This is a genomic window from Citrobacter farmeri (genome assembly GCF_019048065.1).
In the GTDB taxonomy this organism is placed as follows: domain Bacteria; phylum Pseudomonadota; class Gammaproteobacteria; order Enterobacterales; family Enterobacteriaceae; genus Citrobacter_A; species Citrobacter_A farmeri.
On the sequence record NZ_CP077291.1, the window covers coordinates 4,311,226 to 4,540,075 of the forward strand.

Below are 228,850 nucleotides of genomic sequence, written 5' to 3' on the forward strand. Positions count from 1 at the left end.
GACTGACAGACGCACCAGTGGACGCACATCGGCGGCCAGCGTCCCATCGGTGGCGGCAACGAGGATCAGTTCATACACGCCGGTCAGACTGGCCGACACTTCCTGTACGCGTTTATCCGCTTCGCGGGCAACTTTATCAACGCGGCGCAGGATATCGAGTTTCTCTTCACGGCTCATGCCTTGCAGCGGATCGACAGAGGTGTACAGCGCCGAATGCTCCACAGCACCGAGGGTCTTCACTTTCCCGTCACCATTGTCACGCACGATGGTACGCGCGGCACGCGCGCTCTGTTCCAGCGCCTGCAGGCTGATCTGATCGGCATAGGCAAACCCGGTTTTTTCACCGCTCACAGCGCGAACGCCAACGCCCTGATCGATATTGTAAGAACCATCTTTAATGATGCGATCTTCTAAAACCCAGGATTCGTGATAGCTCGACTGAAAATAGAGATCGCCGTAATCAAGACGGCGTTCGGCCAGTTGGCCCAGAATGGCAAACAGATCCTGATGTTTCAGGCCGTTCGCCGCTAGCAATTGTTCACTTACCAGGTTCAGACTCATCGTTATTGCTACTCGTTAGTGACTGCGATAGAGGTTCTATGTACTGAGAGTGGGGCAATTCCTTGCCCCCGTCAAATCATTGCGAATTTTCTTTCCGCGGCTGACGCAGGACTTCGTTGATCTGTGGTTTGTCGAGCGGACCGGTGATCCGATAGCGCAGAATCGAGACTTTACTCCACAGCGGTCCCAGCACTTTACTGGCGGCAAAGACCGCCGCGCCAACGATCGGGTTCACCGCAAACGCGGCAGCCACACCCACCGTGGCAGAGATTTCCGGTGCCACCACCGCTTCAACATCCAGCTCGCGACGCACCAGGTTGACCGAGCCTTTCATGGCGATATCCGCCTCCAGTCCATCCACCAGCGTATCGTCCGTATGCAATATGCCGTCTTTGATCCAGGCGGTGCTGCGAATGGAGTCGAAGTAAAATCCTTCGTTGAAGGTATCGCTAAAATCAAAGCGCAGTTTGCGCAGCAGTGCGTCAAAGCTCAGCAGGCGCAGCAACTGTCCCGCGTGCCCGGTGCTTAACTCAGTGATCTCCCCTTTGCCCAGCCGGGTGCGGATGATGCCGTTTAGCGAGGCTTCCTCCGGCTTCCACGGCGGGTTGCGCCAGTGTAGATCGTAATCAACGTTAAAAGACGCGTTACGAATGGGGGTGGATACGCCAAAGAACCCTGCCGCCGCATCAATCTTGTTACCCCGCAGCTTCCCTTTCAAAGAGGTGCGCTCGCTGCCAGGCGTGTTTACCCACTGTCCGTCCGCCGTCAGTCGGGTGAAGCCGGTATCCAGCAGACCGTTACTCAGGTTCAGGGTATCGCCCTGAATGGCCACATCCGCATCGATGCGTCCGTATTTCTGTCCCCACATCCAGCACTCTTCACAGCGCAACTGTACGTCAGGCCAGCCACGGAAACTAACGCGATCTACGGATGCAAATGGTGAAGCTGACGCGTCGCTGTTATCCGTTTTGACGGTGGCGGGGTTGTAGTAGAGGTATTTGATAAACGCCTGCCACGGCGCGTGATTGCGCATTGCCAGCGTCGCGTTGATCTCCCGTCCCTGCGCCTCGACGTTTGTACCCTTCGGCGTCGGTTCGGAAACGATACTCAGGTTGTTCCACTGTTGCCCTCCCAGCGTTAACGCCGGCGTGCGCAGCGTAACATGTTGCGGGAAGTTCGCGTTGGCCCCGACGTTGTCCGCCGCGCCTTTCTGGAACAGAGCCAACCATTGCGCACCATCCATCGCTGGCAGATTCAGCTCAATGCCTTCTCGCTCAGGCAAAGGCGGTGTCGTATGGCTTTCCGCCGTCCAGATTGCACGGTCCAGCGTCAGTTTCTGATTCAGCAACCAGCGGCTATTAAAGTGGTTATCCTGCCCGGCGCTACCGGTGAGTGTAAAGCTGCGCAGGTCGCCGGTTGCTTTGATTTTAACGGGTAACGCCGCGCCAGCCTCTTTATCCAGCGGAGAAGGTAAGTGACTGCTTACATTCCGGAGATCGCTGTTCAGCTCAATATTGTACGTCGTACCAGAATGATACGGCAGGTCGATTCCTACTTTGCCGCTCCACGCCATGCTGCCGTTGAGCGCGTCATTGACCTGGGAAGGTAACACACCGGTGCGAGCGGGCTGCCAGTTGCCGTTGAGATTCACCGCGACCTGATAGGCTTTCGCGCCCTCTGTGGTAGTAAAATCAACGTTCAGCGGCTGATTGAACCAGTTCGCCGTCATCGGCTCACTTTTCAGGTTGCCATTGGTAAAACTGAATTTGCCGCTGAGGTTTTTCAGAGTACTGTCGAGCGGTTTGATAAACAGGCTGTTATCGCGCAGCGACACATCGCCTTTTGCGGTAACCCGTTCGCCGTCCAGCGGGATATCCAGATGTAAGCGAGCATTCACATCGCCGTCGATCTGCAACTGCTCAAGCGTGGCACCCAGCGATGTTTTCAACGGTGTGTCATCAAAATATGGTCCCACCGCCTTGCCCGGCCCCTGAATATCGGCGTCAATCAGCAACTTTTCTTTCGCGTAGTCCGGGATAATAGCCGTCAGATTCGTGGCCTTCACGCCGCCTAAATTAACGCCATCGGTTTTCATCCACAGGCCGTCGTTAAGGAAATCCAGCTCAATATTCAGATCGGTCAGCGCCGGCCAGTCCGGTTGAAAAGCAAATTTTGCATTGCGCAGCGGGACCAGCACTTCAAACTGACCTTCGTTGTGCTTGTACGGGAACAAATGCGGATTGCCGCCGTACACCAGCGTCGCATTATCCGCTTCTCCACCCTGAATCGCGCCGCTGAGATAATCCACCAGCGCCTTGCCCATCAGGTTCTCCGGGAAGTAACGCCAGGCCTGAGAACCGTCGTCGGTGCTGATACCCGCCAGAATCCCCAGCCAGGGGTCATCGCCTGTCGGTTGCAGATAGCGGAAACCACCGCGCGCGTGGACCGCTTTCGCTTTCACGTCGATGTTACGTCCGTCCAGTTGAAAGCCTTTGTCATTTTTCAGCCAGTTCAGCGTGGCAACACCGTCTTCAATTTCTAATGGCGCACGAAAGACCGTTTCGTAGGGCATTTTTGCCTGTTTCATCGACGCGGTCAGCGCGCCATTTTCCACGCTCCCGGAGAGCGTTCCGGAGAAGTGTTCCGCACCCGGCAACAGTTTCCACTGCTTCCACGCCAGATCGCGCCATGACGCCTGAAAACGGGTCTTTTCTGTGGCCTGAAGCGGAATATCCAGCGCCAGGGTGTCAATATTTCCGCTCGGTTGGGTGGCAAGCCAGATATCCCCCAGAGCAGGCGAGAGCTTCGACACCATCGGGCGCAGTCCCTCAAGCCCGGACAACTCCAGATGGCTGGCGCGGATGCGCAGTTCGTCACTGCGTTTACTGTCTGCACCGCCGACTTCCTGCTCAGGGATCCAGGCAAGTTGTAACGCACCGCGCGGCCAGGCCTTGCCGTCCATCGTGATACGGGTATCAGGAATAGAAAACTGCCAGCCGGGCTGCTCACGGCTGATATGCGCCGTCAGGTTGTCGACAGAGAGCGTATGCGTGTTATTGTCGCCTTTCCAGCTTGCCCCGCCCTGTTTTAGCCAGACATCGCCACCGGCGATTTCACCTTTGCTGATGGTCATCCAGCCTTCGAGGCTAAAGCGCGCGGTTTCCAGCGCCACGTTATCCTGCATCCATTTGCCCAGCCACGGCTTCACGTCGATGTCGTCAGCCTGCAGCCAGACCCGACCATTATTCAACAGACCTTCATCATCACGCAGATCCATACGCACCTGCATAACGCCGTGCTGCCCGGTCAGACTGGAGAGACTGACTTGTCCTTCCGCGCGATGGCGGTTTTTACCGTTCACCCAGGTGAGTTGCGGAATCGCCAGTTCAGCACGCTGGCCGGACAGCGTCAGAAAGCTGATTTGGCTGTCGCGTAGATCAAAGTGATCGAACTGGCGCAGGAAAAGATCGTTGATTCGGCTGGCTTCCAGTCCGTCACCGCCTTCGCTACGTTCAATGGGCGTGTTGGTACGGAAGTTCAGCTGCCAGAAGGTGAGATCGCGAAACTGCCAGCGCATGTGTAGCAAACTCTGCCAGACATCCAGCGCCAGGGTAACGCGTTTTACCGAAAATTCACCGCCGTCTTTCAGCTCCGCGTGGATATCACGCGCTTCGAGGGTGGGACCAAAATTTTGCCAGTTGGCAGAGATCTGGCTGGCCTGGACCGGCAGTCCCGTTGCACACTCAATTTTGCTGAGGATCGTCGGACGCCAACTGTCGAGATGCGGTAATGCCAGGCGCAAACCACTGACCAGCAGCGCTACGACAACGACGAGCGCGGCTCCAGTGAGCAATAATATCCCCGGCAATCGCCTCACGCGTCTCTCCTTGTCTGCCTAAAAATGTGTCGCCCGTCATGCGGCACAGCATCGGTTTACATCATGACGACGTCAAACTGCTCCTGGTTATAGAGCGGTTCAATTTGTACTTTGACCTGTTTGCCGACAAAAATCTCTACTTCCGCCAGCGCGTGCGACTCTTCCCCTTTCAGGGTCTCCGCGACTGCTGGGGAAGCATAGACCAGAAAGCGGTCAGAGTCGTAGGCGTGGTGCACGCGAACGATTTCACGCATGATCTCATAGCAGACGGTTTCCACTGTCTTCACCGTGCCGCGGCCATGACAGGTCGGACACTCGTTGCACAGCACATGCTCCACGCTCTCTCGCGTACGCTTACGCGTCATTTCCACCAGACCCAACTGGGAAAAACCATTAATGCTGGTTTTCACCCGATCTTTACTCAGCGCCTGCTCAAGCGAATGCAGCACCCGGCGACGGTGATCTTCATTATTCATGTCGATAAAATCGATAATAATGATGCCGCCAAGATTACGCAGTCGCAACTGACGGGCAATCGCCTGGGTCGCTTCAATATTTGTGTTAAAGATAGTGTCATCGAGATTACGATGGCCAACAAACGCGCCAGTATTGATATCGACGGTGGTCATCGCTTCAGTCTGATCGATAATCAGGTAGCCGCCGGATTTCAGTTCAACTTTGCGTTCCAACGCACGTTGGATCTCATTTTCAACGTCAAAGAGATCGAAAATCGGCTGGCGTCCGCTGTAATGCTCCAGCTTGCTGGTCATTTCCGGGATATATTCCGCAGTAAATTCCAGCAGCGCTTCATAGGTCAGACGGGAATCCACGCGAATGCGGTCTAACTGTGCATCGGCAAAATCACGCAGCACACGCTGCGCCAGCGCCAGTTCGCCATACATCTGATAACGCGTCTGCGGGCGCTTTTTGCGCTCCATCACTTTGGTCCAGACGCGCTTAAGGTACGCGGCATCTGACGCCAGATCCTCTTCACAGACCCCTTCCGCCGCGGTGCGGATGATAAATCCGCCCTGCTCGTCGCAGTATTCGGCGACCACTTTTTTCAGGCGTTCACGCTCGGCTTCGCTTTCGATACGTTGAGAAACGCCAACGTGCGAGGCACCAGGCATAAAGACCAGATAGCGAGACGGCAAGGTAATGTCGGTTGTCAGGCGCGCGCCTTTGGTGCCCAGCGGATCTTTTACCACCTGCACCATCAGGTCTTGCCCCTGACGCACCAGCTCTGAAATATCGCGAACCGTGAACTGTTTCTGCTCTTCACCCGCCACGCATTCAGTGTGGGGCATAATGTCAGAAGCGTGAAGAAACGCAGCTTTATCCAGCCCAATATCTACAAAAGCCGCCTGCATACCCGGAAGTACGCGACTGACCCGACCTTTGTAGATATTGCCTACGATCCCACGTCGCGCTTCGCGCTCAATATGAATTTCCTGCAGAATACCGCCATCAATGTACGCCACGCGTGTTTCCGATGGCGTTACGTTTACCAACAATTCAGCCGTCATGTTTATCCCTTTTCTCACGCAGTGAGTTAAAATTGCTCAGCAACTCATACGTTTCAACCAGCGGTAAGCCGACCACGGCGTGATAACTGCCATTTATCTTCCTGACAAAACAGCCACCCTGCCCCTGAATACCGTATGCACCTGCTTTATCCATCGGTTCACCGCTGGCGATATAGTCAGCGATGTCCGCATCCGTCAGCGCTCTGAACGTCACCTCGGTCATCACCAGGCAATCGAGCACATATTGACTATCCGCCAACGCAACGGCTGTCATCACCTGATGCGTTTGCCCGGACAATTTGCGCAACATCAGCGCCGCATGGTGTACGTCACGCGGCTTCTCTAACACTTCACCGTTGAGGGTAACGATGGTATCTGCTCCCAGCACGGGAAGATCGCGTGGCGTCAGCGCCACACCTGCCAGGGCTTTTTCCCGCGCCAGACGTGACACATATTGCTGTGCGCTTTCTCCCTCGCCACGCGTTTCTTCGATTCCCGTGACAATACGTTCAAAAGAAACGCCCAACTGCGTAAGCAGTTCCTGGCGGCGCGGCGAACCGGAAGCTAAGTATAGAGACGTCATAGAAACCTTTATTGCACTGCAAATTGCTGGCGGACTTTACGCATCAACAAGAAAAGCCACGGCCAAAGCACACCATTAACTACACTACTCCAGAATACTTCAGGCCTGAAAGAAACGTTGATCACTAAAAACTCTGACCAGAAAACAATAATATCCACCACCAGTGAAAGCAACATCACCACCAGCGCCTGCTGCCAGAGTGCCAGATTGCGAAAGAGCTGGAATTTCAGCGCCACCAGATAGGCGATGATACTCATTGACAACGCCCTCACGCCAAGTGTGGAACCGCTAATGAGATCCAGTATGGCACCCATCACGAAACCTGTGCCCACATTAACGCGGTGCGGCAGGGCGAGGATCCAGTAGAGTAAAATGAGCAGCACCCAGTTTGGCCGAAAGACAATGATCTCTTCCGGCCAGGGCATCACTTGCAGTAACAGTGCGATAAAGAACGAGAGCCAGATAACCCAGCGCCCCTGGCTACGATAGCTTGCCACTACTGGCCTCCCGGCGCACGCGGTGGAGGCTGCGTCGTACCCGTTGGCGAAGCGGCAGGTGACGAAGAGATACCCGTCGCCGGTGCAGGCACAGGCGGTGGCGGCCCCATCATATCCGGAGACGGCAGCACTTGTGGCATCATCTGCATCAGGCGTTCATTTGCCACACGATGCACATCTTCCGGCGTCATCGGGTTGGCACCGTTACGGTCGGCCCCCCACAACAGCAGCAGATACCGCAGACGCTGCAAGCCTGCGGTAGGGCGCGCCTGAATCACAGTGTAAGCACGTTGGGTATCCAGCTTGACGGAAGAAACCACCGCAACCGGATAACCTTCAGGGAAACGTCCGCCCAGACCCGATGTGACCAGCACGTCGCCAACGCGAATATCGGTATTGGCTGGCAGGTGTTCGAGTTGCAGATCGTCGGTACAGCCGTTACCGGCCGCAATCACCCGGATGTCGTTGCGCAACACCTGAATGGGCAAGGCATGAGTGGCATCGCAAATTAACAGAACACGGCTGGTCAGTTTCGCTACCGCGACGACCTGGCCGACCACACCTTTATCGCTGATTACCGGCTGGCCTTCGTAAACGCCGTTCACGCTGCCTTTGTCGATAACCACCTGGTCGCTGTAAGGATCGTTAACCGTAGAGATGACCTGCGTCACCATCTTTTGTTCATCCTGGCGCAGCGGTGAACCCAGCAGCTCACGCAGGCGCGCGTTCTCCTGTTTGTACTGCCCCAGCATCAACAGTTCACTGTTTTTTAACAGCAGTTCCTGGCGCAGCGCCCGGTTTTCAAGCTCAAGCTGGTCGCGTGACGCGAGCGTTTGGGAGACGCCGTCAAGCAATTCACGGGGACCATTGGAAATAAAGTAGAAAGGACTGACGGCGGTATCCATGTACGTACGGATCTGACTGAACGTACCCAGGCGGCTATCGGCAATAATAACGCCGAGCGCCACCAACACCGCCAGAATAAGGCGAATCTGTAGCGACGGGCCACGGCTAAAAATTGGCTTCATAAGTTTGCGTATTCTCGTATCAGAGTCGGCAGGACAGCGTGACGCTCTCCTGCCGGCATCCGATTACTCTTCGCTGAACAGGTCGCCGCCGTGCATATCGATCATTTCCAGCGCTTTACCACCGCCACGCGCCACACAGGTCAGCGGGTCTTCAGCAACAACAACTGGAATACCGGTTTCTTCCATTAACAGACGATCAAGGTTACGCAACAGCGCGCCACCACCAGTGAGCACCATTCCGCGCTCGGAGATATCAGACGCCAGTTCCGGCGGGCACTGTTCCAGTGCAACCATCACCGCGCTAACGATACCGGTCAGCGGCTCCTGCAGAGCTTCCAGAATCTCGTTAGAGTTCAGGGTGAAGCCGCGAGGAACACCTTCAGCCAGGTTACGGCCGCGCACTTCAATTTCACGCACTTCGTCGCCCGGATAGGCAGAACCGATTTCATGCTTGATACGTTCTGCGGTGGCTTCACCGATAAGAGATCCGTAGTTACGGCGCACATAATTAATGATGGCTTCATCGAAGCGATCGCCGCCGATACGTACAGAAGAAGAATAGACCACGCCGTTCAGAGAGATAACAGCGACTTCCGTCGTACCGCCACCGATGTCCACAACCATGGAACCGGTTGCCTCAGAAACCGGCAGGCCAGCGCCAATTGCCGCAGCCATCGGCTCTTCAATCAGGAAGACTTCGCGGGCGCCAGCGCCCTGTGCGGATTCACGAATAGCACGACGCTCAACCTGAGTGGCACCAACCGGTACACACACCAGCACACGCGGGCTTGGACGCATAAAGCTGTTGCTATGCACTTGCTTGATGAAGTGCTGGAGCATTTTTTCAGTCACGAAGAAGTCAGCGATAACGCCGTCTTTCATTGGGCGAATAGCAGCAATATTGCCCGGCGTACGGCCCAGCATCTGCTTCGCATCATGACCTACTGCAGCCACGCTTTTCGGTGAACCGGCACGATCCTGACGAATGGCCACAACGGAAGGCTCATTCAATACGATGCCTTGTCCTTTTACATAAATGAGGGTATTCGCGGTACCCAGGTCAATGGACAAGTCATTGGAAAACATGCCACGAAATTTTTTCAACATACTAAGGGATAATCCTGAAAGCTGGGGCGGAAAACAAAATCCGCTTACTTTACCAACCACACGCAGCAGCGACAAGGCGCAAAAATCATCTGCTACGGTGAAAATTAGTGCAGTTCGTTTCCTCTGTTACAAATCTCTACCTGAGTCCCTCAGGGCTGAGCACTTCAGCAGCAATCCTCGCCCTCATTTGCAACCGGTTTAAGGTCATTCACCTGCATATGTGCTGTTACAAAATGGCGAGCAGACAAGCACACCCCCATGAAGGCACAGCGCGCGTTATTCTACGTGAAAACTGAACAAACGGCAGGTTAAACCGAGTATCTTTGAGAATATTTTTTCACATTGGTATCCAGCGGCTGGGAGGCAGCAAAAAAATCCCCCTGTCCACCGGAAACACCACGCGCTGTCAGCGTCTGCCACTCACCGCGCGAACGTACGCCCGTTGCATAAACCTGGGTGCTGGTACCCGAGCACGCTTCCACCAGGCTTTGAACCAGCAACTGGTTTTCCGTTCGCTTCTCAATGTTCCTGACCAGACTCGGGTGGAGCTTGATCAATTCCACATTGAGCTCTTTAATCCAGCTGGTACTCACCAGCGTTAAACCCGCCTGTGTGACGGCAACCCGAACACCCAATGCATTCACTAAGCGGATGACGGGTTGCAATCGGCTGATGTGTTGACCTACATCCGCCTCTGCAAGTTCAATAATTATGCGTTTTCGTTGCGATTTTTCACACTGCATCAAGGTATCGCGTAACCAACGCTGAAAACGCGGACGAATCAGCGACTCTACCGTCACCTGCATTGCCAGGTTCTCTTCTGGCCAGTAGTTCAACAGTGGGATGACACGACTGATTTGTAAGCGGTCATACTCTTCTGATAAACCAAACTGTAAAACCATCGGCATGTATTCCGCCGAACTGACCTCTTCATTACCATCGAAGATCCGGCACATCAGTTCCCGATGATGAACGTGCCCGTCCCGGGTGACGGCCGGTTTCTGATAGATTCGCGGGCCGCCTCGACTCAGCATCTGCTCAATCAGCGTCCGCCAGCGCACGTTGCCACGCCCTTTTTCCGGCAGTGAATCGTCATACACCGCCCAACTGTTCCCGCCCTGCAGCACGGCGTTACGGGTCGCCGCTTCGGCATGTTCCATCACCTGTTCGGTCGACTGTCCGCTACGCCAGGCGCATATACCGATATGTACCATATCGTCACGATCGAGCATTTTATTAGTCGGAAGTGCATCAACCGCTTTTAATAGTTGTCCGGCTACGCTTTCCGCCTCTTTCAGGGTGCGGTGTGGCAGGAGAACGGCAAAGTCACTGCGATGGTAACGCGCCAACAGTGACCCCGGATAACGCATCATAAAGGTGGATAATAAATTGATCAGGCTGAACAGTTCTTCTTCAGCAAGGTTACGCCCCCAACTGTCGCGCAGCAGGTTAAAGTCCGGCAGGCGAATCATCATCACCACACCATGCGCGCCGACTTTTTCCTGATCGTCCAGCAGCGTTGCCAGTTGGTTGTCAAAGAAGAGCCGATTACTGAGACCGGTTTTGGTGTCCTGCGCGGCGTAAGAGCGAATCAGCGTATCGAGACGGCTGCGCTGCTCCTGAGCGCTCTGGATTTCAGCCAGTAGCATATCCAGTGCGCTGCTGGTGCGCGTCGGCCATTCATAGACAGTACCCCGTACGCTGGCACCGCGCTCTCCATTCAAAATTCGCGTCGAGCGTATCTCCAACAGTTCCTGCCCGGAAAGTTGACGCTGAAGCCAACGCACCGACAGAAACAGCATTAGCACAATAAAGCCAATAGCCAGCGTGAGCGGCGCAGTGGTTATCAGTGAATGAAAATAGTTGCCCATCGGATCCTGGTAGACCAGATCCATCGTCATTCCCGGGTGTTTCATCAGCGGAACCGAAAGCTCGCGAAAGAGATTACTGGTGCCAACCGGGCGATAGCTGCTGTTGCGGGTTTGGCTATAAATGACCTTATCGCCCTGCAACAGATCGACGCGCACAATGTCCGCTGACACCATCAGTTCATCGATCAGCGAGGTTAACTGGTTGAAATCGCGCGAAACCAGATGCGTATCAATCGCTGTCGCCACCGACTGGACACGATGGCTCATCTTGTACTGGATGGCGTTGTAAAAACTCAGCGAGCAGCCGATCAGGGTCACAAAGATGGTTAACCCGGTGAGTAGCGTGACAAAAGCTGAGAATTTCGTCGTTAATCGCATCCTTGAGTTAACTCCGACGGTTGAATTGTGACATGAAACTGCTTAACTGAACGCGAAATTCGTCCGGTTGCGCAAAGAGTGAGTGCATACTACCAAATCAGGTGTATCTGGCAATTTATTGCGTTGCATCGGCTTCACGTTTCAATTAGCGAGTATAGTCTTCAGACGTCATTTTCCAATCCACCATGCAAAATTGAGGACAGGTTATGCAGGCTTTGATCTTAGAACAGCAGGACGGTAAAACCCGTGCATCCGTGCAGACTCTCGAAGAAAGTCGGCTGCCAGAAGGCGATGTCACAGTGGATGTCCACTGGTCCAGTCTGAACTATAAAGATGCGCTCGCCATCACCGGAAAAGGAAAAATCATCCGCAACTTTCCGATGATTCCTGGCATTGATTTCGCCGGTACCGTTCGGGCCAGCGAAGATCCTCGTTTTCATGCGGGCCAGGAGGTATTGCTGACCGGTTGGGGCGTTGGCGAAAACCATTGGGGCGGTCTGGCAGAACAGGCACGAGTGAAAGCGGACTGGCTGGTTGCATTGCCAAAGGGGCTGGACAGCCGTAAAGCGATGGTGATCGGCACCGCCGGGTTTACTGCCATGCTGTGCGTGATGGCCCTTGAAGAGGCAGGCATTCGTCCGCAAGACGGTGAAGTCGTGGTGACGGGCGCCAGTGGCGGCGTCGGCAGTACCGCGGTCGCGCTGTTGCATAAGCTGGGCTATCAGGTTGTTGCGGTATCCGGACGCGAAAGTACGCATGATTATCTCCGGCAGTTAGGCGCAAGCCGTATCCTGGGCCGTGATGAGTTCGCGGAATCTCGTCCGCTGGAAAAACAACTGTGGGCTGGAGCGATTGATACCGTGGGCGATAAAGTACTGGCGAAAGTGCTGGCGCAGATGAACTACGGCGGCTGTGTTGCTGCCTGTGGTCTGGCGGGCGGTTTTGTCCTGCCGACGACGGTGATGCCATTTATTTTGCGCAACGTCCGCCTGCAAGGGGTTGATTCCGTAATGACACCGCCGGCGCGGCGCGCACAGGCCTGGCAACGTCTGGTAAATGATTTACCAGAATCATTCTATGCACAGGCCGCGACGGAAATTTCGCTGGCCGACGCGCCGAAGTTCGCTAATGCCATCATTAATAACCAGGTGCAAGGCCGTACGCTGGTTAAAGTGAAGTAAACACAAACGCCGCAGAAATTTACACTTAATTAACTAAATTTCGCTGCGTACTGACAGACTCCCTGCCATAGTAACTACGCATTATGCGTACGCCGGGAGCCTGTTATGAAAAAATCACGTCCACTTACAGAAGCCGATGTCACCGCCGAATCGGCTTTCTTTATGCATCGCCGCCAGGTGCTGAAAGCGCTGGGGATCGGGGCTGCCACGCTGTCGCTGCCGATAAGCGCCCGGGCCGATCTACTAAGCTGGTTCAAAGGGAACGATCGCCCGCCCGCGCCCTCCGGCAAACCGCTGGATTTCAGCAAACCCGCCGCATGGCAAAACACGCTGCCGTTAACGCCAGAAGATAAAGTCACAGGCTACAACAATTTCTACGAGTTTGGTCTGGATAAAGCCGATCCAGCCGCCAATGCTGGCAGCATGAAAACCGATCCCTGGACGCTGAAAATCAGCGGCGAAGTGGCCAAACCGTTAACCCTGGATCACGATGCGCTGACAACACGCTTTCCCTTAGAGGAACGAATTTACCGGATGCGCTGCGTCGAAGCCTGGTCGATGGTGGTGCCGTGGATTGGTTTTCCATTACATAAACTGCTGGCGCTAGTCGAACCCACCAGCAATGCAAAATATGTGGCGTTCGAGACGCTTTACGCGCCGGACGATATGCCGGGACAAAAAGATCGTTTCATTGGCGGCGGATTGAAATATCCCTATGTCGAAGGACTGCGCCTGGACGAGGCAATGCATCCGCTGACGCTGCTGACCGTTGGCGTTTACGGTAAAGCGCTGCCGCCGCAAAACGGCGCCCCCATTCGCCTGACGGTGCCCTGGAAATATGGCTTTAAAGGCATTAAATCGATTGTCAGCATCAAACTGACTCGCGAACGGCCACCAACCACCTGGAATCTTGCCGCTGCCAATGAGTACGGTTTTTACGCCAATGTGAACCCGCATGTCGATCATCCGCGCTGGTCGCAGGCAACAGAACGGTTTATTGGCGCGGGCGGGATTCTGGATGTGCAACGACAGCCCACCCTACTGTTTAATGGCTATGCCGATGAAGTGGCCACACTGTATCGTGGCCTGGATTTGCGGGAGAATTTCTAAGTGCGGCTGAATGCAAAACAAATAACCTGGCTGAAAGTCGCTCTTCATCTGGCGGGATTGCTGCCGTTTCTTTGGCTGTTCTGGGCGATTAACAGCGGCGGACTCAGCGCCGATCCCGTGAAGGATATCCAGCATTTTACCGGTAGGATGGCTCTGAAATTTCTGCTCGCCGCCTTGCTGGTTACGCCGCTCGCGCGCTACGCTAAACAGCCATTATTGATACGCACGCGTCGTCTGCTGGGGTTATGGTGTTTCGCCTGGGCCACGCTGCATCTGACAAGTTATACGCTGTTGGAGCTGGGGATCCATAATCTCGGCTTGTTGGGACGAGAGCTGATTACGCGTCCGTATTTAACGCTTGGGATCACCAGTTGGCTCATCCTGTTCGCGCTGACGCTAACGTCAACGCAGGCGGCGCAACGAAAACTGGGCAAACGCTGGCAACTTTTACACAATTTCGTCTATCTTGTGGCGATCCTCGCCCCGATACATTATCTGTGGTCGGTGAAGATTTTATCGCCTCAACCCATCATTTATGCCCTGCTGGCACTGCTGCTTTTGGCCTGCCGTTACAAGAAGTTCCGCCAGTGGTGGCGCTAGTTCAGCGAACTGTGCAGTCGGTTACAAAATGCAGAGACCTGGATGTTATTTGTGTGTTAGCGGTTGATTATCTTCCCTGATAAGACCAGTATTTAGCTGCCAATTGCTACGAAATCATTATAATGTGCGACCTTGGCTCCCTGGACGGCGTTTTTAGACCGCTGAAAAGGTGACAATCGAGCATTGAAGGTATATTTTGTTTTTTGCCGGTGGATTGCAGCAAATCGCCGCATGTTAACCGACAAGTCTCACATGAATCGTTGAGGCGGAATATACCGGCGTCCAGGCAGGCAAAAGCCGTTTTGCCGTCGGGACTCACGCTTTACAGACAGCGCTCAACGCCTGTCACAATCACACTAAACAAAGAGTACGGAACCCACTCATGGATATTCGTAAGATTAAAAAACTGATCGAGCTGGTTGAAGAATCAGGCATCTCCGAACTGGAAATCTCTGAAGGCGAAGAGTCTGTACGCATCAGCCGCGCAGCGCCAGTAGGTAGCTTCCCGGTGATGCAACAAGCCTACGCTGCACCAATGATGCAGCAGCAACCTGCTCTGTCTAACGCAGTTGCTCCGGCAGCAGAAGCGCCGGCAGCCGCCGCAGCAGAAATCAGTGGTCACATCGTACGTTCCCCAATGGTTGGTACTTTCTACCGCACCCCGAGCCCGGACGCAAAAGCGTTCATCGAAGTGGGTCAGAAAGTCAACGTAGGCGATACCCTGTGCATCGTTGAAGCCATGAAAATGATGAACCAGATCGAAGCGGACAAATCAGGTACCGTGAAAGCCATCCTGGTCGAAAGTGGTCAACCGGTAGAATTTGACGAGCCGCTGGTCGTCATCGAGTAACGAGGCGAACATGCTGGATAAAATTGTTATCGCCAACCGCGGCGAGATTGCATTGCGAATTCTTCGTGCCTGTAAAGAACTGGGCATCAAGACTGTCGCTGTGCACTCAAGCGCGGATCGCGATTTAAAGCACGTATTACTGGCGGATGAGACGGTTTGTATTGGCCCGGCCCCGTCCGTAAAAAGTTATCTGAACATCCCCGCTATCATCAGCGCCGCTGAAATCACTGGCGCGGTGGCAATTCACCCGGGTTATGGCTTCCTCTCTGAGAACGCCAATTTTGCTGAACAAGTTGAACGCTCTGGCTTCATCTTCATCGGCCCGAAAGCTGACACCATCCGTCTGATGGGTGACAAAGTGTCGGCCATCACCGCGATGAAGAAAGCTGGCGTCCCGACCGTACCAGGTTCTGACGGCCCTCTGACCGACGATATGGATGCTAACCGCGCCCATGCTAAACGCATCGGCTATCCGGTTATCATCAAGGCGTCCGGCGGCGGCGGCGGTCGCGGTATGCGCGTAGTACGCGGTGACGCGGAACTGGCGCAATCCATCTCCATGACCAAAGCGGAAGCGAAAGCGGCTTTCAGCAACGACATGGTTTACATGGAGAAATACCTTGAGAACCCACGCCACATCGAAATTCAGGTGCTGGCAGACGGTCAGGGTAACGCGATCTATCTGGCTGAACGTGACTGCTCTATGCAGCGTCGTCACCAGAAAGTCGTCGAAGAAGCACCCGCACCGGGCATTACCCCGGAACTGCGTCGCTACATCGGTGAGCGTTGCGCGAAAGCGTGTGTGGATATCGGCTATCGTGGCGCAGGCACCTTTGAGTTCTTGTTCGAAAACGGCGAGTTCTATTTCATTGAAATGAACACCCGTATTCAGGTTGAACATCCGGTGACCGAAATGATCACTGGTGTTGACCTGATCAAAGAACAACTGCGCATCGCTGCGGGTCAACCGCTGTCGATCAAGCAAGAAGAAGTGCAGGTGAAAGGCCATGCGGTGGAATGCCGTATCAACGCCGAAGATCCGAACACCTTCCTGCCGAGTCCGGGTAAAATCACCCGCTTCCACGCGCCAGGTGGTTTTGGCGTGCGTTGGGAATCGCATATTTATGCCGGTTACACCGTACCGCCGTACTATGACTCAATGATCGGCAAGCTGATCTGCTACGGCGAAACCCGTGATGTAGCAATTGCCCGCATGAAGAACGCGCTACAGGAACTGATCATCGACGGCATCAAAACCAACGTTGATTTGCAGACCCGCATCATGAACGACGAGCACTTCCAGCATGGTGGTACCAACATCCACTATCTGGAGAAGAAACTCGGTCTTCAGGAAAAATAACATTAGACCGATCGCCTATCGGTAATGATGTCTGCGCGTTAAACGCCGGGTTTTCGATGAAAATCCGGCGTTTTTTATGGCGTTAGCGATAACTGCCTATTTCCATTTTCAACGCCTCTATCGCCGCCTCGTTTTCCACAATACCGAGCTCAAAGTCGTAATTCACTGTTTCACCGGGCTGAATAAACGCCAGACGCCCCTGGGCACGCTCTTTCGCTCGGCCATCAGGAAAACTGTTGCTTACTTCCAGCCCCATCACATATTCTCCCGCGCCTAAATTTTTCCACTGGATAAAATTAGGTAACTGCCGGGTATTGAATTTCTCATAGATCCCCCAGCCCAGTTGATGGTTGAACAAAGCAACTTTACTCATTCCTTCCTCATCGCTATTGAGCGCCATGTAGTAAACCTGCTCTGCAAAACCCGGCTGTGGCGGGCTAATAGTTAAATGATCCGCTAGCCCCTCCTCAGCTCTCGGCGTACGCGGCACAACACGTCTTGCCGACAGAATAATTTCCGCCTCCGGGGAAAGCAGCGGCCAGCCGTAGTTGAAGTGATAGAGTATTTGTAACGGCTGTGGAGTGAACCCGTTATTCGTCACCTTATCCGTAATGTGCAGAACATTCCCACCATACGTACAACGAATCGTTCTCTCCAGGGTCAGATTCTCACCAAACAGGCGCGTTTCCCGTACCTTGCCGTTAATAATAAATTCAATCCCCTTTTCGCTACGCTCAGTACGATAGCCCACCTCTTCGGCCGGGATCGAGGCCAGCCGCCCGTGCAACCCCAATGTTTCGCCGTCATCTTCGCAGGGTGTACCGATATAGCTCAGGCCACAGGTCGTCAGTAGCCCAGCATAGAAACTGCGTAAAAAGCCGTTACCCTGAGGTTCAAAGAACGTGGGGGCAACCATCCCACCTGGCGCGATAAAAGAGAGTGAGGTCTCTTTGTAGCTGGCCCAGGCGATATCCAGCGCCCGATCTTTCACCACGGTGAAGGAAAGCCCACCACCGGTTCGAACATCGAATGCTTCTGTTCCTTTCGCTCTGCCGCTACATAACTCATAGTGTTTAATGCCAGCGACCTGAGAGAGATCGCCAATCCACGGCCAGATTTCATTTTTCATAGGGTCGCGTCCTGAACAGACTGGGCATGACGCTGAATAAACGCATCGACGTCCTCAAGTCGGGAAGTACCTTCCATTGGGCCACGCTGCGTGACTGCCATCGCGCCGCAAACATTAGCGTATTGCAAGGCTTTATGCGCATCAAAACCGAGCAGACGAGAGGCCACGTATGCGCCACCGAAGCAATCCCCAGCCCCGGTGGGATCCACCTCATCAACCAGGTAACTATCTACATGAAATTGTTCCTGTGCAGAGTAATAGCTCGCGCCCTTGCTACCTCGTTTTACAATCACTTCTTTGACGCCTTCAGCAAGGAAGCCAGCAATTGCACGATCCGGCGTAGAGTGCGGCGAAAGCAACAGGACTTCACCTTCACTGGGCATATAAATGTCGGTTAATTCGAGAACAAAGTGCAGTGCATCGCGCATTTCTGGAATATCAAGCATCTCTTTGCGAATATTAGGATCAAAAGAGATCATGCCACCATTTGCTTTTACTATGGTTACCGCTTTTTTAACGGCATCAACCATATGGAATGAAAACAATGATGAACCCATTATGTGAAAATGCGTGCAATCTTTCAGAATGTGCTCATCGACATGTTGTGCCGATAATTTTCCACAAGCGGCATTCTTGATATTAAAAATAAAATCACGATCGCCAGAGTGGTGGTAAGTGACAAATGCGCTGCCCGTCGCCTCCAGTGGCAGTCTGGATATTCCCCTAATATCAACCCCATCAGTAGCAAGTCGGTGAATATTAATATCACCAAAACCATCATTGCCGACGCAGCTAATAATACCGCAAGATACTCCAAATCGCGTAACCTGATCGATAAAGATAGCCGGAGCACCGCTAGGGTATGGACCGTTCCACACGCCTGGTTGATCAAACGGTTGCCCGATTCGGCTTGCCATAATTTCAACCAGAATTTCCCCAATCGTGAAAACCTTACTCATATGATTAATCCCCTGAAATAATCAGCTGCGTTTTCTTTTATTTCTGACATCAACATATACCGCAACCAGAATGACCAGTCCTTTAACCACCATCTGGTAAAAGTAAGGAACATTCATTAAATTCATACCATTATTTATGACACCAATGGTTAATGCGCCAATCATGGTACCGATTACCGTCCCATAGCCCCCATTAAGGCTGGTTCCCCCCAATACGGCGGCAGCGATAGCATCCAGCTCATAGCTGATTGCAGAGTTGGGTTGCCCGGAATAAAGGCGGGAAGCGAGGATCATACCGCTGATCCCGGCCAGTACGGCTGTTATCATAAAGACCTTAATCTTCAGACTGACAACGTTAATGCCAGAATAAACTGCAGCCTCTTTATTTCCACCAGTAATATAAATCTTGCGGCCAAATGCCGTTTTCGTGAGAATAAAATGGTTAACCAATAACAACACCAGCAGAATCCAGATGGGAATCGGCACCGATAAAAATTCACCGTTACCCAGAGCAAGGAAAGCATCGTTCTTGATCATTACCGGTGTGCCATCTGTCACAATATAGGCAATGCCGCGGAATATACCCATCGTAGCGACTGTCACAATAAAAGAGGGAATACCTGCCAGTGCCGTTAAACCACCATTAATCAGGCCCAACACCAATGCGGCAACAATCGACAGTGGCACCAGTAAAATAAATGGAATACCCCATGAAGCACCAAGTGCCGCAAACGTCCCAATCAATGCAATGGTAGAACCGACTGACAGATCAATATCACCGAGAAGTAATACATAAGTCATACCGTAAGCGGTAATAGCAATAATGGAAACCTGAAGGGTAATATTGATAATGTTATTGGTTGTAAAAAAACTGTCATTCATAAAGCTAAACAGAATAATCAATACCAGCATGCCACTCAAAATTCCGCCATATTGTTTAAATAGCTGCCTGACCCCATTCACACCAGGTGTAACCGGACTTTTCGACACCGGCAAACTCTTCTCACTCATTTAACATACTCCTGTAGCCGCAGCCATTACCTGCGTCTGAGTTAAATTTTCACAAGAATAAATATCAGCAACCATTTTATTGCGCATTACCACCAGACGATCGCTTAATGCCATGACCTCCGGCAGTTCAGAGGAAACCAGAATAATTGCCGTCCCAGCCGCAGCCAACTGGCGTATCACGTTATAAATTTCAAACTTAGCCCCAACATCCACACCGCGCGTCGGTTCATCAAGCAGCAGAATTCGCGGAGTCCTCTCCAGCCATTTCGACAACACGATTTTTTGCTGATTACCCCCACTTAATGCCCCAACCGACTGATGAATGGAGCTAACTTTAGTGTTCATCCTGGTGACTGCCGCTAGCGTTCGCTGCTCCTCTTCCCGATGATTAATCAGACCCAGCCCTGATGCGTTATATTGAAAGGCAACATGGTGAGTATTCATATTCACGTCATGCATCAGCACCAGCCCTTCTTCCTTGCGGTTTTCTGTGACAAATGCAATACCCTGATCGATAGCCTGTTTTGGGCTCGAAATCATGACCGCTTTACCATCAATCAGCAGGGTTCCCTGATAAGAGATCAGACCAAAGAGTGCTTTCATCACATCTGAACGCCCGGCACCGACCAGACCAAAAAACCCCAGCACTTCGCCTGGACGAACAGAGAAACTCACCTCCCGGAAGAGGTGCGGATGAGTAAGATCCCGAACCTCAAGTTTTGCCGGCACGCTTTCATCCGGCCTGTCTCCAATACGTGGCGGCCAGATATTCTTCATTTCCCGTCCGACCATTTGTGCAATCAGATGCTTAATATCGCTCTCTTTTTTCTCATGTGTGGCAATATATTCCCCATCACGAATAACCGAGATATCATCAGAAATCCGCATGATTTCATCCATTCGATGGGAGATATAAATGACAGCACAACCACGCTGCTTTAATTTCGCGATGATGTTGAAAAGTATTTCTGCTTCGTTATCGCTGAGCGAAGATGTCGGCTCATCCATAATGACGACATCTGCTGGATAACTTAACGCCTTAGCAATTTCAACCAATTGCCGATGCGCCATTGACATATTGCCAACGAATGTCTGCGGATCAAGTGGAATACCCAGATCGGTCAATAATTGCTGACAATCAGCAAGCATCTTTTTATCGTTAATGACCCCAAAACGCCGCGGCTCATTGTTGGCATAAATATTCTCTGCCACGGTCATATTATTACTCAGACTGAGCTCCTGAAAAATAATGGAAATACCAAGCTGGCGCGAGTGCTGCGGATTGTTGATAGTGATGATTTCACCGCGTAACTTTATTTCACCTGATGTTGGCGGGTATACACCAGCCAGAATTTTCATGAGTGTCGACTTTCCCGCACCGTTTTCGCCCAGTAATGTATGCACGCGTCCCCGGCGAAGAGTCAGCGTAATATCCTTCAGCGCCTGTACGTGGCCAAACGTCTTTGCAATATGCGAAACATCAAGAATAATATCCGTCATAGTGGCCTCTGTATCACAACAAAACGCACGGGCGTTTTGTTGTGAGGTGACGAGTGGACTTATTTTCCGGTATATACACCCGGTTGCACAGGGATCAGTTTTTCTACCGGCTTGCCGTTAAGATGATCAACGGCGGCGTCCACCGCTTTGGCACCCATCTGATCCGGGTACTGGCGGATAACCGCTACGAAAGTTTTTCCGCTATCAACCGCATCCCGCGCTTCTTTCATCCCATCAAAACCAATGATTTTAATGTTATCGTTACGGGCAGATTTCGCCGCAATGACGGCCGCCAGCGCCGCATCGTCGCCGAAGCCAAACAACCCGCTCAGATTTGGGTTTGCCTGCATAATATTCTGTGCCGTGGTCAATGCTTCAGCACGAGTAATACCGGGTTGCTCTGCAACAATCTTGATATCTGGCGTCTCGCTTAATCCTTTTTTAAACCCATCAACTCGCGCCACCACCGATTGCAAAGCCGGATAAGAGATAATGGCCACCGTGCCTTTACCCTCTAAAAGTTTACCCATTAATTTCCCAGCTTCGACACCACCTGCATAGTTATCAGTGGCAACGTGCGCAACCACGGGCACACCATCGGCAGCCACATCTACAGTAATCACCGGAATGCCTGCTTTATCAGCTTTAATAATAGCGGCCTGCACACCTTTGGAGTCAACCGGGGAAATAATAATGGCATCAACTTTTTTAGTAATAAAGTCTTCAACATCAGAAAGTTGTTTATTTAAGTCCTGATTAGCGATAGAGATACTTAAATCGACATTATCTTTTTTTGCCTCATCCTTCATCGCATTAGCCAGATCGATATAAAAAGGGTGCTGCTGTGTTAATAACGAGGCACCGATTTTATACTCTTTGGCCCAGGTACTTTGTGATAACAAAGCCAGACTAATTAATATAGTCGAGCTGAGTAATTTAATTTTTTTCATAAACACTCCTGATTATTTTTGTAGGGTATAATAATTTTAAATTTTTCCTTCACTGCCACAGACGCCAATAATCCGGGTCACCACCTCTGTCATCGCCGCTTTGGCGGGTTGCATATAGTGCCGAGGGTCGTTTGCGGCAGGGTTATCATGAAAATAACCTTTCAATGCATCGGCAAAGGCGATTTTCAATTCCGTTGCAACATTCACTTTGCAAATTCCGAGATGAATGCACTTCTTCACATCCTGTTCTGATAAACCGGAGGCACCGTGCAAAACAAGTGGAACGTCAACACACCGGCGGATTTGCTCCAGACGCGCAAAATCCAGTCGGGGCTCCCGGGTATAGAGTCCATGCGCCGTACCAATTGCCACCGCCAGTGAATCGATCTGCGTGCGCTGCACAAACTCTGCCGCTGCTTCCGGTGAGGTGTAAGCGGAATCTTCAACATTCACCACCAGATCATCTTCCTGTCCACCGAGGCGACCCAGTTCCGCTTCCACGCTCACATCGAAACGGTGGCAAAACGTAGTGACCTCTTTGACGCGGGCAATATTCTCTTCAAACGGCAGATGCGAGCCATCAATCATGACGGAGCGGATCCCGGCGCGTACTTTCTCCGTAATGTCATCGTATCGTTCATGATGATCGAGATGCAGCACAAGCGGCTGTTGATATTCATGAGCCAGCGCTTTCACCAGTGACACCAGATTTTCAACACCGCCGTAGCGATAAGTCCCCGGAGTCCCGGCAAGCATGACCGGAGAACGGTGTTGTGCTGCCGTTTCCACAACCACCTGCAAGGTTTCAAGGTTATGAATATTGAATGCTGGAACGGCATAGCCCTCGACTTGTGCTTTCTGCAGCATGTTCTTGCTTGAAATGATGTACATCGCATCTCCTGATTTTCGCTTTACCTTACAAAACGAAGAAATAAAAATTTAACTTTCATTTTGTAAGAAAACTATCACAGGGAATACGTATAAAAGCGTGACGAATCTCAAAACATCACAACTAAACTTACAAAACAAAAATAAAAATATTTGCTAACTTTGAAAGTGTAAGTTTAGAAAACCTCGCCAATAAATTATTTTTTTATTAAATATCATATAATTAAGGTAATCTTATGCAGAAAGCCAGGCTGTCGATATTCATTTCAAAACGTAGATAGTGATGAAGGATAACTTTCAAAGAAAAAAACATGGGACTATAGTGTACGCAATTCAGGCTAATGATGAGTGTTAACGTGCCCAGGAAATCATCTAATCTTTTGAAACGCAGGCTAAAGATTGCTGAAATCGTCGCCACCCAGGGGGAGATAAAAGTTGATGACCTGTCTGCCCAGCTTGGTGTCTCCGGCGTCACTATTCGCGGCGATTTGAGTTATCTGGAGCAGCAGGGATATCTAAAACGCTCATTTGGTGGCGCTATCGCTACTCCAGCGCCACCAGGCGAACCCGAGCAATTTCAACCATCCACTACGCTTTCCCTGGCGCAACAGATGGAGAGTGCACGACACTGCGTCAGACTTATTCGCGACCGAGATACGCTGTTTCTCGGTCACGGTTCGCTTTGTCGAAAAATAATTCCCTTGTTAAGCGAAGTGAAAAAGCTGCGCCTGGTAACCAACGATCCAGAACATGCGATCCTGGCCAATCAATTCATTGACGGAGAGATCATTCTGGTCGGGAATGAAATGCTGCGTCCGGATACCGTGCTGGCGGGAAAATCGCTGGAGCAGGCACTGCAGCATTACACGATCACCCACAGTATTCTCGAAATTAGTCATCTTGACACTGATGGCACACTAAATACGGATATGGCCAAACTGGCTCCGGCCTGGCAGCTTTGCTTCGATCATGCGCAGAATAAAACCGTTATTATTACCGCAAACGCGGTATCGCCAGTGGCAATTGGCAATCTCGATCAGGCGGAATATGTGATCGTCTGCCGCAGCATCAACGAGCAATATCAGCGACAATTACAGGATGCTGATTTTGTTATCCTCTACACCAGCAATGAGTGCTTTACCTGGTCTAACCGTGAAAGGCTTAAGGAATGAGAGGACGTTTGTGACACTAACCATCTGTACTATGGGCGAATTACTGGTCGAATTTTTATCCCGTAGCCCGCAGCAAAAATTCACGCAACCTGGCGAGTTTATCGGGCCGTTCCCCAGCGGAGCGCCTGCCATTTTCGCCGCACAGACAGCAAAACTCTCTCACAGAGCGATTATTTTCGGCTGTGTCGGAAATGATGAGTTTGGCCGTCTGAATATTGAGAGGCTGCGGCATGAAGGGGTGATCACCGATGGTATCCATATCATGGAAAACGCAGTAACTGGCACAGCCTTCGTCAGCTATCGTAGCCAGCAGGAACGCGATTTTGTTTTTAATATTCCCCACAGCGCCTGCGGTTTGTTTACTGCCGAGCACATTGAACCGGGACTGTTGCAACAGTGCAGCCATATTCACATCATGGGATCATCACTGTTCTCATTCCGAATGATCGACGCGATGCGCAAAGCGATTTCGGTGATCAAAGCCGCTGGCGGTACCGTCTCTTTCGATCCCAATATCCGCAAAGAGATGCTAACTATCCCCGAGATGGCGCAAGCACTCGATTATATCATTGAATATACAGATATCTTTTTACCCAGCGAAAGTGAGCTTCCCTTCTTTGCACGCCATAAAAATCTGTCCGAAAAACAAATTATCAGTGACCTCCTTCACAGCGGCGTGAAGCATATCGCCGTGAAGCGCGGGCAGCGAGGCGCCAGCTATTATCAGCAGGAAAACGGGACTATGCAGGAGTTGCACTTTGACGGGCACAAGCCCAAAACTATCGATCCTACAGGCGCTGGCGACTGCTTTGGTGCCACCTTTGTTACGCTGTTTCTTTCTGGTTTTCCGGCACAGAAAGCACTGCAATATGCTAACGCCAGCGGAGCGCTCGCCGTCATGCAGCAGGGACCAATGGAAGGGATTTCATCGCTGGGCGACATCGAAAACTTTCTTTCCCACCACCCCTGAATGTCAATTTTTCTGTCAGATTATTTTCTCTGTCTGAAGAGTTGCCGTAGAATTGCCCGTTTCTCGCCTCCTCATGATAAGGAAACCTTCCGTGGACAACCGTTTTGTTCAGGCCCACAAAGAGGCGCGCTGGGCGCTGTGGCTGACCCTTCTCTATCTTGCTGCGTGGTTAGTAGCTGCTTACTTACCTGATTCGGCGATCGGCATTACTGGCCTGCCGCACTGGTTTGAACTGGCCTGTCTGCTGACGCCGCTGATCTTCATTTTACTGTGCTGGGCCATGGTGAAATTTATCTACCGAGACATTCCTCTGGAGGATGATGATGCAGCTTGAAGTCATTCTGCCGCTGGTTGCTTATCTTATTGTGGTGTTTGGTCTCTCAGTCTACGCCATGCGTAAACGGCAAACCGGCACCTTCCTGAATGAATATTTCCTCGGCAGCCGCTCAATGGGCGGGATCGTGCTGGCGATGACGCTGACCGCGACCTACATCAGCGCCAGTTCGTTTATCGGTGGACCTGGTGCTGCCTACAAATACGGGCTGGGCTGGGTATTACTGGCCATGATTCAGCTCCCCGCCGTCTGGCTGTCGCTGGGAATACTCGGTAAGAAATTTGCCATTCTTGCCCGTCGCTATAATGCCGTCACCCTCAACGACATGCTGTTTGCCCGCTATCAAAGTCGGCTGCTGGTGTGGCTGGCGAGCCTCAGTCTGTTAGTGGCCTTTGTCGGTGCCATGACCGTGCAGTTCATTGGTGGCGCGCGCCTGCTGGAGACCGCTGCAGGAATACCCTATGAAACAGGCCTGCTGATTTTCGGCGTCAGCATTGCGCTGTATACCGCGTTCGGCGGCTTTCGTGCCAGCGTGCTTAACGACACCATGCAAGGGCTGGTGATGCTGATTGGCACCATCGTGCTGCTGGTCGGCGTCGTGCACGCCGCTGGCGGCCTGAGCCATGCCGTAGAGACCTTAAACGCCATCGACCCGAAACTGGTTTCGCCGCAGGGTGCAGATGACATTCTGTCTCCGACCTTTATGACCTCATTCTGGGTGCTGGTGTGCTTTGGTGTGATCGGTCTGCCGCATACGGCAGTACGCTGCATCTCCTATAAAGACAGCAAAGCCGTACATCGGGGAATTATCATCGGCACCATCGTGGTGGCGATCCTGATGTTCGGCATGCATCTTGCCGGCGCGCTGGGGCGAGCCGTGATCCCCGACCTGACGGTGCCGGATCTGGTTATTCCAACGCTGATGGTGAAAGTACTGCCGCCTTTTGCCGCCGGGATCTTCCTTGCCGCGCCGATGGCGGCCATTATGTCGACGATCAACGCCCAATTGCTGCAAAGTTCCGCTACGATCATTAAAGATCTCTACCTCAACATCCGCCCGGAGCAGTTGCAGAATGAGACACGACTGAAGCGAATGTCGGCAATGATCACCCTGATCTTAGGCGCGCTGTTATTGCTTGCGGCCTGGAAACCGCCAGAGATGATTATCTGGCTGAACCTGCTGGCGTTTGGCGGTCTGGAAGCGGTGTTCTTATGGCCGCTGGTGCTTGGCCTTTACTGGGAGCGCGCAAACGCAACCGGTGCGCTGAGTGCGATGATTGTCGGCGGCGTGCTGTATGCGATTCTCGCCACCTTTAACGTTCAGTACCTGGGCTTCCACCCGATTGTGCCCTCGCTACTGCTAAGTTTGCTGGCTTTCCTGGTTGGAAACCGCTTCGGCTCTCCTGCCCCGCAAGCCGCTGTTTTGACTACTGATAAATAAAGAGTTTTACCATGCCATGGATCCAATTAAAACTGAATACGACGGGCGCTAACGCGGAAGAGTTGAGCGATGCCCTGATGGAAGCGGGTTCCGTTTCCATCACCTTTCAGGACACGCACGACACGCCGGTTTTTGAGCCATTGCCGGGCGAAACCCGCCTGTGGGGCGACACCGATGTCATTGGTCTGTTTGATGCAGAAACTGACATGAAAGAGGTTGTCGCCATCCTGGAACACCATCCGCTGTTGGGTGTCGGTTTCGCGCATAAAATCGAACAACTGGAAGATAAGGACTGGGAACGCGAGTGGATGGACAACTTCCACCCGATGCGTTTTGGCGACCGCCTGTGGATCTGCCCAAGCTGGCGCGATGTACCGGATGAGAATGCCGTCAACGTGATGCTTGACCCCGGTCTGGCGTTTGGTACCGGGACTCATCCCACCACCTCACTGTGCCTGCAGTGGCTCGACAGCCTCGATTTAACCGGCAAGACCGTCATCGACTTTGGCTGCGGTTCTGGCATCCTGGCGATTGCTGCATTGAAACTGGGCGCCGCAAAAGCAATTGGCATCGATATTGACCCACAGGCGATTCAGGCCAGTCGCGATAACGCGCAGCGTAACGGCGTGTCCGAACGTCTGGAACTCTATCTGCCGCAGGATCAGCCAGAGGCTATGAAAGCCGACGTGGTGGTCGCCAATATTCTGGCTGGCCCATTGCGCGAACTGGCACCATTAATCAGCGTCCTGCCCGTTACAGGCGGTCTGCTGGGCCTTTCCGGTATCCTTGCCAGTCAGGCCGACAGCGTGTGTGAAGCCTACACCGATCTCTTCACCCTCGATCCGGTCGTTGAGAAAGAAGAATGGTGTCGTATCACCGGTCGTAAACAGTAATCTTCTCTCATGCACGTGGCCGTATAACCGGCCACGCTTTTCAGCATTTCGTACGCTTCTTTCCCCTCTTTCCTGCGGTAAAATAGTCGCGTAACTCATTGAAGTTACAAATATAAAAATCTATTTAATTTAATGGAAGAATGTTATGAAGCCGTTTTTGAGCAAGGCAGCACTCCTGGCGTTAAGCATTATGCCGTTCACCGCGATGGCGTCGCACTGGAGCTACGAAGGTGAAGGCTCTCCGGAACATTGGGGCTCCCTCAATGAAGAATATAAAACCTGCCAGGCCGGAATGAACCAGTCCCCAATTAATATTGATACCACGCTAAAAGCCCATATTTCCCCACTCAGTATTCACTACTCCGATGGTCCGATAACGCTTCTCAATAATGGGCATACGATTCAGGCCGGACTAAAAAACACCACTGCGGATACAGTATCTATTGATGGTGTCCCCTTCACGTTGCAACAGTTCCACTTTCACTCCCCGAGCGAAAACACCATACATGGGAAACATTACGCGATGGAGATGCACCTTGTGCACAAAGATGCGAAAGGGGCGGTGGCGGTCGTCGCAGTCATGTTCGATAAAGGAGCAGCCAACTCAGAACTGGAAAAGCTCTGGGCAACGATGCCTGAAAAAGCGGAGCAAGACGTGAAAATCACCGTGCAGATGGACCTCAACGCTTTGCTGCCTAAGAGTAAAACCTACTGGCGTTTCAGTGGCTCGCTCACGACACCGCCCTGTTCTGAGGGCGTGACCTGGATTGTCCTTAAACATCCTCTGACGCTTTCCACTGCGCAACTGGAGAAATTTACTCACACCATGCATCACGATAACAGTCGCCCAACACAACCGCTCAACGGTCGGGTAGTGGTTGAATAATCCCTTCACGACGCAATCATCTGCTGAAATGAGAGCATAGTCACATTAAGTCACGATAATCTGCTGATTAATTCAGCAGATTATCTTGTCAGCCCCCATTGTCGCGAAGAAAAAATGAGAAGTTACGCAAAATTATATGCGTACAGATTTTCGCCACATTTTTGTAATGCAATGATTTGTATGGCTAATTATTTAATGGTGTTTACTTTAACGGCGATTCTTTGATCCACCTCAGAGGATTGGTTAAAGTTTGGCCTTTCATCTCGTGCAAAAAATGCGTAATATACGCCGCCTTGCAGTCACAGTATGGTCATTTCTTAACTCATGCGCATCGGACAATACCAGCTTAGAAATCGCCTGATCGCAGCGCCCATGGCTGGCATCACTGACAGACCTTTTCGGACGCTGTGTTATGAGATGGGAGCCGGATTGACCGTATCCGAGATGATGTCGTCTAACCCGCAAGTTTGGGAAAGCGATAAGTCCCGTTTACGGATGGTGCACGTTGATGAGCCAGGAATTCGCACGGTGCAAATTGCCGGTAGCGACCCTGTTGAGATGGCCGATGCCGCACGGATTAACGTGGAAAGCGGTGCCCAAATTATTGATATCAATATGGGGTGCCCGGCTAAAAAAGTGAATCGTAAGCTCGCAGGCTCAGCCCTTTTGCAGTACCCGGATATAGTGAAGTCGATACTAACCGGGGTGGTTAATGCAGTGGATGTTCCTGTTACCCTGAAGATTCGCACCGGCTGGGCTCCGGAACACCGTAACTGCGTAGAGATTGCCCAACTGGCTGAAGACTGTGGCATTCAGGCTCTGACCATTCATGGACGCACCCGCGCCTGTTTGTTCAATGGAGACGCTGAGTACGACAGTATTCGGGCAGTTAAGCAGAAAGTTTCCATTCCGATTATCGCGAATGGTGACATTACTGACCCGCTTAAAGCCAGAGCTGTGCTTGACTATACGGGGGCTGATGCCCTGATGATAGGCCGCGCAGCTCAGGGAAGACCCTGGATCTTTCGGGAAATCCAGCATTATCTGGACACTGGGGAGTTGCTATCCCCCCTGCCTCTGGCAGAGGTTAAGCGCTTGCTTTGTGCGCATGTTCGGGAACTGCATGACTTTTATGGCCAGGCAAAAGGGTACCGAATCGCGCGTAAACACGTCTCCTGGTATCTCCAGGAGCACGCTCCAAATGACCAGTTTCGGCGCACATTCAACGCCATTGAGGATGCCAGCGAACAGCTGGAGGCGTTGGAGGCATACTTCGAAAATTTTGCGTAAACAGAAATAAAGAGCTGACAGAACTATGTTCGAACAACGCGTAAATTCTGACGTACTGACCGTTTCTACCGTTAACTCTCAGGATCAGGTAACCCAAAAACCCCTGCGTGACTCGGTTAAACAGGCACTGAAGAACTATTTTGCTCAACTGAACGGTCAGGATGTTAATGACCTCTATGAGCTGGTACTGGCTGAAGTAGAACAGCCCCTGTTGGACATGGTGATGCAATACACCCGTGGTAACCAGACCCGCGCTGCTCTGATGATGGGCATCAACCGTGGTACGCTGCGTAAAAAATTGAAAAAATACGGCATGAACTAATCTCGATTAGCTAATTGCTTGTTTAAAAAGGCGCTACTCGGCATGGGGAAGCGCCTTTTTTATACGCATCTTTTGTGGAGCAGGTATGAACTCACGATTTGAACCACAGTACTTTGGTGATGATTCCGCGTCGATCATCCATGGAGATGCACTAACAGAGCTCAAAAAGCTCCCCGCGGAAAGCGTCGATTTAATCTTTGCCGACCCACCTTACAATATCGGAAAGGATTTTGACGGAATGGTGGAGTCCTGGGACGAAAGCGTCTTCCTGGACTGGCTGTACGCGTGCATAGAAGAGTGCCATCGGGTACTGAAAAAACAGGGCACGATGTACATCATGAACAGCACCGAAAACATGCCACATATCGATCTCAAATGCAGAACGCTGTTTACCATCAAAAGCCGGATCGTCTGGTCTTATGACAGTTCGGGCGTGCAGGCGAAGAAATTTTTTGGCTCAATGTATGAACCCATTCTGATGATGGTCAAAGATGCCAGACAGTACACCTTCAACAGTAACGCCATTCTGGTCGAGACCAAAACCGGCGCGAAAAGAGCGCTGATCGACTATCGTAAAAACCCGCCGCAGCCATACAATACGCAAAAAGTTCCGGGTAACGTCTGGGAATTCTCCCGCGTACGATATTTGATGGATGAATATGAAAACCATCCGACGCAAAAACCCGTCGCCCTGCTAAAGCGGATCATTCTGGCCTCCTCAAATCCCGGCGATACCGTGCTGGATCCCTTCGCGGGTAGCTTTACGACAGGCGCTGTGGCCGTGGAATCCGCGCGGAAATTTATCGGTATTGAAGTCAATAATGAGTATGTGAAGATGGGGCTCAGGCGACTGAACGTCAGTTCACACTACTCCGCGGAAGACCTGACAAAAGTCAAAAAGAGAAAGACTAAAAACCTGTCGAAAAAGAGTCGAACGGCATCGGATGTGGTGAAGATCACAGCAAAGTAAAAGCATTGTAAGCCTGCTTTTCAGAAGGCGTTTTTCGTGTATATTTCCTGCACGCATGGGCATGAATACACAGGATTTAGCAATGATTCGTAAGTATTGGTGGCTGGTTGTGTTTGCCGTCTCCGTTTTCCTTTTTGATGCATTACTGATTCAGTGGATTGAGCTGATCACCACAGAAGTCGATAAATGCCGCAATATGGATTCTGTTAATCCGCTCAAACTGGTCAACTGCACCGATCTGCAATAGCGTTTGATTGATAAACAAGAGAAATAATTATATTTTTCTGTCACCTTTATTCCGGTGTTAATTGCAACACGTTTCCATCAGGCACTAACATCCTTAATACATTATCCACCAGCGCTGGAGCCTGCTGATAGAGATCGTAGCGGGTGGAACTCATCAACCAGTTTTTCACAATGCCGCTAAAACTACCATGAATAATAATTAAGACGACGTCTAAATCCAGGGTTCTGGAAATCAACCCTTCCGTCATACTCGCCTGCAATGCGTCGCGTAGTCCCTTCTGGCTAAACCCAATTTTCTCTCGTATTTCTTGCTCTGATATCATGCCTTCATGAAATTCACATTTATGATATAAAATTTGCAGCAACGCCTGTTGCCGGGGAATTTCTGCGATATATTGCAACCCGACAATTAACTTTTCACGCAACTGCTGTAAGGGATTATCGCTAATATGCAAAGTTAACCGATCCTGAATAAGATCCCGTAATGGGGGCTGCTGCTGCCAGAGTTCATTGAAGAGCTGCGTTTTGTTGTCAAAATGCCAGTAGATAGCGCCCCGTGTAACCTGGGCCGCGTCCGCAATATCGTTAAGCGTCGTATTGGCAACACCTCGCGTAGCAAACTGGATGATTGCTGTCTCAATCAAAAGTTGTCGCGTTTTCAACGCTTCGGCTTTTGTTTTCTTAGCCATAGGTTATAGTATCAGGGAAGAATAAAAAACAAGAATAAGACGACTCATAGTCATCGATGAAAAGGCACTGTATCATTTCATCCGTTCAGAGATGAAATAAAAGCGAACCATCTCAGCACAGAATACTAAAATAAACACCATGAATGAAATATGAAAAACACATTCACGCCACAGATACATTTCAAAATAAATTAAGACACAACAAAGCATAACAAAATAGATCAAAAAGATAAGGACCTCTTTTTTTGTTTTTACGTGCCGTAACCCAGAGCATAAAATAAGTATTGCTTACATCGCTCGCTAATAATTTGTAGGATAGCCAACAATTATTTCTTCGTGCACGTTATCGCCTTACCATTTTCCGGTAAATAACGAGCGATTGGTTTTTAAGGAACAGTAATGACGAAACATGCCAGGTTTTCACTCCTGCCCTCATTTATCCTCATCTCTGCTGCGTTACTTGTCGGTTGTGACGATCAGGGAGATAAACAAGCTCAGACAACTGAACCACAGGTGACCGTTCACGTGGTCACTACCGCACCATTAGCGGTAACGACCGAACTGCCCGGACGCACCTCTGCATTCCGCATTGCAGAAGTACGTCCGCAGGTCAGTGGTATTGTTCTTAAAAGGAATTTCACCGAGGGCAGCGATGTCGAGGCCGGGCAGTCACTGTATCAAATCGATCCTGCCACCTGGCAGGCAGAATACAACAGCGCGAAAGGAGAACTGGCGAAAAGCGAAGCCGCTGCCGCCATCGCTCATCTGACGGTTAAGCGCTATGTCCCGCTGGTAGGGACAAAATATATTAGTCAACAGGAATACGACCAGGCAGTGGCCGAGGCACGTCAGGCTGATGCGACGGTTATCGCAGCGCAAGCTGCCGTTGAAAGCGCACGCATCAATCTTGCTTACACCAAAGTCACCTCGCCGATCGGTGGCCGTATTGGCAAATCCAGCGTGACTGAAGGCGCGCTGGTGACCAACGGTCAGGCGACAGCCCTGGCCACCGTACAGCAACTCGATCCTATCTATGTCGATGTCACACAGTCCAGCAGCGACTTCATGCATCTTAAACAGTCCATTGAACAAGGCAGCCTGCACAAGGACAACTCCAGTAGCAATGTCCAACTGGTGATGGAAAACGGTACGGCGTATCCCCTGAAAGGGACATTACAGTTCTCTGATGTCACGGTGGATGAAAGCACGGGCTCTATCACCCTTCGCGCCGTCTTCCCTAACCCGCAGCATACTCTGCTGCCGGGGATGTTTGTTCGCGCACGCATTGACGAAGGCATTCAGCCAAACGCCATTCTGATCCCTCAACAGGGTGTAACGCGTACGCCCCGAGGTGATGCGACAGTGCTGGTCGTCAATAACCAAAGCCAGGTTGAACCCCGCTCTGTTATCGCCTCACAGGCCATTGGTGACAAATGGCTGATTAGCGAAGGCTTACAACCCGGCGACCAGGTGATTGTCAGCGGAATACAAAAAGCCCATCCAGGCGTGAAGGTGAAAGCCACCACGGATGCCAATACCCCTGCGGCGAAAGCGGCGCAATAAGGTCACCGGATATGGCAAATTTTTTCATTAGACGTCCGATCTTTGCCTGGGTACTGGCCATCATTCTGATGCTGGCGGGAGCCCTGGCGATTATGCAACTGCCTGTTGCGCAATACCCAACTATCGCACCGCCTGCGGTCGCGATTTCCGCGACCTACCCTGGGGCCGATGCGCAAACGGTGCAGGATACCGTGACTCAGGTTATCGAACAGAATATGAACGGTATTGATAACCTGATGTATATGTCATCCACCAGCGACTCTGCGGGTAGTGTGACCATCACGTTAACCTTTCAGTCCGGGACCGATCCGGATATCGCCCAGGTTCAGGTGCAGAACAAGCTGCAATTGGCGACGCCGTTGCTGCCTCAGGAAGTACAACAGCAAGGGATTAGCGTAGAAAAATCGAGCAGCAGCTTCTTGTTAGTCGCAGGCTTTGTTTCTGACAATCCGCAAACGACTCAGGACGATATTTCCGACTACGTTGCCTCAAACGTGAAAGATACGATCAGCCGCCAGGGCGGTGTAGGTGATGTCCAACTCTTTGGCGCGCAGTACGCAATGCGTATCTGGCTGGATGCCAATTTGCTGAACAAATACCAGCTCACGCCGGTTGAAGTCATCAATCAGTTGAAAGTGCAGAACGACCAGATCGCAGCCGGTCAGTTGGGCGGAACGCCTGCGCTGCCGGGTCAACAGTTGAACGCCTCCATCATTGCGCAGACGCGCCTGAAAGATCCCGAGGAATTCGGCAAAGTCACATTACGGGTAAACAGTGACGGTTCCACCGTTCGCCTTAAAGATGTTGCGCGTATTGAACTTGGGGGGGAAAGCTATAACGTTGTCGCCCGAATTAACGGTAAACCGGCAGCGGGCCTGGGAATCAAGCTGGCGACCGGAGCCAATGCTCTGGATACCGCAAAGGCGATCAAAGACAAACTCGTCGAGCTACAACCTTTCTTCCCACAAGGGATGAAAGTCGTTTATCCCTACGACACGACACCGTTTGTAAAGATCTCCATTCACGAAGTGGTGAAAACGCTGTTCGAAGCGATTGTCCTGGTCTTCCTCGTGATGTATCTGTTTTTGCAGAACATCCGCGCAACGCTCATTCCGACCATTGCGGTTCCCGTCGTGCTGCTGGGTACGTTTGCGATCCTCTCGGCGTTTGGCTACTCGATCAACACCCTGACGATGTTCGGGATGGTACTGGCGATCGGCCTTCTGGTCGATGACGCCATCGTGGTGGTGGAAAACGTTGAACGCGTAATGATGGAGGACAAGTTGTCGCCCAAGGAGGCAACGGAAAAATCCATGTCCCAGATCCAGGGGGCGCTGGTTGGAATCGCGATGGTGCTGTCCGCTGTCTTCATCCCGATGGCTTTCTTCGGTGGCTCCACCGGGGCTATTTACCGCCAGTTTTCTATCACCATCGTATCCGCAATGGCACTCTCCGTTCTGGTGGCATTGATCCTGACCCCAGCACTTTGCGCAACGCTGCTTAAACCGTTGTCAACTGAGCACCACGAGCAGAAAGGGGGATTCTTCGGCTGGTTTAATGCCAAATTTGACCTCAGCGTCAACCACTACACCAGCAGCGTCAGCGGTATTGTACGCAACACCGGACGCTACCTGATTATCTACGTCCTGATTTTCGTCGGGATGGCGGTATTGTTTCTACGTCTGCCGACCTCCTTCCTCCCTGAAGAAGATCAGGGGGTATTCATGACAATGATCCAGCTGCCTGCCGGGGCAACCCAGGAACGAACCCAAAAAGTGCTGGATCAGGTTACGCATTACTACCTGAGTAACGAAAAAGCGAACGTTGAAAGTGTATTTACGGTCAATGGCTTCAGCTTTAGCGGTCAGGCGCAGAACGCAGGCCTGGCTTTCATCAGCCTAAAACCCTGGGACGAGCGTAGTGGCAAGGAAAACAGCGTCGAAGCGGTGATTGCGCGCGCGACTCACGCCTTCAGTCAGATCCCGGATGGGCTGGTCTTTCCCTTCAACATGCCGGCGATTATTGAACTGGGCACCGCGACCGGCTTCGACTTTGAGCTCATTGACCAGGGGGGACTGGGTCATGCCGGACTAACCTCCGCGCGTAATCAGCTATTGGGCATGGTGGCTAAGCACTCTGATCTGCTGGTCCGTGTTCGCCCTAACGGTCTGGAGGATACTCCACAGTTCAAGCTGGATGTTGACCAGGAAAAAGCGCAGGCGCTTGGCGTTGCCTTGTCAGACATTAACGAAACGATCTCTGCATCACTCGGTGGCTCCTATGTTAACGACTTTATTGACCGGGGACGTGTGAAGAAAGTCTATGTTCAGGCGGATGCGAAATTCCGTATGTTGCCAGAGGACATCAACAATCTGTACGTTCGAAGCGCCAACGGCAAGATGGTCCCCTTCTCTGCCTTTAGTACCGCCCGCTGGGTGTATGGTTCTCCACGTCTGGAACGCTACAACGGCATGCCATCGATGGAGATACTGGGGGAAGCGGCACCAGGACGTAGCACCGGAGAGGCGATGGCGTTGATGGAAGATCTCGCATCAAAACTGCCAAATGGCATCGGCCATGACTGGACGGGAATGTCATATCAGGAACGGCTGTCCGGCAATCAGGCACCGGCCCTGTATGCCATCTCGCTGATCGTCGTGTTCCTCTGTCTTGCCGCACTGTATGAAAGCTGGTCCATTCCGTTCTCAGTAATGCTGGTTGTCCCGCTCGGTGTTGTAGGCGCGCTTCTGGCCGCCTCCCTGCGCGGGCTGAATAACGACGTCTATTTCCAGGTCGGGCTATTAACCACGATTGGACTTTCCGCGAAAAACGCCATTCTGATCGTGGAATTTGCCAAGGATCTGATGGAAAAGGAAGGTCGTGGCCTGATCGAGGCAACGCTTGAGGCTGCACGTATGCGTCTACGCCCTATTCTGATGACCTCACTCGCGTTCATCCTCGGCGTAATGCCGCTGGTCATCAGTCGGGGAGCGGGAAGCGGCGCCCAGAATGCGGTCGGAACCGGTGTGATGGGAGGGATGCTGACGGCAACGCTGCTGGCCATCTTCTTTGTTCCGGTCTTCTTTGTCGTCGTCAGAGGCCGATTTAACAAATCTCAGGGGTAATATGTAAATAAAGGCGTCGACGGACGCCTTTTTCCTTCTGGTCTCTTTCTTTATTTATTAAACAGATAGTCATTTGCTCTGCATAATACGAAATTCACTCCTCCATTATTTTTACAATCCACATGAATTGAGATTATTCCATATGCCAATCTTTTTTTTAGCGGTGGTAAAATTCGTTTCGTATACGCAAAGCAGCATTCACTGTTGCTGTTTTTGCGGAACGCTTATTTTTTGAGGTAACACCATGAAAAGATTAATTCCAGTGGCACTGCTCACGGCATTGCTGGCGGGTTGTGCCCACGATTCCCCCTGCGTTCCGGTTTATGATGATCAGGGGCGCCTCGTTCATACCAATACCTGTATGAAAGGGACAACTCAGGATAACTGGGAAACCGCGGGCGCTATTGCTGGCGGGGCCGCAGCGGTTGCGGGTCTGACGATGGGGATCATCGCGCTGTCGAAATAACACTCTCAGAGCGCGGTACTTGCCGCGCTTTTAGCTTAAGTTCATCGTTTTTCATATCATACAAAGTATTGAAAAATAATGGCACCATTACATTTTAATTATCAATAAGTCCCATACTCTCCGTTTTCTCATTTATCTTTCAATACTCACCCCCTCGATATTCACGCCCGAAATTGTTATTTGACTTCGCGAGCATTGTTTTAAATATTTTGCTCCAAAATGTGGCTTACGTTTCAATTTCGCACCATTTCAGGGCGCTGAGTTTATTTTTTCCTGTCTACACTCTGCTTATTGCGTCGGATATTCGTGCGCAAAACCTGGCACTACCTTTGCTTAAAAGAGTATGGCCAATGCCACAGACAGGTTAAAGACGTTGAAGAACGTCTCTCTATAACAATAATTTCTTTGCCACACAGGATGCATTATGAAAAAGATGATGATAGCCACACTGGCTGCGGCCGGCGTGCTGCTTGCGGTTGCCAATCAGGCACATGCCGGGACCACGCTGGATGCTGTAAAAAAGAAAGGGTTCGTGCAATGCGGTATCAGTGACGGTCTTCCCGGTTTTTCTTACGCTGATGCAAACGGGAAATTCTCCGGGATAGATGTGGATGTTTGCCGTGGCGTTGCCGCCGCCGTCCTGGGTGATGATACAAAAGTAAAATATACCCCACTCACCGCAAAAGAACGCTTCACCGCATTACAGTCGGGCGAAGTCGATCTTCTTTCCCGTAATACCACCTGGACCTCTTCGCGTGATGCCGGAATGGGTATGTCATTCACCGGCGTCACCTATTACGATGGCATCGGCTTCCTGACCCATAACAAAGCGGGTCTGAAAAGTGCGAAAGAGTTAGATGGCGCCACCGTCTGTATCCAGGCGGGAACGGATACCGAACTGAACGTGGCCGATTATTTCAAAGCCAATAATATGAAATACACCCCGGTCACCTTTGACCGCTCAGATGAGTCAGCAAAAGCACTGGAATCAGGACGTTGTGATACCCTCGCCTCTGACCAGTCCCAGCTGTATGCCTTACGCATTAAACTCAGCAACCCGGCAGAATGGCTGGTGTTACCAGAGGTGATTTCGAAAGAACCGTTGGGCCCGGTCGTTCGTCGCGGCGATGATGAGTGGTTCTCTATTGTGCGCTGGACATTGTTCGCTATGTTGAATGCCGAAGAGATGGGCGTGACATCGAAAAATGTCGATGAGAAAGCGGCGAATCCTGCAACGCCAGACATGGCGCATCTGCTGGGCAAAGAAGGCGACTACGGCAAAGATCTGAAGCTCGACAATAAATGGGCTTACAACATCATCAAGCAGGTAGGTAACTATGCGGAGATCTTTGAACGCAACGTGGGATCGGAAAGCCCACTGAAGATCAAACGTGGACAGAACAATCTCTGGAATAACGGCGGCATTCAATACGCACCGCCAGTGCGTTGAGTCGTTGTGATGTAACGGGCGTCGCACGTGCGGCGCTCAGTTCAGAGTCATGGTTACCGAGGCTTTCTTATGTTCCATCGCCGCTCAAATGTAAAAGGGTCACTCTCCTTTTCAAACCCTGCGGTCCGCGCCTGGCTGTTCCAGATCCTCGCCATTCTTGCGGTCGTGGCAGTTGCTATCTATCTCATTCACAACACAATTAATAATCTAAGCAGTCGCGGCATTACCTCGGGCTTTGCCTTTCTCGACCGTAGCGCAGGATTTGGCATTGTCCAGCACCTGATCGACTATCAACAGGGTGACACCTACGGACGCGTTTTTCTGGTGGGGTTGCTTAATACGCTACTGGTTTCCGCACTGTGTATCGTGTTTGCGTCATTTATCGGCTTCTTTCTGGGGCTGGCGCGCCTGTCAGACAACTGGTTACTGCGTAAACTCTCAACGATTTATATCGAGACGTTCCGTAATATCCCGCCGCTACTGCAAATCTTTTTCTGGTACTTCGCGGTCCTACGCAATTTACCCGGCCCTCGCCAGGCCGCCAGTGCGCTGGAGATGGTCTTTTTGAGTAATCGGGGACTTTATATCCCGTCGCCGCAGTTTGGGGAAGGTGTGCTCGCTTTCGTGCTCTCAGCGGCGATTGCTATTGCGCTGTCCGTGGGTCTGTTCCGCTTCAATAAAATGCATCAGATGAAAACGGGGCAGCTACGCAGAACCTGGCCCACGGCATTAGGCCTGATAGTGCTGTTGCCGCTCATCGCTCACTGGCTTTTTGGCGCGGCGCTGCATTGGGATATTCCGCAGCTACATGGCTTCAACTTTCGTGGCGGAATGGTGCTCATTCCTGAGCTGGCGGCCCTGACGCTGGCGTTGTCGGTATACACCTCGGCATTTATTGCTGAAATCATCCGCGCAGGCATTCAGGCCGTTCCCCACGGTCAGCATGAAGCAGCCCGCTCTCTGGGGTTGCCCAATACCGTGACCCTTCGCCAGGTCATCATTCCTCAGGCGCTACGTGTCATTATTCCGCCGCTGACCAGTCAATATTTGAATATTGTGAAAAACTCATCGCTGGCCGCCGCCATTGGCTATCCCGACATGGTATCACTGTTCGCTGGCACGGTGCTAAACCAGACAGGACAGGCCATTGAAACCATCGCCATCACGATGTCGGTGTACCTGATCATTAGCCTGAGCATCTCGCTGCTGATGAACATCTATAACCGGCGAATCGCCCTCATTGAGCGCTAAGGAACCATGATGACAAAAGCACTGCTGTCTCATCCCATGCGCCCGGCCAGTAACGGTCCTGGTCGTTCGATCTTATGGGTACGAAAAAATCTCTTTTCCAGTTGGTCAAACAGCCTGCTGACACTGTTCTGTCTGTGGTTGATGTGGGAGTTGATCCCCCCTTTGCTGAACTGGGCGTTTCTGCAGGCCAACTGGGTGGGTTCCACCCGTGCAGACTGTACCAAAGCCGGTGCCTGCTGGGTGTTCATTCACGAACGTTTTGGACAGTTCATGTATGGGCTGTACCCGCACGACCAGCGCTGGCGTATCAACCTGGCGTTGATCATCGGGTTGGCTTCTATTGTTCCAATGTTCTGGAAAGCGCTGCCGCGTCGCGGGCGATACATCGCCGCCTGGGCCATCATTTACCCGATCATTGTCTGGTTCCTGCTATATGGCGGCTTTCTTGGGCTGGATCGCGTTGAAACGCGCCAATGGGGCGGGCTGACGCTGACCTTAATCATCGCATCTGTCGGGATCGCGGGGGCTCTGCCCTTAGGGATTTTGCTGGCGCTGGGACGTCGCTCTCATATGCCCGTCGTGCGGATCTTATCCGTTATTTTTATCGAGTTCTGGCGTGGCGTACCGCTGATCACCGTCCTGTTTATGTCTTCGGTAATGCTGCCGCTGTTTATGTCAGAAGGAACCAGCATTGACAAGCTTATTCGGGCGCTGGTAGGCGTGATCCTCTTTCAGTCGGCCTATGTCGCGGAAGTCGTACGTGGGGGACTACAGGCATTACCGAAAGGGCAATACGAAGCGGCAGAATCTCTGGCATTAGGCTACTGGAAAACCCAGGGATTGGTCATTCTTCCTCAGGCCCTAAAGCTGGTCATTCCTGGGCTGGTCAACACGATTATTGCCCTGTTTAAAGATACCAGTCTGGTCATCATCATCGGCTTGTTCGATCTTTTCAGCAGCGTGCAGCAAGCGACGGTGGACCCGGCCTGGCTGGGGATGTCGACGGAAGGCTATGTTTTCGCTGCTCTAATCTACTGGATTTTTTGTTTCAGCATGTCGCGCTACAGCCAGCATCTGGAAAAGCGCTTTAACACCGGGCGTACACCGCACTGAGGATTCTATGAGCCAACTATTAATACAACCTGCCGACGCGATGATTACGCTGGAAAACGTCAACAAGTGGTACGGACAATTTCACGTTCTGAAGGACATCAACCTGCGCGTTAAGCAAGGGGAACGCATTGTATTATGCGGGCCTTCGGGTTCAGGGAAATCAACCACCATCCGCTGTATCAACCATCTGGAAGAACATCAGCAGGGAAGAATCATTGTTGATGGGATTGAGCTAAATGAGGACATCCGCAATATTGAGCGCGTCCGACAGGAAGTCGGCATGGTGTTCCAGCACTTTAATCTCTTTCCTCATCTGACAGTTCTACAAAACTGTACGTTGGCGCCAATTTGGGTGCGTAAGATGCCGGTAAAAGAAGCCGAAGCGCTAGGGATGCACTACCTGGAGCGTGTGCGCATTGCAGAACACGCGCATAAATTTCCGGGGCAGATTTCCGGCGGGCAGCAACAGCGTGTAGCCATTGCCCGCTCGCTATGTATGAAACCCAAAATTATGCTGTTTGATGAGCCCACGTCAGCGCTGGATCCCGAGATGGTAAAAGAGGTTCTGGATACGATGATTGGCCTGGCGCAGTCAGGAATGACAATGCTTTGCGTAACACATGAGATGGGATTTGCCAGAACAGTGGCAGACAGGGTGATCTTTATGGATCGCGGAGAAATTGTTGAACAGGCACCGCCGGATGAGTTTTTTGCTCATCCTAAATCAGAACGTACACGTGCGTTTCTATCACAGGTTATACATTAATCAGAATGTAAAAAGGCCACCCTGATGGATGGCCTTTGGCTTTTCTGTGCCTAACTCCGCCTGATGATGGCGCTAGTCAGGCTTTCAGCACAGGAAAAACAAAAGGCCCAGTCTTCCGACTGGGCCTTTTGTTTGATTTGATGTCTGGCAGTTCCCTACTCTCGCATGGGGAGGCCCCACACTACCATCGGCGCTACGGCGTTTCACTTCTGAGTTCGGCATGGGGTCAGGTGGGACCACCGCGCTACAGCCGCCAGACAAATTCTTTTCTACTGTGCCGAACTTTAACCTAATTAAGTGGTGCTGATACCCAGAGTCGAACTGGGGACCTCACCCTTACCAAGGGTGCGCTCTACCAACTGAGCCATATCAGCACGCTAAATTTGATGCCTGGCAGTTCCCTACTCTCACATGGGGAGACCCCACACTACCATCGGCGCTACGGCGTTTCACTTCTGAGTTCGGCATGGGGTCAGGTGGGACCACCGCGCTACTGCCGCCAGGCAAATTCTGTTTCATCACCCCGTTTCCACGAAGTGACATAATCTGTTATCAAGCTGATATTGATGTCTCTCACGCCAAAACATCTTCGGCGTTGTAAGGTTAAGCCTCACGGTTCATTAGTACCGGTTAGCTCAACGCATCGCTGCGCTTACACACCCGGCCTATCAACGTCGTCGTCTTCAACGTTCCTTCAGGACCCTTTAAGGGTCAGGGAGAACTCATCTCGGGGCAAGTTTCGTGCTTAGATGCTTTCAGCACTTATCTCTTCCGCATTTAGCTACCGGGCAGTGCCATTGGCATGACAACCCGAACACCAGTGATGCGTCCACTCCGGTCCTCTCGTACTAGGAGCAGCCCCCCTCAATTCTCCAGCGCCCACGGCAGATAGGGACCGAACTGTCTCACGACGTTCTAAACCCAGCTCGCGTACCACTTTAAATGGCGAACAGCCATACCCTTGGGACCTACTTCAGCCCCAGGATGTGATGAGCCGACATCGAGGTGCCAAACACCGCCGTCGATATGAACTCTTGGGCGGTATCAGCCTGTTATCCCCGGAGTACCTTTTATCCGTTGAGCGATGGCCCTTCCATTCAGAACCACCGGATCACTAAGACCTGCTTTCGCACCTGCTCGCGCCGTCACGCTCGCAGTCAAGCTAGCTTATGCCTTTGCACTAACCTCCTGATGTCCGACCAGGATTAGCTAACCTTCGTGCTCCTCCGTTACTCTTTAGGAGGAGACCGCCCCAGTCAAACTACCCACCAGACACTGTCCGCAACCCGGGTAACGGGCCCACGTTAGAACACCAGCCATTAAAGGGTGGTATTTCAAGGGCGGCTCCATGCAGACTGGCGTCCACACTTCAAAGCCTCCCACCTATCCTACACATCAAGGACCAGTGTTCAGTGTCAAGCTATAGTAAAGGTTCACGGGGTCTTTCCGTCTTGCCGCGGGTACACTGCATCTTCACAGCGAGTTCAATTTCACTGAGTCTCGGGTGGAGACAGCCTGGCCATCATTACGCCATTCGTGCAGGTCGGAACTTACCCGACAAGGAATTTCGCTACCTTAGGACCGTTATAGTTACGGCCGCCGTTTACCGGGGCTTCGATCAAGAGCTTCTCCTTACGGATAACCCCATCAATTAACCTTCCGGCACCGGGCAGGCGTCACACCGTATACGTCCACTTTCGTGTTTGCACAGTGCTGTGTTTTTAATAAACAGTTGCAGCCAGCTGGTATCTTCGACTGATTTCAGCTCCACGAGTAAATCGCTTCACCTACGTATCAGCGTGCCTTCTCCCGAAGTTACGGCACCATTTTGCCTAGTTCCTTCACCCGAGTTCTCTCAAGCGCCTTGGTATTCTCTACCTGACCACCTGTGTCGGTTTGGGGTACGATTTGATGTTACCTGATGCTTAGAGGCTTTTCCTGGAAGCAGGGCATTTGTTACTTCAGCACCGTAGTGCCTCGTCATCACGCCTCAGTGTTAAAGTGAACCGGATTTACCTGGAACACACACCTACACGCTTAAACCGGGACAACCGTCGCCCGGCCAACATAGCCTTCTCCGTCCCCCCTTCGCAGTAACACCAAGTACAGGAATATTAACCTGTTTCCCATCGACTACGCCTTTCGGCCTCGCCTTAGGGGTCGACTCACCCTGCCCCGATTAACGTTGGACAGGAACCCTTGGTCTTCCGGCGAGCGGGCTTTTCACCCGCTTTATCGTTACTTATGTCAGCATTCGCACTTCTGATACCTCCAGCATGCCTCACAGCACACCTTCGCAGGCTTACAGAACGCTCCCCTACCCAACAACACATAGTGTCGCTGCCGCAGCTTCGGTGCATGGTTTAGCCCCGTTACATCTTCCGCGCAGGCCGACTCGACCAGTGAGCTATTACGCTTTCTTTAAATGATGGCTGCTTCTAAGCCAACATCCTGGCTGTCTGAGCCTTCCCACATCGTTTCCCACTTAACCATGACTTTGGGACCTTAGCTGGCGGTCTGGGTTGTTTCCCTCTTCACGACGGACGTTAGCACCCGCCGTGTGTCTCCCGTGATAACATTCTTCGGTATTCGCAGTTTGCATCGGGTTGGTAAGTCGGGATGACCCCCTAGCCGAAACAGTGCTCTACCCCCGAAGATGAGTTCACGAGGCGCTACCTAAATAGCTTTCGGGGAGAACCAGCTATCTCCCGGTTTGATTGGCCTTTCACCCCCAGCCACAAGTCATCCGCTAATTTTTCAACATTAGTCGGTTCGGTCCTCCAGTTAGTGTTACCCAACCTTCAACCTGCCCATGGCTAGATCACCGGGTTTCGGGTCTATACCCTGCAACTTAACGCCCAGTTAAGACTCGGTTTCCCTTCGGCTCCCCTATTCGGTTAACCTTGCTACAGAATATAAGTCGCTGACCCATTATACAAAAGGTACGCAGTCACCCCATAAAAGAGGCTCCCACTGCTTGTACGTACACGGTTTCAGGTTCTTTTTCACTCCCCTCGCCGGGGTTCTTTTCGCCTTTCCCTCACGGTACTGGTTCACTATCGGTCAGTCAGGAGTATTTAGCCTTGGAGGATGGTCCCCCCATATTCAGACAGGATACCACGTGTCCCGCCCTACTCATCGAGCTCACAGCACGTGCAATTTTGTGTACGGGGCTGTCACCCTGTATCGCCGGCCTTTCCAGACCGTTCCACTACCACACATGCTGATTCAGGCTCTGGGCTGCTCCCCGTTCGCTCGCCGCTACTGGGGGAATCTCGGTTGATTTCTTTTCCTCGGGGTACTTAGATGTTTCAGTTCCCCCGGTTCGCCTCGTTAAGCTATGTATTCACTTAACGATAGTGCAACGGATTGCACTGGGTTTCCCCATTCGGACATCGCCGGCTATAACGGTTCATATCACCTTACCGACGCTTTTCGCAGATTAGCACGTCCTTCATCGCCTCTGACTGCCAGGGCATCCACCGTGTACGCTTAGTCGCTTAACCTCACAACCCGAAGATGTTTCACTTCATGATTGCGAAAATTTGAGAGACTCGAACACACCATTAAAGATGTGTCGTTTCAATTTTCAGCTTGATCCAGATTTTTAAAGAGCAAAACTTCGCAGTGAACCCTTTCAGGTACACTCTGAAGTTTTCTTGATTACGTTCTACAGTATGGTGGAGCTATGCGGGATCGAACCGCAGACCTCCTGCGTGCAAAGCAGGCGCTCTCCCAGCTGAGCTATAGCCCCATACAGTGTAGTTAAAACCTCGTCCCTAATTCGTTTCCGGGCGCGGCGTGGTGAGGCGAAGCATACTGAAGTATGCGAGCATTGCCACAACAAAGCACGGGAGCGAATTTGGTAGGCCTGAGTGGACTTGAACCACCGACCTCACCCTTATCAGGGGTGCGCTCTAACCACCTGAGCTACAAGCCTGTAGAGGTTTTACTGCTCGTTTTTCATCAGACAATCTGTGTGGACACTACAAAGGCAGGTTCTTTAAGGTAAGGAGGTGATCCAACCGCAGGTTCCCCTACGGTTACCTTGTTACGACTTCACCCCAGTCATGAATCACAAAGTGGTAAGCGCCCTCCCGAAGGTTAAGCTACCTACTTCTTTTGCAACCCACTCCCATGGTGTGACGGGCGGTGTGTACAAGGCCCGGGAACGTATTCACCGTGGCATTCTGATCCACGATTACTAGCGATTCCGACTTCATGGAGTCGAGTTGCAGACTCCAATCCGGACTACGACATACTTTATGAGGTCCGCTTGCTCTCGCGAGGTCGCTTCTCTTTGTATATGCCATTGTAGCACGTGTGTAGCCCTGGTCGTAAGGGCCATGATGACTTGACGTCATCCCCACCTTCCTCCAGTTTATCACTGGCAGTCTCCTTTGAGTTCCCGGCCGGACCGCTGGCAACAAAGGATAAGGGTTGCGCTCGTTGCGGGACTTAACCCAACATTTCACAACACGAGCTGACGACAGCCATGCAGCACCTGTCTCACAGTTCCCGAAGGCACCAAGGCATCTCTGCCAAGTTCTGTGGATGTCAAGACCAGGTAAGGTTCTTCGCGTTGCATCGAATTAAACCACATGCTCCACCGCTTGTGCGGGCCCCCGTCAATTCATTTGAGTTTTAACCTTGCGGCCGTACTCCCCAGGCGGTCTATTTAACGCGTTAGCTCCGGAAGCCACGCCTCAAGGGCACAACCTCCAAATAGACATCGTTTACGGCGTGGACTACCAGGGTATCTAATCCTGTTTGCTCCCCACGCTTTCGCACCTGAGCGTCAGTCTTCGTCCAGGGGGCCGCCTTCGCCACCGGTATTCCTCCAGATCTCTACGCATTTCACCGCTACACCTGGAATTCTACCCCCCTCTACGAGACTCAAGCCTGCCAGTTTCGAATGCAGTTCCCAGGTTGAGCCCGGGGATTTCACATCCGACTTGACAGACCGCCTGCGTGCGCTTTACGCCCAGTAATTCCGATTAACGCTTGCACCCTCCGTATTACCGCGGCTGCTGGCACGGAGTTAGCCGGTGCTTCTTCTGCGGGTAACGTCAATGGCTAAGGTTATTAACCTTAACCCCTTCCTCCCCGCTGAAAGTACTTTACAACCCGAAGGCCTTCTTCATACACGCGGCATGGCTGCATCAGGCTTGCGCCCATTGTGCAATATTCCCCACTGCTGCCTCCCGTAGGAGTCTGGACCGTGTCTCAGTTCCAGTGTGGCTGGTCATCCTCTCAGACCAGCTAGGGATCGTCGCCTTGGTGAGCCGTTACCTCACCAACAAGCTAATCCCATCTGGGCACATCCGATGGCAAGAGGCCCGAAGGTCCCCCTCTTTGGTCTTGCGACGTTATGCGGTATTAGCTACCGTTTCCAGTAGTTATCCCCCTCCATCGGGCAGTTTCCCAGACATTACTCACCCGTCCGCCACTCGTCAGCGAAGCAGCAAGCTGCTTCCTGTTACCGTTCGACTTGCATGTGTTAGGCCTGCCGCCAGCGTTCAATCTGAGCCATGATCAAACTCTTCAATTTAAGTTTGATGCTCGTGAATTAAACTTCGTAATGAATTACGTGTTCACTCAGAGACTTGGTATTCATTTTTCGTCTTGCGACGTTAAGAATCCATGTCACTTTGAGTGCCCACACAGATTGTCTGATAAATTGTTAAAGAGCAGTTGCGACGCGCTTCAGCGCTCTGTCGCGAGGTGGCGTATATTACGCTTTCCTCTTTCAGAGTCAACCCTGATTTTCAGGATTTTTCTCTTCGCTGTGACGACCATCTTGTGAAGCGTTTCACTTTGTCGTCTCAACGGAGGCGCATTATAGGGATCCCAATTTTTTGCACAAGACTTTTTTGGATCTTTTTTTTCGTTTGCTGCTTTTTCATCCCCTTCGCTCCCTTCATGCGCAATTTGGCGGATTTTTGATAGATAAAGCACTTGCGCAAGGCCAGAAATGCAACCAAAGTCATCATTACTGTTCTCTTTCCTTGAGGTAGACATGTCTGACGTATTACGTCCTTATAAGGATCTTTTCCCACAGATCGGCCAACGAGTGATGCTCGACGGCAGCAGTGTGATCATTGGTGACGTTCGCCTGGCGGACGATGTGGGGATCTGGCCGCTTGTCGCGATCCGTGGCGATGTGAATTACGTTGCGATCGGGGCGCGGACGAATATTCAGGATGGCAGCGTGCTGCACGTCACGCACAAATCCACTTCCAACCCGGATGGCAATCCGCTCATTGTGGGGGAAGATGTGACGGTCGGACATAAAGTGATGTTGCATGGCTGCATCATCGGCAACCGCGTCCTGGTCGGTATGGGATCGATTCTACTGGATGGCGCGGTGATAGAAGATGAGGTAATGATTGGGGCGGGAAGTCTGGTGCCGCAAAACAAACGCCTGGAGAGCGGCTATCTCTATTTAGGGAGTCCGGTCAAGCAGATCCGGCCACTCACCGAGGAAGAGAAAGCCGGACTGCAATACTCCGCCAGAAATTATGTGAAATGGAAAGACGAGTATCTCGCTCAGGGTAACCAGACCCAACCGTGAACGTCTTCTTGCTGGGACTGGATCAGCGCTTCCGCTTCTTCTTCCAGATCCCAGCGATATTCGCAAAAGTGGGCTAACCATTGCTCCACCGTTTCACCACCAAAGCGATTCGCCAGCGTTTCTGCCTTAATTGCGCACATTAACTGCATGCCATTAACCAACGCGGGAAAGCAGACCGCTTTTTTCTGCGCATCCCACTCTTCCCTGTCTGGAAACTGGATAGCCTGATTCATGCGGACAACTCCTGCTTGAGGCGCGCAATCACCGGTTCAATTTCCGGCAACACGCCGTGCCAGAGCAGTACGGCGTGAGCCGCTTGCCCCACCAGCATCCCCAGGCCATCGGCATAACGTTTAGCGCCCTGGCGTTCACACCAGGAAAGAAACGGCGTATTGCCCTTTTGGTAGAACATGTCGTAACAACATACAGACGGACGAATGAGCGATGTCGGGATCGCGGGGATCTCACCGCTGATGCCGCTGGAAGTGGCATTGATGATCAGATCAAACTCATGTCCTTCCAGCTCATCCATACCCAGCGCCTGCACGCTTCCCGTATGCGCAAAAACCTGTGCCAGTTCTTCCGCACGGGATGCTGTACGGTTGACGATAGTTACCCCGCAATCCATAGAAAGCAATGGTAACAGTACGCCACGCGAAGCCCCTCCCGCGCCAATTAGCAGGATACGCTGCCCCGGTTGAATAAATGACAGGCGTTCGAGATCGCTTAGCAGACCTATGCCGTCCGTATTATCGCCAAGCAAACGTCCATCTTCGAGCCGCTTGATTGTATTCACCGCGCCAGCCAGCGCAGCACGCTCCGTGAGTTCATCTGCACGGGCAAACGCCTCTTCTTTAAACGGCACCGTTATGTTCACCCCTTTACCCCCATCGGCAAAGAACGCATTTAGGGTATTAATGAAATCATTAACGGGTGCCAGCACGCGGCCATACGGATGCGCAATACGCAGTTGCTGTGCAAATTGCTGATGAATAAACGGCGATTTGCTGTGTGCGATTGGATTACCAAAAACAGCATAGGTTTCCATCATCTTACCCCTGTCGAAACAGCTCACCCGTCAGGGCATCACGTATTTCCGAAGGATTCAAGCGCCCCCCGGTTTCCCCTGACACCACCGGGAAGTCTGTACCAAACTGCGCCTGGACTTCTTCTACCGTACGGCAAGGAGGTAATCCACTCAGGTTGGCGCTGGTTGAAACCAACGGTTTACCATAAGCCTGGCACAAAGCGACCACCAGCGGATGATCCGTTACGCGCACGGCCAGTGAATCAAAGCGCCCCGTCAACCAGCGAGGCGTTGTCGTCGGCGCGGGGAAAACAAAAGTCACCGGACCTGGCCAACGCGCAAACACGGCATCACGCTGGGCATCGGTAAGCATACTATCGTCAATATACGGTTTGAGCTGCTCAAAGCTGGCGGCAATCAAAATTAACCCTTTATCGACCGGGCGCTGTTTTAAGGCCAACAGGCGATTAACGGCCACTTCGCTATCGGGATCGCACCCGACACCAAAAACGGCTTCTGTTGGATAGGCGATGACATTTTCTTTATTCAGTACCTCTATCGCGTCAGCGATGGGGTCTGTTGGCAGGTTATTATTCACTTGTTTGTTCCGCCGAAACCGGCTTTCCACATTGTTTACTGGCGCAAAAGTGCTTCACACCCTGCGCGGTTTTCTTTTCGATGAGTAGCGGATAGTGACACTCTGGGCACTCTCCGGCTATCGGTTTGAAGTTAATGACAAACTGGCACTCCGGATAGCGATCGCAGGAGTGGAAGGTTTTGCCATAACGAGAACGCCGCTGGACCAGGTGACCTGTCTGGCATTGAGGACAAGTAATTGCGGTTTCATCGGGCTTATCAATGAGCTCGGTATGCTCACATTCAGGATAGTTGCTGCAGCCGATAAACATGCCAAAACGCCCCTGGCGCAACACCAGTTCACCGCCGCAGTCAGGACAATGTTTCCCCTCCAGAACTTTGACGATATGTCCGTCCGCTGAGGATTTCAACGGACGGATATAGTCACATTCCGGATAGTGCGAGCAACCAAGAAACGGACCATGTTTCCCGGAGCGAATTACCAGTTCAGCCCCGCACTGTGGGCAGGGCTCATTTTTACGCACCGAAAACAGTGCTGATTTAGTCATAACAACTCATGCTGAATTAAGGTTGATTAATGCAGCATACCTTCATTCACTTCAAAGAGTAATTCTTCCATTTGCTGATATGCATTTTCACAACCCGGAATGTTGAACAAAACCATCAGGATAACCCACTTCAGGTCTTCCAGGTCGAATTCTGCGGTATCCAGCGCGAGCACACGTTCAATCACCATTTCTCGCGTTTCGAGGTTTAGCACCTGGATCTGCTCAAGGAATAACAGAAATCCCCGGCAACTGGCATCCAGTCGGTCACACTCTTCTGGTGTATAGATGCGCAGAGAGAGGGGATCGGAAGCGAGTTGCATCGGCTCGGCAAGACCTTCCTGATAGTCAGCAAGCTTTTCCAGCCACAGGAGCGCATTGTAGATGTCTTCACGATCAAAACCAGCGTCGGTAAGATCCCGTTCAAGTTTGTCCTGATCCACTCGTAATTCAGCTTCATTGTGGATATATGTCTCAAACAAATACATTAGTACGTCGAACATGGCATGCCCTCCTCAATCGGACATAGCCGCCGGGTACAGCTGCGATCCATCCTGCTAACTCCAGTTCGAGTAGCTGAGCCACTACCTCTGGTACAGGTTGGCCGGCACGTTCAGCGACGACGTCAACAGGTGTTACCTCATCTCCTACGTTAGCCAGGAGCTCGGGAAATGGCAATGCTGCGTCCTCCTGATCTGCTGAATAAAGTGATTTTTCAGGCCCATCTGGCAGCCAATGCAAGCCGCACTGCAAGTTTTCCATGATTTCCTCCGGAACCGTCACAAGTGTGGCGCCCTGCTGCACCAGCCAGTGTGGTCCTTCACTTCCGGGATTGCCGAGAGGTCCGGGCACGGCGAACACCTCTCGACCCTGCTCCAACGCACAGCGTGCGGTGACCAGCGAGCCGCTGCGTAATGCCGCTTCAACCACCAGTACTCCTTTGCTCAGGCCGCTGATAATACGGTTTCGGCGGGGGAAATTGCGTGGTAAAGGAGGCATCAGCAACGAAAATTCGGACACCAGAGCACCTCCCGTTTCCAGCAAAGCCTCTGCCATCCCGACATGTCGGCGGGGATAAACGGCCTGCAGACCGTTTCCTAATACAGCAATGCTTCTCCCCTTCGACTGAATCGCCGCCCGGTGGGCAATACCATCAATACCATGCGCCAGGCCGCTGGTAATGGTGATTTCCCAGCCCGCAAGTTTCTCACAGAATAACCGTCCCCACCGTTCGCCATACCATGACGGTGTTCGGCTTCCCACTACGGCGAGTTGAAAATCATGGAGGCATTGCGGGGAGCCTGAGACCAAAAGCGCGCCAGGGTAATCTTCAATAGCACGAAGTTGTGCAGGATAATCTTCACAGTCTGCCAGTAATAAGTGATGGTGCGGTAGCTCAAGCCAGCGAAAGGTCTTTTCCAGCTCGTCTTCCGAAAAGGTAATAAAGCGTGTTGCCTGGGAAGGAGAAAGGCCCGCGCGCCGCAGCACCGCGGTATCAATATGCGGTTGTGCTATCAACTCCTGAGCGACTCGCACCATCTCATCGCCGAACAACTCGTTCACGCCCATCAAACGTAGCCAAATTTCGGTACGGGTCATCCTTTCCCCCCTGCCACAAGCAGTGTTAGCAATCTTTGCGATTGGTCACTGATGCTGTCAATCAGAGGGGGATTTGTCTAGAATAGAGGTAATAATCTTTCCAACTCCTGAACACAACTCTGGATAACTATGTCAGTTTTGCAAGTGTTACATATTCCGGACGAGCGCCTTCGCAAAGTCGCAAAACCGGTAGAAGAAGTGAATGCAGAAATTCAGCGTATCGTCGATGATATGTTCGAGACGATGTACGCAGAAGAAGGTATTGGCCTCGCGGCAACGCAGGTTGATATTCATCAGCGAATTATCGTCATTGACGTGTCAGAAAACCGCGACGAACGCCTGGTGTTAATTAACCCGGAACTGCTGGAAAAAGAAGGTGAAACTGGTATTGAAGAAGGTTGCCTGTCTATTCCGGAGCAACGTGCTTTAGTGCCACGTGCCGAGAAAGTGAAAGTTCGCGCACTCGATCGCGAGGGTAAACCGTTTGAGCTGGAAGCCGACGGCCTGCTGGCTATCTGTATTCAGCACGAAATGGATCACCTGGTCGGTAAACTATTTATCGATTATTTGTCGCCGCTGAAACAACAACGTATTCGTCAGAAAGTTGAGAAACTCGACCGCCTGAACGCACGAGCTTAAGGACAAGAATCAACGTGTCAGACTCACTACGTATTATTTTTGCGGGTACACCTGACTTTGCAGCGCGTCATCTGGACGCGCTGTTGTCTTCCGGACATGACGTCGTCGGCGTGTTTACGCAACCAGACCGTCCGGCAGGGCGGGGCAAAAAACTGATGCCGAGCCCGGTAAAAGTCCTGGCGGAAGAAAAAGGCATTCCGGTTTTCCAACCTGTCTCCTTGCGTCCACAGGAAAACCAGCATCTGGTTTCTGACCTGAACGCAGACGTTATGGTCGTCGTAGCGTATGGCCTGATTCTACCGAAAGCTGTGCTGGAAATGCCGCGTCTCGGCTGCATTAACGTGCATGGTTCCCTGCTCCCGCGCTGGCGTGGTGCGGCCCCCATTCAACGTTCGCTCTGGGCGGGCGATGCTGAAACGGGTGTCACCATCATGCAGATGGACGTAGGTCTGGATACCGGCGATATGCTCTACAAACTCGCCTGCCCCATCACCGCGCAGGACACCAGCGGTACGCTGTACGACAAGCTAGCAGATCTTGGCCCGCAGGGTCTGATTGAAACGCTGAAGCAGTTAGCGGAAGGTCGTACTAATCCTGAAGTACAGAACGAAGCGCAGGTCACCCATGCTGAGAAACTCAGCAAAGAAGAAGCACGCATCGACTGGTCACTTTCTGCGGCGCAACTGGAACGCTGCATTCGCGCATTTAATCCCTGGCCAATGAGCTGGCTGGAAATTGATGGCCAGCCGGTAAAAGTCTGGCAGGCATCCGTGATAGACTCGCCGACGAAGGCAGAGCCCGGTACTATCCTTGAAGCCACAAAACAAGGCATTCAGGTCGCGACTGGCAACGGAATTCTGAACTTGCTCTCACTGCAACCCGCCGGGAAAAAAGCGATGAGCGCCCAGGACCTTCTAAATTCACGTCGGGAATGGTTCATTCCTGGCAACCGTCTGGCCTGACGGTCACTTCTGATTACGCCCGGTGTTGCCGGGCCTTTTTATTTTTGCGGTTATGAATAAGAAACTTAACTTACGCAGTATGGCGGCCCAGGCCGTTGAACAGGTCGTCGAGCAGGGGCATTCACTGAGCAATGTCCTGCCGCCGCTACAACAAAAAGTCTCCGATAAAGACAAAGCACTATTACAAGAACTCTGTTTTGGCGTTCTGCGCACGCTGTCGCAACTTGACTGGCTGATCAACAAATTGATGTCCCGTCCGATGACGGGGAAACAGCGCACCGTGCACTACCTGATAATGGTGGGATTCTATCAATTACTGCATACCCGTATTCCTCCTCATGCTGCGCTGGCGGAAACGGTCGAAGGTGCAGTGGCGATAAAGCGCCCGCAGCTTAAAGGGTTGATAAACGGCGTCCTGCGACAGTTCCAGCGCCAGCAGGAAGAACTGCTGGCAGAATTCGACAACAGCGAAGCGCGTTTTCTCCATCCTTCCTGGCTGCTGAAGCGCCTGCAAAAAGCGTATCCCACTCAATGGGAAACCATTGTCGACGCCAACAATCAGCGGCCACCGATGTGGTTACGCGTGAATCGCACACATCACTCGCGCGACAGTTGGCTTGCACTGCTCGAAGACGCCGGGATGAAAGGTTTCCCCCATCCAGACTACCCAGATGCCGTGCGGCTGGAATCGCCAGCGCCAGTCCATGCGCTACCGGGATTCGATGAAGGATGGATCACCGTACAGGACGCCTCCGCGCAGGGATGCATAGCCTTTCTTACTCCGCAAAACGGCGAACACATTTTAGATCTTTGCGCTGCACCAGGCGGTAAAACGACCCACATTCTCGAAGCTGCTCCTGAAGCAGACGTGATGGCAGTTGATGTGGATGAACAACGACTCTCTCGTGTTTATGACAATCTGAAACGCCTCGGGATGAAAGCGACAGTCAAACATGGTGACGGGCGTTATCCTTCTCAGTGGTGCGGCGAGCAGCAGTTTGATCGCATCCTTTTAGATGCGCCCTGCTCCGCAACCGGGGTTATCCGTCGCCATCCGGATATCAAATGGCTACGCCGGGATCGTGATATTGCAGAGCTGGCAAAGCTGCAGGCTGAAATTCTTGATGCCGTCTGGCCGCATTTAAAATCTGGCGGCACGCTGGTGTATGCCACCTGTTCAGTGTTGCCGGAAGAGAACAGCCTGCAGATTCAAGCCTTCTTGCAGCGCACAGCGGATGCCACGCTTAGCGAAACAGGAACGCCTGAAGCACCGGGCCTGCAAAATCTGCCGGATGCAGAAGGCGGTGATGGCTTCTTTTACGCTAAGCTAATCAAAAAGTGATGGGATAACGGGTCACGACTGATGAAAATAATCATTCTGGGCGCAGGACAAGTGGGAGGAACGCTGGCTGAGAATCTGGTCGGCGAGAACAACGACATCACCGTGGTCGATACCAACGGCGAACGTCTGCGCAGCCTGCAGGATAAGTTCGATCTGCGTGTCGTTCAGGGGCATGGTTCACACCCACGCGTGTTGCGCGAAGCCGGTGCGGATGATGCGGATATGCTGGTTGCTGTGACCAGCTCCGATGAAACGAATATGGTTGCCTGCCAGGTAGCCTATTCGCTGTTCAACACACCGAACCGAATTGCCCGTATCCGCTCTCCTGATTATGTTCGTGATGCGGACAAACTGTTCCACTCAGAAGCCGTACCTATCGATCACCTGATCGCGCCCGAGCAGCTCGTCATCGACAGTATTTATCGATTGATTGAGTATCCTGGCGCGTTACAGGTCGTCAACTTTGCGGAAGGTAAAGTGAGTCTGGCAGTGGTAAAAGCCTATTACGGCGGCCCGCTGATCGGGAACGCACTTTCAACAATGCGGGAGCATATGCCGCATATTGATACGCGCGTGGCGGCGATTTTCCGTCATGACAGACCGATTCGCCCACAGGGTTCCACTATCGTGGAAGCGGGTGACGAAGTCTTCTTTATTGCAGCCTCCCAGCACATCCGCGCGGTGATGAGCGAGTTGCAACGCCTCGAAAAACCTTACAAGCGCATCATGCTGGTTGGCGGCGGTAACATCGGAGCCGGTCTGGCACGTCGTCTTGAGAAAGATTACAGCGTGAAATTGATCGAACGCGATCAACAACGCGCTGCTGAGCTGGCCGAAAAACTACAGAATACAATCGTCTTCTTCGGTGACGCCTCTGATCAGGAGTTGCTGGCTGAAGAACATATCGATCAGGTCGATCTGTTCATCGCCGTCACCAACGATGACGAAGCCAATATCATGTCCGCGATGCTGGCTAAGCGCATGGGCGCGAAAAAGGTCATGGTGTTAATTCAGCGTCGTGCTTATGTGGATCTGGTGCAGGGCAGCGTCATTGATATTGCCATTTCACCTCAGCAGGCTACTATCTCCGCGCTGCTCAGCCATGTGCGAAAAGCAGATATCGTTGGCGTCTCTTCATTGCGTCGTGGCGTCGCGGAAGCGATTGAAGCCGTCGCTCACGGCGATGAAAGTACTTCGCGCGTTGTCGGGCGGGTCATTGACGAGATCAAACTGCCACCGGGCACGATTATTGGTGCCGTAGTGCGTGGTAACGATGTGATGATTGCCAATGACAACTTACGCATCGAACAAGGCGATCACGTCATTATGTTTCTGACAGATAAAAAGTTTATTACCGACGTCGAGCGCTTATTCCAGCCTAGCCCTTTCTTCCTTTAACATTGAAGGGTGCATTATTCGCACCCTTTTAATTCCCCTGATTTATCAAGGATTAATTCGTACTATTAATCTAAATACTTAAATGGAAAATATCTTAACATTTGTTAAACTTATTAACGTCAGCTGCATAGGGAGAATATAATGAGCATTATTAAAGAGTTTCGCGAATTCGCGATGCGCGGGAACGTTGTCGATTTGGCAGTGGGTGTCATTATCGGTGCGGCATTCGGTAAAATTGTATCGTCACTGGTTGCCGATATCATTATGCCGCCGCTCGGTTTGCTAATTGGTGGTATCGATTTTAAACAGTTTGCCGTCACGCTGCGCGATGCACAGGGAGATATCCCTGCCGTTGTGATGCACTATGGGGTGTTTATTCAGAACATCTTCGACTTTGTGATTGTGGCATTTGCTATTTTCATGGCAATTAAGCTCATCAATAAACTCAATCGTAAGAAAGAAGAGCCGGCTGCTGCACCTGCGCCGACGAAAGAAGAAGTCTTGCTCACTGAGATCCGTGACCTGCTTAAAGAACAGAACAATCGTTCTTAATAGACCGCTGAAAACAGAAGGCCAGTGGTAAAAAAGTGATTCACTTTCTTGCCACTGGCCTCCCAGTTACCCCGATTACCATGTTTCCCTTTACGTAAATAACTTCCCTTACCTTTCTTATTCTTTTCAATACGCTGTCTGAAGAGTGGATCATGTAATAATGCCTCAATGGCATTGTCCTTTATCTGCCCTTTTGTATGCTGATAACGACTCATAATAGCTCCTGTTTGTGGTTTAACGGCGGGAGTGTAGTCCCACCAGTTTGATAAATCAACAACCTAACTTCACTCCACTGGCTCCCTGTTCCAGGGCTTCCAGGATTGAGCAGTACACGCTGCTATGCGCAGTACCACAGCAGGCATCGTTCAGACGCTGCAATGAACGCTGCATGCTTTGCAGTTCGGCAATGCGCGCTTCGACTTCTTTCAGTCGCTCCTGCACGATCCCTTTTGATTCCTGACAGGTATGATGTTCGGGATCGATGCGGATCGACAACAACTCACGGATCGACTCGAGGGTAAACCCGAGCTGTCGGGCATAGCGGATGAATTTTAGCCGCTGAAGATCCTTTTCCGTATACAACCGGAATCCCCCTTCCGTGCGGACTTCATGTTCCATCATCTGTTGCTTTTCATAGTAGCGGATCGTATCAGGAGTTACGTCCGCGAGCTTTGCTAACTCACCAATGCGATACATATCCACGCCTTAATTGTCATTAATTTTAAGCAGCAACTTATCCGCGTACTCACCACGTAGAAATTCAGTGCTTAGACCAGCCTGCCGCAACTTCAGTTCCAGGAGTGACAAACGCCGGCTCACTTCATGATACTGAGGATCATCCTGCCTCAGGCCTTTCAGCAGATCCAGTAACTGGATGGCTTCTTTTCGCTGCTCCAGCTCAGGCGGAAGGCAGCCTGCATTTTTTAATAAACGATAACCGGCCCGTAACTCAACAGGTACATGCGAATCATCATCCAGAACCAGCCGCTCGCCAGCACCATGAAGATTCTCAAACTCACCGTTTTTCTGCGCATCAGTGATATGGCGCTCTGCCCACTGGTCCAGTAACCACATAGACGACTCCAGGGGATGAACAAAAAGAGTACAGATATTGTAGATAAGTGGGGGTACTGAGGATATAAAAAAACCCGCCGGGGCGGGTTTTTTTACGTTACTACAGATTACTCTGCAGCAGCTTCTGCTTTCGATTCAGAGCGATCAACCAGCTCGATGTATGCCATCGGCGCGTTGTCACCTGCACGGAAGCCACACTTCAGAATGCGAGTGTAACCACCGGCGCGGCTCGCGAAACGCGGGCCCAGCTCGTTAAACAGTTTTGCCACGATCTCGTTATCACGAGTGCGGGCGAATGCCAGACGACGATTAGCTACGCTATCAGTCTTGGCAAGAGTAATCAGCGGCTCAACTACGCGACGCAGCTCTTTCGCTTTAGGCAGGGTCGTCTTGATGATTTCATGACGAACCAGTGAACCTGCCATGTTGCGGAACATAGCCTGGCGATGGCTGCTGTTGCGGTTCAGTTGACGACCACTCTTACGATGGCGCATGACCTTATCCTTCTCAGTAAAACCTTAACCTGTGATCCGGTTACTCGTCAGCGATGCTTGCCGGTGGCCAGTTTTCCAGGCGCATGCCCAGAGACAGTCCACGGGAAGCCAGCACGTCTTTAATCTCAGTAAGAGATTTTTTACCAAGGTTAGGCGTCTTAAGAAGCTCAACCTCAGTACGCTGTACCAGATCACCGATATAGTGGATAGCTTCTGCTTTAAGGCAGTTAGCAGAGCGGACAGTCAATTCCAGATCGTCAACAGGGCGCAGCAGGATCGGATCGAATTCTGGTTTCTCTTCTTTCACTTCCGGCTGACGTACATCACGTAAGTCAACGAAAGCTTCCAGTTGTTCAGCCAGAATGGTCGCCGCACGACGAATCGCCTCTTCAGGATCGATTGTGCCGTTGGTTTCCATTTCGATGACCAGCTTGTCCAGGTCGGTACGCTGTTCTACACGCGCTGCTTCAACATTGTAGGCAATACGCTCTACAGGGCTGTAACATGCGTCGACCAGCAGACGGCCGATTGGGCGCTCATCTTCTTCCGAATGAATTCGGGTAGAAGCCGGCACATAACCACGACCGCGCTGAACTTTGATACGCATGCTAATAGACGCGTTCTCATCGGTCAGGTGGCAGATCACGTGCTGCGGCTTGACGATTTCGACATCCCCATCATGGGTAATGTCGGCTGCAGTCACAGGGCCAATGCCAGATTTATTCAAGGTAAGAATAACTTCATCTTTACCCTGAACTCTCACCGCCAGCCCTTTCAGGTTGAGCAGGATTTCCAGGATATCTTCCTGAACGCCTTCTTTGGTGCTGTACTCATGTAGTACACCATCAATCTCAACCTCGGTCACCGCGCAACCCGGCATCGATGAGAGCAGAATACGGCGCAGTGCGTTACCCAGAGTATGGCCAAAGCCACGCTCTAAAGGCTCAAGGGTCACCTTGGCGTGCGTCGAACTCACTTGCTCGATATCTACCAGGCGCGGTTTTAGAAACTCTGTCACAGAACCCTGCATTGTGTCCTCTCTTTGGTACTAAGCTTTACTTGGAGTAAAGCTCGACGATCAGGTGTTCGTTAATGTCCGCAGACAGATCAGAACGCTCAGGCTTACGCTTGTACGTACCTTCCATCTTGCCAGCATCAACTTCCAGCCAGGTTGGCTTTTCACGCTGCTCAGCCAGCTCCAGAGCGGCTTTCACGCGAGACTGCTTCTTCGCTTTCTCACGAATGCTAACAACGTCATTCGGACTAACCTGATAAGAAGCGATGTTAACAACACGACCGTTTACCATAATTGCTTTATGGCTAACCAGCTGACGTGCTTCTGCACGAGTGGCACCGAAGCCCATACGGTATACAACGTTGTCCAGACGACCTTCCAGCAGAGCCAACAGGTTTTCACCAGTGTTGCCTTTCAGACGTGCTGCTTCTTTGTAGTAGTTACGGAACTGACGCTCCAGCACACCGTAGATACGGCGAACTTTTTGCTTTTCACGCAACTGCACACCATAGTCAGACAGACGCGGTTTACGCGCACCGTGCTGGCCAGGAGCTTGTTCAATTTTACACTTGGTATCGATCGCGCGAACGCCAGACTTAAGGAATAAGTCGGTGCCCTCACGACGGCTCAGCTTGAGCTTAGGACCCAAATATCTTGCCATTTTCTTTCTCCAACAAACCTGGAAAACGAGGCGTTATACGCGACGTTTTTTCGGCGGACGACAACCGTTATGAGGGATCGGAGTCACATCAGTAATATTAGTGATGCGGAAACCAGCGGCGTTCAGAGCACGAATAGTAGATTCGCGGCCTGGACCCGGACCTTTAACCATAACTTCCAGATTCTTGATACCGTATTCTTTTACGGCGTCAGCGCAACGCTCTGCTGCAACCTGAGCTGCGAACGGAGTAGATTTGCGAGAACCACGGAAACCGGAACCACCGGCTGTTGCCCAACCCAGCGCGTTACCCTGACGATCAGTGATAGTCACGATGGTGTTGTTGAAAGAAGCATGGATATGAGCCACGCCGTCAGAGACTTGTTTTCTTACACGTTTACGTGCACGAATTGGTGCCTTTGCCATTATTCAATCACCCCGATTATTTCTTGATCGGTTTGCGCGGACCCTTACGGGTACGTGCGTTGGTCTTAGTACGCTGACCGCGCACTGGCAGACCACGACGATGACGCAAACCGCGATAGCAACCAAGATCCATCAGGCGCTTGATGCTCATGCTGATTTCACGGCGCAGATCACCTTCAACGACAAATTTGGCAACTTCGTCACGCAGCGTGTCGATTTGTCCTTCAGACAGCTCACTGATCTTAACATTTTCAGCGATACCCGCTGCAGCCAGAATAGCTTTAGAACGGGTCTTACCGATGCCGTAGATCGACGTTAATGCGATCACAGCATGTTTTTGATCAGGAATGTTAATGCCTGCTATACGGGCCACTATGCACTCCTACTATTTAATATGTACGCACCATGCTGAAAAGCCCGTTTTCAGGATACTCAAATGGAAACGTACAGACATACAAAAGATTGGCTGGCTAATCTAGCCAGCTCAACCCAACTTTGCAAGAAAAATATGCGAATAAATCAGCCTTGGCGCTGTTTATGCTTCGGCTCGGCACTGCAAATCACACGGATGACACCATCACGCTTAACGATTTTGCAGTTACGGCATAATTTCTTGACGGAAGCACGAACTTTCATTTTTACTCTCCGTAACTTCTCGGGCGACCAATTATCGGCCGTAGCCTTTCAGGTTCGCCTTCTTCAATGCAGACTCGTACTGACTAGACATCATCAGAGTTTGCACTTGAGCCATAAAGTCCATAATCACGACAACAACGATAAGCAGTGAGGTCCCACCAAAGTAGAACGGTACTTTCATTGCATCACGCATGAACTCCGGGATCAGGCAGATAAAGGTAATGTAGAGCGCACCAACTAAAGTCAGGCGGGTCATTACTTTATCAATATACTTCGCCGTTTGCTCTCCCGGACGAATTCCTGGTACAAATGCACCGGACTTCTTCAGGTTATCTGCTGTTTCACGCGGGTTGAAAACCAACGCCGTGTAGAAGAAACAGAAGAAGATGATTGCAGACGCATAGAGTAACACATAAAGCGGTTGCCCAGGCTGCAAATACAGCGAAATTGTTGTCAGCCAGTTCCAACCAGTCCCGCCCCCGAACCATGACGCGATGGTTGCCGGGAACAGAATAATACTGGAAGCGAAGATTGCCGGGATTACCCCCGCCATATTCACTTTCAGCGGTAAATGTGTGCTCTGTGCAGCATAGACACGACGACCCTGCTGACGTTTCGCGTAGTTTACCACAATGCGGCGTTGACCACGCTCAACAAATACAACAAAGAACGTCACTGCAAATACTAATACTGCAACCAACAGCAACACGAGGAAGTGCAGGTCGCCTTGACGCGCTTGCTCGATAGTATGGGCAATGGCTGGCGGGAGTCCCGCGACAATACCGGCGAAGATAATGATCGAGATACCGTTACCGATACCACGTTCAGTAATCTGTTCGCCCAACCACATCAGGAACATTGTCCCTGTGACCAGACTGACAACAGCGGTGAAATAGAATGCAAAGCCCGGGTTCATAACCAGGCCTTGCATACCAGGCATATTCGGCAGACCGGTAGCAATACCGATCGACTGGAATATTGCCAGCACCAGAGTACCGTAGCGGGTGTACTGGCTGATCTTACGACGACCAGACTCCCCTTCTTTCTTAATTTCCGCCAACGTTGGATGAACCACTGTCAGCAGCTGGATAATAATTGATGCCGAAATGTACGGCATAATACCCAGGGCAAAGATAGAAGCACGGCTGAGAGCACCACCAGAGAACATGTTAAACATTTCAATGATGGTGCCTCGCTGTTGCTCAAGCAGTTTGGCAAGTACAGCGGCATCAATACCAGGGATCGGAATGAAAGAGCCAATACGGAACACGATAAGCGCACCGATAACAAACAGCAGTCTGCGTTTCAGCTCGCCTAAGCCACCTTTGGCACTTTGAAAATCTAATCCCGGTTGTTTAGCCATCTGCTACTTATTCCTCGATTTTACCGCCAGCAGCTTCGATAGCAGCACGAGCGCCTTTAGTAACACGCAGACCACGAACAGTTACCGGAGTAGTGACTTCACCAGCCAGGATCACTTTCGCGAACTCGATCTGGATACCGATAATGTTAGCCGCTTTCAGCGTGTTCAGGTCTACAACACCGCCTTCTACTTTAGCCAGGTCAGACAGACGAACTTCGGCTGTAATCGCTGCTTTACGAGAAGTGAAGCCGAATTTCGGCAGACGACGATACAGAGGCATCTGGCCGCCCTCGAAACCGCGACGTACGCCACCGCCAGAACGAGACTTCTGACCTTTGTGACCACGACCACCGGTTTTACCGAGGCCAGAACCGATACCACGACCCAGGCGTTTACCCGCCTTTTTGGAGCCTTCGGCCGGAGACAGAGTATTTAAACGCATCTCTTACTCCTCAACTTTAACCATGAAGGAAACCGCGTTGACCATACCACGAACAGCAGGAGTATCCTCGCGCTCTACGGTGTGACCAATACGACGCAGACCCAGGCCAAGCAGCGTTGCCTTATGTTTCGGCAGACGACCGATTGCACTGCGGGTTTGAGTAATTTTAATAGTCTTTGCCATGGTTTATTTCCCCAGAATTTCTTCAACGGATTTACCACGCTTGGCAGCGACCATTTCTGGAGAATTCATATTTTCCAGGCCATCAATAGTTGCACGAACCACGTTAATCGGGTTGGTGGAACCATATGCTTTAGCCAGAACGTTATGAACCCCAGCAACTTCCAGAACGGCGCGCATTGCACCACCGGCGATGATACCGGTACCTTCGGAAGCTGGCTGCATGAATACACGAGAACCCGTGTGAACACCTTTAACCGGGTGTTGCAGGGTGCCGTTGTTCAGCGCGACGTTAATCATATTGCGACGGGCTTTTTCCATCGCTTTCTGGATCGCTGCTGGAACTTCACGCGCTTTACCGTAACCAAAACCAACGCGACCGTTACCATCGCCAACAACAGTCAGAGCTGTGAAGGAGAAAATACGACCACCTTTTACGGTTTTAGATACGCGGTTTACCGCGATCAGCTTTTCCTGCAGTTCGCCAGCTTGTTTTTCGATGTGAGCCATCTTACACCTCTACCTTAGAACTGAAGGCCAGCTTCACGGGCAGCATCTGCCAGTGCCTGGACACGACCATGATATTGGAACCCGGAACGGTCAAAGGACACATCTTTGATGCCTTTTTCCAGAGCGCGTTCAGCGACAGCTTTACCCACAGCTGCAGCCGCGTCTTTGTTACCGGTGTACTTCAGTTGTTCAGCGATAGCTTTTTCTACAGTAGAAGCAGCTACCAGAACTTCAGAACCGTTCGGTGCAATTACCTGTGCGTAAATATGACGCGGGGTACGATGTACCACCAGGCGAGTTGCGCCCAGCTCTTTGAGCTTGCGGCGTGCGCGGGTCGCACGACGGATACGAGCAGATTTCTTATCCATAGTGTTACCTTACTTCTTCTTAGCCTCTTTGGTACGCACGACTTCGTCGGCGTAACGAACACCCTTGCCTTTGTAAGGCTCAGGACGACGGTAGGCACGCAGATCTGCTGCAACCTGGCCGATCACCTGCTTATCAGCGCCTTTCAGCACGATTTCAGTTTGAGTCGGACATTCTGCAGTAATCCCTGCCGGCAGTTGATGGTCAACAGGGTGTGAGAAACCTAAAGACAGGTTTACTACGTTCCCTTTAACCGCTGCACGATAACCTACACCAACCAGCTGCAGCTTCTTAGTGAAGCCTTCGGTAACACCGATAACCATTGAGTTCAGCAGGGCACGCGCGGTACCAGCCTGAGCCCAACCGTCTACGTAACCATCACGCGGACCGAAGGTCAGAGCATTATCTGCATGTTTAACTTCAACAGCATCGTTGAGAGTACGAGTCAGCTCGCCGTTTTTACCTTTGATCGTAATAACCTGACCGTTGATTTTTACATCAACGCCGGCAGGAACAACGACCGGTGCTTTAGCAACACGAGACATTTTTTCCTCCGATTAGGCTACGTAGCAGATAATTTCGCCACCAAGACCAGCCTGGCGCGCTGCACGATCAGTCATAACACCTTTAGAGGTAGAAACAACCGCGATACCCAGACCCGCCATAACTTTCGGCAGCTCATCTTTACGTTTGTAGATGCGCAGACCTGGGCGACTGACACGCTGAATGCTTTCTACAACAGCTTTACCCTGGAAATACTTAAGAGTCAGTTCCAGTTCCGGCTTGGTGTCGCCTTCAACTTTAAAATCTTCAATAAAACCTTCTTCCTTCAGCACGTTGGCAATTGCCACTTTCAGCTTGGAGGAAGGCATGGTGACCGCAGCTTTGTTCGCGGCCTGACCGTTACGGATACGGGTCAGCATATCCGCGATCGGATCTTGCATGCTCATCTGTCTTTACTCCCGTGATTCAATTGGTGACAATTACCAGCTAGCCTTTTTCAAGCCTGGTACTTCACCGCGCATAGCGGCTTCACGTAGCTTGATACGGCTCAACCCGAACTTGCCCACATAACCATGTGGACGACCTGTTTGACGGCAGCGGTTACGCTGACGAGACGGGCTGGAATCACGCGGCAGAGACTGCAGCTTAAGAACAGCGTTCCAACGATCTTCGTCGGAAGCGTTCACATCAGAGATGATCGCTTTCAGTTCAGCGCGTTTCGCGAAGTATTTATCAGCTAAAGCTACGCGTTTTACTTCGCGTGCTTTCATTGATTGCTTAGCCATTCAGTAACCCTACCTTACTTGCGGAACGGGAAGTCAAAGGCAGCCAGCAGAGCACGGCCTTCTTCGTCAGATTTCGCAGTAGTGGTAATGGTAATATCCAAACCACGAACGCGGTCGACTTTATCGTAGTCGATTTCTGGGAAGATGATCTGCTCACGGACACCCATGCTGTAGTTACCACGACCATCGAATGACTTAGCGGACAAGCCACGGAAGTCACGGATACGCGGTACAGCAATAGTGATCAGGCGCTCAAAGAACTCCCACATGCGTTCGCCACGCAGAGTTACTTTACAGCCGATCGGATAGCCCTGACGGATTTTGAAGCCTGCAACAGATTTGCGTGCTTTGGTGATCAGCGGTTTTTGACCGGAGATTGCTGTCAGGTCAGCTGCTGCGTTATCCAGCAGTTTCTTGTCAGCGATCGCTTCACCAACACCCATGTTCAGGGTGATCTTCTCGACCCGAGGGACTTGCATGACAGAATTGTAGTTAAACTCAGTCATGAGTTTATTAACTACTTCGTCTTTGTAGTAATCATGCAGTTTCGCCATCGTACTACTCCAAATTACTTGATAGTTTCGCTGTTAGACTTGAAGAAACGGACTTTTTTGCCGTCTTCGAATCTAAAGCCTACACGGTCAGCCTTACCGGTTGCCGCATTGAAGAGTGCAATGTTAGAGATCTGAATAGCTGCTTCTTTCTCTACAATGCCGCCTGGTTGGTTCAGAGCCGGAACCGGCTTCTGGTGTTTCTTAACCAGGTTGATACCTTCAACGATGACCTTGCCGGAAGACAGGACATTCTTAACTTTACCGCGTTTACCTTTATCTTTACCGGTTAACACGATAACTTCGTCATCACGACGGATTTTCGCTGCCATGATTCGCTCCTTAGAGTACTTCTGGTGCCAGAGAGATAATTTTCATGAACTTCTCGTTACGAAGCTCACGAGTTACCGGCCCAAAAATACGCGTACCGATAGGCTGCTCGCTGTTATTGTTTAAAATAACGCATGCATTACCATCGAAGCGAATGACAGAACCGTCCGGGCGACGAACACCCTTCTTGGTGCGCACCACTACCGCCTTCAGCACATCACCTTTTTTGACCTTACCACGCGGAATTGCTTCTTTGATGGTGATCTTGATGATGTCGCCTACGCCTGCGTAGCGACGGTGCGAGCCACCCAGAACCTTGATACACATTACGCGACGTGCACCGGAGTTGTCGGCGACGTTCAGCATAGTCTGTTCTTGGATCATTTTAGTGCTCCGCTAATGTCAACTACTACTGAGACCCGAAATCAGGTCGTTAAAAAAGCCCCATATCGAGGGCGCGGCATTATAACACCGCTCTCAGGATATGGGTAGAAAAAATAAACGGCCCATCGCTGAGCCGTTTATTCGTTGAGAACGCGTACTGTATTACAGAACCGCTTTCTCTACAACGCGAACCAGCGTCCAGGACTTAGTCTTGGACAGCGGACGGCATTCACGGATTTCAACCTTGTCACCGATACCGCATTCGTTGTTCTCGTCATGTACGTGCAGTTTGGTCGTACGCTTAATGAATTTACCGTAGATCGGGTGTTTCACAAAACGTTCGATAGCAACAACAATGGATTTCTCCATTTTGTCGCTAACAACGCGACCTTGCAGAGTACGGATTTTATCGGTCATTACGCACCCGCCTTCTCAGTCAGTAAAGTCTTAACGCGTGCGACATCACGACGCACTTGCTTCAACAGGTGAGACTGTTGCAGCTGGCCACTTGCAGCCTGCATACGCAGGTTGAACTGCTCACGCAGCAGATTCAGCAGCTCGGTGTTCAGCTCTTCAACACTCTTCTCACGCAGCTCTTTTGCTTTCATTACATCACCGTCTTAGTTACAAAGGTGGTTTTAATCGGCAGTTTCGCTGCTGCCAGCTTGAATGCTTCACGGGCCAGCTCTTCCGGTACGCCGTCCATTTCATACAGGACTTTACCCGGCTGAATCAAGGCAACCCAATACTCCACGTTACCTTTACCTTTACCCATACGCACTGCCAGCGGCTTTTCAGTGATCGGTTTGTCCGGGAATACACGGATCCAGATCTTACCTTGACGCTTAACTGCACGGGTCATAGCACGACGTGCTGCTTCGATCTGACGGGCAGTCAGACGACCACGGCCAACAGCTTTCAGACCGAAGCTGCCGAAGCTAACATCCGCGCCAGCAGCCAGACCGCGGTTACGGCCTTTGTGCATTTTACGGAATTTTGTACGCTTTGGTTGTAACATCAGCGACGCTCCTTATTTACGGCCTTTACGCTGCTGCTTTTTAGGTTGAGCAGCCGGTTTTTCCGGTTGTTCAACAGCAGCCATACCACCCAGGATCTCGCCTTTGAAGATCCATACCTTAACGCCGATTACACCGTAAGTGGTGTGCGCTTCAGAGGTGTTGTAGTCAATGTCAGCACGCAGAGTGTGCAGCGGTACGCGACCTTCGCGGTACCATTCGGTACGTGCGATTTCCGCGCCGCCCAGACGGCCGCTAACTTCAACTTTAATCCCTTTAGCGCCCAGACGCATGGCGTTCTGTACAGCACGCTTCATCGCACGACGGAACATAACACGACGTTCCAGCTGTGAAGTGATGCTGTCAGCAACCAGTTTTGCGTCCAGTTCAGGCTTACGAACTTCGGCGATATTGATCTGTGCAGGAACGCCAGCGATATCCGCCACGACCTTACGCAGTTTTTCTACGTCTTCACCTTTCTTACCGATAACGATACCCGGGCGAGCAGTGTGAATAGTCACACGGATGCTCTTAGCCGGACGCTCGATAACGATACGAGATACGGACGCTTTAGCCAGTTCCTTAGTCAGGTACTGACGTACTTTAAAATCGCTGTCCAGGTTGTCAGCGAATTCTTTGGTGTTCGCAAACCAGGTAGAGTTCCATGGTTTTACAATACCCAGGCGAATACCATTAGGATGTACTTTCTGACCCATTGCTAGTCTCCAGAGTCTCAGCGATCGGACACAACCACAGTGATGTGGCTGGTGCGCTTCAGGATGCGATCTGCACGACCTTTTGCACGCGGCATAATGCGCTTCATGCTCGGGCCTTCGTCTACGAAAATTTTCGTAACTTTCAGATCGTCAATGTCAGCGCCATCGTTGTGTTCAGCGTTAGCAATGGCAGATTCCAGTACCTTCTTGACCAGTACAGCCGCTTTCTTATTGGTGTAGGTCAGAATATCCAGAGCCTGCGACACTTTCTTACCGCGAATCAGGTCAGCAACAAGGCGAACCTTCTGAGCAGAAGAACGAGCATGGCGATGTTTAGCGATAGTTTCCATCTCTTCCTCCTACCTTATTTCTTCTTCGCTTTTTTATCAGCAGCGTGGCCGCGATAAGTACGAGTCGGTGCGAATTCACCCAGTTTGTGACCGACCATTTCATCGGTTACGAATACTGGAACGTGCTGACGACCATTATGGACAGCGATGGTCAAACCGATCATGTTAGGAAAGATCGTTGAACGACGGGACCAAGTGCGCAGGGGCTTCTTGTCTCCGCTTTCCACCGCTTTCTCTACCTTCTTCAGCAAGTGCAGGTCAATAAAAGGACCTTTCTTGAGAGAACGTGGCATGGCTTATCCTCTAAAATTATTTGCTACGGCGACGTACGATGAATTTATCAGTACGCTTGTTGCTGCGGGTCTTTTTACCTTTGGTTTGAACGCCCCACGGAGTTACCGGGTGCTTACCAAAGTTACGACCTTCACCACCACCATGTGGGTGATCGACTGGGTTCATCGCGGTACCGCGAACGGTCGGACGAACACCACGCCAGCGTGCAGCACCTGCTTTACCCAGAACGCGCAGCATATGCTCAGCATTGCCAACTTCGCCCAGAGTTGCACGGCAGTCTGCTTCGACTTTACGCATTTCACCAGAACGCAGACGCAGGGTGACATAAGCACCATCACGCGCAACGATCTGAACGTAAGTACCAGCGGAACGTGCCAGCTGACCGCCTTTACCTGGTTTCATTTCTACGTTATGAACGGTAGAACCAACCGGGATATTGCGCATCGGCAGGGTGTTGCCTGGTTTGATTGCAGCATCAACGCCAGATTGGATCTGGTCGCCAGCTTTCAGGCCTTTAGGGGCCAGGATGTAACGGCGCTCACCGTCTTTGTACAGAACCAGCGCGATGTTCGCGGAACGGTTCGGATCGTACTCAAGACGTTCAACAACTGCCGGAATACCATCTTTGTTGCGTTTGAAATCAACAATACGGTACGCCTGCTTGTGGCCACCACCGATATGACGAGTGGTGATACGGCCATTGTTGTTACGACCACCGGATTTGCTGTTTTTTTCCAGCAACGGAGCAAAAGGTTTGCCCTTGTGCAGCTCAGGGTTAACCACTTTAACGACGTGGCGACGACCCGGAGATGTCGGTTTACATTTAACAACTGCCATTGTATTACTCCTCCGACTTACTCAGCGCCGCCAACGAAGTCCAGATTCTGGCCTTCTTTCAGGGTGACGTAAGCTTTTTTCCAGTCGCTACGACGACCGATACGCTGTCCGTGACGTTTAACTTTCCCTTTAACAACCAGGGTGTTAACGACTTCGACTTCGACTTCAAACAGTTTCTGCACAGCAGCTTTGATCTCTGCTTTGGTCGCGTCTTTAGCAACTTTGAGAACGATGGTGTTAGTTTTTTCCATCGCAGTAGACGCTTTTTCAGAAACGTGCGGTGCACGCAGCACCTTCAGCAGACGTTCTTCACGAATCATGCCAGCATCTCCTCAACTTGCTTAACAGCATCAGCAGTCATTACGACTTTGTCGAAGGCGATCAGGCTAACCGGGTCGATACCAGTTGCATCGCGTACGTCAACCTTATGCAGGTTGCGCGCAGCCAGGAACAGGTTTTCGTCCAGCTCACCGGTGATGATCAGCACATCTTCCAGAGCCATGTCTTTCAGTTTCTGTGCCAGCAGCTTAGTTTTCGGCGCTTCAACAGAGAACTTCTCGACAACGATCAGACGATCCTGACGTACCAGTTCGGACAGAATGCTTTTCAGCGCGCCGCGGTACATCTTCTTGTTAACTTTTTGACTGTGGTCCTGCGGGCGAGCAGCGAAGGTCACGCCACCGGAACGCCAGATCGGGCTCTTGATAGAACCTGAACGCGCACGGCCGGTACCTTTCTGGCGCCACGGCTTTTTGCCGGAACCAGTTACTTCAGCACGAGTCTTCTGAGCACGAGTACCCTGACGAGCACCAGCTGCATAAGCAACAACAACCTGGTGAACCAGCGCTTCGTTGAAATCACGACCGAAGGTAGTTTCGGAAACAGTCAGCGCGCTCTGCGCGTCTTTCAATACTAATTCCATTGCTATCCCCTTACGCCTTCACAGCTGGTTTAACGATCAGGTCGCTGCCGGTTGCACCCGGGACAGCACCTTTAACCAGCAGCAGGTTGCGCTCAGCGTCAACACGTACTACGTCCAGGCTCTGAACGGTTACACGTTCGTTACCCAGCTGACCTGCCATCTTCTTGCCTTTGAACACTTTGCCCGGAGTCTGGTTCTGACCGATAGAACCCGGAACACGGTGAGACAAGGAGTTACCGTGGGTCGCGTCCTGGGTACGGAAGTTCCAGCGCTTAACGGTACCAGCGAAACCTTTACCTTTAGAGGTGCCGGTTACGTCAACTTTTTTAACTTCAGCAAACAGTTCTACGCTAATGCTCTGACCAACGGTGAATTCTTCACCTTCAGCCAGACGGAACTCCCACAGGCCGCGGCCAGCTTCAACGCCAGCTTTAGCGAAATGGCCAGCTTCCGGCTTAGTTACACGGTTAGCTTTTTTAGCACCAGTGGTAACCTGAACAGCACGATAGCCATCGTTAGCCAGGTCTTTAACCTGAGTAACACGGTTTGCTTCAACTTCGATTACGGTTACTGGGATAGATACGCCATCTTCAGTGAAGATGCGGGTCATACCCACTTTTTTACCGACTAAACCAATCATTGTATCAACCTCTCAATCGCTCGATGACCTGATTAACCCAGGCTGATCTGCACGTCTACACCGGCAGCCAGGTCCAGACGCATCAGAGCATCAACGGTTTTCTCGGTTGGCTCAACGATGTCAACCAGACGCTTGTGAGTGCGGATTTCGTACTGATCGCGCGCGTCTTTGTTAACGTGCGGAGAGATCAGAACAGTGAAGCGCTCTTTGCGGGTCGGCAGCGGGATCGGACCGCGAACCTGCGCACCAGTGCGCTTGGCAGTCTCGACGATTTCCGCGGTTGATTGATCGATCAGACGATGATCAAACGCTTTAAGGCGGATACGGATTCTTTGGTTCTGCATGAGACCAGAGCTCCAATTATTTTATAAACGAAAATGATTACTCCTCAGACCCATTACGATTGATGGGAGAGTGTAACCGTTCTTACGTAGCCCCCCGATTGGGAGCATTGTTAGATAGCCAAATCGGCTATCCGAGGTTCAAATCGAACCTGCCGTCGATTAAGACAAGCCCGCGCATTATACGCAAATATCAGACTGAAGCAAGTGTCGCGTAGATATTAATCACTTCGTCCGGAATGCGAACAGGGTTCCAGGATTTAATGCAGCGAATGAAACGCGGCAATTGCGCAGGAAAGTCGCTCGCAAGACTCATAACGGCAGCTTGCTCCATTTTCAGCCTTCTTTAAAGTGGCGACATGATTAATGGAGGATAGATGATGGCCATCGCCCTGCCCTTTCTGCTGCTGTACACCACATTGTCTTTGTTTCTTAGCTTCTGCGATGTGCGTCGCGGACAACTTCCGGACCGGTTTACCTGTCCGTTGCTGTGGGGCGGATTCCTCTTTCACTTGTGTATCATCCCGACGCAACTTGCAGATGCCGTATGGGGTGCCATCGCTGGGTATGCCAGTTTTGCCTTTATCTACTGGAGCTATTGGCTTGTCCGCAGAAGAGAAGGGCTCGGCTATGGTGATGTGAAATTCCTTGCTGCGCTGGGAGCCTGGCATGGGTGGATGTCTTTACCCTTTTTAGTTTGTTGGGCTGCACTACTGGCGTGTTCTGGTATCGCGGCATTGGGGATTGTTTATGGAAAGTCGGCATTAAAAAACCCGCTGCCTTTTGGGCCATTTCTGGCGGCTGCGGGTTTCATCACCGGATGTTACCGTTTCACTTCTGAAGCGATTAACTGGTCACTTTAATTTGCGACTGCAGGTAATTCTGCAGGCCTATTTTCGAAATGAGATCCAGTTCTGTCTCCAGCCAGTCGATATGGCCTTCTTCATCCGCGAGGATTTCGATCATCATATCCCGACTGACATAATCATGGACGGTGTCAGCATAGGCGATCGCTTCACGTAAGTTTTTCGCCCCTTCAAGTTCTAATCGGAGATCGGACTGCAGCATCTCTTCAACGTCTTCGCCAATCCCCAACTTACCGAGATCCTGTAGGTTCGGAATCCCTTCCAGGAACAAAATACGCTCAATATATTTATCAGCGTGTTTCATTTCATCGATGGATTCATGGTATTCGACGTCATTGAGGCGCGTCAGCCCCCAATTTTTGAACATACGTGCATGGAGAAAATACTGGTTGATCGCGACAAGCTCATTTCCCAATAGTTTATTGAGATAATTTATGATTTTAACATCACCTTTCATTTTATAGTCCCTCCGCTTCCACTCTCCAGAGCATAGATGGGGCTACAGGGATGTCAAAAAAAAGAGTGTGACTCAGGCGATCTCTTTAAATTCTGGCATTTGCATTAACTCATCCTGCATCACTTCGCGTGCTGCCCGAACGCATTTACCGCATTGATTTCCCACAGGAATAAACTTGCGTAACTGTTGAAAGGATTGAGGATGAAACTGACGTACTGCCTGGCGAATTTTTTTATCACTCACACCATTACACAAACAAACGTACATGATCGCTCCCGTTCAATTTCTGCGCAAAGTGTAAATGAGAATAGTTATGATTACAATAGCACAATTCTCTCTACGTAACGGGAACCGGGTAAAAATTGCGAATAAATGTGACAGCCGAATCACAGGTAGCAAAAAGGGCGCCGAAGCGCCCTTTTTAAGTGCAAAACTAATGAGTAATAATTAGCTCATTACTTTAGCAACAACGCCCGCACCAACAGTACGGCCGCCTTCACGGATTGCGAAACGCAGACCGTCGTCCATCGCGATCGGGTGGATCAGGGTAACAACCATTTTGATGTTGTCGCCCGGCATAACCATCTCAACACCTTCCGGCAGTTCGATGGTGCCAGTCACGTCAGTTGTACGGAAGTAGAACTGCGGACGGTAGCCTTTGAAGAACGGAGTATGACGGCCGCCTTCGTCTTTGGACAGAATGTACACTTCAGATTCGAACTTGGTGTGCGGCTTGATGGAACCCGGCTTAGCCAGTACCTGACCACGTTCGATTTCTTCACGTTTGATACCACGCAGCAGAACACCTACGTTCTCACCAGCACGGCCTTCGTCCAGCAGTTTGCGGAACATTTCAACGCCAGTACAGGTAGACTTGGCAGTCTCTTTGATACCAACGATTTCAACTTCTTCGCCCACTTTGATGATACCGCGCTCTACACGACCGGTAACAACGGTACCACGACCAGAGATGGAGAATACGTCTTCGATCGGCAGCAGGAACGGCTTGTCAATCGCACGCTCTGGTTCCGGGATGTAAGAATCCAGGAAGCCTGCCAGTTCGATGATTTTCGCTTCCCACTCTGCTTCGCCTTCCAGCGCTTTCAGAGCAGAACCACGAACGATCGGCGTGTCGTCGCCCGGGAAATCGTACTGAGACAGCAGTTCACGAACTTCCATCTCTACCAGTTCCAGCAGCTCTTCGTCATCAACCATGTCGCATTTGTTCAGGAACACGATGATGTACGGAACGCCTACCTGACGACCCAGCAGGATGTGCTCACGAGTCTGCGGCATCGGGCCGTCAGTCGCAGCAACAACCAGGATCGCGCCGTCCATCTGCGCAGCACCGGTGATCATGTTTTTAACATAGTCGGCGTGGCCCGGGCAGTCTACGTGCGCGTAGTGGCGAGTCGGGGTGTCATATTCAACGTGAGAAGTGTTGATGGTGATACCACGAGCTTTTTCTTCCGGCGCGTTATCGATCTGATCGAATGCGCGAGCAGCACCGCCGTAGGTTTTAGCCAGTACGGTAGTGATGGCAGCAGTCAGGGTAGTTTTACCGTGGTCAACGTGGCCGATGGTGCCGACGTTAACGTGCGGTTTTGTACGTTCAAATTTTTCTTTAGACACGGCTATATTCCTTACTATAGCGCTCTCCCCTTATGGAGAGAGCACGGGACTTAGGTTTTAATCCTGTGGATTATTTACCACGGGCTTCGATTACGGCCTGAGCAACGTTGTTCGGTGCATCATCATACTTCAGGAATTCCATAGTATACGATGCGCGACCTTTGGTCAGAGAACGCAGCTGAGTTGCATATCCGAACATTTCAGACAGCGGAACTTCAGCGTGGATCTTAACGCCAGTGACTTCGGATTCCTGACCGCGCAGCATACCGCGACGACGGCTCAAGTCACCGATAACATCACCGGTATTTTCTTCCGGCGTTTCTACCTCAACCTTCATGATTGGCTCAAGCAGAACTGGTTTAGCTTTCTTAAAGCCTTCTTTAAAGGCAATAGACGCAGCCAGTTTAAACGCCAGTTCAGAGGAGTCAACGTCATGGTAAGAACCGAAGTGCAGACGAACACCCATATCAACAACCGGGTAACCTGCCAGCGGACCGGCTTTCAGCTGCTCCTGGATACCTTTATCAACGGCCGGGATGTATTCGCCAGGGATTACACCACCTTTAATGTCGTTGATGAACTCGTAGCCTTTCGGGTTAGAACCCGGCTCCAGCGGGTACATGTCGATAACAACATGACCATACTGACCGCGACCACCAGACTGTTTGGCGTGTTTACCTTCGATATCGGTAACTTTCGCACGAATCGCTTCGCGGTAAGCAACCTGAGGTTTACCCACATTCGCTTCAACGTTGAATTCACGCTTCATACGGTCAACGATGATATCGAGGTGCAGTTCACCCATACCGGCGATAATGGTCTGGTTAGATTCTTCGTCAGTCCATACGCGGAATGACGGGTCTTCTTTAGCCAGACGGCCCAGAGCCAGACCCATTTTTTCCTGGTCAGCTTTGGTTTTCGGTTCTACGGCGATAGAGATTACCGGCTCAGGGAACTCCATACGCTCCAGAATGATCGGCGCATCCGGGTCACACAATGTGTCACCAGTGGTTACGTCTTTCAGACCGATTGCAGCAGCGATGTCGCCCGCGCGAACTTCTTTGATCTCTTCACGCTTGTTAGCGTGCATCTGAACGATACGACCGAAACGCTCACGTGCAGCTTTCACGGAGTTCAGTACAGTATCACCAGAATTAACCACACCGGAATACACACGGAAGAAGGTCAGGTTACCTACGAACGGGTCGGTAGCGATTTTGAATGCCAGTGCAGAGAAAGGCTCTTCGTCGCTAGCGTGACGCTCAGCAGGTGTATCCTTACCGTCGTCCAGGATACCGTTGATCGCAGGTACGTCAACCGGGGATGGCAGGTAATCAATTACCGCATCCAGCATCGCCTGAACACCTTTGTTCTTAAATGCAGAACCACAGGTTACCAGGATGATTTCGTTGTTCAGAACACGCTGACGCAGAGCTTTTTTGATCTCTTCTTCAGTCAGTTCTTCACCACCCAGGTATTTCTCCATCAGCTCTTCAGAAGCTTCCGCAGCGGACTCGATCAGGTTCTGGTGCCATTCTTCAGCCAGTTCCTGCATGTCAGCCGGGATATCTTCGTAAGTGAAGGTAACGCCTGCATCTGCTTCGTTCCAGTTGATGGCTTTCATTTTCACCAGGTCAACAACACCGGTGAACGCTTCTTCAGCGCCAATTGCCAGCTGCAGCGGAACAGGGTTCGCGCCCAGACGGGTTTTGATCTGACCAACAACTTTCAGGAAGTTCGCACCCATACGGTCCATTTTGTTAACGAACGCAATGCGCGGAACTTTATATTTGTTTGCCTGACGCCATACGGTTTCAGACTGCGGCTGAACACCACCAACTGCGCAGTAAACCATTACCGCACCATCAAGAACACGCATGGAACGTTCTACTTCGATTGTGAAGTCAACGTGCCCCGGGGTGTCGATGATATTTACGCGATGCGGTTCATACTGCTTAGCCATACCAGACCAGAATGCAGTAGTCGCTGCGGAAGTGATAGTAATACCACGTTCCTGCTCCTGCTCCATCCAGTCCATGGTGGCCGCGCCGTCATGAACTTCACCGATTTTATGGTTTACACCGGTGTAGAACAGAATACGTTCGGTAGTAGTGGTTTTACCGGCGTCGATGTGCGCACTGATACCGATGTTACGGTAGCGTGCGATGGGTGTTGTACGAGCCATTTGATTCCTCGTTTATCTTTTAGGCGTTCAATTTAAGTAGCCCAAAGCGGGCTGCTTACTGGAAGCGCCCGCCTGGTGACTAAAACTCCGAAGGGATTACCAACGGTAGTGTGCGAACGCCTTGTTGGCTTCTGCCATACGGTGAACGTCTTCACGTTTCTTAACTGCAGTACCTTTGTTGTCTGCAGCATCAGAAAGTTCGTTCGCCAGGCGCAGAGCCATGGATTTATCACCGCGTTTACGAGCAGCTTCAACGATCCAACGCATTGCCAGGGCATTACGACGAACCGGACGGACTTCAACTGGTACCTGATAAGTAGAACCACCAACGCGGCGAGACTTAACTTCAACAGTCGGGCGCACGTTTTCGAGAGCTACTTCGAAAGCTTCCAGTTCAGATTTACCAGAACGCTGAGCCAGGGTCTCCAGCGCGCTGTATACGATTGTTTCGGCAGTAGATTTTTTACCATCTACCATCAGGATATTTACAAATTTAGCCAGCAGTTCTGATCCGAACTTCGGATCCGGCAGAATTTTACGCTGACCAATGACGCGACGACGTGGCATGGAAATACTCCGTTGTTAATTCAGGATTGTCCAAAACTCTACGAGTTTAGTTTGACATTTAAGTTAAAACGTTTGGCCTTACTTAACGGAGAACCATTAAGCCTTAGGACGCTTCACGCCATACTTGGAGCGAGCTTGCTTACGGTCTTTAACGCCGGAGCAGTCAAGCGCACCGCGTACGGTGTGGTAACGAACACCCGGGAGGTCTTTAACACGACCGCCACGGATCAGGATCACGGAGTGCTCCTGCAGGTTGTGACCTTCACCACCGATGTAGGAAGTCACTTCGAAACCGTTAGTCAGACGAACACGGCATACTTTACGCAGTGCGGAGTTCGGTTTTTTAGGAGTGGTAGTATATACACGAGTACATACACCACGTTTTTGCGGGCATGCTTCCAGCGCAGGCACGTTGCTTTTTGCAACTTTGCGAGCGCGTGGTTTGCGTACCAGCTGGTTAACTGTTGCCATTAAATAGCTCCTGGTTTTAGCTTTTGCTTCGTAAACACGTAATAAAACGACCTCATACAATATGAGGACGCCGAATTTTAGGGCGGTGTCGAAAAGGTGTCAAGAAATATACAACGATCACACAATCACCAGGCCATCTGGCTGGTGTGCTTAACCGTAAGTCTGACGAAGTCAGTATAGTCAACCCTGACGACACTGTCTGAAATTTGACCACCCAAACCGCGAGCTTCAATGTCTTCTTTCAGTGCGTATACCGTTATGGGGGCGTTTTGCAGGCTTTCAAGGAAGCGACTGCCTTCTACTGCGGCGGTGACGCCGTCCTGGAGCAATAAAAGTTCATCGCCTTCTGCGAGCAGACGCAAGATAGCAGAGAAATCAGAGCACCACGCGGAGCGGTGTAAAGTATGCAGCATGAGAACCTCAGAACCTCAGGATGACATCGTAGTTGCCCAATTCACGACGCAGCGCGTCAGGCTCCAGCGGTGTCGCATCAACGACAAAACTAACGCCCTCCCCGAGTCCCCGTTCGCGCAGAGAAGCGGCGCATAACCAGCATTGTTCGATATCGTACAACCCCAGTAATTTGAAGGTCGCAATATAGTCACGCGCCAGAATGATATTCGGCTGTTGTCCCTGCAGGATCTGAAAGACACCATCACTAATAAAGAAGACGCCAGGGTCTTCGGTTAACGCCGAGGTAGCCAGCAATGCGTCCAGCCCTTCACGGCCAGATGCGCTACCGTGCGGCATTGTGGAAAAGACAAAAGCAATACGTTTCATCAGAACTGCACCACGCGATCGCAGGTCAGTGAGGCTTGCGCAAGCGCGCCCAGTCCGCTGAGAGTAAAACCCGATTGCAGATTAGCCGACGCCAGCCCAAGTCTACCCGCCTCAGTTTCATCAACCACGCCGCGACGCAGTGCCGCCGCCACACAGATGTTCAGCTCAACGCCATGCTGTGTATTCATTTGTTGCCAGGCCCGGACCAGATCAAATTCATCACTGGCCGGAGAGGTCAGTTGGTTGGCGTTATATACCCCTTCTCGATAGAAAAAGACGCTACTTAACGTATGGCCTTCTTCAATCAGCGCCTGAGCAAACTGCAATGCACTGCTCGCCTGCTGGGTACCATACGCTGGACCGGTAACCACAATGGCAAAACGCATTACTTATCCTGCCCCTGGAAGTCACCACTTTTGAACTGGCGAATATAAAGGTACACGGTGTGCTTGGAAATATTCAGACGATCGGCAACCTGGTTGATCGCATCCTTAATATCGAAGATGCCTTTCTCATACAGATTCAGAACGATCTGGCGGTTTTTGGCATTGTTGGAGACATTACGATCGGCGTTCACCTCTTCAATGGTGAACTCCAGCGTCTGCGTCACAAGGTCTTCGACAGAAGAGGCAAAGTTAACAGACGATCCCACTTCCGGGGTCTCCGGGGGAATAAAGGTATTCATGATCTGCGAGAACGGGACATCAAGGTTCATGTTGATGCACAGCAGACCAATCACGCGATGCTCGCGATTGCGAATGGCAATCGTCACTGACTTCATCAGAACGCCGCTTTTCGCACGGGTAAAATAGCATTTGGAAACGCTGCTATCTGCACCAGTCATATCATGCAGCATCCGCAACGCAAGGTCAGTAATCGGCGAACCGATTTTACGCCCCGTATGTTCACCATTGGCAATGCGAATGGCGGAACACTTCAAATCCTGCAAAGAGTGCAATACGATTTCACAGTGAGAACCAATGAGCATCGCTAACCCGTCCACCACCGCTTCGTAGGATTTCAGAATATCAAAGTCGGTTTGATCGAAAGGACGTTGATCCAGTAAGTCGAGCTCACTGGTTTCGTTGGTTAAAAGCGACCTGGACATGAAAAAAAACACTCCTTTTCAGGAGCCTGTCGTTATGTTTTCAGGGCAGGCTCATTAATTTCGTGGATGGTTAAATTAATACAGAGGGGCTTCCACTTTCCACTATTAATTATACACGTCATCCTTCAGGCTGCCTCTGCGTTGGTTGCGCTCGTTCACCCCAGTCACGTACTTATGTACGCTCCAGAGGATTCACACCCTTACCGCCTTGATGCAACTTGAATGATTATTGTGTATGTATCTGGCTGGCATAAAAAAACCGCCGCTCTGTTCGGCGGCGGTTCTCAGTTTTTATTTTTTAGCTGCATCAGCAGCTTTTGCATCAGCTTCTGCTGCTTCCGGCTTGTCATCAGCCTTCGGTGCTGGCTTGATATCCAACAGCTCTACGTCGAATACCAGCGTGGAGTTAGCCGGGATCCCCGGAACGCCGGTTTTACCGTAAGCCAGCTCTGGTGGGATGACCATCTTGATCTTCCCGCCTTTCTTAATGTTCTTCAGACCTTCAGTCCAGCCAGGGATCACACCGTCCAGACGGAAAGAGAGCGGTTCGCCACGGGTATAGGAGTTATCAAACTCTTTACCATCGATCAGCGTCCCTTTGTAGTTCACCACTACCGTGTCGCTGTCTTTCGGTGCTTCGCCCGTACCGGCTTTCTCAACTTTGTAGAGCAGGCCAGTTGAAGAGGTCTTCACATCTTTCTCTTTCGCAAACGCGGTGCGGAACGCTTTGCCTTTGGTTTCGTTGTCAGCCGCGTCTTTTTCCATCTTCGCCTGAGCGGAGGCTTTTACGCGTGCTTCAAATGCTTGCAGAGTCTGCTCAATTTCCTGGTCAGACAGTTTGCTCTTATCAGCAAATGCATCCTGAACACCGGCGATCAGCTGATCTTTGTCCAGTTTGATGCCCAGCTTTTCCTGCTCTTTCAGGGAGTTTTCCATATAGCGACCCAGCGATGCGCCCAGTGCATAAGCCGATTTCTGGTCGTCATTTTTGAACGCGGCTTTGCTGTCAGCAGCGGCGGCCGGTTTTGCGGCTTCAGCTGCGAAGGTGATCGGGGCGTGCAGAGCAACGGCCATCGTGGTCGCCAGCAGAGTGACTTTAAACAGTGATTTCATCCATATCTCCAGGGCCGGGGCATCTCACCCCATGGTTAACTTTTCTATGAGAAGCGTACTATAAAGCGTTGTCGAACAAATCAACATACAGACATACCTGATAATCGCTTCTTTTGAGACTCTTTTTGTTTAAATTAGTTTCGATGAGAAGGAATCAGGGCTGTGCATTCGGATAAAGTTAAGTAGAATCCGCCGCGACCAGAGACAATCGATGAGGTGAATCATGCAGGATACAACGATGGAAACCCGACTTGCCGAGCTGGAAAGTCGGCTGGCTTTTCAGGAAATCACCATTGAAGAGCTCAACGTAACGGTAACCGCACACGAGATGGAAATGGCCAAATTGCGCGATCATCTGCGACTTCTGACGGAGAAACTCAAGGCGAGCCAGCCTTCCAACATCGCCTCCCAGGCCGAAGAGACACCACCACCTCATTATTGAGACGTAAAAAAAGCGGGATTCACCCGCTTTTTTGTGGCTCATTGCCGGATGGCGGCGCAAGCGCCTTATCCGGCCTACACATCCCAATGAACCCGTAGGCCTGATAAGCGTAGCGCCATCAGGCATTATGACCAATTAGTGGCAACCGCAACCGCCGTTGCCTTTACCGCCACCACCACAGCAGCCTTCGCCACCGTGCTCATGACCGTGGTCATGGCCGTGACCGCCGCAGCAGCCGTCATGATCGTGGTCATGGTCGTGACCGTGCGCGCCATGAACGTGGCCATGAGCCAGTTCTTCTTCGGTCGCTTCGCGGATCGCCACAACTTCAACGTTGAACTTCAGATTCTGACCCGCCAGCATGTGGTTGCCATCAACCACAACGTGGTCGTCTTCCACTTCGGTAATTTCTACCGGTACCGGACCCTGGTCAGTTTCAGCCAGGAAACGCATGCCAACCTGCAGTTCATCAACGCCCATGAAGACGTCTTTAGGAACGCGCTGTACCAGGTTTTCGTCGTACTGACCGTAAGCGTCATTCGCGCCTACAGCAACATCAAATTTATCGCCAACATCGTGACCTTCCAGCGCTGTTTCCAGGCCAGAGATCAGGGAACCGTGACCATGCAGGTAGTCCAGCGGCGCACTCACCGGAGACTCATCAACCAACACACCGTCTTCTGTACGTACCTGATAGGCCAGGCTGACCACCAGGTCTTTTGCTACTTTCATGATATCTCCTGAGCGTGGGAAAATTGCTGGCGCAGATTGTAGCGGAAATCTGCACCTGTGTACCCCTTAGCTTAAAAAATCTCGGGCCATATCGCTAGTCTGGATGAAAGATCCCGATAACTTGCTCTTCTTTGCGCACGTGATCGCGGGCTTCTTTATCTGCTTCACGCATCTGATGCCCGCACTTAACACATTCAACAATATCGATATTATTCTCGCGCCACATCGCCAGAGAATCCTGTGCCTGGCAGGAAGGGCATTTCGCCCCTGCAATAAAACGTTTACGGATTGCCATACCTATCCTCTATTCGAATTCATCCCAGCCATCCAGTTGGCGTCGCTCTTGTTGCATCTCGCGCTGGAAAATCTCCTCCAGCTCGCGTCTGGCTTCTCTGGCGCGAGAGATCTGCACCGTGTCGGCATGCATCGGAATGAGTTCCCTCAGCATCCGCATATCCAGTCGGCGGAAATGCAGTTGCGCCCGCTGTGCCTGATGAGGATGCATCCCCAACGACACCAGCGTTTTACGCCCCAGCTCCAGCGCACTGGAGAAGGTCTCACGGGAAAATTGCACGACCCCCGCCTGTAATAACTCATGTGCCTCGACGCGTCCGCGCGCTCGCGCAAGAATATGCAAATGCGGAAAATGCTGTTGGCAGATCTCCACCAGCTTCATCGTGTCTTCCGGTTCATTACAGGTAATAACGATAGATTCTGCCGCCTCAGCGCCGGCAGAACGCAGAAGATCCACCTGCGTCGCATCGCCGTAATAGACTTTATAGCCATACTTACGCATCAGATTCACCGCACTGATGTCCCGCTCCAACACGGTAATACGCATCTTATTCGCCATTAGTAAACGACCGATGACCTGACCAAAACGGCCAAAGCCGACCACAATGACCTGCGGCTTGTCATCTTCAACCCACGGCATTTCATCTTCTTCATCCGGGCCGTTAAGCTGGTGAGAGAGCCATTTATCGATAAGCTTCATCAGCATCGGCGTGGTCATCATCGACAACGTCACGGTCACCAGCAGAAGCGCCATCTGATCGCCCTGAAACAACCGCTGCGACGACGCGGTCGAAAACAGTACAAAGGCGAACTCTCCGCCCTGACTCAACACGCCAGCAAACTGCATTCTTTCAGAACTGCGCAGACCGTACAGTCGCGCCAGCAGATAAAGTACCAGCGTTTTGACCGCCACCAGCACGGCTACGCTTGCCACGACCCACAGCAGATGGGTGTACAGCACGCCCAGATTGAGCGACATCCCGACCGAAATAAAGAAGAGGCCCAGCAGGAGTCCTTTGAACGGATCGATTGCGGTTTCCAGCTCATGTCGATATTCGCTTTCCGCTAACAATACCCCGGCGATAAATGTACCAAGCGCCATCGACAGCCCTAGCGCATCCATAAACAGTGCCGATCCCAGCACCAGCAGTAACGTGGCGGCGGTAAACACCTCGCGCACGCCGGACGCTGCAATAAACCGGAACACCGGGCGCAGCAGATAGCGTCCGCCAATCAGCATGCCGGCAAACGCCAGTACCTTCATGCCGATCGTCATCCAGTCAAAGTTTTCATCGGCCGAGCCGGCTAATAGGGGAACCAGCGCTAATGCCGGGATCACCGCCAGATCCTGGAACAGTAAAACCGAAAAGCCCAACTGCCCTGATTCGCTGCGGTTCATCCCTTTTTCACGCATCAGTTGCAGCGCCATGGCGGTAGAGGACATCGCGAGGCCTATCCCACCGACAACCGCCGCCTGCCATGAGAAATCAGTCAACATCAACAACCCGGCCAACAACGCCGCGCTAAGCAGAACCTGCGCCGCCCCGACGCCAAAGATAGAACGCCGGAGCTGCCAGAGTTTCGACGGATTCAGCTCCAGTCCGATGATAAACATCAGAAACACGACGCCCAGCTCAGAAAAGTGGAGGATTTCATCCACATCACTGATAAACCCCAGTCCCCACGGGCCAATGGCAATCCCCGCAAGCAAATAGCCCAGCACCGCTCCAATACCCAGCCGCGATGCCAGAGGCACCGCAGCCACCGCCGCGAAGAGAAACAACACTCCTGCCAATAATAAATCGGAACCTTCCATCAGCGGCCTCCCACAGGAACAGGATGGGCAAGCCAGTCGCCATACGCTTTTGCATGGCTTTCCAGCTCCTGCGCGCTTTGCCGTCTGGCCCAATAGATAATAATGGGACTCAGCCAGTGCATCCGGCACATCCCTGCCGTCAGTTCGAATGGCCGCAGCACATCGCTCATTGGATAGCGATTCAGCGCGTCATAGCGATAAGCACTCTCCGGTTCACCGGTGGTGATCACGCTCCGCCAGTACTTTCCTGCCAGCTGATTTCCCCCGGGGCCGCTGGCAAAGCCACGGCTCAACACGCGATCCAGCCACTCTTTCAGCAGCGCCGGACAGCTATAGGTGTACAGCGGATGCTGAAACACGATCACGTCATGCTCACGCAGTAACGCCTGCTCATGCGGGATATCGATAAAAAAATCAGGATAGTGCGCGTAAAGATCGTGCACCGTAACGTTGCTGAGCTGCGTGGCCGGCTTAAGCAGTACCCGGTTTGCCACCGAGTCCTGAGATTCCGGATGGGCATACAGCAGCAAGACCTTTGCTGGCTGAGACATCATCCCCCTCCCGGTTTTGTTTCTGTTTTTGTGTATAGTCGTCGTTTTGGGCTACCATTGCGGCCCGGTGCGGAAAATGGCCCACACCTTACATTATCATAATGATAAATTAACATAGTCTGAACATACGGCGCCTTATGATTGTTTTCTCCTCGTTACAAATTCGTCGCGGCGTGCGCGTCTTACTGGACAATGCCACTGCCACCATTAATCCGGGCCAGAAAGTCGGTCTGGTGGGTAAGAACGGCTGCGGGAAATCTACCCTGCTGGCATTGCTGAAAAATGAAATCAGCGCAGATGCTGGCGGTTTTACCTTCCCGGGTAGCTGGCAACTGGCGTGGGTAAATCAGGAAACCCCTGCTTTGCCCCAACCTGCGCTGGAATATGTCATTGACGGCGACCGCGAATATCGTCAACTGGAAGCCCAGTTGCACGACGCCAACGAACGTAACGATGGACACGCCATTGCCACCGTCCACGGCAAGCTGGATGCCATCGACGCCTGGACCGTGCGCTCTCGCGCCGCCAGCCTGTTGCATGGTCTCGGTTTCTCCAATGAACAACTGCAACGTCCGGTTAGCGACTTTTCCGGCGGCTGGCGTATGCGTCTCAACCTTGCCCAGGCGTTGATCTGTCGCTCCGATCTCCTCCTGCTCGATGAACCGACCAACCACCTCGATCTGGATGCGGTTATCTGGCTGGAAAAATGGTTGAAGAGCTATCAGGGCACTCTGATTCTGATCTCCCACGACCGTGATTTCCTCGATCCGGTGGTGGATAAAATCATTCATATCGAACAGCAAACCATGTTCGAGTACACCGGCAACTACAGCGCGTTCGAAATTCAACGAGCCACGCGTCTGGCCCAGCAGCAGGCAATGTACGAAAGCCAACAGGAGCGCGTGGCGCATCTGCAAAGCTACATTGATCGCTTCCGCGCCAAAGCTACGAAAGCAAAACAGGCGCAGAGCCGTATTAAGATGCTGGAACGCATGGAGCTGATTGCCCCGGCGCATGTCGACAACCCGTTCCATTTTAGCTTTCGCGCGCCGGAGAGCCTGCCGAACCCGCTGCTAAAGATGGAGAAAGTGAGCGCCGGTTATGGCGACCGCATCATCCTGGACTCCATCAAACTGAACCTGGTGCCGGGTTCGCGCATTGGCCTGCTGGGACGTAACGGCGCGGGTAAATCCACGCTTATCAAACTGTTGGCGGGTGAACTGACGCCCGTCAGCGGTGAAATCGGACTGGCAAAAGGCATTAAGCTCGGTTACTTCGCCCAGCACCAGCTTGAGTATTTGCGGGCGGATGAGTCGCCGTTGCAGCATCTGGTGCGACTGGCGCCACAGGAACTCGAACAAAAGCTGCGCGACTATCTGGGCGGTTTCGGCTTCCAGGGTGATAAAGTCAGCGAAGAGACACGCCGTTTCTCCGGCGGCGAAAAAGCACGACTGGTGCTGGCGCTGATCGTCTGGCAGCGTCCGAACCTGCTGCTGCTCGATGAGCCAACCAACCACCTTGATCTCGATATGCGTCAGGCGTTGACCGAAGCGTTGATTGAGTTTGAAGGCGCACTGGTGGTGGTCTCGCACGACCGCCATTTGCTGCGCTCCACGACCGACGATCTGTATCTGGTGCATGACCGCAAGGTCGAGCCGTTCGATGGCGATCTGGAAGATTATCAGCAGTGGTTGAGCGATGTGCAGAAGCAGGAAAACCAACCTGACGATGCACCAAAAGAGAACGTCAACAGCGCACAGGCGCGTAAAGACCAGAAGCGCCGGGAAGCCGAACTGCGCACACAAACCCAGCCGCTGCGTAAAGAGATCGCCCGTCTGGAAAAAGAGATGGAGAAACTGAACGCGCAGCTGGCGCTGGCGGAAGAGAAGCTGGGCGACAGCGAACTTTACGACCAGAGCCGCAAAGCCGAGCTGACGGAGTGTCTGCAACAGCAGGCCAGCGCCAAAGCCGGACTGGAAGCGTGCGAAATGGCCTGGCTGGATGCCCAGGAGCAGCTCGAGCAGATGCTGAGCGAGTAACAGCGATGACACACATAATCCTTCACGATCCTGAAATGCCGAATGGCAGCAGTGACGAATTTCGCCCGATGCGCGGTATCAGTAACTGCCATCTGCAGACCATGCTGCCGCGTTTGATCCGGCGAAAAGTGAATTTCGACGCCCACTGGCAGCGTCTGGAATTACCCGATGGCGACTTTGTCGATCTGGCATGGAGTGAAGATCCACATCAGGCGAAGCACAAGCCGCGCCTGGTGGTTTTTCATGGTCTGGAAGGCAGTCTGAACAGCCCATACGCGCATGGTCTGATTGAAGCGGCAAAGAATCGTGGCTGGCTTGGCGTGGTGATGCACTTTCGCGGCTGCAGCGGTGAACCGAATCGACTGAATCGCATTTATCACTCGGGTGAAACCGAAGACGGGAGCTGGTTCTTAGGCTGGTTACAGCGGGAATTTGGCAAGGTGCCAACGGCCGCCGTGGGCTATTCGCTCGGAGGAAATGTGCTGGCATGTCTGCTGGCAAAAGAGGGGAAAAACATCCCGCTCGACGCGGCTGTCATGGTCTCAGCGCCCTTTGTACTGGAAGCCTGCAGCTATCATATGGATAAAGGCTTTTCCCGTGTTTATCAGCGCTATCTGCTCAACCTGCTGAAGGCAAACGCGTCACGCAAGCTGGCGGCCTATCCCGGCTCACTGCCGGTGAGTCTGGCGCAATTGAAATCCCTGCGCCGCATCCGCGAGTTTGACGATCTCATCACCGCCAAAATTCACGGTTTCGCCGATGCTATCGACTACTATCGTCAGTGTAGCGCCATGCCCTTGCTCAGCGACATCGCCATTCCGACACTGATCATTCATGCGAAAGACGACCCGTTTATGGATCATCATGTGATCCCCAAAGCGGAAGATTTACCGCCGCACGTGGAATATCAGTTAACTGAACACGGTGGTCACGTTGGGTTTATCGGCGGGACATTGCGTCGGCCAGAAATGTGGCTTGAGTCGCGCATTCCTGACTGGCTGACCCCGTATCTGGAGGCATAATTATGCAGATCCCCTGGCAGGACCTTTCCCCTGAGACGCTGGACAATCTGATCGAAAGCTTTGTATTGCGCGAAGGCACCGATTATGGTGAACATGAACGAACCCTTGAGCAAAAAGTCGCCGACGTTAAACGCCAGTTACAGTGTGGAGAAGCGATACTGGTGTGGTCTGAGTTGCACGAAACCGTCAACATCATGCCGCGCAAACAATTTCGCGAATAACCCGCACGCTATCGGCCGACTATAATAAAAAATCAATTTATTGATGGAGTTAACATGTCTGCCAAACATCCGGTGATCGCGGTAACAGGATCCAGCGGCGCGGGGACTACCACCACCAGCCTCGCGTTTCGTAAAATTTTTGCGCAGCTCAACCTGCGCGCCGCCGAGGTGGAAGGCGACAGTTTTCATCGTTATACCCGTCCGGAGATGGATATGGCGATCCGCAAGGCGCGCGACGCCGGACGCCACATCAGCTATTTTGGCCCCGAAGCCAATGACTTCGGTCTGCTGGAACAGACATTTATTGAGTATGGTCAGACGGGCAAAGGCCAGTCGCGCAAATATCTGCATACCTACGATGAGGCCGTCCCGTGGAACCAGGTGCCAGGGACTTTCACCCCATGGCAAGCCCTGCCGGAACCTACTGACGTGCTGTTCTATGAAGGGCTGCACGGCGGCGTCGTGACGCCGCAGCATGAAGTTGCAAGCCATGTTGACCTGTTGGTCGGCGTGGTTCCCATCGTGAACCTGGAGTGGATCCAGAAACTGATCCGTGATACCAGCGAGCGAGGCCATTCTCGTGAGGCGGTGATGGATTCAGTGGTGCGTTCGATGGACGACTATATCAACTACATCACGCCGCAGTTCTCCCGCACCCACATTAACTTTCAGCGTGTACCCACCGTTGACACCTCAAACCCGTTCGCTGCCAAGGGCATTCCATCACTGGATGAGAGCTTTGTGGTGATTCATTTTCGCAATCTGGAAGGGATCGATTTCCCCTGGCTGCTGGCGATGTTGCAGGGTTCATTTATTTCCCACATCAATACACTGGTGGTACCTGGCGGCAAAATGGGGCTGGCCATGGAGCTCATTATGTTGCCGCTGGTGCAGCGACTGATGGAAGGAAAGAAAATCGAGTAAGGTGAGATATTGCCGGACAGCGACGTGGCGTTATCCGGCCATGATCATCAGGCAGCAATCACTTCATACGAATGGGTAATATTGACCGCTTTTCCCAGCATCAGCGCCACGGAGCAATATTTCTCCGCCGACAGATCGACCGCACGCGAAACGGCGGCATCCTTCAGGTCGCGACCCGTAACGATAAAGTGCAGATTGATGTGGGTGAACAGGCGTGGCGCCTCTTCGCGACGTTCTGACGTCAGTTTCACTTCGCAGTTCGTCACATCCTGACGGCCTTTTTGCAGGATAGAAACCACGTCAATCGCGCTGCAACCGCCTGCCGCCATCAACACCATTTCCATCGGGCTCGGCGCTTTATCACCAGAGTTACCGTCCATCAAAATCTGGTGACCGGAAGCCGACTCACCCAGGAAGGTTAACCCCTCAACCCATTTAACACGCGCTTGCATATTTTTTAACTCCAGTGCGTCAATTTTCCTGACAGATTACGCGTACATAACAATTCTCGCAACGGAAGGCGACCTCCGTCATGCTGAAGCGAGACACCAGGAGACACACGGCTAAAGCTATGCTAAAACAGTCAGGATGCTACAGTAATACATTGATGTACTGCATGTATGCAGAGGACTTCACATTAAAGGCTGCAGTTCGTTTTTGACAGCCTCTTCCCAGGACGCGGGAAGCACATTTTTGCAACCCCAGAGACAGCGGATTTTTTTGGCTCTGGAGACAGCTTATAACAGAGGATAATCGCGCATGGTGCTTGGCAAACCGCAAACAGACCCGACACTTGAATGGTTCTTGTCTCATTGCCACATTCATAAGTACCCGTCCAAGAGCACGCTGATTCACCAGGGTGAAAAAGCAGAAACGTTGTACTACATCGTTAAGGGCTCAGTGGCAGTGTTGATTAAGGATGAGGAAGGAAAAGAAATGATCCTTTCTTATCTGAATCAGGGTGATTTCATTGGCGAACTGGGCCTGTTTGAAGAAGGCCAGGAACGTAGCGCATGGGTTCGAGCGAAAACAGCGTGTGAAGTGGCTGAAATTTCCTATAAGAAATTCCGCCAGTTGATCCAGGTGAACCCGGATATTCTGATGCGCCTGTCTTCCCAAATGGCTCGCCGCCTGCAAGTTACTTCGGAGAAAGTCGGTAACCTGGCCTTCCTCGACGTGACCGGTCGTATCGCCCAGACGCTGCTGAATCTGGCGAAACAGCCTGATGCGATGACTCACCCGGACGGTATGCAGATCAAAATCACTCGCCAGGAGATTGGCCAGATCGTTGGCTGCTCTCGCGAAACCGTTGGTCGTATTCTGAAGATGCTGGAAGATCAGAACCTGATCTCCGCTCACGGTAAAACGATCGTCGTTTACGGCACTCGTTAATCTCATCGGAAATGACGCGCTACCGGGTAGCGCGTCATTTTTGTTTTGCCAATGTGGCGCAGACTGATTTATCACCCAGAAATCAACTATGCACTACGTCAAACGCTGGTGCTCTGTTTGCCCGTGGCCGTTGGCCTGCTCATCGGGCAGTTACATCTGGGCCTGCTTTTCTCTCTCGTTCCCGCCTGCTGCAACATTGCCGGGCTTGATACTCCGCACAAACGCTTTTTCAAACGCCTGATCATCGGTGCATCGCTGTTCGCTGGCTGTAGCCTAATCATGCAACTTATGCTGGCGCAGGCGGTACCGTTGCCACTGATCCTGACCGGTCTGACACTCACGCTCGGCGTCACCGCAGAATTGAGCTCTCTTCACGCCCGCCTGCTCCCGGCCTCACTGATTGCTGCGATTTTCACACTGAGCCTGGCAGGGAACATGCCGGTTTGGGAGCCTCTGCTGATCTACGCGCTGGGCACGCTATGGTACGGGCTGTTTAACTGGTTCTGGTTTTGGCTCTGGCGTGAGCAGCCGCTTCGCGAATCACTAAGCCTGTTATACCGGGAACTGGCGGATTACTGCGAAGCCAAATACAGCATGCTGACCCAACACACTGACCCGGAAAAAGCCCTGCCGCCGCTTCTGGTTCGCCAGCAGAAAGCCGTCGACCTCATCACCCAGTGCTATCAGCAGATGCACATGCTATCGGCGCACCGCAACAACGACTACAAACGGATGCTGCGCGCCTTTCAGGAAGCGCTGGATTTGCAGGAACATATCTCCGTCAGCCTGCATCAGCCGGAAGAAGTGCAAAAGCTGGTCGAGCGCAGTCACGCGGAGCAGGTCATTCGCTGGAATGCACAAACGGTCGCCGCTCGCCTGCGCGTACTGGGAGATGACATTCTCTATCACCGACTACCGACGCGGTTCACCATGCAAAAGCAGATTGGTGCACTGGGAAAAATTGCTCATCAGCATCCGGATAACCCCGTCGGACAGTTCTGCTACTGGCACTTCAGTCGCATCGCCCGCGTGCTTCGCACCCAGCGTCCGCTTTACGCCCGCGATCTGATGGCCGATAAACAGCGTCGGTTACCCTTGCTTCCGGCACTGAAAAACTACCTCTCGTTGAAATCTCCGGCGCTGCGTAACGCCGGGCGAATCAGCGTCATGCTCAGCATAGCCAGCCTCATGGGAACGGCGTTACATCTGCCGAAACCTTACTGGATCCTGATGACGGTGCTGTTTGTGACGCAAAACGGTTACGGTGCCACCCGCGTGCGTATTTTGCACCGCTCGGCGGGAACGCTGGTAGGGCTGATTATCGCAGGCGTGACGCTGCACTTTCATATTCCCGAGGGATATACGCTGGCCCTGATGCTGGCGATCACCCTGGTCAGCTATCTGACCATCCGCAAAAACTACGGCTGGGCGACGGTTGGATTTACCGTCACGGCGGTATATACCCTGCAACTGCTGACGCTGGATGGAGAACAGTTCATCATCCCGCGATTTATCGATACGGTCATCGGCTGCCTGATTGCGTTTGGCGGCACCGTCTGGCTGTGGCCGCAATGGCAGAGCGGTCTGTTGCGGAAAAACGCCCATGACGCACTGGAAGCCGATCAGGAGGCCATTCGCCTGATTCTGAGCAACGATCCGCAACCCACGCCGCTCGCCTGGCAACGTATGCGGGTCAACCAGGCGCACAACACCCTGTTTAACTCGCTCAATCAGGCAATGCAGGAACCCGGCTTTAATACCCATTATCTGGAAGACATGAAACTGTGGGTGACACACAGCCAGTTTATCGTCGAACACATCAATGCCATGACCACGCTGGCGCGTGAGCATACGATGTTGACGCCGGACCTGGCGCAGCGATATCTGCAATCGTGTGAAATTGCTCTTCAGCGCTGCCAGCAGCGACTGGAGTACGATGGACCTGGTGGCTCAGGGGATGTGAATATCCTGGAAGCGCCAGAGATGCTTTCCCACGGACCGTTAAGCACCCTGGAACAGCATCTGCAACGCGTTATCGGTCACCTGAACACCATGCACACCATCTCTTCTATGGCATGGCGTCAGCGGCCGCACCACGGCATCTGGCTCAGTCGCCGGTTGCGGGATATGCGGGGTTAACACTGATTGCCGGATGGCGGCGTAACGCCTTATCCGGCCTACAGACGTTTGTAGGCCTGATAAGCGCAGCGCCATCAGGCAACAACCTTCGCAACAGCGTCAGCAAAACGCAGCATCCCTTCGTCGATATCCGCCTCTTCCACCACCAGCGACGGCGCAAAGCGCATCACGTCCGGGCCGGCATTTAACACCATCACGCCAGCATCCGCTGCCGCGTAGAGGAAATCGCGCGCGCGTCCTTTGTACTGCGGTTGCAATTCGGCGCCAATCAACAGGCCCATACCGCGAATGTCGCTGAACACGTGGTACTGCTCATCAATCTGCTGCAGATGTTGAACAAATTTCTGCCGTTTCGCCACCACGCCGCCCAGCACATCCTGATTGTTGATGATGTCAAACGCCGCCTCCGCCACCGCGCAGGCCAGCGGGTTACCGCCATAGGTTGATCCATGAGAGCCGACGTGAAACGCTGAGGCGATCTCCTGCGTCGTCAATACCGCGCTCACCGGGAAGCCGCCCCCCAGGGCTTTCGCACTGGTGAGAATATCCGGCGTCACGCCATAGTGCATGTAGGCAAACAGGTCGCCGGTACGCCCCATCCCGCATTGCACTTCATCAAACACCAGCAGGGCCTGATGCCGATCGCAGAGATCACGCAGACCTTGCAGGAACTCCGGCGTCGCAGCCAGAACGCCGCCCTCACCCTGTACCGGTTCAACCACGACAGCGCAGGTATGGTCATCCATCACCGCGTTCACCGCATGGAGATCGTTAAACGGAACATGGACGATATCCGCCGGTTTTGGCCCGAAGCCATCGGAATACTTTGGCTGTCCACCCACGGTAACGGTAAACAGCGAGCGGCCGTGGAACGCATTATGAAAGGCAATGATTTTGGTTTTGAATGGGCTATGACGCACACAGGCATAATGACGCGCCAGCTTGAACGCCGTTTCGTTAGCTTCTGTCCCGGAGTTCATGAACAGCACGCGCTCGGCAAAGGTGGCATCGATAATTTTTCGCCCCAGACGCAGTGCGGGTTCGTTGGTGAAAACGTTACTGGTATGCCAGAGCGTTTCGCCCTGGGTTTTCAGGGCCTCTACCAGTGCCGGATGACAATGCCCCAGCGCAGTCACCGCAATCCCGCCCGCGAAATCAACATAGTCCTTGCCCTGTTGATCCCAGACCCGGCTGCCTTTCCCTTTTACCGGAATAAACTCCGCCGGTGCATAAATTGGCAGAATGACTTCATCGAAAGTTGCCCGGGTTACTGCCTTTTGTTCAGTTGCCATCTCATGACCATCCAGTTATGCCAAAATGAATGTGAAAATATAATCACAAAATATGCATAAAAAATCATCCGATAGCAACCACAAATCACCGATTGAGGAAATTTGCCAGCAGTTGATGACCCTGTTCGCTGAGAATACTTTCCGGATGAAACTGCACCCCCTCCAGATCCCATGTTGTATGGCGGATCCCCATGATCTCCTGCGTTTCGCTCCAGGCCGTCACCTCAAAGCAGTCGGGGAGTGTGGCGGGATCGATGAGAAGCGAATGATAGCGGGTGACGGTAAGTGGATTCGTTAACCCCTGAAACACGCCCTGTCCCGTGTGGCGGATGAGCGATGTTTTTCCGTGCATCACTTTTGCAGCGCGCACGATGCTCGCGCCAAATGCCTGCGCCATCGCCTGATGCCCCAGACAAACACCTAATATCGGCAAACGCCCTGCATAGCAGCGAATCACTTCCAGCGAAATTCCGGCGTCATCCGGGGTGCAGGGGCCGGGCGAGATAACGATTCTTTGCGGCTTCAACCTCTCGATCTGCGACAGCGTCAACGCGTCATTGCGTTTAACCTGCACATCAGCGCCCAGTTCACAAAAATACTGGTAGAGGTTCCAGGTGAAAGAATCGTAGTTATCGATAAGCAGGATCATAGCGGCTCCGGTCCAGGAAAACCGCGCTATTCTACTCAGTTTCCTCGGCTTCGCTTACCCCTTTCCGCAATATCGTCTGTAAAGCACTCAGGTCACCCATCGCCCCCTCCTGATTCGCTCGATTCCACTCCGCCACCGGGACATCCCCCCAGCGAAGAAGGTAACCGGCATGAATAGCCAGCTGTTCGAAGAAAATCCGTTGCGCCATACCGCTACCAAGACGAAACGGATGCAGTACGTTGATCTCACAGTAATAATGGGCAAGGCGATTGACGAACTTCTCTTTCGGCAGGCCCATCAGGTAGCCCTCTTCTTCCAGATCCTGCATTAGGGCATTGCCCTCTTTTTCGATATAAGCGAAATGGCAGAAACGGGTATCCCCCTGATAGATATCCACTTCACGCAGGTGACCTGCCCAGTCAAAAACGTCCTGGTAAAGCTGACGATGAATGGCGCACAGGTGAGGCAATCCACGCTTCGACGGTCCCAGTTCGATGGTCGCCGCACGCAGCGCGGTAAGTTCGTAAGCGGCTTGCTCCAGACGCTCGAGCTGGCGGATCCCCAGACGGTTACGCATCACATTCAGTCCGGGATAGAGGTAGGGATCGCGGTCGTCGCCGATTTTAGCGCTCATAGTGCCTCCGGAGTTCTTCCAGACGCGTCAGCGCCTCCGCGGCGTTAAGCGTAACTAGCGGATGTTCGACGCCCTCAAGGCGGCGGCTGGCCTGAAAATTCACGTTTCGCTGCTGTTCCCAGAGCCTGGATTTTTGCCTGTCGGTGAGTTTTTTCACTTTACGCCTCCCTGATTGATCCGTGTTTGCCACAAGTATAAGCAGCAAAACACGGTTACGCAGGGAGGATAAAACGACGCGGGTCTGCAATACCCGCGCGGGAATGGATTACGGCAGGACTTTTGCGGAAAGGATAACAACCGGTTTTGACGGCACATTCTGGTAAGGACCGACATCATGGGTCGGAACCTGGGAGATCTTGTCGGCCACGTCCATCCCTTTCACAACTTTACCAAATACGGCATAGCCAAAATCACGCTGGCCGTGATCGAGGAAAGCATTATCCGCCACGTTGATAAAGAACTGGCTGGTCGCGCTGTCTTTATCGGCAGTACGCGCCATCGCAATGGTGCCGCGCGTGTTACGCAGACCGTTGTCAGCTTCATTTTTGATCGGTGGGTTGGGTTTCTTCTGCTGCATCTGCTCAGTGAAGCCGCCGCCCTGGACCATGAACCCCGGAATCACGCGGTGAAACGTGGTGTTGTTATAGAAACCGTTGTTCACATAATCGACAAAGTTTTGCACTGAAACAGGCGCTTTCTGGCTATTCAGTTCCAGTTCAATATTACCTGCAGAGGTTGTCAGCAAAACATGCGGATCCCCTTTTGCTGCCAACGCTGCGGGAGAGAGAGCAGAAAGGGCGAAAACAGCTGCAACAGCCGCCAGGGTCGATTTGAGCATGAGATTTCCTTTAGGAGAGCGGTAACAAAAGCCAGTGGGTTGATTCTAAAGAGCCTTCAGGAACAAGGCCATCCCTTTACCTAATTTTACGTACCTGAAACATATGTAACTTCATCAGCGCGTTAATTATTGTGATTCACATCACTTTTAAAAATGTAACAGAACCAGAAATTACCAATAAAAGTTTAAATACATCACTAAAACGCCTAAAATCCGCCCGTTCCCGGCGCCGTCAATGCGCTTTACTTCCATTTACAGGCCAGTCATGACTAACAGCAATCGTATCAAGCTCACATGGATTAGCTTTCTTTCCTACGCCCTTACCGGTGCGTTGGTTATTGTCACCGGGATGGTGATGGGAAACATTGCAGACTATTTCCATCTGCCGGTTTCCAGTATGAGTAACACCTTCACCTTCCTGAACGCTGGTATTTTGATCTCCATTTTCCTTAATGCCTGGCTGATGGAAATTATCCCGTTGAAAACGCAACTGCGTTTCGGCTTTATCCTGATGGTGCTGGCCGTGGCGGGATTGATGTTCAGCCATAGCCTGGCCCTGTTCTCCGCTGCGATGTTTGTGCTGGGGCTGGTCAGCGGGATCACGATGTCGATTGGGACGTTCCTGGTTACACAGATGTATGAAGGCCGTCAGCGCGGTTCTCGTCTGCTGTTTACCGACTCCTTTTTCAGTATGGCTGGGATGATCTTCCCGATGGTCGCCGCGTTCCTGCTGGCACGCAGCATCGAATGGTACTGGGTGTACGCCTGCATCGGACTGGTCTATGTGGTTATTTTTCTTCTGACCTTCGGCTGTGAATTCCCGCCTCTGGGCAAACACGCGCCGCAGAGTGACACGCCGGCCGTGAAAGAGAAATGGGGCATTGGCGTCCTGTTCCTGTCTGTCGCCGCGCTGTGTTACATCCTCGGTCAGTTGGGCTTCATCTCCTGGGTACCTGAGTACGCGAAAGGACTGGGGATGAGCCTGAACGACGCCGGTACGCTGGTCAGCAACTTCTGGATGTCGTACATGTTCGGGATGTGGGCCTTCAGCTTCATTCTGCGCTTCTTCGATTTGCAGCGCATTCTGACCGTGCTGGCCGCACTGGCTACTGTGCTGATGTACCTGTTCATCACCGGTACGCCTGAACATATGCCGTGGTTTATTCTGGCACTGGGTTTCTTCTCCAGCGCCATCTATACCACCATCATTACCCTGGGCTCACAGCAAACCCGAGTGGCCTCGCCAAAACTGGTTAACTTCGTACTGACCTGCGGGACCATCGGCACCATGCTGACGTTTGTCGTTACCGGTCCTATTGTGGCGCACAGCGGCCCTCAGGCCGCGCTGCTCACCGCGAATGGCCTGTACGCCATCGTCTTCGTCATGTGTTTCATCCTTGGCTTTGTGACCCGCCATCGCCAACACGGTTCAGCAACACAATAATCTGAAAGCCGGGTACGCTTCAGATACCCGGCCTGTTTATCAGACGCTATTGCAGGCCGGATAAGACGCTTTAGCGCCCTGTCCGGCAACCGGCTTTTCCCCTCCTCCAGACGAGGTAGACCTGCCCGTCTAAAAACCCTTTAATTTGTATGTTATTCGTACAATATCGAAAAGTCTGATATTTCCTCAACTTAAGAAAATACTGTCAAATCAGCAATATACCCATTAAGGAGTATATAAAGGTGAATTTGATTTGCATCAATAAGCGGGGTTGCTGAATCGTTAAGGTAGGCAGTAATAGAAAAGAAATCGAGGCAAAAATGAGCAAAGTCAGACTCGCTATCATCGGTAATGGTATGGTCGGCCATCGCTTTATTGAGGACCTTCTTGATAAATCCGACGCCAGCCTGTTCGATATTACTGTTTTCTGCGAAGAACCCCGCAAGGCATACGACCGTGTGCACCTGTCATCCTACTTCTCACATCACACCGCCGAAGAACTGTCTCTGGTCCGGGAAGGATTTTACGAGAAGCACGGCGTTAAAGTGCTGGTCGGCGAACGTGCGATTACCATTAACCGCCAGGAAAAAGTGATTCACTCCAGTGCGGGCCGTACGGTTTACTACGACAAGCTGATTATGGCGACCGGTTCTTATCCGTGGATCCCACCGATTAAAGGTTCCGAAACCCAGGACTGCTTCGTTTATCGCACCATTGAAGACCTCAACGCGATTGAATCCTGCGCTCGTCGAAGCCGTCGTGGTGCGGTCGTCGGCGGCGGTCTGTTAGGTCTGGAAGCGGCAGGCGCGCTGAAAAACCTCGGCGTAGAAACCCACGTGATTGAATTCGCCCCAATGCTGATGGCTGAACAGCTTGACCATATGGGCGGCGAGCAGTTGCGTCGCAAGATTGAAAGCATGGGCGTGCGTGTGCACACCAGCAAAAACACCCAGGAAATTGTTCAGCAAGGTACAGAAGCGCGTAAAACCATGCGTTTTGCCGACGGTAGTGAGCTGGAAGTGGATTTCATCGTCTTCTCCACCGGTATTCGCCCACGCGACAAGCTGGCGACGCAGTGTGGTCTTGAGGTCGCACCACGCGGCGGGATCGTGATCAACGATGCCTGCCAGACGTCTGACCCGGATATCTACGCCATCGGTGAATGTGCGAGCTGGAATAACCGGGTGTACGGTCTGGTCGCACCAGGCTACAAAATGGCGCAGGTCGCCGTTGACCATATCCTCGAAAACGAAAATGCCTTCGAAGGCGCAGATCTGAGCGCCAAGCTGAAACTGCTGGGCGTTGATGTCGGTGGTATCGGCGACGCGCATGGTCGCACGCCCGGTGCCCGTAGCTACGTTTACCTCGACGAAAGCAAAGAGGTCTACAAACGCCTTATCGTAAGCGCTGATAACAAAACGCTGCTCGGCGCCGTGCTGGTGGGTGATACCAGCGATTATGGCAACCTGCTGCAACTGGTGCTTAATGCCATCGAACTGCCAGAAAACCCGGACTCGCTGATCCTGCCCGCCCATGCAGGCAGCGGTAAACCGTCTATCGGCGTGGATAAACTGCCGGACAGCGCACAAATTTGCTCCTGCTTCGACGTCACTAAAGGCATGCTGGTCGCCGCCATCAACAAAGGTTGCCACACCGTTGCCGCGCTGAAAGCCGAAACCAAAGCCGGTACTGGCTGCGGTGGTTGTATCCCGCTGGTCACCCAGGTACTGAACGCCGAGCTGGCGAAACAGGGTATCGAAGTGAATAACAACCTGTGTGAGCACTTTGCGTACTCGCGTCAGGAACTGTTCCACCTGATTCGCGTGGAAGGCATCAAAACCTTCGAAGAATTGCTGGCGAAACACGGTAAAGGTTACGGCTGCGAAGTGTGTAAACCGACCGTAGGTTCTCTGCTGGCCTCCTGCTGGAATGAGTACATCCTGAAACCGCAGCACACGCCGTTGCAGGATACCAACGACAACTTCCTGGCGAATATTCAGAAAGACGGGACCTACTCCGTGATCCCTCGTTCTGCCGGTGGTGAAATCACCCCGGAAGGCCTGGTCGCCGTGGGCCGTATCGCCCGCGAATTTAACCTGTACACCAAAATCACTGGGTCTCAGCGTATCGGCCTGTTCGGCGCGCAGAAAGATGACCTACCGGAAATCTGGCGTCAACTGATTGAAGCCGGCTTCGAAACCGGTCATGCCTATGCCAAAGCGCTGCGAATGGCAAAAACCTGCGTGGGTAGCACCTGGTGCCGTTACGGCGTGGGCGACAGCGTAGGCTTTGGCGTTGAGCTGGAAAACCGTTACAAAGGCATTCGCACCCCGCACAAGATGAAGTTCGGCGTTTCCGGCTGTACCCGTGAATGTGCGGAAGCCCAGGGCAAAGACGTCGGTATCATCGCGACCGAGAAAGGCTGGAACCTGTACGTCTGTGGTAACGGCGGGATGAAACCTCGTCATGCGGATCTGCTGGCAGCGGATATCGACCGTGAAACCCTGCTCAAATACCTCGACCGCTTCATGATGTTCTACATCCGTACGGCGGACAAACTGACCCGTACCGCACCCTGGTTAGACAATCTGGAAGGCGGTATCGAGTATCTGAGATCCGTCATCATCGACGACAAGCTGGGTCTGAATGCCCATCTGGAAGAAGAGATGGCCCGTCTGCGCGAAGCCGTGGTCTGCGAGTGGACGGAAACCGTTAACACGCCGTCAGCCCAGACGCGTTTCAGACACTTCATCAACAGCGACAAACGCGATCCAAACGTTCAGGTGGTGCCTGAACGTGAACAGCATCGTCCGGCCACGCCGTACGAACGCATCCCGGTCACTCTGGTGGAGGAAAACGCATGAGCCAGTGGAAAAACATCTGCCACATTGATGACATCCTGCCAGCAACCGGCGTCTGCGCGTTGTTAGGCGAGGAACAGGTCGCCATCTTCCGTCCGTATCACAGCGACCAGGTGTTTGCGATCAGCAACATCGACCCGTTCTTTGAGTCCAGCGTGCTGTCCCGCGGGCTGATTGCGGAACATCAGGGTGAACTGTGGGTCGCCAGCCCGTTGAAAAAACAACGCTTCCGTCTGAGCGACGGCCTGTGCATGGAGGATGAAAGTCATTCCGTGGCACATTACGAGGCGCGGGTGAAAGACGGCATTGTGCAACTGCGCAGTTGATGAATTTTAGGGAGGCACTACGCCTCCCTTTTTTAACATTTATTATTTTTGGGGATAATCAATTATGTTCACAGATACGATTAACAAATGTGCAGCGAACGCTGCGCGTATCGCCCGCCTGTCGGCAAATAACCCGCTCGGCTTCTGGGTCAGTTCTGCAATGGCAGGCGCTTACGTTGGCCTCGGCATCATTCTGATTTTCACCCTCGGTAACTTACTCGACCCGTCCGTACGTCCGCTGGTGATGGGCGCAACTTTTGGGATCGCCTTAACGCTGGTGATTATTGCCGGTTCCGAACTGTTCACCGGTCACACGATGTTCCTGACGCTTGGCGTCAAAGCGGGCACCATCAGTCAGGGGCAGATGTGGGCAATTTTACCGCAAACCTGGTTGGGTAACCTGGTCGGTTCCGTGTTCGTCGCCCTGTTGTACAGTTGGGGTGGCGGCAGCCTGCTGCCGGTCGATACCAGCATTGTGCACTCCGTTGCGCTGGCAAAAACCACGGCACCTGCAATGGCCCTGTTCTTCAAAGGTGCACTGTGTAACTGGCTGGTTTGTCTGGCAATCTGGATGGCAATTCGCACCGAGGGTGCCGCGAAATTTATCGCTATCTGGTGGTGTCTGCTGGCGTTTATCGCGTCCGGCTATGAACACTCGGTGGCCAACATGACGCTGTTTGCCCTCTCCTGGTTTGGTCACCACAGTGAAGCCTATACCCTGGCAGGGATTGGTCATAACCTGTTGTGGGTAACACTCGGCAATACTTTGTCCGGTGTCGTGTTCATGGGATTAGGTTATTGGTATGCTACGCCAAAATCGGAGCGACCTGCTCCGGCAAAAATCAACCAAACTGAGGCTGCTGCCAATAATTAAGGGGTAATGTCGTGGATCATTTGCCTATATTTTGTCAACTACGTGACCGCGACTGTCTTATTGTCGGCGGTGGTGATGTCGCAGAACGCAAAGCGCGGTTACTGCTGGAAGCAGGCGCCCGTTTAACGGTTAATGCGCTGGCGTTTATTCCGCAGTTCACCGTATGGGCAAATGAAAACATGTTAACGCTGGTGGAAGGGCCGTTTGATGAAGCCCTTCTCGACCCGTGCTGGCTGGCGATTGCCGCGACCGATGACGACGCTGTGAATCAGCGCGTCAGCGATGCCGCTGAATCTCGTCGTATCTTCTGTAACGTCGTGGATGCCCCAAAGGCTGCCAGTTTCATCATGCCATCGATTATTGACCGTTCGCCGCTGATGGTAGCGGTCTCCTCCGGCGGCACCTCACCGGTGTTGGCCCGTCTGCTGCGTGAAAAGCTGGAATCCGTATTACCTCAACATTTGGGCCAGGTCGCGCAGTACGCCGGGCAACTTCGTTCCCGGGTGAAACAACAGTTTGCCACGATGGGTGAACGTCGCCGCTTCTGGGAAAAGCTGTTTGTTAACGACAGACTGGCGCAGTCGCTGGCTAATGCCGACCACAAAGCGGTAGAAGAAACCACTGAGCAGATACTCAGCGAGCCGCTGGATCATCGCGGTGAAGTGGTGCTGGTGGGCGCAGGTCCTGGTGATGCTGGTCTTCTGACGCTGAAAGGACTGCAACAGATACAGCAGGCCGATGTGGTGGTTTATGACCGTCTGGTTTCTGACGATATCATGAACCTTGTGCGTCGCGACGCCGACCGTGTGTTTGTGGGTAAACGTGCGGGTTACCACTGTGTTCCGCAGGAAGAAATTAACCAAATTCTGCTGCGGGAAGCGCAACAGGGCAAACGCGTTGTTCGTCTTAAAGGCGGTGATCCCTTTATCTTTGGTCGTGGTGGTGAAGAGCTGGAAACGCTGTGTCACGCTGGCATTCCATTCTCCGTGGTACCAGGGATTACGGCGGCTTCAGGTTGTTCCGCCTACTCCGGTATTCCGCTGACCCACCGTGACTACGCTCAGAGTGTACGTCTGGTTACCGGGCACCTGAAAACAGGCGGCGAACTGGACTGGGAAAACCTGGCGGCAGAGAAACAGACACTGGTGTTCTACATGGGGCTGAATCAGGCTGCCACCATCCAGCAAAAACTGATCGAATTTGGTATGCAGGCAGATATGCCGGTTGCCCTGGTTGAGAACGGCACTTCAGTGAAACAGCGGGTCGTGAACGGCGAACTGTCGCAATTGGGTGAACTGGCAACGCAGGTGGCAAGTCCGGCATTGATCATTGTTGGGCGGGTCGTCGGACTGCGCGACAAGCTGAACTGGTATTCAAACCATTAAAGCAAACTATCTGAGTATTAAGGCCGGATATTTCCGGCCTTTTTTATTTCCCTTCGGGAAACGATCCAAATATGGACTATTAATTATCCATGTAATTACAATAAATTAAGCTTATTGTATCTTTTCCTATTAACGTAGTTACTGACGCCAAAATAATATTGCTATATCGTTTTAGATGAACAGAAGAATTATATTCACTTCTTCAATCAGTAACTTTTATATATTTAACACATAGGGAATGTAAATGAGTAAATTCATTAAAATGGCACTGGTAGGTGCTGCCCTGGCAACGCTGACAGCCTGTACAGGTCATATTGAAAACCGTGATAAGAACTGCTCTTATGATTATCTGTTGCACCCTGCCATTTCTATTTCAAAAATAATCGGCGGTTGCGGCCCGGCAGCACAGTAATTGTATTCAATCTCGATTGCGTAGAGATAAAGAATCCACCTGCATAGCAGGTGGCTTTGATATTACCCCCTGAAAAGGGGGATTAAACCCAACCCTTCCAGCCCGGGTTGAATTTGTCTTTTTTCTTTGGCTACGTTGTCCTTATACCGTAAATATCGTCGGATTATTTCTTCGTTTGCTCCTGCCTGTTCTTCAAAATCCCCTTTTACTTACTCCTTGATTTGCTGGTAACAAGCCAGGGCAGTATTTAGCATGGGCATTCTACGGTCAAAACCCCACATGAACGATCACCACCTCAGTCGGTGGCGGTTTCAGATTGATCATCAAAGGATCGCTCTGTCGGTATTTTTTACCCATAAATACAATTAGTTAATCTAAACCATCTCATCCATGCCACGTACGATGGCTATTTTGTGATCTTTATCCACAATACAATTCATCATACGTTGTTATATTGGTTATGAGTCATCATGTAGCAATAACTTCATATGCTGTAGATGCTCGCAGGCGACCCTTTTTGACCCTACAACATTCTAAAAAAGGTATTGATATGGAAAGCCAGGAACTTCAACGCAAGCTAGGCTTCTGGGCCGTGCTCGCTATCGCCGTTGGGACAACCGTCGGCTCCGGTATTTTCGTTTCAGTAGGTGAAGTAGCGAAAGCGGCAGGCACGCCATGGTTGACCGTGCTCGCCTTTGTTATCGGTGGTTTGATTGTCATTCCACAAATGTGCGTCTATGCGGAACTATCGACAGCTTACCCGGAAAACGGCGCAGATTATGTTTATCTTAAAAATGCGGGAAGCCGCCCTCTGGCATTCCTTTCCGGCTGGGCAAGCTTCTGGGCCAATGATGCCCCTTCACTCTCGATCATGGCGCTTGCAGTCGTCAGTAATCTCGGGTTCCTGATACCGATTGATCCACTGATCGGCAAGTTTATCGCGTCGGCGCTGATCGTCATGTTCATGCTGCTGCACCTGCGCTCTGTGGAAGGAGGCGCCGCATTCCAGACGTTGATTACTATCGCCAAGATCATTCCGTTCACTATCGTTATTGGCCTTGGGATCTTCTGGTTTAAGACCGATAATTTTTCAGCTCCAGACACCGCTGTCGTCAGCGCAACAGGCGGGTTTATGGCGCTTCTTGCCGGTATTTCAGCGACCAGTTGGTCATACACCGGCATGGCCTCGATCTGCTATATGACAGGCGAGATTAAAAACCCTGGCAAAACGATGCCACGCGCACTGATTGGTTCCTGCTTGCTTGTTCTGGTGCTCTACACCCTGTTGGCACTGGTGATTTCAGGCCTGATGCCGTTCGAAAAACTCGCGGCCTCAGGAACGCCGATCTCTGATGCGCTGACATGGATCCCTGCGCTGGGCAGTACCGCCGGTATTTTCGTGGCGATCACCGCGATGATCGTGATCCTCGGCTCGCTCTCAAGCTGTGTGATGTATCAACCCCGCCTTGAGTATGCGATGGCAAAAGATAAGCTGTTTTTCAAATGCTTTGCTCATGTTCATCCGAAATATAACACCCCGGATGTCTCTATCGTGCTGCAAGCCGCGCTGGGTATCTTCTTCATCTTTGTCTCCGATCTGACCAGCCTTCTGGGCTACTTCACCCTGGTAATGTGCTTCAAAAATACGCTCACCTTTGGCTCGATCATCTGGTGCCGTAAACGGGAAGACTACAAGCCCCTGTGGCGTACTCCGGCATTCGGTCTGATGACCTTTCTTGCCATCGCGTCAAGCCTGATCCTGGTCGCATCTACCTTTGTTTGGGCCCCGATTCCAGGGCTTATCTGCGCCGTTATTGTTATTGCTACTGGCCTCCCCGCTTATGCCTTCTGGGAAAAGCGCAACCGCCAGCTCGCTACCTTGCCGTAATATTATCTGGAGATTATTGAAATGTTGGATATTGATAAAAGCACCGTGGACTTCCTGGTTACCGAAAATATGGTACAAGAGGTGGAAAAAATCCTGTCTCAGGATGTCCCACGTGTTCATGCCATTGTGGGCGAAATGGTTCGTCGCAATATTGATCGCATTTACTTTGTGGCCTGCGGCTCGCCGCTGAATGCCGCGCAAACCGCAAAACTCCTTGCGGATCGTTTTTCCGATCTTCAGGTGTACGCCATCTCCGGCTGGGAATTCTGTGACAACACACCTTACCGTCTCGACAATCGTTGCGCCGTCATCGGCGTTTCCGACTACGGTAAAACAGATGAAGTCATTAAAGCGCTCGAACTGGGTCGCGCCTGCGGTGCGCTCACTGCGGCATTCACGAAACGTCCGGACAGCCCAATCACGGCGGCAGCCGAGTTTGTCGTTGATTATCAGGCCGACTGCATCTGGGAAATTCATCTCCTGCTGTGCTACAGCGTAGTGCTGGAAATGATTACCCTTCTTTCCCCCGCACCTGAGATCGGCAAAATTAAAAACGATCTACGCAAATTACCTGAGGCACTGGGCTATCTGGTGCGTAACTGGGAAGAAAAAGGGCGCCAGTTGGGTGAGCAGGCCAGCCAGTGGCCGATGATTTACACTGTTTCTGCGGGTCCTTTGCGCCCGTTAGGTTACAAAGAAGGTATCGTCACGCTGATGGAGTTTACCTGGACGCATGGTTCAGTTATCGAAAGCGGCGAATTTCGTCACGGCCCGCTGGAGATTGTCGAACCCGGTATCCCCTTCCTGTTTCTGCTGGGTAACGACGAAAGCCGTCACACTACCGAGCGGGCAATCAGCTTTGTGAAGCAGCGTACTGATAACGTCATCGTGATTGATTACGCCGATATCGCTCAAGGCTTACATCCCTGGCTCGCACCGTTCCTGATGTTCGTACCGATGGAATGGCTCTGCTACTACCTCTCTATTTACAAAGATCACAACCCGGATGAACGCCGCTACTACGGCGGCATTGTGGAATATTAATCCCTTAACCTGGCCCGGCCAAAAGCCGGGTTTCCCAAGGAGCAATATGATGAAAACAGGTATGTTTACCTGCGGCCACCAGCGGCTGCCCGTTGAGCACGCATTTCGGGATGCACGCGAACTTGGTTACGATGGCATTGAACTGTGGGGAGGTCGTCCTCATGCCTTTGCACCCGATCTAAAAGCTGGCGGTATTCGCCAAATCAAAGCGCTCGCCGAAACATATCAACTGCCCATCATCGGCTATACGCCAGAAACCAACGGTTACCCATATAACATGATGATTGGCGACGAGCGCATGCGCCGGGAAAGCCTGGACATGATTAAACTGGCAATGGACATGGCAAAGGAGATGAACGCGGGCTATACGCTTATCTCTGCGGCGCATGCAGGCTACCTCGCTACGCCGAACGACATCTGGGCGCGTCTTGCTGAAAATCTGAGTGAGCTTTGTGAGTACGCCGAAAACATCGGGATGGATTTAATTCTGGAGCCTCTTACCCCATATGAATCGAACGTGGTCTGTAATGCCAATGATGTTCTGCGAACGCTGGCACTGGTTCCCTCACCGCGGCTGTTCAGTATGATCGACATCTGTGCGCCTTACGTTCAGGCCGAACCGGTGATGAGCTATTTCGACAAACTGGGCGAGAAATTGCGTCATCTGCACATTGTCGACAGTGACGGAGCGAGTGATACCCACTACATTCCCGGCGATGGCAAGATGCCGTTGCGTGAGCTGATGCGAGATATCATCGACAGGGGCTATGACGGTTATTGCACCATTGAGCTGGTGACCATGTACATGAACGAGCCACGGCTTTATGCACGCCAGGCGCTGGAGCGCTTTCGAGCATTGTTACCGGAGGACGTATAATGAAAAAACTGGCGACCATTGGGGATAACTGTGTAGATATTTACCCGCAGTTGAATAAGGCTTTCTCTGGCGGCAACGCAGTCAATGTCGCCGTTTACGCCACGCGCTACGGCATGCAACCCGGCTGCGTCACCTGGGTTGGCGAAGACGACTACGGTCATACGCTCAGGCACGATCTGGCCCGCAAGGGAATCGATATTAGCCATGTACACACAAAGCCAGGCCTGACCGCGCAAACGCAGGTCACACTGAACGGGAGCGATCGGGTGTTTGGTGACTACACCGAAGGGGTAATGGCCAACTTTGCGCTCAGCGAAGAGGATTATCGCTGGCTTGGCGATTACGACATCATCCACTCGGCTATCTGGGGGCATGCTGAAGACGCATTTCCTCGCCTGTATGCCGACGGGAAGATAACGGCATTCGACTTTTCCGACAAGTGGGATAGCCCCCTATGGCAAACGCTCCCACCGCATCTCGACTTTGTTTTTGCCTCCGCTCTGGTTGAGGATGACGCACTTTGCCTGCGTATGAAAACAATTGTGGGGCAAGGCGCTGGTGCGGTGATCGTTACGCTCGGGGAAAACGGCAGTATCGCCTGGGATGGCAGGCAGTTCTGGCGCCAAATGCCGGACCCGGTCACGGTTGTCGATACGATGGGCGCTGGCGACTCTTTTATCGCCGGTTTTCTCTGCGCCCAGGCATCAGGCAAGTCATTACCTGAAGCGATGAAGCAAGGTACAGCCTGCGCGGCTCAAACAATCCAGTATCACGGAGCCTGGTAGCCACGGCGTTGGCGTGAGTCTCTTCACGCCAACACCCTGTTACTTACAAAGAAACGACTCTATAATCCGCCTATTACTCTCTTTTTCAGGGTCGATTATGCCAGCTACGGATCGCTACTCACATCAGCTCCTCTACGCAACAGTACGCCAGCAACTGCTGGACAATATTGCGCAGGGAATCTATCAGCCGGGCCAACAGATACCTACGGAAAGCGAGCTCTGTACGCAATACAACGTCAGCCGCATCACTATCCGAAAAGCCATCAGCGATCTGGTCGCCGACGGCGTATTGATCCGCTGGCAGGGGAAAGGCACGTTTGTGCAGAGTCAGAAAGTCGAAAACGCGCTGCTCACCGTCAGTGGGTTTACAGATTTTGGCGTTTCACAAGGCAAACCGACCAAAGAGAAAGTTATCGAACAAGAGCGGATTAACGCGTCGCCATTTTGTGAGAAGCTCAATATTCCAGGTAATAGCGATGTCTTCCATCTGAGCCGCGTTATGTATCTCGATAAAGAACCACTCTTTATTGATAGCTCCTGGATCCCGCTCTCACGTTATCCTGATTTTGATACGCTTTATACGGAAGGGGCCTCTACTTATCAGTTATTTCAGGAGCGTTTCGATACGCGAGTGGTGAATGATAAAAAAACGATCGATATCTTTGCCGCCACACGAGCTCAGGCGAAATGGCTCAGGTGTGAACTGGGCGAACCGCTTTTTCGTATCAGTAAGATAGCCTTTGATCAAAATGACAAACCTGTTCATGCCTCTGAGCTTTTTTGCCGTGCCAATCGCGTGACACTGACGATTGATAATCAGCGCCATTAATACGCAATAAAAAAGAGGACCGTGGCCCTCTTTTTTGTTTCTACCCTAACTTACGGCTTAGCAACAAAACCAATCGCTTCGTAGACTGCTTTCAGCGTAGCCGATGCACGCGCACTGGCTTTTTCCGCACCGTCTTTCATCACCTGCTGCAGGAAGGCTTCGTCGTTACGGAAACGGTGATAACGCTCCTGCAGCTCGGTCAGCATGCCGGAAACCGCGTCGGCAACTTCGCCTTTCAGATGACCGTACATTTTGCCTTCGAAGCTCTGTTCCAGCTCAGGAATGCTCTTGCCGGTCACAGCAGAGAGAATATCCAGCAGGTTGGACACACCGGGTTTCTCTTTAACGTCATAACGCACAACCGGCGGCTCTTCCGAGTCAGTCATGGCTCGTTTAAGTTTTTTCACCACCGATTTCGGATCTTCCAGCAGACCAATCACGTTATTGCGATTGTCGTCCGACTTGGACATCTTTTTCGTCGGCTCCAGCAGAGACATCACGCGGGCACCTGATTTAGGAATAAACGGTTCAGGAACTTTAAAGATCTCACCATACAGCGCGTTGAAACGCTGGGCGATATCGCGGCTGAGTTCCAGATGTTGTTTCTGGTCTTCACCCACCGGCACCAGGTTGGTCTGATACAGCAGAATATCTGCCGCCATCAGTACCGGATAATCAAACAGGCCGGCGTTAATGTTCTCAGCGTAACGCGCTGACTTATCTTTGAACTGAGTCATACGGCTCAGTTCACCAAAGTAGGTGTAGCAGTTCAGCGCCCAACTCAGTTGCGCATGTTCAGGCACGTGGGACTGAACGAAAATGGTGCTTTTTTCAGGATCGATACCGCACGCAAGGTAGAGCGCCAGCGTATCCAGCGTCGCTTTACGCAGTTGCTGGGCATCCTGACGAACGGTGATGGCATGCTGGTCAACGATGCAATAGATGCAATGGTAGTCATCCTGCATGTTCACCCACTGACGCAGTGCACCCATATAGTTGCCAATGGTCAATTCACCTGAGGGCTGTGCGCCACTAAAAACGATGGGCTTAGTCATTTTTCGATTCCTGATTTTCGCTATGCGGAAGCCCGAGAGCGGGCAGTAGTTCACTAATGCGGTCGTAGATGACGTCTGGCTGGCTCAGCGCGATCGGTTCACCGTAGTTGTAGCCATAGGTGAGGCCAACGGACGGGCAGCCAGCGGCTTTTGCCGCCTGAATATCATTACGCGAATCCCCAACGAAGAGCAATTGCTCTGGCGCAATGCCGAGCTTACTTGCCACCAGCAGCAGCGGATCCGGATGGGGTTTTTTGTTCTGGACATCGTCACCGCCAATGACCACGCTGAAGTATTTACTGATATCCAGCGCGTCGAGCAATGGCGCAACAAACGGCGTCGGCTTGTTGGTCACCAGGCCGAGCGGCAGCCCTTTGGCGTGCAGCGCGCCCAGCGTATCGGCGACATCAGGGAACAGGAACGTCCCCTCTTCAGCGACATCCCCATAGTAACGGTTAAACAGCTTACGCAGAATACGCACCTGCTCCTCGGCGGGAATATCCTCATCGACCGGTGATTTGCCCATCGTCTTACGCAATGTGGCGCGTTCCTGACGAGACCAGGTTAACGCACGCTCCATCAATACATCAGCACCGTTGCCAATCCAGGTAATAACGCGCTCTTCACCGGCAACCGGCAGTTCCAGCGCGTACAGCGCCATGTCCACTGCGGTACTCAATCCCGGCGCGCTGTCCACCAGCGTACCGTCGAGGTCAAAGGCGACGCCTCGAATATCCTGCAATTTATCCATGACTTACCTTTGCCAGTTCGCTGCGCATCTCATCAATGACTTTCTTGTAGTCTGGCTGATCGAAAACGGCGGAACCGGCGACAAACATGTCAGCCCCTGCGGCGGCGATTTCAGCAATATTGCTCGCCTTCACACCACCATCCACTTCGAGGCGAATGTCATGGCCCGACTCGTCAATGCGACGACGGACTTCCCGCAGTTTGTCCAGCGTTTGCGGAATGAAGGACTGGCCGCCAAAGCCCGGGTTAACGGACATCAGCAGGATCACATCCAGCTTGTCCATCACATAGTCCAGATAGCTCAGCGGTGTCGCCGGGTTGAAGACCAGTCCAGCTTTACAGCCATGCTCTTTGATCAGTTGTAGCGAGCGGTCAACATGTTCGGAGGCTTCCGGGTGAAAGGTAATGATGCTGGCGCCTGCGGCAGCGAAATCCGGGATGATTCGGTCCACCGGTTTCACCATCAGATGCACATCGATGGGGGCCGTAATACCGTATTTACGCAGGGATTTCAGTACCATCGGACCCATGGTCAGATTCGGTACATAGTGGTTGTCCATGACGTCAAAATGCACGACGTCACCACCGGCAGCCAGAGCTTTCGCGGTGTCCTCACCCAGGCGAGCAAAATCAGCCGACAGGATTGAGGGGGCAATCAAATACTGTTTCATCCGCTTCTCCTTGAGAATTATTTATTCACAGGCGTTGCGACTCCTGGTTTGTACAGAGCCAGCAGTTCGTCCACCTTTTTACGTGTGCCGCCGTTGCTGCTTATACTGCGCCGCACTTTGACCTGAAAATGTTCCGCCGCTTTGTACCATTCGCGGGTATCGGGCGTGTCATGATTCGAAATTAACACCGGGATCTGCTTACTGACCAGCTTTTCGGCCATCTTCGCCAGATGGGCCTGCTCTTTCGGGCTGAAGCTGTTGGTATGATATGCGGTGAAATTCGCCGTCGCTGACAGCGGGGCGTAGGGCGGATCGCAATAGACAACCGAGTTCGCATCCGCTTGCTCCATGCACTCATCATATGAGAGGCAGTGGAATTCCGCATTCTGCGCTTTTTCCGCAAAGTGATACAACTCAGCTTCCGGGAAGTAAGGCTTTTTGTAACGTCCAAACGGCACGTTAAACTCGCCGCGCAGATTATACCGGCACAGGCCGTTGTAACCATATCGGTTCAGATACAGGAACAGGACCGCACGACGGAAAGGCTCCTGGCTGGCATTGAACTCTTCACGGAACTGGTAGTAAACCTCAGCCTGATTGGTCTCTGGGCTAAACAGTTCACGGGAAGCCTTCACGTATTCATCGGTACGGGTCTTCACGATCTTATAGAGACTGATGAGATCGCTGTTGATATCGGCAAGAATATAACGAGAAAAGTCGGTGTTAAGAAACACCGACCCTGCACCCACAAAGGGTTCAACCAGGCATTCACCCTGCGGTAAATGCCGTTTGATGTCGTCGAGCAGGGGATATTTTCCCCCTGCCCACTTCAGAAAAGCGCGATTTTTTTTCATGCTGACTAACTAATTACACCTTCTCCGGCTGTGGAGAAAGCTCCGACAGCATCCTGCGCTTTAACATTATTTCAGATCGGCCTGTACCTGATGCAGCGGTTTGGCCCACGGATTTTTTGCCTGCACATCGGCTGGCAGCGTGGAAACCGCGCGTTTCGCATCTTCTTTCGAGGCGTACACGCCAGACACCAGAACATACCACGGTTGACCGTTACGCGTCGTCTGATACACCACATAGTTTTTCAGATTCTCTTTCTTCGCCCAACCGTTCAGATTGTCGTAGTTAGAAGAGCTGCTGAGCTGCAGGGTGTAATGGCTGGACGGTGCGGACTTCAGCGACCCGACGTTACCGGTGCTTTTGCCAGCCGCTGCGCTACTTACCGCTGGCGCTGTCTGAGCAGGTGCTGCCGTTTGTGCTGGCGCTGCCGTCTGTACCGGTGCGGCGTTGGTCGTCGTCTTCGGCGCTGCGGTGGCTACGGGTTCAGTGCGTTTAGGCTGGGCCGTCGGCTTTGACTCCGCTGGCGTCGCTTTCGCGGTTGTCTGCGGTTTCTTCGGCTCAATCACAACCTGCTTACGTTCCGGACGCGTGGTGGTCGGGCGCTCGCTGCCAGGTGCAGCAGCCGTCTGGCTCGACGTATTACCATTACGCACGGGTGCAACGGTCGCCGGTTCTGTCGGCAGCGTGGAGTTCGCCACCACATTGCTCACCTGTTCCTGGCCCTGCGGTTGCGTCAACGCATTATTCAGATCGCCCTGCACTTCTACACGCTGCTGACCTTCTGCGGTCGCTGGCGTTTGTCCCTGCGTCGGCGTGGAGGAAATTGGTGGCAGAGAAACATCCTGCGGCGTGTTGCCCGCTGTCTGTTCAGCAGAGGTACTTCCCGGAGCCGGTTGGGCACCGTTTGCCTGGTCAGCAGCATTACCGGAGAGATCGATACTCTTCTCGCCAGACGCCGTTTGCGCGTCTGAAGACGGGGTGGAAGGCGCTTTCAGCGCAGAGCCAATACCGATGATCAGCAGCAGCAGAACCAGCACGCCCACGCCCATCATCATGTACTGACGGGAAGCAGGTTTACCGGCGGCTTTTTTACGCTTGCGCGGACGACGCTCTACGCGTTCTTCATCCACGAGCTCTTCATCATTGGAATCGTAATCCTCTTCCCTCTCTTGCTCATCAAGGCGTTCTTTACGCCCGCGCGCAGGACGGCGATCGTCAGCATCCAGATCAACATCATCAAAGTTGATCTGCGGTTCGCCGCGTTCTGAAGATTGACGAGAACGACCAGTACGACGATCGCTGGGATCGGGTTTCAGCTCGTCTTCTGGTTTGAATTCATCCATTTAACACCCCACTCAAAGGCTAATGCTTACGACGTTGCAACTAACCTGAATCTAAATGGCCGATACGTAAGCCGTATCAGTCCGACCTTTCTTGTTGTTACGCCTGCTGGCAATCAGCGATAGCGTTAAGAACTACCTCGTGCGACACTCCGCCGCGTACTTCACTTTTCCCTATTGCCAGCGGAAGGACTAAGCGCATTTCTCCCGCCAACACTTTTTTATCACGCAACATGTGCGGCAGGTAAGCCTGCGCTGACATCTCGCGCGGTCCATGAACCGGCAAGCCGGCACGTTTGAGTAACGTGATGATGCGCTGCGTATCGTCTGGCGCAAACTGCCCCAGACGTTCCGACGTGCGCGCAGCCATTACCATACCCGCTGCGACCGCTTCACCATGTAACCAATTGCCATATCCCATTTCAGCTTCAATGGCATGACCGTACGTATGCCCAAGATTCAGTAAAGCACGTAAGCCGGTTTCGCGCTCGTCTGCGGCAACAACTTCGGCTTTCAGCTCACAACAACGACGAATACACCAGGCCATTGCCGTCCCGTCCAGACGCAACAGCGCATCCAGATTCTCTTCCAGCCAGCTAAAGAATTCGCCATCAAGAATAATGCCGTACTTGATCACTTCTGCCAGACCGGACGCCAGTTCGCGAGCAGGCAGCGTTTTCAGACAGTCAAGATCCACCACCACGGAGGCCGGCTGGTAAAACGCACCGATCATGTTTTTGCCGAGGGGATGGTTTACAGCGGTTTTACCGCCAACGGAGGAGTCAACCTGCGACAGAAGCGTCGTCGGGACCTGGATGAAGCGAACACCGCGCTGATAGCTGGCCGCGGCAAAACCGGTCAGATCGCCAATGACACCGCCGCCAAGTGCGACCAGGGTCGTATCGCGACCATGCGGTTTTTGCAACAAAGCGGTGAACACCGTATCCAGTACCGTCAGGCTCTTGTACTGCTCGCCGTCAGGCAGGATGACGCTATCAACGTTCACACCCGCTTGTTCAAGTACGCTGCGAATCTTATCAAGATAAAGGGGGGCCAGGGTTTCGTTGGTGACCAACATAACCTGATCGCCCGATTTCAGCGGTAAGAATGAAGCTGGTTCGTTAAACAAACCAGCCGCGATGGTGATAGGGTAACTACGTTCCCCGAGAGTGACGGTAATCCTCTCCATGACGCGACATCCACCTTAATGACTTATACCCGCTTACCGAGTGTGTATTAAGCCAGAATCAGTTGCTTTCCAGCATATGAATAATCTGGTTTGCAACGACTTTGGCGCTCTGATCATCGGTACGAATGGTTACGTCAGCAATCTCTTCATACAGCGGATTGCGTTCGTCGGCCAACGCCTCCAGAACTTCACGAGGCGGCGCTTCTACCTGCAACAGCGGACGTTTTTTATCGCGCTGCGTACGCGCAAGTTGTTTTTCGATGGTCGTTTCGAGATATACCACGACGCCACGCGCGGAAAGACGATTACGGGTTTCACGCGATTTTACAGAGCCACCGCCGGTAGCCAGCACAATACCCTGTTTTTCCGTCAATTCGTTGATGACTTTCTCTTCACGATCGCGGAAGCCGTCTTCACCTTCTACGTCGAAGACCCAGCCCACATCAGCTCCGGTTCGTTTCTCAATCTCTTGATCAGAATCGTAAAATTCCATATTGAGTTGTTGAGCTAACTGGCGCCCAATAGTGCTTTTTCCGGCACCCATAGGCCCAACCAGAAAGATATTGCGTTTCTCTGCCATTTTTTCGGTACTACTAAGACTATTCGTTAATGATAAACCCGCGTCGCAGACACTGAGCGCAGCAGGACATGAACTGAAACCTCATAAGATATTGCGAGAGTCAGACTGAAAATTATCTCAATACTCAAGCAGGTTTGGCAACTGAATAAATCATCAAACCAGATTGTAGACAACCCGAGTCGGCATTGCCGGACGGCGATGAGAAGTACCGACTCTCAAATCGGTACTCCTTGTATGCTAAATAGCTGCGTACGTCAAACCCCTGAAACGAGTTAAGTGCAAAAACAACGGTGTTTCATGCATAAATCATTCTGTCGAGACCAATCTGGGCGTAATAAATACCACCAGCTCGCGACGCTCATTTTCTTTCCCGTCATGGCGAAAAAGTTGTCCAAACCAGGGGATATCACCTAACAGCGGAATACCGTCTTTACCGGTTTTATTCTTGTTTGAAAAAATGCCGCCCAGCGCCAGCGTCTCTCCGCTTTTCACCTCGACCTGCGTTTCAATTTCCTGCTTATCGATGGCCAGCACCTCACCATCTGCCTGTTGCAGAACCTGCCCCGGCATGTTCTGGCTGATGCGCAACTTCAGGCGAATCCGCCCTTTCGGTAAGACCGTGGGTGTTACCTCCATCCCAAGCACGGCCTCTTTAAATTCAACCGACGTCGCCCCACTTTCGCCGCTCGAAACCTGATAGGGGATCTCACTCCCCTGCTTGATACTGGCAGGCTGCAGATGGGAAGCCAGCAGACGCGGACTCGCAATAATGTCGAGCTGCTGCTGTTGTTCCAGCGCGGACAGTTCCAGATCCAGCAGTCGACCACTAATCCGACCAATATTAAACCCGATGCGGGTGGTGGCATTTGCAACCGAGAGATCGCTGGCTATCGTCGTCACTTGCCCCACCGCCCCCGCCTTCTCTGCCTCAGCCAGAGTCCATTTCACCCCCAGCTCACGCAGGCTTTTTTCATTAATAGTCACGATATGCGCCGCCAGCTCAACCTGTTCTATCGGGAGGTCCATTTGCGCCACCCACTGCTCCACCAGCGCCAGCGTCGGAGGGTTGTCCCTGACCAGCAGCCGGTTAGTACGCTTATCTACTGTGAGACTGCCTTTGGCGCTCAACAGTTTGTCCCCCGCTTTCACCAGCTCAGCGGCATCAGCGTAATGCAGGGCAATGTGCCGGCTCTCCAGCGGTAAATTCGCCTGGCGTCGTGCAATTTCCGCCTCCTGCCGAGCCGCCTCTTCTCTCTGCCAGCTCTCGGAATGTACATGCAAAATCGCCCCTTCCTGACGTAACACCAGTCCGGCACTCTTCACCACCGTCTGGAGCGCCAGTTTCCACGGAACATTCGTCAGATGAAGCGACACCACGCCGCTGACGTCCGGCGCTACCACAAGATTTTTCCGTTCCTGTTCAGCCAGCGCCTGAAGTACCTGCGTGACGGGAACGTCATCCACTACCAGCGTCACGTTCTGGGTTTTTCCGGCCTGAACCGGCTGCAGGACGGCTACCAACACCACCAGAATCCATTGCTTCATTAACCTCTCCTTGTCTTTGCCACTGCCACTGATGCGGCTCACACTCTTTACCAGTACGCACGGTTAGCGTCAGGGCTGTGAGTTGCACAATCGTCCAGCCGTTATCCAGAACCTCATGTTGTTCGACACGCCGCCATCGGTGCTGCCCGTCCTGCAACAAGCCAATATTTCGCTCACCCCGGCTCACCATCCCCTGATACCGCCATTGGGCCAGTTCTGCACCATGACAACGATCTTCTGGCTGGCGGAATGGATCGCGCATGCCGGTCAGTATCAGCAATGAAAAAGCCACCAGCAGCCCGTCTCTACCCTTCATGAAGAGGCTCCAGAGTGAGCGTCAGCACCCGCTCGTCGTTTTCCGCTTCCAGCGAGAATCCGCTCACCGCCATCCCCCGCGTCGCCAGATAACCAAATAACGACACCATCGCCTCCCACGGGGCCTTCACCGCGAGTTCTCCTCCCTGCGCCAACGGTTGCCAGTGCAGCAACTGCACATTTGGCACCTGAATTGAGAGCGGAGAAAACGGCGGCGTTTGCGATGTCAATGAAACCTGCGACTCTGTCAGTGCGCCAGAGAGGTGATACAACGTTGGCTTAATCTGGCGGTTCGCCGCCCGTTGCAGGTGAAGCGCTTCACCGCTCCCTATTCCTGAAAAGAGCAGAAAAAACGTTGCGAACACGCTTAGGGTTGCTACCCAACTTACCCAGCAGACAACGCGGGTGCGCGACGAAAAGGCACACCAGATGTCAAAGAAGACGATCATGCGCTTCTCTCCATTTCAGCCGGTACTGAAACTGCCAGTATCCCTGCGCATCCCGCATGGTGGCGCCGGTATGGTTTATCTCAAACAGCGGCGAGTCGCGCAGGGCGGTTTCCAGTGCGCTGAGCGCAGAAAAGGTGAGCGTTTTTCCGTTGAGTTCAAGCGTGCTCTGCTGGTAGTTCATACTGGTCAGCCAGGCCTGCGCGGGTAATCTTAATGCAAGGTTTTCCAGTGCCGCCTGCCAGCGGCGGGTCTGCTCCCGTGATCTTTCTCGTTGAATGGCCTGCTGCGCCTGACGTTGGCGCGCCTCAAGCCGGGGCTTTTCTGTCGCCAGTGCCGCTGCGAGTTGTTGCTCCGCGCGCAGCAAAACCCCATTCACCCGCCCGCTCATGCTGTCGACAGCGTATCCGCTCAGCGTTAACGCCAGCACAATCACTGCTGATGCGCTGAACATCCCACTCCAGAAACGCACACACGCGTTACGCCGCTGCTGTCGCCAGGGCAAAAAATTAACAGGGAATTGCATCAGCACATTCCCCCCAGCGCCAGTCCCAGCGCAACGGCGAAAGCATGACCTTCTACAGGCATGGGCGGCTGACGGATTGAAACCGCCTGCCAGGGATCAAAACCCTCTTTTGCACAGAACGCCAGCTCTTCGGTTCCGAGGGAAAGCGCAGCGGCCAGGTCATGAATATGGGTTATTTCTGTCAGCGATTTTCGTCCCCAGGCATTGCGCGTTGCCCACAACCACTGCGTGTCATCGCGCCACGCCAGGCAGACCTGCTCCGGCGAAAGAAAAGGCAGCAGGCGCTGCAATGCGCAAGCATCCGGCGTGATTGCCGTGACGTTCACGCCGAGTGTTTTCGCCAGCGTTAACAGACCTGAAATCTCTTTGTCCTGAGCGGCGGTGACCGTATAGGCCGGGGCGAGCGCATCTTCACTATAATCAAATCGCAGCGCAGCCGATTCCATGTCCAGTTCACGCGCCATCGCCCCTGTCAGCCAGGCGGTTTGTTCGCGCTCGCGAAGTGACATTGAGGGACGGGGAAAGCGTTTTTGCCGCGTCCGACTCGCGGGAAAAGAGAGGTGAATATGGTGGCGCTGCGGCAGCTCTCGGCTCCACGGTTGTAACACCGCCACAAGCGGTTCGGTGTCGTGGAAATGTCCGTCATTGATTGTGTGTTGCACCAGCGGCAAACGCCACCAGCGCTGTAGATACCAGCCCGACGCGCCGCGAACGACGGCAACCGCCAGGGCTTCATGTGGTTGAATATGCAGGCCGACTTGCCAGAATCTGAAAGCCATTGCTGATGATCTCCTTATCACCCGTCACTCTCACGGGTATATCAATGCGTCTGGCTTGCCTTTATACTACCGCGCGGTTGTTTATAAACTGCCCAAATGAAACTAAATGGGAAATCTCCGGTGAAGTTCGTAAAGTATTTATTGATCCTTGCAGTATGTTGCATCCTGCTGGGAGCAGGCTCGATTTATGGCCTCTATCGCTATATTGAGCCACAGTTACCTGACGTCGCGACGCTTAAAGATGTGCGTTTGCAGATCCCGATGCAGGTTTACAGCGCAGATGGCGAGCTCATCGCGCAATATGGTGAGAAACGTCGTATTCCTGTCACGCTCAACCAGATCCCGCCGGAAATGGTCAAAGCCTTTATTGCTACAGAAGACAGTCGCTTCTACGAGCACCACGGCGTTGACCCGGTGGGGATCTTCCGTGCGGCCAGCGTTGCGCTGTTCTCTGGTCACGCCTCTCAAGGGGCGAGCACCATCACGCAGCAGCTTGCGAGAAACTTCTTCCTCAGCCCCGAACGCACGCTGATGCGTAAGATTAAGGAAGTGTTCCTGGCGATCCGCATTGAGCAACTGCTGAGCAAAGATGAGATCCTCGAGCTCTATCTGAATAAGATCTATCTCGGTTACCGCGCCTATGGCGTCGGCGCGGCGGCCCAGGTCTATTTCGGTAAGTCCGTCGACCAGCTTGATCTTGGTGAGATCGCGGTGATTGCCGGTCTGCCGAAAGCGCCCTCCACCTTCAACCCGCTCTATTCAATGGACCGCGCGACCGCACGCCGCAACGTGGTGCTTTCGCGTATGCTGAGCGAAGGGTACATCACCCAGGCGCAGTACGATCAGGCGCGTAATGAGCCTATCGACGCCAACTATCATGCGCCTGAAATCGCCTTCTCCGCCCCGTATCTGTCAGAAATGGTGCGTCAGGAGATGTACAGCCGTTACGGCGAAAACGCCTATGAAGACGGTTATCGCATTTACACCACCATTACCCGCAAGGTACAGCAGGCCGCGCAACAGGCGGTACGCAATAACGTGCTGGACTATGACATGCGCCATGGCTATCGCGGCCCGGCCAACGTGTTGTGGAAAGTGGGTGAAACCGCGTGGGACAGTAAGAAAATCACCGATACGCTGAAAGCGCTGCCCACTTATGGGCCGCTGTTGCCAGCGGTGATCACCAGCGCAAACCCGCAGGAAGCGACGGCGCTTCTGGCCGATGGCACCTCGGTTTCTCTGCGAATGGATGGTATTCGTTGGGCGCGTCCCTATCGTTCGGATACTCAACAAGGCCCGACGCCGCGTAAAGTGACTGACACAGTGCAGACCGGTCAGCAGATCTGGGTGCGGAAGATGGGCGAAGCCTGGTGGCTGGCGCAGGTCCCGGATGTGAACTCCGCGCTGGTCTCTATCAATCCGAAAAACGGGGCCGTGCTGGCGCTGGTTGGTGGCTTTGACTTTAACCAGAGCAAGTTCAACCGTGCCACCCAGGCACTGCGTCAGGTCGGTTCTAACATCAAGCCGTTCCTCTACACCGCCGCGATGGATAAAGGTCTGACGCTGGCGAGTATGCTGAACGATGTGCCAATTTCCCGCTGGGATGCCGGTGCCGGTTCTGACTGGCGTCCGAAGAATTCCCCCCCACAGTACGCAGGGCCGATTCGCTTACGTCAGGGGCTGGGTGAATCGAAAAATGTGGTGATGGTACGCGCCATGCGAGCAATGGGCGTGGACTACGCGGCGGAATATCTGCAACGTTTCGGTTTCCCGGCACAAAACATTGTGCATACCGAATCCCTGGCGCTGGGCTCCGCCTCCTTTACCCCGCTGCAGGTGGCGCGCGGTTATGCGGTGATGTCGAACGGTGGCTTCCTGGTCGATCCGTATTTCATCAGTAAGATTGAAACGGACCAGAACGGCGTGATTTTCGAAGCGAAGCCGAAGATTGCCTGTCCGGAATGTGATATCCCGGTGATTTACGGTGATACACAGAAATCCAACGTGCTAGAAAACAGCAACGTGGAAGATGTCGCCATCTCTGGTGAACAGCAAAACGCCGCCGTGCCAATGCCCAAACTGGAGCAGGCAAATCAGGCGTTAGTGGCGCAGACCGGAGCGCAAGAGTATGCGCCGCATGTCATCAACACGCCGTTGGCCTTCCTGATTAAGAGTGCGTTGAACACCAACATCTTTGGCGAACCCGGTTGGATGGGCACCGGTTGGCGCGCGGGCCGCGATCTGAATCGGCACGATATCGGCGGTAAAACCGGGACGACCAACAGCTCGAAAGACGCCTGGTTCTCCGGCTACGGTCCGGGTGTGGTCACTTCCGTGTGGATTGGGTTTGACGACCACCGTCGTGACCTGGGACGCACCACCGCCTCTGGAGCGATCAAGGATCAGATCTCCGGCTACGAAGGCGGCGCGAAGAGTGCGCAACCCGCGTGGGATGCCTACATGAAAGCGGTACTGGAAGGGGTTCCAGAAGAACCGTTGACACCGCCGCCGGGTATTGTCACGGTCAATATCGATCGCAGCACCGGGCAATTGGCGAACGGCGGTAACAGCCGTGCAGAATATTTCATCGAAGGCACACAGCCGACACAGCAGGCGGTGCATGAGGTGGGGACGACTATCATTGACGGTGGTGAGACTCACGAGCTGTTCTAAATAAAAAAGGCGCTGCGGCGCCTTTTTTACTGCTGGTATTATCGCCGGATGGCGGCTACGCCTTATCCGGCCTACGCCGCTATTTGCCCTACAACCGCCCCTGCCCTTTCAACCACTCGCGCACAAGGAACAATGCGCTCACGTTTCGCGCTTCGGTGAAATCGGGATCTTCCAGCAGATCCATCAGATGCGCCAGCGGCCAGCGCACCTGCGGCAGTGGCTCTGGTTCATCACCTTCCAGCGACTCAGGATAAAGGTCTTCCGCCACCACAATGTTCATCTTGCTGGAAAAGTAAGACGGCGCCATGCTGAGTTTTTTCAAAAAGGTCAGATCGTTCGCCCCAAAGCCGACCTCCTCTTTCAGTTCCCGGTTCGCCGCTTCAAATACGCTTTCGCCAGCGTCGATCAACCCTTTAGAAAAACCCAACTCATAGGACTCTGTCCCCACTGCGTATTCACGAATCAGAATCAGATGATCGTCTACGATTGGGACAATCATTACCGCTTCACGGGTTGAGGGACGCATCCGTTCGTAGACGCGGCGCACGCCGTTGCTGAATTCGAGATCCACGCTTTCAACGCTAAATAGCCGCGACTGTGCGACAGTTTCGACGTTCAGAATGGTGGGTTTTTGTAATGATTTGCTCATCGTGAGAATCTATGCCGTGAAATCTGTTGTTATTGTGCGATACGCCACACGGTTTCGGCAATGTGAATCGCCAGTTATTTACATTTATGTAACCTAATAAAAATATAATTCCTGTTTCAAATTAAAAGTCAATAGGTTGAAATAGGTCCAGGAATTTGCTGATATTCCGTTTTTGCAGATTTTGCTATCATCAGCACTCACTGGGATGCGCTCGAAAATGCTCAAGTTCAACTCCATGCTTGCCGATAGCCAACCACGGAATCACGTTTATTGTGACAGGGTGCGACTGACCACGCCTGACAGATTAAGTAAGATGGGGAAAGCATGAGCACCATTCTGATTTTTTTAGCGGCGTTGCTGGCCTGCTCATTGCTGGTCTGGTGGCGACTTAACGTCCGGGCCAGGCGGCGTAAACTGCCGTGGACGAACGCGTTCTCAGAAGCGGCGACGCGTAAGCTCACGCCTGAAGAACGCAGCGCCGTCGAAAATTATCTTGATAGCCTGAGCCAAATCCAGCAGGTACCCGGTCCGACGGGTGCCAGCGCGGCCCCTGTTTCCCTGACGCTGAATGCTGAAAGCAATAGCGTCATTATTCTGACCCACTCGATCACCCGCTACGGTATCACCACCGACGATCCGAATAAGTGGCGCTACTACCTCGATTCCGTTGAAGTGCATCTGCCGCCCTTCTGGGAACAGTACATTAACGATGAAAACAGCGTTGAACTCATTCACACCGACACGCTGCCGCTGGTGATCTCGCTGAATGGCCACTCCCTGCAAGAATATATGCAGGAGGCGCGCGGCTATGCGCTGCAACCCCCTACGTCCACACAGGCATCGATTCGCGGTGAAGAGAGCGAGCAGATTGAACTGCTGAATATTCGTCAGGAGACGCATGAAGAGTATGCGCTCAGCCGCCCGGCCGGTTTTCGCGAAGCGTTGCTGATAGTCGCCGCCTTCCTGTTGTTCTTTTTCTGTCTGGTGACGCCGGACGTTTTTGTACCGTGGATGGTGGGCGGGGCCGTACTGTTACTGGTAGCAGGATTGTGGGGGTTATTCGCTCCACCATCAAAAACGGCGCTGCGTGAGATTCACTGCCTGCGTGGAACGCCACGCCGCTGGGGATTGTTTGGCGAAAACGACCAGGAGCAGATAAACAATATCTCGCTGGGGATTATCGACCTGGTGTATCCCACACACTGGCAACCTTACATTGCGCAGGATCTCGGTCAGCAAACGGATATTGATATTTATCTCGATCGCCACGTCGTGCGTCAGGGGCGGTTTTTATCCCTGCATGACGAGGTGAAAAACTTCCCGCTACAACACTGGGTGCGCAGCTCGATTATCGCTGGTGGTTCACTGCTGGTACTGATCATGTTGCTGGTCTGGATCCCACTCGATATGCCGATTAAGTTCACGTTGTCGTGGATGAAGGGCGCGCAAACCATCGAAGCAACCAGCGTAAAACAGCTCGAGCAATCAGGCGTGCGCGTCGGCGACACGCTGAACCTTCGCGGCACTGGTATGTGTAATATTCATGCGCAGGGCACCTGGAACGCGCAAGCCAGCTCACCGTTTATGCCGTTTGACTGCTCGCAAATCATCTGGAATGACGCCCCTGCGCTGCCGTTGCCGGAGTCCGACCTGGTGAACAAAGCCACCGCGCTCTCGCAGGCCGTTAACCGTCAGTTGCATCCAAAGGCGGAAGATGACTCCCGCGTCAGCGCCGCCTTGCGCTCCGCCATTCAGAAGTCTGGCATGGTGTTGTTAGATGACTTTGGCGATATTGTTCTGAAAACTGCTGATTTGTGTGCGGCTGAAGATGAATGCGTGCGCCTCAAAAATGCGCTGGTCAACCTGGGGAACAGCAAAGACTGGAGCGCGTTGGTGAAACGTGCCAACGCAGGCAAACTGGACGGCGTTAACGTTCTGCTGCGCCCTGTCAGCGCAGAATCACTCGACAATTTGGTCACCACGTCTACCGCGCCCTTTATTACCCGAGAAACGGCTCGCGCCGCCCAGTCGTTGAACAGCCCCGCCCCTGGCGGATTCCTGATTGTCAGCGATGAGGGCAGCGATCTTGTCGATCAACCCTGGCCGTCCGTATCGTTGTATGACTATCCAGCGCATGAGCAGTGGAGTGCCTTCCAGCGACTGGCGCAAATGCTGATGAACACGCCGTTTAGCGCCGAAGGGATTGTCACCAATATTTATACGGACGCCAATGGCACGCAGCATATTGGTCTGCATCGCATTCCCGATCGTTCCGGTTTGTGGCGTTATCTCGGTACTACGCTGTTGATGCTGACGATGCTGGCCTGCACACTCTATAATGGCGTACAGGCATTCCGCCGCTATCAGCGCCATCGCACCCGTCTGATGGAGATTCAGCAGTATTATGAAAGCTGCCTGAATCCGAAGCTCATCAGCTCTCCGGAAAGCCTCATCTGATAACATGTCTGCGGTACCGGGTATGCTACCCTGTGCCGCATCGCGTTTTATTCTGGAGAGTTCCCATGCATATTGATATTGCCTGGCAGAATGTGGATACCGTTCTGTTAGACATGGACGGCACGCTGCTCGACCTGGCGTTTGATAACTACTTCTGGCAAAAACTGGTGCCTGAAACCTATGGGGCACAGAATGGGATCACGCCGCAGGAAGCGCAGGAGCGCATCCGTCAGGAATATCATGCCGTGCAGCATACGCTAAACTGGTACTGTCTTGATTACTGGAGCGACCGTCTGGGCCTGGATATCTGCGCAATGACTACTGCAATGGGGCCTCGTGCCGTGTTGCGTGATGATACGGTTCCCTTTTTAAATGCGCTAAAGGCCTGCGGTAAACGGCGGATTTTGCTGACTAACGCGCATCCACATAATCTGGCCGTGAAGCTGGAGCATACCGGACTGGCCTCACACCTTGATTTATTACTTTCTACCCACACATTTGGATATCCCAAAGAGGATCAGCGGTTATGGCGCGCCGTGGCGGAAGAGACGGGAATGAGTGCAGAGAAAACGCTGTTTATCGACGATAGCGAACCCATTCTCGATGCTGCCGCGAAGTTTGGTATTCGCTATTGCCTCGGCGTGACTAACCCCGACTCTGGCGTTGCGGAAAAACAGTATGCGCGCCATCCGTCACTGAATGACTACCGCCGACTGATCCCCTCACTGATGTGAAGGAGACGCCATGAAAGAGAAGCCCTCTGTTGAGGTCAGGCTGGATAAATGGCTGTGGGCCGCGCGGTTTTATAAAACCCGCGCACTGGCTCGCGAAATGGTGGACGGCGGGAAAGTTCACTACAACGGACAGCGCAGTAAGCCGAGCAAGATCGTTGAACTGAACGCTACGCTAACGCTGCGTCAGGGCAATGACGAGCGAACGGTGGTGATCAAAGCAATCACCGAGCAGCGTCGCCCGGCCAGCGAAGCCGTCACTCTGTATGAAGAGACGGTGGAAAGCGTAGCAAAACGCGAAAAAATGGCGCTGGCACGTAAGCTGAATGCCCTGACCATGCCGCACCCGGACAGGCGACCGGACAAAAAAGAACGCCGCGACCTGTTACGATTTAAACACGGCGACAGTGAGTAACTGTCGCCCGCAAGAGAGATGATTATGCCGCAACATGACCAATTACACCGCTATCTGTTTGAAAACTTTGCCGTGCGCGGCGAACTGGTAACCGTATCGGAAACCCTGCAACAGATCCTCGAAAACCATACGTATCCGCAGCCGGTAAAAACGGTGCTGGCTGAGTTGCTGGTCGCCACAAGCCTGCTTACCGCGACGCTGAAGTTCGCCGGTGACATTACCGTTCAGCTCCAGGGCGATGGTCCGTTGAGCCTCGCGGTGATCAACGGCAACAACAATCAGCAGATGCGCGGCGTGGCGCGCGTCCAGGGCGAGATCCCGGATAATGCAGACCTGAAAACCCTGGTCGGTAACGGCTATCTGGTGATTACCATTACGCCGGAAGAAGGCGAGCGTTATCAGGGCGTTGTCGGGCTGGAAGGCGATACGCTGGCGGCATGTCTGGAAGATTACTTCCTGCGTTCTGAGCAGTTGCCGACCCGTCTGTTCATTCGAACGGGCGACGTCGACGGGAAGGCCGCAGCGGGTGGGATGCTGCTACAGGTGATGCCGGCACAGGATGCGCAGGCGGATGACTTTGATCATCTGGCCGCGCTGACCGAAACCATCAAAGCAGAAGAGTTACTGACTCTGCCGGCCAATGATGTGCTGTGGCGTCTGTACCATGAAGAAGAGGTCACTCTCTACGATCCACAGGACGTTGAGTTCAAATGTACCTGCTCGCGCGAGCGCTGTGCCGGTGCACTGAAAACACTGCCGGACGAAGAGGTAGACAGCATTCTGGCGGAAGAAGGCGAAATTGATATGCATTGCGACTACTGCGGGAGTCACTACCTGTTCAACGCTATGGATATTGCCGAGATCCGCAATAACGCCTCCCCTGCCGATCCGCAGGTCCACTGATCGATCTCCTGAACCGGTCGGACGACGCGATGCGTCTCCGACCGCTCGCCATTTATTCCGCACTTTTTGCTAAAATTTTCTTTCGTGGTGAATCGATATTTTGTATGTAAGCGTTTTGTTAATTTTCTACATGAATGCGATTACACTCACAACATCTCCGTGATAAATACTAATTTTTAACCTTTTAAGAACATTTTCCACAACTAAAAAGTCATTCCTGCCATAATAAGCCCCGCTTCGTGACTGGAGTCACAGCGTTTTCAGTCAATCGTGATTTTGTCCAGATAAGTAAATCTATGAGCCTTGTCGCGGTTAACACCCCAACAAAAACCTTATTATTTCAGGTAATACATATTGGCTAAGGAGCAGTGATATGCGCGTGAAACGATTAACCCCGCAAGATCTCAAGGCTTATGGTATCAGCGACGTTCAGGATATCGTTTACAACCCAAGCTATGAAACCCTTTACCAGGAAGAGCTAGACCCAAGCCTGGAAGGTTACGAGCGCGGAGTATTAACGAACCTGGGTGCCGTTGCAGTTGATACCGGTATTTTCACCGGACGTTCGCCGAAGGATAAGTACATTGTTCGTGATGACACCACGCGTGACACGCTGTGGTGGTCCGACAAAGGAAAAGGCAAGAACGACAACAAACCGCTGTCCCAGGAAACCTGGCAGCACCTGAAAGGGCTAGTGACCAAACAACTTTCCGGCAAACGTCTGTTTATCGTTGATGCTTTCTGCGGCGCAAACGCCGACACCCGCCTTTCTGTCCGCTTCATTACTGAAGTGGCGTGGCAGGCTCATTTCGTGAAGAACATGTTTATTCGCCCAAGCGATGACGAACTGGAAGGTTTTGAACCTGACTTATCGTGATGAACGGCGCGAAGTGCACGAACCCACAGTGGAAAGAGCAGGGGCTGAATTCCGAGAACTTTGTCGCTTTCAACCTGACCGAACGTATCCAGCTGATTGGCGGTACCTGGTACGGCGGCGAAATGAAGAAAGGCATGTTCTCGGTGATGAACTATCTGCTGCCGTTGAAAGGCATTGCATCAATGCACTGTTCTGCCAACGTAGGCGAGAAAGGCGACGTTGCCGTGTTCTTCGGTCTTTCCGGCACCGGGAAAACCACGCTCTCCACCGACCCGAAACGTCGTCTGATCGGCGATGACGAGCATGGCTGGGACGATGACGGCGTGTTCAACTTCGAAGGCGGCTGCTACGCAAAAACGATCAAGCTGTCAAAAGAAGCGGAACCGGAAATCTATAACGCCATCCGCCGTGATGCGCTGTTAGAAAACGTCACCGTTCGCGACGATGGGACTATCGATTTTGACGACGGTTCGAAAACCGAGAACACTCGCGTTTCCTATCCGATCTATCACATTGACAACATCGTTAAACCGGTTTCCAAAGCCGGTCATGCCACGAAGGTGATTTTCCTGACCGCTGACGCCTTTGGCGTGCTGCCGCCGGTTTCTCGCCTGACAGCCAACCAGACGCAGTACCACTTCCTGTCTGGCTTCACGGCCAAACTGGCCGGTACTGAGCGCGGTGTCACCGAGCCGACGCCAACCTTCTCCGCCTGCTTCGGCGCGGCATTCCTGTCGCTGCACCCGACGCAGTATGCTGAAGTCCTGGTGAAACGCATGCAGGCCGCAGGCGCGCAGGCTTACCTGGTCAATACCGGCTGGAACGGTACGGGCAAACGTATCTCCATCAAAGATACCCGCGCCATCATCGACGCCATTCTGAACGGTTCTCTGGACGATGCGGAAACCTTCAACCTGCCGATGTTTGATCTGGCGATCCCGACCGAGTTGCCGGGCGTGGACACCCGAATTCTCGACCCGCGCAACACCTATGGGTCTCCGGAACAGTGGCAGGAAAAAGCTACCGCGCTGGCAAAACTGTTCATTGAGAACTTCGAGAAATACACGGATACGCCGGCTGGCGAAGCGCTGGTCAGCGCCGGACCGAAGCTGTAAGCAACCAGGCCGGACGATCGTTTCTGCTTTATCCGGCCAACAGAAAGAACAAGGGAGGCATTGTGCCTCCCTTTTTTATGCCTCTTTTGTCGTCCCCTGGACACGGACCACAGGAACCGGTAGCCAGGCGCGGATGGAGAGCCCGCCCCGCTCACTGGTCCCAATTTCCAGCATACCGTTATGGTTATCGATAATACGCTGCACAATTGCCAGCCCTAACCCGGTACCGCTGGTGCTGCGCGCACTGTCGCCACGCACAAACGGCTGGAACAGGTGTTTGCGCTGTTCAGGTTTAATGCCGGGGCCGTCATCCTCCACCTGGAACCAGGCTCGATGAGGTTCTGTCCCGCTGCTGACTTTGATCCATCCGTTGCCATAGCGCGCAGCGTTAACCACCATGTTGGCCACCGCACGCTTAATAGACAGCGGATGCATTTTCACCTGAATGCTGCCCGGCTGTAGCGCCGTATCAATTTCACGCTCATAGCCGCTTTCTGCTGCCACCACCTCGCCCAGCACGGCGTTAAGATCGGCCATCTCCATCGGCATTTCCTGTCCGGTACGCAGATAGTCGATGAACTGCTCAATGATCGCGTTGCACTCTTCGATATCTTTGTTGATGGACTCCGCCAGATAGCCATCCTGCTCACCCATCATTTCCGTCGCGAGACGAATACGCGTCAGCGGCGTGCGAAGATCGTGACTGACCCCCGCCATCAGCAGCGTTCGGTCATCCGCTAACTGCTTCACCCCGGCCGCCATATGGTTGAAGGCACGGGTCACTGAGCGTACCTCAGACGCGCCGTACTCACGCAGCGGCGGTGGAATAATGCCTTTCCCAACCTGCAACGCGGCATGCTCGAGATCCACCAGGGGGCGATTTTGTATACGGATAAACAGCCACGCTCCCCCTATCGCCAGAAGCATGATGGCCAGCGTATAGCGGAACAGCGGGGAGAAGTCGCCCTGATGAATTTCCGTTAACGGCACGCGTACCCAGATATTGGGCGACAGCCAGGTTTTCAGCCAGACGACTGGCGAGCTTTTGTTGACCTCAACACGCACCTCCGTCGGGCCGCCCAACTGCTGCGCCATCTGATGGCTTAAGAATTCATAGTGTTGGGCCCAGCGCAGTCCGGCCTCTTCGGCGGCTTCGTTGGAATAGAGAGAAATCCCCAGCTCGCGGTAAATTTCCCGGCGAAAAGCGGGAGGCACCACCAGTTGCGTGCCGTCCTCCAGTTGCAGTTTATCGGTCATCAGCATACGCACTTCGTAGGCCAGGACCTTATTAAACTGCTGGAGACTCGGCAAAATCGCAAAGTTCAGCACCACCAGATAAGTCGTCACCAGGCTGACAAACAGCAGAGTGACGATGAGCAGCAGCGTGCGGGCAAATGAACTTCGTGGCGAGAAGCGCATTCGCCTCATGCTTTAGAACCGTCCGGTACAAAGACATAGCCCAGACCCCATACGGTCTGAATGTAACGCGGATGCGCGGGATCTTCTTCGACCATACGACGCAGACGGGAAATCTGTACGTCGATGGAACGTTCCATCGCGGAATACTCGCGGCCACGCGCCAGGTTCATCAGTTTGTCACGGGACAACGGCTCACGCGGGTGGCTTACCAGCGCCTTCAGCACGGCAAATTCACCGCTGGTGAGCGGCATCGGCTCGTCTTCGCGGAACATTTCACGCGTTCCCAGATTCAGTTTGAACTTACCAAAAGCAATGACGGCCTCTTCCTGAGAAGGTGCGCCTGGCAGTTCGTTCGCCTGACGACGTAACACCGCGCGAATACGTGCCAGCAGCTCGCGTGGGTTAAACGGTTTCGGGATATAGTCATCGGCGCCGATTTCCAGGCCGACAATGCGGTCAACTTCTTCACCTTTCGCCGTGACCATAATGATCGGCATCGGGTTACTCTGGCTGCGCAGACGGCGGCAAATAGACAGGCCATCTTCACCCGGCAGCATCAGATCCAGTACCATAAGGTGAAAAGATTCGCGGGTTAGCAGACGATCCATTTGCTCGGCGTTAGCGACGCTTCGAACCTGGAAGCCCTGCTCAGTCAGATAACGCTCCAGCAGCGCACGCAGGCGCATGTCGTCATCGACCACCAGAATTTTATAGTTCTCTTGCATTGTTTGTACTCCCAAAGGTTCGCAACAATTGAAGGTATGTATTCTTAAAAAAGCTTACGTTCGCCACCAGCGAATTCTGGTATGAATTCCAGGCTAAATTGTTACAAAGCATATTTAACAGCAGCTTAAGTATACAATGAAACGCGCCGCACATTATTTATTCTGTTAGCAGGGTGACGTAATACGAATTGTGCGCATCGTCACAGACTTAAAGGTAATCAATAAGATGAAAACGCCTCTGATCACCCGGGAAGGGTACGAAAAACTCAAAAGCGAGCTCAATTACCTCTGGCGTGAAGAACGCCCGGAAGTCACTAAGAAGGTGACCTGGGCGGCGAGTCTGGGTGACCGCAGCGAGAATGCCGACTACCAGTATAATAAAAAGCGACTACGTGAAATCGACAGGCGCGTCCGCTATCTGACCAAATGCCTGGAGAATTTGAAGATTGTCGATTACTCCCCGCAGCAGGAAGGCAAAGTGTTTTTCGGCGCATGGGTCGAGATCGAGAATGACGATGGCGACATCCGCCGTTTTCGGATTGTCGGCTACGATGAAATTTTCGGTCGCAAAGATTACATCTCCATTGACTCGCCTATGGCGCGCGCGCTACTGAAAAAGGAGGTCGGCGATCTCGCTGTGGTCAACACACCTGGCGGGGAAGCGAGCTGGTATGTGAATGCGATTGAATACGTAAAATGAGCAGGAACAATCCGAAGCCCCGCTCTATGGCTGGCGTTTTTGCCCGCCAATCCGTATAACTGTTCCCTGATTTTTTACTCAGTAGATGAAGCTAATCCATGATGAATGATTCTTTCTGCCGCATTATTGCGGGTGAAATTCAGGCCCGGGCCGACCAGGTCACCGCAGCCGTTCGCCTGCTTGACGAAGGGAACACCGTGCCGTTTATCGCACGTTACCGTAAGGAAATCACCGGCGGCCTGGATGATACGCAACTGCGTAATCTGGAGACCCGACTGGGCTATTTGCGTGAACTGGAAGAGCGCCGTCAGGCCATTCTCAAGTCCATTTCCGAACAAGGCAAACTGACCGATGAGTTGGCCAACGCCATCAACGGCACGTTAAGTAAGACCGAGCTCGAAGATCTGTATCTCCCGTATAAACCGAAACGCCGCACCCGTGGCCAGATAGCAATTGAAGCCGGTCTGGAACCGCTGGCCGACCTGCTGTGGAACAACCCATCGCACGATCCGGAAACCGAAGCGGCGAAGTATATTGATGCCGAAAAAGGTATCGCCGACAGCAAAGCCGCGCTTGATGGCGCGCGCTATATCCTGATGGAACGCTTTGCCGAAGACGCTGCACTGCTGGCAAAGGTGCGTGACTACCTGTGGAAAAATGCCCATCTGGTTGCCAGCGTGATCGGCGGCAAGGAAGAAGAAGGCGCGAAATTCCGCGACTACTTCGATCATCACGAGCCAATTGCATCCGTACCTTCTCACCGCGCGCTGGCCATGTTCCGCGGTCGTAATGAAGGTGTGTTGCAGCTTTCGCTGAACGCCGACCCGCAATTCGATGAGCCGCCGAAAGAGAGCCACTGCGAACAGATCATCATGGATCACCTCGGTCTGCGTCTGAACAACGCGCCGGCTGATAGTTGGCGTAAAGGCGTGGTGAGCTGGACGTGGCGCATCAAGGTGTTGATGCATCTCGAAACGGAGCTGATGGGAACCGTTCGCGAACGTGCAGAAGACGAAGCGATTAACGTATTTGCCCGCAACCTGCACGACCTGCTGATGGCGGCACCGGCAGGTCTGCGCGCCACCATGGGTCTCGATCCGGGTCTGCGAACCGGGGTAAAAGTCGCGGTAGTGGATGGCACCGGTAAACTGGTCGCCACCGATACCATCTATCCTCACACCGGTCAGGCGGCGAAAGCGGCCGTGGTGGTAGCGGCATTATGCGAAAAGTACAACGTGGAACTGGTGGCAATTGGTAACGGCACCGCCTCACGCGAAACCGAGCGCTTCTTCCTCGACGTACAGAAACAGTTCCCGAAAGTGACGGCGCAGAAAGTGATCGTCAGCGAAGCCGGCGCGTCAGTCTATTCCGCGTCAGAACTGGCGGCCCAGGAGTTCCCGGATCTCGACGTCTCGCTGCGTGGCGCGGTATCTATTGCGCGTCGTCTGCAGGATCCCCTCGCTGAGCTGGTGAAAATCGATCCGAAATCGATCGGGGTTGGTCAATATCAGCATGATGTCAGCCAGACGCAGTTAGCCCGCAAGCTGGATGCAGTGGTGGAAGACTGTGTAAACGCCGTCGGCGTCGACCTGAACACGGCATCGGTTCCGCTGTTAACCCGCGTGGCCGGTCTGACCCGCATGATGGCGCAGAATATCGTGACCTGGCGCGATGAGAACGGCCAGTTCCAGAATCGTCAGCAACTGTTGAAAGTCAGTCGTCTGGGACCGAAGGCCTTCGAGCAGTGCGCAGGTTTCTTGCGTATTAACCATGGGGATAACCCGCTCGATGCTTCCACGGTTCACCCGGAAGCGTATCCGGTCGTGGAGCGCATTCTGGCGGCAACTCAACAGGCCCTGAAAGACCTGATGGGTAACAGCAGCGAACTGCGCAATCTGAAAGCCGTCGATTTCACCGACGACAAGTTTGGTGTCCCAACCGTCAGCGACATCATTAAAGAACTGGAGAAACCAGGGCGCGATCCGCGTCCGGAGTTCAAAACCGCGCAGTTTGCCGATGGTGTGGAGACCATGAACGATCTGCAGCCGGGGATGATTCTCGAAGGCGCGGTCACCAACGTCACCAACTTTGGCGCGTTTGTGGATATCGGCGTTCACCAGGATGGCCTGGTCCATATCTCATCGCTATCGAACAAGTTCGTCGAAGATCCGCATACCGTGGTGAAAGCTGGCGATATCGTGAAGGTGAAAGTGCTGGAAGTTGACCTGCAGCGTAAGCGTATTGCCCTGACGATGCGCCTGGACGAACAGCCGGGTGAAACCAATTCCCGTCGTGGCGGCGGCGGAAACGACCGTCCGGCAGCAAAAGTGGCAAAACCGCGTAGCCGTGAAGCGCAGCCCGCTGGCAACAGCGCGATGATGGATGCGCTGGCGGCAGCAATGGGTAAAAAACGTTAAGTTTGGATTATGTGCCGGATAGCGATGGAAACATCGTATCCGGCATATTGTCACTGTTCTCTCTCACCATCCCCACTGTATTTTTCACCTCGTTAACAGATGAAACCTTAATTAAACATTAACAACGTTAATTTATTAAAAATTCAAATCATTTCACCTGGCGGTTATTATTTTTGAGCCATATCAAAAATGGCGCAGATTATTATTCAAACCAACATTCCGTCACATTTAATCGGTTGAAGATAAAAACCATTCTCATTATCATTGTATTGTAGAATATTTAGTCTTTCCTTCGTTGGCTAATCATCTGGTCTCATGCCGCGCCACTTTGCCCCATGAGGTAAACATCCAGTGAGTGAGAAACAAGTAGGCTCTTATGCAATTTGCTCCAGATACTGCGTGGAAAATTACCGGCTTTGCCCGTGAAATAAGCCCTGCATACCGTCAGAAACTGCTCTCCCTCGGCATGCTTCCGGGGTCCTCATTTAACGTAGTGCGCGTCGCCCCCTTAGGCGATCCTGTTCATATTGAAACACGCCGCGTTAGCCTGGTATTGCGTAAAAAAGACCTGGCATTATTAGAACTGGAAGCGGTTTCCTGTTAATACAGTGAGTCTATAACGATGAAAAAATTAACCATTGGCTTAATTGGTAATCCAAATTCCGGCAAGACGACGCTGTTTAACCAACTGACCGGCGCCCGACAACGCGTAGGCAACTGGGCCGGGGTCACGGTGGAACGTAAAGAGGGGCAATTTTCAACCACGGATCATCAGGTCACGCTGGTCGATCTGCCCGGCACGTATTCGCTCACCACCATCTCTTCACAAACCTCTCTGGATGAACAGATTGCCTGCCACTATATTCTGAGCGGCGACGCCGACCTGTTAATTAACGTGGTGGATGCCTCAAACCTTGAACGTAATCTCTATCTGACGCTACAACTGCTTGAGCTGGGCATTCCCTGCATTGTCGCACTCAACATGCTCGACATTGCGGAAAAACAGCAAATCCGGATTGATATCGATGCCCTTTCAGCCCGTCTTGGCTGCCCGGTTGTCCCGCTGGTTTCCACTCGCGGACGCGGTATTGAAGCGCTGAAGCTGGCGATTGACCGCCACAGCGAAAATGAAAACGTCGAACTGGTGCATTACGCCCAGCCGTTGCTGCGTGAGGCCGATAGACTGGCGAACGCAATGGCAAAAGAGATGCCAGCACAACAGCGTCGCTGGCTCGGCCTGCAAATGCTGGAAGGGGATATCTATAGCCGGGCATACGCTGGTGACGCCGCGGCGCAGTTGGAGATTTCTCTGGCGCATCTGAGTGATGAGATGGACGATCCGGCGCTACATATCGCCGATGCGCGTTACCAGTGCATTGCGGCGATCTGCGACGTGGTAAGCAACACCCTGACGGCAGAGCCCAGCCGCTTTACGACGGCAGTGGACAAAATCATCCTCAACCGTTTTCTGGGTCTGCCTATTTTCCTGTTTGTGATGTACCTGATGTTCCTGCTCGCCATAAACATTGGCGGCGCGTTGGCCCCGATTTTTGATGCCGGCTCTGTGGCGATCTTTATTCATGGGATTCAGTGGATCGGCTATACCCTTCACTTCCCGGACTGGCTGACCATCTTCCTCGCGCAAGGGCTGGGCGGCGGGATTAACACTGTTCTGCCGCTGGTCCCGCAGATCGGCATGATGTACCTGTTCCTCTCGTTCCTCGAAGACTCCGGTTACATGGCGCGGGCGGCGTTTGTGATGGACCGTTTGATGCAGGCGCTGGGACTGCCGGGTAAATCGTTCGTCCCACTGATTGTCGGCTTTGGCTGCAACGTACCGTCGGTGATGGGAGCCCGTACCCTGGATGCGCCACGCGAGCGTCTGATGACAATCATGATGGCTCCGTTCATGTCCTGTGGTGCGCGACTGGCGATTTTCGCCGTGTTTGCCGCGGCCTTCTTCGGGCAAAATGGCGCACTGGCGGTATTCTCGCTGTACGTGTTGGGCATTGTGATGGCGGTGCTCACCGGCCTGATGCTCAAACACACCATTATGCGTGGCGAAGCCTCCCCGTTTGTCATGGAGCTTCCGGTTTATCACGTTCCGCATATCAAGAGTCTGATCATCCAGACCTGGCAGCGCCTGAAAGGATTTGTGCTGCGTGCCGGGAAAGTGATCGTCATTGTCAGCATCTTCCTGAGCGCGTTTAACAGCTTCTCGCTGAGCGGCAAAATTGTCGATAACATCAACGATTCAGCGCTGGCCTCCGTCAGCCGTGCCATCACCCCCATCTTCAAGCCGATTGGCGTTCACGAAGACAACTGGCAGGCAACGGTCGGACTGTTCACAGGAGCGATGGCAAAAGAAGTGGTGGTCGGGACGCTCAACACGCTCTATACCGCGGAAAATATTCAGGATGAGGAATTTAATCCGGCTGAATTTAATCTTGGGGATGAACTACTGAGCGCGCTGGATGAAACCTGGCAGAGCCTGAAAGATACCTTTAGCCTGAGCGTGCTGGCAAACCCTATCGAAGCCAGCAAAGGCGACGGTGAAATGGCGACCGGCGCAATGGGCGTAATGGATGCGAAATTTGGCAGCGCCGCAGCGGCCTATAGCTACCTGATTTTCGTCCTGCTGTACGTTCCGTGCATCTCGGTAATGGGGGCAATTGCCCGTGAATCCAGCCGCGGCTGGATGGGGTTCTCCATTTTGTGGGGTCTGAACATCGCCTACTCGCTGTCAACCGTGTTCTACCAGGTTGCCAGCTACAGTGAGCACCCGCGCTACAGTCTGGTCTGCATCCTGGCTGTGATTCTGTTTAACGTTGTGGTTCTGGAACTGCTGCGTCGGGCGCGGAGCCGGGTGAATGTCAATCTGCTGGCAACGCGGAAAAACGCCAGCGACTGCTGTACCCGCGCCACCACCGGCGATTGCCACTAAGGTGTCACAATGGCTTCGCTAATTCAGGTTCGCGATTTACTGGCCTTGCAAGGACGCATGGAGGCAGAGCAAATCAGCCGTACATTGCATACGCCGCAGCCGATGATCGACGCCATGCTCAATCAACTGGAGACAATGGGTAAAGCCACACGGATTCAGGAGGAGCCTGACGGCTGTCTCTCCGGAAGTTGCAAGAGTTGCCCGGAAGGCAAAGCCTGTCTGCGTGAATGGTGGATGCTGCGTTAGATTTACGCCGGATGGCGCAGTGAACGTCGCCATCCGGTATTTTGCGCACCAGGTTCCATAAAACTAAATCACTTTCAGTAAGCCAACGATTTCCTCCCACCTTCTTCGCATTGTTAACAACAGGAAGATGCTTTCCTCCCCTCCAGCCAGATAGAGTCACGCCATCTTTTATTCCGGTGAGGGATCGCCATGAATACGGCTTCCAGTACGACACCGCACGATGCGATTTTCAAAACATTTTTGAGCCACCCGGCGACCGCGCAGGATTTTCTTCAACTCCACCTTCCTGCCTCATTGCGTTCGCTTTGCGACCTACAGACGCTGAAACTGGAATCGACGAGTTTTATTGAAGAAGCGCTGCGCGCCTACTATTGCGATGTGCTGTGGTCACTCAAAACCCGCGAAGGAGAGGGATATATCTACGTCGTCATTGAACATCAGAGCACCGCAGATCCGCACATGGCATTTCGTCTCATGCGCTACGCCATTGCGGCAATGCAACGACATCTGGATGCCGGCCACCAGACGCTTCCCCTGGTGATACCCATGCTGTTTTATCACGGTACGGTCAGTCCCTATCCTTTTTCGCTCTGCTGGTTGGACGAATTTGATAACCCGGACGCCGCACGACGACTGTATGGCGCATCTTTACCACTGGTGGATATTACCGTCGTTCCTGATGATGAGATTATGCAGCATCGTCGTGTAGCACTACTGGAACTGGTGCAAAAACACATCCGCAAGCGGGATTTAATGGGCTTAGTGGAAAAACTGGCGACTCTGCTTATTACGGGGCACGCTAATGACAACCAATTGAAAGCTCTGTTTAATTATCTGTTGCGGGCAGGCGACACCAATCGCTTTCGCGATTTTATACATGGCATGGCCGAACGATTACCCGAACACAAGGAGAGCTTGATGACTATCGCCGAAAGATTACGCCAGGAAGGACATCGCAATGGTCTTCAGGAGGGCCATATCAATGGATTACAGGAAGGGCTGGAAAAGGGTCTGGAAAAGGGCTTGAAGCAGGGTAAACGCGAGGAAGCACTGCGCATCGCCGCCACCATGCTGACTGATGGCATCGACCGTCCCACCATTCTCAGAATCACCGGGCTTACCGCCGATGACTTAATCACGCAGAACCATTAATCGCACAGGCCCGGTAAAGGAATACACTTTCCGGGCGCTTTTCCTGGTGTTATAGCCTTTGCTTCAGCGCCACCAGCGCCTGACAAAACGCATCAGGATGCGAAATAAATGGGGCATGCGCCGCCTTCGCAAAGATCAGCGACTCGCTTTCTGGCCACAGTGCATCAAGCAGTGGTACCACTTTGCGGGGAACGAGCCCGTCCAGATAGCCGTATAAACGCAGGAACGGCACCGTTAACGCTGTTAGCGGTTCACGCAAATCAACCGTCTTGAGGATCTCCAGCCCGCCGTTAAGCACTTCAACTGACGGCATCGGCAGCGCCAGTACCGTTTTCTTTAGCGCGCGGGCATCCTGACGCGCCGTTTCCGTCCCCATCGTCTGCAATGCCAGAAAACGCTCCACTGTTCGCTGGAAGTCTTCGCTGAGTTGCTGCTGGAATCCCGCCAGGACATCGGGTTTGATCCCCGGCCACCCGTCACGCGCGCTGAAACAGGGTGATGACGCCACGGTCACCAGCGCCAGAACGCGTTCTGGATGGGCTAATGCCACCTGGCTTGCCACCAATCCCCCAAGACTCCAGCCAAGCCAGATAGCTTTCTCTGGCGCCTGCTCCAACACACGCTCCGCCATCTCCCCAAGCGTCATGGCCCCAAAACCCTGGCTGCGGCCAAAGCCTGGCAAATCGACCAAATGCAGCGTGAAATGCGAGCTCAGTTCCTCGTTAATGCAATGCCATACTTCGGCGTTAAGTCCCCATCCGTGCAGCAGCACAAGATGACAATTTCCCTCACCAAGGGTCTGCCACCAGATGTCATTCATCAGTTACTGTTCTCTTTTCGCCAACAAGGATGAACCTATGCTAACAGTACCGGGATTATGCTGGCTATGCCGAATGCCGCTGGCGCTCAGTCGCTGGGGGATCTGTTCCGTCTGTGAACGCACGGTGCGTCGGCATGAGCCGCTCTGCCCACGATGCGGACTCCCCTCTGTGCACCCCACGCTTCCCTGCGGTTGCTGTCTGCAAAAACCGCCGCCCTGGCAGCGACTGATTACCGTCAGCGACTACGCCCCGCCGCTCAGCACACTTATCCATCAGCTTAAGTTTTCCCGACGCAGTGAGATCGCTCCAGCGCTGTCACGCGTTTTGTTGCTGGAGGTATTACTGGCGCGCCGTCAGACCGGCCTGCGCCTGCCGGACAGGCTGATCAGCGTCCCTCTCTGGCAGCGCCGCCACTGGCGCAGAGGATTTAATCAAAGCGATTTGTTATGCCAGTCGCTGTCTCGTTGGCTGCGCTGTCCCTGGGATAGTCGGAGCGTCACGCGCATTCGTCCCACCGCCACTCAGCACCATCTCAGCGCCAGATTACGCAGGCGTAACCTGAAAAATGCCTTTCGCCTTGAATTGCCGGTGAAGGGACTCCATATGGTTGTTGTGGATGATGTCATCACGACCGGGAGCACCGTCGCGGAGGTAGCGCAACTGCTTTTACGCAACGGCGCGGCGACTGTCCAGGTATGGTGCCTGTGTCGAACCTTGTAGAGCCTCGATGATGGGCGTATTATAACCAACTAAAATAGTCAACTATTAGGCCATTACTATGATCCGTATTTCCGATGCTGCACAAGCGCACTTTGCCAAACTGCTGGCAAATCAGGAAGAAGGGACGCAAATCCGTGTATTTGTGATTAATCCCGGTACGCCTAACGCTGAATGTGGTGTTTCTTATTGTCCGCCGGACGCCGTGGAAGCAACCGACACCGCCCTGAAATTTGACCTGCTGACCGCTTATGTTGATGAACTGAGTGCGCCCTATCTGGAAGACGCTGAGATCGATTTTGTGACCGATCAGTTGGGCTCTCAACTGACGCTGAAAGCGCCGAATGCGAAAATGCGTAAAGTGGCTGATGATGCGCCATTGATGGAGCGCGTGGAGTATATGCTGCAATCGCAGATTAACCCGCAGCTTGCCAGTCACGGCGGTCGTGTTTCTCTGATGGAAATCACCGACGAAGGCTACGCGATTCTGCAGTTTGGCGGCGGCTGTAACGGCTGTTCCATGGTCGACGTGACCCTGAAAGAAGGGATCGAAAAGCAGTTGCTGAACGAATTCCCTGAGCTGAAAGGCGTTCGCGACCTGACCGAACACCAGCGCGGCGAACACTCTTACTACTAAGTTCTCTGCCCGCGTATTACCCGATTATGCTTGCGCTTATCGGGCAATACGCGATCGGGCTGCGCCCTCTCAACATATTCTGCAACATCCTCTCCGATAATTTGACCTGCCTCGCATAATTTAAATTTTGCCTGCCGGGGTGATTCTCAATCACCCTATGTTACCCGTATCATTCCTGTGGGCACCAAACACACACTTAACATCCGACTAAACTAGACAGTTTTAAGGGTAATCCGTCGAGGTGCTGTTACGTCTCTGTTCCCGGTTGGGACAAACGTAGTTTGTCGTCAAAACATTGACGTTACCCATAACAAATCGAAAGGCCAGGTAAATCATGCCATTAGTCATCGTTGCTATCGGTGTAATCTTGTTATTACTCCTGATGATCCGCTTCAAAATGAACGGTTTCATCGCTCTCGTCCTGGTGGCGCTTGCGGTTGGATTGATGCAAGGAATGCCGCTGGATAAAGTCATTGGCTCCATCAAAGCCGGCGTCGGCGGTACTCTGGGGAGTCTTGCCCTGATTATGGGGTTTGGCGCCATGCTGGGCAAAATGCTGGCGGACTGCGGAGGTGCGCAACGTATCGCCACTACGCTGATTGCAAAATTTGGTAAGAAACACATTCAGTGGGCCGTAGTATTAACAGGCTTCACCGTTGGTTTTGCACTGTTCTATGAAGTGGGCTTCGTGTTGATGCTGCCGCTGGTCTTTACCATTGCGGCCGCCGCCAACATTCCGCTGCTGTATGTCGGTGTTCCGATGGCCGCCGCGCTCTCCGTAACGCACGGCTTCCTGCCGCCGCACCCGGGCCCGACCGCTATCGCCACCATATTCCATGCTGATATGGGTAAAACTCTGCTGTTCGGTACGATTCTGGCAATCCCGACCGTGATTCTGGCAGGTCCAGTCTTTGCCCGCTGCCTGAAAGGCATTGATAAGCCTATTCCGGAAGGTCTGTACAGCGCGAAAACCTTCACTGAAGAAGAGATGCCGAGCTTTGGCGTCAGTGTCTGGACTTCACTGGTTCCGGTTGTGCTGATGGCGATGCGTGCCATTGCAGAAATGATCCTGCCGAAAGGCCACGCCTTCCTGCCTGTTGCCGAGTTCTTTGGTGACCCGGTGATGGCAACCCTGATTGCGGTGCTGATCGCTATGTTCACCTTCGGTCTGAACCGTGGTCGTTCGATGGATCAGATTAACGATACGCTGATCTCTTCCATCAAAATTATCGCGATGATGCTGTTGATCATCGGTGGTGGCGGTGCGTTCAAGCAGGTACTGGTCGACAGCGGCGTGGACAAATACATTGCATCCATGATGCATGAAACCAACATTTCTCCGCTGCTAATGGCGTGGTCTATCGCCGCCGTTCTGCGTATCGCGTTGGGTTCCGCTACCGTTGCCGCCATTACCGCGGGTGGGATTGTTGCACCGCTGATCGCCACCACCGGCGTCAGCCCTGAGTTGATGGTGATTGCCGTCGGTTCCGGTAGCGTCATCTTCTCTCACGTGAACGATCCAGGCTTCTGGCTGTTCAAAGAGTACTTTAACCTGACGATCGGCGAGACCATCAAGTCCTGGTCGATGCTGGAAACCATTATCTCTGTTTGCGGCCTGATTGGGTGTCTGCTGCTGGGAACCGTGGTTTAACGCTAAAAAAGACCCCGCCTACTGGCGGGTTCTTTATTTTCACTTCTTCTTCGCTGCCGCTTTTCGCCGCTTATCCAGATCCTTAATCAGCTTGTTCACCCGTTCATCGGCAAACATCGCTTCAAGCGTGGTGGAAAGCTTACGACGCCAGTTTTTGTACTGCGAACTGGTACCCGGAATGTTGACCGGCTCCGCCATATTCAGCCAGTCTTCCGGCTGCAACCCTAATAACGCGCTGTTACTGTCGGCAATATAACGCTGCATCCCCCGATTGAGCATCGGCGTCATCGCCATCAGCGAGGCCTTATGTCCGACCCGTTTTGGCAGACAGCCGTACTTATGCAGCGCATCTAATAGCCCCTGTTTCGCACGCTCACGGTCCTGATACAGTCCGCGCAGCACCGCTTCATCAGGGTACAGTCCCAGCGCTTTGCCGAGCGTCAGGTCACCGCTGTCCCAATAGCCCTTGAGCGTAGGAAGATCATGCGTCGTCGCGACAGCCATTGATTGTTCCGGATACGCTTTCGGCGCACGGTAGTTCTTCTCATGGTCGTTCTCAAAATAGAGCACTTTGTAAGAGTACACGCCGCTGGTTCGCAACTTGCCAACAATCTCCACCGGAACGGTCCCCAGATCTTCACCAATCACCATGCAGTGATGACGCTGACTTTCCAGCGCCAGAATCGACAGCAGGTCGTCTACCGGATAGTGAACATAGGCCCCCTGGTCGGCGGTTTCACCGTAGGGGATCCACCACAAACGCAGCATCGACATCACGTGATCGATGCGCAGCGCGCCGCAGTTTTGCATATTCGCCCGCAGGAGTTCGATAAACGGCTCGTAGGCGCGCGCCGTGATGATATGCGGATCCATCGGCGGCAGCCCCCAGTTCTGACCGAGAGGGCCGAGGATATCCGGCGGCGCGCCAACGGAGGCTTTCAGGCAATACAGCTCGCGATCGCACCAGGTTTCCGCCCCACCTTCCGCCACGCCTACCGCCAGATCGCGATACAGGCCAATCGGCATCGTAAAGCCCTGACTGGTCTCCCAGCAGGCGGCAAACTGGGTGTATGCCAGCCATTGCAGCCAGAGCCAGAAATCCACCTCATCATGATGCTCGAGACAGAATTTTTTCACCTCCGGCGAATCAATCGACTGATAAGCCTTCGGCCAGACCGGCCAGCCCCAGCGCAATGCGTCCTCTTTCACCTGATGGGCATGCAGCGCATCAAACGCCGCCTGCCAGTACAGACTATCGCCTTCCTGAGCAACGAACGCCCGGAACGCCGCCATTTGCTCATCGTCGCGCGCGGCAAACCCTTTCCACGCCATGCGCAGCGCCGTCATTTTCAGCGCGGTGACGGTGGAATAATCAACCCATTCAGCGTCCCGTGCCTGTTGCAGCGCCTTCTGGGTGGCGGGCTTCTGCCACCAGGCCTGCGCCTCTTTACTCAGGCGAAAATCGTCTACGGCGTTCACGTCGATGTAAATGACGTTCAGCCAGCGGCGCGAGGACGGGCTGTACGGGCTGGCGCTCTCCGGGTTTGCCGGATAGAGCGCGTGGATCGGGTTGAGGCCGATAAACGCGCCCCCACGCTTCGCCACATCCGCCAGCATCGACTTCAGATCGCCAAAGTCGCCAATCCCCCAGTTGCGCTCTGAACGCAGCGTATACAGCTGAACACAGGCCCCCCAGAGTTTCTGGCCGTTCAGCAGCGCCTGCGGCTCATAGCAGCGTTTTGGCGCCACAATGACACGACAATGGTGGCGCTGCTCATCCTGCGTCAGGGTCAGCGTGTGATAGCCCAGCGGCAGCTTTGTCGGCAGATTAAAAGACTTCCCGCCAGTGGCATGCCCCTTAAACTGCTCCCCCTCTTCGGTGGTCAACAGCCAGTTAAATTCACCGTGTCCTTCCACCGCCAGCGGCATCTTTTTGCCTGCGGTGTAGACCATCACATTCGGCACCGGCGTCACCGCCACTTTTGTGGCGGCGGCGGTACGGTGCATCGCATCCAACAAACGTCGCTTGGTTTCGGCACCAATTGACTGCGGTTTGCCGTGGGCATTGATATAATTGGGACTGATCCCCGCCGCCAGCGCGGCATTATCCAGACGTTTGTGATCCATCGCGCTTCCTTAGCGTTTCGCCTGCCAGATTCGGGTCTGATAATCGCGAATGGAGCGATCCGAGCTGAACATACCGCAGCGTGCGGAGTTCAGGATCGCCGCACGCGTCCAGGCCTCCTGGTCACGATACAACACATCCACCTGTTTCTGCGCCTCAACATAGGCCGCAAAGTCCGCCATGACCAGATACGGATCGCCACCCTGTTTGCCCAGACTGTGCAGCATCTGGTCAAAGGCGTGCTTATCACCGCCGCTGAACTTCCCGCTTTCCAGTTCTTTCAGCACGGCATCGAGCACTTTATCCTTCTTGCGCCATTTCAGCGGATCGTAGCCTTTAGCTTTCAGCGCCTTCGCCTCTTCCACGGTATGACCAAAGATAAAGATATTCTCGTCACCCACTTTCTCGGCGATTTCCACGTTCGCGCCGTCCAGCGTACCGACCGTCAGCGCGCCGTTGAGCGCCAGCTTCATATTGCCAGTACCGGAAGCCTCTTTCCCTGCGGTGGAGATCTGCTCGGAGATATCCGCCGCCGGAATCAGCATTTCTGCCGCTGACACACAGTAATCCGGCAGGAATACCACTTTCAGTTTATCGCCGACTTTCGGGTCGTTGTTGATGGTTTCCGCCACCTTGTTAATGGCAAAAATGATGTTTTTCGCCAGGTAATAACCCGGTGCCGCCTTCGCGCCAAACAGGAATACGCGCGGCACGCGGTCTGCCTGCGGGTTCTCACGAATCTCTTTATACAGCGCAAGGATATGCAGCAGGTTCAGGTGCTGACGCTTGTACTCGTGCAGGCGTTTAATTTGAATGTCGAAAATCGCCTGCGGATTGATCTCAACCCCCGTGCGGGCCTTCACAAACGCAGCCAGACGCACCTTATTCGCCTGCTTGATATCACGCCAGGTCTTGCGGAATTTAGCATCGTCGGCGTACTTCTCAAGGTTGATCAATTGGTCGAGATCGTTCGCCCACTCTTTCTTCAGCGTTTTATCAAACAATGCGGCCAGTGCCGGGTTGCACTGCTTGATCCAGCGACGCGGCGTGATGCCGTTGGTCACGTTATGGAATTTGTTCGGCCACAGCTGGTGATATTCCGGGAACAGATCTTTCACCACCAGATCGGAGTGCAGCGCCGCAACGCCATTGACCGCAAAGCCGCTGACTACGCACATGTTCGCCATGCGCACCTGTTTGTCGTGGACCACTGCCAGCTTCGCCCAAACCTGTTTGTCGCCGGGCCAGGTTTTATCGACCTGTTTCTTAAAGCGATCGTTAATCTCTTTGATGATCTGCATGTGACGCGGTAGCAGCGCTTTCACCAGCTTCTCATCCCAGCACTCCAGCGCTTCTGGCATCAGGGTATGGTTGGTATAGGCGAAGGTTTTGCTGGTGATTGCCCAGGCGTCGTCCCAGTTCATCTGGTGTTCGTCAAGCAGCACACGCAGCAGTTCCGGAATCGCAATCGTCGGGTGGGTATCGTTCAGTTGAATGACTTCGTAATCCGCCAGTTCATGCAGTTTGCGACCCGCCAGATGATGGCGACGCAGAATATCGGCTACCGAACAGGCGCACTGGAAGTATTGCTGCATCAGACGCAGCTTCTTACCTGCGGTGTGATTGTCGTTCGGATAAAGCACTTTGGTCAGTTTATCGGCGTCGATCCCCTGCTGTTCAGCGCGCAGAAAATCGCCGTCGTTAAATTTGGTCAGGTTAAACGGATGCGCATGAGTGGCCTGCCACAGGCGCAGCGGTTGCGCCACGCCGTTACGGTAACCCAGCACCGGCAGATCCCACGCCTGCCCGGTAATCACAAAACCGGGTTCCCAATGACCCTCTTTTGTCACCTTGCCGCCAATACCGACCTGCACATCAAGCTGCTCGTTATGACGGAACCACGGATAGCTGCCGCGATGCCAGTCATCCGGCGCTTCCATTTGCTGACCATCGGCAAACGACTGACGGAACAGACCATACTGGTAGTTCAGACCATAACCGGTGGCAGATTGACCCACGGTCGCCATCGAATCCAGGAAGCAGGCAGCAAGACGACCTAATCCCCCGTTGCCTAACGCCGGGTCGATCTCCTCTTCCAGCAGATCGGTCAGGTTGACGTCATGCGTTTTTAGCGCGTCGCTCACCGCCTGATACCAGCCCAGGTTAAGCAGGTTATTCCCCGTCAGACGACCAATCAGGAACTCCATTGAGATGTAGTTCACATGGCGCTGGTTTTTCGCCGGTTTCGCCACAGGTTGTGCACTGAGGAGTTCCGCCAGCGCGCCGCTGACGGCGTGCCACCATTGACGGGACGTCATCTCGTGAGCTGACAGTAAACCGAAATGCTGCCACTGACGCGTCAGGGCAGCCTGAAATTGCTCTTGATTGAAGGTAGGCTGTGACATAGGAATTCCGGGTCCTTTGGTAAAAAAACAACGTTATCGCTAGTTTGCCAGGCTCAATGTTGACCTTCCTCATCCCACTCTGGATTAGGCGGGGAGGAGTAGTGGGGATGAGCGAAAAAGTGTGATCGCCGCCACTTAAAGGTAGCGTACTGAATGAGGATAGGTGACAAATTCGCCGCACTGAAGACAAGGTTAGCACCCGGTGATTGCAAATTTCAGAAAGCACTCGTCAGGTATATGTTAATGGAGAAATAGTTTCTAACCTGAAATATCAAAAGGCTGTTGGAATAATCGTACTGATATTAAATTCTCGTCACGTTATAGAGCCCCTTTCGCTAATAAAAGCAAAGACCATAGGGATAAAATGATCCTATTTCACCCCGTAGAATCTCCCCTCCAACCCAGACGGTTTGCGCCTTGCACGCGATTGAAAGCGGTTTCTGTCATTGTTATAAAGATTTGTGACAGAGTGCAAATTCAGAAACACAAAAAGACCTCTTAACTTGCATTAAGGTGCTTTCTGGCCGACCTTATATCTATTAATTACGAAGCGCAAAAAAAATCGCAGTCCCCCATTTTCCACAGTGAAGTGCTAACTATGTTGATTCCGTCTAAACTCAGTCGTCCGGTTCGACTCGACCATACGGTGGTTCGTGAGCGCCTGTTGGCTAAACTTTCCGGCGCGAACAATTTCAGGCTGGCCCTGATCACAAGTCCAGCAGGTTATGGGAAGACCACGCTCATTTCGCAATGGGCCGCCGGGAAAAGTGAGCTCGGTTGGTACTCGCTGGATGAGGGAGACAACCAGCAAGAGCGTTTTGCCAGCTATCTGATTGCCGCGGTACAGCAGGCCACCAACGGCCATTGCACCACCAGCGAAGTGATGGTGCAAAAACGTCAGTATGTCAGTCTGACCTCGCTTTTCGCACAGCTCTTTATTGAACTGGCGGAGTGGCATCGCCCGCTGTATCTGGTCATCGATGATTACCATCTGATCACGAATCCTGTGATTCATGAATCCATGCGCTTCTTCCTGCGTCATCAGCCTGAAAATCTTACGCTGGTGGTGCTGTCGCGTAACTTACCGCAGTTGGGAATTGCCAACCTGCGCGTGCGCGATCAGCTTCTGGAGATAGGCAGCCAGCAGTTGGCCTTTAATCATCAGGAAGCAAAACAGTTTTTTGACCGTCGCTTGTCCTCCCCAATCGAAGCCGCCGAAAGCAGCCGGATGTGTGACGATGTGGCGGGCTGGGCAACCGCATTACAGCTCATCGCCCTCTCCGCACGGCAGAACAACCACTCTGCGCACCAGTCGGCACGTCGTCTGGCAGGCATTAACGCCAGCCATCTCTCGGATTATCTGGTGGATGAAGTGCTGGACAGCGTTGATGTCAGCACCCGTCTCTTCCTGTTGAAAAGCGCGGTGTTACGTTCAATGAACGACGCGCTGATCGTTCGTGTGACCGGTGAAGAGAACGGTCAGATGCGGCTGGAAGAGATCGAGCGTCAGGGACTTTTCCTGCAACGGATGGATGACACCGGCGAATGGTTCAGCTACCACCCGCTGTTTGGCAGTTTCCTGCGTCAGCGCTGCCAGTGGGAACTGGCAACAGAGTTACCCGATATCCATCGCGCCGCCGCTGAGAGTTGGATGGCGCAGGGTTTCCCCAGTGAGGCCATCCACCACGCGCTGGCGGCAGGCGATGCACATATGCTGCGCGATATCTTGCTTAACCATGCCTGGGGATTGTTCAACCACAGCGAACTGGCGCTGCTGGAAGAGTCGTTAAGAGCGCTACCGTGGGAAAGCCTGCTGGAGAATCCGCGTCTGGTATTGCTACAGGCCTGGCTGATGCAGAGCCAGCACCGCTATAGCGAAGTGAACACCCTGCTGGCCCGTGCTGAACAAGAGATTCAGGGCGTAATGGACAGCACGCTGCACGCCGAGTTTAACGCGCTCCGCGCGCAGGTGGCGATCAACGACGGTAATCCCGATGAGGCTGAACATCTGGCAAAACAGGCGCTGGATGAGTTGCCCATCGCCTTGTACTACAGCCGTATTGTTGCGACCTCGGTACACGGTGAAGTGCTGCACTGTAAGGGCGACCTCTCTCGCTCTTTGACGTTAATGCAGCAGACCGAACAGATGGCGCGTCATCATGATGTCTGGCACTACGCACTCTGGAGCCTGATCCAGCAGAGTGAAATTCTCTTTGCCCAGGGATTCTTGCAGGCCGCCTGGGAAACCCAGGAGAAAGCGTTCCAGTTGATTAAAGATCAGCATCTGGAGCAGTTGCCCATGCACGAGTTCCTGGTGCGCATTCGTGCCCAACTGCTATGGGCGTGGGCGCGACTGGACGAAGCCGAAGCCTCCGCGCGCAGCGGCATCGAAGTGCTCTCCGCCTTTCAGCCGCAGCAGCAACTACAGTGCCTGGCGCTGCTGGTTCAGTGTTCGCTGGCCCGTGGCGATCTGGACAATGCCCGCAGCCATCTTAACCGTCTGGAGAATCTGCTTGGCAACGGTCACTACCACAGTGACTGGATCTCAAACGCTGATAAGGTTCGGGTGATCTACTGGCAAATGACCGGCGATAAAAAGTCGGCCGCCAACTGGCTGCGCCAGACGCCGAAACCAGAGTTCGCCAACAACCACTTCCTGCAAGGCCAGTGGCGCAATATCGCCAGAGCGCAAATTCTGCTGGGCGAATTTGAACCCGCAGAGATCGTACTGGAAGAGCTGAATGAAAACGCGCGCAGCCTTCGCCTGATGAGCGATCTGAACCGTAACCTGCTGCTGCTTAACCAGTTGTACTGGCAGGCCGGACGCAAAAATGACGCTCAACGCGTGCTGCTTGATGCCCTGCAATTAGCCAATCGTACCGGATTCATCAGCCATTTTGTGATTGAAGGCGAATCAATGGCGCAACAGTTACGCCAGCTGATTCAACTGAATACACTACCGGAACTGGATCAGCACCGCGCGCAGCGCATTCTGCGTGAAATCAACCAGCATCACCGCCACAAGTACGCCCACTTTGACGAAGGCTTTGTTGAGCGCCTGCTGAACCATCCGGAAGTACCGGAACTGATCCGCACCAGTCCGCTGACGCAGCGTGAATGGCAGGTGCTGGGGCTGATTTATTCTGGCTACAGCAACGAGCAGATCGCTGGCGAACTGGCGGTAGCAGCGACGACGATCAAAACGCATATCCGTAATCTGTATCAGAAACTGGGCGTAGCGCACCGTCAGGATGCGGTACAACACGCGCAGCGACTGCTGAAAATGATGGGTTATGGGGTGTAGCGCCACCGGGTTTTACTGGGGCTAACATCACATATGTTCTGACGCGAACTGATGCGCCTGGCAGGTAATGAACTCCGCAAACGCCGTGACGCCAGGTGCAGGATGCCGTCCCTTCGGGGTCACCAGGTAGATTGCCCGTTCCAGCGCCAGATCTTCAAACGGCAAAATCACGATATCTTTATGGTTGAACTGGAACAGGGTCAATCCGGTCGTAATACTGATCCCGTAATTGGCAGCAATCAGGCCCATCATCGTAGTGAGCTGTCGTACTTCCAGTTGATAATCAAAACTCATGGCCAGATTTTCACAGAGCTTATCGGTGTACTGCCGAATGCTGGTCCCAACGCTGAAAGCAATAAAGGGATAATCGCAGACCTGACTGAGTGATACCGAAGATTGTTTCGCCAGAGGATGTTCGCGATGGCAGAGCAGATAAAATTTATCCGAAAACAATAGCGTCGAATCGAACGTGGTCAGCGAGGGTTGTCCGGCGGTTAACGCCATGTCCGCCTGACCATCCAGCAACGCCTTCAGACAGCGATCCCACTGGGTGTCGATCAATTTCACATTACTTTGTGGCACCTTCTTACTGTATTTCACCAGGATTTCAGGTAGCCACTCCACCGCCAGCGAAGGCAACACCGCGAGGGTGATATTGTTGCTGTTTCCTGCCACCCGGTCTTTGATTTCACCCACGGCATCGTCGTGGCTCTGAACAATATTGCGCGCCAGATCGAGAAAATGAATGCCATCCGCATTCAACAACACTCGCCGCGTATCTCTGTCGAATAGCCGGTAGCCAATTTCCTCTTCCAGTGATGCAATCAAGGTACTAAACGCGGGCTGAGAAAGGTTAAACCGCCGGGCGGCCTGAGTAAAACTATCAGCCTCACTTAATATTAAAAATGCCCTGAGTTGCTTAATCGAAAGATTCATTTCACACTCCTGCCATCGGAATCATTAATTATTTTATCGGTTTTTAAAATGAATAAAAGGCGGTTAATTTCTTTTTATGACTCACCCCACATTAACCACATTTTAATTTCGATGAGTGAGTTCATCCCCACTAAAGGCGTTTAAGCATAACAAACCCAACAGCCTAAATAACCCCCTGTTTATAAGGTATATTTTATACCCAAACAAAATTGCTATAACGTTATTTTTATTTCAAATAATAGCATTAAGCTTTGCGTCAAATGACTCCATCGGATTTACAAATTAGTACCACCTTGCACACTGTGATAAAAATTAATGCACTGATAAAACATATAATCCTCTGCACATAGTTAACATTGTATTTACTTTCATACATTCCGACGCAGATAAATTTATAAAAATATTAAGGAGAAACACATGCTGGCGCTAATAGGTGTGCTTACTATAGCCACCTTATTATTTTTTATCATGTCTAAAAGGATGTCACCTCTGGTTGCCCTGATCGTCATTCCGGTAATTGGCGCACTGGCTGCAGGCTGCGGAACGGATACGGCAAAATATGTGGTCGAAGGCATCACAAAACTGGCCCCGATGGCGGCGATGTTTGTCTTTGCGATCGCATTTTTTGGCGTCGTGACGGATGCCGGGATGTTTGACCCTATCGTGCGCGGCATTTTGCGCTTTGTAGGGACCAACCCGGTTAAAATCATCATCGGAACGGGTCTTCTGGCGCTTATCGCCCACCTTGACGGCAATGGCGCAGTAACGTTTTTAATTACGGTCCCCACCATGCTGCCGCTGTTCAACCGCCTCGGCATGGACAAACGGATCCTGCTTGGTATTGTTGCGCTCAGCGCCGGGGTCAACTTTTTACCCTGGACCGGCCCGATGATTCGCGCCTCTGCCGCGTTAAACGTCACCACCCATGATCTCTTCATCCCGCTAATTCCGGCGCAGCTCGCAGGCCTGACCTTTATGGTCCTGATGGGCTGGTACTGGGGAAAACGTGAAGAAAAGCGCCTTGGCGCAGCTCACTTTGCCGCTGCCGCAGGCGATTTCTCGCATCATAAGGAACTGACCGAGCAGGAAAAAGTCCTGCGTCGTCCGCACCTTTTCTGGGTCAACATCGCGCTGGTCATTGCCGTGATCGGCACGATGGTCTTCACCCGAATCTCCCCCACCGTCGCCTTCATGATCGCCCTGACGCTGGCGCTGATGATCAACTACCCGAATGTTGAAATGCAGAAAGAACGGATCAACGCCCACGCAAAAGCCGCGCTGATGATGGCCAGTATCCTGTTCGCGGCGGGGGCTTTTACCGGGATCATGGGCGGCGCAGGCATGCTCAAAGCCATGTCTCACGCGGCGGTAGAGTTTATGCCTGCGGCACTGGCGTCCCATATTCCGTTCATCGTCGGTCTAATCTCGATGCCGCTGTCGCTGATTTTCGATCCCGACTCTTACTACTTCGGCATTATGCCTGTCGTCGCACATACCGTGGACATCATGGGTATCCCCGCCATTCAGGTCGCTCAGGCATCGGTGCTGGGTCAGATGACCACCGGCTTCCCGGTCAGCCCGCTGACCCCCGCGACCTTCCTGTTGGTCAGTCTTGCCGGTGTCGACCTCGCGGATCACCAAAAATTCTCTATCCCGGTCCTGTGGGCAGCCAGCGTCATTATGACCTTTGCCGCCGCCCTCACCGGCGTCTTCCCGATTTGACAGCACATTTTTGTGACGAATAAAGGAAATAAAATGAAAACAATTCGAATTGGTTCCGGAGCAGGCTACGCAGGCGATCGCATTGAACCTGCGGTTGAACTAGCCGAAAAAGGGGAACTGGATTATCTGGTGTTTGAATGTCTGGCAGAACGCACCATCGCCATTGGACAAAAACAGAAGCAACAGGATCCGAACAAAGGCTATAACGAACTGCTCGAAGTGCGGATGCGTGCGGTGTTACCGACCTGTCACGCTAAAAGCGTACGGATCATCTCTAACATGGGTTCCGCCAACCCGGTCGCCGCCGGAAAAGCGGTACTAAAGATTGCCCAGGAACTGGGTCTGCACGGCCTTAAAGTCGCGGTGGTCACTGGCGATGAGGTGTTGTCACTCATTCAGTCTATGGACCTGACGCTGGATGAAGCCGGCGTCCCCGTCTCTCGCTTTGAAAAAACCTTACTTTCCGCAAACGCGTATTTAGGTGCGGCGGGGCTACTGGAAGCGCTTGATTCCGATGCGGATGTGGTGATTGCCGGACGCGTCGCGGATCCTTCTCTTTTCCTTGCCCCGATGATGCATGAGTTCAACTGGGCCGCTGATGACTGGCAGCATCTGGGCATGGGGACCTGTATCGGTCATCTTCTGGAATGCGCCGGACAAATTACCGGCGGATATTATGCCGATCCGGGGGTGAAGGATGTCCCTAATCTGGCACATCTCGGTTTTCCGCTGGCTGAAGTCAGTGAAGATGGCAACGCCACCATTACCAAAGTGGCCGGTTCCGGCGGACGGGTCACCGAAGACACCTGCAAAGAGCAACTGCTGTACGAAATACACCGACCGGATCGTTATCTCACCCCTGACGTGGTCGCTGACTTTAGCCATGTGCGTTTCAGCCAGTGTGGTCCGGATGCCGTGCGGGTTACTGGTGCGACGGGTGCGCCGCGAACCGAAACGCTGAAGGTTTCCGTCGGTTATCAGGATGGCTTTATCGGAGAAGGTGAGATTTCTTACGCCGGTCCGGGCGCGGCAAATCGCGGCCGTCTCGCACTCGACATCGTGCGTGAGCGTTTCGCCATTTGTCATGTTAACGCAGAAGAAACACGTTATGACCTCATTGGCGTCAATGCGCTGCATGGTGAAACGCGCGGTCAGTACAGCGATCCCTATGAAGTGCGCGCCCGCGTTGCTGCTCGCTGCGCCACCCGCGCGCAGGCGGTTACCGTCGGTAATGAAGTGGAAACGCTCTATACCAATGGTCCTGCGGGCGGCGGCGGCGTCATGAAATCGGTAAAAGAAATCCTGGCCATGGATTCCACGCTTATTCCGCGTCAATGCGTTCAACACCACGTTACCGTCCTGGAGAATAAATAATGAAATTACGTGAAATTGCTCATTCCCGTACCGGAGATAAAGGAAATATTTCCAATATTTCATTAATTGCCTGGCACCCGGAAGATTATGCCATGCTGGCAGAACAGGTCACCGCCGAAAAAGTCAAAGCCTGGTTTGGCGATATTGTACAGGGCGAAGTGATTCGTTATGAATTACCGGAACTCGGCGCGCTGAATTTCGTGATGCATAAAGCGCTGGGAGGTGGCGTCACTCGCTCACTGGCGCTGGATATGCACGGCAAAGGACTGAGTTCCGCGTTGCTGGATATGCCCATTTAATTTATTTCGGACACGAACATCCTCAATCTTCGGTGGGGTTTTATTACCCCGCCAGGGGCCCCCTGTTCTCAAAACGGCAAGTACACCATTATGCAAAACAAAAGAATAACGGCGGATAAATTCCGCGAATTATTACATGACGGCATGAGCATTATGTTTGGCGGCTTCATGGGCGTCGGGACGCCGGAATATCTGGTGGCAGAAATTATGCGCTCCGGTGTAAAAGCGTTAACCCTCATCGGTAATGACACCGCTTTTGTCGATAAAGGTATTGGCCCTCTGATTTCTAACGGCCAGGTCAAAAAAGTGATCGCCTCACATATTGGCACCAACCCGGAAACCGGTAAGAAAATGATTTCCGGTGAACTTGATGTTCAGTTAGTACCGCAAGGGACGCTCGCCGAACAGATCCGCGCAGGCGGCGCCGGACTGGGGGGATTCCTCACACAAACCGGGCTGGGCACGGTAGTGGAAGAAAATAAACAAACGCTGCTGGTCAATGGTGAGAAATGGCTGCTGGAGCAACCTCTGCGCGCCGATCTCGCCATTCTTCTCGCCAGCGATGCCGATGAGGCTGGCAATCTCACCTATGACCTCACCGCCCGCAACTTCAATCCGGTGATGGCCCTGGCCGCCGATGTGGTCGTAGCCGAAACCCGCAACATCGGTGTGTTGGGAAGTATTTCTCCTGTGCACGTCATCACCCCCGGTGCGCTGGTGGATCATCTGTTCATGGAGGCCCACGGATGAACGCAAAAGAACGTATTGCCCGCCGCGTGGCGCAAGAGTTACATGACGGCGACGTCGTTAATCTGGGCATTGGCCTGCCGACGCAGGTCGCGAACTACCTGGCCGAGGATATTCAGGTTACGTTGCAATCAGAAAATGGTTTTCTTGGCCTCGGCCCTCTGGATGAGGTGAATGCCTGTCTCGTCAATGCAGGCGGTCAGCCCTGCGGCATGATCCCCGGCGCGGCCATGTTCGACAGTTGCTTCTCTTTCGCCCTTATTCGCGGGGGACATGTGGATGTCTGTGTGCTCGGCGGTTTGCAGGTCGATGAGCACGGAAATCTCGCCAACTGGATGGTGCCCGGAAAAATGGTGCCAGGTATGGGTGGAGCGATGGACCTCGTCGCAGGGGCAAAGAAAGTCATTATTGCGATGGAGCACTGCGCTAAAAATGGCGAGCCGAAGCTGCTGCACCGCTGCAGTTACCCCTTAACGGCGGTTGGCAAAGTCAGCAAAGTCATCACCGAACTCGCCGTATTCAGCTTTGTGAACGGCGAAATGATCCTCGACGAAATCAGCGACACCATCACGCTTGATGAACTTCGTGAACGCACGGAAGCACATTTCCGTCCTTGTGCACACCTGAAAATACGACAACCTGCGGAGACACTGGCATGAGCGACTCCATTGTCATTGTGAGTGCGAAACGCACCCCTATCGGTAAATTTGCCGGCAGCCTGGAAGGCATCCCGGCGGTGATGCTGGGCGCGACCAGCGTGCGGGCGAATCTGCTGGACCTTCCGTCAGATATCAAGATTGACGAGGTGATCCTCGGCAACGTGTTACAGGCCGGATTAGGGCAAAACCCAGCCCACCAGGTGACGCATCATGCGGGCTTAGCGGAGAGCGTTCCGTCATTCACGGTAAATAAAGTCTGCGGCTCCGGCCTGAAAACCATCGTGCTGGGCGCACAGTCCATTTTGAGTGGTGATAATCAGACCTGTATTGTCGGCGGGATGGAAAACATGAGCGCCGCCCCCTACCTGATGGCCCACGCGCGCCAGGGGTATCGTATGGGCAACGGTGAACTGACGGATGTGATGATCCACGACGGGCTCTGGTGCGCCTTCAATGATTACCACATGGGGATCACGGCAGAAAACATTGCCAAACGCTATCACTTAAGCCGCGAGGAGCAGGACCGGGTCGCGCTGGCATCGCAGCAAAAAGCGATAACCGCGATCAACGCCGGCTATTTCAGGCAGGAAATCGTACCGGTAACCGTGAAGCGTAAAAAAGAGGTATGTCTGTTTGATACCGATGAGTTTCCACGCCCGGAAACCGATGCCGGTTCGCTGGCGAAACTACGTCCGGCCTTTCAAAGCACAGGAACAGTCACCGCGGGCAATGCCTCCGGCATCAATGACGCGGCGGCGACGCTGGTCCTGATGTCCGAACGCGCTGCGCGTGCGCGTGGGATTACACCGTTAGCGCGCCTGAAGAGTTGGGCTTCGGCCGGGGTTGACGCCAGTATGATGGGACTCGGCCCAATACCGGCGACAAAACGGGCGCTGGAAAAAGCCAAAATGACGGTTAGCGATCTGGATTTAATCGAAGCCAACGAAGCCTTTGCCGCGCAGTATCTGGCAGTTGCCCGCGAACTCGAATTCCCTGAAGAGAAAGTGAACGTCAACGGCGGCGCGATCGCGCTGGGACATCCTATTGGCGCAAGCGGCGCACGAATTCTGGTGACGCTGGTTCACGCGTTGCAGCAGCGCAATAAATCCACCGGGCTGGCAACGCTGTGCATCGGAGGGGGTCAGGGGATCGCCGTGATTGTTGAGCGTCTGTAAGCACGCCGTCTGCACGTCCCCGGTACGCCGGGGACGGTCTCACCCAGCCCGTTTAGCACAGTTCCAGTTGAATATGGTTCTCGGTAATCACCTGAAGCACGCCCGCCGGCGGCAGAATGTCGGTATACACTGCATCCACCAGGTTGATGCTGCCCATGTTCACCATCGCATTGCGGCCAAACTTCGAATGATCCACCACCAACATAACGTGGCGCGAATTCTCGATAATCGCACGCTTGGTGCGCACCTCATGATAGTCGAACTCCAGCAGCGAGCCGTCGCTGTCGATGCCGCTTATCCCCAGAATGCCGAAATCCAGGCGGAACTGGGATATAAAGTCGAGCGTCGCTTCGCCAATAATGCCGCCGTCACGACTGCGAAGTTCGCCGCCCGCAAGAATAATGCGAAAATCCTCTTTTACCATCAGCGTGTTCGCGACGTTGAGGTTATTGGTCACAATACGCAAATTGCTGTGATTGAGCAGCGCGTGTGCCACGGCCTCTGGCGTGGTCCCGATATCAATAAACAGCGTTGAACCATTGGGGATCTGCGTGGCGACTTTACGCGCAATGCGCTCTTTTTCCGCCGTCTGCGTGGCTTTACGATCGTGCCACGGCGTGTTGACTGAACTGGACGGCAGCGCCGCCCCGCCGTGATGGCGCAAAATCATGTTTTGATCGGCCAGGTCATTGAGATCCCGACGAATGGTTTGCGGGCTGACAGAGAAATGCTCCACCAACTCTTCCGTACTGACGTATCCCTGTTTTTTTACCAGTTCAATGATTGCATCGTGTCGTTGTGTTTGTTTCATTGTTATTCCCTGGAACTATGTTCGTTTTCGCGCATTTAACGTATCCGCGAACGCCATTGCCAACCCAACTGCCAGCCCGGCGATATGTGCGCCATTGGCCATCGACATCCCAAACAAATCAAACCATCCGGCGACGATCCAAATCAACGCAAAAATAATCAACCCGCGCTGTAGGTAGATCCCGCTTTGCGGGTCGCGTTCGCCACGCAACCAGACGTAACCCATCAGCGCGTAGACGACACCGGAAAGCCCGCCGAACCACGGGCCGCTAAACTTGTGCTGCACATATCCACTCAGCAGAGCGCTGATGACCGTAATCACAATCAGTTTGCCGCTGCCTAAACGTTTTTCAACCGCGCCGCCAAGATACCACCACCACAGCAGGTTGAAGAGAATGTGCATCAGTGAAAAGTGCATGAAGGCGTGAGTAAAGTAGCGCCAGACATCAAACTGTAATGACGGGTCGAACGGCCAGGCCAGCCACATCATCACGGTTTGATCGCCAACGATATTCATGACGATAAACACCAGAATGCAGGCCGCCATAATCAGCCAGGTGACCGGGCCAGCCCGCTCACGCAGAGTGGCCAAAAACGGGAAGCGGCGGTATTGAAGCCCACTGCCGGTATGACCTGACTGCCAACTGGCGGCAAGATAACGCGGATCGCCGGGATTCTCCAGAAAACGCGCCAGCTCCACCTGCACGCGTTCGGCCTGCGTTTCATCCGCCAGCCAGACATCGCTTTGGTGATGTTGTTGAATGGTCAGGATAACGCCCTGCGTCGCCATGTAATCAACAAAGGCCTGCGCCACGCGGGGGTTAGCAAAAGAGGTAATCATCAACATTGTTGCTGTCGCTTAATCCTTACAAAAGAGGACAGTATAAAGGCTTACGAGCCGTATGCCACCTCTGCAGGGAAATGACGGTGCCAGGCATCAAATCCGCCGTCTACGCTGTAGACCGCGTCATAGCCCTGCTGGAGTAAATATTGCGCCGCACCTTTGCTGCTATTGCCGTGGTAGCACATGACCATGACCACCGTATCGAAATCATGATCGCGCATAAACGAGCCCAGCGTGTCGTTCGTCAGGTGAAATGCCTGGGGAGTATGGCCCATCGCGTAACTTTGCGGATCGCGGATATCTACCAGTACCGCCGCGCCCTGATGCAGTTTCTGGTGCGCTTCTTCAACATTAATACATTCAAAATGTTCCATACTTTCTCTTCTTTATCGTGCAGGTGATGCGTTTTCGGCATGTTACTCCCTAGTTTACGTCTCTACGGGAGTGAAACGCCATAATGTTATATGTATCACTGTAAATTGTTTATTCGATGTTACCAACGGCGCGTTTTTTTGCTATTATGCTCGATAACGAACATTTATGAGCCATAACGAAAGTGCACGAGGGCAGCATGGAAACCAAAGATCTGATTGTGATAGGAGGAGGCATCAACGGTGCCGGTATCGCGGCAGATGCCGCTGGACGCGGTTTATCCGTGCTGATGCTGGAAGCGCAGGATCTTGCGTGCGCGACCTCCTCTGCCAGTTCTAAACTCATTCACGGTGGCCTGCGCTACCTGGAACATTACGAATTTCGGCTGGTGAGCGAAGCGCTGGCTGAGCGCGAGGTGCTGCTGAAAATGGCGCCGCACATTGCCTTCCCGATGCGGTTCCGTCTACCGCATCGTCCGCACCTGCGTCCGGCATGGATGATTCGCATTGGTCTGTTTATGTACGATCATCTGGGCAAACGCACCAGCTTGCCGGGTTCTGTCGGTTTGCGTTTTGGCGCAGAATCCGTACTGAAGCCAGAAATCGTGCGCGGTTTCGAATATTCTGACTGCTGGGTAGACGATGCGCGTCTGGTACTGGCCAATGCCCAGATGGTGGTGCGTAAAGGTGGGGAAGTGTTAACCCGCACTCGTGCAACTTCTGCGCGTCGCGAAAACGGTCTGTGGGTCGTCGAAGCCGAAGATATCGATACCGGTAAGAAATTCACCTGGCAGGCACGGGGCCTGGTCAATGCCACCGGTCCGTGGGTGAAAGAGTTTTTCGACGAAGGCATGCATCTGCCTTCACCGTACGGTATTCGCCTGATCAAAGGCAGCCACATTGTGGTGCCGCGCGTCCACACCCAGAAACAGGCTTATATCCTGCAAAACGAAGATAAGCGCATTGTGTTTGTCATTCCGTGGATGGATGAATTCTCGATCATCGGCACCACCGACGTCGAGTACAAAGGCAATCCGAAAGCGGTAAAAATCGACGAAAGCGAAATCAATTACCTGCTGAAAGTGTACAACGCGCACTTTAAGAAACAGCTCGGCCGCGATGATATCGTCTGGACCTATTCCGGCGTGCGTCCGCTGTGCGACGACGAGTCGGATTCGCCGCAGGCCATCACCCGTGACTACACGCTGGATATTCACGATGAAGATGGCAAAGCACCGCTACTTTCTGTCTTCGGCGGGAAGCTGACCACCTACCGTAAGCTCGCTGAGCATGCGATGGAGAAGCTGTCGTCATATTATCAGGGCATTGGCCCGGCATGGACCAAAGACTGTGTACTGCCAGGCGGTGAAATCGGTGGCGATCGCGAAGACTACGCAGCAAAACTGCGCCGTCGTTATCCGTTCCTGACGGAGTCGCTGGCGCGCCACTACTCGCGTACTTACGGCAGCAACACGGAGTGGATTGTCGGTGAAGCGGCGACGATCGCTGACCTGGGCGAAGACTTCGGCCATGAATTCTACGAAGCGGAGCTGAAATATCTGGTAGACCACGAGTGGGTTCGCCGCGCGGACGATGCGCTGTGGCGTCGTACGAAAGAAGGCATGTGGCTCAACGCGGAACAGCAGTCCCGCATGACCCAGTGGCTGGCGGAGTACATTGAGAAACATCAGCTTTCACTGGCGTCTTAAATGACATTACGCCCGATAGAAACACGCTACCGGGCGTTTTATTATTCTCAGAGTGATTTCATTTTCCGCTTCCGCGCCTGACCAAGTGCATCTGCAGTTCGTAAGGCAGCAAGTACCGCTTCGGGCGTAATTTCGCAGGGTTCATTGTGCATCGTTTCCCCCACCTGACAGGCTGCCTGCGCGACGGCCAGTAGCTCTTTATCGCTGACGTCAGCCAGACCAATATCTGCCAGCGTTACCGGCAGCCCCACGTCCTCACAGAACTGATAGACCTCTTCGATAAGCTCAGGAGCTCTGTCGGTTAACACCAGCATTGCCAGCGTACCAAAGGCCACTTTTTCACCGTGCCAGTACGGATGTGTTGCGGGGAGTACGGTTAAACCATTATGAATAGCATGCGCTGCCGCCAGTCCTCCACTTTCAAAACCGAGCCCGGATAACAGCGTATTGGCTTCAATCACATGTTCCAGCGCTGGCGTAACCTGGTGCTGCTCACAGGCCAGCTTTGCCAACCGACCGTAGCGAATCAACGTGTTGTAACAGAAACGGGCCAGCTCAAAAGCCGTCATAGGGCCTGGACGGGATGTCATATTCCCGGCCCCTTTTATCCGACAATCCTCGGCTTCAAACCAGGTCGCCAACGCATCCCCCATTCCGGAGATTAAGAAACGTACCGGCGCTGCGGCAATAATGGCGCTGTCCACCAACACCAATGTGGGATTACGGGGGATCATCAGATAGCGTTTGAATTGGCCCTCCTGTGTATAGATGACGACTAATGAGCTGCAGGGGGCATCCGTTGAGGCAAGCGTGGGAACGACGGCAATAGGAAGTCGCAAACTTGCCCCTGTCGCTTTGGCGGTATCTAATGTTTTTCCACCGCCCATACCCACAATAACATCCGCCCCGACTTGCTGCGCACGTGCAGAAATTCTGGCGATCTCCTCATCGCTGCATTCGCTATTGAAAACCTCAATTTCAAAATCAACCACGCCGTGAAGTGCCGACGCGAGCGTATCCTGATATCTCTCATACACCACAGGGTCTTGTAAAATAAGCGCTTTATGCCCTAAAGATGCAAGCTCCTGAGGCAGGTGCGTTGTCAATGCGCCCTTTCCCTGCACATAGCGAGACGGAAATATTGCCGTTGTGACCATTCAAATTCTCCTTTCCATTAAAGTTCAATATACAGAACACATATTCTTTATATGGAATTTATTGCAAGTTCGCCGACGCACACAACCCACAAATCAGGAGAAAGCTTCATCCTGTGAAGAGTGACACAGTTTTGATCCTTTACCGGAAAACTGGCCTGCTTTTAGCAAGGGAACGCTTTTCTGTGGGTTTTGCAGCAGGATATGAAGCAAATCACAAAACATAACCTTGCTGACAATATGGAATTGACGCTCAAAATTTATCCCCTCATAGTATTCATATACAGAACAATAGTTCTATATACAGAACAAATACCTCTACTATTAAGGGATGCGCTAATGAGCATTGAACTCGATAAACCGACAACGCGAGGACGCTGGCTGCATATCATTCCAGCCACCATCCTCGTTTATATCGTGGCTTACATGGACAGGACGAACATCGCGATTGGAATTGCGGGAGGAATGGAAGAAGACCTGGGGATGACCGCCTCGTTTGCCGGTCTGGTCGCCGGCATTTTCTTTATTGGTTATATCTTTTTGCAAATTCCTGGCGGTCAAATCGCGGAACGATTAAGCGCCAAGAAATTAATCGCCTGGACCATCGTCGCATGGGGTGGCTTCGCGCTGCTGACCGGCTTCGTCCAGACCCCTACCCAGTTGCTGATTATCCGTTTTATCCTTGGCGTCGCTGAGGGTGCGGTCTACCCCGCCATCCTGGCGTTGATTGGTCACTGGTTCCCCAATGAAGAACGTGCAAGGGCGATTGCCTATTTCCAGATGAACCTTGCCGTGGCCTCGATCATCACCGGGCCGCTTTCCGGTTGGCTGATCGAAACCTATGGCTGGCGAGAAATGTTCATCATCGAGGGGTTACTTTCACTCGGCCTGCTGTTCGTCTGGCTACCTTTGGTCTCTGATCATCCTCACCAGGCCAAATGGCTGGATCCTAAAGAGCGCGCCTGGATCGAACAGAAATTGCAGGCCGATCGCGCGCTGACGATCGGAGGCGAGACAAGCAGCATCCGCAATGTCCTGAGCAGCATTAACTTATGGAAGCTGATCGGTATCTATTTCTTCGTGCAGGTCGGTTTCTACGGCTTCGCCCTCTGGATGCCAAACCTGATTAAACACCTGACCGGCAGCGGAATGACTATCGTCGGCTTGCTGACGGCGGCACCGTACATTTTGTGCATCGTCGGTCAGTACTATATTGCCAAATGGTGCGACAAAACCATGAATCGCCGCCTCTACACGGCAATTCCATTGCTGGGTTTTGCCGCCTGCCTCGCGCTCTCCCTGCTGTTGAAAGATAACGTCTGGCTGGCGTACGGCATGATGGTCATCTGCGGCTTCTTCCTGCAGGCCTATGCGGGACCGTTCTGGACATTACCGCCATTGCTCTTCGCTCCCAACGTGCTGGGCGGCGTACGCGGCACTATCAACGCATTAGGCAACATCGGCGGCTTTATTGGCCCTTATCTGGTGGGCTTGTTAACCGTTACGTTCTCACAAACAGCGGGGATGACCGTGCTGGTGGCCGCACTGCTCATCGCCGTTGCGCTGCTGTTCAGCTTACCGTCGGTTACCGCCCGTCCTGCAGGCAGTAGCACCCCTCATCATGCATCGGCGCCTGAGACGTCGCTCAAACAAGAAGGAATCGCCAAATGAGTCAGAAATGCCAACACGCCCGTGACCTGTGGTCACAACTGGACGCCCTGCGTCTGGGGATGAATTACACCAAAGAAGATGTCAATAAGCTGCAGGTTCTGGTGGATGACTGCTATGGCGAAAGTCATCCCGGTAGTTTTCATCTTAATCATCTGGGCGATGAAGCCGTCCTGGGCATTCACGAAAGCGGCGGTCGTGCCGTTCGTCATCATGTGACCGATATTTGCGATGGCTGGGGTCAGGGCCATGACGGGATGAACTATATCTTAGCCTCCCGCGAGGCTATTGCGAACATGGTCGAAATCCATGCTTCTGTCGTACCTTATGATGCCGGCATCTTGATCTCGAGTTGTGATAAATCGATCCCGGCGCATTTGATCGCTGCTGCGCGCCTGAATCTACCGATGCTGCATATTCCCGGTGGCTCAATGCGTCCGGCGCCGAATATGAGTACTTCGGATCTCGGGGGGATTACCGCCAAACTCAAGAAAGGCGAGATAGGCATTCAGCAGGTGGAGGCCATGCAGCAGTGTGGTTGCCCAACGGCAGGCGCTTGCCAGTTTATGGGTACCGCCAGCACGATGCAGTGCATGTCTGAAGCGCTGGGACTTGCCTTGCCGGGAAGTGCATTACTCCCCTCCACGCTGGCGGAAATTCGTCGCATTGCGCGAAGCGCCGGTCATCAGGCGTTATACCTGGCGGAGAAAAATATCACGACGCATAAGATCCTCACTCCTGCCGCCTTTGAAAACGCCATTAAGGTCCATGCCGCCATTGGCGGCAGTACCAACGCCATGATCCATCTCCCGGCAATCGCCCATGAACTGGGTTGGGAACTGAAACCTGAACTGTTTGACCAGATAAACAATGAGATCCCTTACCTCACCAATATTCAACCCAGCGGCCAGTACGTTACAGAAATGATGTGGTTCGCGGGCGGTGTGCCAATGGTGCAATGGTATCTTCGCGACTATCTGGATCTGGATGTCCTGACGGTGACAGGCCGGACGCTGGGTGAAAACCTGGAGATGCTCCATCAGTCCGGTTTCTTTACCCGCAACCACGGTTATCTGAGTAATTATCGGGTCAGCCCGGAAGAGGTGATTCGTAAGCCGGAAAACGCGACCAAGAAAGGGTCGATTGCCGTGCTAAAAGGCAATATCGCGCCAGAAGGCGCGGTTATCAAATACGCCGCCTGCGCACCAGATATGCATCACCATATCGGCCCTGCGCGCGTCTTCAATTCGGAAGAGGATGCCCAACAAGCCATTATTCATAACCACATCGAACCGGGTGATGTCATTTTTATCCGTTATGAAGGAGCGAAAGGGTCGGGAGCACCGGAAATGCTCATGACCACAGACGCGATTGTTTACGACAAACGTCTTGATGGCAAAGTCGCCCTGATTACCGATGGTCGTTTCTCCGGCGCGACCAGCGGTCCTTGCGTCGGCCATGTATCTCCGGAAGCGGCCGATGGCGGTCCCATTGCACTTGTCGAAGACGGCGACCTTATCGAAATGGACGTCAAAGGCCGCAAGCTCAACATTGTTGGTATTCACGGGGAGCATAAAACGGAAGAAGAAATACAGCGCTGTCTTGAACGTCGTCGGACAAACTGGACGAAACCGGATTATTCAAACCGACGCGGTGTCTTTAAGCAATTTACGACCAATGCAACCTCATTAATGGCGGGAGCCTGGATTAAATAACGTCCCTGGTGGGCGGCATGACTGTCAGCCCACCTGCTTTTAAGGATAAACTCATTATGCAAACAGAAAAATTCCACGGTGTCTTTCCGCCAGTTCCCACCATTGTTAATGCGCAGGGAGAGTTAGATAAAAAAGGGATGGCGACCTTACTCGACCATCTTATTGCGAACCAGGTGAACGGCGTATTATTGCTCGGCAGCGGCGGTGAGTTCTGCCACATGACAAAAGAGCAGCGTCTGGAAGCCGCCGAGTTCTGTGTTCAACATATCAATCATCGGATTCCTGTGCTGTTAGGGATTAGCAGTACCTGCACGCAAGACGTCATTCACTACGGTCTGCATGCCGATCGTCTGGAAGTGGATGCCGTCCTGGTCCTCAATCCTTATTACGCCAGGCTGACCGATGATTATATTTATCATCATTTCAAAACCGTCGCAGAAAGCATCAAAACGCCGGTTATTCTTTATAACTTCCCTGCGCTCACCGGCCAGGATCTCAGTATTGATTTAATTACCCGACTGGCACATGACATTCCCAATATCATTGGCATAAAAGATACGGTGGATAACATTAGTCATATTCGCGAAATCATCAATACCGTACGACCGGTTCGCCCTGACTTTGTTATTTTCTCTGGTTACGATGAATATATGATGGACACGTTGATCATGGGGGGAAATGGCGGGATCCCTGCAACGGCTAATTTTGCTCCGCAGTTAACCTGTGGAATTTATCGCGCCTGGTGCGAAAAAGAGTATGAGACTCTGTTTCGCCTACAACGCAGACTCTCCGCGCTATCGACCATTTACAGCCTCGATACCCCTTTCTTCGGGATTATCAAAAAAGCCATCCAGCTCAGCGGCATTGATATCCCGGTAGAGGTCATGCCTCCGGTACAACCGGCAAATGAAGCACATATCGCCAGCCTGAAAAAGGTTTTACAGCGCGCCGGATTATAACGCTCATCAGCGGGCTTAACGCCCGCCTTTTCTTTCCCTGTCCCGGCGAAAAAACTAGCGCAACATTGACGACAGGCGACGACTGGCATCCATCATCTGTGTGGCAAGCGCTTCTCGTTTATCATCCGGGATCTGGAACGCGACGCCCGACACGCTCAATGCGGCTACCACCTTCCCTTCGGCATTAAATACGGGCACGGCGATGCAACGTACGCCCAAAGAATCTTCTTCGTTATCATAGCCCCAGCCACGCTGACGGATCCCGGCTAATTCCTGCTTCAGGATATTCACATCGGTAATCGTCGTTTCAGTATAACGGGTCAGCACCTGATCGGGCGGCAGCAGCTCATCCAGGTCTTCCGAATTAAGCCAGGCAATCAGCACTTTCCCCAGGCCCGAACTATGCAGCGAAAGGCGCTTACCTTCCCAACTGCGTATCACAATCGCTTGTGGGCTTTCGAGCTTGAGAAGATAAATGGGGGAATCGCCTTCAAGCACGCCAAGATGACAGGTTAACCCTGTCGCATCACGAATTTCTTCCAGTACCGGCAACGCTATTTTTTTAATATCGTACTGTTCAGCGGCTTTATTCCCTAATTCGTAGAGACGTAACCCCAGGTAATATTTGTCTTTTTCCTGACGCAATAAGCCATGCGCAACCATCCCCGTCAGTAAAGAGGAGGTACTACTTTTTGCGATCCCAGAATTCTGATGGATCTGCGTGAATGTCGCGCCATCGCATTCCATCAGATAAGCGAAAACGCGCATAATTTTGTCGAGGGCGGGAATCGATGTTGTGATTTTTTTCATAAGTTTATCAATTAATTATAATTAATTCCTCGGACACTATACACCAGCAGACGGTTATTATTCCATATCCATGCGCAATCACCGCGCACAAAAAAGGAGCCCGTAGGCTCCTTTTTTAACCTGACAACTTACAACCGCACCGGATCAATATGCCAGATGTGGTCAGCATACTCCTTGATGGTCCTGTCAGAGGAAAAATAACCCATGTTGGCGATATTGAGCATCGCTTTGGCGGTCCACTCTTCCGGACGACCATACAGCTCATCCACCTTGTCCTGACAATCAACATAACTGCGATAGTCCGCCAGCACCTGATAGTGGTCGCCAAAGTTGATCAGTGAATCCACCAAATCACGATAGCGCCCTGGCTCTTCCGGGCTGAACATGCCGCTGCCGATTTGCGTCAACACCTGATGCAGTTCCTCATCTTTATCGTAATATTCACGCGGTTTATAGCCCTGCCTGCGCAGTTCTTCGACTTCTTCCGCCGTGTTACCAAAGATAAAGATGTTCTCTTCGCCAACGTGTTCCAGCATCTCCACGTTCGCACCGTCCAACGTACCGATAGTCAATGCGCCGTTCAGTGCAAACTTCATGTTGCTGGTTCCGGAAGCTTCTGTCCCCGCCAGCGAAATCTGCTCGGAAAGATCTGCCGCCGGAATGATCAACTGCGCCAGGCTCACGCTGTAGTTGGGGATAAACACGATCTTCAGCTTATCGCCAATCTGTGGATCGTTATTGATGACCTTCGCTACGTCATTAATCAGGTGAATAATATGCTTCGCCATGTAATAGGCCGACGCGGCCTTACCGGCAAAAATATTCACCCGTGGTACCCACTGCGCATCAGGATTGGCCTTGATGCGGTTATAGCGCGTAATAACGTGTAGCACATTCATTAACTGACGCTTGTACTCATGAATGCGCTTGATCTGGACATCAAACAGCGATTTCGGATTCACCACCACGTTGAGTTGCTGTGCAATATAGTTTGCCAGCCGCTTTTTGTTTTCCAGCTTCGCCTGACGTACCGCATGATTGACCAGCGGGAAATCGCAATGCTGTTCGAGTTCATGCAGTTGGCTCAGATCGGTACGCCAGGTACGGCCAATATTCTCGTCCAGCACCCCGGAAAGCGACGGGTTCGCCAGCGCCAGCCAACGGCGCGGCGTCACACCATTCGTCACGTTGCAGAAACGGGTCGGGAAGATGGTCGCAAAATCCGCGAACAACGACTGAACCATCAGGTTTGAGTGCAGTTCAGAAACACCATTCACCTTATGACTCACCACGACCGCCAGCCACGCCATACGCACGCGACGACCATTAGACTCGTCAATGATCGACGCGCGTCCCAGCAGACCAGTATCGTTCGGATACTGCTCCTGCAACGTTTTCAGGAAGTAGTCGTTAATTTCAAAGATGATCTGCAGGTGGCGCGGCAGGATTTTACCCAGCATATCTACAGGCCAGGTTTCCAGCGCTTCGCTCATCAGCGTGTGGTTGGTGTAGGAGAAGACCTGACAGCACACTTCAAACGCATCGTCCCAGGTGAACTGATGCTCATCGATCAGCAGTCGCATCAGTTCCGGGATCGACAGCACCGGGTGCGTGTCATTCAGGTGAATGGCAATCTTATCTGCAAGATTGTCGTAGGTTTTGTGCAACTGATAATGACGACTCAGGATATCCTGCACCGTGGAGGAGACCAGGAAATACTCCTGACGTAGACGCAGCTCGCGCCCGGAGTAGGTGGAGTCATCTGGATACAGAACACGTGACACGTTCTCAGAGTGGTTTTTATCTTCTACTGCGGCGAAGTAATCCCCCTGGTTGAATTTACCGAGGTTGATTTCGCTACTGGCCTGCGCATTCCACAGACGTAACGTGTTGGTGGCGTCAGTATCATAACCGGGGATAATCTGATCGTACGCGACCGCGAGGATCTCTTCGGTTTCAAGCCAGCGCGTTTTCTTGCCTTCCTGCTGAATACGCCCGCCAAAGCGGACTTTATACCGCGTGTTATGGCGTTTAAATTCCCACGGGTTGCCGTATTCCAGCCAGTAATCGGGAGACTCTTTCTGTCGCCCATCGACAATGTTCTGCTTGAACATCCCGTAGTCATAGCGGATGCCGTAGCCGCGCCCCGGCAACCCTAAGGTTGCCAGTGAATCCAGGAAGCAGGCTGCCAGTCGCCCGAGGCCACCGTTACCGAGTCCCGGGTCATTTTCTTCGTCGATGAGCTCTTCAAGATCTAACCCCATCGCTTCCAGCGCGCCCTGAACATCGTCATAAATTCCCAGTGATAACAGCGCATTGGAAAGGGTACGTCCAATCAGGAACTCCATCGACAGGTAATAAACCTGACGCGTTTCCTGTGACAGTTGGGCTCGGTTAGAACGCAGCCAGCGCTCCACAAGACGATCGCGCACCGCAAACAGCGTCGCGTTCAGCCATTCATGCTTATTGGCAATAACCGGGTCTTTACCAATCGTGAACATCAGCTTGTAAGCAATAGAGTGCTTAAGCGCTTCTACGCTCAGAGTCGGCGATGCATAGGTAAATGGAGCATTCATAATGATGATTCCTGAATATCTATTTCAAGCGATAGTAAAGCTCGCGGTATGACTTCGCCGCGACTTGCCAGCTAAAATCCATCGCCATCGCTTGCCGTTGTACAAACCGCCAGAGCGAAGGTCGAGACCACAGCACGAAAGCGCGGCGGATGGCCCGCAGCAGAGACCAGGCGTTGCTGTCCTCAAACACAAACCCACTGGCGATGCCATCGGCAAGGTTTTCCAGCGAACTGTCGGACACCGTATCAGCCAGCCCACCGGTACGCCGTACCAGCGGCAACGTGCCGTACTTCAGCCCGTAGAGTTGCGTTAAACCGCACGGCTCAAAGCGGCTGGGTACCAGAATAACGTCCGCGCCGCCCATAATGCGGTGCGAAAACGCTTCGTGATAGCCAATCTGTACACCGACCTGGCCGGGATATTCTGCGGCGGCGGCAAGGAAACCTTCCTGCAACACCGGATCGCCCGCCCCCAGCAGCGCCAGTTGCCCGCCCTGCTCCAGCAAACCCGGCAGCGCCTCCAGCACCAAATCCAACCCTTTCTGACTGGTCAGACGGCTGACGACGGCAAACAGGGGAACCTTGTCATTCACCTTCAATCCCATCGCGATCTGCAGCTGGCGTTTGTTTTCCGCCTTCTCTTCCAGTGAATCACGCGTATAGCGAGACGCCAGCAAGAGATCCGTCTCCGGACTCCAGATTTTCTCATCCACCCCGTTCAGAACGCCGGAAAGACGCCCTTCACGGTGGCGCTGTTGCAGCAGTCCTTCCATACCGTAGGCAAACTGCGGCTCAGTGATCTCCCGGGCGTAGGTCGGGCTGACCGCCGTGATATGGTCGGCGTAGTACAGGCCGGCCTTCAGGAATGAAATCTGACCGTTAAACTCCAGACCATGCATGTTAAAGAACGACCATGGCAGTTGGATGTCATTCATATGCTGCGCATAAAACATGCCCTGATACGCCAGGTTGTGCACGGTAAATACCGATTTCGCCGGACGTCCACGCGCGGCCAGATACGCAGGCGCCAGGCCTGCATGCCAGTCGTGCGCATGCACCACATCCGGGCGCCAGAATGGATCAAGCCCGCAGGCCATTTCACATCCGACCCATCCCAACAGCGCAAAACGCAGCACGTTATCGGTGTAGGCAAACAGGTTCGTATCGTGATACGGACTCCCCGGACGATCGTAGAGATGCGGGGCATCAATCAGGTAAATGCCCACGCCGTTGTAATGACCAAACAGCAGGCTGATCCTGCCCGCGAAGGTGTCGCGGCGGCTGACCACTTGCGCATCCGTGATACCTCGACGAATGTCGGGAAACGCGGGTAGCAGAACGCGGGCATCCACACCATCCGCGATTTGCGCTGCCGGCAACGCACCAATCACATCTGCCAGACCACCTGTTTTCAACAGGGGAAACATCTCCGAACATACATGTAAAACCTGCATTCTCACTCCTGTTTGACCTGCAGTTTGCGCAGCATTTCACGCGTCACCAGCACAATGCCTTCCTCAGAACGGTAGAAGCGACGGGCATCTTCTTCCGCATTTTCACCGATCACCATGCCTTCAGGGATAACGCAGGCGCGATCGATAATGCAGCGACGCAGGCGGCATGAGCGTCCTACCCAGACTTCAGGCAACAACACTGCCGAATCAATATTACAGAATGAATTCACCCGCACGCGCGGGAACAGAACGGATTGCACGACCACTGAGCCGGAAATAATACAGCCGCCGGAAACCAGCGAGTTCAGCGTCATCCCATGACTGCCCGAGCGGTCCTGCACAAATTTCGCCGGCGGTAGCGATTCCATGTGGGTACGAATCGGCCAGTTCTGATCGTACATATCCAGTTCTGGGGTTACGGATGCCAGATCGAGGTTCGCTTTCCAGTATGCTTCCAGCGTCCCGACGTCACGCCAGTACGGCTCGGACTCAGGATCCGACTGGACACAGGACAACGGGAAAGGATGTGCATAAGCCATGCCAGCTTTGGTGACGGTCGGAATGATATCTTTGCCAAAGTCATGGCTTGAGCTGTCGTCACCGTCATCTTTTTCCAGCAACTCATAGAGGTAATCAGCATCAAAAATGTAGATCCCCATGCTGGCAAGGGATTTCGTGGCATCGCCTGGCATCGCGGGCGGGTTGGCCGGTTTTTCCACGAACTCAATGATCTTCTCGTTTTCATCGACGGCCATTACGCCGAACGCGCTGGCCTCTTCGATCGGCACCGGCATACAGGCCACGGTGCAGCGCGCGCCTTTCTCTACGTGGTCGATCAGCATGCGCGAATAGTCTTGCTTATAGATATGGTCACCCGCCAGGATCACCACATATTCCGCCTTATAACGACGGATGATATCAAGGTTCTGCGTCACCGCATCTGCCGTGCCGCGATACCAGTTTTCGCCCTGCATTCTTTGCTGGGCAGGGAGTAAATCGACGAATTCATTCATCTCCTCACTGAAGAACGACCAACCACGCTGAATATGCTGTACCAGAGTATGAGACTGATATTGCGTGATGACGCCAATACGGCGGATCCCGGAGTTAAGACAGTTGGATAAAGCAAAGTCGATAATACGAAACTTACCACCAAAGTGAACGGCCGGTTTTGCACGCTTGTTGGTTAAATCCTTCAGACGGGTGCCACGTCCTCCTGCCAGAATCAGGGCAACTGATTTCAACGGCAACTGGCGCGCCAACATTAAACGGTCATTCTTCTCTAAACTCACCATGACTAACTCCTTTTTGATCATCTCTGGAACACACACAGTCCGTGCGCAGGTCCCGGCCAGACAGCCGTAATTACCGGATTATCCACTCCGGCAAAGGGGGGAACAGCACGCCATTCCCCTTCAGGTAAAACAATTTCAGCAGCATCAAGCGCGGCATTGATGGCAATAAGAAAACGGTCCGACAGCAGGATTTGCATCTGCATTGGCCCGTGTTGCCACTCATCCGCACTCAATGGTTGTGCATGACGATTAAGCCAGCGCACGTTGCCATCTCCCTCTTCCCACCAATGGTCTCCCACCAGCGCCGGGATTTGCTGGCGCAGTTTTATCAATGCAGCGGTAAAATCGATTAATCCCCCGCTCGCCTGCGACCAGTCCAGCCAGGTCAACGCATTGTCCTGGCAGTAGGCGTTGTTGTTGCCATGCTGACTGTGTCCGTGTTCATCACCGGCCAGTAACATGGGCGTTCCCTGAGAAAGTAAAAGCGTCGTCAGCAACGCATGAATGCTGTCGCGGCGACGTTCGACGACCTCCAGAGTGCCACCTAATCCTTCTTTACCATGATTATTGCTATAGTTATTGTCGGTTCCGTCCCGATTTTCTTCTCCGTTCGCCTCATTGTGTTTCTGATTGAAACAAACGCAGTCTCTGAGCGTGAAACCGTCATGCGCGGTGACCAGATTGACGGAAGCAGAGGGTTTACGCCCATCGCGCTTAAACACGTCACTGGAGGCTGCAAAGCGCCCGGCAAACTCACCGAGCGACAGGTTGCGCTGTAGCCAGAAGCGGCGTGACGCATCGCGAAAATGATCGTTCCACTCCGCGAACAGCGCGGGAAAATTACCCACCTGGTATCCGCCAGCCCCGATATCCCACGGTTCAGCGATAAGCTTAACGGCGGAAAGCACAGGGCAACTTTTGATGGCGGTGAACAACGGCGCGTCCTGGCGAAACGCTGGCGTGCGCCCCATCACCGATGCCAGGTCAAAACGAAAACCATCAACGTGGCAGATTTCTACCCAGTAACGCAGGCATTCAAGGGCATACTCCATCACGCCAGGATGGCTGAGATTGAGCGTGTTACCGCAACCGGTCCAGTTGTGATAATCGCCATCCTCTCTGATCCAATAATAGCTACGGTTGTCGATTCCGCGCAGGGAGATGAACGGTCCGTCCAGATCCAGTTCAGCACTGTGGTTGAGCACAATATCAAGAATGACCTCAATACCCGCTTTGTGCAGCGCTTTAACGGCATCGCGGAACTCATCCAGCGCCGTCTCGGGTGAGCAGGCATAGGCCGGATGCAGCGCAAACAGCGCGACGGGGTTGTAGCCCCAGTAGTTCGATAACCCCAGGCGTTGTAAACGCGGTTCACTGGTGAAATGCGCCACGGGCAGCAATTCCAGCGCGGTGATCCCCAAATGCTTCAGATAGTTGATCATCACCGGATGGCCGAGCGCTTTATACGTACCGCGAATCTCCGGCGGGATCTGCGGATGCAGGTACGTTAAGCCTTTGACATGCGCTTCATAGATGACAGTATTGCCCCACGGCGTGCGCGGCGGGACATCGTCCTCCCAGTCATAGCGATCGGCTGTCACCACACACTTTGGCGCAATGGCGACGTTATCGCGATGATCCGGCTGGTCATAACCCGCATGCATCAGCGGGTCATCTTTCAGGTCACCCTCTACGCGACGCGCACAGGGATCAATGAGTAGCTTCGCCGGATTAAACCAGTGCCCCTGCGCTGGCTGCCACGGTCCATGAACGCGGTAGCCATAGCGCAAACCGGGACGGGCATCGGCCAGATAGCCGTGCCAGACATCTCCGGTGCGCGCTGGCAGATCGTAGCGCTGCTCATTGCCCGATGCGTCAAACACACACAGCTCAACGCGCTCAGCATGCGCGGAAAAGAGCGTGAAATTCACGCCATGTCCGTCATACGTTGCGCCATGCGGTGTGGCGTTGCCGGCAACCAGTTGTGTCATTCCGCCTCCCGCACCAGCCAGATTGTCGACAGCGGCGGCAGGGTCAGATTCAGTGATTGCGGGCGTCCGTGGCTGGAAATCTCATCGGTATGTACCGCCCCGCCGTTCCCGACATTGCTGCCGTGGTAGTGCATCGAATCCGTATTGAGAATCTCGCGCCATTTACCCGGCTGGTTGACGCCAAAGCGGTAACCGTGACGCGGCACCGGCGTGAAGTTACTGACAACGATAATTTCATTCCCGACCTTATCGCGACGGACAAATACCAGTACCGAACGTTCGTTGTCATCCACCACCAGCCATTCGAAGCCGTAGGAATCAAAGTCGAGTTCATGCAACGCTTTGTGGTGACGATAGGTCAGGTTGAGGTCGCGTACCAGGCGTTGTACGCCGTGATGCCAGTTGTCACCGCCCTCAAGCAGGTGCCAGTCGAGGCTGGCGTCATGGTTCCACTCGCGCCCCTGAGCGAATTCGTTGCCCATGAACAGCAGTTTTTTACCCGGGAAGGCCCACATCCAACCGTAATAGGCGCGCAGGTTGGCAAATTTTTGCCACGCGTCGCCCGGCATACGGTCAAGAATCGATTTCTTACCGTGCACCACTTCGTCATGCGACAACGGCAGAACAAAGTTTTCGGTGTAGTTGTAGAGCATGCCGAAAGTCAGCTTATCCTGGTGATGCTTACGATAAACGGGATCCAGCTTCATGTAATCGAGGGTGTCGTGCATCCAGCCGAGGTTCCACTTGTACCAGAAGCCAAGACCGCCCATGTCCTGGGGACGAGAGACGCCAGCAAAATCCGTCGACTCTTCCGCCATGCTCACCGCTCCCGGCACCTGCTCACCGAGAATGCGGTTGGTGTTACGTAAAAATTCAATCGCCTCCAGGTTTTCGCGGCCGCCGAATTCGTTCGGGATCCACTCGCCCTCTTTGCGACTGTAATCGCGATAGATCATCGACGCCACGGCATCCACGCGCAGGGCATCAATACCAAAGCGCTCAATCCAGTACAGCGCGTTACCCACCAGATAATTACTGACCTCACGACGACCGTAGTTGTAGATCAGCGTATTCCAGTCCTGGTGATACCCTTCGCGCGGGTCGCTGTGTTCGTACAGTTTGGTGCCATCAAATTCAGCCAGCGCAAAATCATCTGACGGGAAGTGGCCCGGCACCCAGTCAAGGATCACGTTCAGACCCGCCTGATGCGCAGCGTTCACGAAATAACGGAAATCATCGCGCGTGCCGAAACGACGCGTTGGCGCATAAAGACCGGTAGGCTGGTAGCCCCAACTGCCGTCAAACGGGTGCTCGTTCACCGGCATCAGTTCGATGTGGGTGAACCCCATCCATTTCACGTACGGGATGAGCTGATCGGCGAGTTCCCGGTAGCTCAGCCAGAAATTGTTGTCGGTATGACGACGCCACGACCCCAAATGCACTTCATAGATGGAGATTGGCGCATCGAACTGGTTGGCTTTTTTACGCGCCTCGGTTTGTTCCACTTTTTCGGGCAGACCGCAAATGAGCGAGGCCGTTTCCGGACGCATCTGCGCCTCAAAGGCGTATGGGTCGGCTTTAACCCGCAGGTTGCCGTTGGCGTCGATCATCTCATATTTATAGAGCTGACCATGCTGTGCGCCCGGGATGAACAGTTCCCAGATTCCGCTCTCTTTGCGCAGACGCATCGGGTGACGGCGACCATCCCAGAAGTTAAATTGTCCGACCACAGAAACGCGACGTGCGTTCGGTGCCCAGACGGAGAAACGAGTCCCCGTGACGCCATCCATCGTGTCAGCATGGGCGCCCAGGGTTTCATACGGACGCAAATGGGTGCCTTCAGACAGCAACCAGGCATCCATATCCTGAATCAGGGGACCAAAACGGTAGGGATCATCAATCAGATTTTGCTGGCCATGCCAGACTACAGCGAGTTGGTAGCGAAAAGGATTTTTACGACGAGGTAATACACCGCTGAAAAAACCGCGTGAGTCGAGGCAGTCCAGTTTGCCGACTTTGCGCCCGGTTTTAGGTTCGATCACCCACACTTCAGTGGCGTCAGGTAAAAGCGCGCGAACTTCAAGTCCGGCAGGGGTCTGGTGCATACCGAGTACGGAAAAAGGATCCGCAAAATGGCCTGCAATTAGCGCATTAATCACGTCTCTATCGATTCGATCGGACATGGTTTTCATCCTGTTTTTTGGTGTCACTCTTCCAACTGATTTTTGACATCAGTTAGCGACACTTTTTTTTGACCTGAACGGCGCAGCACAATTGTGCATCCTCTCTGCCCCGTCCTACCTTCAGGTAAAGCCCTGATACAGCGATCAGGACACCCTTAAAGAATAGCCAACACTTTCATTAACTCCTGCATAAAGATTATACATCTGCGTTTACTCCTTTTTTTACGCATAAAAAGGGGTGACTCAGCACCCCTTGAAAATAACAAACACGTTTACGCCAGATGCCGCAACATACGGCGTAGCGGCTCTGCCGCCCCCCAGAGTAGTTGGTCGCCCACCGTAAAGGCTGACAGGAACTCCGGCCCCATATTCAGCTTACGCAGACGGCCAACTGGCGTGGTCAACGTACCGGTAACGGCCGCTGGGGTTAACTCACGCATAGTAATATCCCGATCGTTTGGCACCACTTTCGCCCACGGATTGTGAGCCGCCAGCAGTTCTTCCACGGTCGGAATGGAAACGTCTTTTTTCAGTTTAATGGTGAACGCCTGGCTGTGGCAGCGCAGCGCCCCGACGCGTACGCACAGGCCATCTACCGGGATGACAGACGCCGTGTCGAGGATCTTGTTGGTCTCCGCCTGACCTTTCCACTCTTCGCGGCTCTGGCCGTTATCGAGCTGTTTGTCGATCCACGGGATCAGGCTACCCGCCAGCGGGACGCCAAAGTTATCCACCGGCAGTTCGCCGCTACGGGTCAGTTGAGTGACTTTGCGTTCGATATCAAGGATGGCGGAAGAAGGGGTGGCCAGTTCATCAGCCACATAGTTATGCAATTGGCCCATCTGGTTGAGCAGTTCGCGCATATGGCGCGCGCCGCCGCCGGAGGCCGCCTGGTAGGTCGCGACCGATACCCACTCCACCAGGTCATGGGCAAACAGACCGCCCAGTGACATCAGCATCAGGCTGACGGTACAGTTACCGCCGACAAAGGTTTTAATCCCGTTGTTCAGGCCGTTGGTGATGACATCCTGGTTAACCGGGTCGAGAATGATGATCGCGTCATCTTTCATGCGCAGCGAAGAGGCCGCGTCAATCCAGTACCCCTGCCATCCGCTTTCACGGAGCTTTGGATAGATTTCGTTGGTATAATCGCCGCCCTGACAGGTCACGATGATATCGAGCGCTTTCAGCGCATCCAGATCGAAAGCGTCCTGAAGTGTGCCGGTCGAGGTGCCGCCGAACGTTGGCGCTGCCTGCCCAAGCTGGGAAGTTGAAAAGAAAACAGGGCGAATGGCGTCGAAGTCGCGCTCTTCAACCATGCGTTGCATGAGAACGGAGCCGACCATACCGCGCCAGCCGATAAAACCAACATTTTTCATAGCGTTTTTTTCCTGCAAAGATGTGTGCTGTGTATGCTGACCAGTGTCCTACTGGCTCATCCTTCACCATACAAAAAGCAGCCAAAGTCGCAAGTGAATTTAATCAATGATAGCGATGCCATCAGTAATGCGACTTATCCCGCTGCTTAAGCGAGCAGAAAGTCCAGGGCAATTATCAGGGAATTTGAGTTATGAATGAAATCATTTCTGCAGCAGTTTTATTGATCCTGATTATGGATCCGCTCGGTAACTTGCCCATTTTCATGTCCGTACTGAAACATACCGAGCCGAAACGGCGTCGGGCGATAATGGTGCGCGAGCTTTTCATTGCGCTGCTGCTGATGCTGATCTTTCTTTTTGCGGGCGAGAAAATTCTCGCATTTCTTAATTTACGAGCCGAAACGGTTTCAATATCCGGTGGCATTATCCTGTTCCTGATCGCCATCAAAATGATTTTCCCCAGCGCCACCGGAAACAGCGCCGGACTTCCGGCGGGTGAAGAGCCCTTTATTGTCCCGTTGGCGATCCCGTTGGTTGCCGGTCCAACAATTCTGGCCACGCTAATGCTGTTATCGCATCAGTACCCGAATCAGATGGGACATCTGGTGATTGCTCTGCTGCTGGCCTGGGGCGGCACCTTTGCGATCCTGCTGCAGTCGTCGCTGTTTCTGCGTCTGCTGGGCGAGAAAGGGGTGAATGCGCTGGAGCGCCTGATGGGATTGATTCTGGTGATGATGGCGACCCAGATGTTCCTGGACGGCATTCGGATGTGGATGAAGGGATAATTAAAAGCCAGGTGGCGGCTGCGCCACCCGGCAAACATCAGCTCAACAGCTGGAACGCAATCATCCCGATTATCGCACCCACGGTGCCGAGGATCGTTTCCATCATGGTCCAGGTCTTCAGCGTTTGTGCTTCTGTCGCACCGGTGAATTTCCCAAACAGCCAGAAACCGGCGTCGTTCACGTGGCTGACCACGATCGAACCGCCCGCGATGCAAATAGACAGCGCCGCCATCTGCGCACCGGAAAAGTTCAGCTGTTCAATCACCGGCATCACCAGCCCCACCGCCGTTAAGCAGGCCACGGTCGCGGAGCCTTGAATGATACGCACGGCTGCCGCCAGCACGAAGCAGGTAATGGCAATCGGTAAGCCCATCCCGGTCAGCGCTTCACCCAGTGCCGGGCCCACGCCGGAATCCACCAGCACCTGTTTGAAGACGCCGCCAGCACCAATCACTAACAGGATGATCCCAGCAGGTTGCAGCGCGTGACCGCAGATTTCCATCACCTTATCTTTTGGCATCCCCTGACGCATCGCCAGGCCATAAATCGCCACCAGACAAGCCACCAGAATCGCGGTGAACGGGTGGCCGATAAATTCAAACCACTGGTAAGCCGTAGAACCGACCGGCACAAAGCGTGCGGCGATGGTTTTCAGCCCCACCAGCACCAGCGGCAGCAGGATCAGCGACAGGCTGAAGCCGAAGGACGGCATTTTGCCCTCGCCCAGGTGCGGTTCGGTAATATCGTCAGGAATACTCAGTTCAACGTAGCGGCTGATAAAGTTGCCCCACAGCGGCCCGGCGATGATCATCCCAGGAATCGCGGCACACAGACCAATCAGAATCATCCAACCGAAGTCGGCGTGCATCTGAGAGGCGAGCAGCATCGGCGCAGGCCCCGGCAGCAGAAATGCGGCGGCAGCCGCCACGCCAGCAAACAGCGGAATCACCAGCTTCACCAGGTTCGTACCGGTATGACGCGCCATCGAGAACGCGACGCTAATCAACAGTACAATTGCCACTTCAAAGAACAGCGGCAGCGCGCAAATCAGCCCTGCCAGCCCAATCGCATAGTGTGCGCGGCTGTGACCGAAGGATTTCAACATCTTGACCGCAATCTGATCGACCGCGCCCGTTTCATGCAAAATCTTGCCGAACATTGCCCCCAGAGCAACCACAATCGCCAGGAAGCCAAGCGTACCGCCCATCCCTTTTTCCATTGTCGCTGCGATTTTATCGAGCGGCATACCGGAAAAGAGACCTGCACCAATAGACACCACCATCAAAGCAACGAAGGCGTGCATACGCGCCTTCATCACTAAAAACAACAGCAGCAGAACGGAGCCTACTGCTGTTAAAACAAGCGTTAATGTACTCAAAACTTACTGCCTTTTATTGATAACCTCGATGGTGCTGGCAACAACACCTTCCAGTGGCTGATCGATATCCACCACCAGTACGTCGTTTTCGTCAGCCCCCGGCTCTTGCAGCGTTTCAAACTGCGTCACCAGCATCTGGGTTTTGAAGAAATGGCCTTTACGCGCCTTCAGACGGCTTTCGATCACATCGAAATCGCCTTTCAGGTAGATGAAAGAGAGGTTTGGGTTACCGTCACGCAGCAGGTCACGGTAGTGTTTTTTCAGCGCGGAACAGACGATCAGCGAAACCTTATTGGTACGCTGCATCGCAAACGCGGCGTCATTCAGCGCCTGCAACCACGGCTTACGATCGTCATCATTGAGTGGCTCACCGGACGCCATTTTCTCAATGTTGCGACGCGGATGGAGAAAATCGCCATCAAGAAACGCGGCATGCAGTTGATGCGCCACTTCGCTGGCGACAGCGGATTTGCCGCTGCCCGATACGCCCATCAGAACGTAAATGTGGTGATCATGGTTAGTCGTGCTCAAAGTGGTGCCCCCACAGTACAAGAATCAGGAATTGTTACGGGTAACTGTTATCGGTAACATTGTCCAGCTTGACTAAAACAGAAGCAATATCCAAACGTGCGAGAAGTGAATAAGTGTGAGCTACTTCAAATTTGTTGGCTTAAATAGATCCACCCGGTGACAAGGTGAAACCTAAATCTAACATTTTTGGCGTGACGCTCTCCCCACGGATTCGCGCTAACAGACGCTCTGCGCCAATGCTGCCCATTCGCTCGCGCGGCGTCAGCACACTGGCCAGACGTGGCTCCATCACCTGGCCGATATCATGACCGTGGAAACCCGCAATTGCCATGTCATCCGGGATCTTCAGTCCTAAGCGCTGGCATTCAAAGGCTGCGCCCACCGCCAGGTCATCGTTGGTACAGAAGATGCCGTCCAGTTGCGGATACTCGCGACGCGCCTGACGAATAAGCTCAATACCCGAGGAGTAAGAAGAAGATTGCTCCACCATCACACTGTAGGGCACCAGACCCGCATCCAGCATCGCCTGCTCATAACCCTTCTGTTTGATGATAGTACGTTCGTCGAGACGTGCCCCCAGATAGGCGATATGACGATGCCCGCGTGCAATAATCGCTGCAGTCATCTGACGCGCAGCGTCAAAGTTGTCAAAACCAACAGCGATATCAAGGCAAGGCGACTGACTGTCCATCAGTTCAACCACCGGAATCCCCGCCACTTCGATCATTTTCAATGTGCGCGGCGTATGGGTACGTTCAGTCAGGATCAGTCCATCGATGTTCCACGAAAGCATCGATTCCAGACGCTCCTGTTCCATCTCTGGCTTATAACCGTAGTGCGCCAGCATGGTTTGATAGCCATGCGCATCCGTCACGGCCTCAATACCGCGTAAAACTTCGGCAAAGACCTGGTTAGTTAACGAGGGTAGCAACACGCCAATGGCCCGGCTGGTGGCGTTGGAGAGAATATCAGGCGCGCGATTGGGAATGTAACCCAGTTCATCAAGTGCAGCAGCGATCTTGCCCCGCAGGGCGACGGAAACTTGCTCCGGATTACGCAAAAAGCGGCTGACCGTCATTTTGGTCACGCCAACGCGGTCGGCTACATCCTGAAGTACGGGTCTTTTCTTCTTCATCGTCCTGAGAAATCATAAGTGAGAGATTTGCTCAGTTTATCACGGACAAAGCGCAACCTTCCCCGTTTAAAGGGAAGGTTGCGTAATTATTTATACAGGAGGCAGATCAAACAGCAGGATTTCGCTATCGCTGTCAGCATGAATTGACAGAGCCTGCTCATCCCAAATCGCCAGACCGTCGCTGGTAGTGGCTTTGGTGCCGTTAATGCTCACCTCACCTTTTACCACCTGGATCCAGACGCGACGTTCCGCGGCAATCTGATGTACTGACTGCTCGTCTTTCACCAGCGCCCAGCGATACAGCTCCATATCCTGGTACACTTTCAACGAACCGTCGCGAGCATCCGGCGACAGCACCAGCTGTTTACCCTGTGCGGCGTCAAAACGGCGCTGCTCATAACGCGGCGTGATGCCGGTTTTTTCCGGAATGATCCAGATCTGATACAGACGCAGACGATCCGTTTTGCTCGGGTTGTATTCGGAGTGACGGATCCCGGTCCCCGCGCTCATAATCTGGAATTCACCCGCCGGTACCTGCTCTTTATTACCCATGCTGTCCTGGTGTTCTACTGCGCCTTCCAGCACGTAGGTCAGGATTTCCATGTCTTTATGCGGATGGGTACCGAAACCCTGGCCAGCGTCAATCACGTCGTCGTTAATCACGCGCAGTGCCGAGAAGCCCATAAAGTTTGGATCGTAGTAATCCGCAAAAGAGAAGGTATGCCAGGAATCCAGCCAGCCATGATTCGCGTGGCCACGGTCGTTTGCTTTGCGTAAGTAGATCATTGTGTTCACCCCCAGATGTTTTCGATGGAGACAGTGTGGACCGAATCCCTCATCAATCATAGAGGGTGAAAATTGACTCCTCTGTTCAAAAATTATGAACAATTCAGGAGGAGCCAATCCGGCTTATCGGGCGAGACTGATGGTGGCAGGAGAGACCTGTTCGAATGCCCGTTCGAGGATTTCAAGATTGGTCAGAACTTCAGATTCCTTGACGTAATTTGGCGCGCCGGTGGTGAGAGTGTCATACAGCGCGTCATAGACACGACCGTAGTCGCCCGTTTCCGGTTTGATCTCTTCTTTCACCGTCACACCTTCATCGTTGACATACTCCAGCACGCCAACAGAATCATCCGCCGCAAAGCCCGGTTCACCAGGCATGATGTTGGCCTTCAGGCTGGTTTCCTGTTGGTCAATACCATATTTGATAAACGAACCTTTGGTGCCGTGAACGATAAACTTCGGATAGTCGATTTTCACCAGATGGCTGGTTTTGACGATAGCCTTTACATCGCCGTAAAACAGTTGTGCTTCAAAGGTGTCATCCGGATTGGCCTTATTGCGCAGGCTGCGGATGTCGTATGCCACATGGTCCGGGCGACCGAACAATGAGATTATCTGATCCATGGTGTGTACGCCCAGACCATAGAAGGCACCGTCCTGCGGCAAACCGGGGTGAGTTTCCGCAACCGGACGGTAGTAATCGAAGTGGCTTTCCACTTCCACAATCTTGCCGAGCTTGCCGCTTTCAATCGCCTTTTTGGCGGTCAGGAAGCAGGAATCAAAGCGACGGTTCTGATACGGCGTGACGGTCAGCCCTTTGCTTTGCGCCAGTTCAAACAGCACTTTCGCTTCAATCATCGTTGGGGTGAATGGCTTCTCTACCAGTACGTTCTTTCCTGCTTCCAGCGCCCGTTTCGCGTAGTCAAAATGGCTGTCTGCGTGGGTACAGATGACGACCAGTTTCACCTCAGGGTCGTTAAACACGTCATCAAGATCGCTGGTGAAATGGATGTGCGAGTAGATCGGTGCCTGCTCTTCCGGCTTCGCGTGACGACGAAAAATATGCGCCACATGCCAGGTGTCTTTACGGTTGAGAACGTACGGCAGGTGGTAGCGGGTCGCGCTCTTGCCGAACCCAATAAATGCGCAATGTAAGGTCATGATGCTGTCCTTTCAGAAGGTGATGACCTACACCATAGCGCAAAGCGGAGGGAGACTAAATGCGGGAAGTCCCTGAGGGCGCGCTGGCGCACCTGGAAACGGATTGCTCGCGCCTCGGGCGTGAGTGGCGCAGGCAGATTATTCACGGCCTGCGCACAGCAACCGGAGCGTACTTGATGTATGTGAGGAGCTCGAGCACTTCCCGGGGACAAAATGACAAGTAAGCCAGGCTGAAAAAAAACCAAAAAAAAAGCCAGCACCCGGCTGGCTAAAATAATACTGGAAGCAATGTGAGCAATGTCGTGCTTTCAGGTTCTCCGCGAGGGTCTCCCTGAACGCAGAGCAATAATAATCATTCTCATTCGCAGTTGTCCAGTAATTTTTACAAAAAAATGCGGTTGACGACATTTTTAATCTCAGCGACTGTAAAGGCACAATTAACCCTGAAGGAGATCGGGAATGAGTGAGATCGTGATACGCCACGCTGAGACCAAAGATTACGACGCAATTCGTCAGATCCATGCCCAGCCGGAGGTGTATTACAACACGCTACAGGTTCCTCATCCTTCCAGCGAGATGTGGCAGGCGCGACTGGCCGAGCAGCCAGGCATCAAACAACTTGTCGCCTGCATTGATGACCGCGTTGTCGGACACCTGTGTATTGCCGTCGCACAGCGCCCACGCCGGAGCCACGTCGCCGATTTTGGTATTTGTGTCGATACGCAATGGCAAAACCGCGGCGTCGCCAGCGCATTAATGCGTACCATGATCGACATGTGCGACAACTGGTTGCGCATCGAACGCATCGAATTAACGGTGTTTGTCGATAACGCGCCCGCCGTGGCGGTGTATAAAAAATATGGTTTCGAAATTGAAGGCACCGGCAAAAAGTACGGGCTGCGAAACGGCGAGTATGTCGATGCATATTTTATGGCACGGATGAAATAAGCGGTCGGCCCTCCCGAACGCGAGGGCCGCTGAAATCAATATCCCGCCGTTAAGTCATCCACGGTGCGTGGGTCAGATGCGCCGTACAGCGCGCCGTCCGGCCCGACCATAATACTCTGCGTGCTGCCCATCGCCTCTTTCAGCGCGACCTTCTGCCCTTTTTGCTCAAGCAGTTTAAGGGTATCCGGGCTAAAGCCTTTCTCCACACGCAACTCATCCGGCAACCATTGATGATGGAAACGCGGCGCGTTGGTGGCTTCCGCTACGTTCATCCCAAAATCGATGCTGTTGACCACCATTTGCAGCACGGTCGTGATAATACGACTCCCGCCAGGGCTGCCGGTAACCAGCCAGGTTTTACCGTCTTTCACCACGATGGTGGGCGACATCGACGACAGCGGACGCTTCTTCGGCCCGACCGCGTTAGCATCGCCCCCCACCAGACCATAGACGTTGGGTACGCCCGGTTTAGCCGAAAAATCATCCATCTCGTTATTCATCAGAATACCGGTGTTACCCGCCACAATGCCGGTCCCGAAGGTGGTGTTGAGGGTATAGGTGACCGCCACTGCATTCCCGTCTTTATCCACTACCGAGAAGTGAGTCGTCTGGTTACTCTCGTAAGGCGCAAGCTTACCAGGGCGAATCTCGCTGGAGGGTTTCGCCTTGTTGATATCAATCCGCTCCGCAATCGATTTGGCGTAATCTTTGTTGGTCAGCGCTTGCCACGGCACCTTCACAAAGTCCGGGTCACCCAGGTATTCCGAACGATCGGCGTAGGCCTGTTTCTCTGCTTCTGCCATCACCTGCATGGCGTCCGCACTACCGAAGCCGTATGACTTCATGTCGAAATTTTCAAGGATATTCAGGATCTGCACGATGTGGATCCCGCCAGAGGACGGAGGCGGCATTGAGAAGACCTGATACCCGCGATAGTCGCCGGCGATCGGCGTGCGCTCTACCGCCTGGTAGCCCGCTAAATCCTGTTTGGTCATCAGCCCGCCGTTTTTCTGCATCTCCTGCTCAATCTGGTCGGCAATCGCCCCTTTATAGAAGGCATCCGGGCCATTTTCCGCAATCAGCTCCAGACTTTTCGCCAGGTTTTTCTGCACCAGCCTGTCGCCCTTTTTCAGCGGTTCGCCATCCTTCCAGAAGATGGCTTTGCTGTTCTCGTGATTCGGCAACACTTCACTGCCGTAGGTTTTCAGATCGTCCGCCAGCGCATCGTTAACCACAAAGCCCTCTTCAGCCAGCTTGATTGCCGGACGCACCACTTTGTTGAGCGGCAAGGTGCCATATTTTTCCAGCGCCAGTGAGAACCCGGCCACGGTGCCCGGCGTACCGGAGGCCAGATGAGAGGTCAGCGATTTTTTACTGTCCGGATTACCCTGATCGTCAAGGAACATATCGCGCGTGGCGTTAGCCGGTGCCATTTCGCGAAAGTCGATCGCCGTGGTTTTACCGTCTTTGGTCCGCAGCAGCATAAAGCCACCTCCGCCCAGATTTCCGGCCTGTGGATGTGTCACCGCCAGCGCATATCCCACGGCGACCGCGGCATCCACGGCGTTCCCCCCCTGTTTGAGAATATCCACGCCAACCTTCGTTGCCATCGCATCAACCGAGGCCACCATTCCCTGCTTCGCGCGTACGGGATGGAATACATCTTCCTCCACACCATATGACACTGGAGGCGGTGGAGGGGGGGCAGCGAGCACACTGAAACAGCTTCCTGATAGCAGAGCAGCAAGGGCTACCCGGCGTAAAAACGTCGGTTTCGTCATCGTTATTCTCCAAAGATGTGGGGTCAGCCCCCCACTAAGCCTGGTGCATAACTCTGAAATGATCATCGTTTCGCCGGGAAAGGCGTAAACTTAAGAGAGACCTCAGAGGAGGAAAAATGATGAAACGATGCTTAATTTTGGCAGCGCTACTGCCGTTTGCCTGTCTCGCACAGCCGATTAACACCCTGAACAATCCGAACCAGCCTGGCTATCAGATCCCCAGCCAGCAACGGATGCAAACGCAGATGCAGACGCAGCAGATCCAGCAGAAAGGGATGTTGAATCAACAGTTAAAATCGCAGACGCAGCTCCAGCAGCAAAACCTGCAAACGCAGATGAACAACAATAGGCAGCGGATCCAACAGGGTCAGGTACGCGAACAGCCGTTACCCAATACTAACGGCGGAATGTTGAGTGGCGGTACGCGCCAGGAGAGCGGCCAGCAGCACATGCTACCGCCGCGTCAGAATGGCGATATGCTTAACCCGCAGCAGTAAAGTCCGGGCCAATCACATCAATCGCATCGGTACAGATGCAGTCCACGCCCCAGCGCAGCAGCTCCGCCGCACGCTGGGGTTTGTTGACGGTATACACCAGAATATGTAACCCCGCCGCTTTTAGCTGCTTAACCCGCGTTTCATCCAGCAGGGAGTGATTCAGGTGAATCGACACGCAGGCCAGGCGAGCGGTCAGTTCACGCCAGTCATCACGCCACTCGTCAAGCAGCAAACCTCGGGGTAGCTCCGGCACGGCCGCCTGCGCCGCTTCCAGCGCATCAATATCAAATGACGACAGCAACGGTGCGGTCATCCCCTGCCATAGCTCACGCGCGGCAAGGGCTATCGCCTTCCCTGTTAGCCCCCCGGTTCCGGTGGTCGGTTTAATTTCGATATTGGCCATCAAGCCATGCTGGCGACAGCGCTCTGCCACCTGCGAAAGTAGTGGGAGCGGTTCGCCTTTAAACTCACCGCTGTACCAGCCACCGGCATCCACCCGCAGCAAATCCTGCCAATTGAGTTCCCCCGCCACACCCCAGCCGTTGCTGGTGCGTTCAAGGTTGTCATCGTGCAGCAGAAAAATTTCCCCATCCTTCGACAGCTTCGCGTCGAACTCGATCATGGTATGCCCGTAGTGCGCGCCAACGTCGATCGCCGCCAGCGTGTTTTCCGGTGCCAGTTTACCGCCGCCGCGATGGGCGACGATGCGGGGATACGGCCAGTTACTCATACACGTTGTCCTGTTTCACCGTCAAAAAGGTGCAAATGATTTTCCGGCAGATGCAGCCACAGCATGCTGCCCGCCTTTGGGCGTTCCTGATGTGCCAGACGCACCACCAGTTTCTGCTCTCCCCAGCGACCGTGCGCCAGATTATCGGCACCCAGCATCTCCAGTGTGTCCATCACCAGCGGCACGCCGCCTTCCGACCGGGAGCTTAGCGCAATATGTTCCGGGCGGATACCCAGCGTCATTTTACGTCCGGCATAACCGCGATAGTCCCCGTTGATGGGCAGCGCCATGCCGCTCTCCAGCTCGAAGTGCGTACCCGCATTACTGATCCGCCCTTCCAGCAGGTTCATCGCCGGGCTGCCAATAAAACTCGCGACAAAGCGGCTAGCGGGTTTTTCATAGACCTCCACCGGCGTGCCAATCTGCTCGGCAATACCTTTGTTCATCACCATCACGCGCTGGGCAAGCGTCATCGCTTCAACCTGATCGTGAGTCACGTACAGCGACGTGGTTTTCAGGCGACGATGTAAATGCTGGAGCTCCAGGCGCATTTGCACGCGCAGTTTGGCATCCAGGTTCGACAGCGGCTCATCAAACAGGAACACCGCGGGATCGCGCACAATGGCGCGCCCCATCGCCACGCGCTGGCGTTGACCGCCGGACAGTTCGCGCGGACGACGTTTGAGCAGGCCGTCCAGTTCAAGAATACGCGCCGCCTCTTTTACTCGCTGCTCAATATGGCTCTTGCCCATCCCACGGATTTTCAGCCCCCACGCCATGTTCTCTTCCACACTCATATGCGGGTAGAGCGCATAGTTCTGGAAGACCATCGCGATCCCACGATCTTTTGGCTCCATTTCGGTCACGCGTTGACGGTCGATCCAGATATCGCCGCTGCTAACACGCTCCAGCCCGGCCACCATCCGCAGAAGCGTGGATTTCCCGCAGCCGGACGGGCCGACCATCACAATGAATTCACCGTCCGCCACGTCCAGCGTCAACGGTTGAATCACCTGGGTTTTACCATCCCAGCTTTTGGTTACTGCCTGTAATTTTAAACCTGCCATCGCGATATCCTACTTCTCACTGTCCACTAAACCACGCACAAATGCCCGCTGCATGGCTAAAACGATAACGACCGGAGGGATGAGGGTTAGCAACATTGCCGCCATCACCTGATTCCACAAGGTGGTGCCTTCGCCGGTGGCAATCATTCCTTTTATCCCCGCCACGGCAGTCCCCAGATTGACATCGGTGATAATCAGCAACGGCCACAGATACTGGTTCCAGCCGTAGATAAAGGTGATGACGAACAACGCCGCCAGATTGGTTTTCGACAGAGGCAACACGATATCGCGGAAAAAACGCATCGGCGAAGCGCCGTCAATACGCGCCGCTTCGATAAGCTCATCCGGCAGGGTCATAAAGAACTGGCGAAACAGAAAGGTGGCCGTTGCCGATGCCATCAGCGGTAGCGTCAGTCCTGCGTAGCTGTCGAGCATTTTCAGGTTGGCGATCACTTCCACCGTCGGGAAGATACGCACTTCAACCGGCAGCATCAGGGTGATAAAAATCATCCAGAAGAACAGGTTACGCAGTGGAAAACGAAACCAGACGATGGCAAAGGCAGAGAGCATCGAGACCGCAATTTTCCCCACCGTAATGCCAAACGCCATGATGAAGCTGTTGAGCATCATCAGCCAGAACGGTGCGCTGTTCGCACCGACGCCGTTGACCCAGATATTTTTCATGTTTTCCAGCAGATGCGTGCCGGGGATAAGCGTCATCGGCGTTTCAAACACCGCGCTGTTGTCCAGCGTCGCCGCAACAAACGCGACATACAACGGGAACAAAATCACCGCAATCCCCAGTATCAGCATGGTGTGGCTGAATATCGTCAGCCCGCGACGGTTCTCGATCATTGGTAACGCACCTTACTTTCCACGTAGCGGAACTGCACCACCGTCAGAATAATGACGAGGAACATCAGCACCACCGACTGCGCGGCGGACGCAGAGAGATCCAGCCCGGCAAACCCTTCGCGGTAAATCTTATAAATCAGCGTGGTGGTGGCCTGCACCGGACCGCCTGCGGTCGCGGCATCAATAACCGGAAACGTATCGAAGAAGGCGTAGACCAGATTGACCACCAACAGGAAGAAACTCACCGGCGCGATCAGCGGTAACGCCAGTTTGAAAAAACGACGGACCGGCCCAGCGCCATCGATCGCGGCGGCTTCAACCAGCGAGCGCGGGATCGATTGCAGCGCGGCAAAGAAGAAAAGGAAGTTGTAACTAATCTGCTTCCAGACGGAGGCGAAAACCACCAGGAACATCGCCTGTCCGCTGTTCTGCGCGTGGTTCCAGTCATAGCCAAACTGCTCAAGGAAATGGGTAATTAGCCCGCGTCCTGGGTTAAACAGAAAGATCCACAGTACGGCTGCCACCGCAGGTGCCACAGCATAGGGCAGCAGCATCAGTGTCTGATAAAGACGACTGCCGCGCACCACGTAATCCACCAGCGCGGCGAAAAATAACGATACCAACAGGCCGCTAAACGTCACCAGCGCACTGAATTTGATCGTCGTCCAAAAAGAGTCGAGATAGTAGCTGTCATGAAACAGCGTGACGAAATTATCCAGCCCGACAAACTGGCTGGAAAGCCCAAACGGATCGACGCTTTGTAGTGAGTACCACAGCGCTTCGCCCGCAGGCCAGATAAAGAAAATGACGGTGATCGCTAGTTGTGGCGCGACCAGCACATAAGGTAGCCAACGCGAACGGAACACCGGACGGGATGAGGACATAGCGGGTTGATTCCTGAACAGTGCCGGGCTGACGGTATCGCCTGCCCGGCATTTCACACATTACGATTTGGTCGACTGCTCAAAGCGGCGCAGCAGTTGATTACCACGCTCGACGGCGGCATCCAGCGCCTGCTGCGGGGTTTTCTTACCGGTCCACACGCCTTCCAGCTCTTCATCAACGATGGTGCGGATCTGCGGCATATTGCCCAACCGCAGTCCTTTGGTGAACGGTAATGGCGGCTTGTTCAGCATCTGGCGCGTCGCAATATCTGCACCGGGATTTTTGTCATAAAAACCCTGCTCGCGGGTCAGATCGTAAGCGGCTGTGGTGATCGGCAGATAGCCGGTCTTTTGATGCCATTCGGCCGCATTTTCCGGTTTTGCCAGGAAGTCGAGGAACCCGGCAACGCCTTTGTAGGTGTCGTTGTCTTTGCCCTGCATCACCCACAGGCTCGCGCCGCCGATGATGGCGTTCTGCGGCGCGCCTTTGACGTCCGCATCATAAGGCATCATGCCGACGCCATAGTTGAATTTGGCGTAATGGCGGATATCAGCAAGCGATCCGGAAGAGGCGGTGGTAATAGCGCAGTCGCCGTTATAGAACTTCTCGGTGGACTCGTCTTTACGTCCGAAGTAGCTGAAATCGCCCTTCTTGTTCAGTGTTTCCAACAGCGCGATGTGTTTCACCTGCTCCGGTTTATTGAACTCCAGCACCGCATCCGTGCCGTCAAAACCGTTGTTTTTTGTCGCCACCGGCAGACCGTGCCAGGCGCTGAAGTTTTCAATCTGGATCCAGCCCTGCCAGCCGCTGGCGTAGCCACACTTCATCCCGGCGGCTTTCAGCTTCGCGGTGTAGTCAGCCAGATCCTGCCAGGTTTTCGGCGGCTGCTCCGGATCTAAACCGGCTTTCCTGAAAGCGTCTTTGTTGTAGTACAGCACCGGGGTGGAACTGTTAAACGGCTGAGACAGCAGATGCCCGGTTTTCGAATCGGTGTAGTAACCCGAAACGGTCGGTACAAACTGCGATTCGTCGAAGTTAATCCCTGCGTCCTTGAACACTTCGTAAACTGGCTTGATGGCTTTCGAGGCCATCATCGTCGCGGTGCCGACTTCATAAACCTGTAGCAGCGCTGGCGCATTTCCGGTACGGAACGCGGCGATGCCGGCGCTCAGGCTCTGCTCGTAGTTGCCTTTGTACACCGGCACAATCTTGTAATCCGGGTGGGTGTCGTTGAAACGTTGCGCCAGGGAGTCAACTTCTTTACCCAACTCCCCTTCCATGGAATGCCAGAACGGAATGGTGGTAACGGCCATTGCGTTCGTCGCAAAAGCCAGACCCACCGCCAGCCCCAAAGCTGTGTGTCGTAACGATGTCATTGTCATCATCTCTCTTATTGTGCCGGATGCGCGAAATCACGCGTTTTATGCTCGCGAGGTAACATGACATGCGCGAATGACAGAAAAATAACTCTTTAATTACAGAATGATGACAATCAGGAGGCGGAGGAGTGATGAGGAGATGATAAAAAGGTGAAGGTTATATGTAAGCCCGGTACGCATCGCGCCACCGGGCAACAGAGAGATTAACCGCCCAGATAGGCGCTGCGTACCGCTTCGTTGGCGAGAAGCGCGTCACCCGTATCCTCGAGAACGACATGACCGTTCTCCAGCACGTAGCCGCGATCGGCGAGCTTCAGCGCCTGGTTGGCGTTCTGCTCAACGAGGAAGATGGTCATTCCCTGCTCGCGCAGTTGTTCGATAGTGTCGAAGATCTGCTGGATGATAATCGGCGCCAGCCCCAGAGAAGGTTCGTCAAGCAGCAGCAGGCGCGGCTCGCTCATTAGAGCGCGACCGATCGCCAGCATCTGCTGCTCACCGCCGGACATCGTACCCGCACGCTGAATGCGACGTTCATGCAGACGCGGGAACAGTTCGTATACCCACTTGATACGTTCCTGGAACTGGTCGCGCTCGGCAAAGAAGCCGCCCATCGCCAGATTTTCCTCCACCGTCATGCGGGAAAACACGCGACGACCTTCCGGAACAATCGCCACCGCCTCACGCATGATTTTCGCCGTTTGCCAGTCGGTAATGTCTTTGTCATCAAAGACAATCCGACCGCTGGTCGCGCGCGGATCGCCGCACAGGGTACCGAGCAGCGTCGTTTTCCCCGCACCGTTGGCGCCAATCAGGGTCACAATCTCACCCTGACTGATGTGCAGGCTCACCTCATGCAGTGCCTGAATTTTGCCGTAGTGGGCACTGACTTTGTCAAAGGACAACATGACTTTTTCCATCTTATGCCTCACCAAGGTATGCGCGGATCACGTCCGGGTTATTACGAATCTGTTCCGGCGTCCCGTTCGCCAGCGGCGTGCCCTGGTTCACCACGTAAATACGATCGGAAATCCCCATCACCAGCTTCATATCGTGTTCAATCAGCAGGATTGTGGTGTTGTGGTGGTTGCGCAGTTCGGCGATCAATTCGTCCAGCTCTTTGGTCTCTTTCGGGTTCAGACCCGCAGCCGGTTCATCCAGCATCAGAATCTCTGGCTGCGTCACCATGCAGCGGGCGATCTCCAGACGGCGTTGGTCGCCATAGGCCAGGTTGCTGGCCTGACGGTTCGCGTGTTCCAGCAGGCCGATACGTTCAAGCCAGGTCGCCGCGCGATCCAACGCTTCGCTCTGCGCCCGACGAAACGCCGGCGTTTTCAGCAGACCGGAGAACACGCCGCTTTTCAGCTGCTGATGCTGTGCCACCAGCAGGTTTTCAATTACCGTCATTTCGCGAAACAGACGTACGTGCTGGAAGGTTCGCACCACGCCCATACGGGCAATTTGTTGTCCCGGCAGCCCTTCAAGGTGCTGATCGCGAAGTTTAATGGTGCCGCCCGTCGGCTTATAAAAACCGGTCAGGCAGTTAAACACCGTGGTCTTACCGGCACCATTCGGCCCAATCAGCGACACAATTTCCTGCGGATGCAGTTCCAGTTCAACGTTGTTCACCGCCAGCAGACCGCCGAAGCGCATCATCAGGCCGTTAACCGATAATAATGGCTGACTCATGCCTGCTCTCCTTTCGCTTCCCCGTTTTTCAGTTTCAACTGCGGACGGGTCATCGGCAGCAAGCCCTGCGGACGCCAAATCATCATCAGTACCATCAAACCACCCAGCATCAGCATGCTGTATTCATTGAAGTCACGCATCAGCTCGCGCGACACCACCAGCAGGATAGCCGCAAGGATCACCGCAAACTGTGAGCCCATCCCGCCGAGCACCACAATCGCCAGCACAAACGCCGACTCGGCAAAGGTGAACGACTCGGGGCTGACAAACCCCTGACGCGCCGCGAACAGCGTGCCAGCGAAACCAGCAAACGCGGCGCTGATGGTAAAGGCGGTCAGCTTGATGCGCGTTGGGTTTAAGCCTAACGAGCGGCAGGCGATCTCATCTTCACGCAGCGCTTCCCACGCCCGTCCCAGCGGCATGCGCAACAGACGATTAATCACAAACAGACTCAGCACGACCAGCAACAGCGCGACCAGATAGAGGAAAATCACGCGGTCAGAGGGATCGTACTTCACGTTAAAGAAGTTGCTGACGGTATCCCAACCGCCTTCACGCGCAGTTCGGCTGAACTCGAGACCGAACAGCGTCGGTTTCGGGATCTGGCTGATGCCGTTCGGGCCACCGGTGATTTCAGTATTGTTGAGCAGCAGAATACGGACGATCTCACCAAAGCCCAGAGTCACAATGGCCAGATAATCGCCGCGCAGGCGCAGTACCGGGAAGCCCAGCAGAAAGCCTGCCGCCGCCGAAACCAGCCCTGCCAACGGCAGGCAGGTCCAGAAGCCGAGACCGTAATAGTGGTTCAGCAGCGCGAAGGTGTACGCGCCAATGGCGTAGAAGCCGCCGTAGCCCAGTACCAGCAGGCCGGAGAGTCCCACGACGACGTTCAGCCCCAGACCGAGAATGATGTAAATCATGGTCAGCGTGGCGATATCCACCGTGCCGCGTGACACCATAAACGGCCACACCACGGCAATCACCAGCAGCGCAATCAGGAATAACTTCTGCTTAACGGTTGAGCCATCAATCGCGGGCAGAATAAACTTCGGCCCGGAGACGCTCTTCAGGCTTTTCTGGAAGATCGGACGCAGCATCTGGAAGAAAAAGACCACGGCCGTTCCGATAAACACCCACTGCCAGCGGATGTCGGCAGCGGTATCCACCACCAGTTTAGTGCCATCCAGTTGCAGTTGAACGCCCATAAAGACGCCTGCCAGGACAAAGAACATCGCGGCAGAAAGCAACGCCATCGCAAAATGCATCGGTTTCATACTTTCTCTACCTCCGGACGACCCAGAATCCCGGTCGGCATCACCAGCAGTACCAGAATCAACAGGGCGAACGACACCACGTCTTTGTATTCCGTACTCAGATAAGCAGAAGAAAGCGCTTCCGCGACGCCCAGAATCAGGCCGCCGATCATTGCGCCCGGGATGCTGCCGATCCCGCCGAGAACCGCGGCGGTGAAGGCTTTCATCCCGGCCATAAAGCCAATATAGGGGTTGATCACCCCGTAGAATTGTCCGAGCAGCACACCGGCTACCGCCGCCATCGCCGCGCCAATCACAAAGGTCAGTGCAATCACGCGGTCAGTGTTAATCCCGAGCAGGCTGGCCATTTTCAGGTCTTCCGCGCAGGCGCGACAGGCGCGTCCCATGCGGGAGTAACGGATAAAAATGGTCAACGCCAGCATCGCCAGGAAGGTCACAATCCAGATAACCAGTTGCATGGTCGTGATCGAAGCGGAGAAGTTTTCGCTGGCACCCACCACCCATTGCCCGTTGAACAGGCTGGGCAGCGCCACGTCGCGAGAACCTTCCGTCAGGCTGACGTAGTTTTGCAGAAAGATGGACATCCCAATCGCGGAGATAAGCGCAATCAAACGTTTGGAACTGCGGACGGGCCGATAGGCCACCCGCTCGATGCTCCAGCCGTAGGCGCTGGCAATGATAATCGCCCCAATGAATCCGGCTGCCACCAGTAACCAACTGGTATCAATCCCCATCATCATCAGTGCCGCGATAATCATAAAAGAGACATAGCTACTGATCATATACACTTCGCCGTGGGCGAAGTTGATCATGCCGATAATGCCGTACACCATGGTGTAGCCGATAGCGATCAGCGCGTAGGTGCTTCCCAGCGTGACGCCGTTAAACATCTGCTGCAAGAAATAAAGGAACTGCTCGGACATAAAATAACCTTTCTAATAACCGCCCGGCAGGCTCGGGCGGTGGGATCTTATTATTTGGCGGCGGTGGACGAGCCGTCCGCATGCCACTGGAAGACACCAAATTCAAATCCCTTCAGATCGCCTTTTTCATCCCATTTCAGCGGCCCAATCACGGTATCAGCACCGTTTGCTTTCAAATCTTTCACCAGATCCAACGGCGCTTTGCTGTCGGAACGATCCATTGCCGTTGCCAGTGACTGCACGGCGGCGTAGGTGATCCACACATATGGACCGGTCGGATCTTTTTTATCGGCTTTCAACGCATCAACAATCGCTTTGTTGGCCGGATCCTGGTCATAGCGTTTTGGCATGGTGACCAGCATGCCTTCAGCCGCTTCACCGGCAATATTAGACAGCGACGCATTGCCCACGCCTTCCGGTCCCATGAAGGTGGTTTTCAGCCCGACGGATCGCGCCTGGCGCAGCATCTGTCCCATTTCCGGGTAGTAGCCGCCGTAGTACACAAAGTCGATGTTCTCTTTTTTCAGGCGCGCGAGCAGCGCAGAAAAATCTTTCTCACCGGCGGTGATACCATCAAAGAAGACAATATTGGCGTTTGCCGCTTTCAGCGTGTCCTGAACGGAGCGCGCCAGCCCTTCACCGTACTGCTGTTTGTCGTGAATGATGGCGATACGCTGCGGTTTCACCTGCTCAAGAATGTACTTAGCTGCGGTCGGTCCCTGAGCGGAGTCCAGCCCGGCGGTACGCATGATGTGCGCGTAGCCGCGCTGCGTCAGTTCCGGGTTAGTCGCACCAGGCGAGATCATCAGAATGCCTTCGTCTTCGTAGATATCCGACGCTGGCTGAGTAGAAGAAGAGCAGAGGTGACCAATCACATACTGGATACCGTCGTTGACGATTTTGTTCGCCACTGCCACGGCCTGTTTGGGATCGCAGGCATCGTCATATTCCACGCCCACCAGTTTGTCGCCTTTGATGCCGCCTTTCGCATTAATGTCTTTAATGGCCTGACGTGCGCCGTTAAATTCCATATCGCCCCACTGGGCCACCGGACCTGACATCGCGCCGACAACGGCAACTTTAATCTCCTCAGCCATCGCCGCCTGCGACATCGCCAGTGCAATCACCCCTGCGATGATCGTTTTCGCATTCCGTTTCATTTACTGAATCCCCATTCGTGATGTACTTATTTTGTATTTATATGGTTAAAAAGCAGACTGTGCTTTATTTGTACTACACTATTTTTACTAGTCTGATTAATGGTTTAGCACAGTATTTTCCGCAAATACAGATTAAAATCTCTATTTTTCAGTCTATTAAGAACAGATAATATTCTGCTTTTCACCATAGATAAACAAAAAAAAGCACGATTGTCAGCATAAAATAACGGGACAATGAGCCGAATAAAACACTGCCTTCCAGGGTATTATTCTGCCTGTTTTTCATTCTCTGATGTTTCGAACTAAGGTTCTGACCGTCACAAAATTAATCACCTGCCAAATGATTTAAAAAAGAGAAAGCGTCCGGATGAATTATTTCGGTACACTGCATTATCTTTTGTGATTTGGACATGCTGTCGATGAAGCTGACCATCATTCGTTTAGAACACTTTAGCGATCAGGACCTGATCGACCTGGGCAAAATCTGGCCGGAGTATTCCGCCGCCTCTTTAAGCGTAGATGAAACACACCGGATCTACGCAGCGCGATTTAATGAGCGGTTGTTAGGTGCCGTAAGGGTCACCCTGAGCGGCACTCAGGGCGCGCTGGATTCGCTGCGCATCCGTGATGTCACGCGGCGTCGGGGAGTGGGGAAATATCTGGTGGAAGAGGTGATCCAGGATAATCCGGACGTCTCATCCTGGTGGATGGCGGATGTCGGCGTGGAAGACCGGGCCGTCATGGCGGCGTTTATGCAGGTACTGGGCTTTACGGCTCAGACGGATGGCTGGGAAAAGCGCTAGCGACACGCGTCCTCATTTTCCCCCGCAAGAAAGCCCTTTGATGGGCTTTCTTCGTTTAAAGTGGATTCAGACAATCTCATCAGGTTACGACTTACCCCTCCCTGATGGATGAGGTAAGATTCACCCTGTCTAACATTGCGCAGAGAGTAATCGAATTGACTCTCTCATCAACAACTGCCATGGAATTAGCATATGGAAATGTACATCGGGCTGGCCGTCGTCGCCATCGTGATCCTCTGGGCTATCGTCACCTACAACCGCTTTATCTCGCTGCGTCGTTTTAAAGACGAAGCGTGGAGCGGCATTGCCGTGCAACTCAAGCGCCGTCACGATCTCGCTCCCAATCTGCTCAGCGTAGTCAAACGTTATGCCCAGCACGAAAAAGAGCTACTGGAAGAGATCGCCCGACAACGCAGTGTTCTGATCGGTAACCCTCAACAGATCGCAGAGAGTGAGCAACAGTATTCGGCAACGTTGAGCCGTATCTTCGCGCTGGCGGAAGCCTATCCTGAACTTAAAGCCAGCGAAAACTTCCTCTCTTTGCAGCAATCACTGAGTGAAATAGAAGAACAGCTTCAGATGGCTCGACGCTATTTCAACGGCACGGTACGAGATTTTAATATCCTGGTCGAATCTTTCCCCAGCCTGCTGCTGGCCCGCCTGTTTAATTTCAGAACGGAAGCCTTCTTTGAACTGGACTCTCCTGAAGAAGCCCAGTTGCCACGGATGGAATAACCGCATGCCAACGTTTTCCGCCCGGATTTTGCGCGGTTTCAGCCTGTTGTGTCTGCTACTGACAGGCTTTGGTTCAGTCGCAAACGACGATTTTATCATTACCGATGCCTCGCAGATTCCTGCCAACGCGCGACGGATTCCCGCATACGAACATATTCTCTCTTTCGATTCCCGGGCGAGTTTTAATCCGGATGGCAGCATGGAGATGCAGGAAAACATCAAAGTGCTCTCTCTGGGGAACGAAATCAGGCGGGGAATTTTTCGCACACTGCCACTGACCTGGAACCGGCAGGACGGCAAAATTTTCAGCGTGGAGTATGCCATCAAATCAGTCTCGCGCGATGGGATAGCGGAATCTTACAGTCTCGATCGTGCAACCAAAACGCTGACGGTTCGGATTGGCAGCGCCGATCGGATCCTTAAACCCGGGATTTATCAGTATGAGATCCGCTACCGGGTCAGTAACCATTTCAGCCGCTTTCCTGACTGGGATGAACTTTACTGGAATGTGACGGGCAACGACTGGAACTGGCCGATTCGTAGAGCCAGTTTTCATCTGGAACTGCCGGACGTCGCAGATCATTTGAACGCTGAAGGTAAAGATACCCGACTCCGTAGCATCGACGTTTACACCGGTCGCCCGGGGGCAAAAGAAAACAATGCGGTAATTCTGCCCGATGGCAGCATACAAACCTCGCATCCTCTCGCCACGGGCGAAGGGTTAACCGTTGTCTATACCTGGCCCCGGGCGGTTCTGGCAAATGCCGCTGCACCAGAAGCGGTCTTGCCATTCATTCATTTACTGGTGCCGACGCTTACAACCAGTGTTGTCTGGATCCCCCTGCTGCTGCTTATCGGCTACTACGGGCTTTGGTGGCGTAAAAACGTTATTGCGAAAGGATTAAAAATGCCGCCGGTCGTGCCGCAATTCTCGCTACCCGCAGCGATGTCGCCAGGCTATTTGCGTTTCATCACCCGGCGTAAGTATGACGATGTGGCATTTAGCAGCGACCTGTTGGGCCTGGTTGCCAAACGTGCCGTGACGTTGACGAAAAAGAAGACGACAGCCAAAAGTGTATGGCTCTCATCCCCCGTGGATGAACAGTGGCTGTCCCGTTCGCCAGACGAGAGAAATACGCAGTTAAATGCCGCGGACAAACAGTTGTTGAGCACACTTTTCACCGGTAAACGTAAGAATATCAACCTCAGTACACCGCATCAGCAGATGATGATCAATGCCCGCAAATGGCTGGAAAAGCGTTGCGAGGAGCAGAAGCCACAGTTATTCCAGCGCTGGGGGAAACCGTTCCGTCGTTGCATTTACATTGCCCTGCTTGTGCCGATCGTTTGCGGTGTCTGCTTTAATCCAGTCGCGGCGATCCTCACTATCCCGAGCCTGCTGTTTACGACGGTGGGCATCTCACTGGTACTCTTTTTCCTGAACTTTTTACGCCACCCGATAGAAACAATGCGCCGTTGGGGACCGGTTCCCATTCTAATGACGCTCGTATTTGGCCCCTTAGCCCTCACGGCTGGAAGTGTATTCCTGTTGAGCATGGTCCCCATCACCCAACTTCCAGCCGGATACATTGGCGCATTGCTGACCGCCATTGTGCTGTGCGCGATCGTTGGCTGGAAAACGCCTCGTTATACGCAGAATGGGCTGGACGATTTAGCCATCGCCAAAGGACTAAAGCTCTATATCAAAACGGCTGAAGAGCCACGCTATCAGGCGCTTTATCCGCCCAATCAGCGGGTTGCGCACTTTGAAAGCCTGTTGCCCGTTGCGCTGGCGCTCGGTGTAGGGAAAACGTGGGCAAATACTTTTGCCCGGTATTTAGAGAGTACGGGCGCGATGTCAGAGGTTTTTGAAAAGGCAGACTGGGAGAATGTGAATCACTTTTGTCGGGGCTGTCATTCTGCGGCCAGCGCGAAACCCGATCGTAGCTCCACAAGCTCTTCAGGTTCTGGCTACAGTGGTTCCGGTTCCTCTGGCAGAGGATCGTCAGGCGGGGGATCCGGCGGGGGTGGCGGCGGCGGCTGGTAAGAAAAGGCCGGATAATCGTTATCCGGCCAACAAACCTGCGCCGCAAAGGTGCAGGGAAAAAATTACTTCGCGTCGGTCGCTGTACCGTTGGCATGCCAGTCGAAGACGCCGAATTCAAAGCCCTTCAGATCGCCCTTCTCATCCCACGACAGCGGCCCCATCACCGTTTCCACAGAGTTCGCTTTCAGCCAGGTGGCGATTTCAGCCGGATCGGCTGACTGGTTCAGGCCCGCCTGCAAAGATTGCAGCGCGGCGTAGGTGGTCCACACGAACGCACCGCTCGGATCCTGTTTCTTCGCCTTGATCGCATCGACGACAGGTTTGTTCGCTGGCACCTGGTCGTAGTTCTTCGGTTTAGTCACCAGCAGACCTTCAGCCGATTCACCGGCGATGTTAGACAGGGAAACGTTAGCAACCCCTTCCGGACCCATGAACTGCGTTTTCAGGCCAGCAGCACGAGCCTGACGCAGGATCTGGCCCATTTCCGGGTGATAACCGCCGTAGTAGACGAAGTCGATATTCTCTTTCTTCAGACGCGCCACCAGCGTGGAGAAATCTTTCTCCCCGGCGGTGATACCGTCAAAGAACACCACGTTGGCGTTGCCCTTTTTCAGACCATCCTGCACGGCACGTGCCAGACCTTCACCGTACTGCTGTTTGTCGTGAACGATCGCGATGCGCTGCGGCTTCACTTTTTCCAGAATGTATTTCGCGGCGGTGGGGCCCTGGTCTGAGTCCAGGCCCGTGGTGCGCAGTACCAGTTTATAGCCACGCGCGGTCAGTTCCGGTGCCGTTGCCGCCGGGGTGATCATCAGAATACCTTCGTCTTCATAGATATCAGACGCAGGTTGAGTGGAAGAGGAGCACAAGTGGCCGATAACGTATTTGATGCCGTCATTGATCACTTTGTTTGCTACTGCGACCGCTTGTTTCGGGTCACAGGCATCATCATATTTCACGATCTGCAGTTTTTCGCCTTTGATTCCACCTTTGGCATTAATGTCTGCAACCGCTTGTTCCGCGCCAGTAAACTCCTGGTCACCGTACTGGGCTACCGGACCGGACATCGCACCCACAACAGCGACTTTAATATCGGCCTGAGCCATTGTGCTGAATGCCAACGCGATACATCCTGCCAGTAACGCTTTACCCTTCATATTCATCCTGACCTTCCCCATTCTTATGGTTATTACGACTATTGTGATGTTGTTGTGTAGCGCTTTATTTCATTTATAGGTGTGCCACTCGCGCATTTTCAGCACACTCTGCTAAAACATACCCCATTTTTATAGTTTTGGAATAGCTAATTTCATATTCAAATAATAAGTGAACGACATAACGTCGTGCCGCCCGGTGACGGACGGCACAGGTTTATCGTGTCAGCGAGTGGGTGATAATGCCGAGCGCCTGACGAAATTGCGCCTCAGGGATGGTAAGCGGATAGAGAAAACGTATGACGTTGCCATACACGCCGCAACTCAACAACAGAAGCCCTTCCTGCAAGGCGCGATCCTGCACCTGGCGAGTGAATTCCGGGGAGGGCTTCCCGGTGTGTGGATCGTTAAATTCCACCGCCACCATCGACCCCTGAGCACGGATATCGGCAATAAACGGACAGTCCGCTTTCGCCTGATTCAACGCGTCGACCAAGGCCGCGCCTAATGCGGCAGCGCGGGCGCAGAGCTGTTCTTCATCAATGACATCCAGCACCGCGTGTGCCGCCGCAACGGCCAGGGGATTCCCGGCATACGTCCCTCCCAGGCCACCAGGCGCAGGCGCATCCATCACCCCGGCACGGCCAGCCACCGCAGAAAGCGGCATACCGCCCGCCAGACTTTTCGCCATTGTGATCAGATCGGGCTGTACGCCATGATGCTCCATAGCAAACAGCTTGCCGGTACGGGCAAAGCCGGTCTGTACCTCATCGGCGATCAACAAAATACCGTGGGTATCGCACAACGCCCGCAGGGCCTGCATGAAATCCGTTGGCGCAATATTGAATCCCCCTTCGCCCTGAACCGGTTCAAGGATGATGGCGGCGACCTGCTCCGGTGCGATATCCGCTTTGAAAATGCGCTCCAGACTTTGCAGCGCATCGGCGGTACTCACGCCGTGTAACGCATTAGGGTACTGAGCGTGATAAACCGAACCAGGAAACGGTCCAAAACCCATTTTGTAGGGCGCAACCTTACCGGTCAGCGCCATCGTCATGAAAGTCCGACCATGAAATGCGCCGCCGAAGGTAATGAGTCCCGGTCGGTTGGTATACGCGCGGGCAATCTTCACCGCATTTTCCACCGCTTCTGCACCGGTGGAGAAGAACGCCGTTTTCACTGGCCCCTGAATGGGGACCCGTTTATTGATGCGTTCCGCAAGCCGGACATAGCTTTCGTAAGGAACAATCTGGTAAGCGGTATGGGTAAAGGACTGGAGCTGTTTTTCGATAGCCGCGATCACGTTGGGGTGCCGATGCCCGGTATTCAGCACCGCAATACCGGCGGCAAAATCGATCACCTCACGGCCCTCCACATCCCACAACGTTGCGTTTTCCGCTCTCTCGGCGTAAAAGCCACACATCACGCCGATCCCGCGCGGCGTCGCCTGCAAACGCCGTTCATTCAGTTCGTTATTTTTCATTTTCATCCCCTAAGATGCGCACAACCCATCGGTAAGTGTTTGCCAGGGGGGAGAAATTCGCCAGAGCAGGCGCTAAAAAAACAAAAACCCCCGAATTTGCATTCGAGGGTTTATCGGGGACTTCGCAGGAGTTACGCTTCGATAGCGGCGCGAAGTTTTTTCATGGCGTTCTTTTCAAGTTGACGCACACGTTCTGCGGAAACGCCGTAGCGATCGGCCAGTTCCTGCAACGTGGACTTGTTATCTTCGTCCAGCCAGCGGGCGCGGATAATATCCTGGCTACGCTCGTCGAGACCTTCCATCGCGTGGGTCAATTTGTTGGCGGCCTGATCTTCCCAGTTATCCTCTTCAATACCGTCGGCAAAGTTAGAGGTTTTATCCTGCAGATACAGCACCGGTGCCATCGGCTGGCTGTCGGACTCGTCGTCCGTGGACATATCAAAGGTCATGTCCTGCGCCGCCATACGAGATTCCATCTCGCGGACGTCTTTACTGGAAACACCCAGCTCACGCGCAACCATTTCCACTTCATCCTGGTTAAACCAGCCCAGACGCTGCTTGGTTTTACGCAGGTTGAAGAACAGCTTACGCTGTGCTTTAGTGGTCGCCACTTTCACGATACGCCAGTTACGCAGAACGTATTCGTGGATCTCAGCTTTGATCCAGTGCACGGCGAAGGAAACCAGGCGCACACCCACTTCCGGGTTAAAACGGCGCACGGCTTTCATCAGGCCGATATTACCTTCCTGAATCAGATCCGCCTGCGGCAGGCCATAGCCCGCATAGTTACGAGCAACATGAACAACAAAGCGCAGGTGAGACAGGATCAGCGTCTTAGCTGCTTCCAGATCGCCCTGGTAATGCAGCTTTTCAGCCAGTGCCCGTTCCTCGTCAGCCGACAACATCGGCCACGCGTTCGCAGCCCGGATGTAAGACTCCAGGTTACCAACAGGGGCTAAAGCTAAATTTTGCATTTCTTTGGTCATTCAAATCCTCTCAAGTTTTATCGTCTGGCACAACACAGCGATAGACGTCAGCAACAACCGTGCCAGCGTTAATGAGCAACGAGATTAGCATTCACTCTTTTATCAGACCGTGATTTTATCCACAAGTTCAATGCAACGTTGTGTATAAATTACGCACAAATTGTGACATGAAGATGAAAAGCGGGGAAGAGACAACAGGAACTCTTTCCCTGCGAACGGAAACCCATTGCAGGGAAAGATTATACCACGGTTTTATTAATCGGGAGTAAAGTGACGTAAATGTTGAACCGTCGCAAGCCACGCTGCGACCCAACCGATCATCGAGCAAACCAGCAGCAGCAACAGGCACTCATCAAATGATAAGCCATTGAGATCAAACTTAGTTCCGAAAACCTGCGCCACTTCAGTGACCGCCGACGACAGTCGTAACACCAAAATTTCTGACAAAATCAGTGAAAGAAATGCACCAGAAAAACCGAGCAATGCACCGCCGTACAGGAACGGACGCAGGATAAATCCATCCGTTGCACCAATCAGTTTTTGCACGTTAATGGTATCACGACGGGCAAAAATGCTCAGCCGCACGCTGTTACCAATGACGAGGAAGACGGCGGCAACCATCAGTACGCCAATCATTGCCGACACACGCCCAACCAGCCCGGTCAGCGCCGCCAGACGGGCAAACCAGCTGTCGTCCATCCGCACTTCATCAATCCCGTTGATGCGGGAGACCCGGTCCCGCAGCGTGTTCAGCGAATCGGTGCTCTGGAAGTCGAGTTTCGGGATCACCACCGCCACCGCGGGCAATGGGTTCTCTTCCAGCATATCCAGCGCGCCGCCGAAACCGGACCAGTTACGAAATTCACCGAGGGCATCTTCACGGGAAAGATAGTTCACCTTTTCCACGCCCTGCTCGGCCTGCAGTTGGGCAACAACGCCAGCCGCCGCATCATCATCCAGCGTTTTTTGCAGATATACGGTTATCTGCGGGGACGGGTAATACTGCGTCGCTGCCTGGTTAACGTTTTTGTAGACCATGTAGCAGACGCTCGGCAGGGTCAGGGAGATGGCAATCACCATCACCGTCAAAAACGTCGCCAGCGGTTTGCTTTTTAGATCCTGTAGTGCGCCCTGGAACGCATAGCGCACCTGCTCGTTAAAAACGTTGGTTTTACGCGAGTTCGGCTTTGGTGACGGTTTCGACCGCTTCGGCGCATTACGACCACCGTCCCCGGAGGAGCCACCGGAACGACGAAAACGGTCCAGTCGTCCACCGAACTGTTTGATTTGGTTGATAGCGTCGCGCTTATTCACGAACTTCGCCTCCATGCAAATGACCATCGCTCAGGGTGAGCATGCGGTACGAACGACGAGAAATAAGCCCGATGTCGTGCGTTGCCATCAGCACCGTCACCCCAACGCGGTTAAACTCTTCAAACAGACGCAGGATCCCTTCTGACAGCGCGTCGTCCAGGTTACCGGTCGGTTCATCCGCCAGCAGTACCGCCGGCTTGTTCACGACCGCACGGGCGATACCAACACGCTGCTGTTCACCACCGGAGAGTTGAATCGGGAAGTTCTTCGCTTTGTCCAGCAGTCCAACCTTATCCAGCGCGGCCGACACGCGACGACGAATATCATCCCCGCTGGCACCGGCGATAATCAGTGGGATCGCCACGTTATCGAATACCGTTCTGTCCATCAACAGGTGGTGATCCTGGAAAATCATGCCGATCTGACGACGCAAAAACGGTACTTCACGGTTTTTCAGACGCGTGATGTCATGCCCACTGAAGAGGATTTTCCCGGCGCTGGGCCGCTCAATCCCACAGATAAGCTTCAGCAGGGTACTTTTCCCTGCGCCAGAATGGCCGGTCAGAAACGCCATCTCGCCTGGCTGCATATGGAATGTCACCCCCTGCAGCGCTTGTCTCCCACCGAGATAGGCCTTGCTGACATGTTCAAAGCGAATCATTGTTAATCCTCTCGGGCAAAAAGTGCCTCTATAAAATCGTCCGCCTTAAACGGACGTAAATCCTCGATACGTTCGCCCACACCAATATAGCGGATAGGGATGCCAAACTGATCGGCCACCGAGAAGATAACCCCACCTTTCGCCGTACCGTCCAGCTTGGTCAGGGTAATACCGGTCAGACCCACCGCTTCATGGAACAGTTTGGCCTGGCTTATCGCATTCTGCCCGGTGCTGGCGTCAAGCGTCAGCATAACTTCATGCGGTGCGTCTTCGTCCAGTTTCTTCATCACACGAACGATTTTTTTCAGCTCTTCCATCAGATGCGATTTGTTTTGCAGGCGGCCTGCAGTATCTGCAATCAGTACATCGATGTGGCGCGCCTTCGCCGCCTGGATGGCATCAAAGATAACGGAAGCGGAGTCCGCACCCGTGTGCTGGGCGATCACCGGAATATTGTTACGCTGGCCCCAGACCTGCAACTGCTCGACTGCCGCAGCGCGGAACGTATCGCCCGCGGCCAGCATCACCGATTTCCCCTGCTGTTCAAACTGACGCGCCAGCTTACCGATGGTGGTGGTTTTCCCCACCCCATTCACGCCAACCATCAGAATAACAAACGGCGTTTTGCCTTTAACGTTCAGCGGTTCATCGACTTTCGCCAGGATCTCGCCCATCTCGTCTTTCAGCAGACCGTACAGCGCCTCGGCATCTTTAAGCTGTTTGCGGCTGGCACCTTCTGTCAGATTGGTGATGATTTTACGCGTGGTTTCCACGCCCACATCAGCAATCAGCAGTTGTTCTTCCAGTTCTTCAAACAGATCATCGTCGATTTTTTTACCCCGGAACAGACTGATAAATCCGGAACCGAGGTTTTCTTTCGTTTTCAGTAAGCTGCGTTTCAGGCGCGCGAAAAAGCCTTCTTTGGTCGGTTTTTCCTGTTCCTGAGCGATCTCTTCGACCGGTGCGTCTTCTTCCGCCACCGGCACGACCATCTGCGCTTCTTCCGCCGCCTCCGCTGCCAGCGCCTGTGCTTCCAGCTCTTCGTCGGTCAGCTCTGGTTCGTTTTGCGCCTCTTCTTCCACCGCTTCAACAATCTCAACGGTTTCCGCTTCTGCCTGCCACTCTTCCGCTGTGGTTTCGTCTTCGGCTTTCACCTCTTCCGGCAGCGGCAGTTCTTCGTGCTCAACGTGCGCTTCGGGACGCGCTTCAGCAACAGCGGGCCCGGACTCAACAGACGGGAACGTTTCGATTTCCTGAACCTGTTCAGTCACCTCAACCATTTCTTCAGCAAAGGCTTCTGCCTCTTCTTTGCTGTGAACCGGTGCCTGTGCTTCTCCATCAGCCGTCGTTTCAACGGGCGCGTCGGACGGCAATTGCGCTTCAACACCCTGCTGCTCTTCGGTTTTTTGTTCTTGTTCCTGCTCTTTTTCACCAAAGCCCAGCCAGGAAAAGAAGCCACGTTTTTTTTGTTTTGCCATTTGCGATTACACCCCTCGCGGCCCTATATACATGGAAGCTAAAAAAATGATGAAATAGTCTATCACTTTACTTAATCCACATCACCGCCTGGAATCATCTGCAAGCGGCGGTTTGAGCAACAGAAATGAAAAAACCGAATCACTCTGGCAGCGGCCAAATCCGCATTATTGGCGGACAATGGCGCGGCCGCAAACTCCCGGTCCCTGACAGTCCCGGTCTACGCCCGACAACTGACCGCGTACGTGAAACGCTGTTTAACTGGCTGGCGCCGGTGATGGTAGAGGCCCAGTGTCTGGACTGTTTCGCCGGAAGCGGCGCGCTGGGGCTGGAAGCGTTGTCACGCTATGCCGCGGGTGCCACGCTGCTGGAGATGGATCGCGCGGTCTCTCAGCAGTTACAAAAGAACCTGGCTACGCTGAAAGCAGGGAATGCAAAAGTCGTTAACACCAATACCCTGACATTCCTGACGCAGCCGGGCACGCCGCACAACGTGGTGTTTGTCGATCCGCCGTTTCGTAAAGGGCTACTGGAAGAGACCTTAAGCCTGCTGGAAACTTACGGCTGGCTGGCGAATGAAGCCTGGATTTACGTGGAAAGCGAAGTGGAAAACGGTCTGCCGCCCGTGCCGACGAACTGGTCGCTGTACCGGGAAAAAATCGCCGGGCAGGTCGCGTACCGTTTGTATCAACGCGAAGCACAAGGAGAAAGCAATGCTGATTAATCTTGGTCGACTACTGATGCTCGGCGTGTGGGCATTCTTATTGTTAAACCTGGTGCAACCCTTCCCGCGTCCGCTCAACATCTTTGTTAACGTCGCCCTCGTGTTCATGGTGCTGATGCACGGCATGCAACTGGCGCTGCTGAAATCCACCCTGCCCAAAGACGGGCCGCAAATGACCAGCGGCGAGAAAGTGCGTATTTTCCTGTTTGGCGTGTTCGAACTGCTGGTCTGGCAGAAGAAGTTTAACGTCAAAAAGTAATTCTACGGCTGAGCGACAAAATCGACGAAGCGCGATCCTTTGTAGCTCAGCGTTCCTTTATCCCCTACCGTCAGCGCATGGTACTGCGTCGCGTCAAGACGGAATGTCTTTTCCAGCCCACCGTGCTGCGGCTTAAAGCTGACCTCATAGCGCATGCTGGTTCCCGCCGGCGTGACCTGTTGCTGTCGGGAACGTCGGTCGTTGATGGGTTTTTCACGCTTATTGCTGACCACCATCTGCGCCTGCCGAAGCGGTGCCGCATCGTTATCGGCTTTTTCCCGCCGCTGCTGCATAAAGCGAAACGAGGCAGCGATGATAATCAACACAATGATAATAATGATGAAAAGTGGCGGCTTACTCATATTGATAACTCATCAGAAAATGCGGAAATAAGCATACCCTGCCCGTTATAGTGTTGTCATCAGGTGGTCGCGGCCTCTACACTGAACATCAGGGTTGTGAGCATACCGCTTACGAAAAAATAACGAATTCAAGGAACTAAGATGCTTTGGTCGTTTATCGCTGTCTGCCTTTCCGCATGGTTATTTGTGGATGCCTCCTACCGTGGACCCGCCTGGCAACGCTGGGTCTTTAAACCCGTCACCTTATTACTCCTGCTGTTACTGGCCTGGCAGGCGCCGATGTTCAACGCCGTGAGCTATCTGGTACTGGCCGGTCTTTGCGCCTCTCTGGTTGGCGATGCGTTGACATTATTGCCGCGTCAGCGACTGCTCTATGCGATTGGCGCGTTCTTCCTCTCGCACCTGCTGTATACCATCTATTTTGCCAGCCAGATGACGCTCTCTTTCTTCTGGCCGTTGCCGCTGGTGCTGATGGTGCTGGGTGCTCTGCTGATTGCGGTGATCTGGACACGCCTCGAAGAGCTGCGTTGGCCGGTCTGCACCTTTATCGCCATGACGCTGGTCATGGTCTGGCTGGCCGGTGAACTGTGGTTCTTCCGTCCCACCGGGCCTGCGCTGTCGGCATTTTTGGGCGCGTCGCTGCTGTTCATCGGCAACATTGTCTGGCTGGGCAGTCACTACCGCTGTCGTTTCCGCGCGGACAACGCCATCGCCGCCGCCTGCTACTTTGCCGGGCACTTCCTGATCGTCCGTTCACTTTACCTCTAATAACGCTTGACTCTGGAGTCGACTCCAGAGTGTATCCTCCGGTTAATGAGAAAATTATCATCAACCGGAGGATGCCATGTCGATACCTGCTCACGATGGCAAAAAAGCCCCACAATTTTCATCTTTCAAGCCTGCTCCAGCGCCCCAGAAGACCGGTGACTGTTGCTGCGAAGGCGCATGCGCAACTCCTGAACCCGTTGTCGATACGGTAAAAGGCACCCGCTACAGCTGGAAAGTGTCCGGGATGGACTGCGCCGCCTGCGCCCGCAAAGTGGAAAACGCAGTGCGCCAGGTCAGCGGCGTCAACCAGGTCCAGGTGCTGTTTGCCACCGAGAAACTGGTCGTCGACAGTAACGGCGATCTCCGCCAGCAAATCGAGAACGCGGTGCAAAAAGCGGGTTACACCCTGCGCGATGAACAGACAAAGGAAGACGTCCCCGAATCCCGCTTTAAAGAGAATCTGCCGCTGCTGACCCTTACCGTCATGATGGCGCTCAGTTGGGGACTGGAGCAGTTCAACCACCCGTTCGGTCAACTCGCGTTTATTGCCACGACGCTGGTCGGCCTGTTCCCGATTGCCCGCCAGGCGCTGCGTCTGATTAAAACCGGCAGTTGGTTTGCCATTGAAACGCTGATGAGCGTCGCGGCTATCGGGGCGCTGTTCATCGGCGCCACGGCAGAAGCGGCAATGGTATTGCTGTTGTTCCTGATTGGCGAACGACTCGAAGGATGGGCCGCCAGCCGTGCACGCAAAGGGGTCAGCGCGCTGATGGCACTGAAGCCAGAAACCGCGACGCGCCTGCGCGACGGCGTGCGGGAAGAGGTGGCGATCAACACCCTGCAACCGGGTGACATCATTGAAGTTGCCGCCGGGGGACGCCTGCCTGCTGACGGTAAACTGGTCTCTGGTTTTGCCAGTTTTGATGAAAGTGCGCTGACGGGCGAATCAATCCCGGTAGAACGCGCCACCGGCGAAAAAGTGCCGGCGGGAGCGACCAGCGTGGACCGTCTTGTCACGCTGGAAGTGCTCTCCGAGCCAGGTGCCAGCGCGATTGACCGCATTCTGAAGTTAATCGAAGAAGCCGAGGAGCGCCGTGCACCAATCGAGCGTTTTATCGACCGCTTCAGCCGGATTTATACGCCAGCGATTATGGTCGTCGCCCTGCTGGTGACGATCGTCCCGCCACTGTTATTCACCGGCGCCTGGCAGGAGTGGATTTATAAAGGGTTAACGCTGCTGCTGATCGGTTGTCCGTGTGCGCTGGTGATCTCCACGCCAGCGGCCATCACATCCGGACTGGCGGCGGCAGCCCGTCGCGGAGCATTGATTAAAGGCGGCGCGGCGCTGGAACAGTTAGGTCGTATCACCCAGGTCGCCTTTGATAAGACCGGGACACTGACCATCGGTAAACCGCGCGTCACGGCGATTCACCCAGCCAGCGGCGTCAGCGAATCTGAACTGCTGGCGCTGGCGGCGGCCGTCGAACAGGGCGCAACGCACCCGTTAGCGCAGGCCATTGTTCGCGAAGCGCAAACGACAGGGCTGACAATCCCAGCCGCTGAGGGGCAACGGGCGCTGGTGGGGTCAGGTATTGAAGCACAGGTGAATGGTGAAAGCGTTCTGATTTGCGCCGCCGGGAAACGTCCTGCCGACGCCTTTGCCGGAGAGATTAATCAACTCGAAAGCGCCGGGCAGACCGTCGTTCTGGTTCTGCGCAACGAGAGCGTGATCGGCGTAATCGCCCTGCAGGATACGCTGCGCGACGATGCCCACACCGCCATCAGCGAACTCAACGCGTTGGGCGTGAAGGGCGTGATCCTGACCGGCGATAACCCGCGCGCGGCGGCAGCCATTGCCGGAGAGTTGGGCCTGGCGTTTAACGCAGGATTGCTGCCGGAAGATAAAGTGAAGGCGGTCACCACGCTGAATCAACAGTCACCGCTGGCGATGGTGGGTGACGGCATTAACGATGCGCCGGCGATGAAGGCCGCCGCCATTGGTATCGCGATGGGTAGCGGCACCGACGTGGCGCTGGAAACGGCGGATGCCGCACTGACGCATAACCGCCTCACGGGGCTGGTGCAGATGATCCAACTGGCCCGGGCCACCCACGCCAATATTCGTCAGAACATCACCATTGCGCTGGGGCTGAAAGGGATATTTCTCGTCACCACGCTGCTCGGAATAACCGGCCTGTGGCTGGCGGTGCTGGCGGATACCGGAGCAACGGTGTTGGTCACCGCCAACGCCCTTAGATTGTTACGTAAAGGATAACGTGTTTTTGCCGGATGGCGGCGTTGCCTTATCCGGCCTACGAGCCGTGTGCAGTGTATTATCTTTGTAGGCCGGATAAGCGTTAGCGCCATCCGGCCTAAGAGCCGTGTGCGGTGCATTATCCTTTGTAGGCCGGATAAGCGTTAGCGCCATCCGGCGTCGCTTACTGGCCTTTACGCACCAGATAGCGATACGGCAGAGAGTCGGTCTCTTTTGCCACCAGTTCGTGTTCCATAAAGGTACAAAAGCCGGGAATGTCACGGGTGGTTGCCGGATCGTCCGCCACAATCAGCAGCGTTTCGCCGGTCTGCATGTTGCGTACGGTTTTACGCACCATCATCACCGGCTCCGGGCAGCGGAGTCCCTGGGCATCAAGGGTATGGTCGGGAGAGGAAAACAGATCGCTCATCGTGGTCTCATTCACTAAAAAAACGGCTGTAGTTTACGCTCAGTTCCGGAGTAAGCCAATCAGGTTAACGATTGCGTGAAAAATAGCCATTGCATTGCAGCCGCAAAGCAGTATTATGCGGCGGCTCGAATTGGGTTCCCTCACCCCAATAACCATCAAAAAGGTACAATATGAATGCATTTACACACTCACAGCGCGTAAAAGCGTTGTTCTGGCTATCGCTATTCCATTTGCTGGTGATTACCTCCAGCAACTATCTGGTTCAGCTTCCGGTCTCCATTTTTGGTTTCCACACCACCTGGGGCGCGTTTAGCTTTCCGTTTATTTTCCTCGCAACCGACCTGACCGTGCGAATTTTTGGCGCGCCGCTGGCCCGTCGAATTATCTTTGCGGTGATGATGCCAGCGCTGCTGATCTCCTATGTAATTTCATCGCTGTTCTATATGGGTTCCTGGCAGGGATTTGGTGCTCTCATGCACTTCAATTTGTTTGTCGCCCGTATCGCGGTCGCCAGTTTTATGGCCTATGCGCTGGGACAGATTCTCGATGTACACGTCTTTAACCGCCTGCGTCAAAACCGCCGCTGGTGGCTGGCACCGACGGCCTCTACGCTGTTTGGCAACGTCAGCGACACCCTCGCCTTCTTCTTTATTGCGTTCTGGCGCAGCCCGGATGCCTTTATGGCCGAGCACTGGATGGAAATCGCCATCGTCGATTACTGTTTCAAGGTGCTGATCAGCATCCTTTTCTTCCTGCCGATGTATGGTGTATTGCTGAATATGTTGCTGAAAAAACTGGCAGATAAATCTGAAATCCCGGCGATGCAGACAAGTTGAGCTAAAGGTTCATTTTCTGAGTTGTGATAAGATGAACGAATGCGCCGTTATGGCCGTTTATCGAAAGGAAGAAGTCAATGCGTAATCTGGTTAAATATGTCGGTATTGGCCTGCTGGTTATGGGGCTCGCGGCCTGTGATAATAGTGATACGAAAGCGCCGGCAGAAGGCACGGCGGCAGAAAGCAACGCAACCGGTCTGCCGGTTTCTCTGCTGGATGGCAAACTGAGTTTCTCACTGCCGGCAGATATGACTGACCAGAGCGGTAAGCTGGGTACGCAGGCCAACAATATGCACGTTTACTCTGACGCAACCGGCCAGAAAGCCGTCATTGTCATCGTTGGTGATAACACTAACGAAGAGCTGTCCGTGCTGGCAAAACGTCTGGAAGATCAGCAACGCAGCCGCGACCCGCAGTTGCAGGTGGTGACCAACAAATCCATTGAGCTGAAAGGCCACACGCTGCAACAGTTAGACAGCATTATCTCGGCGAAAGGCCAGACCGCTTACTCTTCCGTCGTGCTGGGTAAAGTCGATAACCAACTGCTGACTCTGCAAATTACTTTGCCAGCGGACGACCAGCAGAAAGCGCAAACAGCCGCTGAAAATATCATCAACACGCTGGTTATTCAGTAACCGTCAGGATGATGAAACGGCCTCTGGCGATTCCTGCAGAGGCCGTTTTTTTAACCGCCAGGTTAACAGTAGCGCAATCGCCACCAGACCCGCCGCCGCCAGGTAAATCACCGGCACGCCAGCCCAACTCATCACCAGACCGGCCAACGGCCCCGTAACCCCCAGCGACAGATCCATAAACACCGTATAGGTCGCCAGCGCCGCCCCCTGATTCTGCTGGGGCACCGCCTTTACCGCCACCACGCCAAGCGCCGGGAAGACCAGCGAGAACCCCATTCCTGTCAACAGTACACCGATTTTTGCCATCCACGGCATCATCGCCACGCCCACCAGCAGCAGTCCGACAATCTCGACGCTAAAACAGATCATCGCCACATTCAGACCGCCCAGGCGGTTGATGCCATTAGGAAACAGCAGACGTGTACCGATAAAAGCACAGCTAAACAGGGTGAGTGCAAATGCCGCACCGTCCCAGCCTTTGGCGTCATAGAACAGAGTGATAAAGGTGGCGATCACCCCGAAACCCGCCGAGGCCAACGCCAGCGCCATCCCGTATAGCCAGACCCGACCAAGCACCGCGCGAAACGGCAGAGGCTTCCCTTTGCTCGCTTTCACCGCAGGGCGCGGAATCGCTAACAAAATTGCCACCAGCGCGATCCCCATGATAATCAGCGCTAATCCCTGTAGTCCGCCCCAGGTGTAAAACAGCACGCCGAGCGGCGCACCGACCGCCATCGCCCCGTAGGTCACAATGCCGTTCCAGGAGATTACCCGCCCGATATGTAACGAGCCCACCACGCCAACACCCCATAGCGTCGAGCCGGTCCCGGCGAAGCTCTGTCCAATCCCCAGAATCACACGCCCCAGACAGAGCAACAGCAAACTCACAGCCGGCAGGCTGCTGGCGCTTCCCGCCAGAAAATAGCCCGCACCGCTGAGAAAACAGCCACACAGACCAAAAACCACAATCTTTTTCGGACCGAGTAAATCCGCATAGCGTCCGGCATGAGGGCGACTGAGTAAGGTCGCGAAGTATTGCAGGCTGATAACCAGCCCCGCCCAGAAAGCGCTAAAGCCCATCACATCATGGACATAGCCAGGCAGCACCGCGAGCGGCAGGCCGATGGTCAGGTAGCTGGCGCAGTTAAACATCACAACAGAAACAATGCGCAGATTGAGGCGCAATCCATTAAGCGCCGGTTCAGCGACGGGTTCGGGCATGGGGACCACCACGTTTTTACAACAATGTTTCATTTCTATCATGCCACGCCGGGAAAATCAGCAGTCAGATTAGGAATATCGGCAGCAGGCGAGCCGCTACACTTAATGAAAATCAATAACAGGATGCCACCATGACAACCCACCAGCCCGATAAAGCGGGTTTACATATTTTGCTCAAACTGGCCGCGCTGGTCGTTATTCTCGCCGGGATCCACGCCGCCGCAGATATCATTGTGCAGCTCTTGCTGGCGCTCTTTTTCGCCATTGTTCTCAATCCACTGGTCACCTGGTTTATCCGTCGGGGAGTGAAACGCCCGCTGGCGATCGCAATTGTGGTGGTCGTGATGCTGTTCGTGCTCACCGCGCTGATTGGCGTGCTGGCCGCCTCGGTTAACGAATTTATTGCCATGCTGCCGAAGTACAACAAAGAGCTGACGCGCAAGGTCTTGTATGTGCAGGAGATGATGCCGTTTTTAAATCTACACATGTCCCCGGAACGGATGCTGCAACGAATCGACTCCGACAAAATTGTCACCTTCACCACCACGTTGATGACCGGGCTGTCGGGCGCGATGGCCAGCGTTGTTTTGTTGGTAATGACCGTCGTTTTTATGCTGTTTGAGGTCCGCCATGTCCCATACAAAATGCGTTTTGCGCTGCATAACCCGCAAATTCACATTGCCGGATTGCACCGGGCGCTGAAAGGGGTCTCTCACTATCTGGCATTAAAAACGCTGCTCAGTCTGTGGACCGGCGTCATTGTCTGGCTGGGACTGGAATTGATGAATATTCAGTTTGCCCTGATGTGGGGGGTACTGGCGTTCCTGCTGAACTATGTACCGAATATTGGTTCGGTGATTTCCGCCGTTCCGCCGATGGTTCAGGCGCTGCTTTTCAACGGCATTTATGAGTGCGTGCTGGTGGGAGCGCTGTTCCTGGTGGTCCATATGGTATTAGGCAACATGGTTGAACCGCGCATGATGGGCCATCGCCTGGGCATGTCGACGCTGGTGGTATTCCTCTCCTTACTGGTCTGGGGTTGGCTGCTTGGCCCGGTCGGGATGTTACTCTCCGTCCCCCTGACCAGCGTCTGTAAAATCTGGATGGAGACCACAACAGGCGGCAGCAAACTGGCAATATTACTGGGGCCAGGGCGACCGAAAAATCGATTACCGGGATAAACCAGCCCTACCAACCAGGGTAGTTTTATTCACTTACAGATGAAAGTATTATAAAGCGCGCTTTTGTTACCTGAATGTTTCAATAAGCGCGTGGTTTCCTTCACGAAATGGAATATAGGTTCTTCCGCAGTGCATTTACACCATATTAAATGATATCGGCAGTTTAATTTAAGTAAAAGTTAACCAGCTAACACCATGATAAAGCGAAAGTTAAATTATCTTCCGCGTTGATTAATTAATGGCAATAATGCCGTGACGGTTGTCAGAGTTAACATTAAAAATAGTCGATATTATCGTAACTAAAACTAAATTCAGAAATGCATTCAACGTTAATATAAATAGTGATTTTGATAGGGAGTTTTCATGAAACAATACATTAAGTGGTTTGCGGCGATTGCGGTTGTCGGTGCGCTGGCAGGTTGTGCGCGTACTGCCCCCATCGATCAGGTTCACTCTTCGGTTACCGCAGGCCACACCCAGGATCAGGTGAAAAACGCGATCCTGAAAGCAGGTATTCAGCGTAAATGGATCATGACTGAAGCAGGCCCGGGGGTGATCAAAGCACGTCAGCAGTCTCGCGACCACGTAGCGGAAGTGCGCATTACCTACACCGCCTCCAGCTACGATATCAAGTACGACAGCAGCCTCAATCTGCAGGCTTCTGGCGGTAAAATTCATAAAAACTACAACCGCTGGGTACGTAACCTGGATAAAGACATTCAGTTGAATCTGTCAGCAGGTGCAAATCTGTAATGACGCCTGAAGTCGGGCCGCGTGCGGCCCGATAATCTTTTTGTTTTCTTAACAGGTTGTACTCGCCATGTACGAACAGGACTCCCTCAGCGCACTGGATGCGATCACTGAAGCGCAGCGTATCGCCTTCGCCCCCATGCTGTTTCAAACCGCGCTTTGCCTGCGAAATGCTGACGTGCTGGCTTATCTTGACCGCCAGGGTAAACAGGGTGCAACGCTGGAAGAGATCACCGAAAACAGCCACGTCAACGAATATGCGGTCAGCGTTCTGCTGGATATGGGATTAAGCGGACGCATCATCACCCATAAAGCCGGGCGTTATTATCTGGCAAAAATCGGACATTTCCTTTTGCATGACACCATGACTCGCGTGAATATGGATTTCACCCACGACGTCTGTTACCAGGGATTGTTCTTTTTAGAAAATGCCCTGAAAGAAGGAAAACCGTCCGGGTTAAAAGTGTTTGGTGACTGGCCAACCATTTATCCGGCATTGTCGCAATTACCACCGTCCGCGCGTGAAAGTTGGTTCGCCTTCGATCATTACTATTCTGACGGTGCATTTGATGCAGCATTACCGTATGTATTCGCCAGTTGTCCTGCAACCCTGTACGATGTAGGCGGAAATACGGGGAAATGGGCAATACGCTGTAGTCAGTTCGACGAAAATATCGCGGTGACGTTATTAGATTTGCCACAACAAATTGCACTTGCCCGCGAAAATATCGAAAATGCAGGATTATCTGAACGCATCGATTTTCATGCGGTGGATATGCTTGGCGATGCGCCTTTACCCACAGAGGCCGATATCTGGTGGATGAGTCAATTTCTTGACTGTTTTTCACCAGAACAAATTGTCGCCATGCTCAGCAAGGTTGCCCGTGTGATGAAGCCCGGCGCAAGGCTGTGCATTATGGAGCTATTCTGGGATGCGCAGCGTTTTGAAGCCGCCTCATTCAGTCTGAATGCGTCTTCGCTTTACTTTACCTGCATGGCGAACGGCAACAGCCGTTTCTACAGCGCAGAGAAATTTTATGGCTATCTGGACAAGGCAGGGTTCCAGGTGGAAGAACGCCACGATAATTTAGGCGTAGGACATACTTTATTGATATGTCAGAAGAAAAAATAACAAAGTAGCATCAGAACGCTACTGGAATCACCGGTATACCGCGGACGCGCGTTGATGAAATTCTCACTAAATATTACCGACTGGCGGGCGATGGCGCCAGGTCTGAGCGAATCGATACAGTGGTTGCAATGGTCACGGCATCCGCACGCCATCGATCCGGCGGCAGCACAGGGCAAGTTGCGTGAACTACCGATGATGACCGCCCGTCGCCTTAGCTCCGGCAGTAAACTGGCCGTCGAGTGCGGTCTGGCAATGCTGCGTCGCCACGATATCGATGCGGTGCTGTACACCAGTCGGCATGGTGAACTTGAACGTAACTACCGCATTCTGCATGCGCTGGCGACCGAACAGGCGCTCTCACCGACCGATTTCGCCCTGTCGGTTCACAATTCAGCGGTGGGCAACCTGACCATCGCGGCTAAACACCCGATTGTCTCGTCATCGCTTTCCGCCGGGCGCGATAGCTTCCAGCAGGGGTTATGTGAAGTCATCTGCCTGCTCCAGGCGGGTTATCAACGTGTGTTGATAGTCGACTTCGACGGTTTTCTTCCCGAGTTCTACCACTCGCGGCTCCCGGAAAATATGCCCACCTGGCCGTACGCCACCGCGCTGGTCTGTGAAGCAGGTAATGACTGGGTGTGTCAGAGCGAACCGATTCAGGCTGGTGCGGAAACCGCGCTCCCGCAAAGCCTGCTGTTTTTACAGCACTATTTACTGAATGCCGAGGCGTTCACCCTCCCCGGCGAGCGCGTGCAGTGGCACTGGAGTCGGGCATGAAAGGGGCCATCTCCACACTGAACCGACTCTGGCGGATCGCCATGACCGGTTTCTGTTTCGCCCTCTTTGGACTCGGCGGACTGCTGCTTTCGGTCGTCTGGTTTAACGTTTTGTTAGTTTTCGTATGGGACAATCCCCGGCGTCGCCGCATTGCCCGGCGCAGTATTGCCGCCAGCTTCCGCCTCTTTTTAACGGTTACTCGCGTGCTGGGCGTGCTGGATTATCAAATGAAAGGGGTGGATATTTTGCGTCAGGAACGCGGATGTCTGGTGGTCGCGAATCACCCTACCCTGATCGATTATGTCCTGCTGGCGTCGGTGATGCCCGAAACAGACTGTCTGGTGAAAAGCGCGCTGCTGAAAAACCCCTTCCTCAGTGGCGTGGTGCGTGCAGCAGATTACCTGGTGAACAGCCAGGCGGATGCGCTGTTACCGGCCAGTCAGCAACGACTGGCGCAGGGCGATACGATTTTGATTTTCCCCGAAGGCACCCGCACTCGTCCCGGCGAGACCATGACGCTGCAACGTGGCGCGGCGAATATCGCCGTGCGCTGCGGGAGCGATATTCGCGTGGTGACCATCCATTGCAGCCAGCGCATGCTGGATAAAGAAAGCAAATGGTATCAGGTGCCACCCACTAAACCGCTGTTTACCGTCGAGGTACGCGAGCGGGTGAAGATCGACCACTTTTACGACGCAAATTTACAAGAACCGGCGCTGGCGGCAAGACAGTTAAACCGGCATCTTTTGCTTCAATTACAACCAGGTACGTTACCTCTCTCAGGAATTAATGATGCAAGCGCTTTATCTTGAAATTAAAAATCTCATCATAACGACATTGAATCTGGATGAACTGTCGACAGACGACATTGAAACCGAGGCGGCGCTGTTTGGCGACGGCCTGGGGCTGGACTCAATTGATGCCCTGGAATTGGGACTGGCGGTAAAAAATCAGTACGGTGTGGTGCTTTCTGCGGAAAGCGAAGAGATGCGTCAGCACTTCTTCTCCGTCGCCACGCTGGCATCGTTCATTAATGCGCAACGTGCCTAAGGAGAGTCCGTTATGACCGATCAACACGCCATCTATGACGAAGTCTCTGCGCTGCTGGTTAAGCTGTTTGAGATAGATCCACAGGACATTAAACCTGAGGCGCGTCTGTACGAAGATCTGGAACTGGACAGCATCGATGCCGTCGACATGATCGTCCATCTGCAAAAGAAGACCGGTAAGAAGATCAAGCCGGAAGAGTTCAAAGCCGTACGCACCGTGCAGGATGTCGTTGACGCGGTAGAACGCCTGCTTAAAGAAGCCTGATTCGCCGTGTCGGGCGTTCGCACATTGCCTGTGCTGACAGGCGTGCTGTTACTTGCCTGGCCTTTCCTGATTTGGTTTGGCCTGGCATATCACAGCCTGCAGTGGTTACTGCCGCTGATGGCGCTACTGCTGTTCTTACGCTTTCGCCAGACCCGGCGACAGGCGGGGCCGCTACGCGTGGTCACCCAGGTGGTGGCGGCTGTGGGTATCACGCTGTGCATCGCCAGTTACCTGCTTAAAACCCATCAGCTTCTGCTGTTTTATCCGGTGGTCGTGAACACCGTCATGCTTGTCGTTTTTGGCGGTTCGCTCTGCTCTTCCATGCCCATCGTAGAACGACTGGCACGACTGCGCGACCCTCAACTCCCGGATGCGGCGGTGCATTACACCCGCCGGGTGACGCAGATCTGGTGCGCCTTTTTTATCTTCAATGGCGGCGTGGCGCTGTTTACCGCTCTCCACGGCGATATGGCGATGTGGACCGCGTGGAATGGCATGATTGCCTACCTGCTGATGGGCTTACTCATGGGCAGCGAATGGTTGATACGCCGTCGGATGATTAATCGAGATTCGCAATGAAGCAGACCCTGGCACTTGCCGAATGGCTCACGTCCCCTCGCCCGGCGAACACACCCATCGCCTGGCTGGACGAACGCCACTGGACGCTCGGTCACTTGCGCCACGACGTCGCACGGTTGATGACACACCTGCAACAGCAGGAGGGCAATCGCTGGGCGCTCTGTTTTGAAAACAGTTATCTGTTCATCGTCGCGCTGCTGGCCACCCTGCATGCGGGAAAAACGCCCGTGATTCCGGGCCATAATCGGGTCTCTTTGCTGGACGAGCAGCGAACATGGTTTGATGGTGTACTGAGCGATAAAACGCTCGGCTGGCAGGGTCCGCTGTGGGTTGTCAGCTCAGCTATGACGCTCAGCGACGAGGCGTTCATCTTCCCGCCCCTGCGCCACGATGCGTTTATCGAGCTGTTTACCTCGGGCTCGACCGGACAGCCGAAGCGTATTGTCAAACCCGTTGACCGTCTGGACCATGAAGCCGAACTGCTGGCGGTGCGCTTTGGCCACCGCCTGGCAGGCTGCCGGGTGGTGGCGTCGGTTGTGCCACAGCATCTGTACGGTCTGACGTTCCGTATTTTCCTGCCGATGGCGCTGGGCCTGCCGCTGCATGCGGCCATGCTCTACTACGCGGAGCAACTGGCTGCGCTGAGCCACGAACATCGCTACGTGTTTATCAGCAGTCCGGCGTTTTTAAAACGCCTCGACCACCGGCTTCCCGCACCACCGGTGGAAATGATCCTCTCGGCAGGCGGCATGTTGCCGTGGCAGGACGTGACGCAAACCGCTGCCTGGCTGAACGTCTGGCCGGATGAAATCTATGGCAGTACCGAGACCGGCATTCTGGCCTGGCGCTATCGTCAGCAAGAGAACGTCACCTGGCTGCCCTTCCCCGGCGTATTATTTACCGCAGAAAATGAAGCATTTCGCGTCTTCTCTCCGCTGATCGCCGATACGAACGGCCTGCTGCTCGACGATATCCTGCAGTTTGAGCCAAACGGCCAGTTCCGTCTGATGGGGCGCCGTGGGCGGGTGGTCAAAATTGAAGAGAAACGCATTTCGCTCAGCGAAGTTGAGCAACGCCTGCTGGAACTGAAGGGCATCCGCGACGTCGCTGCCCTGCCGATCGCGCGAGGCGGTCGCCAGGGAGTGGGCGTACTGCTGGTACTGGATGACGAAGCGCGTCAGCGCTGGCAGAACAGCGGCGGAAAAACCCAGGAGCTGATGTGGCGACGGGCGCTACTGCCGTGGCTGGAGCCGGTCGCCGTACCGCGTTACTGGCGAGTCATCGACGAAATCCCGGTCAACAGCATGAATAAGCGTGTCTATGCGCAATTACAGGAGTTGTTTCATGATACCCCATGAAATTGAGCGCCATCAGGCACACCCCCAACAGATTGAGGTCATCCTGCATCTCGATCCCTCCCTTTTCTGGTTCAGCGGCCATTTTGCCGTGCAGCCGCTGCTGCCGGGCGTCGCGCAGATGGACTGGGTGATGCACTATGCCACCACCCTGCTTGCTCCCGGCTGGCGTTTTCACAGTATTCAGAACGTGAAGTTCCAGGCACCACTGCTGCCGGAAAACACCGTCACACTGACCCTGAGCTGGCAGGAAGCGCGTCAGCTCCTGACGTTCAGCTATCAACGCCATGATGGCGACGCACGCCATACCGCCAGCAGCGGGAAGATCCGACTATGTCGTTGACCTTTACCCCTTGCGTGCTGATCCCCTGCTACAACCACGGCGCGATGATGTCGCGCGTGCTGGCGCGCCTGCAGCCGTTTAATCTGCCGTGCATTGTGGTGGACGACGGCAGTGACGTGACCACGCAACAGGAGCTGGACAGGCTCGCCGCAGACACCGCGAATCTGACCCTGATTCGTCTGGCGGAAAACGCCGGAAAGGGTGCGGCGGTGATCCGCGGATTAGAGGCGGCGGCAGAGGCCGGATTTACCCATGCCGTCCAGGTCGACGCCGACGGTCAACATGCGATTGAAGATATTCCAAAACTGCTGGAACTGGCGCAGGCCCACCCCGCCGCGCTGATCTCCGGACAGCCGATTTACGATGACTCCATCCCCCGCTCTCGCCTGTACGGACGCTGGGTAACCCACGTCTGGGTGTGGATTGAAACCCTTTCGCTACAACTGAAAGACAGCATGTGCGGCTTTCGCGTCTACCCTGTTGCCCCCACATGCCAACTGGCGCAACGGGTCACCCTCGGCAAGCGGATGGATTTCGATACCGAAGTGATGGTGCGTCTCTGGTGGCAAGGCACCCCCAGCTATTTTGTCCCGACCCGCGTGACCTATCCGCCGGACGGGCTGTCGCATTTCGATGCCTTCAAAGATAACTGCCGCATTTCACTGATGCACACGCGCCTGTTCTTCGGCATGTTGCCGCGCATCCCATCGCTGCTGTTACGGCGAACGTCACCGCACTGGGCGCGGCAGCAGGAAGTGAAAGGGCTGTGGGGAATGCGCCTGATGCTGCTGGTATGGCGTCTGCTGGGGCGTAAGGCGTTCACGCTGCTGCTCTGGCCTGTTGTCGGCGTGTACTGGCTGACTGCAACCCCTGCGCGCCGCGCTTCGCAAAACTGGATCGCTCGCGTGCGTACACAGTTGACCGCGCGCCAGAGGCCGGTGCCGGCTAACCTCACCAGCTATCAACACTTCCTGCGCTTTGGCAACGCGATGCTCGATAAAATCGCCAGTTGGCGCGGTGAACTGCATTTTGGCCGCGACGTGGTGTTTGCGCCAGGGGCAGAAGAGGCGCTGAACGTCAGCGATCCTCGCGGCAAACTGCTACTGGCTTCGCACCTGGGCGATGTTGAAGCCTGCCGCGCGCTGGCGCAGTTGCAGGGCAGCAAAACTATCAACGCGCTGGTATTCAGCGATAACGCCCGGCGTTTTAAGCAGATTATGGAAGAGATGGCGCCGCAGGCCGGACTCAATCTGATGCCGGTGACCGACATCGGTCCGGATACCGCCATTGCGCTCAAAGAGAAGCTGGAGCGCGGAGAATGGATTGCCATTGTCGGCGACCGCATCGCGGTGAATCCGCAGCGCGGCGGAGAATGGCGCGTCTGCTGGAGTCGTTTTATGGGGCAAGCCGCTCCGTTCCCACAGGGGCCGTTTATCCTCGCTTCGATTTTACGCTGTCCGGTGGACCTCCTCTTTGCCCTCCGCCAGCAGGAGAAGCTGTGCATTCACTGCGAGCCGTTCGCCGACCCGCTGGTATTGCCACGCGCCGAACGCCAACAGGCGTTGCAGCAGACCATCGACCGCTATGCCGAACGCCTTGAGCACTATGCGCTACAGTCGCCGCTCGACTGGTTTAACTTTTTCGATTTCTGGCAATTGCCGGAACCCAAAAACAAGGAGTAAAGGGTGCTGAACGATCCCCGCTTTACGGCTGAAGTCGAGCTGACCATTCCGTTTCACGACGTCGACATGATGGGCGTGGCGTGGCACGGCAACTATTTCCGTTACTTCGAGATCGCCCGCGAAGCGCTGCTTAACCAGTTCGACTACGGCTATCGCCAGATGAAAGCTTCCGGCTACCTGTGGCCGGTGGTGGATACCCGCGTCAAATACCGCAATCCGCTGACCTTTGAGCAGCGCATTCGCGTGCGTGCGCGTCTGGAAGAGTTCGAAAACCGCCTGCGCATAGGTTATGAAATTTTCGATGCTGAAAGCGGAAAACGCGCAACCACGGGGTACACGATTCAGGTGGCGGTGGACGAGAAAAGCCGCGAAATGTGCTTCGTCTGCCCGGACATTCTGTTTGAACGCATGGGGGTGACGCCATGAGGTTTCTGCCACTGCTGGCGCTACTCATTAGCCCGTTCGTTAGTGCCCTGACGCTTGACGAGTTGCAACAGCGCTTTACCGAACAGCCGGTGATCCGCGCGCATTTCGATCAAACCCGGACGATTAAAGATCTGCCGCAACCGTTGCGATCTGCTGGAACGATGTTGATCGCCCGCGACCAGGGGCTTTTGTGGGATCAAACCCGGCCGTTCCCGATGCAACTGCTGCTGGACGATACGCGAATGGTGCAGGCCATCAACGGCCAGCCGCCGCAAACCATCACTGCCGACAACAATCCGCAGATGTTCCAGTTTAACCACCTGCTGCGCGGGCTGTTTCAGGCCGACCGCAAGGTACTGGAGCAAAACTTCCGCGTTGAATTTTCAGATCGCGGAGAAGGCCGCTGGACCCTGCGCCTGACGCCGATCACCACGCCGCTGGATAAGATCTTTGCCACGATAGATTTGGCCGGGAAAACGTATCTGGAACGTATTGAGCTGAACGATAAACAGGGCGACCGCACGGATATCGCGCTTTCTCAACACCAACTGACACCTGCACAACTGACCGATGACGAACGTCAACGCTTTGCCGCCCAGTAAACGCCCCGCGCTGCTATGGGGAGCCGCCTGCATCATCATGCTGGGCGTCTTGCTGATGCTACTGCCTCAGGCGCGGCTCAACAGCAGTGTACTGGCGATGCTGCCAAAACAGGCGCTGGGCGCGATTCCGCCGAACCTGAATGACGGTTTTATGCAACGACTTGACCGTCAACTGGTCTGGCTGGTCAGTCCCGGTAAAAAGGCCGATCCGACGATCGCCCGTGACTGGCTGGCGATGCTGCAACAGTCACAGGCATTGGCAGAGGTGAAAGGTCCAATGGACGCCAACAGCCAACAGGCGTGGGGCGCGTTCTTCTGGCAGCATCGCAACGGCCTGATCGACCCGCAAACCCGTGCCCGTTTGCAAAACGGCGGCGAGGCGCAGGCGCAATGGATCCTTTCTCAACTCTATTCCGCGTTTTCCGGCGTCAGCGGCAAAGAACTCCAAAACGACCCGCTGATGCTCATGCGCGGCTCACAGTTGGCGATGGCCGAAAACGGTCAGCGTCTGCGGCTGATGGACGGCTGGTTGGTGGCGCAGGACAGCCAGGGAAACTACTGGTATCTGCTGCATGGCGAACTGGCCGGTTCATCGTTCGATATGCAACAGACGCATCGCCTGGTGACCACGCTCGACGCGCTTGAATGGCAGTTGAAAGCGCGCTATCCGCAGGCACAGCTGCTGTCGCGTGGAACGGTATTCTACAGCGATTACGCCAGCCAGCAGGCAAAGCAGGATGTCTCCACGCTCGGCGTGGCGACGGTACTGGGCGTGCTGCTGCTGATTGTGACGGTATTCCGTTCGCTGCGTCCGCTGCTGCTGTGTCTGTTGTCGATTGCCGTGGGCGCGCTGGCGGGAACCGTTGTCACACTGCTTATCTTCGGCGAACTGCATCTGATGACGCTGGTGATGAGCATGAGCATCATTGGTATCTCCGCCGACTACACGTTGTATTACCTGACCGAACGGATGGTACACGGCGCTGAGAGCTCACCCTGGCAAAGCCTGGCGAAAGTGCGTAACGCCCTGCTGTTGGCGCTACTGACCACCGTCGCGGCGTACCTGATTATGATGCTTGCCCCCTTCCCTGGCATTCGCCAGATGGCGGTATTTGCAGCCGTAGGGCTGAGCGCCTCCTGCCTGACAGTGATTTTCTGGCACCCGTGGCTGTGTCGTGGGCTACCGGTGCGCCCGGTTCCGGCAATGGTGCTGATGCTGCGCTGGCTTGCCGCCTGGCGACGCAACAAAAAGCTCTCAGTAGGCCTGCCCGTCGCGCTGGCACTTTTCTCGCTGGCCGGGCTGGCGACCCTGCGGGTGGACGACGATATTTCACAGTTGCAGGCGCTGCCACAGCACATTCTGGCACAGGAAAAAACCATTACCGCACTGACCGGACAGAGCGTCGATCAGAAGTGGTTTGTGGTCTACGGCGACTCCGCGCAGCAGACGCTGGAGCGGCTGGAGAACGTTGTTCCCGCGCTGGAGCAGGCGAAAAAAGAGGGGCTGCTCAGCGGCTATCGCACGATCCCGCTGAATTCACTGGCCCGTCAGCAGCGGGATCTCGCCTTGCTGAAAAACGCCGCGCCCGCCGTCACTCACGCCCTGAATGACGCCGGCCTTACAACGGTTAATCCCGATCTCACCCCGATGCCCGTCACCGTCGAAGCCTGGCTTACCAGCCCGGCCAGCGAAGGCTGGCGACTGCTGTGGCTGAGCCTGGATGACGGTGAAAGCGGTGTACTGGTACCGGTGGACGGCGTCAAACAAAGTGCCGCGCTCAACGCGCTCAGTGAGAAGTTTAGCGGCGTCGCGTGGGTGGATCGCAAAAGTACCTTTGACAATCTGTTTGCGCTGTATCGCAACGTGTTGACCGGGCTGCTGTTTGTCGCGCTGGCCGTAATTGCCTGCGGCGCGATCGCCCGGCTGGGCTGGCGCAGAGGGTGGGTCAGCCTCGTGCCGTCGGTGCTGTCTTTAGGCTGTGGCCTGGCGGTACTGGCGTTGAGCGGTCATGCCGTCAATCTGTTCTCGCTACTGGCGCTGGTACTGGTGCTTGGAATCGGCATTAACTACACGCTGTTTTTCAGTAATCCACGCGGAACGCCGCTGACTTCCCTGTTGGCCATCACGCTGGCAATGATGACCACCCTGCTAACGCTCGGCATGCTGGTCTTTAGCGCCACCCAGGCGATCAGCAGTTTTGGCATTGTGCTGGTCAGCGGCATTTTCACCGCTTTCCTGCTTTCCCCTCTGGCGATGCCGACGAAAAAAGAGAAAAAACGAAAATGATGAAACGTATTTTTGCCGGATGGCGGCTGCGCCTTATCCGGCCTACCTGGTCAACAAGTTGGCGTAGGCCCGATAAGCGTAGCGCCATCGGGCAATTAGCACTGTGCCTCTTCGCGCTGATCCTCACCGGCTGTAGCCACTCGCAGAAAGCGCAAGAAGGCCGTCCGCAGGCATGGCTGGAGCCGGGGACGCGGGTGACGCTGCCTGCGCCGGGCATTTCTCCGGCAGTGAACGCTCAGCAATTGCTCACCGGCCGCTTTAACGGCAAAACGCAGTCGCTGCTGGTAATGCTGAATGCTGATGACAAAAAGATCACCCTGGCGGGGCTCTCGTCGGTCGGCATTCGTCTGTTCCTTGTAACCTACGATGACAAAGGTCTGCACACCGAGCAGTCCATCGTGGTTCCACAACTGCCGCCCGCCAGTCAGGTGCTGGCAGACGTCATGCTCAGCCACTGGCCCATTAGCGCCTGGCAGCCACAGCTGCCGAAAGGCTGGACGCTGACGGATAACGGCAACACGCGTGAATTACGTAATGCCCGCGGCAAGCTGGTGACGGAAATCAGCTACCTGAACCGTAAAGGCAAACGCGAGCCGATCGGCATCGAACAGCATGTCTTTAAATACCACATCACCATTCAATACCTGGGTGACTGATATGATTTACATTTCTGCGGTAGGCATAATTAACGCGCTTGGCCACGATACCGATGAAATCGCCGCTAACCTGTCACGCGGCGCGGCGCCCGGTATGCGCCCACGCGCCGGTTGGTTGCAGGGATATCCGCATGCGGTACTCGCTGGTGTCGACGGCGAACTGCCCGCCATTCCCGACGATTTTAGCGCCCACCGTTCACGCAACAATCAGCTCTTGCTGGCAGCGCTCAGGCAGATCCAACCTCAGGTTGATGAGGCCATTGCGTGCTATGGTCGCGATCGGATTGCAGTGGTGCTCGGCACCAGCACGTCCGGTCTGGACGAAGGCGACAGGCACGTTAGTCTGACGCTGAACGGTGAAGAGAGTCATTACTGGCAGTATCCGCAACAGGAGCTGGGCGACCCGTCGCGCTTTCTCAGCCACTGGCTGAGGCTGGACGGTCCGGCATTCACCCTCTCCACCGCCTGCTCCTCCAGCGCCCGCGCGATTATCAGCGGACGCCGCCTGATTGAGTCGGGTCTGGCGGACGTCGCCATCGTCGGCGGCGCAGATACCCTGAGTCGGATGCCGATCAACGGATTCCATAGTCTGGAATCGCTCTCGCCCACGCGCTGTCTGCCGTTTGGCCGCGATCGCAGCGGTATTACCATTGGCGAAGGCGCGGCGCTGATGCTGCTGACCCGCGAGCCGCAGCCCATCGCGCTGCTCGGCGTGGGTGAATCCAGCGACGCACACCATATTTCGGCACCGCATCCGGAAGGCGTTGGCGCCATTCGCGCCATCCGGCAGGCGCTGGACGATGCGGGGATCACACCTGAACAGGTG

At 53.5% G+C, this 228,850-nt stretch carries 229 protein-coding genes, 3 tRNA genes, 4 rRNA genes and 2 pseudogenes (2 of these 238 running past the window's edge); 101 read left to right on the top strand and 137 right to left on the bottom strand.

What is annotated here, in order from left to right:
• The 8 genes from tldD to csrD form a co-directional block, all read right to left on the bottom strand.
• Nucleotides 1–561 carry the beginning of a metalloprotease TldD gene (gene tldD / locus I6L53_RS20305; protein WP_042324978.1) on the bottom strand. The gene continues 885 nt to the left of window position 1, outside the view, so only the first 561 of its 1,446 coding nucleotides appear in the window; the start codon lies at nt 559–561; its stop codon lies off the left edge, out of view.
• 76 nt (nt 562–637) lie between these two features.
• Complete coding sequence (yhdP, locus tag I6L53_RS20310; RefSeq protein ID WP_042324976.1) at nt 638–4,438, bottom strand: AsmA2 domain-containing protein YhdP; 3,801 nt, start codon at nt 4,436–4,438, stop codon at nt 638–640.
• Nucleotides 4,439–4,494: 56 nt separating this feature from the next.
• Complete coding sequence (rng, locus tag I6L53_RS20315; RefSeq protein WP_042324974.1) at nt 4,495–5,964, bottom strand: ribonuclease G; 1,470 nt, start codon at nt 5,962–5,964, stop codon at nt 4,495–4,497.
• Nucleotides 5,954–6,547 carry a Maf family protein gene (locus I6L53_RS20320; protein ID WP_042324972.1) on the bottom strand — a complete coding sequence of 198 codons (594 nt, stop codon included), beginning with the start codon at nt 6,545–6,547 and terminating at the stop codon, nt 5,954–5,956. Before I6L53_RS20320 ends, rng begins: the two co-directional genes overlap by 11 nt.
• A gap of 8 nt (nt 6,548–6,555) precedes the next feature.
• Nucleotides 6,556–7,044: a rod shape-determining protein MreD gene (gene mreD, locus I6L53_RS20325; protein WP_042324970.1), complete on the bottom strand. Its 489-nt coding sequence runs from the start codon at nt 7,042–7,044 to the stop codon at nt 6,556–6,558.
• Nucleotides 7,044–8,072: a rod shape-determining protein MreC gene (gene mreC / locus I6L53_RS20330; RefSeq protein WP_042324968.1), complete on the bottom strand. Its 1,029-nt coding sequence runs from the start codon at nt 8,070–8,072 to the stop codon at nt 7,044–7,046. The genes mreD and mreC overlap by 1 nt, the downstream gene beginning before the upstream one ends.
• A gap of 63 nt (nt 8,073–8,135) precedes the next feature.
• Nucleotides 8,136–9,179, bottom strand: a complete 1,044-nt coding sequence (gene mreB / locus I6L53_RS20335; RefSeq protein ID WP_000913396.1) for a rod shape-determining protein MreB — start codon at nt 9,177–9,179, stop codon at nt 8,136–8,138.
• A 308-nt stretch (nt 9,180–9,487) separates the two neighbouring features.
• A complete protein-coding gene (gene csrD, locus I6L53_RS20340; protein WP_042324966.1) occupies nt 9,488–11,428 on the bottom strand; it encodes an RNase E specificity factor CsrD in 1,941 nt (646 codons plus the stop codon).
• Between the two features lie 206 nt (nt 11,429–11,634).
• Between csrD and acuI the strand changes: the two genes are divergently transcribed.
• From acuI to accC, 5 genes are all read left to right on the top strand, one after another.
• Nucleotides 11,635–12,609 (top strand): acrylyl-CoA reductase (NADPH), encoded by a 975-nt coding sequence (gene acuI / locus I6L53_RS20345; RefSeq protein WP_042324964.1) that lies wholly within the window; start codon nt 11,635–11,637, stop codon nt 12,607–12,609.
• 105 nt (nt 12,610–12,714) lie between these two features.
• Nucleotides 12,715–13,719, top strand: coding sequence for a protein-methionine-sulfoxide reductase catalytic subunit MsrP (gene msrP / locus I6L53_RS20350; protein ID WP_042324962.1), 1,005 nt, complete (start codon nt 12,715–12,717; stop codon nt 13,717–13,719).
• Nucleotides 13,720–14,319, top strand: coding sequence for a protein-methionine-sulfoxide reductase heme-binding subunit MsrQ (msrQ, locus tag I6L53_RS20355; RefSeq protein ID WP_042324959.1), 600 nt, complete (start codon nt 13,720–13,722; stop codon nt 14,317–14,319). It begins immediately after the preceding gene.
• Between the two features lie 382 nt (nt 14,320–14,701).
• Nucleotides 14,702–15,169: an acetyl-CoA carboxylase biotin carboxyl carrier protein gene (gene accB / locus I6L53_RS20360; RefSeq protein ID WP_042324957.1), complete on the top strand. Its 468-nt coding sequence runs from the start codon at nt 14,702–14,704 to the stop codon at nt 15,167–15,169.
• 10 nt (nt 15,170–15,179) lie between these two features.
• Entirely contained in the window at nt 15,180–16,529 is a 1,350-nt protein-coding gene (gene accC, locus I6L53_RS20365) for an acetyl-CoA carboxylase biotin carboxylase subunit (RefSeq protein ID WP_042324955.1), read from the top strand.
• 82 nt (nt 16,530–16,611) lie between these two features.
• Here accC and I6L53_RS20370 read toward each other — a convergent pair whose 3' ends face one another.
• From I6L53_RS20370 to I6L53_RS20395, 6 genes are read right to left on the bottom strand one after another with little or no spacing between them, the layout of a single operon-like run.
• A complete protein-coding gene (locus tag I6L53_RS20370) occupies nt 16,612–17,658 on the bottom strand; it encodes an aldose 1-epimerase family protein (RefSeq protein ID WP_042324953.1) in 1,047 nt (348 codons plus the stop codon).
• The gene (locus tag I6L53_RS20375; protein ID WP_042324951.1) at nt 17,655–18,617 is read right to left on the bottom strand and encodes a sugar kinase; all 963 of its coding nucleotides are present in this window, start codon (nt 18,615–18,617) and stop codon (nt 17,655–17,657) included. The genes I6L53_RS20370 and I6L53_RS20375 overlap by 4 nt, the downstream gene beginning before the upstream one ends.
• A gap of 21 nt (nt 18,618–18,638) precedes the next feature.
• Nucleotides 18,639–19,628 carry an ABC transporter permease gene (locus tag I6L53_RS20380; RefSeq protein WP_042324949.1) on the bottom strand — a complete coding sequence of 330 codons (990 nt, stop codon included), beginning with the start codon at nt 19,626–19,628 and terminating at the stop codon, nt 18,639–18,641.
• Nucleotides 19,629–21,128, bottom strand: coding sequence for a sugar ABC transporter ATP-binding protein (locus I6L53_RS20385; RefSeq protein ID WP_042324948.1), 1,500 nt, complete (start codon nt 21,126–21,128; stop codon nt 19,629–19,631). It lies immediately after the preceding gene.
• Nucleotides 21,129–21,187: 59 nt separating this feature from the next.
• Nucleotides 21,188–22,078 (bottom strand): substrate-binding domain-containing protein, encoded by an 891-nt coding sequence (locus I6L53_RS20390; protein ID WP_042324946.1) that lies wholly within the window; start codon nt 22,076–22,078, stop codon nt 21,188–21,190.
• A 36-nt stretch (nt 22,079–22,114) separates the two neighbouring features.
• Nucleotides 22,115–22,969: a tagatose bisphosphate family class II aldolase gene (locus I6L53_RS20395; protein ID WP_042324944.1), complete on the bottom strand. Its 855-nt coding sequence runs from the start codon at nt 22,967–22,969 to the stop codon at nt 22,115–22,117.
• Nucleotides 22,970–23,307: 338 nt separating this feature from the next.
• Between I6L53_RS20395 and I6L53_RS20400 the strand changes: the two genes are divergently transcribed.
• The 10 genes from I6L53_RS20400 to I6L53_RS20445 all read left to right on the top strand — a co-directional run bounded on the left by I6L53_RS20400 (nt 23,308) and on the right by I6L53_RS20445 (nt 31,491).
• Entirely contained in the window at nt 23,308–24,138 is an 831-nt protein-coding gene (locus tag I6L53_RS20400; RefSeq protein ID WP_052425425.1) for a DeoR/GlpR family DNA-binding transcription regulator, read from the top strand.
• 31 nt (nt 24,139–24,169) lie between these two features.
• Entirely contained in the window at nt 24,170–25,108 is a 939-nt protein-coding gene (locus I6L53_RS20405; RefSeq protein WP_232231114.1) for a sugar kinase, read from the top strand.
• 91 nt (nt 25,109–25,199) lie between these two features.
• Complete coding sequence (locus tag I6L53_RS20410; RefSeq protein ID WP_042324939.1) at nt 25,200–25,442, top strand: YhdT family protein; 243 nt, start codon at nt 25,200–25,202, stop codon at nt 25,440–25,442.
• Nucleotides 25,432–26,883: a sodium/pantothenate symporter gene (panF, locus tag I6L53_RS20415; RefSeq protein WP_042324938.1), complete on the top strand. Its 1,452-nt coding sequence runs from the start codon at nt 25,432–25,434 to the stop codon at nt 26,881–26,883. Before I6L53_RS20410 ends, panF begins: the two co-directional genes overlap by 11 nt.
• A gap of 11 nt (nt 26,884–26,894) precedes the next feature.
• The gene (gene prmA / locus I6L53_RS20420) at nt 26,895–27,776 is read left to right on the top strand and encodes a 50S ribosomal protein L11 methyltransferase (RefSeq protein ID WP_042324936.1); all 882 of its coding nucleotides are present in this window, start codon (nt 26,895–26,897) and stop codon (nt 27,774–27,776) included.
• Between the two features lie 145 nt (nt 27,777–27,921).
• Nucleotides 27,922–28,662: a carbonic anhydrase gene (locus tag I6L53_RS20425; RefSeq protein WP_042324934.1), complete on the top strand. Its 741-nt coding sequence runs from the start codon at nt 27,922–27,924 to the stop codon at nt 28,660–28,662.
• Between the two features lie 324 nt (nt 28,663–28,986).
• Nucleotides 28,987–29,952: a tRNA dihydrouridine synthase DusB gene (gene dusB / locus I6L53_RS20430; RefSeq protein WP_042324932.1), complete on the top strand. Its 966-nt coding sequence runs from the start codon at nt 28,987–28,989 to the stop codon at nt 29,950–29,952.
• A gap of 25 nt (nt 29,953–29,977) precedes the next feature.
• Nucleotides 29,978–30,274 (top strand): DNA-binding transcriptional regulator Fis, encoded by a 297-nt coding sequence (gene fis, locus I6L53_RS20435; protein ID WP_000462905.1) that lies wholly within the window; start codon nt 29,978–29,980, stop codon nt 30,272–30,274.
• Between the two features lie 85 nt (nt 30,275–30,359).
• Nucleotides 30,360–31,244, top strand: coding sequence for an adenine-specific DNA-methyltransferase (gene yhdJ / locus I6L53_RS20440; RefSeq protein ID WP_042324930.1), 885 nt, complete (start codon nt 30,360–30,362; stop codon nt 31,242–31,244).
• Between the two features lie 82 nt (nt 31,245–31,326).
• Nucleotides 31,327–31,491, top strand: a complete 165-nt coding sequence (locus I6L53_RS20445; RefSeq protein ID WP_042324928.1) for a DUF2556 family protein — start codon at nt 31,327–31,329, stop codon at nt 31,489–31,491.
• Between the two features lie 46 nt (nt 31,492–31,537).
• Here the strand turns inward: I6L53_RS20445 and envR are convergent, their stop codons facing one another.
• Nucleotides 31,538–32,179: an acrEF/envCD operon transcriptional regulator gene (envR, locus tag I6L53_RS20450; protein WP_042324927.1), complete on the bottom strand. Its 642-nt coding sequence runs from the start codon at nt 32,177–32,179 to the stop codon at nt 31,538–31,540.
• Nucleotides 32,180–32,578: 399 nt separating this feature from the next.
• Between envR and I6L53_RS20455 the strand changes: the two genes are divergently transcribed.
• The 7 genes from I6L53_RS20455 to I6L53_RS20485 all read left to right on the top strand — a co-directional run bounded on the left by I6L53_RS20455 (nt 32,579) and on the right by I6L53_RS20485 (nt 41,913).
• Nucleotides 32,579–33,742 carry an efflux RND transporter periplasmic adaptor subunit gene (locus tag I6L53_RS20455; RefSeq protein WP_042324925.1) on the top strand — a complete coding sequence of 388 codons (1,164 nt, stop codon included), beginning with the start codon at nt 32,579–32,581 and terminating at the stop codon, nt 33,740–33,742.
• Nucleotides 33,743–33,753: 11 nt separating this feature from the next.
• Complete coding sequence (locus I6L53_RS20460; protein ID WP_042324923.1) at nt 33,754–36,867, top strand: efflux RND transporter permease subunit; 3,114 nt, start codon at nt 33,754–33,756, stop codon at nt 36,865–36,867.
• Nucleotides 36,868–37,111: 244 nt separating this feature from the next.
• Nucleotides 37,112–37,333 (top strand): putative periplasmic lipoprotein, encoded by a 222-nt coding sequence (locus tag I6L53_RS20465; RefSeq protein WP_000825639.1) that lies wholly within the window; start codon nt 37,112–37,114, stop codon nt 37,331–37,333.
• A 424-nt stretch (nt 37,334–37,757) separates the two neighbouring features.
• On the top strand, nt 37,758–38,783 hold the full coding sequence (locus tag I6L53_RS20470; RefSeq protein WP_042324921.1) for an amino acid ABC transporter substrate-binding protein: 1,026 nt from the start codon (nt 37,758–37,760) through the stop codon (nt 38,781–38,783).
• Between the two features lie 69 nt (nt 38,784–38,852).
• A complete protein-coding gene (locus tag I6L53_RS20475; RefSeq protein ID WP_042324918.1) occupies nt 38,853–40,034 on the top strand; it encodes an amino acid ABC transporter permease in 1,182 nt (393 codons plus the stop codon).
• A gap of 9 nt (nt 40,035–40,043) precedes the next feature.
• A complete protein-coding gene (locus I6L53_RS20480; RefSeq protein WP_042324916.1) occupies nt 40,044–41,147 on the top strand; it encodes an amino acid ABC transporter permease in 1,104 nt (367 codons plus the stop codon).
• A 7-nt stretch (nt 41,148–41,154) separates the two neighbouring features.
• The gene (locus I6L53_RS20485; RefSeq protein WP_042324914.1) at nt 41,155–41,913 is read left to right on the top strand and encodes an amino acid ABC transporter ATP-binding protein; all 759 of its coding nucleotides are present in this window, start codon (nt 41,155–41,157) and stop codon (nt 41,911–41,913) included.
• Between the two features lie 142 nt (nt 41,914–42,055).
• Here I6L53_RS20485 and rrf (I6L53_RS20490) read toward each other — a convergent pair.
• The 8 genes from rrf (I6L53_RS20490) to I6L53_RS20525 all read right to left on the bottom strand — a co-directional run bounded on the left by rrf (I6L53_RS20490) (nt 42,056) and on the right by I6L53_RS20525 (nt 47,934).
• Nucleotides 42,056–42,171 (bottom strand): 5S ribosomal RNA (gene rrf / locus I6L53_RS20490).
• Nucleotides 42,172–42,211: 40 nt separating this feature from the next.
• Nucleotides 42,212–42,287: transfer RNA gene (locus I6L53_RS20495), tRNA-Thr, on the bottom strand.
• A gap of 14 nt (nt 42,288–42,301) precedes the next feature.
• Nucleotides 42,302–42,417: ribosomal RNA gene (gene rrf, locus I6L53_RS20500) — 5S ribosomal RNA — on the bottom strand.
• A 95-nt stretch (nt 42,418–42,512) separates the two neighbouring features.
• Nucleotides 42,513–45,419 (bottom strand): 23S ribosomal RNA (locus I6L53_RS20505).
• 172 nt (nt 45,420–45,591) lie between these two features.
• A tRNA-Ala gene (locus I6L53_RS20510) sits at nt 45,592–45,667 on the bottom strand.
• Nucleotides 45,668–45,776: 109 nt separating this feature from the next.
• Nucleotides 45,777–45,853, bottom strand: a tRNA-Ile gene (locus I6L53_RS20515).
• A 69-nt stretch (nt 45,854–45,922) separates the two neighbouring features.
• Nucleotides 45,923–47,464, bottom strand: a 16S ribosomal RNA gene (locus tag I6L53_RS20520).
• The 16S, 23S and 5S rRNA genes sit together here with 3 tRNA genes alongside, the layout of an rRNA operon.
• Nucleotides 47,465–47,619: 155 nt before the next feature.
• Nucleotides 47,620–47,934 carry a hypothetical protein gene (locus I6L53_RS20525; protein WP_139155844.1) on the bottom strand — a complete coding sequence of 105 codons (315 nt, stop codon included), beginning with the start codon at nt 47,932–47,934 and terminating at the stop codon, nt 47,620–47,622.
• Here I6L53_RS20525 and I6L53_RS20530 point away from each other — a divergent pair.
• Entirely contained in the window at nt 47,933–48,487 is a 555-nt protein-coding gene (locus I6L53_RS20530; protein ID WP_042326285.1) for a gamma carbonic anhydrase family protein, read from the top strand. The genes I6L53_RS20525 and I6L53_RS20530 overlap by 2 nt on opposite strands.
• On the opposite strand, the gene I6L53_RS20535 is transcribed toward I6L53_RS20530, so the two are convergent.
• Genes I6L53_RS20535 through dprA form a run of 6 tightly spaced genes read right to left on the bottom strand, consistent with a single transcriptional unit; the run spans nt 48,463 to nt 52,255 of the window.
• Entirely contained in the window at nt 48,463–48,720 is a 258-nt protein-coding gene (locus tag I6L53_RS20535) for a DUF1488 family protein (protein ID WP_042326282.1), read from the bottom strand. The genes I6L53_RS20530 and I6L53_RS20535 overlap by 25 nt on opposite strands.
• Nucleotides 48,717–49,535 carry a shikimate dehydrogenase gene (aroE, locus tag I6L53_RS20540; RefSeq protein WP_042326290.1) on the bottom strand — a complete coding sequence of 273 codons (819 nt, stop codon included), beginning with the start codon at nt 49,533–49,535 and terminating at the stop codon, nt 48,717–48,719. The genes I6L53_RS20535 and aroE overlap by 4 nt, the downstream gene beginning before the upstream one ends.
• 4 nt (nt 49,536–49,539) lie before the next feature.
• On the bottom strand, nt 49,540–50,112 hold the full coding sequence (gene tsaC / locus I6L53_RS20545) for an L-threonylcarbamoyladenylate synthase type 1 TsaC (protein WP_042326281.1): 573 nt from the start codon (nt 50,110–50,112) through the stop codon (nt 49,540–49,542).
• Nucleotides 50,105–50,659 carry a DNA topoisomerase family protein gene (locus I6L53_RS20550; RefSeq protein ID WP_042326279.1) on the bottom strand — a complete coding sequence of 185 codons (555 nt, stop codon included), beginning with the start codon at nt 50,657–50,659 and terminating at the stop codon, nt 50,105–50,107. Before I6L53_RS20550 ends, tsaC begins: the two co-directional genes overlap by 8 nt.
• A gap of 26 nt (nt 50,660–50,685) precedes the next feature.
• Nucleotides 50,686–51,159, bottom strand: a complete 474-nt coding sequence (gene smg, locus I6L53_RS20555) for a DUF494 family protein Smg (RefSeq protein ID WP_042326277.1) — start codon at nt 51,157–51,159, stop codon at nt 50,686–50,688.
• On the bottom strand, nt 51,131–52,255 hold the full coding sequence (gene dprA, locus I6L53_RS20560) for a DNA-protecting protein DprA (protein WP_042326275.1): 1,125 nt from the start codon (nt 52,253–52,255) through the stop codon (nt 51,131–51,133). Before dprA ends, smg begins: the two co-directional genes overlap by 29 nt.
• Nucleotides 52,256–52,384: 129 nt before the next feature.
• Between dprA and def the strand changes: the two genes are divergently transcribed.
• From def to mscL, 5 genes are all read left to right on the top strand, one after another.
• A complete protein-coding gene (def, locus tag I6L53_RS20565) occupies nt 52,385–52,894 on the top strand; it encodes a peptide deformylase (RefSeq protein WP_042326273.1) in 510 nt (169 codons plus the stop codon).
• 14 nt (nt 52,895–52,908) lie between these two features.
• Complete coding sequence (gene fmt / locus I6L53_RS20570) at nt 52,909–53,856, top strand: methionyl-tRNA formyltransferase (protein WP_042326270.1); 948 nt, start codon at nt 52,909–52,911, stop codon at nt 53,854–53,856.
• 52 nt (nt 53,857–53,908) lie between these two features.
• A complete protein-coding gene (gene rsmB / locus I6L53_RS20575; protein WP_042326288.1) occupies nt 53,909–55,198 on the top strand; it encodes a 16S rRNA (cytosine(967)-C(5))-methyltransferase RsmB in 1,290 nt (429 codons plus the stop codon).
• Between the two features lie 21 nt (nt 55,199–55,219).
• Nucleotides 55,220–56,596, top strand: coding sequence for a Trk system potassium transporter TrkA (gene trkA / locus I6L53_RS20580; protein ID WP_012908437.1), 1,377 nt, complete (start codon nt 55,220–55,222; stop codon nt 56,594–56,596).
• A 141-nt stretch (nt 56,597–56,737) separates the two neighbouring features.
• On the top strand, nt 56,738–57,148 hold the full coding sequence (mscL, locus tag I6L53_RS20585) for a large-conductance mechanosensitive channel protein MscL (RefSeq protein ID WP_042326268.1): 411 nt from the start codon (nt 56,738–56,740) through the stop codon (nt 57,146–57,148).
• Here mscL and arfA read toward each other — a convergent pair.
• The 31 genes from arfA to rpsJ form a co-directional block, all read right to left on the bottom strand.
• The gene (gene arfA, locus I6L53_RS20590) at nt 57,145–57,363 is read right to left on the bottom strand and encodes an alternative ribosome-rescue factor ArfA (RefSeq protein ID WP_042326265.1); all 219 of its coding nucleotides are present in this window, start codon (nt 57,361–57,363) and stop codon (nt 57,145–57,147) included. The genes mscL and arfA overlap by 4 nt on opposite strands.
• Nucleotides 57,364–57,418: 55 nt before the next feature.
• Nucleotides 57,419–57,844, bottom strand: coding sequence for a Zn(2+)-responsive transcriptional regulator (gene zntR, locus I6L53_RS20595; RefSeq protein ID WP_042326263.1), 426 nt, complete (start codon nt 57,842–57,844; stop codon nt 57,419–57,421).
• A 9-nt stretch (nt 57,845–57,853) separates the two neighbouring features.
• The gene (locus tag I6L53_RS20600; RefSeq protein WP_042326262.1) at nt 57,854–58,222 is read right to left on the bottom strand and encodes a DnaJ family domain-containing protein; all 369 of its coding nucleotides are present in this window, start codon (nt 58,220–58,222) and stop codon (nt 57,854–57,856) included.
• A gap of 107 nt (nt 58,223–58,329) precedes the next feature.
• Nucleotides 58,330–58,716 (bottom strand): 50S ribosomal protein L17, encoded by a 387-nt coding sequence (rplQ, locus tag I6L53_RS20605; protein ID WP_001216372.1) that lies wholly within the window; start codon nt 58,714–58,716, stop codon nt 58,330–58,332.
• A gap of 40 nt (nt 58,717–58,756) precedes the next feature.
• Nucleotides 58,757–59,746 carry a DNA-directed RNA polymerase subunit alpha gene (locus I6L53_RS20610; RefSeq protein WP_001162094.1) on the bottom strand — a complete coding sequence of 330 codons (990 nt, stop codon included), beginning with the start codon at nt 59,744–59,746 and terminating at the stop codon, nt 58,757–58,759.
• A gap of 25 nt (nt 59,747–59,771) precedes the next feature.
• Entirely contained in the window at nt 59,772–60,392 is a 621-nt protein-coding gene (gene rpsD / locus I6L53_RS20615; RefSeq protein ID WP_000135226.1) for a 30S ribosomal protein S4, read from the bottom strand.
• 33 nt (nt 60,393–60,425) lie between these two features.
• Complete coding sequence (gene rpsK / locus I6L53_RS20620; protein WP_001029684.1) at nt 60,426–60,815, bottom strand: 30S ribosomal protein S11; 390 nt, start codon at nt 60,813–60,815, stop codon at nt 60,426–60,428.
• A 16-nt stretch (nt 60,816–60,831) separates the two neighbouring features.
• Nucleotides 60,832–61,188, bottom strand: a complete 357-nt coding sequence (gene rpsM, locus I6L53_RS20625) for a 30S ribosomal protein S13 (RefSeq protein WP_012908431.1) — start codon at nt 61,186–61,188, stop codon at nt 60,832–60,834.
• A gap of 146 nt (nt 61,189–61,334) precedes the next feature.
• Nucleotides 61,335–61,451 carry a 50S ribosomal protein L36 gene (gene rpmJ, locus I6L53_RS20630; protein WP_000868187.1) on the bottom strand — a complete coding sequence of 39 codons (117 nt, stop codon included), beginning with the start codon at nt 61,449–61,451 and terminating at the stop codon, nt 61,335–61,337.
• 31 nt (nt 61,452–61,482) lie between these two features.
• Nucleotides 61,483–62,814 (bottom strand): preprotein translocase subunit SecY, encoded by a 1,332-nt coding sequence (gene secY, locus I6L53_RS20635; RefSeq protein WP_001118864.1) that lies wholly within the window; start codon nt 62,812–62,814, stop codon nt 61,483–61,485.
• Between the two features lie 7 nt (nt 62,815–62,821).
• Entirely contained in the window at nt 62,822–63,256 is a 435-nt protein-coding gene (gene rplO / locus I6L53_RS20640; RefSeq protein ID WP_001238917.1) for a 50S ribosomal protein L15, read from the bottom strand.
• A 3-nt stretch (nt 63,257–63,259) separates the two neighbouring features.
• A complete protein-coding gene (gene rpmD, locus I6L53_RS20645) occupies nt 63,260–63,439 on the bottom strand; it encodes a 50S ribosomal protein L30 (RefSeq protein WP_001140434.1) in 180 nt (59 codons plus the stop codon).
• Between the two features lie 3 nt (nt 63,440–63,442).
• The gene (rpsE, locus tag I6L53_RS20650; RefSeq protein ID WP_000940121.1) at nt 63,443–63,946 is read right to left on the bottom strand and encodes a 30S ribosomal protein S5; all 504 of its coding nucleotides are present in this window, start codon (nt 63,944–63,946) and stop codon (nt 63,443–63,445) included.
• 14 nt (nt 63,947–63,960) lie between these two features.
• Nucleotides 63,961–64,314 (bottom strand): 50S ribosomal protein L18, encoded by a 354-nt coding sequence (gene rplR / locus I6L53_RS20655; protein ID WP_000358956.1) that lies wholly within the window; start codon nt 64,312–64,314, stop codon nt 63,961–63,963.
• Between the two features lie 9 nt (nt 64,315–64,323).
• Nucleotides 64,324–64,857: a 50S ribosomal protein L6 gene (gene rplF / locus I6L53_RS20660; RefSeq protein WP_012135817.1), complete on the bottom strand. Its 534-nt coding sequence runs from the start codon at nt 64,855–64,857 to the stop codon at nt 64,324–64,326.
• Between the two features lie 12 nt (nt 64,858–64,869).
• Nucleotides 64,870–65,262, bottom strand: a complete 393-nt coding sequence (gene rpsH / locus I6L53_RS20665; protein ID WP_000062611.1) for a 30S ribosomal protein S8 — start codon at nt 65,260–65,262, stop codon at nt 64,870–64,872.
• Between the two features lie 33 nt (nt 65,263–65,295).
• On the bottom strand, nt 65,296–65,601 hold the full coding sequence (gene rpsN, locus I6L53_RS20670) for a 30S ribosomal protein S14 (RefSeq protein WP_001118929.1): 306 nt from the start codon (nt 65,599–65,601) through the stop codon (nt 65,296–65,298).
• Between the two features lie 14 nt (nt 65,602–65,615).
• Nucleotides 65,616–66,155, bottom strand: coding sequence for a 50S ribosomal protein L5 (gene rplE, locus I6L53_RS20675; RefSeq protein ID WP_001096206.1), 540 nt, complete (start codon nt 66,153–66,155; stop codon nt 65,616–65,618).
• Nucleotides 66,156–66,169: 14 nt separating this feature from the next.
• A complete protein-coding gene (rplX, locus tag I6L53_RS20680; RefSeq protein ID WP_035894981.1) occupies nt 66,170–66,484 on the bottom strand; it encodes a 50S ribosomal protein L24 in 315 nt (104 codons plus the stop codon).
• Between the two features lie 10 nt (nt 66,485–66,494).
• Nucleotides 66,495–66,866: a 50S ribosomal protein L14 gene (gene rplN, locus I6L53_RS20685; RefSeq protein WP_000613954.1), complete on the bottom strand. Its 372-nt coding sequence runs from the start codon at nt 66,864–66,866 to the stop codon at nt 66,495–66,497.
• A 162-nt stretch (nt 66,867–67,028) separates the two neighbouring features.
• Nucleotides 67,029–67,283: a 30S ribosomal protein S17 gene (gene rpsQ, locus I6L53_RS20690; RefSeq protein WP_002438707.1), complete on the bottom strand. Its 255-nt coding sequence runs from the start codon at nt 67,281–67,283 to the stop codon at nt 67,029–67,031.
• A complete protein-coding gene (gene rpmC / locus I6L53_RS20695; protein WP_000644742.1) occupies nt 67,283–67,474 on the bottom strand; it encodes a 50S ribosomal protein L29 in 192 nt (63 codons plus the stop codon). Before rpmC ends, rpsQ begins: the two co-directional genes overlap by 1 nt.
• A complete protein-coding gene (gene rplP, locus I6L53_RS20700) occupies nt 67,474–67,884 on the bottom strand; it encodes a 50S ribosomal protein L16 (protein WP_000941208.1) in 411 nt (136 codons plus the stop codon). The genes rpmC and rplP overlap by 1 nt, the downstream gene beginning before the upstream one ends.
• A 12-nt stretch (nt 67,885–67,896) precedes the next feature.
• Nucleotides 67,897–68,598, bottom strand: coding sequence for a 30S ribosomal protein S3 (rpsC, locus tag I6L53_RS20705; RefSeq protein WP_000529945.1), 702 nt, complete (start codon nt 68,596–68,598; stop codon nt 67,897–67,899).
• 17 nt (nt 68,599–68,615) lie between these two features.
• Nucleotides 68,616–68,948: a 50S ribosomal protein L22 gene (rplV, locus tag I6L53_RS20710; protein ID WP_000447529.1), complete on the bottom strand. Its 333-nt coding sequence runs from the start codon at nt 68,946–68,948 to the stop codon at nt 68,616–68,618.
• 14 nt (nt 68,949–68,962) lie between these two features.
• A complete protein-coding gene (gene rpsS / locus I6L53_RS20715; protein WP_001138117.1) occupies nt 68,963–69,241 on the bottom strand; it encodes a 30S ribosomal protein S19 in 279 nt (92 codons plus the stop codon).
• A gap of 16 nt (nt 69,242–69,257) precedes the next feature.
• Nucleotides 69,258–70,079: a 50S ribosomal protein L2 gene (gene rplB, locus I6L53_RS20720; RefSeq protein WP_000301864.1), complete on the bottom strand. Its 822-nt coding sequence runs from the start codon at nt 70,077–70,079 to the stop codon at nt 69,258–69,260.
• 17 nt (nt 70,080–70,096) lie between these two features.
• A complete protein-coding gene (rplW, locus tag I6L53_RS20725; RefSeq protein WP_000617546.1) occupies nt 70,097–70,399 on the bottom strand; it encodes a 50S ribosomal protein L23 in 303 nt (100 codons plus the stop codon).
• The gene (gene rplD, locus I6L53_RS20730) at nt 70,396–71,001 is read right to left on the bottom strand and encodes a 50S ribosomal protein L4 (RefSeq protein WP_000424395.1); all 606 of its coding nucleotides are present in this window, start codon (nt 70,999–71,001) and stop codon (nt 70,396–70,398) included. The genes rplW and rplD overlap by 4 nt, the downstream gene beginning before the upstream one ends.
• A 10-nt stretch (nt 71,002–71,011) precedes the next feature.
• Nucleotides 71,012–71,641, bottom strand: coding sequence for a 50S ribosomal protein L3 (rplC, locus tag I6L53_RS20735; RefSeq protein ID WP_042326256.1), 630 nt, complete (start codon nt 71,639–71,641; stop codon nt 71,012–71,014).
• A gap of 32 nt (nt 71,642–71,673) precedes the next feature.
• Nucleotides 71,674–71,985 (bottom strand): 30S ribosomal protein S10, encoded by a 312-nt coding sequence (gene rpsJ, locus I6L53_RS20740; RefSeq protein WP_001181005.1) that lies wholly within the window; start codon nt 71,983–71,985, stop codon nt 71,674–71,676.
• Nucleotides 71,986–72,362: 377 nt separating this feature from the next.
• Between rpsJ and I6L53_RS20745 the strand changes: the two genes are divergently transcribed.
• On the top strand, nt 72,363–72,845 hold the full coding sequence (locus I6L53_RS20745; protein WP_042326286.1) for a prepilin peptidase: 483 nt from the start codon (nt 72,363–72,365) through the stop codon (nt 72,843–72,845).
• Here I6L53_RS20745 and bfr read toward each other — a convergent pair.
• The 11 genes from bfr to fkpA all read right to left on the bottom strand — a co-directional run bounded on the left by bfr (nt 72,829) and on the right by fkpA (nt 81,161).
• On the bottom strand, nt 72,829–73,305 hold the full coding sequence (gene bfr, locus I6L53_RS20750) for a bacterioferritin (protein ID WP_042326254.1): 477 nt from the start codon (nt 73,303–73,305) through the stop codon (nt 72,829–72,831). The two genes, I6L53_RS20745 and bfr, sit on opposite strands and share 17 nt — an antisense overlap.
• A gap of 72 nt (nt 73,306–73,377) precedes the next feature.
• The gene (gene bfd, locus I6L53_RS20755) at nt 73,378–73,572 is read right to left on the bottom strand and encodes a bacterioferritin-associated ferredoxin (RefSeq protein WP_012135433.1); all 195 of its coding nucleotides are present in this window, start codon (nt 73,570–73,572) and stop codon (nt 73,378–73,380) included.
• A gap of 180 nt (nt 73,573–73,752) precedes the next feature.
• Nucleotides 73,753–74,937 (bottom strand): elongation factor Tu, encoded by a 1,185-nt coding sequence (gene tuf / locus I6L53_RS20760; protein ID WP_003031109.1) that lies wholly within the window; start codon nt 74,935–74,937, stop codon nt 73,753–73,755.
• A 70-nt stretch (nt 74,938–75,007) separates the two neighbouring features.
• Nucleotides 75,008–77,122 carry an elongation factor G gene (gene fusA, locus I6L53_RS20765; protein ID WP_042322790.1) on the bottom strand — a complete coding sequence of 705 codons (2,115 nt, stop codon included), beginning with the start codon at nt 77,120–77,122 and terminating at the stop codon, nt 75,008–75,010.
• Nucleotides 77,123–77,218: 96 nt separating this feature from the next.
• Nucleotides 77,219–77,689 carry a 30S ribosomal protein S7 gene (gene rpsG / locus I6L53_RS20770; protein ID WP_042322792.1) on the bottom strand — a complete coding sequence of 157 codons (471 nt, stop codon included), beginning with the start codon at nt 77,687–77,689 and terminating at the stop codon, nt 77,219–77,221.
• Between the two features lie 96 nt (nt 77,690–77,785).
• Nucleotides 77,786–78,160 (bottom strand): 30S ribosomal protein S12, encoded by a 375-nt coding sequence (gene rpsL, locus I6L53_RS20775; protein ID WP_000246815.1) that lies wholly within the window; start codon nt 78,158–78,160, stop codon nt 77,786–77,788.
• Nucleotides 78,161–78,285: 125 nt separating this feature from the next.
• Entirely contained in the window at nt 78,286–78,573 is a 288-nt protein-coding gene (gene tusB / locus I6L53_RS20780) for a sulfurtransferase complex subunit TusB (RefSeq protein WP_042322794.1), read from the bottom strand.
• A gap of 7 nt (nt 78,574–78,580) precedes the next feature.
• On the bottom strand, nt 78,581–78,940 hold the full coding sequence (gene tusC, locus I6L53_RS20785) for a sulfurtransferase complex subunit TusC (protein WP_042322795.1): 360 nt from the start codon (nt 78,938–78,940) through the stop codon (nt 78,581–78,583).
• Complete coding sequence (tusD, locus tag I6L53_RS20790) at nt 78,940–79,326, bottom strand: sulfurtransferase complex subunit TusD (protein WP_042322798.1); 387 nt, start codon at nt 79,324–79,326, stop codon at nt 78,940–78,942. Before tusD ends, tusC begins: the two co-directional genes overlap by 1 nt.
• The gene (locus tag I6L53_RS20795; protein ID WP_042286247.1) at nt 79,326–80,048 is read right to left on the bottom strand and encodes a helix-turn-helix transcriptional regulator; all 723 of its coding nucleotides are present in this window, start codon (nt 80,046–80,048) and stop codon (nt 79,326–79,328) included. Before I6L53_RS20795 ends, tusD begins: the two co-directional genes overlap by 1 nt.
• A gap of 291 nt (nt 80,049–80,339) precedes the next feature.
• Complete coding sequence (gene fkpA, locus I6L53_RS20800; RefSeq protein ID WP_042322800.1) at nt 80,340–81,161, bottom strand: FKBP-type peptidyl-prolyl cis-trans isomerase; 822 nt, start codon at nt 81,159–81,161, stop codon at nt 80,340–80,342.
• Nucleotides 81,162–81,384: 223 nt separating this feature from the next.
• On the opposite strand from fkpA, the gene I6L53_RS20805 reads away from it, so the two are divergent.
• Entirely contained in the window at nt 81,385–81,603 is a 219-nt protein-coding gene (locus tag I6L53_RS20805) for a protein SlyX (protein WP_042322802.1), read from the top strand.
• A 135-nt stretch (nt 81,604–81,738) separates the two neighbouring features.
• On the opposite strand, the gene slyD is transcribed toward I6L53_RS20805, so the two are convergent.
• From slyD to kefG, 4 genes are all read right to left on the bottom strand, one after another.
• Entirely contained in the window at nt 81,739–82,335 is a 597-nt protein-coding gene (gene slyD, locus I6L53_RS20810) for a peptidylprolyl isomerase (RefSeq protein WP_042322804.1), read from the bottom strand.
• A gap of 94 nt (nt 82,336–82,429) precedes the next feature.
• On the bottom strand, nt 82,430–82,630 hold the full coding sequence (locus tag I6L53_RS20815; RefSeq protein ID WP_042322806.1) for a YheV family putative zinc ribbon protein: 201 nt from the start codon (nt 82,628–82,630) through the stop codon (nt 82,430–82,432).
• Between the two features lie 9 nt (nt 82,631–82,639).
• Entirely contained in the window at nt 82,640–84,445 is a 1,806-nt protein-coding gene (gene kefB, locus I6L53_RS20820) for a glutathione-regulated potassium-efflux system protein KefB (protein ID WP_042322808.1), read from the bottom strand.
• Entirely contained in the window at nt 84,445–84,996 is a 552-nt protein-coding gene (kefG, locus tag I6L53_RS20825; RefSeq protein ID WP_042322810.1) for a glutathione-regulated potassium-efflux system ancillary protein KefG, read from the bottom strand. Before kefG ends, kefB begins: the two co-directional genes overlap by 1 nt.
• Before the next feature lie 137 nt (nt 84,997–85,133).
• Here kefG and I6L53_RS20830 point away from each other — a divergent pair, with 137 nt between their 5' ends.
• From I6L53_RS20830 to I6L53_RS20845, 4 genes are read left to right on the top strand one after another with little or no spacing between them, the layout of a single operon-like run.
• Entirely contained in the window at nt 85,134–87,035 is a 1,902-nt protein-coding gene (locus I6L53_RS20830; RefSeq protein WP_042322813.1) for an ABC transporter ATP-binding protein, read from the top strand.
• Between the two features lie 5 nt (nt 87,036–87,040).
• Nucleotides 87,041–88,057, top strand: coding sequence for a hydrolase (locus tag I6L53_RS20835; protein ID WP_084196629.1), 1,017 nt, complete (start codon nt 87,041–87,043; stop codon nt 88,055–88,057).
• 2 nt (nt 88,058–88,059) lie between these two features.
• Complete coding sequence (locus I6L53_RS20840) at nt 88,060–88,278, top strand: YheU family protein (protein ID WP_042322816.1); 219 nt, start codon at nt 88,060–88,062, stop codon at nt 88,276–88,278.
• Between the two features lie 54 nt (nt 88,279–88,332).
• Nucleotides 88,333–89,202 carry a phosphoribulokinase gene (locus I6L53_RS20845; RefSeq protein WP_042322818.1) on the top strand — a complete coding sequence of 290 codons (870 nt, stop codon included), beginning with the start codon at nt 88,333–88,335 and terminating at the stop codon, nt 89,200–89,202.
• A gap of 47 nt (nt 89,203–89,249) precedes the next feature.
• Here the strand turns inward: I6L53_RS20845 and I6L53_RS20850 are convergent, their stop codons facing one another.
• Nucleotides 89,250–89,654 carry an OsmC family protein gene (locus I6L53_RS20850; protein WP_042322820.1) on the bottom strand — a complete coding sequence of 135 codons (405 nt, stop codon included), beginning with the start codon at nt 89,652–89,654 and terminating at the stop codon, nt 89,250–89,252.
• Between the two features lie 307 nt (nt 89,655–89,961).
• Here I6L53_RS20850 and crp point away from each other — a divergent pair, with 307 nt between their 5' ends.
• Both crp and I6L53_RS20860 read left to right on the top strand, forming a co-directional pair.
• Entirely contained in the window at nt 89,962–90,594 is a 633-nt protein-coding gene (gene crp / locus I6L53_RS20855; RefSeq protein WP_000242758.1) for a cAMP-activated global transcriptional regulator CRP, read from the top strand.
• Nucleotides 90,595–90,645: 51 nt separating this feature from the next.
• Nucleotides 90,646–92,733: a YccS/YhfK family putative transporter gene (locus I6L53_RS20860; RefSeq protein ID WP_042322822.1), complete on the top strand. Its 2,088-nt coding sequence runs from the start codon at nt 90,646–90,648 to the stop codon at nt 92,731–92,733.
• A 74-nt stretch (nt 92,734–92,807) separates the two neighbouring features.
• On the opposite strand, the gene argD is transcribed toward I6L53_RS20860, so the two are convergent.
• The 5 genes from argD to ppiA form a co-directional block, all read right to left on the bottom strand.
• Entirely contained in the window at nt 92,808–94,025 is a 1,218-nt protein-coding gene (gene argD / locus I6L53_RS20865; protein WP_042322825.1) for a bifunctional acetylornithine/succinyldiaminopimelate transaminase, read from the bottom strand.
• An 85-nt stretch (nt 94,026–94,110) separates the two neighbouring features.
• Nucleotides 94,111–94,674, bottom strand: a complete 564-nt coding sequence (gene pabA, locus I6L53_RS20870; RefSeq protein WP_042322827.1) for an aminodeoxychorismate synthase component 2 — start codon at nt 94,672–94,674, stop codon at nt 94,111–94,113.
• A 31-nt stretch (nt 94,675–94,705) separates the two neighbouring features.
• Complete coding sequence (locus I6L53_RS20875) at nt 94,706–95,308, bottom strand: putative adenosine monophosphate-protein transferase Fic (protein ID WP_042322829.1); 603 nt, start codon at nt 95,306–95,308, stop codon at nt 94,706–94,708.
• Nucleotides 95,298–95,465 carry a YhfG family protein gene (locus I6L53_RS20880; RefSeq protein WP_042322830.1) on the bottom strand — a complete coding sequence of 56 codons (168 nt, stop codon included), beginning with the start codon at nt 95,463–95,465 and terminating at the stop codon, nt 95,298–95,300. The genes I6L53_RS20875 and I6L53_RS20880 overlap by 11 nt, the downstream gene beginning before the upstream one ends.
• 108 nt (nt 95,466–95,573) lie before the next feature.
• On the bottom strand, nt 95,574–96,146 hold the full coding sequence (gene ppiA / locus I6L53_RS20885) for a peptidylprolyl isomerase A (RefSeq protein WP_042322832.1): 573 nt from the start codon (nt 96,144–96,146) through the stop codon (nt 95,574–95,576).
• A 265-nt stretch (nt 96,147–96,411) separates the two neighbouring features.
• Here ppiA and tsgA point away from each other — a divergent pair, with 265 nt between their 5' ends.
• From tsgA to I6L53_RS20915, 6 genes are all read left to right on the top strand, one after another.
• On the top strand, nt 96,412–97,590 hold the full coding sequence (gene tsgA / locus I6L53_RS20890) for an MFS transporter TsgA (protein ID WP_042322834.1): 1,179 nt from the start codon (nt 96,412–96,414) through the stop codon (nt 97,588–97,590).
• 320 nt (nt 97,591–97,910) lie between these two features.
• Nucleotides 97,911–100,454 carry an NADPH-nitrite reductase large subunit gene (gene nirB / locus I6L53_RS20895; RefSeq protein ID WP_042322837.1) on the top strand — a complete coding sequence of 848 codons (2,544 nt, stop codon included), beginning with the start codon at nt 97,911–97,913 and terminating at the stop codon, nt 100,452–100,454.
• Complete coding sequence (gene nirD, locus I6L53_RS20900; RefSeq protein WP_042322839.1) at nt 100,451–100,777, top strand: nitrite reductase small subunit NirD; 327 nt, start codon at nt 100,451–100,453, stop codon at nt 100,775–100,777. Before nirB ends, nirD begins: the two co-directional genes overlap by 4 nt.
• A 64-nt stretch (nt 100,778–100,841) precedes the next feature.
• Nucleotides 100,842–101,651 carry a nitrite transporter NirC gene (gene nirC, locus I6L53_RS20905; protein ID WP_042322840.1) on the top strand — a complete coding sequence of 270 codons (810 nt, stop codon included), beginning with the start codon at nt 100,842–100,844 and terminating at the stop codon, nt 101,649–101,651.
• Nucleotides 101,652–101,662: 11 nt separating this feature from the next.
• Entirely contained in the window at nt 101,663–103,036 is a 1,374-nt protein-coding gene (cysG, locus tag I6L53_RS20910; RefSeq protein WP_042322842.1) for a siroheme synthase CysG, read from the top strand.
• 244 nt (nt 103,037–103,280) lie between these two features.
• Nucleotides 103,281–103,448 carry a YhfL family protein gene (locus I6L53_RS20915; RefSeq protein ID WP_042322844.1) on the top strand — a complete coding sequence of 56 codons (168 nt, stop codon included), beginning with the start codon at nt 103,281–103,283 and terminating at the stop codon, nt 103,446–103,448.
• Between the two features lie 62 nt (nt 103,449–103,510).
• Here I6L53_RS20915 and I6L53_RS23675 read toward each other — a convergent pair.
• Nucleotides 103,511–103,654 (bottom strand): annotated as a pseudogene (locus tag I6L53_RS23675) (IS200/IS605 family transposase); the annotation flags it as partial.
• A 344-nt stretch (nt 103,655–103,998) separates the two neighbouring features.
• On the opposite strand from I6L53_RS23675, the gene frlA reads away from it, so the two are divergent.
• The 5 genes from frlA (at nt 103,999) to I6L53_RS20940 (ending at nt 108,871) form a co-directional block, all read left to right on the top strand.
• Nucleotides 103,999–105,336: a fructoselysine/psicoselysine transporter FrlA gene (frlA, locus tag I6L53_RS20920; RefSeq protein WP_042322847.1), complete on the top strand. Its 1,338-nt coding sequence runs from the start codon at nt 103,999–104,001 to the stop codon at nt 105,334–105,336.
• A 21-nt stretch (nt 105,337–105,357) separates the two neighbouring features.
• Nucleotides 105,358–106,380, top strand: a complete 1,023-nt coding sequence (frlB, locus tag I6L53_RS20925; protein WP_042322848.1) for a fructoselysine 6-phosphate deglycase — start codon at nt 105,358–105,360, stop codon at nt 106,378–106,380.
• 49 nt (nt 106,381–106,429) lie between these two features.
• Nucleotides 106,430–107,257, top strand: coding sequence for a fructoselysine 3-epimerase (frlC, locus tag I6L53_RS20930; RefSeq protein WP_042322850.1), 828 nt, complete (start codon nt 106,430–106,432; stop codon nt 107,255–107,257).
• Entirely contained in the window at nt 107,257–108,042 is a 786-nt protein-coding gene (gene frlD / locus I6L53_RS20935) for a fructoselysine 6-kinase (RefSeq protein ID WP_042322852.1), read from the top strand. The genes frlC and frlD overlap by 1 nt, the downstream gene beginning before the upstream one ends.
• 97 nt (nt 108,043–108,139) lie before the next feature.
• Entirely contained in the window at nt 108,140–108,871 is a 732-nt protein-coding gene (locus tag I6L53_RS20940; protein WP_042322855.1) for a GntR family transcriptional regulator, read from the top strand.
• Between the two features lie 50 nt (nt 108,872–108,921).
• Here the strand turns inward: I6L53_RS20940 and trpS are convergent, their stop codons facing one another.
• The 12 genes from trpS to I6L53_RS21000 form a co-directional block, all read right to left on the bottom strand.
• Entirely contained in the window at nt 108,922–109,926 is a 1,005-nt protein-coding gene (trpS, locus tag I6L53_RS20945; protein ID WP_042322857.1) for a tryptophan--tRNA ligase, read from the bottom strand.
• Nucleotides 109,919–110,677, bottom strand: a complete 759-nt coding sequence (gph, locus tag I6L53_RS20950) for a phosphoglycolate phosphatase (RefSeq protein ID WP_042322859.1) — start codon at nt 110,675–110,677, stop codon at nt 109,919–109,921. Before gph ends, trpS begins: the two co-directional genes overlap by 8 nt.
• Complete coding sequence (gene rpe / locus I6L53_RS20955; protein WP_042322860.1) at nt 110,670–111,347, bottom strand: ribulose-phosphate 3-epimerase; 678 nt, start codon at nt 111,345–111,347, stop codon at nt 110,670–110,672. The genes gph and rpe overlap by 8 nt, the downstream gene beginning before the upstream one ends.
• Nucleotides 111,348–111,364: 17 nt before the next feature.
• A complete protein-coding gene (gene dam / locus I6L53_RS20960; protein ID WP_042322862.1) occupies nt 111,365–112,201 on the bottom strand; it encodes an adenine-specific DNA-methyltransferase in 837 nt (278 codons plus the stop codon).
• 66 nt (nt 112,202–112,267) lie between these two features.
• The gene (gene damX / locus I6L53_RS20965; protein ID WP_042322864.1) at nt 112,268–113,542 is read right to left on the bottom strand and encodes a cell division protein DamX; all 1,275 of its coding nucleotides are present in this window, start codon (nt 113,540–113,542) and stop codon (nt 112,268–112,270) included.
• 97 nt (nt 113,543–113,639) lie between these two features.
• Nucleotides 113,640–114,728 (bottom strand): 3-dehydroquinate synthase, encoded by a 1,089-nt coding sequence (aroB, locus tag I6L53_RS20970; RefSeq protein WP_042322866.1) that lies wholly within the window; start codon nt 114,726–114,728, stop codon nt 113,640–113,642.
• A gap of 58 nt (nt 114,729–114,786) precedes the next feature.
• Nucleotides 114,787–115,308: a shikimate kinase AroK gene (gene aroK / locus I6L53_RS20975; RefSeq protein WP_042322869.1), complete on the bottom strand. Its 522-nt coding sequence runs from the start codon at nt 115,306–115,308 to the stop codon at nt 114,787–114,789.
• A 306-nt stretch (nt 115,309–115,614) separates the two neighbouring features.
• Nucleotides 115,615–116,853, bottom strand: a complete 1,239-nt coding sequence (hofQ, locus tag I6L53_RS20980) for a DNA uptake porin HofQ (protein WP_042322871.1) — start codon at nt 116,851–116,853, stop codon at nt 115,615–115,617.
• A complete protein-coding gene (locus I6L53_RS20985) occupies nt 116,765–117,169 on the bottom strand; it encodes a HofP DNA utilization family protein (protein ID WP_042322874.1) in 405 nt (134 codons plus the stop codon). The genes hofQ and I6L53_RS20985 overlap by 89 nt, the downstream gene beginning before the upstream one ends.
• Nucleotides 117,159–117,617 carry a HofO family protein gene (locus tag I6L53_RS20990; RefSeq protein WP_042322877.1) on the bottom strand — a complete coding sequence of 153 codons (459 nt, stop codon included), beginning with the start codon at nt 117,615–117,617 and terminating at the stop codon, nt 117,159–117,161. Before I6L53_RS20990 ends, I6L53_RS20985 begins: the two co-directional genes overlap by 11 nt.
• Entirely contained in the window at nt 117,601–118,140 is a 540-nt protein-coding gene (locus I6L53_RS20995) for a PilN domain-containing protein (protein WP_042322955.1), read from the bottom strand. Before I6L53_RS20995 ends, I6L53_RS20990 begins: the two co-directional genes overlap by 17 nt.
• Complete coding sequence (locus I6L53_RS21000; RefSeq protein WP_042322879.1) at nt 118,140–118,919, bottom strand: hypothetical protein; 780 nt, start codon at nt 118,917–118,919, stop codon at nt 118,140–118,142. The genes I6L53_RS20995 and I6L53_RS21000 overlap by 1 nt, the downstream gene beginning before the upstream one ends.
• A gap of 120 nt (nt 118,920–119,039) precedes the next feature.
• Between I6L53_RS21000 and mrcA the strand changes: the two genes are divergently transcribed.
• Nucleotides 119,040–121,592 (top strand): peptidoglycan glycosyltransferase/peptidoglycan DD-transpeptidase MrcA, encoded by a 2,553-nt coding sequence (mrcA, locus tag I6L53_RS21005; protein WP_042322882.1) that lies wholly within the window; start codon nt 119,040–119,042, stop codon nt 121,590–121,592.
• Between the two features lie 88 nt (nt 121,593–121,680).
• Here mrcA and nudE read toward each other — a convergent pair whose 3' ends face one another.
• Nucleotides 121,681–122,241 (bottom strand): ADP compounds hydrolase NudE, encoded by a 561-nt coding sequence (nudE, locus tag I6L53_RS21010; protein WP_042322884.1) that lies wholly within the window; start codon nt 122,239–122,241, stop codon nt 121,681–121,683.
• A gap of 324 nt (nt 122,242–122,565) precedes the next feature.
• Between nudE and igaA the strand changes: the two genes are divergently transcribed.
• From igaA to pckA, 5 genes and pseudogenes are all read left to right on the top strand, one after another.
• On the top strand, nt 122,566–124,698 hold the full coding sequence (igaA, locus tag I6L53_RS21015) for an intracellular growth attenuator protein IgaA (protein WP_042322886.1): 2,133 nt from the start codon (nt 122,566–122,568) through the stop codon (nt 124,696–124,698).
• A gap of 65 nt (nt 124,699–124,763) precedes the next feature.
• A complete protein-coding gene (gene yrfG / locus I6L53_RS21020) occupies nt 124,764–125,432 on the top strand; it encodes a GMP/IMP nucleotidase (protein ID WP_042322888.1) in 669 nt (222 codons plus the stop codon).
• A gap of 10 nt (nt 125,433–125,442) precedes the next feature.
• Entirely contained in the window at nt 125,443–125,844 is a 402-nt protein-coding gene (hslR, locus tag I6L53_RS21025) for a ribosome-associated heat shock protein Hsp15 (protein WP_042322890.1), read from the top strand.
• A 24-nt stretch (nt 125,845–125,868) separates the two neighbouring features.
• Complete coding sequence (hslO, locus tag I6L53_RS21030) at nt 125,869–126,747, top strand: Hsp33 family molecular chaperone HslO (protein ID WP_042322892.1); 879 nt, start codon at nt 125,869–125,871, stop codon at nt 126,745–126,747.
• A gap of 373 nt (nt 126,748–127,120) precedes the next feature.
• Nucleotides 127,121–128,739, top strand: a pseudogene (gene pckA / locus I6L53_RS21035) (phosphoenolpyruvate carboxykinase (ATP)).
• Between the two features lie 75 nt (nt 128,740–128,814).
• On the opposite strand, the gene envZ reads toward pckA, so the two are convergent.
• A complete protein-coding gene (gene envZ, locus I6L53_RS21040; RefSeq protein ID WP_042322894.1) occupies nt 128,815–130,167 on the bottom strand; it encodes a two-component system sensor histidine kinase EnvZ in 1,353 nt (450 codons plus the stop codon).
• Complete coding sequence (gene ompR, locus I6L53_RS21045) at nt 130,164–130,883, bottom strand: osmolarity response regulator transcription factor OmpR (RefSeq protein WP_001157751.1); 720 nt, start codon at nt 130,881–130,883, stop codon at nt 130,164–130,166. The genes envZ and ompR overlap by 4 nt, the downstream gene beginning before the upstream one ends.
• A gap of 226 nt (nt 130,884–131,109) precedes the next feature.
• Between ompR and greB the strand changes: the two genes are divergently transcribed.
• From greB to I6L53_RS21075, 6 genes are all read left to right on the top strand, one after another.
• Nucleotides 131,110–131,583, top strand: coding sequence for a transcription elongation factor GreB (greB, locus tag I6L53_RS21050; protein WP_042322896.1), 474 nt, complete (start codon nt 131,110–131,112; stop codon nt 131,581–131,583).
• 98 nt (nt 131,584–131,681) lie between these two features.
• On the top strand, nt 131,682–134,000 hold the full coding sequence (locus I6L53_RS21055; protein WP_042322898.1) for a Tex family protein: 2,319 nt from the start codon (nt 131,682–131,684) through the stop codon (nt 133,998–134,000).
• Nucleotides 134,001–134,376: 376 nt separating this feature from the next.
• The gene (gene feoA, locus I6L53_RS21060) at nt 134,377–134,604 is read left to right on the top strand and encodes a ferrous iron transporter A (protein ID WP_042322899.1); all 228 of its coding nucleotides are present in this window, start codon (nt 134,377–134,379) and stop codon (nt 134,602–134,604) included.
• Between the two features lie 18 nt (nt 134,605–134,622).
• A complete protein-coding gene (gene feoB, locus I6L53_RS21065; protein ID WP_042322902.1) occupies nt 134,623–136,944 on the top strand; it encodes a Fe(2+) transporter permease subunit FeoB in 2,322 nt (773 codons plus the stop codon).
• A gap of 9 nt (nt 136,945–136,953) precedes the next feature.
• On the top strand, nt 136,954–137,190 hold the full coding sequence (gene feoC, locus I6L53_RS21070) for a [Fe-S]-dependent transcriptional repressor FeoC (protein WP_042322903.1): 237 nt from the start codon (nt 136,954–136,956) through the stop codon (nt 137,188–137,190).
• 189 nt (nt 137,191–137,379) lie between these two features.
• A complete protein-coding gene (locus I6L53_RS21075) occupies nt 137,380–138,342 on the top strand; it encodes an Rpn family recombination-promoting nuclease/putative transposase (RefSeq protein ID WP_042322905.1) in 963 nt (320 codons plus the stop codon).
• Between the two features lie 49 nt (nt 138,343–138,391).
• Here the strand turns inward: I6L53_RS21075 and bioH are convergent, their stop codons facing one another.
• Nucleotides 138,392–139,162: a pimeloyl-ACP methyl ester esterase BioH gene (gene bioH, locus I6L53_RS21080; RefSeq protein WP_042322908.1), complete on the bottom strand. Its 771-nt coding sequence runs from the start codon at nt 139,160–139,162 to the stop codon at nt 138,392–138,394.
• A 37-nt stretch (nt 139,163–139,199) separates the two neighbouring features.
• Here bioH and gntX point away from each other — a divergent pair, with 37 nt between their 5' ends.
• From gntX to gntT, 3 genes are all read left to right on the top strand, one after another.
• Nucleotides 139,200–139,883 (top strand): DNA utilization protein GntX, encoded by a 684-nt coding sequence (gene gntX / locus I6L53_RS21085; RefSeq protein WP_042322910.1) that lies wholly within the window; start codon nt 139,200–139,202, stop codon nt 139,881–139,883.
• Nucleotides 139,884–139,941: 58 nt separating this feature from the next.
• On the top strand, nt 139,942–140,517 hold the full coding sequence (gene nfuA, locus I6L53_RS21090) for a Fe-S biogenesis protein NfuA (RefSeq protein WP_042322912.1): 576 nt from the start codon (nt 139,942–139,944) through the stop codon (nt 140,515–140,517).
• A gap of 334 nt (nt 140,518–140,851) precedes the next feature.
• Entirely contained in the window at nt 140,852–142,168 is a 1,317-nt protein-coding gene (gntT, locus tag I6L53_RS21095; RefSeq protein WP_042322914.1) for a gluconate transporter, read from the top strand.
• Nucleotides 142,169–142,207: 39 nt separating this feature from the next.
• Here the strand turns inward: gntT and malQ are convergent, their stop codons facing one another.
• Together malQ and malP are read right to left on the bottom strand one after the other, a co-directional pair.
• Nucleotides 142,208–144,295 carry a 4-alpha-glucanotransferase gene (gene malQ, locus I6L53_RS21100; RefSeq protein WP_042322916.1) on the bottom strand — a complete coding sequence of 696 codons (2,088 nt, stop codon included), beginning with the start codon at nt 144,293–144,295 and terminating at the stop codon, nt 142,208–142,210.
• 9 nt (nt 144,296–144,304) lie between these two features.
• Complete coding sequence (gene malP / locus I6L53_RS21105; RefSeq protein WP_217124957.1) at nt 144,305–146,698, bottom strand: maltodextrin phosphorylase; 2,394 nt, start codon at nt 146,696–146,698, stop codon at nt 144,305–144,307.
• A gap of 598 nt (nt 146,699–147,296) precedes the next feature.
• Here malP and malT point away from each other — a divergent pair.
• Nucleotides 147,297–150,002, top strand: a complete 2,706-nt coding sequence (malT, locus tag I6L53_RS21110) for an HTH-type transcriptional regulator MalT (protein ID WP_042322919.1) — start codon at nt 147,297–147,299, stop codon at nt 150,000–150,002.
• 27 nt (nt 150,003–150,029) lie between these two features.
• Here the strand turns inward: malT and I6L53_RS21115 are convergent, their stop codons facing one another.
• A complete protein-coding gene (locus I6L53_RS21115) occupies nt 150,030–150,938 on the bottom strand; it encodes a LysR family transcriptional regulator (RefSeq protein WP_042322921.1) in 909 nt (302 codons plus the stop codon).
• Between the two features lie 468 nt (nt 150,939–151,406).
• Between I6L53_RS21115 and I6L53_RS21120 the strand changes: the two genes are divergently transcribed.
• From I6L53_RS21120 to I6L53_RS21145, 6 genes are all read left to right on the top strand, one after another.
• A complete protein-coding gene (locus tag I6L53_RS21120) occupies nt 151,407–152,660 on the top strand; it encodes a CitMHS family transporter (protein ID WP_232231099.1) in 1,254 nt (417 codons plus the stop codon).
• 33 nt (nt 152,661–152,693) lie between these two features.
• Nucleotides 152,694–154,034, top strand: a complete 1,341-nt coding sequence (locus I6L53_RS21125) for an acyclic terpene utilization AtuA family protein (protein WP_042322926.1) — start codon at nt 152,694–152,696, stop codon at nt 154,032–154,034.
• Complete coding sequence (locus I6L53_RS21130) at nt 154,034–154,333, top strand: AtuA-related protein (protein ID WP_042322928.1); 300 nt, start codon at nt 154,034–154,036, stop codon at nt 154,331–154,333. The genes I6L53_RS21125 and I6L53_RS21130 overlap by 1 nt, the downstream gene beginning before the upstream one ends.
• Nucleotides 154,334–154,423: 90 nt before the next feature.
• A complete protein-coding gene (gene atoD / locus I6L53_RS21135) occupies nt 154,424–155,083 on the top strand; it encodes an acetate CoA-transferase subunit alpha (RefSeq protein ID WP_042322931.1) in 660 nt (219 codons plus the stop codon).
• Nucleotides 155,080–155,739: a 3-oxoacid CoA-transferase subunit B gene (locus tag I6L53_RS21140; protein ID WP_042322933.1), complete on the top strand. Its 660-nt coding sequence runs from the start codon at nt 155,080–155,082 to the stop codon at nt 155,737–155,739. The genes atoD and I6L53_RS21140 overlap by 4 nt, the downstream gene beginning before the upstream one ends.
• On the top strand, nt 155,736–156,914 hold the full coding sequence (locus tag I6L53_RS21145) for an acetyl-CoA C-acetyltransferase (RefSeq protein WP_042322934.1): 1,179 nt from the start codon (nt 155,736–155,738) through the stop codon (nt 156,912–156,914). Before I6L53_RS21140 ends, I6L53_RS21145 begins: the two co-directional genes overlap by 4 nt.
• Nucleotides 156,915–156,966: 52 nt before the next feature.
• Here the strand turns inward: I6L53_RS21145 and I6L53_RS21150 are convergent, their stop codons facing one another.
• Genes I6L53_RS21150 through glpE form a run of 3 tightly spaced genes read right to left on the bottom strand, consistent with a single transcriptional unit; the run spans nt 156,967 to nt 158,942 of the window.
• Nucleotides 156,967–157,725: a DeoR/GlpR family transcriptional regulator gene (locus I6L53_RS21150; protein WP_042322936.1), complete on the bottom strand. Its 759-nt coding sequence runs from the start codon at nt 157,723–157,725 to the stop codon at nt 156,967–156,969.
• A 15-nt stretch (nt 157,726–157,740) separates the two neighbouring features.
• Entirely contained in the window at nt 157,741–158,571 is an 831-nt protein-coding gene (glpG, locus tag I6L53_RS21155; RefSeq protein ID WP_042322938.1) for a rhomboid family intramembrane serine protease GlpG, read from the bottom strand.
• Between the two features lie 44 nt (nt 158,572–158,615).
• Entirely contained in the window at nt 158,616–158,942 is a 327-nt protein-coding gene (gene glpE, locus I6L53_RS21160; RefSeq protein ID WP_042322940.1) for a thiosulfate sulfurtransferase GlpE, read from the bottom strand.
• A gap of 197 nt (nt 158,943–159,139) precedes the next feature.
• On the opposite strand from glpE, the gene glpD reads away from it, so the two are divergent.
• Nucleotides 159,140–160,648 (top strand): glycerol-3-phosphate dehydrogenase, encoded by a 1,509-nt coding sequence (glpD, locus tag I6L53_RS21165; protein ID WP_042322942.1) that lies wholly within the window; start codon nt 159,140–159,142, stop codon nt 160,646–160,648.
• Nucleotides 160,649–160,695: 47 nt separating this feature from the next.
• Here glpD and I6L53_RS21170 read toward each other — a convergent pair whose 3' ends face one another.
• Nucleotides 160,696–161,805 (bottom strand): glycerol dehydrogenase, encoded by a 1,110-nt coding sequence (locus I6L53_RS21170; protein WP_042322943.1) that lies wholly within the window; start codon nt 161,803–161,805, stop codon nt 160,696–160,698.
• A 336-nt stretch (nt 161,806–162,141) separates the two neighbouring features.
• On the opposite strand from I6L53_RS21170, the gene I6L53_RS21175 reads away from it, so the two are divergent.
• From I6L53_RS21175 to I6L53_RS21185, 3 genes are read left to right on the top strand one after another with little or no spacing between them, the layout of a single operon-like run.
• The gene (locus I6L53_RS21175) at nt 162,142–163,473 is read left to right on the top strand and encodes an MFS transporter (protein WP_042322945.1); all 1,332 of its coding nucleotides are present in this window, start codon (nt 162,142–162,144) and stop codon (nt 163,471–163,473) included.
• Complete coding sequence (gene ilvD, locus I6L53_RS21180) at nt 163,470–165,185, top strand: dihydroxy-acid dehydratase (protein WP_042322947.1); 1,716 nt, start codon at nt 163,470–163,472, stop codon at nt 165,183–165,185. The genes I6L53_RS21175 and ilvD overlap by 4 nt, the downstream gene beginning before the upstream one ends.
• A gap of 53 nt (nt 165,186–165,238) precedes the next feature.
• Nucleotides 165,239–166,144 carry a dihydrodipicolinate synthase family protein gene (locus tag I6L53_RS21185; RefSeq protein ID WP_042322958.1) on the top strand — a complete coding sequence of 302 codons (906 nt, stop codon included), beginning with the start codon at nt 165,239–165,241 and terminating at the stop codon, nt 166,142–166,144.
• Nucleotides 166,145–166,198: 54 nt separating this feature from the next.
• On the opposite strand, the gene I6L53_RS21190 is transcribed toward I6L53_RS21185, so the two are convergent.
• The 7 genes from I6L53_RS21190 to asd form a co-directional block, all read right to left on the bottom strand.
• Nucleotides 166,199–166,954 carry an IclR family transcriptional regulator gene (locus tag I6L53_RS21190; RefSeq protein WP_042322948.1) on the bottom strand — a complete coding sequence of 252 codons (756 nt, stop codon included), beginning with the start codon at nt 166,952–166,954 and terminating at the stop codon, nt 166,199–166,201.
• A 128-nt stretch (nt 166,955–167,082) separates the two neighbouring features.
• Nucleotides 167,083–169,530: a glycogen phosphorylase gene (gene glgP, locus I6L53_RS21195; protein ID WP_094464718.1), complete on the bottom strand. Its 2,448-nt coding sequence runs from the start codon at nt 169,528–169,530 to the stop codon at nt 167,083–167,085.
• Nucleotides 169,531–169,549: 19 nt separating this feature from the next.
• Nucleotides 169,550–170,983: a glycogen synthase GlgA gene (glgA, locus tag I6L53_RS21200; RefSeq protein ID WP_042322968.1), complete on the bottom strand. Its 1,434-nt coding sequence runs from the start codon at nt 170,981–170,983 to the stop codon at nt 169,550–169,552.
• 2 nt (nt 170,984–170,985) lie between these two features.
• Nucleotides 170,986–172,278, bottom strand: coding sequence for a glucose-1-phosphate adenylyltransferase (gene glgC / locus I6L53_RS21205; protein WP_042322970.1), 1,293 nt, complete (start codon nt 172,276–172,278; stop codon nt 170,986–170,988).
• A gap of 17 nt (nt 172,279–172,295) precedes the next feature.
• The gene (gene glgX / locus I6L53_RS21210) at nt 172,296–174,269 is read right to left on the bottom strand and encodes a glycogen debranching protein GlgX (RefSeq protein WP_042322972.1); all 1,974 of its coding nucleotides are present in this window, start codon (nt 174,267–174,269) and stop codon (nt 172,296–172,298) included.
• On the bottom strand, nt 174,266–176,452 hold the full coding sequence (gene glgB, locus I6L53_RS21215) for a 1,4-alpha-glucan branching enzyme (RefSeq protein WP_042322973.1): 2,187 nt from the start codon (nt 176,450–176,452) through the stop codon (nt 174,266–174,268). Before glgB ends, glgX begins: the two co-directional genes overlap by 4 nt.
• Nucleotides 176,453–176,724: 272 nt before the next feature.
• Nucleotides 176,725–177,831, bottom strand: coding sequence for an aspartate-semialdehyde dehydrogenase (gene asd, locus I6L53_RS21220; protein WP_042322975.1), 1,107 nt, complete (start codon nt 177,829–177,831; stop codon nt 176,725–176,727).
• A 191-nt stretch (nt 177,832–178,022) separates the two neighbouring features.
• On the opposite strand from asd, the gene yhgN reads away from it, so the two are divergent.
• The gene (gene yhgN, locus I6L53_RS21225) at nt 178,023–178,616 is read left to right on the top strand and encodes an NAAT family transporter YhgN (protein ID WP_042322978.1); all 594 of its coding nucleotides are present in this window, start codon (nt 178,023–178,025) and stop codon (nt 178,614–178,616) included.
• Between the two features lie 37 nt (nt 178,617–178,653).
• Here yhgN and gntU read toward each other — a convergent pair whose 3' ends face one another.
• The 5 genes from gntU to I6L53_RS21250 form a co-directional block, all read right to left on the bottom strand.
• Nucleotides 178,654–179,994 (bottom strand): gluconate transporter, encoded by a 1,341-nt coding sequence (gene gntU, locus I6L53_RS21230; RefSeq protein ID WP_042322980.1) that lies wholly within the window; start codon nt 179,992–179,994, stop codon nt 178,654–178,656.
• A gap of 3 nt (nt 179,995–179,997) precedes the next feature.
• Nucleotides 179,998–180,525, bottom strand: coding sequence for a gluconokinase (gene gntK / locus I6L53_RS21235; RefSeq protein WP_042322982.1), 528 nt, complete (start codon nt 180,523–180,525; stop codon nt 179,998–180,000).
• A gap of 139 nt (nt 180,526–180,664) precedes the next feature.
• The gene (gntR, locus tag I6L53_RS21240) at nt 180,665–181,660 is read right to left on the bottom strand and encodes a gluconate operon transcriptional repressor GntR (RefSeq protein ID WP_042322984.1); all 996 of its coding nucleotides are present in this window, start codon (nt 181,658–181,660) and stop codon (nt 180,665–180,667) included.
• Between the two features lie 90 nt (nt 181,661–181,750).
• Entirely contained in the window at nt 181,751–182,446 is a 696-nt protein-coding gene (locus tag I6L53_RS21245; protein WP_042323596.1) for a pirin family protein, read from the bottom strand.
• Nucleotides 182,447–182,569: 123 nt separating this feature from the next.
• Complete coding sequence (locus I6L53_RS21250; RefSeq protein ID WP_042322986.1) at nt 182,570–183,607, bottom strand: oxidoreductase; 1,038 nt, start codon at nt 183,605–183,607, stop codon at nt 182,570–182,572.
• Nucleotides 183,608–184,066: 459 nt separating this feature from the next.
• Between I6L53_RS21250 and yhhY the strand changes: the two genes are divergently transcribed.
• Entirely contained in the window at nt 184,067–184,555 is a 489-nt protein-coding gene (gene yhhY / locus I6L53_RS21255) for an N-acetyltransferase (protein ID WP_042322988.1), read from the top strand.
• A gap of 35 nt (nt 184,556–184,590) precedes the next feature.
• On the opposite strand, the gene ggt is transcribed toward yhhY, so the two are convergent.
• Nucleotides 184,591–186,336 carry a gamma-glutamyltransferase gene (ggt, locus tag I6L53_RS21260; protein ID WP_042322990.1) on the bottom strand — a complete coding sequence of 582 codons (1,746 nt, stop codon included), beginning with the start codon at nt 186,334–186,336 and terminating at the stop codon, nt 184,591–184,593.
• Nucleotides 186,337–186,455: 119 nt separating this feature from the next.
• Here ggt and I6L53_RS21265 point away from each other — a divergent pair, with 119 nt between their 5' ends.
• On the top strand, nt 186,456–186,833 hold the full coding sequence (locus I6L53_RS21265) for a DUF2756 family protein (RefSeq protein WP_042323598.1): 378 nt from the start codon (nt 186,456–186,458) through the stop codon (nt 186,831–186,833).
• Here I6L53_RS21265 and ugpQ read toward each other — a convergent pair.
• The 10 genes from ugpQ to livK all read right to left on the bottom strand — a co-directional run bounded on the left by ugpQ (nt 186,817) and on the right by livK (nt 196,792).
• Nucleotides 186,817–187,563, bottom strand: coding sequence for a glycerophosphodiester phosphodiesterase (gene ugpQ, locus I6L53_RS21270; protein ID WP_042322992.1), 747 nt, complete (start codon nt 187,561–187,563; stop codon nt 186,817–186,819). The genes I6L53_RS21265 and ugpQ overlap by 17 nt on opposite strands.
• On the bottom strand, nt 187,560–188,630 hold the full coding sequence (locus I6L53_RS21275) for a sn-glycerol-3-phosphate import ATP-binding protein UgpC (RefSeq protein WP_042322993.1): 1,071 nt from the start codon (nt 188,628–188,630) through the stop codon (nt 187,560–187,562). The genes ugpQ and I6L53_RS21275 overlap by 4 nt, the downstream gene beginning before the upstream one ends.
• Nucleotides 188,631–188,639: 9 nt before the next feature.
• Nucleotides 188,640–189,485, bottom strand: a complete 846-nt coding sequence (gene ugpE, locus I6L53_RS21280; protein WP_042322995.1) for a sn-glycerol-3-phosphate ABC transporter permease UgpE — start codon at nt 189,483–189,485, stop codon at nt 188,640–188,642.
• A complete protein-coding gene (gene ugpA, locus I6L53_RS21285; RefSeq protein WP_042322997.1) occupies nt 189,482–190,369 on the bottom strand; it encodes a sn-glycerol-3-phosphate ABC transporter permease UgpA in 888 nt (295 codons plus the stop codon). Before ugpA ends, ugpE begins: the two co-directional genes overlap by 4 nt.
• A 60-nt stretch (nt 190,370–190,429) precedes the next feature.
• Nucleotides 190,430–191,746, bottom strand: coding sequence for a sn-glycerol-3-phosphate ABC transporter substrate-binding protein UgpB (ugpB, locus tag I6L53_RS21290; RefSeq protein ID WP_042322999.1), 1,317 nt, complete (start codon nt 191,744–191,746; stop codon nt 190,430–190,432).
• A gap of 206 nt (nt 191,747–191,952) precedes the next feature.
• Nucleotides 191,953–192,666 carry a high-affinity branched-chain amino acid ABC transporter ATP-binding protein LivF gene (gene livF, locus I6L53_RS21295; RefSeq protein ID WP_042323001.1) on the bottom strand — a complete coding sequence of 238 codons (714 nt, stop codon included), beginning with the start codon at nt 192,664–192,666 and terminating at the stop codon, nt 191,953–191,955.
• A 1-nt stretch (nt 192,667) separates the two neighbouring features.
• On the bottom strand, nt 192,668–193,435 hold the full coding sequence (gene livG, locus I6L53_RS21300; protein WP_042323002.1) for a high-affinity branched-chain amino acid ABC transporter ATP-binding protein LivG: 768 nt from the start codon (nt 193,433–193,435) through the stop codon (nt 192,668–192,670).
• Nucleotides 193,432–194,709, bottom strand: coding sequence for a branched chain amino acid ABC transporter permease LivM (gene livM, locus I6L53_RS21305; protein ID WP_042323004.1), 1,278 nt, complete (start codon nt 194,707–194,709; stop codon nt 193,432–193,434). The genes livG and livM overlap by 4 nt, the downstream gene beginning before the upstream one ends.
• Nucleotides 194,706–195,632, bottom strand: a complete 927-nt coding sequence (gene livH, locus I6L53_RS21310; RefSeq protein WP_042323006.1) for a high-affinity branched-chain amino acid ABC transporter permease LivH — start codon at nt 195,630–195,632, stop codon at nt 194,706–194,708. The genes livM and livH overlap by 4 nt, the downstream gene beginning before the upstream one ends.
• A 50-nt stretch (nt 195,633–195,682) precedes the next feature.
• Nucleotides 195,683–196,792 carry a high-affinity branched-chain amino acid ABC transporter substrate-binding protein LivK gene (gene livK / locus I6L53_RS21315; protein WP_042323008.1) on the bottom strand — a complete coding sequence of 370 codons (1,110 nt, stop codon included), beginning with the start codon at nt 196,790–196,792 and terminating at the stop codon, nt 195,683–195,685.
• Nucleotides 196,793–197,211: 419 nt separating this feature from the next.
• On the opposite strand from livK, the gene panM reads away from it, so the two are divergent.
• From panM to I6L53_RS21330, 3 genes are all read left to right on the top strand, one after another.
• Entirely contained in the window at nt 197,212–197,595 is a 384-nt protein-coding gene (panM, locus tag I6L53_RS21320) for an aspartate 1-decarboxylase autocleavage activator PanM (protein WP_042323599.1), read from the top strand.
• A gap of 192 nt (nt 197,596–197,787) precedes the next feature.
• A complete protein-coding gene (locus I6L53_RS21325; RefSeq protein ID WP_042323011.1) occupies nt 197,788–198,330 on the top strand; it encodes a LemA family protein in 543 nt (180 codons plus the stop codon).
• 4 nt (nt 198,331–198,334) lie between these two features.
• Nucleotides 198,335–200,377 carry a DUF2207 domain-containing protein gene (locus I6L53_RS21330; protein ID WP_042323013.1) on the top strand — a complete coding sequence of 681 codons (2,043 nt, stop codon included), beginning with the start codon at nt 198,335–198,337 and terminating at the stop codon, nt 200,375–200,377.
• A gap of 62 nt (nt 200,378–200,439) precedes the next feature.
• Here I6L53_RS21330 and livJ read toward each other — a convergent pair whose 3' ends face one another.
• The 6 genes from livJ to ftsY form a co-directional block, all read right to left on the bottom strand.
• Nucleotides 200,440–201,540: a branched chain amino acid ABC transporter substrate-binding protein LivJ gene (gene livJ, locus I6L53_RS21335; protein WP_139155843.1), complete on the bottom strand. Its 1,101-nt coding sequence runs from the start codon at nt 201,538–201,540 to the stop codon at nt 200,440–200,442.
• A 208-nt stretch (nt 201,541–201,748) separates the two neighbouring features.
• Nucleotides 201,749–203,014, bottom strand: a complete 1,266-nt coding sequence (locus tag I6L53_RS21340; RefSeq protein WP_042323601.1) for a 4-aminobutyrate--2-oxoglutarate transaminase — start codon at nt 203,012–203,014, stop codon at nt 201,749–201,751.
• Nucleotides 203,015–203,145: 131 nt separating this feature from the next.
• Nucleotides 203,146–204,000, bottom strand: coding sequence for an RNA polymerase sigma factor RpoH (gene rpoH, locus I6L53_RS21345; protein WP_042323016.1), 855 nt, complete (start codon nt 203,998–204,000; stop codon nt 203,146–203,148).
• 255 nt (nt 204,001–204,255) lie between these two features.
• Nucleotides 204,256–205,314 (bottom strand): permease-like cell division protein FtsX, encoded by a 1,059-nt coding sequence (ftsX, locus tag I6L53_RS21350; protein ID WP_042323603.1) that lies wholly within the window; start codon nt 205,312–205,314, stop codon nt 204,256–204,258.
• Complete coding sequence (gene ftsE, locus I6L53_RS21355) at nt 205,307–205,975, bottom strand: cell division ATP-binding protein FtsE (protein ID WP_042323019.1); 669 nt, start codon at nt 205,973–205,975, stop codon at nt 205,307–205,309. The genes ftsX and ftsE overlap by 8 nt, the downstream gene beginning before the upstream one ends.
• Before the next feature lie 2 nt (nt 205,976–205,977).
• On the bottom strand, nt 205,978–207,453 hold the full coding sequence (gene ftsY / locus I6L53_RS21360; RefSeq protein WP_217124958.1) for a signal recognition particle-docking protein FtsY: 1,476 nt from the start codon (nt 207,451–207,453) through the stop codon (nt 205,978–205,980).
• 125 nt (nt 207,454–207,578) lie between these two features.
• Here ftsY and rsmD point away from each other — a divergent pair, with 125 nt between their 5' ends.
• Both rsmD and I6L53_RS21370 read left to right on the top strand, forming a co-directional pair.
• Nucleotides 207,579–208,175 carry a 16S rRNA (guanine(966)-N(2))-methyltransferase gene (gene rsmD / locus I6L53_RS21365; protein WP_042323023.1) on the top strand — a complete coding sequence of 199 codons (597 nt, stop codon included), beginning with the start codon at nt 207,579–207,581 and terminating at the stop codon, nt 208,173–208,175.
• Nucleotides 208,165–208,434, top strand: coding sequence for a DUF1145 family protein (locus tag I6L53_RS21370; protein WP_042323025.1), 270 nt, complete (start codon nt 208,165–208,167; stop codon nt 208,432–208,434). The genes rsmD and I6L53_RS21370 overlap by 11 nt, the downstream gene beginning before the upstream one ends.
• Nucleotides 208,435–208,436: 2 nt before the next feature.
• Here the strand turns inward: I6L53_RS21370 and I6L53_RS21375 are convergent, their stop codons facing one another.
• Nucleotides 208,437–208,796, bottom strand: a complete 360-nt coding sequence (locus tag I6L53_RS21375; protein WP_042323027.1) for a DUF2500 domain-containing protein — start codon at nt 208,794–208,796, stop codon at nt 208,437–208,439.
• Nucleotides 208,797–208,937: 141 nt separating this feature from the next.
• Between I6L53_RS21375 and I6L53_RS21380 the strand changes: the two genes are divergently transcribed.
• Nucleotides 208,938–209,564: a lysoplasmalogenase gene (locus tag I6L53_RS21380; RefSeq protein ID WP_042323030.1), complete on the top strand. Its 627-nt coding sequence runs from the start codon at nt 208,938–208,940 to the stop codon at nt 209,562–209,564.
• A 76-nt stretch (nt 209,565–209,640) separates the two neighbouring features.
• Nucleotides 209,641–211,839, top strand: a complete 2,199-nt coding sequence (gene zntA / locus I6L53_RS21385; protein ID WP_042323032.1) for a Zn(II)/Cd(II)/Pb(II) translocating P-type ATPase ZntA — start codon at nt 209,641–209,643, stop codon at nt 211,837–211,839.
• Nucleotides 211,840–212,002: 163 nt separating this feature from the next.
• Here zntA and tusA read toward each other — a convergent pair whose 3' ends face one another.
• Complete coding sequence (gene tusA, locus I6L53_RS21390) at nt 212,003–212,248, bottom strand: sulfurtransferase TusA (protein WP_042323034.1); 246 nt, start codon at nt 212,246–212,248, stop codon at nt 212,003–212,005.
• A 170-nt stretch (nt 212,249–212,418) separates the two neighbouring features.
• On the opposite strand from tusA, the gene I6L53_RS21395 reads away from it, so the two are divergent.
• Both I6L53_RS21395 and I6L53_RS21400 read left to right on the top strand, forming a co-directional pair.
• Nucleotides 212,419–213,084: a 7-cyano-7-deazaguanine/7-aminomethyl-7-deazaguanine transporter gene (locus I6L53_RS21395; protein ID WP_042323036.1), complete on the top strand. Its 666-nt coding sequence runs from the start codon at nt 212,419–212,421 to the stop codon at nt 213,082–213,084.
• A 77-nt stretch (nt 213,085–213,161) separates the two neighbouring features.
• Nucleotides 213,162–213,719 (top strand): DcrB family lipoprotein, encoded by a 558-nt coding sequence (locus I6L53_RS21400; RefSeq protein WP_042323038.1) that lies wholly within the window; start codon nt 213,162–213,164, stop codon nt 213,717–213,719.
• 3 nt (nt 213,720–213,722) lie between these two features.
• Here the strand turns inward: I6L53_RS21400 and I6L53_RS21405 are convergent, their stop codons facing one another.
• Nucleotides 213,723–214,973: an MFS transporter gene (locus tag I6L53_RS21405; RefSeq protein ID WP_072015741.1), complete on the bottom strand. Its 1,251-nt coding sequence runs from the start codon at nt 214,971–214,973 to the stop codon at nt 213,723–213,725.
• 98 nt (nt 214,974–215,071) lie between these two features.
• Between I6L53_RS21405 and I6L53_RS21410 the strand changes: the two genes are divergently transcribed.
• From I6L53_RS21410 to I6L53_RS21485, 16 genes are all read left to right on the top strand, one after another.
• The gene (locus I6L53_RS21410; protein WP_042323043.1) at nt 215,072–216,121 is read left to right on the top strand and encodes an AI-2E family transporter; all 1,050 of its coding nucleotides are present in this window, start codon (nt 215,072–215,074) and stop codon (nt 216,119–216,121) included.
• A gap of 375 nt (nt 216,122–216,496) precedes the next feature.
• On the top strand, nt 216,497–216,874 hold the full coding sequence (locus I6L53_RS21415; RefSeq protein ID WP_125369396.1) for a hypothetical protein: 378 nt from the start codon (nt 216,497–216,499) through the stop codon (nt 216,872–216,874).
• A gap of 67 nt (nt 216,875–216,941) precedes the next feature.
• A complete protein-coding gene (locus I6L53_RS21420; protein WP_042323048.1) occupies nt 216,942–218,003 on the top strand; it encodes a methyltransferase in 1,062 nt (353 codons plus the stop codon).
• A gap of 54 nt (nt 218,004–218,057) precedes the next feature.
• The gene (locus I6L53_RS21425; protein ID WP_042323049.1) at nt 218,058–218,780 is read left to right on the top strand and encodes a beta-ketoacyl synthase chain length factor; all 723 of its coding nucleotides are present in this window, start codon (nt 218,058–218,060) and stop codon (nt 218,778–218,780) included.
• Nucleotides 218,759–219,592 carry a lysophospholipid acyltransferase family protein gene (locus tag I6L53_RS21430; RefSeq protein ID WP_378077998.1) on the top strand — a complete coding sequence of 278 codons (834 nt, stop codon included), beginning with the start codon at nt 218,759–218,761 and terminating at the stop codon, nt 219,590–219,592. Before I6L53_RS21425 ends, I6L53_RS21430 begins: the two co-directional genes overlap by 22 nt.
• Nucleotides 219,573–219,830: a phosphopantetheine-binding protein gene (locus tag I6L53_RS21435; protein ID WP_042323054.1), complete on the top strand. Its 258-nt coding sequence runs from the start codon at nt 219,573–219,575 to the stop codon at nt 219,828–219,830. The genes I6L53_RS21430 and I6L53_RS21435 overlap by 20 nt, the downstream gene beginning before the upstream one ends.
• Nucleotides 219,831–219,842: 12 nt before the next feature.
• Nucleotides 219,843–220,094: an acyl carrier protein gene (locus I6L53_RS21440; RefSeq protein WP_042323056.1), complete on the top strand. Its 252-nt coding sequence runs from the start codon at nt 219,843–219,845 to the stop codon at nt 220,092–220,094.
• Nucleotides 220,095–220,100: 6 nt separating this feature from the next.
• The gene (locus tag I6L53_RS21445) at nt 220,101–220,673 is read left to right on the top strand and encodes a COG4648 family protein (RefSeq protein WP_042323058.1); all 573 of its coding nucleotides are present in this window, start codon (nt 220,101–220,103) and stop codon (nt 220,671–220,673) included.
• Nucleotides 220,670–222,031: an AMP-binding protein gene (locus I6L53_RS21450; RefSeq protein WP_042323060.1), complete on the top strand. Its 1,362-nt coding sequence runs from the start codon at nt 220,670–220,672 to the stop codon at nt 222,029–222,031. Before I6L53_RS21445 ends, I6L53_RS21450 begins: the two co-directional genes overlap by 4 nt.
• Nucleotides 222,018–222,371 (top strand): ApeI family dehydratase, encoded by a 354-nt coding sequence (locus I6L53_RS21455; protein WP_042323062.1) that lies wholly within the window; start codon nt 222,018–222,020, stop codon nt 222,369–222,371. The genes I6L53_RS21450 and I6L53_RS21455 overlap by 14 nt, the downstream gene beginning before the upstream one ends.
• Complete coding sequence (locus I6L53_RS21460; RefSeq protein WP_042323064.1) at nt 222,362–224,053, top strand: glycosyltransferase family 2 protein; 1,692 nt, start codon at nt 222,362–222,364, stop codon at nt 224,051–224,053. The genes I6L53_RS21455 and I6L53_RS21460 overlap by 10 nt, the downstream gene beginning before the upstream one ends.
• Nucleotides 224,054–224,056: 3 nt before the next feature.
• Entirely contained in the window at nt 224,057–224,479 is a 423-nt protein-coding gene (locus I6L53_RS21465; RefSeq protein WP_042323066.1) for an acyl-CoA thioesterase, read from the top strand.
• Nucleotides 224,476–225,081, top strand: coding sequence for a LolA family protein (locus tag I6L53_RS21470; protein ID WP_042323068.1), 606 nt, complete (start codon nt 224,476–224,478; stop codon nt 225,079–225,081). The genes I6L53_RS21465 and I6L53_RS21470 overlap by 4 nt, the downstream gene beginning before the upstream one ends.
• Entirely contained in the window at nt 225,050–227,368 is a 2,319-nt protein-coding gene (locus I6L53_RS21475) for an MMPL family transporter (RefSeq protein ID WP_042323070.1), read from the top strand. The genes I6L53_RS21470 and I6L53_RS21475 overlap by 32 nt, the downstream gene beginning before the upstream one ends.
• Entirely contained in the window at nt 227,365–228,024 is a 660-nt protein-coding gene (locus tag I6L53_RS21480) for a DUF3261 domain-containing protein (protein ID WP_378077997.1), read from the top strand. Before I6L53_RS21475 ends, I6L53_RS21480 begins: the two co-directional genes overlap by 4 nt.
• A 1-nt stretch (nt 228,025) precedes the next feature.
• Nucleotides 228,026–228,850, top strand: the 5' portion of a protein-coding gene (locus I6L53_RS21485; RefSeq protein ID WP_042323073.1) for a beta-ketoacyl-[acyl-carrier-protein] synthase family protein. It continues 345 nt past the right edge of the window; 825 of the gene's 1,170 nt are visible here — the first part of the coding sequence; it begins with the start codon at nt 228,026–228,028; its stop codon lies beyond the right edge, outside the window.

Excerpts from the sequence above, each read along its gene's own strand:
- rng (WP_042324974.1), bottom strand. The coding sequence starts at position 5,964 with ATGACGGCTGAATTGTTGGTAAACGTAACGCCATCGGAAACACGCGTG.
- I6L53_RS20320 (WP_042324972.1), bottom strand. The coding sequence starts at position 6,547 with ATGACGTCTCTATACTTAGCTTCCGGTTCGCCGCGCCGCCAGGAACTG.
- mreC (WP_042324968.1), bottom strand. The coding sequence starts at position 8,072 with ATGAAGCCAATTTTTAGCCGTGGCCCGTCGCTACAGATTCGCCTTATT.
- mreB (WP_000913396.1), bottom strand. The coding sequence starts at position 9,179 with ATGTTGAAAAAATTTCGTGGCATGTTTTCCAATGACTTGTCCATTGAC.
- csrD (WP_042324966.1), bottom strand. The coding sequence starts at position 11,428 with ATGCGATTAACGACGAAATTCTCAGCTTTTGTCACGCTACTCACCGGG.
- acuI (WP_042324964.1), top strand. The coding sequence starts at position 11,635 with ATGCAGGCTTTGATCTTAGAACAGCAGGACGGTAAAACCCGTGCATCC.
- msrP (WP_042324962.1), top strand. The coding sequence starts at position 12,715 with ATGAAAAAATCACGTCCACTTACAGAAGCCGATGTCACCGCCGAATCG.
- accB (WP_042324957.1), top strand. The coding sequence starts at position 14,702 with ATGGATATTCGTAAGATTAAAAAACTGATCGAGCTGGTTGAAGAATCA.
- accC (WP_042324955.1), top strand. The coding sequence starts at position 15,180 with ATGCTGGATAAAATTGTTATCGCCAACCGCGGCGAGATTGCATTGCGA.
- I6L53_RS20370 (WP_042324953.1), bottom strand. The coding sequence starts at position 17,658 with ATGAAAAATGAAATCTGGCCGTGGATTGGCGATCTCTCTCAGGTCGCT.
- I6L53_RS20375 (WP_042324951.1), bottom strand. The coding sequence starts at position 18,617 with ATGAGTAAGGTTTTCACGATTGGGGAAATTCTGGTTGAAATTATGGCA.
- I6L53_RS20380 (WP_042324949.1), bottom strand. The coding sequence starts at position 19,628 with ATGAGTGAGAAGAGTTTGCCGGTGTCGAAAAGTCCGGTTACACCTGGT.
- I6L53_RS20385 (WP_042324948.1), bottom strand. The coding sequence starts at position 21,128 with ATGACGGATATTATTCTTGATGTTTCGCATATTGCAAAGACGTTTGGC.
- I6L53_RS20390 (WP_042324946.1), bottom strand. The coding sequence starts at position 22,078 with ATGAAAAAAATTAAATTACTCAGCTCGACTATATTAATTAGTCTGGCT.
- I6L53_RS20395 (WP_042324944.1), bottom strand. The coding sequence starts at position 22,969 with ATGTACATCATTTCAAGCAAGAACATGCTGCAGAAAGCACAAGTCGAG.
- I6L53_RS20400 (WP_052425425.1), top strand. The coding sequence starts at position 23,308 with ATGATGAGTGTTAACGTGCCCAGGAAATCATCTAATCTTTTGAAACGC.
- I6L53_RS20405 (WP_232231114.1), top strand. The coding sequence starts at position 24,170 with ATGGGCGAATTACTGGTCGAATTTTTATCCCGTAGCCCGCAGCAAAAA.
- panF (WP_042324938.1), top strand. The coding sequence starts at position 25,432 with ATGCAGCTTGAAGTCATTCTGCCGCTGGTTGCTTATCTTATTGTGGTG.
- prmA (WP_042324936.1), top strand. The coding sequence starts at position 26,895 with ATGCCATGGATCCAATTAAAACTGAATACGACGGGCGCTAACGCGGAA.
- I6L53_RS20425 (WP_042324934.1), top strand. The coding sequence starts at position 27,922 with ATGAAGCCGTTTTTGAGCAAGGCAGCACTCCTGGCGTTAAGCATTATG.
- dusB (WP_042324932.1), top strand. The coding sequence starts at position 28,987 with ATGCGCATCGGACAATACCAGCTTAGAAATCGCCTGATCGCAGCGCCC.
- fis (WP_000462905.1), top strand. The coding sequence starts at position 29,978 with ATGTTCGAACAACGCGTAAATTCTGACGTACTGACCGTTTCTACCGTT.
- yhdJ (WP_042324930.1), top strand. The coding sequence starts at position 30,360 with ATGAACTCACGATTTGAACCACAGTACTTTGGTGATGATTCCGCGTCG.
- I6L53_RS20445 (WP_042324928.1), top strand. The coding sequence starts at position 31,327 with ATGATTCGTAAGTATTGGTGGCTGGTTGTGTTTGCCGTCTCCGTTTTC.
- envR (WP_042324927.1), bottom strand. The coding sequence starts at position 32,179 with ATGGCTAAGAAAACAAAAGCCGAAGCGTTGAAAACGCGACAACTTTTG.
- I6L53_RS20455 (WP_042324925.1), top strand. The coding sequence starts at position 32,579 with ATGACGAAACATGCCAGGTTTTCACTCCTGCCCTCATTTATCCTCATC.
- I6L53_RS20460 (WP_042324923.1), top strand. The coding sequence starts at position 33,754 with ATGGCAAATTTTTTCATTAGACGTCCGATCTTTGCCTGGGTACTGGCC.
- I6L53_RS20465 (WP_000825639.1), top strand. The coding sequence starts at position 37,112 with ATGAAAAGATTAATTCCAGTGGCACTGCTCACGGCATTGCTGGCGGGT.
- I6L53_RS20470 (WP_042324921.1), top strand. The coding sequence starts at position 37,758 with ATGAAAAAGATGATGATAGCCACACTGGCTGCGGCCGGCGTGCTGCTT.
- I6L53_RS20475 (WP_042324918.1), top strand. The coding sequence starts at position 38,853 with ATGTTCCATCGCCGCTCAAATGTAAAAGGGTCACTCTCCTTTTCAAAC.
- I6L53_RS20480 (WP_042324916.1), top strand. The coding sequence starts at position 40,044 with ATGACAAAAGCACTGCTGTCTCATCCCATGCGCCCGGCCAGTAACGGT.
- I6L53_RS20485 (WP_042324914.1), top strand. The coding sequence starts at position 41,155 with ATGAGCCAACTATTAATACAACCTGCCGACGCGATGATTACGCTGGAA.
- I6L53_RS20530 (WP_042326285.1), top strand. The coding sequence starts at position 47,933 with ATGTCTGACGTATTACGTCCTTATAAGGATCTTTTCCCACAGATCGGC.
- I6L53_RS20525 (WP_139155844.1), bottom strand. The coding sequence starts at position 47,934 with ATGTCTACCTCAAGGAAAGAGAACAGTAATGATGACTTTGGTTGCATT.
- I6L53_RS20535 (WP_042326282.1), bottom strand. The coding sequence starts at position 48,720 with ATGAATCAGGCTATCCAGTTTCCAGACAGGGAAGAGTGGGATGCGCAG.
- aroE (WP_042326290.1), bottom strand. The coding sequence starts at position 49,535 with ATGGAAACCTATGCTGTTTTTGGTAATCCAATCGCACACAGCAAATCG.
- I6L53_RS20550 (WP_042326279.1), bottom strand. The coding sequence starts at position 50,659 with ATGACTAAATCAGCACTGTTTTCGGTGCGTAAAAATGAGCCCTGCCCA.
- smg (WP_042326277.1), bottom strand. The coding sequence starts at position 51,159 with ATGTTCGACGTACTAATGTATTTGTTTGAGACATATATCCACAATGAA.
- dprA (WP_042326275.1), bottom strand. The coding sequence starts at position 52,255 with ATGACCCGTACCGAAATTTGGCTACGTTTGATGGGCGTGAACGAGTTG.
- def (WP_042326273.1), top strand. The coding sequence starts at position 52,385 with ATGTCAGTTTTGCAAGTGTTACATATTCCGGACGAGCGCCTTCGCAAA.
- rsmB (WP_042326288.1), top strand. The coding sequence starts at position 53,909 with ATGAATAAGAAACTTAACTTACGCAGTATGGCGGCCCAGGCCGTTGAA.
- trkA (WP_012908437.1), top strand. The coding sequence starts at position 55,220 with ATGAAAATAATCATTCTGGGCGCAGGACAAGTGGGAGGAACGCTGGCT.
- mscL (WP_042326268.1), top strand. The coding sequence starts at position 56,738 with ATGAGCATTATTAAAGAGTTTCGCGAATTCGCGATGCGCGGGAACGTT.
- arfA (WP_042326265.1), bottom strand. The coding sequence starts at position 57,363 with ATGAGTCGTTATCAGCATACAAAAGGGCAGATAAAGGACAATGCCATT.
- zntR (WP_042326263.1), bottom strand. The coding sequence starts at position 57,844 with ATGTATCGCATTGGTGAGTTAGCAAAGCTCGCGGACGTAACTCCTGAT.
- I6L53_RS20600 (WP_042326262.1), bottom strand. The coding sequence starts at position 58,222 with ATGTGGTTACTGGACCAGTGGGCAGAGCGCCATATCACTGATGCGCAG.
- rplQ (WP_001216372.1), bottom strand. The coding sequence starts at position 58,716 with ATGCGCCATCGTAAGAGTGGTCGTCAACTGAACCGCAACAGCAGCCAT.
- I6L53_RS20610 (WP_001162094.1), bottom strand. The coding sequence starts at position 59,746 with ATGCAGGGTTCTGTGACAGAGTTTCTAAAACCGCGCCTGGTAGATATC.
- rpsD (WP_000135226.1), bottom strand. The coding sequence starts at position 60,392 with ATGGCAAGATATTTGGGTCCTAAGCTCAAGCTGAGCCGTCGTGAGGGC.
- rpsK (WP_001029684.1), bottom strand. The coding sequence starts at position 60,815 with ATGGCAAAGGCACCAATTCGTGCACGTAAACGTGTAAGAAAACAAGTC.
- rpmJ (WP_000868187.1), bottom strand. The coding sequence starts at position 61,451 with ATGAAAGTTCGTGCTTCCGTCAAGAAATTATGCCGTAACTGCAAAATC.
- secY (WP_001118864.1), bottom strand. The coding sequence starts at position 62,814 with ATGGCTAAACAACCGGGATTAGATTTTCAAAGTGCCAAAGGTGGCTTA.
- rplO (WP_001238917.1), bottom strand. The coding sequence starts at position 63,256 with ATGCGTTTAAATACTCTGTCTCCGGCCGAAGGCTCCAAAAAGGCGGGT.
- rpmD (WP_001140434.1), bottom strand. The coding sequence starts at position 63,439 with ATGGCAAAGACTATTAAAATTACTCAAACCCGCAGTGCAATCGGTCGT.
- rpsE (WP_000940121.1), bottom strand. The coding sequence starts at position 63,946 with ATGGCTCACATCGAAAAACAAGCTGGCGAACTGCAGGAAAAGCTGATC.
- rplR (WP_000358956.1), bottom strand. The coding sequence starts at position 64,314 with ATGGATAAGAAATCTGCTCGTATCCGTCGTGCGACCCGCGCACGCCGC.
- rplF (WP_012135817.1), bottom strand. The coding sequence starts at position 64,857 with ATGTCTCGTGTTGCTAAAGCACCGGTCGTTGTTCCTGCCGGCGTTGAT.
- rpsH (WP_000062611.1), bottom strand. The coding sequence starts at position 65,262 with ATGAGCATGCAAGATCCGATCGCGGATATGCTGACCCGTATCCGTAAC.
- rpsN (WP_001118929.1), bottom strand. The coding sequence starts at position 65,601 with ATGGCTAAGCAATCAATGAAAGCACGCGAAGTAAAACGCGTAGCTTTA.
- rplE (WP_001096206.1), bottom strand. The coding sequence starts at position 66,155 with ATGGCGAAACTGCATGATTACTACAAAGACGAAGTAGTTAATAAACTC.
- rplX (WP_035894981.1), bottom strand. The coding sequence starts at position 66,484 with ATGGCAGCGAAAATCCGTCGTGATGACGAAGTTATCGTGTTAACCGGT.
- rplN (WP_000613954.1), bottom strand. The coding sequence starts at position 66,866 with ATGATCCAAGAACAGACTATGCTGAACGTCGCCGACAACTCCGGTGCA.
- rpsQ (WP_002438707.1), bottom strand. The coding sequence starts at position 67,283 with ATGACCGATAAAATCCGTACTCTGCAAGGTCGCGTTGTTAGCGACAAA.
- rpmC (WP_000644742.1), bottom strand. The coding sequence starts at position 67,474 with ATGAAAGCAAAAGAGCTGCGTGAGAAGAGTGTTGAAGAGCTGAACACC.
- rplP (WP_000941208.1), bottom strand. The coding sequence starts at position 67,884 with ATGTTACAACCAAAGCGTACAAAATTCCGTAAAATGCACAAAGGCCGT.
- rpsC (WP_000529945.1), bottom strand. The coding sequence starts at position 68,598 with ATGGGTCAGAAAGTACATCCTAATGGTATTCGCCTGGGTATTGTAAAA.
- rplV (WP_000447529.1), bottom strand. The coding sequence starts at position 68,948 with ATGGAAACTATCGCTAAACATCGCCATGCTCGTTCTTCTGCTCAGAAG.
- rpsS (WP_001138117.1), bottom strand. The coding sequence starts at position 69,241 with ATGCCACGTTCTCTCAAGAAAGGTCCTTTTATTGACCTGCACTTGCTG.
- rplB (WP_000301864.1), bottom strand. The coding sequence starts at position 70,079 with ATGGCAGTTGTTAAATGTAAACCGACATCTCCGGGTCGTCGCCACGTC.
- rplW (WP_000617546.1), bottom strand. The coding sequence starts at position 70,399 with ATGATTCGTGAAGAACGTCTGCTGAAGGTGCTGCGTGCACCGCACGTT.
- rplD (WP_000424395.1), bottom strand. The coding sequence starts at position 71,001 with ATGGAATTAGTATTGAAAGACGCGCAGAGCGCGCTGACTGTTTCCGAA.
- rplC (WP_042326256.1), bottom strand. The coding sequence starts at position 71,641 with ATGATTGGTTTAGTCGGTAAAAAAGTGGGTATGACCCGCATCTTCACT.
- rpsJ (WP_001181005.1), bottom strand. The coding sequence starts at position 71,985 with ATGCAGAACCAAAGAATCCGTATCCGCCTTAAAGCGTTTGATCATCGT.
- I6L53_RS20745 (WP_042326286.1), top strand. The coding sequence starts at position 72,363 with ATGGCCATCGCCCTGCCCTTTCTGCTGCTGTACACCACATTGTCTTTG.
- bfr (WP_042326254.1), bottom strand. The coding sequence starts at position 73,305 with ATGAAAGGTGATGTTAAAATCATAAATTATCTCAATAAACTATTGGGA.
- bfd (WP_012135433.1), bottom strand. The coding sequence starts at position 73,572 with ATGTACGTTTGTTTGTGTAATGGTGTGAGTGATAAAAAAATTCGCCAG.
- fusA (WP_042322790.1), bottom strand. The coding sequence starts at position 77,122 with ATGGCTCGTACAACACCCATCGCACGCTACCGTAACATCGGTATCAGT.
- rpsG (WP_042322792.1), bottom strand. The coding sequence starts at position 77,689 with ATGCCACGTCGTCGCGTCATTGGTCAGCGTAAAATTCTGCCGGATCCG.
- rpsL (WP_000246815.1), bottom strand. The coding sequence starts at position 78,160 with ATGGCAACAGTTAACCAGCTGGTACGCAAACCACGCGCTCGCAAAGTT.
- tusB (WP_042322794.1), bottom strand. The coding sequence starts at position 78,573 with ATGCTGCATACTTTACACCGCTCCGCGTGGTGCTCTGATTTCTCTGCT.
- tusC (WP_042322795.1), bottom strand. The coding sequence starts at position 78,940 with ATGAAACGTATTGCTTTTGTCTTTTCCACAATGCCGCACGGTAGCGCA.
- tusD (WP_042322798.1), bottom strand. The coding sequence starts at position 79,326 with ATGCGTTTTGCCATTGTGGTTACCGGTCCAGCGTATGGTACCCAGCAG.
- I6L53_RS20795 (WP_042286247.1), bottom strand. The coding sequence starts at position 80,048 with ATGTCCAGGTCGCTTTTAACCAACGAAACCAGTGAGCTCGACTTACTG.
- fkpA (WP_042322800.1), bottom strand. The coding sequence starts at position 81,161 with ATGAAATCACTGTTTAAAGTCACTCTGCTGGCGACCACGATGGCCGTT.
- I6L53_RS20805 (WP_042322802.1), top strand. The coding sequence starts at position 81,385 with ATGCAGGATACAACGATGGAAACCCGACTTGCCGAGCTGGAAAGTCGG.
- slyD (WP_042322804.1), bottom strand. The coding sequence starts at position 82,335 with ATGAAAGTAGCAAAAGACCTGGTGGTCAGCCTGGCCTATCAGGTACGT.
- I6L53_RS20815 (WP_042322806.1), bottom strand. The coding sequence starts at position 82,630 with ATGGCAATCCGTAAACGTTTTATTGCAGGGGCGAAATGCCCTTCCTGC.
- kefB (WP_042322808.1), bottom strand. The coding sequence starts at position 84,445 with ATGGAAGGTTCCGATTTATTATTGGCAGGAGTGTTGTTTCTCTTCGCG.
- kefG (WP_042322810.1), bottom strand. The coding sequence starts at position 84,996 with ATGTCTCAGCCAGCAAAGGTCTTGCTGCTGTATGCCCATCCGGAATCT.
- I6L53_RS20830 (WP_042322813.1), top strand. The coding sequence starts at position 85,134 with ATGATTGTTTTCTCCTCGTTACAAATTCGTCGCGGCGTGCGCGTCTTA.
- I6L53_RS20835 (WP_084196629.1), top strand. The coding sequence starts at position 87,041 with ATGACACACATAATCCTTCACGATCCTGAAATGCCGAATGGCAGCAGT.
- I6L53_RS20840 (WP_042322816.1), top strand. The coding sequence starts at position 88,060 with ATGCAGATCCCCTGGCAGGACCTTTCCCCTGAGACGCTGGACAATCTG.
- I6L53_RS20845 (WP_042322818.1), top strand. The coding sequence starts at position 88,333 with ATGTCTGCCAAACATCCGGTGATCGCGGTAACAGGATCCAGCGGCGCG.
- I6L53_RS20850 (WP_042322820.1), bottom strand. The coding sequence starts at position 89,654 with ATGCAAGCGCGTGTTAAATGGGTTGAGGGGTTAACCTTCCTGGGTGAG.
- crp (WP_000242758.1), top strand. The coding sequence starts at position 89,962 with ATGGTGCTTGGCAAACCGCAAACAGACCCGACACTTGAATGGTTCTTG.
- I6L53_RS20860 (WP_042322822.1), top strand. The coding sequence starts at position 90,646 with ATGTGGCGCAGACTGATTTATCACCCAGAAATCAACTATGCACTACGT.
- argD (WP_042322825.1), bottom strand. The coding sequence starts at position 94,025 with ATGGCAACTGAACAAAAGGCAGTAACCCGGGCAACTTTCGATGAAGTC.
- pabA (WP_042322827.1), bottom strand. The coding sequence starts at position 94,674 with ATGATCCTGCTTATCGATAACTACGATTCTTTCACCTGGAACCTCTAC.
- I6L53_RS20875 (WP_042322829.1), bottom strand. The coding sequence starts at position 95,308 with ATGAGCGCTAAAATCGGCGACGACCGCGATCCCTACCTCTATCCCGGA.
- ppiA (WP_042322832.1), bottom strand. The coding sequence starts at position 96,146 with ATGCTCAAATCGACCCTGGCGGCTGTTGCAGCTGTTTTCGCCCTTTCT.
- tsgA (WP_042322834.1), top strand. The coding sequence starts at position 96,412 with ATGACTAACAGCAATCGTATCAAGCTCACATGGATTAGCTTTCTTTCC.
- nirB (WP_042322837.1), top strand. The coding sequence starts at position 97,911 with ATGAGCAAAGTCAGACTCGCTATCATCGGTAATGGTATGGTCGGCCAT.
- nirD (WP_042322839.1), top strand. The coding sequence starts at position 100,451 with ATGAGCCAGTGGAAAAACATCTGCCACATTGATGACATCCTGCCAGCA.
- nirC (WP_042322840.1), top strand. The coding sequence starts at position 100,842 with ATGTTCACAGATACGATTAACAAATGTGCAGCGAACGCTGCGCGTATC.
- I6L53_RS20915 (WP_042322844.1), top strand. The coding sequence starts at position 103,281 with ATGAGTAAATTCATTAAAATGGCACTGGTAGGTGCTGCCCTGGCAACG.
- frlA (WP_042322847.1), top strand. The coding sequence starts at position 103,999 with ATGGAAAGCCAGGAACTTCAACGCAAGCTAGGCTTCTGGGCCGTGCTC.
- frlB (WP_042322848.1), top strand. The coding sequence starts at position 105,358 with ATGTTGGATATTGATAAAAGCACCGTGGACTTCCTGGTTACCGAAAAT.
- frlC (WP_042322850.1), top strand. The coding sequence starts at position 106,430 with ATGAAAACAGGTATGTTTACCTGCGGCCACCAGCGGCTGCCCGTTGAG.
- frlD (WP_042322852.1), top strand. The coding sequence starts at position 107,257 with ATGAAAAAACTGGCGACCATTGGGGATAACTGTGTAGATATTTACCCG.
- I6L53_RS20940 (WP_042322855.1), top strand. The coding sequence starts at position 108,140 with ATGCCAGCTACGGATCGCTACTCACATCAGCTCCTCTACGCAACAGTA.
- trpS (WP_042322857.1), bottom strand. The coding sequence starts at position 109,926 with ATGACTAAGCCCATCGTTTTTAGTGGCGCACAGCCCTCAGGTGAATTG.
- gph (WP_042322859.1), bottom strand. The coding sequence starts at position 110,677 with ATGGATAAATTGCAGGATATTCGAGGCGTCGCCTTTGACCTCGACGGT.
- rpe (WP_042322860.1), bottom strand. The coding sequence starts at position 111,347 with ATGAAACAGTATTTGATTGCCCCCTCAATCCTGTCGGCTGATTTTGCT.
- dam (WP_042322862.1), bottom strand. The coding sequence starts at position 112,201 with ATGAAAAAAAATCGCGCTTTTCTGAAGTGGGCAGGGGGAAAATATCCC.
- damX (WP_042322864.1), bottom strand. The coding sequence starts at position 113,542 with ATGGATGAATTCAAACCAGAAGACGAGCTGAAACCCGATCCCAGCGAT.
- aroB (WP_042322866.1), bottom strand. The coding sequence starts at position 114,728 with ATGGAGAGGATTACCGTCACTCTCGGGGAACGTAGTTACCCTATCACC.
- aroK (WP_042322869.1), bottom strand. The coding sequence starts at position 115,308 with ATGGCAGAGAAACGCAATATCTTTCTGGTTGGGCCTATGGGTGCCGGA.
- hofQ (WP_042322871.1), bottom strand. The coding sequence starts at position 116,853 with ATGAAGCAATGGATTCTGGTGGTGTTGGTAGCCGTCCTGCAGCCGGTT.
- I6L53_RS20985 (WP_042322874.1), bottom strand. The coding sequence starts at position 117,169 with ATGAAGGGTAGAGACGGGCTGCTGGTGGCTTTTTCATTGCTGATACTG.
- I6L53_RS20990 (WP_042322877.1), bottom strand. The coding sequence starts at position 117,617 with ATGATCGTCTTCTTTGACATCTGGTGTGCCTTTTCGTCGCGCACCCGC.
- I6L53_RS20995 (WP_042322955.1), bottom strand. The coding sequence starts at position 118,140 with ATGCAATTCCCTGTTAATTTTTTGCCCTGGCGACAGCAGCGGCGTAAC.
- I6L53_RS21000 (WP_042322879.1), bottom strand. The coding sequence starts at position 118,919 with ATGGCTTTCAGATTCTGGCAAGTCGGCCTGCATATTCAACCACATGAA.
- nudE (WP_042322884.1), bottom strand. The coding sequence starts at position 122,241 with ATGAGCAAATCATTACAAAAACCCACCATTCTGAACGTCGAAACTGTC.
- igaA (WP_042322886.1), top strand. The coding sequence starts at position 122,566 with ATGAGCACCATTCTGATTTTTTTAGCGGCGTTGCTGGCCTGCTCATTG.
- yrfG (WP_042322888.1), top strand. The coding sequence starts at position 124,764 with ATGCATATTGATATTGCCTGGCAGAATGTGGATACCGTTCTGTTAGAC.
- hslR (WP_042322890.1), top strand. The coding sequence starts at position 125,443 with ATGAAAGAGAAGCCCTCTGTTGAGGTCAGGCTGGATAAATGGCTGTGG.
- hslO (WP_042322892.1), top strand. The coding sequence starts at position 125,869 with ATGCCGCAACATGACCAATTACACCGCTATCTGTTTGAAAACTTTGCC.
- envZ (WP_042322894.1), bottom strand. The coding sequence starts at position 130,167 with ATGAGGCGAATGCGCTTCTCGCCACGAAGTTCATTTGCCCGCACGCTG.
- ompR (WP_001157751.1), bottom strand. The coding sequence starts at position 130,883 with ATGCAAGAGAACTATAAAATTCTGGTGGTCGATGACGACATGCGCCTG.
- greB (WP_042322896.1), top strand. The coding sequence starts at position 131,110 with ATGAAAACGCCTCTGATCACCCGGGAAGGGTACGAAAAACTCAAAAGC.
- I6L53_RS21055 (WP_042322898.1), top strand. The coding sequence starts at position 131,682 with ATGATGAATGATTCTTTCTGCCGCATTATTGCGGGTGAAATTCAGGCC.
- feoA (WP_042322899.1), top strand. The coding sequence starts at position 134,377 with ATGCAATTTGCTCCAGATACTGCGTGGAAAATTACCGGCTTTGCCCGT.
- feoB (WP_042322902.1), top strand. The coding sequence starts at position 134,623 with ATGAAAAAATTAACCATTGGCTTAATTGGTAATCCAAATTCCGGCAAG.
- feoC (WP_042322903.1), top strand. The coding sequence starts at position 136,954 with ATGGCTTCGCTAATTCAGGTTCGCGATTTACTGGCCTTGCAAGGACGC.
- I6L53_RS21075 (WP_042322905.1), top strand. The coding sequence starts at position 137,380 with ATGAATACGGCTTCCAGTACGACACCGCACGATGCGATTTTCAAAACA.
- bioH (WP_042322908.1), bottom strand. The coding sequence starts at position 139,162 with ATGAATGACATCTGGTGGCAGACCCTTGGTGAGGGAAATTGTCATCTT.
- gntX (WP_042322910.1), top strand. The coding sequence starts at position 139,200 with ATGCTAACAGTACCGGGATTATGCTGGCTATGCCGAATGCCGCTGGCG.
- nfuA (WP_042322912.1), top strand. The coding sequence starts at position 139,942 with ATGATCCGTATTTCCGATGCTGCACAAGCGCACTTTGCCAAACTGCTG.
- gntT (WP_042322914.1), top strand. The coding sequence starts at position 140,852 with ATGCCATTAGTCATCGTTGCTATCGGTGTAATCTTGTTATTACTCCTG.
- malQ (WP_042322916.1), bottom strand. The coding sequence starts at position 144,295 with ATGGATCACAAACGTCTGGATAATGCCGCGCTGGCGGCGGGGATCAGT.
- malP (WP_217124957.1), bottom strand. The coding sequence starts at position 146,698 with ATGTCACAGCCTACCTTCAATCAAGAGCAATTTCAGGCTGCCCTGACG.
- malT (WP_042322919.1), top strand. The coding sequence starts at position 147,297 with ATGTTGATTCCGTCTAAACTCAGTCGTCCGGTTCGACTCGACCATACG.
- I6L53_RS21115 (WP_042322921.1), bottom strand. The coding sequence starts at position 150,938 with ATGAATCTTTCGATTAAGCAACTCAGGGCATTTTTAATATTAAGTGAG.
- I6L53_RS21120 (WP_232231099.1), top strand. The coding sequence starts at position 151,407 with ATGTCTAAAAGGATGTCACCTCTGGTTGCCCTGATCGTCATTCCGGTA.
- I6L53_RS21125 (WP_042322926.1), top strand. The coding sequence starts at position 152,694 with ATGAAAACAATTCGAATTGGTTCCGGAGCAGGCTACGCAGGCGATCGC.
- I6L53_RS21130 (WP_042322928.1), top strand. The coding sequence starts at position 154,034 with ATGAAATTACGTGAAATTGCTCATTCCCGTACCGGAGATAAAGGAAAT.
- atoD (WP_042322931.1), top strand. The coding sequence starts at position 154,424 with ATGCAAAACAAAAGAATAACGGCGGATAAATTCCGCGAATTATTACAT.
- I6L53_RS21140 (WP_042322933.1), top strand. The coding sequence starts at position 155,080 with ATGAACGCAAAAGAACGTATTGCCCGCCGCGTGGCGCAAGAGTTACAT.
- I6L53_RS21145 (WP_042322934.1), top strand. The coding sequence starts at position 155,736 with ATGAGCGACTCCATTGTCATTGTGAGTGCGAAACGCACCCCTATCGGT.
- I6L53_RS21150 (WP_042322936.1), bottom strand. The coding sequence starts at position 157,725 with ATGAAACAAACACAACGACACGATGCAATCATTGAACTGGTAAAAAAA.
- glpG (WP_042322938.1), bottom strand. The coding sequence starts at position 158,571 with ATGTTGATGATTACCTCTTTTGCTAACCCCCGCGTGGCGCAGGCCTTT.
- glpE (WP_042322940.1), bottom strand. The coding sequence starts at position 158,942 with ATGGAACATTTTGAATGTATTAATGTTGAAGAAGCGCACCAGAAACTG.
- glpD (WP_042322942.1), top strand. The coding sequence starts at position 159,140 with ATGGAAACCAAAGATCTGATTGTGATAGGAGGAGGCATCAACGGTGCC.
- I6L53_RS21170 (WP_042322943.1), bottom strand. The coding sequence starts at position 161,805 with ATGGTCACAACGGCAATATTTCCGTCTCGCTATGTGCAGGGAAAGGGC.
- I6L53_RS21175 (WP_042322945.1), top strand. The coding sequence starts at position 162,142 with ATGAGCATTGAACTCGATAAACCGACAACGCGAGGACGCTGGCTGCAT.
- ilvD (WP_042322947.1), top strand. The coding sequence starts at position 163,470 with ATGAGTCAGAAATGCCAACACGCCCGTGACCTGTGGTCACAACTGGAC.
- I6L53_RS21190 (WP_042322948.1), bottom strand. The coding sequence starts at position 166,954 with ATGAAAAAAATCACAACATCGATTCCCGCCCTCGACAAAATTATGCGC.
- glgP (WP_094464718.1), bottom strand. The coding sequence starts at position 169,530 with ATGAATGCTCCATTTACCTATGCATCGCCGACTCTGAGCGTAGAAGCG.
- glgA (WP_042322968.1), bottom strand. The coding sequence starts at position 170,983 with ATGCAGGTTTTACATGTATGTTCGGAGATGTTTCCCCTGTTGAAAACA.
- glgC (WP_042322970.1), bottom strand. The coding sequence starts at position 172,278 with ATGGTGAGTTTAGAGAAGAATGACCGTTTAATGTTGGCGCGCCAGTTG.
- glgX (WP_042322972.1), bottom strand. The coding sequence starts at position 174,269 with ATGACACAACTGGTTGCCGGCAACGCCACACCGCATGGCGCAACGTAT.
- glgB (WP_042322973.1), bottom strand. The coding sequence starts at position 176,452 with ATGTCCGATCGAATCGATAGAGACGTGATTAATGCGCTAATTGCAGGC.
- asd (WP_042322975.1), bottom strand. The coding sequence starts at position 177,831 with ATGAAAAATGTTGGTTTTATCGGCTGGCGCGGTATGGTCGGCTCCGTT.
- yhgN (WP_042322978.1), top strand. The coding sequence starts at position 178,023 with ATGAATGAAATCATTTCTGCAGCAGTTTTATTGATCCTGATTATGGAT.
- gntR (WP_042322984.1), bottom strand. The coding sequence starts at position 181,660 with ATGAAGAAGAAAAGACCCGTACTTCAGGATGTAGCCGACCGCGTTGGC.
- I6L53_RS21245 (WP_042323596.1), bottom strand. The coding sequence starts at position 182,446 with ATGATCTACTTACGCAAAGCAAACGACCGTGGCCACGCGAATCATGGC.
- I6L53_RS21250 (WP_042322986.1), bottom strand. The coding sequence starts at position 183,607 with ATGACCTTACATTGCGCATTTATTGGGTTCGGCAAGAGCGCGACCCGC.
- yhhY (WP_042322988.1), top strand. The coding sequence starts at position 184,067 with ATGAGTGAGATCGTGATACGCCACGCTGAGACCAAAGATTACGACGCA.
- ggt (WP_042322990.1), bottom strand. The coding sequence starts at position 186,336 with ATGACGAAACCGACGTTTTTACGCCGGGTAGCCCTTGCTGCTCTGCTA.
- I6L53_RS21265 (WP_042323598.1), top strand. The coding sequence starts at position 186,456 with ATGAAACGATGCTTAATTTTGGCAGCGCTACTGCCGTTTGCCTGTCTC.
- ugpQ (WP_042322992.1), bottom strand. The coding sequence starts at position 187,563 with ATGAGTAACTGGCCGTATCCCCGCATCGTCGCCCATCGCGGCGGCGGT.
- I6L53_RS21275 (WP_042322993.1), bottom strand. The coding sequence starts at position 188,630 with ATGGCAGGTTTAAAATTACAGGCAGTAACCAAAAGCTGGGATGGTAAA.
- ugpE (WP_042322995.1), bottom strand. The coding sequence starts at position 189,485 with ATGATCGAGAACCGTCGCGGGCTGACGATATTCAGCCACACCATGCTG.
- ugpA (WP_042322997.1), bottom strand. The coding sequence starts at position 190,369 with ATGTCCTCATCCCGTCCGGTGTTCCGTTCGCGTTGGCTACCTTATGTG.
- ugpB (WP_042322999.1), bottom strand. The coding sequence starts at position 191,746 with ATGACATCGTTACGACACACAGCTTTGGGGCTGGCGGTGGGTCTGGCT.
- livF (WP_042323001.1), bottom strand. The coding sequence starts at position 192,666 with ATGGAAAAAGTCATGTTGTCCTTTGACAAAGTCAGTGCCCACTACGGC.
- livG (WP_042323002.1), bottom strand. The coding sequence starts at position 193,435 with ATGAGTCAGCCATTATTATCGGTTAACGGCCTGATGATGCGCTTCGGC.
- livM (WP_042323004.1), bottom strand. The coding sequence starts at position 194,709 with ATGAAACCGATGCATTTTGCGATGGCGTTGCTTTCTGCCGCGATGTTC.
- livH (WP_042323006.1), bottom strand. The coding sequence starts at position 195,632 with ATGTCCGAGCAGTTCCTTTATTTCTTGCAGCAGATGTTTAACGGCGTC.
- livK (WP_042323008.1), bottom strand. The coding sequence starts at position 196,792 with ATGAAACGGAATGCGAAAACGATCATCGCAGGGGTGATTGCACTGGCG.
- panM (WP_042323599.1), top strand. The coding sequence starts at position 197,212 with ATGAAGCTGACCATCATTCGTTTAGAACACTTTAGCGATCAGGACCTG.
- I6L53_RS21325 (WP_042323011.1), top strand. The coding sequence starts at position 197,788 with ATGGAAATGTACATCGGGCTGGCCGTCGTCGCCATCGTGATCCTCTGG.
- I6L53_RS21330 (WP_042323013.1), top strand. The coding sequence starts at position 198,335 with ATGCCAACGTTTTCCGCCCGGATTTTGCGCGGTTTCAGCCTGTTGTGT.
- livJ (WP_139155843.1), bottom strand. The coding sequence starts at position 201,540 with ATGAATATGAAGGGTAAAGCGTTACTGGCAGGATGTATCGCGTTGGCA.
- I6L53_RS21340 (WP_042323601.1), bottom strand. The coding sequence starts at position 203,014 with ATGAAAAATAACGAACTGAATGAACGGCGTTTGCAGGCGACGCCGCGC.
- rpoH (WP_042323016.1), bottom strand. The coding sequence starts at position 204,000 with ATGACCAAAGAAATGCAAAATTTAGCTTTAGCCCCTGTTGGTAACCTG.
- ftsE (WP_042323019.1), bottom strand. The coding sequence starts at position 205,975 with ATGATTCGCTTTGAACATGTCAGCAAGGCCTATCTCGGTGGGAGACAA.
- ftsY (WP_217124958.1), bottom strand. The coding sequence starts at position 207,453 with ATGGCAAAACAAAAAAAACGTGGCTTCTTTTCCTGGCTGGGCTTTGGT.
- rsmD (WP_042323023.1), top strand. The coding sequence starts at position 207,579 with ATGAAAAAACCGAATCACTCTGGCAGCGGCCAAATCCGCATTATTGGC.
- I6L53_RS21370 (WP_042323025.1), top strand. The coding sequence starts at position 208,165 with ATGCTGATTAATCTTGGTCGACTACTGATGCTCGGCGTGTGGGCATTC.
- I6L53_RS21375 (WP_042323027.1), bottom strand. The coding sequence starts at position 208,796 with ATGAGTAAGCCGCCACTTTTCATCATTATTATCATTGTGTTGATTATC.
- I6L53_RS21380 (WP_042323030.1), top strand. The coding sequence starts at position 208,938 with ATGCTTTGGTCGTTTATCGCTGTCTGCCTTTCCGCATGGTTATTTGTG.
- zntA (WP_042323032.1), top strand. The coding sequence starts at position 209,641 with ATGTCGATACCTGCTCACGATGGCAAAAAAGCCCCACAATTTTCATCT.
- tusA (WP_042323034.1), bottom strand. The coding sequence starts at position 212,248 with ATGAGCGATCTGTTTTCCTCTCCCGACCATACCCTTGATGCCCAGGGA.
- I6L53_RS21395 (WP_042323036.1), top strand. The coding sequence starts at position 212,419 with ATGAATGCATTTACACACTCACAGCGCGTAAAAGCGTTGTTCTGGCTA.
- I6L53_RS21400 (WP_042323038.1), top strand. The coding sequence starts at position 213,162 with ATGCGTAATCTGGTTAAATATGTCGGTATTGGCCTGCTGGTTATGGGG.
- I6L53_RS21405 (WP_072015741.1), bottom strand. The coding sequence starts at position 214,973 with ATGAAACATTGTTGTAAAAACGTGGTGGTCCCCATGCCCGAACCCGTC.
- I6L53_RS21410 (WP_042323043.1), top strand. The coding sequence starts at position 215,072 with ATGACAACCCACCAGCCCGATAAAGCGGGTTTACATATTTTGCTCAAA.
- I6L53_RS21420 (WP_042323048.1), top strand. The coding sequence starts at position 216,942 with ATGTACGAACAGGACTCCCTCAGCGCACTGGATGCGATCACTGAAGCG.
- I6L53_RS21425 (WP_042323049.1), top strand. The coding sequence starts at position 218,058 with ATGAAATTCTCACTAAATATTACCGACTGGCGGGCGATGGCGCCAGGT.
- I6L53_RS21435 (WP_042323054.1), top strand. The coding sequence starts at position 219,573 with ATGCAAGCGCTTTATCTTGAAATTAAAAATCTCATCATAACGACATTG.
- I6L53_RS21440 (WP_042323056.1), top strand. The coding sequence starts at position 219,843 with ATGACCGATCAACACGCCATCTATGACGAAGTCTCTGCGCTGCTGGTT.
- I6L53_RS21450 (WP_042323060.1), top strand. The coding sequence starts at position 220,670 with ATGAAGCAGACCCTGGCACTTGCCGAATGGCTCACGTCCCCTCGCCCG.
- I6L53_RS21455 (WP_042323062.1), top strand. The coding sequence starts at position 222,018 with ATGATACCCCATGAAATTGAGCGCCATCAGGCACACCCCCAACAGATT.
- I6L53_RS21460 (WP_042323064.1), top strand. The coding sequence starts at position 222,362 with ATGTCGTTGACCTTTACCCCTTGCGTGCTGATCCCCTGCTACAACCAC.
- I6L53_RS21470 (WP_042323068.1), top strand. The coding sequence starts at position 224,476 with ATGAGGTTTCTGCCACTGCTGGCGCTACTCATTAGCCCGTTCGTTAGT.
- I6L53_RS21475 (WP_042323070.1), top strand. The coding sequence starts at position 225,050 with ATGACGAACGTCAACGCTTTGCCGCCCAGTAAACGCCCCGCGCTGCTA.
- I6L53_RS21480 (WP_378077997.1), top strand. The coding sequence starts at position 227,365 with ATGATGAAACGTATTTTTGCCGGATGGCGGCTGCGCCTTATCCGGCCT.